Origin of the sequence: Actinomadura sp. 6N118, assembly GCF_044326415.1 — a bacterium.
In the GTDB taxonomy this organism is placed as follows: domain Bacteria; phylum Actinomycetota; class Actinomycetes; order Streptosporangiales; family Streptosporangiaceae; genus Spirillospora.
Genome location: NZ_JBIRAZ010000010.1, coordinates 168,330 through 399,015 on the forward strand (window position 1 = coordinate 168,330; position 230,686 = coordinate 399,015).

The 230,686-nt window shown below is 69.4% G+C and carries 196 protein-coding genes, 5 pseudogenes and 1 riboswitch (2 of these 202 only partly in view); of the genes and pseudogenes, 91 read left to right on the forward strand and 110 right to left on the reverse strand.

Annotated features, from left to right (window positions below; all coding sequences use genetic code 11):
• The 4 genes from ACH34W_RS26200 to ACH34W_RS26215 form a co-directional block, all read left to right on the forward strand.
• On the forward strand, positions 1-1,068 hold the 3' portion of the coding sequence (locus ACH34W_RS26200; protein ID WP_395963699.1) for a hypothetical protein. Its footprint begins 321 nt before the window's first position; only the last 1,068 of its 1,389 coding nucleotides appear in the window; its start codon lies off the left edge, out of view; its stop codon occupies positions 1,066-1,068.
• Positions 1,065-2,357 carry a VWA domain-containing protein gene (locus ACH34W_RS26205; protein ID WP_395963701.1) on the forward strand — a complete coding sequence of 431 codons (1,293 nt, stop codon included), beginning with the start codon at positions 1,065-1,067 and terminating at the stop codon, positions 2,355-2,357. The genes ACH34W_RS26200 and ACH34W_RS26205 overlap by 4 nt, the downstream gene beginning before the upstream one ends.
• 144 nt (positions 2,358-2,501) lie before the next feature.
• Positions 2,502-3,620, forward strand: coding sequence for an AAA family ATPase (locus ACH34W_RS26210; protein ID WP_395963703.1), 1,119 nt, complete (start codon positions 2,502-2,504; stop codon positions 3,618-3,620).
• Positions 3,617-6,472 carry a DUF5682 family protein gene (locus ACH34W_RS26215; RefSeq protein WP_395963704.1) on the forward strand — a complete coding sequence of 952 codons (2,856 nt, stop codon included), beginning with the start codon at positions 3,617-3,619 and terminating at the stop codon, positions 6,470-6,472. Before ACH34W_RS26210 ends, ACH34W_RS26215 begins: the two co-directional genes overlap by 4 nt.
• Here the strand turns inward: ACH34W_RS26215 and ACH34W_RS26220 are convergent.
• The 4 genes from ACH34W_RS26220 to ACH34W_RS26235 form a co-directional block, all read right to left on the reverse strand.
• Entirely contained in the window at positions 6,427-6,576 is a 150-nt protein-coding gene (locus tag ACH34W_RS26220; protein WP_395963706.1) for a hypothetical protein, read from the reverse strand. The genes ACH34W_RS26215 and ACH34W_RS26220 overlap by 46 nt on opposite strands.
• 27 nt (positions 6,577-6,603) lie before the next feature.
• Positions 6,604-7,554, reverse strand: coding sequence for a nitroreductase/quinone reductase family protein (locus ACH34W_RS26225; RefSeq protein WP_395963707.1), 951 nt, complete (start codon positions 7,552-7,554; stop codon positions 6,604-6,606).
• Between the two features lie 374 nt (positions 7,555-7,928).
• Positions 7,929-8,564, reverse strand: a complete 636-nt coding sequence (locus ACH34W_RS26230; RefSeq protein ID WP_395963709.1) for an SRPBCC family protein — start codon at positions 8,562-8,564, stop codon at positions 7,929-7,931.
• Positions 8,561-8,911: an ArsR/SmtB family transcription factor gene (locus ACH34W_RS26235; protein WP_395963710.1), complete on the reverse strand. Its 351-nt coding sequence runs from the start codon at positions 8,909-8,911 to the stop codon at positions 8,561-8,563. The genes ACH34W_RS26230 and ACH34W_RS26235 overlap by 4 nt, the downstream gene beginning before the upstream one ends.
• 92 nt (positions 8,912-9,003) lie before the next feature.
• On the opposite strand from ACH34W_RS26235, the gene ACH34W_RS26240 reads away from it, so the two are divergent.
• Both ACH34W_RS26240 and ACH34W_RS26245 read left to right on the forward strand, forming a co-directional pair.
• On the forward strand, positions 9,004-9,234 hold the full coding sequence (locus tag ACH34W_RS26240) for a ribbon-helix-helix protein, CopG family (RefSeq protein ID WP_395963712.1): 231 nt from the start codon (positions 9,004-9,006) through the stop codon (positions 9,232-9,234).
• Positions 9,231-10,214 carry a Clp protease N-terminal domain-containing protein gene (locus tag ACH34W_RS26245; RefSeq protein WP_395963714.1) on the forward strand — a complete coding sequence of 328 codons (984 nt, stop codon included), beginning with the start codon at positions 9,231-9,233 and terminating at the stop codon, positions 10,212-10,214. Before ACH34W_RS26240 ends, ACH34W_RS26245 begins: the two co-directional genes overlap by 4 nt.
• 12 nt (positions 10,215-10,226) lie before the next feature.
• On the opposite strand, the gene ACH34W_RS26250 is transcribed toward ACH34W_RS26245, so the two are convergent.
• A complete protein-coding gene (locus ACH34W_RS26250; RefSeq protein WP_395963716.1) occupies positions 10,227-11,162 on the reverse strand; it encodes a GlxA family transcriptional regulator in 936 nt (311 codons plus the stop codon).
• 88 nt (positions 11,163-11,250) lie between these two features.
• Here ACH34W_RS26250 and ACH34W_RS26255 point away from each other — a divergent pair, with 88 nt between their 5' ends.
• The gene (locus tag ACH34W_RS26255; RefSeq protein ID WP_395963717.1) at positions 11,251-11,880 is read left to right on the forward strand and encodes a DJ-1/PfpI family protein; all 630 of its coding nucleotides are present in this window, start codon (positions 11,251-11,253) and stop codon (positions 11,878-11,880) included.
• Between the two features lie 23 nt (positions 11,881-11,903).
• Here the strand turns inward: ACH34W_RS26255 and ACH34W_RS26260 are convergent, their stop codons facing one another.
• Both ACH34W_RS26260 and ACH34W_RS26265 read right to left on the reverse strand, forming a co-directional pair.
• The gene (locus ACH34W_RS26260; RefSeq protein WP_395963719.1) at positions 11,904-12,533 is read right to left on the reverse strand and encodes a TetR/AcrR family transcriptional regulator; all 630 of its coding nucleotides are present in this window, start codon (positions 12,531-12,533) and stop codon (positions 11,904-11,906) included.
• 7 nt (positions 12,534-12,540) lie between these two features.
• Positions 12,541-13,194, reverse strand: a complete 654-nt coding sequence (locus ACH34W_RS26265) for a TetR/AcrR family transcriptional regulator (RefSeq protein WP_395963720.1) — start codon at positions 13,192-13,194, stop codon at positions 12,541-12,543.
• A 102-nt stretch (positions 13,195-13,296) separates the two neighbouring features.
• Between ACH34W_RS26265 and ACH34W_RS26270 the strand changes: the two genes are divergently transcribed.
• The gene (locus tag ACH34W_RS26270) at positions 13,297-14,280 is read left to right on the forward strand and encodes a hypothetical protein (RefSeq protein ID WP_395963721.1); all 984 of its coding nucleotides are present in this window, start codon (positions 13,297-13,299) and stop codon (positions 14,278-14,280) included.
• A gap of 157 nt (positions 14,281-14,437) precedes the next feature.
• Here the strand turns inward: ACH34W_RS26270 and ACH34W_RS26275 are convergent, their stop codons facing one another.
• Complete coding sequence (locus ACH34W_RS26275) at positions 14,438-15,301, reverse strand: helix-turn-helix domain-containing protein (RefSeq protein ID WP_395963723.1); 864 nt, start codon at positions 15,299-15,301, stop codon at positions 14,438-14,440.
• 136 nt (positions 15,302-15,437) lie between these two features.
• Between ACH34W_RS26275 and ACH34W_RS26280 the strand changes: the two genes are divergently transcribed.
• Entirely contained in the window at positions 15,438-15,785 is a 348-nt protein-coding gene (locus ACH34W_RS26280; protein WP_395963724.1) for a DoxX family protein, read from the forward strand.
• A gap of 53 nt (positions 15,786-15,838) precedes the next feature.
• Here the strand turns inward: ACH34W_RS26280 and ACH34W_RS26285 are convergent, their stop codons facing one another.
• Positions 15,839-17,152 carry an aspartate aminotransferase family protein gene (locus tag ACH34W_RS26285; RefSeq protein WP_395963725.1) on the reverse strand — a complete coding sequence of 438 codons (1,314 nt, stop codon included), beginning with the start codon at positions 17,150-17,152 and terminating at the stop codon, positions 15,839-15,841.
• A 104-nt stretch (positions 17,153-17,256) separates the two neighbouring features.
• Here ACH34W_RS26285 and ACH34W_RS26290 point away from each other — a divergent pair, with 104 nt between their 5' ends.
• A complete protein-coding gene (locus ACH34W_RS26290) occupies positions 17,257-18,168 on the forward strand; it encodes a LysR family transcriptional regulator (RefSeq protein ID WP_395963727.1) in 912 nt (303 codons plus the stop codon).
• A 4-nt stretch (positions 18,169-18,172) separates the two neighbouring features.
• Here the strand turns inward: ACH34W_RS26290 and ACH34W_RS26295 are convergent, their stop codons facing one another.
• Genes ACH34W_RS26295 through ACH34W_RS26305 form a run of 3 tightly spaced genes read right to left on the reverse strand, consistent with a single transcriptional unit; the run spans position 18,173 to position 21,275 of the window.
• Positions 18,173-18,961: an ABC transporter ATP-binding protein gene (locus tag ACH34W_RS26295; protein WP_395963729.1), complete on the reverse strand. Its 789-nt coding sequence runs from the start codon at positions 18,959-18,961 to the stop codon at positions 18,173-18,175.
• Positions 18,958-20,016 carry an efflux RND transporter periplasmic adaptor subunit gene (locus tag ACH34W_RS26300; protein ID WP_395963730.1) on the reverse strand — a complete coding sequence of 353 codons (1,059 nt, stop codon included), beginning with the start codon at positions 20,014-20,016 and terminating at the stop codon, positions 18,958-18,960. Before ACH34W_RS26300 ends, ACH34W_RS26295 begins: the two co-directional genes overlap by 4 nt.
• 32 nt (positions 20,017-20,048) lie before the next feature.
• On the reverse strand, positions 20,049-21,275 hold the full coding sequence (locus ACH34W_RS26305; RefSeq protein WP_395963731.1) for an ABC transporter permease: 1,227 nt from the start codon (positions 21,273-21,275) through the stop codon (positions 20,049-20,051).
• 273 nt (positions 21,276-21,548) lie between these two features.
• Between ACH34W_RS26305 and ACH34W_RS26310 the strand changes: the two genes are divergently transcribed.
• Positions 21,549-22,538: a zinc-binding dehydrogenase gene (locus ACH34W_RS26310; RefSeq protein ID WP_395963733.1), complete on the forward strand. Its 990-nt coding sequence runs from the start codon at positions 21,549-21,551 to the stop codon at positions 22,536-22,538.
• Between the two features lie 7 nt (positions 22,539-22,545).
• Here ACH34W_RS26310 and ACH34W_RS26315 read toward each other — a convergent pair whose 3' ends face one another.
• Positions 22,546-25,854 (reverse strand): BTAD domain-containing putative transcriptional regulator, encoded by a 3,309-nt coding sequence (locus tag ACH34W_RS26315; RefSeq protein ID WP_395963735.1) that lies wholly within the window; start codon positions 25,852-25,854, stop codon positions 22,546-22,548.
• Positions 25,855-25,981: 127 nt separating this feature from the next.
• Between ACH34W_RS26315 and ACH34W_RS26320 the strand changes: the two genes are divergently transcribed.
• On the forward strand, positions 25,982-26,878 hold the full coding sequence (locus ACH34W_RS26320) for an NAD(P)-dependent oxidoreductase (protein ID WP_395963736.1): 897 nt from the start codon (positions 25,982-25,984) through the stop codon (positions 26,876-26,878).
• 21 nt (positions 26,879-26,899) lie between these two features.
• Here the strand turns inward: ACH34W_RS26320 and ACH34W_RS26325 are convergent, their stop codons facing one another.
• Positions 26,900-27,802 (reverse strand): LysR family transcriptional regulator, encoded by a 903-nt coding sequence (locus ACH34W_RS26325; protein WP_395963737.1) that lies wholly within the window; start codon positions 27,800-27,802, stop codon positions 26,900-26,902.
• A gap of 141 nt (positions 27,803-27,943) precedes the next feature.
• Between ACH34W_RS26325 and metE the strand changes: the two genes are divergently transcribed.
• The 3 genes from metE (at position 27,944) to ACH34W_RS26340 (ending at position 34,041) form a co-directional block, all read left to right on the forward strand.
• Positions 27,944-30,211, forward strand: a complete 2,268-nt coding sequence (metE, locus tag ACH34W_RS26330; RefSeq protein WP_395963739.1) for a 5-methyltetrahydropteroyltriglutamate--homocysteine S-methyltransferase — start codon at positions 27,944-27,946, stop codon at positions 30,209-30,211.
• Between the two features lie 93 nt (positions 30,212-30,304).
• The gene (locus ACH34W_RS26335; protein ID WP_395963740.1) at positions 30,305-33,046 is read left to right on the forward strand and encodes a helix-turn-helix transcriptional regulator; all 2,742 of its coding nucleotides are present in this window, start codon (positions 30,305-30,307) and stop codon (positions 33,044-33,046) included.
• 62 nt (positions 33,047-33,108) lie between these two features.
• Positions 33,109-34,041 carry an alpha/beta fold hydrolase gene (locus ACH34W_RS26340; RefSeq protein WP_395963741.1) on the forward strand — a complete coding sequence of 311 codons (933 nt, stop codon included), beginning with the start codon at positions 33,109-33,111 and terminating at the stop codon, positions 34,039-34,041.
• Between the two features lie 38 nt (positions 34,042-34,079).
• Here ACH34W_RS26340 and ACH34W_RS26345 read toward each other — a convergent pair whose 3' ends face one another.
• Both ACH34W_RS26345 and ACH34W_RS26350 read right to left on the reverse strand, forming a co-directional pair.
• Complete coding sequence (locus ACH34W_RS26345) at positions 34,080-36,791, reverse strand: AAA family ATPase (protein ID WP_395963742.1); 2,712 nt, start codon at positions 36,789-36,791, stop codon at positions 34,080-34,082.
• A 14-nt stretch (positions 36,792-36,805) separates the two neighbouring features.
• On the reverse strand, positions 36,806-37,414 hold the full coding sequence (locus ACH34W_RS26350) for a DsbA family protein (protein WP_395963744.1): 609 nt from the start codon (positions 37,412-37,414) through the stop codon (positions 36,806-36,808).
• A 204-nt stretch (positions 37,415-37,618) separates the two neighbouring features.
• Between ACH34W_RS26350 and ACH34W_RS26355 the strand changes: the two genes are divergently transcribed.
• The 3 genes from ACH34W_RS26355 to ACH34W_RS26365 are packed head-to-tail and all read left to right on the forward strand — an operon-like array spanning position 37,619 to position 39,304.
• Entirely contained in the window at positions 37,619-38,620 is a 1,002-nt protein-coding gene (locus tag ACH34W_RS26355; protein WP_395963746.1) for an AAA family ATPase, read from the forward strand.
• A 10-nt stretch (positions 38,621-38,630) separates the two neighbouring features.
• Positions 38,631-39,077, forward strand: coding sequence for a MarR family winged helix-turn-helix transcriptional regulator (locus ACH34W_RS26360; RefSeq protein WP_395963747.1), 447 nt, complete (start codon positions 38,631-38,633; stop codon positions 39,075-39,077).
• A 32-nt stretch (positions 39,078-39,109) separates the two neighbouring features.
• Entirely contained in the window at positions 39,110-39,304 is a 195-nt protein-coding gene (locus tag ACH34W_RS26365; protein ID WP_395963748.1) for a hypothetical protein, read from the forward strand.
• 90 nt (positions 39,305-39,394) lie between these two features.
• Here the strand turns inward: ACH34W_RS26365 and ACH34W_RS26370 are convergent, their stop codons facing one another.
• A complete protein-coding gene (locus ACH34W_RS26370) occupies positions 39,395-39,742 on the reverse strand; it encodes a DUF3140 domain-containing protein (protein ID WP_395963750.1) in 348 nt (115 codons plus the stop codon).
• A gap of 89 nt (positions 39,743-39,831) precedes the next feature.
• Between ACH34W_RS26370 and ACH34W_RS26375 the strand changes: the two genes are divergently transcribed.
• Positions 39,832-41,295 carry an aminotransferase class I/II-fold pyridoxal phosphate-dependent enzyme gene (locus ACH34W_RS26375; RefSeq protein WP_395963751.1) on the forward strand — a complete coding sequence of 488 codons (1,464 nt, stop codon included), beginning with the start codon at positions 39,832-39,834 and terminating at the stop codon, positions 41,293-41,295.
• A 62-nt stretch (positions 41,296-41,357) separates the two neighbouring features.
• Positions 41,358-42,470 (forward strand): YihY/virulence factor BrkB family protein, encoded by a 1,113-nt coding sequence (locus ACH34W_RS26380; RefSeq protein WP_395963752.1) that lies wholly within the window; start codon positions 41,358-41,360, stop codon positions 42,468-42,470.
• 19 nt (positions 42,471-42,489) lie between these two features.
• Here the strand turns inward: ACH34W_RS26380 and ACH34W_RS26385 are convergent, their stop codons facing one another.
• From ACH34W_RS26385 to ACH34W_RS26395, 3 genes are all read right to left on the reverse strand, one after another.
• Complete coding sequence (locus ACH34W_RS26385) at positions 42,490-43,188, reverse strand: polysaccharide deacetylase family protein (protein WP_395963753.1); 699 nt, start codon at positions 43,186-43,188, stop codon at positions 42,490-42,492.
• A 231-nt stretch (positions 43,189-43,419) separates the two neighbouring features.
• Positions 43,420-44,457: an NAD(P)H-dependent flavin oxidoreductase gene (locus tag ACH34W_RS26390; RefSeq protein ID WP_395963924.1), complete on the reverse strand. Its 1,038-nt coding sequence runs from the start codon at positions 44,455-44,457 to the stop codon at positions 43,420-43,422.
• A gap of 5 nt (positions 44,458-44,462) precedes the next feature.
• Positions 44,463-45,437 carry a helix-turn-helix transcriptional regulator gene (locus ACH34W_RS26395; RefSeq protein ID WP_395963755.1) on the reverse strand — a complete coding sequence of 325 codons (975 nt, stop codon included), beginning with the start codon at positions 45,435-45,437 and terminating at the stop codon, positions 44,463-44,465.
• Between the two features lie 53 nt (positions 45,438-45,490).
• On the opposite strand from ACH34W_RS26395, the gene ACH34W_RS26400 reads away from it, so the two are divergent.
• Positions 45,491-46,408, forward strand: a complete 918-nt coding sequence (locus tag ACH34W_RS26400) for a 2-hydroxyacid dehydrogenase (protein WP_395963756.1) — start codon at positions 45,491-45,493, stop codon at positions 46,406-46,408.
• Between the two features lie 34 nt (positions 46,409-46,442).
• Here the strand turns inward: ACH34W_RS26400 and ACH34W_RS26405 are convergent, their stop codons facing one another.
• The 4 genes from ACH34W_RS26405 to ACH34W_RS26420 form a co-directional block, all read right to left on the reverse strand.
• Positions 46,443-47,051, reverse strand: coding sequence for a TetR/AcrR family transcriptional regulator (locus tag ACH34W_RS26405; RefSeq protein WP_395963757.1), 609 nt, complete (start codon positions 47,049-47,051; stop codon positions 46,443-46,445).
• The gene (locus ACH34W_RS26410; RefSeq protein ID WP_395963758.1) at positions 47,044-48,144 is read right to left on the reverse strand and encodes an NAD(P)-dependent alcohol dehydrogenase; all 1,101 of its coding nucleotides are present in this window, start codon (positions 48,142-48,144) and stop codon (positions 47,044-47,046) included. Before ACH34W_RS26410 ends, ACH34W_RS26405 begins: the two co-directional genes overlap by 8 nt.
• 5 nt (positions 48,145-48,149) lie before the next feature.
• Complete coding sequence (locus ACH34W_RS26415; protein WP_395963760.1) at positions 48,150-49,403, reverse strand: cytochrome P450; 1,254 nt, start codon at positions 49,401-49,403, stop codon at positions 48,150-48,152.
• 79 nt (positions 49,404-49,482) lie between these two features.
• The gene (locus ACH34W_RS26420) at positions 49,483-50,682 is read right to left on the reverse strand and encodes an Ig-like domain-containing protein (protein ID WP_395963761.1); all 1,200 of its coding nucleotides are present in this window, start codon (positions 50,680-50,682) and stop codon (positions 49,483-49,485) included.
• A 163-nt stretch (positions 50,683-50,845) separates the two neighbouring features.
• Between ACH34W_RS26420 and ACH34W_RS26425 the strand changes: the two genes are divergently transcribed.
• Complete coding sequence (locus ACH34W_RS26425; protein ID WP_395963763.1) at positions 50,846-51,376, forward strand: Uma2 family endonuclease; 531 nt, start codon at positions 50,846-50,848, stop codon at positions 51,374-51,376.
• Between the two features lie 9 nt (positions 51,377-51,385).
• Here the strand turns inward: ACH34W_RS26425 and ACH34W_RS26430 are convergent, their stop codons facing one another.
• The 3 genes from ACH34W_RS26430 to ACH34W_RS26440 are packed head-to-tail and all read right to left on the reverse strand — an operon-like array spanning position 51,386 to position 54,444.
• Positions 51,386-52,153 carry a crotonase/enoyl-CoA hydratase family protein gene (locus ACH34W_RS26430; RefSeq protein WP_395963764.1) on the reverse strand — a complete coding sequence of 256 codons (768 nt, stop codon included), beginning with the start codon at positions 52,151-52,153 and terminating at the stop codon, positions 51,386-51,388.
• On the reverse strand, positions 52,153-52,632 hold the full coding sequence (locus ACH34W_RS26435; protein ID WP_395963766.1) for a PaaI family thioesterase: 480 nt from the start codon (positions 52,630-52,632) through the stop codon (positions 52,153-52,155). Before ACH34W_RS26435 ends, ACH34W_RS26430 begins: the two co-directional genes overlap by 1 nt.
• A gap of 45 nt (positions 52,633-52,677) precedes the next feature.
• A complete protein-coding gene (locus tag ACH34W_RS26440; RefSeq protein WP_395963767.1) occupies positions 52,678-54,444 on the reverse strand; it encodes an acyl-CoA dehydrogenase family protein in 1,767 nt (588 codons plus the stop codon).
• Positions 54,445-54,510: 66 nt separating this feature from the next.
• Here ACH34W_RS26440 and ACH34W_RS26445 point away from each other — a divergent pair, with 66 nt between their 5' ends.
• Entirely contained in the window at positions 54,511-55,239 is a 729-nt protein-coding gene (locus tag ACH34W_RS26445) for a PaaX family transcriptional regulator C-terminal domain-containing protein (RefSeq protein ID WP_395963769.1), read from the forward strand.
• A 26-nt stretch (positions 55,240-55,265) separates the two neighbouring features.
• Here ACH34W_RS26445 and ACH34W_RS26450 read toward each other — a convergent pair whose 3' ends face one another.
• Both ACH34W_RS26450 and ACH34W_RS26455 read right to left on the reverse strand, forming a co-directional pair.
• Entirely contained in the window at positions 55,266-56,390 is a 1,125-nt protein-coding gene (locus ACH34W_RS26450) for a zinc-dependent alcohol dehydrogenase family protein (protein ID WP_395963770.1), read from the reverse strand.
• 11 nt (positions 56,391-56,401) lie between these two features.
• The gene (locus ACH34W_RS26455; RefSeq protein WP_395963772.1) at positions 56,402-56,821 is read right to left on the reverse strand and encodes an acyl-CoA thioesterase; all 420 of its coding nucleotides are present in this window, start codon (positions 56,819-56,821) and stop codon (positions 56,402-56,404) included.
• 201 nt (positions 56,822-57,022) lie between these two features.
• Here ACH34W_RS26455 and ACH34W_RS26460 point away from each other — a divergent pair, with 201 nt between their 5' ends.
• Complete coding sequence (locus ACH34W_RS26460) at positions 57,023-57,652, forward strand: hypothetical protein (protein ID WP_395963773.1); 630 nt, start codon at positions 57,023-57,025, stop codon at positions 57,650-57,652.
• 87 nt (positions 57,653-57,739) lie between these two features.
• Here ACH34W_RS26460 and ACH34W_RS26465 read toward each other — a convergent pair whose 3' ends face one another.
• Genes ACH34W_RS26465 through ACH34W_RS26475 form a run of 3 tightly spaced genes read right to left on the reverse strand, consistent with a single transcriptional unit; the run spans position 57,740 to position 61,224 of the window.
• Positions 57,740-57,889, reverse strand: a complete 150-nt coding sequence (locus tag ACH34W_RS26465; protein WP_395963775.1) for a hypothetical protein — start codon at positions 57,887-57,889, stop codon at positions 57,740-57,742.
• Between the two features lie 36 nt (positions 57,890-57,925).
• On the reverse strand, positions 57,926-58,921 hold the full coding sequence (locus ACH34W_RS26470; protein WP_395963776.1) for a ribonucleotide-diphosphate reductase subunit beta: 996 nt from the start codon (positions 58,919-58,921) through the stop codon (positions 57,926-57,928).
• 23 nt (positions 58,922-58,944) lie between these two features.
• The gene (locus ACH34W_RS26475; RefSeq protein ID WP_395963777.1) at positions 58,945-61,224 is read right to left on the reverse strand and encodes a ribonucleoside-diphosphate reductase subunit alpha; all 2,280 of its coding nucleotides are present in this window, start codon (positions 61,222-61,224) and stop codon (positions 58,945-58,947) included.
• A gap of 99 nt (positions 61,225-61,323) precedes the next feature.
• A riboswitch (cobalamin riboswitch) is annotated at positions 61,324-61,539 on the reverse strand.
• 144 nt (positions 61,540-61,683) lie between these two features.
• Between ACH34W_RS26475 and ACH34W_RS26480 the strand changes: the two genes are divergently transcribed.
• The 7 genes from ACH34W_RS26480 to ACH34W_RS26510 all read left to right on the forward strand — a co-directional run bounded on the left by ACH34W_RS26480 (position 61,684) and on the right by ACH34W_RS26510 (position 67,278).
• Positions 61,684-62,322 carry an MFS transporter gene (locus tag ACH34W_RS26480; RefSeq protein ID WP_395963778.1) on the forward strand — a complete coding sequence of 213 codons (639 nt, stop codon included), beginning with the start codon at positions 61,684-61,686 and terminating at the stop codon, positions 62,320-62,322.
• A 74-nt stretch (positions 62,323-62,396) separates the two neighbouring features.
• Positions 62,397-63,119 carry a YcnI family protein gene (locus ACH34W_RS26485; protein ID WP_395963779.1) on the forward strand — a complete coding sequence of 241 codons (723 nt, stop codon included), beginning with the start codon at positions 62,397-62,399 and terminating at the stop codon, positions 63,117-63,119.
• Positions 63,116-63,733, forward strand: coding sequence for a copper resistance protein CopC (locus ACH34W_RS26490; protein ID WP_395963781.1), 618 nt, complete (start codon positions 63,116-63,118; stop codon positions 63,731-63,733). Before ACH34W_RS26485 ends, ACH34W_RS26490 begins: the two co-directional genes overlap by 4 nt.
• A gap of 79 nt (positions 63,734-63,812) precedes the next feature.
• Positions 63,813-64,718 carry a LysR substrate-binding domain-containing protein gene (locus ACH34W_RS26495; RefSeq protein WP_395963782.1) on the forward strand — a complete coding sequence of 302 codons (906 nt, stop codon included), beginning with the start codon at positions 63,813-63,815 and terminating at the stop codon, positions 64,716-64,718.
• 94 nt (positions 64,719-64,812) lie between these two features.
• Positions 64,813-65,370: a cysteine dioxygenase gene (locus tag ACH34W_RS26500; RefSeq protein WP_395963783.1), complete on the forward strand. Its 558-nt coding sequence runs from the start codon at positions 64,813-64,815 to the stop codon at positions 65,368-65,370.
• Complete coding sequence (locus ACH34W_RS26505) at positions 65,367-66,437, forward strand: YeiH family protein (protein WP_395963784.1); 1,071 nt, start codon at positions 65,367-65,369, stop codon at positions 66,435-66,437. The genes ACH34W_RS26500 and ACH34W_RS26505 overlap by 4 nt, the downstream gene beginning before the upstream one ends.
• A 73-nt stretch (positions 66,438-66,510) precedes the next feature.
• Positions 66,511-67,278 carry a group II truncated hemoglobin gene (locus ACH34W_RS26510; RefSeq protein WP_395963786.1) on the forward strand — a complete coding sequence of 256 codons (768 nt, stop codon included), beginning with the start codon at positions 66,511-66,513 and terminating at the stop codon, positions 67,276-67,278.
• 38 nt (positions 67,279-67,316) lie between these two features.
• Here the strand turns inward: ACH34W_RS26510 and ACH34W_RS26515 are convergent, their stop codons facing one another.
• From ACH34W_RS26515 to ACH34W_RS26535, 5 genes are all read right to left on the reverse strand, one after another.
• Positions 67,317-68,111 (reverse strand): MerR family transcriptional regulator, encoded by a 795-nt coding sequence (locus tag ACH34W_RS26515; protein WP_395963788.1) that lies wholly within the window; start codon positions 68,109-68,111, stop codon positions 67,317-67,319.
• Positions 68,104-68,628, reverse strand: coding sequence for a VOC family protein (locus ACH34W_RS26520; protein WP_395963789.1), 525 nt, complete (start codon positions 68,626-68,628; stop codon positions 68,104-68,106). Before ACH34W_RS26520 ends, ACH34W_RS26515 begins: the two co-directional genes overlap by 8 nt.
• A gap of 34 nt (positions 68,629-68,662) precedes the next feature.
• On the reverse strand, positions 68,663-69,676 hold the full coding sequence (locus ACH34W_RS26525) for an ABC transporter substrate-binding protein (RefSeq protein WP_395963791.1): 1,014 nt from the start codon (positions 69,674-69,676) through the stop codon (positions 68,663-68,665).
• A 121-nt stretch (positions 69,677-69,797) separates the two neighbouring features.
• Positions 69,798-70,526, reverse strand: coding sequence for a 5-formyltetrahydrofolate cyclo-ligase (locus ACH34W_RS26530; protein WP_395963792.1), 729 nt, complete (start codon positions 70,524-70,526; stop codon positions 69,798-69,800).
• A gap of 9 nt (positions 70,527-70,535) precedes the next feature.
• Positions 70,536-71,702 carry a helix-turn-helix domain-containing protein gene (locus ACH34W_RS26535; RefSeq protein WP_395963793.1) on the reverse strand — a complete coding sequence of 389 codons (1,167 nt, stop codon included), beginning with the start codon at positions 71,700-71,702 and terminating at the stop codon, positions 70,536-70,538.
• Between the two features lie 392 nt (positions 71,703-72,094).
• Between ACH34W_RS26535 and ACH34W_RS26540 the strand changes: the two genes are divergently transcribed.
• The 11 genes and pseudogenes from ACH34W_RS26540 to ACH34W_RS26590 form a co-directional block, all read left to right on the forward strand.
• Positions 72,095-72,589: a hypothetical protein gene (locus tag ACH34W_RS26540; RefSeq protein WP_395963794.1), complete on the forward strand. Its 495-nt coding sequence runs from the start codon at positions 72,095-72,097 to the stop codon at positions 72,587-72,589.
• A complete protein-coding gene (locus ACH34W_RS26545; protein ID WP_395963795.1) occupies positions 72,586-72,780 on the forward strand; it encodes a hypothetical protein in 195 nt (64 codons plus the stop codon). The genes ACH34W_RS26540 and ACH34W_RS26545 overlap by 4 nt, the downstream gene beginning before the upstream one ends.
• 160 nt (positions 72,781-72,940) lie before the next feature.
• Positions 72,941-73,501 (forward strand): hypothetical protein, encoded by a 561-nt coding sequence (locus tag ACH34W_RS26550; protein WP_395963797.1) that lies wholly within the window; start codon positions 72,941-72,943, stop codon positions 73,499-73,501.
• A gap of 76 nt (positions 73,502-73,577) precedes the next feature.
• Positions 73,578-74,114: a hypothetical protein gene (locus tag ACH34W_RS26555; RefSeq protein WP_395963798.1), complete on the forward strand. Its 537-nt coding sequence runs from the start codon at positions 73,578-73,580 to the stop codon at positions 74,112-74,114.
• Positions 74,115-74,135: 21 nt separating this feature from the next.
• Positions 74,136-74,945: a hypothetical protein gene (locus ACH34W_RS26560; RefSeq protein ID WP_395963799.1), complete on the forward strand. Its 810-nt coding sequence runs from the start codon at positions 74,136-74,138 to the stop codon at positions 74,943-74,945.
• A gap of 201 nt (positions 74,946-75,146) precedes the next feature.
• Entirely contained in the window at positions 75,147-77,462 is a 2,316-nt protein-coding gene (locus ACH34W_RS26565) for an SCO7613 C-terminal domain-containing membrane protein (protein ID WP_395963800.1), read from the forward strand.
• Positions 77,463-77,690: 228 nt separating this feature from the next.
• Positions 77,691-79,373, forward strand: coding sequence for an AMP-binding protein (locus ACH34W_RS26570; protein ID WP_395963801.1), 1,683 nt, complete (start codon positions 77,691-77,693; stop codon positions 79,371-79,373).
• Between the two features lie 55 nt (positions 79,374-79,428).
• Positions 79,429-81,075 (forward strand): AMP-binding protein, encoded by a 1,647-nt coding sequence (locus ACH34W_RS26575; RefSeq protein ID WP_395963802.1) that lies wholly within the window; start codon positions 79,429-79,431, stop codon positions 81,073-81,075.
• Between the two features lie 67 nt (positions 81,076-81,142).
• Positions 81,143-82,012, forward strand: coding sequence for a response regulator transcription factor (locus ACH34W_RS26580; protein ID WP_395963804.1), 870 nt, complete (start codon positions 81,143-81,145; stop codon positions 82,010-82,012).
• 346 nt (positions 82,013-82,358) lie between these two features.
• Complete coding sequence (locus tag ACH34W_RS26585; protein WP_395963805.1) at positions 82,359-82,994, forward strand: TetR/AcrR family transcriptional regulator; 636 nt, start codon at positions 82,359-82,361, stop codon at positions 82,992-82,994.
• A gap of 70 nt (positions 82,995-83,064) precedes the next feature.
• Positions 83,065-83,193: pseudogene (locus ACH34W_RS26590) on the forward strand (ClpX C4-type zinc finger protein); the annotation flags it as partial.
• 270 nt (positions 83,194-83,463) lie between these two features.
• On the opposite strand, the gene ACH34W_RS26595 reads toward ACH34W_RS26590, so the two are convergent.
• From ACH34W_RS26595 to ACH34W_RS26610, 4 genes are all read right to left on the reverse strand, one after another.
• The gene (locus ACH34W_RS26595; protein WP_395963806.1) at positions 83,464-84,648 is read right to left on the reverse strand and encodes a GH25 family lysozyme; all 1,185 of its coding nucleotides are present in this window, start codon (positions 84,646-84,648) and stop codon (positions 83,464-83,466) included.
• Between the two features lie 226 nt (positions 84,649-84,874).
• Positions 84,875-86,299: a GntP family permease gene (locus ACH34W_RS26600; protein ID WP_395963807.1), complete on the reverse strand. Its 1,425-nt coding sequence runs from the start codon at positions 86,297-86,299 to the stop codon at positions 84,875-84,877.
• A 43-nt stretch (positions 86,300-86,342) separates the two neighbouring features.
• A complete protein-coding gene (locus ACH34W_RS26605) occupies positions 86,343-87,932 on the reverse strand; it encodes an amidohydrolase family protein (RefSeq protein WP_395963808.1) in 1,590 nt (529 codons plus the stop codon).
• On the reverse strand, positions 87,932-89,191 hold the full coding sequence (locus tag ACH34W_RS26610; RefSeq protein ID WP_395963809.1) for an amino acid deaminase: 1,260 nt from the start codon (positions 89,189-89,191) through the stop codon (positions 87,932-87,934). The genes ACH34W_RS26605 and ACH34W_RS26610 overlap by 1 nt, the downstream gene beginning before the upstream one ends.
• A 111-nt stretch (positions 89,192-89,302) precedes the next feature.
• Between ACH34W_RS26610 and ACH34W_RS26615 the strand changes: the two genes are divergently transcribed.
• The 3 genes from ACH34W_RS26615 to ACH34W_RS26625 are packed head-to-tail and all read left to right on the forward strand — an operon-like array spanning position 89,303 to position 91,514.
• Positions 89,303-90,364: a sugar kinase gene (locus ACH34W_RS26615; protein ID WP_395963811.1), complete on the forward strand. Its 1,062-nt coding sequence runs from the start codon at positions 89,303-89,305 to the stop codon at positions 90,362-90,364.
• Positions 90,361-91,113, forward strand: a complete 753-nt coding sequence (locus tag ACH34W_RS26620; protein WP_395963813.1) for an IclR family transcriptional regulator — start codon at positions 90,361-90,363, stop codon at positions 91,111-91,113. Before ACH34W_RS26615 ends, ACH34W_RS26620 begins: the two co-directional genes overlap by 4 nt.
• Entirely contained in the window at positions 91,110-91,514 is a 405-nt protein-coding gene (locus ACH34W_RS26625; RefSeq protein ID WP_395963814.1) for a RidA family protein, read from the forward strand. Before ACH34W_RS26620 ends, ACH34W_RS26625 begins: the two co-directional genes overlap by 4 nt.
• Before the next feature lie 38 nt (positions 91,515-91,552).
• Here the strand turns inward: ACH34W_RS26625 and ACH34W_RS26630 are convergent, their stop codons facing one another.
• Positions 91,553-92,308: an ABC transporter permease gene (locus ACH34W_RS26630; RefSeq protein ID WP_395963815.1), complete on the reverse strand. Its 756-nt coding sequence runs from the start codon at positions 92,306-92,308 to the stop codon at positions 91,553-91,555.
• Positions 92,309-92,465: 157 nt separating this feature from the next.
• Here ACH34W_RS26630 and ACH34W_RS26635 point away from each other — a divergent pair, with 157 nt between their 5' ends.
• The 4 genes from ACH34W_RS26635 (at position 92,466) to ACH34W_RS26650 (ending at position 96,035) form a co-directional block, all read left to right on the forward strand.
• Positions 92,466-93,299, forward strand: a complete 834-nt coding sequence (locus tag ACH34W_RS26635) for a polysaccharide deacetylase family protein (protein ID WP_395963816.1) — start codon at positions 92,466-92,468, stop codon at positions 93,297-93,299.
• A gap of 168 nt (positions 93,300-93,467) precedes the next feature.
• Positions 93,468-93,896 (forward strand): hypothetical protein, encoded by a 429-nt coding sequence (locus ACH34W_RS26640; RefSeq protein WP_395963817.1) that lies wholly within the window; start codon positions 93,468-93,470, stop codon positions 93,894-93,896.
• Between the two features lie 208 nt (positions 93,897-94,104).
• Positions 94,105-95,424, forward strand: a complete 1,320-nt coding sequence (locus tag ACH34W_RS26645; RefSeq protein ID WP_395963818.1) for a sensor domain-containing protein — start codon at positions 94,105-94,107, stop codon at positions 95,422-95,424.
• Entirely contained in the window at positions 95,388-96,035 is a 648-nt protein-coding gene (locus tag ACH34W_RS26650) for a LuxR C-terminal-related transcriptional regulator (RefSeq protein WP_395963819.1), read from the forward strand. Before ACH34W_RS26645 ends, ACH34W_RS26650 begins: the two co-directional genes overlap by 37 nt.
• Here ACH34W_RS26650 and merB read toward each other — a convergent pair.
• Positions 96,032-96,748: an organomercurial lyase gene (gene merB, locus ACH34W_RS26655; RefSeq protein ID WP_395963820.1), complete on the reverse strand. Its 717-nt coding sequence runs from the start codon at positions 96,746-96,748 to the stop codon at positions 96,032-96,034. The two genes, ACH34W_RS26650 and merB, sit on opposite strands and share 4 nt — an antisense overlap.
• Before the next feature lie 204 nt (positions 96,749-96,952).
• Between merB and ACH34W_RS26660 the strand changes: the two genes are divergently transcribed.
• Entirely contained in the window at positions 96,953-97,267 is a 315-nt protein-coding gene (locus tag ACH34W_RS26660; RefSeq protein WP_151559363.1) for a transcriptional regulator, read from the forward strand.
• Positions 97,268-97,388: 121 nt separating this feature from the next.
• On the forward strand, positions 97,389-98,357 hold the full coding sequence (locus ACH34W_RS26665; protein WP_395963821.1) for a hypothetical protein: 969 nt from the start codon (positions 97,389-97,391) through the stop codon (positions 98,355-98,357).
• On the opposite strand, the gene ACH34W_RS26670 is transcribed toward ACH34W_RS26665, so the two are convergent.
• The gene (locus tag ACH34W_RS26670; RefSeq protein WP_395963822.1) at positions 98,332-99,111 is read right to left on the reverse strand and encodes an enoyl-CoA hydratase/isomerase family protein; all 780 of its coding nucleotides are present in this window, start codon (positions 99,109-99,111) and stop codon (positions 98,332-98,334) included. The two genes, ACH34W_RS26665 and ACH34W_RS26670, sit on opposite strands and share 26 nt — an antisense overlap.
• Positions 99,112-99,300: 189 nt before the next feature.
• Here ACH34W_RS26670 and ACH34W_RS26675 point away from each other — a divergent pair, with 189 nt between their 5' ends.
• The 3 genes and pseudogenes from ACH34W_RS26675 to rho all read left to right on the forward strand — a co-directional run.
• Complete coding sequence (locus ACH34W_RS26675) at positions 99,301-101,415, forward strand: PEP/pyruvate-binding domain-containing protein (protein ID WP_395963823.1); 2,115 nt, start codon at positions 99,301-99,303, stop codon at positions 101,413-101,415.
• Positions 101,412-102,410 (forward strand): hypothetical protein, encoded by a 999-nt coding sequence (locus ACH34W_RS26680; RefSeq protein WP_395963824.1) that lies wholly within the window; start codon positions 101,412-101,414, stop codon positions 102,408-102,410. Before ACH34W_RS26675 ends, ACH34W_RS26680 begins: the two co-directional genes overlap by 4 nt.
• 365 nt (positions 102,411-102,775) lie before the next feature.
• Positions 102,776-103,885, forward strand: a pseudogene (gene rho, locus ACH34W_RS26685) (transcription termination factor Rho); the annotation flags it as partial.
• Between the two features lie 22 nt (positions 103,886-103,907).
• Here the strand turns inward: rho and ACH34W_RS26690 are convergent.
• Genes ACH34W_RS26690 through ACH34W_RS26700 form a run of 3 tightly spaced genes read right to left on the reverse strand, consistent with a single transcriptional unit; the run spans position 103,908 to position 107,451 of the window.
• Entirely contained in the window at positions 103,908-105,554 is a 1,647-nt protein-coding gene (locus ACH34W_RS26690) for a serine/threonine-protein kinase (protein WP_395963825.1), read from the reverse strand.
• Positions 105,551-106,594 carry a lysylphosphatidylglycerol synthase domain-containing protein gene (locus ACH34W_RS26695; protein WP_395963826.1) on the reverse strand — a complete coding sequence of 348 codons (1,044 nt, stop codon included), beginning with the start codon at positions 106,592-106,594 and terminating at the stop codon, positions 105,551-105,553. The genes ACH34W_RS26690 and ACH34W_RS26695 overlap by 4 nt, the downstream gene beginning before the upstream one ends.
• The gene (locus ACH34W_RS26700) at positions 106,591-107,451 is read right to left on the reverse strand and encodes a PIG-L family deacetylase (RefSeq protein ID WP_395963827.1); all 861 of its coding nucleotides are present in this window, start codon (positions 107,449-107,451) and stop codon (positions 106,591-106,593) included. Before ACH34W_RS26700 ends, ACH34W_RS26695 begins: the two co-directional genes overlap by 4 nt.
• Before the next feature lie 128 nt (positions 107,452-107,579).
• Here ACH34W_RS26700 and ACH34W_RS26705 point away from each other — a divergent pair, with 128 nt between their 5' ends.
• The gene (locus ACH34W_RS26705) at positions 107,580-108,764 is read left to right on the forward strand and encodes a glycosyltransferase family 4 protein (protein ID WP_395963828.1); all 1,185 of its coding nucleotides are present in this window, start codon (positions 107,580-107,582) and stop codon (positions 108,762-108,764) included.
• Here the strand turns inward: ACH34W_RS26705 and ACH34W_RS26710 are convergent.
• A complete protein-coding gene (locus tag ACH34W_RS26710; protein WP_395963829.1) occupies positions 108,722-110,320 on the reverse strand; it encodes an acyl-CoA synthetase in 1,599 nt (532 codons plus the stop codon). The genes ACH34W_RS26705 and ACH34W_RS26710 overlap by 43 nt on opposite strands.
• A 312-nt stretch (positions 110,321-110,632) precedes the next feature.
• On the opposite strand from ACH34W_RS26710, the gene sigE reads away from it, so the two are divergent.
• Both sigE and ACH34W_RS26720 read left to right on the forward strand, forming a co-directional pair.
• Positions 110,633-111,169: an RNA polymerase sigma factor SigE gene (gene sigE, locus ACH34W_RS26715; protein WP_151559526.1), complete on the forward strand. Its 537-nt coding sequence runs from the start codon at positions 110,633-110,635 to the stop codon at positions 111,167-111,169.
• 87 nt (positions 111,170-111,256) lie between these two features.
• Positions 111,257-111,856: a GDSL-type esterase/lipase family protein gene (locus tag ACH34W_RS26720; RefSeq protein ID WP_395963830.1), complete on the forward strand. Its 600-nt coding sequence runs from the start codon at positions 111,257-111,259 to the stop codon at positions 111,854-111,856.
• Positions 111,857-112,099: 243 nt separating this feature from the next.
• On the opposite strand, the gene ACH34W_RS26725 is transcribed toward ACH34W_RS26720, so the two are convergent.
• Both ACH34W_RS26725 and ACH34W_RS26730 read right to left on the reverse strand, forming a co-directional pair.
• Positions 112,100-113,695: an acyl-CoA synthetase gene (locus tag ACH34W_RS26725; protein WP_395963831.1), complete on the reverse strand. Its 1,596-nt coding sequence runs from the start codon at positions 113,693-113,695 to the stop codon at positions 112,100-112,102.
• A 109-nt stretch (positions 113,696-113,804) separates the two neighbouring features.
• Positions 113,805-114,422 carry a TetR/AcrR family transcriptional regulator gene (locus ACH34W_RS26730; protein WP_395963832.1) on the reverse strand — a complete coding sequence of 206 codons (618 nt, stop codon included), beginning with the start codon at positions 114,420-114,422 and terminating at the stop codon, positions 113,805-113,807.
• 134 nt (positions 114,423-114,556) lie between these two features.
• On the opposite strand from ACH34W_RS26730, the gene ACH34W_RS26735 reads away from it, so the two are divergent.
• The gene (locus ACH34W_RS26735) at positions 114,557-115,105 is read left to right on the forward strand and encodes a YceI family protein (RefSeq protein ID WP_395963833.1); all 549 of its coding nucleotides are present in this window, start codon (positions 114,557-114,559) and stop codon (positions 115,103-115,105) included.
• A 122-nt stretch (positions 115,106-115,227) separates the two neighbouring features.
• Here the strand turns inward: ACH34W_RS26735 and ACH34W_RS26740 are convergent, their stop codons facing one another.
• Entirely contained in the window at positions 115,228-116,559 is a 1,332-nt protein-coding gene (locus ACH34W_RS26740; RefSeq protein ID WP_395963834.1) for a sensor histidine kinase, read from the reverse strand.
• Positions 116,560-116,788: 229 nt separating this feature from the next.
• Between ACH34W_RS26740 and ACH34W_RS26745 the strand changes: the two genes are divergently transcribed.
• Positions 116,789-118,270 (forward strand): glutamate--cysteine ligase, encoded by a 1,482-nt coding sequence (locus tag ACH34W_RS26745; protein WP_395963835.1) that lies wholly within the window; start codon positions 116,789-116,791, stop codon positions 118,268-118,270.
• Positions 118,271-118,329: 59 nt separating this feature from the next.
• On the opposite strand, the gene ACH34W_RS26750 is transcribed toward ACH34W_RS26745, so the two are convergent.
• Together ACH34W_RS26750 and ACH34W_RS26755 are read right to left on the reverse strand one after the other, a co-directional pair.
• Positions 118,330-119,808, reverse strand: a complete 1,479-nt coding sequence (locus ACH34W_RS26750; RefSeq protein ID WP_395963836.1) for an ABC transporter substrate-binding protein — start codon at positions 119,806-119,808, stop codon at positions 118,330-118,332.
• Between the two features lie 17 nt (positions 119,809-119,825).
• Positions 119,826-121,901 (reverse strand): hypothetical protein, encoded by a 2,076-nt coding sequence (locus ACH34W_RS26755; protein WP_395963837.1) that lies wholly within the window; start codon positions 121,899-121,901, stop codon positions 119,826-119,828.
• A gap of 311 nt (positions 121,902-122,212) precedes the next feature.
• Here ACH34W_RS26755 and ACH34W_RS26760 point away from each other — a divergent pair, with 311 nt between their 5' ends.
• Positions 122,213-122,941, forward strand: a complete 729-nt coding sequence (locus ACH34W_RS26760; RefSeq protein ID WP_395963838.1) for a response regulator transcription factor — start codon at positions 122,213-122,215, stop codon at positions 122,939-122,941.
• Between the two features lie 38 nt (positions 122,942-122,979).
• Entirely contained in the window at positions 122,980-124,020 is a 1,041-nt protein-coding gene (locus tag ACH34W_RS26765) for an ATP-binding protein (RefSeq protein WP_395963839.1), read from the forward strand.
• 22 nt (positions 124,021-124,042) lie between these two features.
• Here the strand turns inward: ACH34W_RS26765 and ACH34W_RS26770 are convergent, their stop codons facing one another.
• A complete protein-coding gene (locus tag ACH34W_RS26770; protein ID WP_395963840.1) occupies positions 124,043-125,308 on the reverse strand; it encodes a helix-turn-helix domain-containing protein in 1,266 nt (421 codons plus the stop codon).
• A 276-nt stretch (positions 125,309-125,584) separates the two neighbouring features.
• Here ACH34W_RS26770 and ACH34W_RS26775 point away from each other — a divergent pair, with 276 nt between their 5' ends.
• Positions 125,585-127,249 (forward strand): cytochrome bc complex cytochrome b subunit, encoded by a 1,665-nt coding sequence (locus ACH34W_RS26775; RefSeq protein WP_395963841.1) that lies wholly within the window; start codon positions 125,585-125,587, stop codon positions 127,247-127,249.
• Positions 127,250-127,498: 249 nt separating this feature from the next.
• Here ACH34W_RS26775 and ccrA read toward each other — a convergent pair whose 3' ends face one another.
• Together ccrA and ACH34W_RS26785 are read right to left on the reverse strand one after the other, a co-directional pair.
• Positions 127,499-128,824 carry a crotonyl-CoA carboxylase/reductase gene (ccrA, locus tag ACH34W_RS26780; protein WP_395963842.1) on the reverse strand — a complete coding sequence of 442 codons (1,326 nt, stop codon included), beginning with the start codon at positions 128,822-128,824 and terminating at the stop codon, positions 127,499-127,501.
• A gap of 42 nt (positions 128,825-128,866) precedes the next feature.
• Positions 128,867-135,667, reverse strand: a complete 6,801-nt coding sequence (locus ACH34W_RS26785) for an SDR family NAD(P)-dependent oxidoreductase (RefSeq protein WP_395963843.1) — start codon at positions 135,665-135,667, stop codon at positions 128,867-128,869.
• Between the two features lie 324 nt (positions 135,668-135,991).
• On the opposite strand from ACH34W_RS26785, the gene ACH34W_RS26790 reads away from it, so the two are divergent.
• Both ACH34W_RS26790 and ACH34W_RS26795 read left to right on the forward strand, forming a co-directional pair.
• Positions 135,992-139,135 carry a DHA2 family efflux MFS transporter permease subunit gene (locus ACH34W_RS26790; protein WP_395963844.1) on the forward strand — a complete coding sequence of 1,048 codons (3,144 nt, stop codon included), beginning with the start codon at positions 135,992-135,994 and terminating at the stop codon, positions 139,133-139,135.
• 19 nt (positions 139,136-139,154) lie between these two features.
• On the forward strand, positions 139,155-140,393 hold the full coding sequence (locus ACH34W_RS26795; protein ID WP_395963845.1) for a glycosyltransferase: 1,239 nt from the start codon (positions 139,155-139,157) through the stop codon (positions 140,391-140,393).
• Here the strand turns inward: ACH34W_RS26795 and ACH34W_RS26800 are convergent.
• From ACH34W_RS26800 to ACH34W_RS26815, 4 genes are all read right to left on the reverse strand, one after another.
• Complete coding sequence (locus tag ACH34W_RS26800) at positions 140,390-141,418, reverse strand: alpha/beta hydrolase (protein WP_395963846.1); 1,029 nt, start codon at positions 141,416-141,418, stop codon at positions 140,390-140,392. The two genes, ACH34W_RS26795 and ACH34W_RS26800, sit on opposite strands and share 4 nt — an antisense overlap.
• On the reverse strand, positions 141,408-144,206 hold the full coding sequence (locus tag ACH34W_RS26805) for an MMPL family transporter (protein ID WP_395963847.1): 2,799 nt from the start codon (positions 144,204-144,206) through the stop codon (positions 141,408-141,410). Before ACH34W_RS26805 ends, ACH34W_RS26800 begins: the two co-directional genes overlap by 11 nt.
• 83 nt (positions 144,207-144,289) lie before the next feature.
• Complete coding sequence (locus tag ACH34W_RS26810) at positions 144,290-146,170, reverse strand: fatty acyl-AMP ligase (protein WP_395963848.1); 1,881 nt, start codon at positions 146,168-146,170, stop codon at positions 144,290-144,292.
• Positions 146,171-146,531: 361 nt separating this feature from the next.
• The gene (locus ACH34W_RS26815) at positions 146,532-146,801 is read right to left on the reverse strand and encodes a hypothetical protein (RefSeq protein ID WP_395963849.1); all 270 of its coding nucleotides are present in this window, start codon (positions 146,799-146,801) and stop codon (positions 146,532-146,534) included.
• Positions 146,802-148,220: 1,419 nt separating this feature from the next.
• On the opposite strand from ACH34W_RS26815, the gene ACH34W_RS26820 reads away from it, so the two are divergent.
• A complete protein-coding gene (locus ACH34W_RS26820) occupies positions 148,221-148,970 on the forward strand; it encodes an IclR family transcriptional regulator (RefSeq protein WP_395963850.1) in 750 nt (249 codons plus the stop codon).
• A 140-nt stretch (positions 148,971-149,110) separates the two neighbouring features.
• Here the strand turns inward: ACH34W_RS26820 and ACH34W_RS26825 are convergent, their stop codons facing one another.
• Positions 149,111-149,473, reverse strand: a complete 363-nt coding sequence (locus ACH34W_RS26825; protein ID WP_395963851.1) for a YkvA family protein — start codon at positions 149,471-149,473, stop codon at positions 149,111-149,113.
• A gap of 208 nt (positions 149,474-149,681) precedes the next feature.
• Between ACH34W_RS26825 and ACH34W_RS26830 the strand changes: the two genes are divergently transcribed.
• Complete coding sequence (locus tag ACH34W_RS26830; protein ID WP_395963852.1) at positions 149,682-150,041, forward strand: nuclear transport factor 2 family protein; 360 nt, start codon at positions 149,682-149,684, stop codon at positions 150,039-150,041.
• Between the two features lie 176 nt (positions 150,042-150,217).
• On the forward strand, positions 150,218-151,228 hold the full coding sequence (locus ACH34W_RS26835) for an alpha/beta hydrolase family protein (RefSeq protein WP_395963853.1): 1,011 nt from the start codon (positions 150,218-150,220) through the stop codon (positions 151,226-151,228).
• 134 nt (positions 151,229-151,362) lie between these two features.
• On the opposite strand, the gene ACH34W_RS26840 is transcribed toward ACH34W_RS26835, so the two are convergent.
• The 3 genes from ACH34W_RS26840 to ACH34W_RS26850 form a co-directional block, all read right to left on the reverse strand.
• Entirely contained in the window at positions 151,363-151,959 is a 597-nt protein-coding gene (locus ACH34W_RS26840; RefSeq protein WP_395963854.1) for a septal ring lytic transglycosylase RlpA family protein, read from the reverse strand.
• Between the two features lie 528 nt (positions 151,960-152,487).
• Positions 152,488-153,741 (reverse strand): hypothetical protein, encoded by a 1,254-nt coding sequence (locus ACH34W_RS26845; RefSeq protein ID WP_395963855.1) that lies wholly within the window; start codon positions 153,739-153,741, stop codon positions 152,488-152,490.
• Positions 153,742-154,119: 378 nt separating this feature from the next.
• On the reverse strand, positions 154,120-155,229 hold the full coding sequence (locus ACH34W_RS26850) for a ferritin-like domain-containing protein (protein WP_395963856.1): 1,110 nt from the start codon (positions 155,227-155,229) through the stop codon (positions 154,120-154,122).
• A gap of 144 nt (positions 155,230-155,373) precedes the next feature.
• Between ACH34W_RS26850 and ACH34W_RS26855 the strand changes: the two genes are divergently transcribed.
• The gene (locus ACH34W_RS26855) at positions 155,374-156,378 is read left to right on the forward strand and encodes an alpha/beta hydrolase family esterase (protein WP_395963857.1); all 1,005 of its coding nucleotides are present in this window, start codon (positions 155,374-155,376) and stop codon (positions 156,376-156,378) included.
• Between the two features lie 16 nt (positions 156,379-156,394).
• On the opposite strand, the gene ACH34W_RS26860 is transcribed toward ACH34W_RS26855, so the two are convergent.
• Together ACH34W_RS26860 and ACH34W_RS26865 are read right to left on the reverse strand one after the other, a co-directional pair.
• Positions 156,395-156,994 (reverse strand): hypothetical protein, encoded by a 600-nt coding sequence (locus tag ACH34W_RS26860; protein WP_395963858.1) that lies wholly within the window; start codon positions 156,992-156,994, stop codon positions 156,395-156,397.
• 62 nt (positions 156,995-157,056) lie between these two features.
• Positions 157,057-157,680, reverse strand: coding sequence for a TetR family transcriptional regulator (locus ACH34W_RS26865; RefSeq protein WP_395963859.1), 624 nt, complete (start codon positions 157,678-157,680; stop codon positions 157,057-157,059).
• 206 nt (positions 157,681-157,886) lie between these two features.
• Here ACH34W_RS26865 and ACH34W_RS26870 point away from each other — a divergent pair, with 206 nt between their 5' ends.
• Positions 157,887-159,212 carry a GH1 family beta-glucosidase gene (locus tag ACH34W_RS26870; protein ID WP_395963860.1) on the forward strand — a complete coding sequence of 442 codons (1,326 nt, stop codon included), beginning with the start codon at positions 157,887-157,889 and terminating at the stop codon, positions 159,210-159,212.
• Between the two features lie 91 nt (positions 159,213-159,303).
• Here ACH34W_RS26870 and ACH34W_RS26875 read toward each other — a convergent pair whose 3' ends face one another.
• From ACH34W_RS26875 to ACH34W_RS26915, 9 genes are all read right to left on the reverse strand, one after another.
• On the reverse strand, positions 159,304-160,257 hold the full coding sequence (locus ACH34W_RS26875) for an LCP family protein (protein WP_395963861.1): 954 nt from the start codon (positions 160,255-160,257) through the stop codon (positions 159,304-159,306).
• 425 nt (positions 160,258-160,682) lie between these two features.
• Entirely contained in the window at positions 160,683-162,482 is a 1,800-nt protein-coding gene (locus tag ACH34W_RS26880) for an SDR family oxidoreductase (RefSeq protein WP_395963862.1), read from the reverse strand.
• A 133-nt stretch (positions 162,483-162,615) separates the two neighbouring features.
• Positions 162,616-163,197, reverse strand: coding sequence for a GyrI-like domain-containing protein (locus ACH34W_RS26885; RefSeq protein ID WP_395963863.1), 582 nt, complete (start codon positions 163,195-163,197; stop codon positions 162,616-162,618).
• Complete coding sequence (locus tag ACH34W_RS26890; protein WP_395963864.1) at positions 163,194-163,955, reverse strand: MerR family transcriptional regulator; 762 nt, start codon at positions 163,953-163,955, stop codon at positions 163,194-163,196. Before ACH34W_RS26890 ends, ACH34W_RS26885 begins: the two co-directional genes overlap by 4 nt.
• A 58-nt stretch (positions 163,956-164,013) precedes the next feature.
• Positions 164,014-165,114, reverse strand: coding sequence for a CapA family protein (locus ACH34W_RS26895; RefSeq protein ID WP_395963865.1), 1,101 nt, complete (start codon positions 165,112-165,114; stop codon positions 164,014-164,016).
• 199 nt (positions 165,115-165,313) lie between these two features.
• Positions 165,314-166,396 carry a CapA family protein gene (locus ACH34W_RS26900; RefSeq protein WP_395963866.1) on the reverse strand — a complete coding sequence of 361 codons (1,083 nt, stop codon included), beginning with the start codon at positions 166,394-166,396 and terminating at the stop codon, positions 165,314-165,316.
• A gap of 91 nt (positions 166,397-166,487) precedes the next feature.
• Positions 166,488-167,492, reverse strand: a complete 1,005-nt coding sequence (locus tag ACH34W_RS26905; RefSeq protein WP_395963867.1) for an alpha/beta hydrolase — start codon at positions 167,490-167,492, stop codon at positions 166,488-166,490.
• A gap of 312 nt (positions 167,493-167,804) precedes the next feature.
• Positions 167,805-168,857, reverse strand: a complete 1,053-nt coding sequence (locus tag ACH34W_RS26910) for an SPFH domain-containing protein (protein WP_395963868.1) — start codon at positions 168,855-168,857, stop codon at positions 167,805-167,807.
• A 10-nt stretch (positions 168,858-168,867) separates the two neighbouring features.
• Positions 168,868-169,311: an NfeD family protein gene (locus ACH34W_RS26915; protein WP_151559405.1), complete on the reverse strand. Its 444-nt coding sequence runs from the start codon at positions 169,309-169,311 to the stop codon at positions 168,868-168,870.
• Positions 169,312-169,620: 309 nt separating this feature from the next.
• On the opposite strand from ACH34W_RS26915, the gene ACH34W_RS26920 reads away from it, so the two are divergent.
• A complete protein-coding gene (locus tag ACH34W_RS26920; protein WP_395963869.1) occupies positions 169,621-171,885 on the forward strand; it encodes a molybdopterin oxidoreductase family protein in 2,265 nt (754 codons plus the stop codon).
• A gap of 73 nt (positions 171,886-171,958) precedes the next feature.
• Here the strand turns inward: ACH34W_RS26920 and ACH34W_RS26925 are convergent, their stop codons facing one another.
• Positions 171,959-172,291 carry a hypothetical protein gene (locus ACH34W_RS26925; protein WP_395963870.1) on the reverse strand — a complete coding sequence of 111 codons (333 nt, stop codon included), beginning with the start codon at positions 172,289-172,291 and terminating at the stop codon, positions 171,959-171,961.
• 306 nt (positions 172,292-172,597) lie between these two features.
• On the opposite strand from ACH34W_RS26925, the gene ACH34W_RS26930 reads away from it, so the two are divergent.
• Positions 172,598-173,518 (forward strand): Rieske 2Fe-2S domain-containing protein, encoded by a 921-nt coding sequence (locus ACH34W_RS26930; RefSeq protein ID WP_395963871.1) that lies wholly within the window; start codon positions 172,598-172,600, stop codon positions 173,516-173,518.
• Here ACH34W_RS26930 and ACH34W_RS26935 read toward each other — a convergent pair.
• From ACH34W_RS26935 to ACH34W_RS26950, 4 genes are all read right to left on the reverse strand, one after another.
• Entirely contained in the window at positions 173,515-173,751 is a 237-nt protein-coding gene (locus ACH34W_RS26935; RefSeq protein WP_395963872.1) for a hypothetical protein, read from the reverse strand. The two genes, ACH34W_RS26930 and ACH34W_RS26935, sit on opposite strands and share 4 nt — an antisense overlap.
• Positions 173,752-173,831: 80 nt before the next feature.
• On the reverse strand, positions 173,832-174,599 hold the full coding sequence (locus ACH34W_RS26940) for a sulfite exporter TauE/SafE family protein (protein ID WP_395963873.1): 768 nt from the start codon (positions 174,597-174,599) through the stop codon (positions 173,832-173,834).
• Between the two features lie 181 nt (positions 174,600-174,780).
• Positions 174,781-175,815, reverse strand: a complete 1,035-nt coding sequence (locus ACH34W_RS26945) for an SPFH domain-containing protein (protein ID WP_395963874.1) — start codon at positions 175,813-175,815, stop codon at positions 174,781-174,783.
• A 46-nt stretch (positions 175,816-175,861) separates the two neighbouring features.
• Entirely contained in the window at positions 175,862-176,650 is a 789-nt protein-coding gene (locus ACH34W_RS26950) for an ABC transporter ATP-binding protein (protein ID WP_395963925.1), read from the reverse strand.
• Between the two features lie 280 nt (positions 176,651-176,930).
• Between ACH34W_RS26950 and ACH34W_RS26955 the strand changes: the two genes are divergently transcribed.
• The gene (locus tag ACH34W_RS26955) at positions 176,931-177,731 is read left to right on the forward strand and encodes a hypothetical protein (RefSeq protein ID WP_395963875.1); all 801 of its coding nucleotides are present in this window, start codon (positions 176,931-176,933) and stop codon (positions 177,729-177,731) included.
• Between the two features lie 219 nt (positions 177,732-177,950).
• Here the strand turns inward: ACH34W_RS26955 and ACH34W_RS26960 are convergent, their stop codons facing one another.
• From ACH34W_RS26960 to ACH34W_RS26980, 5 genes are all read right to left on the reverse strand, one after another.
• A complete protein-coding gene (locus ACH34W_RS26960) occupies positions 177,951-178,685 on the reverse strand; it encodes an RDD family protein (RefSeq protein WP_395963876.1) in 735 nt (244 codons plus the stop codon).
• 89 nt (positions 178,686-178,774) lie between these two features.
• A complete protein-coding gene (locus ACH34W_RS26965) occupies positions 178,775-179,167 on the reverse strand; it encodes a DUF2752 domain-containing protein (RefSeq protein WP_395963926.1) in 393 nt (130 codons plus the stop codon).
• Positions 179,168-180,114: 947 nt separating this feature from the next.
• Complete coding sequence (locus ACH34W_RS26970; RefSeq protein WP_395963877.1) at positions 180,115-180,900, reverse strand: PP2C family protein-serine/threonine phosphatase; 786 nt, start codon at positions 180,898-180,900, stop codon at positions 180,115-180,117.
• A gap of 37 nt (positions 180,901-180,937) precedes the next feature.
• Positions 180,938-181,573 carry a response regulator gene (locus ACH34W_RS26975; protein WP_395963878.1) on the reverse strand — a complete coding sequence of 212 codons (636 nt, stop codon included), beginning with the start codon at positions 181,571-181,573 and terminating at the stop codon, positions 180,938-180,940.
• A 58-nt stretch (positions 181,574-181,631) separates the two neighbouring features.
• On the reverse strand, positions 181,632-182,825 hold the full coding sequence (locus ACH34W_RS26980) for a GAF domain-containing sensor histidine kinase (RefSeq protein ID WP_395963879.1): 1,194 nt from the start codon (positions 182,823-182,825) through the stop codon (positions 181,632-181,634).
• A gap of 189 nt (positions 182,826-183,014) precedes the next feature.
• On the opposite strand from ACH34W_RS26980, the gene ACH34W_RS26985 reads away from it, so the two are divergent.
• The 5 genes from ACH34W_RS26985 (at position 183,015) to ACH34W_RS27005 (ending at position 190,642) form a co-directional block, all read left to right on the forward strand.
• Positions 183,015-183,761, forward strand: coding sequence for an SDR family NAD(P)-dependent oxidoreductase (locus ACH34W_RS26985; RefSeq protein WP_395963880.1), 747 nt, complete (start codon positions 183,015-183,017; stop codon positions 183,759-183,761).
• Positions 183,758-185,290 carry an MFS transporter gene (locus ACH34W_RS26990; protein WP_395963881.1) on the forward strand — a complete coding sequence of 511 codons (1,533 nt, stop codon included), beginning with the start codon at positions 183,758-183,760 and terminating at the stop codon, positions 185,288-185,290. The genes ACH34W_RS26985 and ACH34W_RS26990 overlap by 4 nt, the downstream gene beginning before the upstream one ends.
• A gap of 39 nt (positions 185,291-185,329) precedes the next feature.
• Positions 185,330-186,529 carry an S-adenosylmethionine:tRNA ribosyltransferase-isomerase gene (locus ACH34W_RS26995; RefSeq protein WP_395963882.1) on the forward strand — a complete coding sequence of 400 codons (1,200 nt, stop codon included), beginning with the start codon at positions 185,330-185,332 and terminating at the stop codon, positions 186,527-186,529.
• Between the two features lie 174 nt (positions 186,530-186,703).
• Entirely contained in the window at positions 186,704-187,909 is a 1,206-nt protein-coding gene (serB, locus tag ACH34W_RS27000; RefSeq protein ID WP_395963883.1) for a phosphoserine phosphatase SerB, read from the forward strand.
• 309 nt (positions 187,910-188,218) lie between these two features.
• Positions 188,219-190,642, forward strand: coding sequence for an FUSC family protein (locus tag ACH34W_RS27005; protein ID WP_395963885.1), 2,424 nt, complete (start codon positions 188,219-188,221; stop codon positions 190,640-190,642).
• A gap of 3 nt (positions 190,643-190,645) precedes the next feature.
• Here the strand turns inward: ACH34W_RS27005 and ACH34W_RS27010 are convergent, their stop codons facing one another.
• The 3 genes from ACH34W_RS27010 to ACH34W_RS27020 all read right to left on the reverse strand — a co-directional run bounded on the left by ACH34W_RS27010 (position 190,646) and on the right by ACH34W_RS27020 (position 195,226).
• A complete protein-coding gene (locus ACH34W_RS27010; protein ID WP_395963887.1) occupies positions 190,646-191,113 on the reverse strand; it encodes a SixA phosphatase family protein in 468 nt (155 codons plus the stop codon).
• Positions 191,114-191,839: 726 nt separating this feature from the next.
• Positions 191,840-194,323, reverse strand: coding sequence for a sodium-translocating pyrophosphatase (locus tag ACH34W_RS27015; RefSeq protein ID WP_395963888.1), 2,484 nt, complete (start codon positions 194,321-194,323; stop codon positions 191,840-191,842).
• Positions 194,324-195,034: 711 nt separating this feature from the next.
• Positions 195,035-195,226, reverse strand: coding sequence for a hypothetical protein (locus tag ACH34W_RS27020; RefSeq protein WP_395963889.1), 192 nt, complete (start codon positions 195,224-195,226; stop codon positions 195,035-195,037).
• A gap of 409 nt (positions 195,227-195,635) precedes the next feature.
• Between ACH34W_RS27020 and ACH34W_RS27025 the strand changes: the two are divergent.
• Both ACH34W_RS27025 and ACH34W_RS27030 read left to right on the forward strand, forming a co-directional pair.
• Positions 195,636-195,833: pseudogene (locus ACH34W_RS27025) on the forward strand (helix-turn-helix domain-containing protein); the annotation flags it as partial.
• Positions 195,823-196,052: pseudogene (locus ACH34W_RS27030) on the forward strand (integrase core domain-containing protein); the annotation flags it as partial. The pseudogenes ACH34W_RS27025 and ACH34W_RS27030, both read left to right, overlap by 11 nt.
• A 390-nt stretch (positions 196,053-196,442) precedes the next feature.
• Here the strand turns inward: ACH34W_RS27030 and ACH34W_RS27035 are convergent.
• Entirely contained in the window at positions 196,443-196,883 is a 441-nt protein-coding gene (locus ACH34W_RS27035; protein ID WP_395963890.1) for an ATP-binding protein, read from the reverse strand.
• Between the two features lie 11 nt (positions 196,884-196,894).
• A complete protein-coding gene (locus tag ACH34W_RS27040) occupies positions 196,895-197,248 on the reverse strand; it encodes an STAS domain-containing protein (protein ID WP_151559424.1) in 354 nt (117 codons plus the stop codon).
• A gap of 242 nt (positions 197,249-197,490) precedes the next feature.
• On the opposite strand from ACH34W_RS27040, the pseudogene ACH34W_RS27045 reads away from it, so the two are divergent.
• Both ACH34W_RS27045 and ACH34W_RS27050 read left to right on the forward strand, forming a co-directional pair.
• A pseudogene (locus ACH34W_RS27045) lies at positions 197,491-197,772 on the forward strand (helicase); the annotation flags it as partial.
• 618 nt (positions 197,773-198,390) lie between these two features.
• On the forward strand, positions 198,391-200,394 hold the full coding sequence (locus ACH34W_RS27050) for a Zn-binding domain-containing protein (protein ID WP_395963927.1): 2,004 nt from the start codon (positions 198,391-198,393) through the stop codon (positions 200,392-200,394).
• A 60-nt stretch (positions 200,395-200,454) separates the two neighbouring features.
• Here the strand turns inward: ACH34W_RS27050 and ACH34W_RS27055 are convergent, their stop codons facing one another.
• The 7 genes from ACH34W_RS27055 to ACH34W_RS27085 form a co-directional block, all read right to left on the reverse strand.
• The gene (locus ACH34W_RS27055) at positions 200,455-200,832 is read right to left on the reverse strand and encodes a hypothetical protein (RefSeq protein WP_395963891.1); all 378 of its coding nucleotides are present in this window, start codon (positions 200,830-200,832) and stop codon (positions 200,455-200,457) included.
• Positions 200,833-201,055: 223 nt separating this feature from the next.
• Positions 201,056-202,357 carry a hypothetical protein gene (locus tag ACH34W_RS27060; protein ID WP_395963892.1) on the reverse strand — a complete coding sequence of 434 codons (1,302 nt, stop codon included), beginning with the start codon at positions 202,355-202,357 and terminating at the stop codon, positions 201,056-201,058.
• 238 nt (positions 202,358-202,595) lie between these two features.
• Entirely contained in the window at positions 202,596-203,042 is a 447-nt protein-coding gene (locus ACH34W_RS27065; RefSeq protein ID WP_395963893.1) for an Rv3654c family TadE-like protein, read from the reverse strand.
• A 79-nt stretch (positions 203,043-203,121) separates the two neighbouring features.
• Positions 203,122-203,487 (reverse strand): TadE family type IV pilus minor pilin, encoded by a 366-nt coding sequence (locus ACH34W_RS27070; RefSeq protein WP_395963894.1) that lies wholly within the window; start codon positions 203,485-203,487, stop codon positions 203,122-203,124.
• Complete coding sequence (iscB, locus tag ACH34W_RS27075) at positions 203,468-204,907, reverse strand: RNA-guided endonuclease IscB (RefSeq protein ID WP_395963895.1); 1,440 nt, start codon at positions 204,905-204,907, stop codon at positions 203,468-203,470. Before iscB ends, ACH34W_RS27070 begins: the two co-directional genes overlap by 20 nt.
• Positions 204,908-205,278: 371 nt before the next feature.
• Positions 205,279-205,470, reverse strand: coding sequence for a DUF4244 domain-containing protein (locus tag ACH34W_RS27080; RefSeq protein WP_395963896.1), 192 nt, complete (start codon positions 205,468-205,470; stop codon positions 205,279-205,281).
• 222 nt (positions 205,471-205,692) lie between these two features.
• Entirely contained in the window at positions 205,693-206,049 is a 357-nt protein-coding gene (locus tag ACH34W_RS27085) for a type II secretion system F family protein (RefSeq protein WP_395963928.1), read from the reverse strand.
• On the opposite strand from ACH34W_RS27085, the gene ACH34W_RS27090 reads away from it, so the two are divergent.
• Complete coding sequence (locus tag ACH34W_RS27090) at positions 206,008-206,292, forward strand: hypothetical protein (protein WP_395963932.1); 285 nt, start codon at positions 206,008-206,010, stop codon at positions 206,290-206,292. The two genes, ACH34W_RS27085 and ACH34W_RS27090, sit on opposite strands and share 42 nt — an antisense overlap.
• Before the next feature lie 214 nt (positions 206,293-206,506).
• Here the strand turns inward: ACH34W_RS27090 and ACH34W_RS27095 are convergent, their stop codons facing one another.
• The 5 genes from ACH34W_RS27095 to ACH34W_RS27115 form a co-directional block, all read right to left on the reverse strand.
• A complete protein-coding gene (locus tag ACH34W_RS27095; RefSeq protein WP_395963897.1) occupies positions 206,507-207,277 on the reverse strand; it encodes a type II secretion system F family protein in 771 nt (256 codons plus the stop codon).
• Positions 207,274-208,455, reverse strand: coding sequence for a TadA family conjugal transfer-associated ATPase (locus ACH34W_RS27100; protein WP_395963898.1), 1,182 nt, complete (start codon positions 208,453-208,455; stop codon positions 207,274-207,276). The genes ACH34W_RS27095 and ACH34W_RS27100 overlap by 4 nt, the downstream gene beginning before the upstream one ends.
• 422 nt (positions 208,456-208,877) lie before the next feature.
• Positions 208,878-209,960 (reverse strand): septum site-determining protein Ssd, encoded by a 1,083-nt coding sequence (gene ssd / locus ACH34W_RS27105; RefSeq protein WP_395963899.1) that lies wholly within the window; start codon positions 209,958-209,960, stop codon positions 208,878-208,880.
• 1,125 nt (positions 209,961-211,085) lie between these two features.
• Entirely contained in the window at positions 211,086-211,706 is a 621-nt protein-coding gene (locus ACH34W_RS27110; protein ID WP_395963900.1) for a pentapeptide repeat-containing protein, read from the reverse strand.
• A gap of 33 nt (positions 211,707-211,739) precedes the next feature.
• On the reverse strand, positions 211,740-212,531 hold the full coding sequence (locus ACH34W_RS27115) for an oxidoreductase (protein ID WP_395963901.1): 792 nt from the start codon (positions 212,529-212,531) through the stop codon (positions 211,740-211,742).
• 329 nt (positions 212,532-212,860) lie between these two features.
• Between ACH34W_RS27115 and acs the strand changes: the two genes are divergently transcribed.
• The 5 genes from acs to ACH34W_RS27140 all read left to right on the forward strand — a co-directional run bounded on the left by acs (position 212,861) and on the right by ACH34W_RS27140 (position 218,865).
• Positions 212,861-214,831: an acetate--CoA ligase gene (acs, locus tag ACH34W_RS27120; RefSeq protein WP_395963902.1), complete on the forward strand. Its 1,971-nt coding sequence runs from the start codon at positions 212,861-212,863 to the stop codon at positions 214,829-214,831.
• Positions 214,832-215,271: 440 nt separating this feature from the next.
• Positions 215,272-216,453 (forward strand): Na+/H+ antiporter NhaA, encoded by a 1,182-nt coding sequence (nhaA, locus tag ACH34W_RS27125; RefSeq protein ID WP_395963903.1) that lies wholly within the window; start codon positions 215,272-215,274, stop codon positions 216,451-216,453.
• 509 nt (positions 216,454-216,962) lie between these two features.
• The gene (locus ACH34W_RS27130; RefSeq protein ID WP_395963904.1) at positions 216,963-217,436 is read left to right on the forward strand and encodes a phage holin family protein; all 474 of its coding nucleotides are present in this window, start codon (positions 216,963-216,965) and stop codon (positions 217,434-217,436) included.
• Positions 217,437-217,442: 6 nt separating this feature from the next.
• Positions 217,443-218,366 carry an alpha/beta fold hydrolase gene (locus ACH34W_RS27135; RefSeq protein ID WP_395963905.1) on the forward strand — a complete coding sequence of 308 codons (924 nt, stop codon included), beginning with the start codon at positions 217,443-217,445 and terminating at the stop codon, positions 218,364-218,366.
• A gap of 130 nt (positions 218,367-218,496) precedes the next feature.
• Positions 218,497-218,865: a DUF309 domain-containing protein gene (locus ACH34W_RS27140; protein ID WP_395963906.1), complete on the forward strand. Its 369-nt coding sequence runs from the start codon at positions 218,497-218,499 to the stop codon at positions 218,863-218,865.
• A 20-nt stretch (positions 218,866-218,885) separates the two neighbouring features.
• On the opposite strand, the gene ACH34W_RS27145 is transcribed toward ACH34W_RS27140, so the two are convergent.
• From ACH34W_RS27145 to nth, 3 genes are all read right to left on the reverse strand, one after another.
• Entirely contained in the window at positions 218,886-220,112 is a 1,227-nt protein-coding gene (locus ACH34W_RS27145; protein WP_395963907.1) for a MarP family serine protease, read from the reverse strand.
• Between the two features lie 112 nt (positions 220,113-220,224).
• Positions 220,225-220,821: an NUDIX hydrolase gene (locus tag ACH34W_RS27150; protein WP_395963929.1), complete on the reverse strand. Its 597-nt coding sequence runs from the start codon at positions 220,819-220,821 to the stop codon at positions 220,225-220,227.
• A gap of 433 nt (positions 220,822-221,254) precedes the next feature.
• On the reverse strand, positions 221,255-222,001 hold the full coding sequence (gene nth, locus ACH34W_RS27155) for an endonuclease III (RefSeq protein WP_395963908.1): 747 nt from the start codon (positions 221,999-222,001) through the stop codon (positions 221,255-221,257).
• 502 nt (positions 222,002-222,503) lie between these two features.
• Here nth and ACH34W_RS27160 point away from each other — a divergent pair.
• Positions 222,504-223,190 carry a Crp/Fnr family transcriptional regulator gene (locus ACH34W_RS27160; RefSeq protein ID WP_151559439.1) on the forward strand — a complete coding sequence of 229 codons (687 nt, stop codon included), beginning with the start codon at positions 222,504-222,506 and terminating at the stop codon, positions 223,188-223,190.
• A 322-nt stretch (positions 223,191-223,512) separates the two neighbouring features.
• On the opposite strand, the gene ACH34W_RS27165 is transcribed toward ACH34W_RS27160, so the two are convergent.
• From ACH34W_RS27165 to ACH34W_RS27180, 4 genes are all read right to left on the reverse strand, one after another.
• Positions 223,513-224,454 carry an MBL fold metallo-hydrolase gene (locus tag ACH34W_RS27165; protein WP_395963909.1) on the reverse strand — a complete coding sequence of 314 codons (942 nt, stop codon included), beginning with the start codon at positions 224,452-224,454 and terminating at the stop codon, positions 223,513-223,515.
• A gap of 4 nt (positions 224,455-224,458) precedes the next feature.
• Positions 224,459-225,295 carry an NUDIX hydrolase gene (locus ACH34W_RS27170; protein WP_395963930.1) on the reverse strand — a complete coding sequence of 279 codons (837 nt, stop codon included), beginning with the start codon at positions 225,293-225,295 and terminating at the stop codon, positions 224,459-224,461.
• Positions 225,296-225,678: 383 nt separating this feature from the next.
• A complete protein-coding gene (locus ACH34W_RS27175; protein WP_395963910.1) occupies positions 225,679-226,140 on the reverse strand; it encodes a RidA family protein in 462 nt (153 codons plus the stop codon).
• A 2-nt stretch (positions 226,141-226,142) separates the two neighbouring features.
• The gene (locus tag ACH34W_RS27180; protein WP_151559442.1) at positions 226,143-226,301 is read right to left on the reverse strand and encodes a DUF4177 domain-containing protein; all 159 of its coding nucleotides are present in this window, start codon (positions 226,299-226,301) and stop codon (positions 226,143-226,145) included.
• Positions 226,302-226,706: 405 nt separating this feature from the next.
• Between ACH34W_RS27180 and ACH34W_RS27185 the strand changes: the two genes are divergently transcribed.
• A complete protein-coding gene (locus ACH34W_RS27185; protein WP_395963911.1) occupies positions 226,707-227,192 on the forward strand; it encodes a hypothetical protein in 486 nt (161 codons plus the stop codon).
• Between the two features lie 131 nt (positions 227,193-227,323).
• On the opposite strand, the gene ACH34W_RS27190 is transcribed toward ACH34W_RS27185, so the two are convergent.
• Positions 227,324-228,451 carry an SPFH domain-containing protein gene (locus ACH34W_RS27190; RefSeq protein WP_395963912.1) on the reverse strand — a complete coding sequence of 376 codons (1,128 nt, stop codon included), beginning with the start codon at positions 228,449-228,451 and terminating at the stop codon, positions 227,324-227,326.
• A 238-nt stretch (positions 228,452-228,689) separates the two neighbouring features.
• Between ACH34W_RS27190 and ACH34W_RS27195 the strand changes: the two genes are divergently transcribed.
• Both ACH34W_RS27195 and ACH34W_RS27200 read left to right on the forward strand, forming a co-directional pair.
• Positions 228,690-229,685, forward strand: a complete 996-nt coding sequence (locus ACH34W_RS27195; RefSeq protein ID WP_395963913.1) for an ArsA-related P-loop ATPase — start codon at positions 228,690-228,692, stop codon at positions 229,683-229,685.
• 110 nt (positions 229,686-229,795) lie between these two features.
• A protein-coding gene (locus tag ACH34W_RS27200; protein WP_395963914.1) for an ArsA family ATPase crosses the window boundary here: on the forward strand, positions 229,796-230,686 show its 5' portion. The gene runs 252 nt beyond the window's last position; only the first 891 of its 1,143 coding nucleotides appear in the window; its start codon is at positions 229,796-229,798; its stop codon lies off the right edge, out of view.

The window sequence follows — 230,686 nt, forward strand, 5'->3', positions numbered from 1 at the left end:
ACGCGGACGGCGTGGGAGGAGGCACCAACCCCGGCGGCATCCGCGGGCAACCTGCTCACCGGCTCCCGATCCTGGCTCCACGAGCTGGCCATCACCGGATGGCGGGGCGTCGACCACGATCTCGTCTCCTCGTCCGACCAGACGCTGGAGGCACTCCTCGCCGAGCCCGGCCTGCGGCGCCTCGCCGTGCTGCTCGACGGGCTGGCGGCGGAGCTCCGGGCGTCCTGCCCGATCGCGACGATGGCGCGGCTGCCCGTCCGGCGATGGGCCGACCTGTGGACGCGAGCCGTGCTGCTGTCGCAACCGGGCGCGCAACCCGCCGCCTCCGTCGAACAAGTGACCGGACGGCTGCTCATCCTCGGGACGGACGTGCACGAGCACGGCACCGCCGTGCAGATCCAGGTCCATGGCGTGCTGGAGCCGGCAGGCGGCGCGCCGAGCCGCCTCGTCCGCGCCAGTGTCGCGGCGGCAAAGGTCGACACGATCGTGGGACCGGCCGTGTGGCGGCTGCTGGACGGGCATCCCATGCTGCTCACCGCGCTCGCCGAGCGCCGGAGCCTCGATCTCGTGGACATGCCCCTGGCGAGCAGCGGCGACCTGGTCTGGCAGGACGACAAGGCGACTGCGGGCGCCCCGGCCGATCCGTTCGCCACTGCGCGGCTCCAACTCGCGAACGCGAGCGCGCCAGCCGTACCACCGCTCGAACGCCATCCGATCCGCATCTCCGAGCCGGTCCTGCTGGAGGGTTACGCGACCGACGGTGATCGCTGGACGCTGGACGGGCACTCCCTCACGGTCGACCTGGATCGCCTGCCGGCATCCGGTCCGTTGACGCCCGAGCTGGTCGCTGCTTCCTCAGCCTGCATCGGTCTCGTCCGCTGGGACGCCGGAGGCTGGCGGGTCCAGCCGCTCGCCGTGCAGGCCACGGTCAAGCGCAAACCTGTCGAGGCGCACACCGGCGACTGGGCACAGGGCCCGACCGATCCCAAGGTCGTGAAGGCCGAAGCCAAGGCCGGTGACGCGGTCGCCGTGCTGCGCGAGCGGGCAGGACGGTTGCTGCGCAAATGAGCGATACCAACGCAGACCCCAACGCCAACAGGCGGCAGGTTCTCTACTGGCGGCTCCTGGCCCGGCTCTTCGACGGCGACGAGCAGCCTTCACTTGAGGCGGCCAGCGTGGCGATCGTCGACGACCTCGGCCTTCCTCCGGCACTGCTCGACCCCGGTGTCTCGGTCGACAACATCGTCCAGCGCTTCCCCGCTCTGGGCACCGAGCTGCAGGACCTGATGGCGCCCAAGGACGAGGACGCCCAGCCCCAGGAGCAGGTCCGGAGGGCCGCGCTCGTCTCCAAGCTGCTGCTCAACGTCTTCTCGACCGGCTCGGGCAGCGTGACCGCCGGGCAGCTGGCCGGATGGCAGCAGGACGCCGGCTGGCTCAAGCAGGCGCTCGGTGAGGAGGGCGCGAGCGAGATGTCGGGCGTCCTGTCCGGCATGGAAGGCGACCTCGTCAAGCGCATGAAGCTGCGCGAGGTGCTGGCCGACCCCAAGCTCGCGGCGCGGCTGACACCGAGCATGTCGCTCATCGAGCAGTTGCTGCGCGACAAGGCCAACCTGTCCGGCGTCGCGCTCGCCAACGCCAAGTCGCTCATCCGCAGGTATGTCGACGAGGTCGCCGAGGTGCTCCGCACGCAGGTCCAGCAGACCAGCGCGGGCACCATCGACCGTTCGGTGCCGCCCAAGCGGGTGTTCCGCAATCTCGACCTCGAACGCACGATCTGGAAGAACCTCACCAACTGGAGCCCTGAGGACGAGCGGCTGTACGTCGACCGCCTGTTCTACCGGCACACCGCCAAGCGGACCACACCGGCCAAGCTGATCGTGGTCGTCGACCAGTCGGGTTCGATGGTCGACTCTATGGTCAACTGCACCATCCTGGCGTCGATCTTCGCCGGGCTGCCCAAGGTGGACGTGCACCTCATCGCGTTCGACACCCGTGCGCTCGACCTGACGCCCTGGGTGCACGACCCGTTCGAGGTGCTGCTCCGCACCAAGCTCGGCGGCGGCAACGACGGCCCGGTCGCGATGGCGATGGCCCGGCCAAAGATCACCGACCCGGCCAACACCGTGATGGTGTGGATCTCCGACTTCTACGAGTTCGACCGCTCGCAGCCGCTGTTCGACGGCATCGAGGCGGTGCACCGGTCGGGCGTGAAGTTCATCCCGGTCGGCTCGGTCAACAGCTCGGGACACCAGAGCGTCGACCCGTGGTTCCGGCAGAAGCTCAAGGACCTGGGCACACCCGTGATCTCAGGCCACATCCGCAAGCTCGTCTTCGAGCTCAAGAACTTCATCGGCTGATCCGTTCCAGAAGCGACAGGACAGCCGTCCCTTTCCCACAGCACGCATTCCCACAGCACACACGGGCCCACAGGCCAAAGCCTCAAAGGCCCCACGGACTGCACAGACTTGCAGGCCGTACAGGACGTATTGGAGATCCGGAGAATGACCGACGAGATGCTGCGCGCCCCGGCCGAGGTCAAGTACGCCGAGGAGCTCGACTGGCTGGAGTCCGTCGACGACTCGCCCAAGCCGTTCTCGTGGCGGCTGAGCCCGCGGATGGTCCGGCTGTTCATCCTCGGCTCGGAGCCCTCTGACGGGCTCGACCGCGAGATCCCGCAGAAGTGGTTCGGTGACCGGAGCTTCGTCGAGCGCAGCATCGTCACGCTGGCGTCCGACCGCGGACTGCTGCTGATCGGCGACCCCGGCACGGGCAAGAGCTGGCTGGCCGAGCTGCTCTCCGCCGCCATCAGCCGCAACTCGACGCTGGTCGTGCAGGGCACGGCGGGCACCACCGAGGACCACATCAAGTACTCGTGGAACGTCTCGATGGTGATCGCCAAGGGCCAGTCCCGCGAGTCGATGATCCCCTCACCGATCATGAACGCGATGGAGCAGGGCGTGATCGGCCGCTTCGAGGAGCTGACCCGGTCGACCAGCGACGTGCAGGACGCACTGATCTCGATCCTGTCGGAGAAGTACGTGTCGATCCCCGAGCTCGACGACGACAACATCGTCTTCGCCCAGCCCGGTTTCTCCATCATCGCCACCGCCAACAGCAGGGACCGCGGCGTCAACGATCTCTCGTCGGCGCTCAAGCGCCGGTTCAACTTCGTCCGCATCCCGGTGGTGACCAACAAGCGCAGCGAGGCGGAGATCGTCCGCTTCCGCACCACGGAGCTGCTGAAGCGGCACCAGCTGGAGCTGGAGCTGCCGCCCACCCTGCTGGACATCCTGCTGCAGAGCTTCGCCGACCTGCGGGCCGCCGCGGCGTCGGCCACCAGCGACGACGAACGGCTGGAGTCGGCGCTGTCCACCGCCGAGCAGATCGGCGTGCTCGAGGACGCCATCCTGCACAGCCAGTTCTTCGGGGACCGCACGCTGCGGGCGCGGACGCTCGCCGGTTCGCTGGTCGGCTCGCTCGCCCGGCGCACCCCCGAAGACCTGGCCATCCTCAACAAGTTCTGGCACGGCGTCATCGAACCGCGGAGCAAGAAGGACGAGGACGGGCCGTGGGCGGAGTTCCTGGACGGCGGCCGCGAGGCGATCGCCAAGTTGTCATGAGCGAACCCTTCGGCGCTCTGCGCGCACAACTGCTCGACGCCGCCGAGGCGTTCGCCGGTGGCCCCGGCGCCGTGCCCGACCTGCTGTCGGGCCTGGTCGACGACGTCGACCGGGCGCTGCGCGAGGAACTGGAGATCTTTCCGGTCTGCCATCACTCGCCCGCTTCGGCGCTGGCCATGGTGCGGCGCCTGCGCGAGAAGCAGCCCAAGGTCATCTACATGGAGCTATGCGAGGACCTGCGGCCGCTGCTCGACGAGCTGCGCAACTGCCGGCTCCCGGTCGCGCTGCAGGCGTTCGCCAGCGAGATCGACGGCTTCCCGCCCGACTGGGCGCCGCTGAGCGTGGTGGCGCCCATCACCGAGGCGTCGGCCGAATACCAGGCCATCGCGTACGCGCTCGACACTCCCGGCGTCGAGCTGGTGCTGGTCGACCGTTCGACCGACCACGTCTTCCAGTGGGAGCCGCGCGACCAGCCCGAGCCGGAGAACTCCGGGCCGGACGACGCCGAGGCTGAAAAAGCCGAACCCGAGGCCGTCGCGCTCGCAACCCCCTCGTCCGAAGAGGGCGAGGAGGCCGCGCTCCACGGTGACGCCGTCGGCATCGAGATCGGTGACCTGCGGCCGGGCTTCGCCGAGCTGGAGGCGTACCTGCTCCACCACGGCAAGGTCCGGCACTGGTCGGAGTGGTGGGACCAGTACGTCGAGCAGCCCCTGGCCGGTGCCGACTACGCCACGTACCGCCAGGTCATGGTCCTGATCGGCAGCCTCTTCCGCCGGCTCCGCCCCGACGCGGGCGACCGCACCCATGCCCGCGACGAGGACCGCGAGCGCTACATGTGGACCCGGATGCGCGAGCACCTGGCCACGTCCGGCGCCGATCCGGAGCAGTGCCTCTACGTCTGCGGCGCCTTCCACGCTGCCAGCCGCGTCGAGCAGTTCGGGCTGCGCGCGGAGGTGACGGAGTTCGAGATCAGCCCGCGGACGGCGACGCGCTGGCAGTACGGGCTCATCCCGTCCAGCCACTCCGCCATCGAGGCGCAGTTCGGCCTGGCTTCCGGGTCGGTGTCGATCGCCGCCGCCACCTGGGCCAAGGCCGTGACCCGCGGCGGGCTCACCCCGTTCCAGCTCGACGGGCAGAAGGGCACGCGCAAGCGGTCGAGCCGCAAACGCGAGCTCGGCACCCCCGCGCCCCGGGAGGCGGTCGCCGACCGGCTGTCGGGGTTCCTGGCGCGCCCGCCCGTGCTGGACGAGCTCGACGAGGCCGAGCTGCTCGGGTGGTGCGTCGACATCGTCCGGCTGGCCCGGCGCAACGGCTACCTGGCCAGCACCGCCGACGCGATCGCGGTGTTCGAGACGTCCATCCTGCTCGCGGGCATGCGGGGCCGTGCCCGTCCGACGCCGTACGACTTCCAGGACGCGGCGATCACCTGCATCGAGAAGGACGCCGTGCCGGGCCGCCGCGACGTGCGGCGGCTGTGCGAGATCCTGCTCGGCGGCGACCGGGTGGGCGAGGTCGGGTACGACGCGTTGCCGCCACTCGCCCGCGACGTGCTCGACCGGCTGAAGCCGCTCGGGCTCGACCTGGAGAAGCGCACGATCCAGCGCGCTCTGCTCGATCTCGACGCGCGTCCCGAGCTGGTGCCCTGCTCGGATCTGCTCTGGGTCCTGCGCCGCCTGCTGCCGAGCGACGCCGTGCGTCCCATCATGGGTTCGCGCAGGCTGGGCGAACGCTCGATCCAGGAGAGCTGGGATCTGGCGATCGGCCGTCACCAGCGTTCGATCGTCGAGCTCGGCTACGAGGGCGTCACCCTTGAGCAGGTGCTGGAGCGGCGCCTCCGCCGTGCCGTGTGGGCGCCCAAGGCCACCGCCGCGCAGGCGCTGGCGGCCGTGGAGGATTCCATCCTCTATCTGGGCAGCCGGAGGTTCACCGACGAGCTCGGCACACGGGCCGTCGAGCTGCTCGCGGCTGAACGCACCGTGGACGACGCACCCGAGGTCCTGCGCCGGATCAGGCGCCTGCTGACCCACTACCGCGCCTCTGAGCCGGAGCTGCCGGAGTGGTGCCAGTCATTCGTCACGGCCGGTTACGCGCACTACTGCACCCTGCTGCCGACCGCCTTCGTGGACGAGGAGACCGGCGTCCGCCAGGTGGCGGCGATGCTCGGATTCCTGTTCGGCATGGAGAGCCTCGCGCTTTCCCTCGGCTGCGACCACGCCCAGCTCGAACTCGCCGTTCAGCAGTCGCATCCCGAGGCGCCCTCCAAGGTCGCGCTGTTGTGGGCGGCCAAGTCGCAGCTCAGCCTGATGCCGATGTCCGAACTCCGTTCGAAGTGCGACGAGCTCCTCGCCAACCCGCTCGTCGTACCGTCGTTCCCGCAGTACATGAGCGGATTCGTGCAGGCGCTCGAGCCCGCCCCGGCCCTGGCGCCGTTCATGGTCGAGGTGTTGTCGAAGGCCTTCGCGCGCCTGCCGGACACCGTCCTGCTCCCGTGGCTGCCCAAGCTGATCACGACGCTGCGCGATCAGGCGCATGAGCTGGTACCCGTGCTCGTCCGGGAGGCGGGCCGCACCTTCCCGGCCGCCCTCTCCGCCGTCGACGCCTGGGTGCCGCCGTGGACGTCCACGCCCAAGCCGCCATCGTCGTCCGCACCTGTCCAGACCACCGGTCCGGCCACGGATCTCCTCGTGAGCCACCCGGCCGCCTGTGACGCCGTGGCCAGCCTCCTGGGGTACGAGGCGATGTGGCGACCAGCCGTCGAGCCCACCAGCGGCCCTGACCTGCGCGAGGTGAACGCCCTCCTGACCGATCATCCCGAGACCGCCCGGGCGCTCACGGCCGTCTTGCAGTTGTAACCGGGCCAGGCGCGGCGCGTGGCCTGCTGGAGCACGATCGGCAGTTGCAGGGCGCAGAGCAGCGCCACCAGGGCCACCAGGGCCACCCCGCAGGCGGCGGTCATGTCGCCTGCGGGGTGGCTGTCCAGCTGTCAGCCGGTGACGTCCGGCCACGGGGCGTCGCCCAGCGCGTTGAGCACGGGGACGAGCTGCGCTTCCTCATGGTCGAGGTGCGCCACCAGCCGTTCGCCGAGCCGATCGAGATCGGCCAGGATCCGCTCGGCGTCCACCTCGGCGGCCCCGTCGTCGTCCACCTCGACCACCTCGCCCTGCGTGCCGAGCCCGTCGAGCAGGGCGCGCAGTTCGGTGCGGATCTGCGCCACCACGTGGTGCTCGTCGCGCAGCTTTTCCAGCGCCGGGCCAAGCTCCGGGAAGAGCCCCTGGAGATGGGGGAACACCACGAGATCCTCGCCAGTGTGGTGCCGTTCCAGACCGTCGCAGAACTCGACGCACCGCGTACGCAGCGCCGATTCCAGCGTGGGTACGGGCATCGTCGCGGCGGCGGCACGCCCGTCGAGGTACTTGGCCACCTCGTCGCGGATTGCGGCGAGCTCCTCGCGGAACCAGCCGTGCAGCTTCACCAGTTCGTCCCCGACCGCGCGCAGCCGGGCCTCCTCGGCCGCGTCCGTCGGATGCAGGACGACCACGGGCAGCACGCGGGACGTACCGGCCTGGTAGTCGGCGAAACCCGGCGCGACCTCGACCACCTGCGCGAAGAGCCGGTCACGCGCCTCGCCCCGGGCGGGTACGGCGATCATCGTGGTCGTCTCGATGCGCGTGCCGTCGCCGATCTCCACGGTGACCCGGGGGTTGGCCACGACGTTGTGATACCAGGCCGGGTGGACCGGCGCCCCGGCGGCGGACGCGACGACCAGCAGCCGGTCGCCGTCGCGGACGAAGCCGAGCGGGCTCGTACGGGATCTGCCGGTACGGGCCCCTGTGGTGGTCAGCAACGCCAGGACCGCGCCCTCGAACGGGCCGCCGACGCGTCCGCCGTTGGCACGGAACTCCTCAATGATCTGCCGGTTGAAGTCGTTGGTCATGTGCTGGTGGTTCTCCTTTGTTCAGGGTCGTCTGCGGCCGGCCGCGTGGGCACGGCCGTCCGAGGGCAGGGCTGAACGCCCCGCGAAGGGTCATGGGTGAATCAGGAAGCCGCGCACGGAATCAGGTGTCGTCGTGCGAAGGCTGTGAAGGTGTGCCGCCCGCCTGGCGCCGCCTCCCGGTCAGCGTCATGTCTCTCGCAGCACGGAGGTCATTAGAACCCGCCCGGACCCCCGGGTCAAGGTGCGGATGATCACACATTCGGCCGGTCCCCCGTCGAGGTCGGCACGGGGAACTCCGCGGCGAGTGGGGCGGCTGGTGCACACTCCCTCTGGCGCACACTCCCCTGGCGCACCGGCCGCCCAGCCTCAACTGATCACTCTTCGGGGTTCGCGGTGTAGGCCGCGGTGCACCGGTCGCCGGCGGCCTTCGCCTCAGCCGCGTCGGTCCCGGCCTCGATGCTCGCGTCCCGCCAGCTCTCGCTGCTGAGGGTGATGAAGGTCTTGCCCTCCTCGGACATCGTCCAGGCGGCGCCCTCCGCTGCCGCGTCAGGTGCACCCGAGAGGTGAAGGGCAAGCCCCACGAGGCCCATGTCCCAGCCGATGCCGACCGCACCCGGGCCGAACTCGGCCCAGCGCTCGTCGTCGACGTGGGCGATGTGCTCCAGCTCGAATCGCGTACGGCCGTCGGACTCGGGCGTCAGCCGCACCTCGATCCAGCTGATCTCGCCGCCGTACTCCCAGGTCGCGGCGAAGCTCTTCGGCGGATCGCAGCGCTCGATCGTGCCCGCGGCGTTCCCCTCGAGCTGGAATCGGCCGCCCAGCTGCAGATCACCCGACACGGGCATGAACCAGCGCGGGATGCGCTCGGCGTTCGTGCAGGCGTCCCAGACGTCGTCGAGCTCGGCATCGTAGCTCTGGCTGATGGTGATGGTGCGGGCCTCGCCGGCCTCCAGCACGCGGCTGCCGACCCGGCGCCGCGCGGCGTTGATCTGATGGTTGACGTCGATCATTGATCGCTCCTCTGCTCTTTGAGCCGGCGCTCTCGCTTGCCCCGGGCAAGCTCGGTGCCGAGCGCGTCCAGGTGCGGTGTCCAGAAACGGCGGAAGCGGTCCAGCCACTCGTCCACATCCCGCAGCGGCGCGGGATCCACCGCGTACAACCGCCTCGTGCCCTCCGGGCGGACCGTCGCGAAGCCGCTGTCGCGCAACACCTTGAGGTGTTGCGACACGGCGGGCTGGGAGATCCCGAACTCCTCCCGGATGACGGCGCAGACCGCCCCGGAGGTCATCTCCCCGTTCGCGAGCAGTTCAAGGATCCGGCGGCGCACCGGATCACCGAGGACGTCGAAGGCGTGCACGTGGCGAGATTATTCGTCATCGCTTATATAAGTCAACATCGATAGATAGGGGCTTGTGCGCACCGGCCATCGAGAGCTATCGTGATATCACGATGTCTAGAGAACGAGATACCAAGAACATGGTGTTGCGGCTCGACCCCGAGCTCGCCGAGCGACTGCGGCTGGTCGCCGAGGTCGAGGGACGGACAGTGTCGGACGTGGCCCGCGAGGCGGTGGCCGCACTGGTCGATCAGCGGCGTACCGACAAACGTTTCCAGGCCCTGCTCGAAGACAACCTCGCCCGCCACGAGGCGTCGCTGCGCATGTTGCAGGACCCTGAATGACACCCGCCGACCTCGTCGCCATCGCGGCCCGCCTTCTGGGCCTCGACACCGCGCAGGCTCTCGCACTCGTCGACCTTGAGGCCGCCGAGACCGCCCTGAGCGAGGCCGCCCTGAGTGAGACCGCAGAGCCGGATCTCCCGGTCGACGAGCAGGCCGCCGCGCTGCTGGTGGCCCTCGTCCGCCACCATCCGTTCGCCCGGGCCAACCGGCAGGTCGCGCTGCTCGCCACCCTCCAGTTCCTCAGCGAACGCGGTCTGGATCTCGACCTGCGTCCTGCCCACGCCCGCGACCTCATCGACTCCATCGCGGCCGGGACGACCGGCCGAGCCGCTGTCACCGCGTGGATCGCCGCGCGGCTCCGTCCCTCCGGGAGGCCGGACATGCCGAAGAAGCCCGCCCACTTCACCGAACGTGCCCACAACGTGGTGCTGGCCGCCCGCTCGGCCGCCACGGCCATGGGCCACAACTACGTCGGCACCGAACACCTGCTCCTCGGCCTGCTGGACGCGGGCGGCGTCGGCGGCGAGGCGCTCGACCGGCTGAGCCTCACGCCGGAGGAGATCCGTACCGCGATCGAACAGATCATCGGCTACGGCGTCGCAGCCGACACCGACCCCCGCCTGACACCGCGTTCCAAGAAGGTCCTGGACCTCGCCCGGCGCGAGGCCAAGCGCCTGCGCTCCGACCATGTCGACTCCGAGCACATCCTGCTGGCGATCCTCCGCGAGGGAGAGGGGGTCGCGGCACAGATCCTGCACAAGCACACGGGCATCGACCGGGCCACGGTCGTGCGTACGGTGATGGACCTCATCCGCGCCGAGGATCAACCTTCCCGCGGTCGCCGCCGCAAATACATCCTGGCGGAGCTGGAGGAGGTCTTCGAGGAGAACGAACGCCTGCACGGCGAGGTGGATCGGCTGCGCGCCCTCCTGCGCCAGCACGGCATCGAGCCCGACAATGGCACGTCCCGCAGCGCCTGATCATCCGTCCGTTCAAACCTGCCTGGCGGTGGTGCGGAAGCGGCTCCGGTAGGCGCTGGGTGGGACGCCCAGCTCGCGGAGGAACGCGCGGCGCATCGTTTCGGGAGTGCCGAATCCGCTCAGGCGAGCCACCACCTCAACGCACTCGTCGCCGTTCTCCAGGAGCAGGCGGGCCGCTTCGACCCGGGCTCGTTCCACGTAGCGGCCAGGGCTGCACCCCACCTGCGCGGTGAACATCCGGCTGAAATGGCGCGGGCTCATGGACAGCCAGTCCGCCATAGCGGAGACGGAGAGATCCGCGCCGGGGTTGGCGGCGATGTGCTCCAGGAGCCGCCGGAGCGCGGAGTCCTGGACCGGCGGAGTGCGGTTGTGGACGCTGAACTGCGACTGCCCGCCGGGCCGCTGGAGGAAGACCACCAGCCATTTCGCGATCTCGCGGGCCATGCCGGCGCCCTCGTCCTCCTCGACCAGGGCGAGTGCGAGATCCACACCGGCGGTGACCCCGGCGGCCGTCACGACCGGGTCGTCCCGCACGAAGATCGCGTCAGGCACCACCGTGACCGATGGATGGGTTGTGGCCAGCTCGGAGGCGAACGCCCAGTGGGTGGTGGCACGGCGTCCGTCCAGGAGCCCCGCGGATGCCAGGAGGAACGCGCCCGTGCAGACAGAGGTGACGCGGCGAGCCCCGGCGGCCAGATGGCGGATGCCCTCGACCAGGACCGGATCGGCCGAGTGGTAGGTCCAGCCGCCTGCGACGAGGAGGGTGTCGGGCGGTTCGACGTCCAGGGCGCAGTGCACGCCAAGGCGCACACCCGAGGCCGTTGTCACGTCCTTCCCGTCCGGTGAGGCCAGGCGTACGTGGTAACCCGCGCCGTGGAGCACCTCCAGCGGCCCGGCAGCGTCGAGAATCTGGATGCCGTCGTAGACGACGATGAGCACGTCGCGCATGAGGCCATGCTCTCCCGAAACGTGGATGTCCTGATACGTGGGATTCGTGTCATTGATGCCGCATCGGCGGCGGGCCCATGCTGGGGCCATGGACGTTGCCTTTGTTCTGTACGAGCGGATGACGGCCCTCGACATCGTGGGACCGTACGAGATGCTGGCCTCGCACCCGGAGATCAACGCGCACTTCGTGGGCGCGCGGCGCGGGCTGGTGCGGACCGACGCCGGGCTGGAGCTCAACGCGGCCAGCACGTTCGATGAGCTGCCCCGGCCGGACGTCATCGTGGTGCCGGGCAGCGGTTACTGGCGTGCGGTGCTTGAGGAGAACGATGCGCTCGTGGACTGGCTCACGGCCGCGCATCCGAACGCCACCTGGACCACTTCGGTGTGCACGGGATCGACCCTGCTGGCCAAGGCGGGCATCCTGGTCGGACGGCCGGCCACCACGCATTGGCTCGCGCGGGAGCTGCTCGAGGAGTTGGGCGCCGTGGTCAGCACCGACCGGGTGGTGATCGATGGCGACGTGATGACGGCGGCGGGGGTGTCGGCCGGGCTCGACATGGGGCTCACGCTGACCTCGCGCCTGTTCGACGACGCGCGGGCGATGCTCATCCAGCTCTTCACCGAGTACGACCCGCAGCCGCCGTTCGCCGCGGGGTCGGTCGAGAAGGCACCGCCGGAGATCGTCGAATTCGCCCGGCAGGTCGCAGCCGACCGTTAGGGCGCGTCTCAAAGTCGACTGCCCTACTGCGCGACGCCACGGGCCTGTCTCAGCTGACTTTGGGACGCGCCTTGGGCGAGGTCGTCGAGGTGGCGTGACACGAGTGCCGCCATGCGCTCGGGGCCGTTGCGGTCCGGGCGCGTGGCGGCGTGAACGGCCAGGCCGTCGATGAGAGCGTGCAGGCGTTCGGCCTGGAGATCGATGTCCGCTGTGGACGCCCCGGCACCGAGCAGGTCCTGGACGAGCCTGCGGCAACCCGCGTGCAGGACGTCGTAGCCGCGGTCGCGGAGCGCGCGGAGCTCAGGGTCGGCTTGGGCGCGCGCGGTGAAGGCCAGCCACACCTCGTTCTCGGCCTGACGCTCGGCGTCCATCGGGAGCAGTTCCGCTAGCACCTGCTCGGCGCGCAGCCGCGGGTCGGTTTGCGGGACCAGAGCCGAGATCCGCTGCTCGATGCGTTCGATGACCATGTTGAGGGCGAACGCGAGCAGCTTGCTCTGGCTGTCGAAGTAGTGGCGGAGCGACCCCATCGACAGGCCCGCCTCGCGCGCCACGTTCCGTACCGACGCCTGCTCCAGGCCATCGCGGCGGATGACCCGCCACACGGCCTCCGCCAGCTCGCGCCGTCGTTCAACGGGATCCACGACTCTCGGCATGGCCTTTTCATAGCACAGTCGTGCTAGCGTCACACGTCCTCTCCCGTACGGACTGCTTCTGACGGTCCAGATCCCAGGAGAGCAGGGTCCGCATGCCCACGCGGAGCGTCTCGGCGTCCGCGTCGCCGAGCAGCAGTCGCTGCACGATGAACCCCGGTATAATGCTTGTCAGCAAGGCCGCGACGGCGTGCGGGTCGGCGTCCGGCGCGAGCCGGCCGTCGCCCTGGAGGCGTTCGGCGACGCGGAGCCACCAGATCCTCGTGTTGCCGAAAAGCCTGGCGATCGCCTCGTGGACGGCGGGGTTGTACGTGGCCAGCGCCCATCCCTGCGGCGCGATCTGGACCGAGCCGCCCGGACCCATCCGTTCGATCACGCCGGTGGCGAACCGCGCCACGATCTCATCGAGCGGGGGCAGTTCGCCGACGTCGAGGATCTCCTCGAGTAGGGCCGCCACGTGCGGCTCGCTGCGGGCGGCGATGGCCTGGATGAGCTCGTCCTTGCTGCGGAAATAACCGTAGACCGCACCGGCCGAGAGGCCCGACTCCCGAAAGATCTCCTGCAGCGAGGTCTCATGGAAACCCTTGCGCGCGAAACAGCTCTGCGCCGCGTCGAGGATCTGCTGACGGCGGCGTTCACGGTGCTCTTCAGTGACTCGAGGCATGGGTCCAATATAAAAACGAACGTCCGTTCTTGACAACAGAGCGCCGTCCATGTGAGGCTTTGGGCATAAGAGAACGGACATCCGATTTTAATTGGAGTGACCATGAAGTCTTCGACGACGGCCCGCGCCCTCCTCATCGGGGTCGCCGCCACACTGTTGCAACTGACCATGGTCATCGCGTTCGCCTGGCCGGCGACGCAGACCAAACCCCGGGACGTGCCCCTCGTCGTGGCCGGGCCACAGTCCGCCGCCGTCGCCCAGCAACTAGAGCAGCGGCAGCCCGGCGCCTTCGACATCGAGGAGCGGGCCGACGAGACCGCGGCCCGGCAGGCGCTCGCCGACCGCGAGGCCTACGGCGCGATCGTCACCACCCCGGCCGGACCCCGCGTCATCGTGGCCTCTGCGGCGAGCCCGCTTGTCTCGCAGCAGCTCACCCAGGTAGCCCAGCAAATGGCAGGTACCAAGACGGTGCCGGTGCAGGACGTGGTCGCCGCTGATGCCGACGACCCGCGCGGCGCCGGGTTCGGCGCGATGGCGCTGCCGCTGGTCATGTCGGGGATCGCCGGCGCGGTGCTGCTCACGTTCCTGATCCCGTCGGTGTTGGGACGGCTGGCCGGCGCGGTCACTTTCGCCGTTCTCGGCGGCCTCGCCACCGCCGGGCTCGCGCAGGGCTGGCTGTCGATCCTTCCCGGCCCCTACCTTGCGATCTCCGGTGTCATGGCGCTCACCATCTTCGCCGTCACCGGCACGGTCGCCGGGATCGCCGCCGCGATCGGGCGGGCCGGCATCGGCCTCGGCGCGCTGACCTTCCTCCTGCTGGGCAACCCGCTGTCGGCCGCCACCTCGGCGCCGGAACTGCTCCCCCAGCCGTGGGGCATGATCGGCCAGCTGCTGCCCCCGGGCGCCGCGGTCTCGCTGCTCCGCTCGGTGGCCTTCTTCGACGGCGCGAACGCCGGTGGCCCGCTCACCGTCCTGCTCGCCTGGGCCGCCGCCGCACTGGCGTTCTTCGGTGTCGGCGCCCTCCGGTCCCGCCGCCCGCAGGAGGCGGAGGCGGCCGACCGCCGCGAGCCCGCCCTCGCGTCCTGACCGCCGCCTCTGGAGGCCGGTGCCCACCTGGGTACCGGCCTCTTCGACGTTTTCTCGATCAGGCGATGCCCGCTGGCTCAGGCGGGATGCCCGCCCGCTCAGGCCGGGCCACTGGCTCAGGCGGGCTGCCCGCTGGCTAGGCGGAGTGCCCGCTCGCTCAGGCCGTGACGACGCGCAACGCGCCTGGCTGGCGGCCGGTGAGGCGGTCGAGCTCAGCGGACGTGGCGTCGTCGGCGGGCAGGTGGACGATCAGCCGCTGGGCATCGCTCTCGGCCAGTTCGAGGACCTCGCGGGACAGCCGCAGCTCCCCCGTCTCGGGATGAACCAGGCGTTCGACCCCCAGGGGCTTCGGCGGCTCGATGGGCACCGCCAGCCGGTCGCTGAACGAGGGGCCACCGAGGATCATCAACTCTTCAACGAATCCCATGACGTGCGGGTCGGTGCAGTCGGACCGGTACCGGAGGTCGGTGACGAGCTCGTCCGCGAGCCGTGCCCAATCCGGGTAGGCGGCGCGCGCCCGGCTGTCGGTGAACGCGTACAGCAGGATGTTGGGCCGTTCGGCGTCGAGCAGGCCGATGGGCCCGGCAAGCCGTTCGTAGCCGGTCGTGTAGGCGAGCACGTCACCCAGCCGGTTCAGCAACACGGCGGGCGCGGGCTCAAGCCGTTCGAGCAACATCCGCACGCTGGGCCGCACGGACCGGGTAGGCGGGGTGAGCGCCCCTGGGCAGAGCGCCCCGAGCCCGCTACCGCTCGCCTTGGCCAGGTGGCGGAGGTGGACCCGCTCCTCCGAGCCGAGCCGCAGCGCGTCGGCGAGCGCGGCGAGCACCTGCGCGGACGGATGGCGGTCGCGGCCCTGCTCCAGACGTGTGAGGTACTCGACGCTGATGCCGGCGAGCGTGCTCAGCTCCGACCTGCGCAGGCCGGGCGTGCGACGACGCGTGCCCTCGGGCAGCCCGACCTCGGCGGGCTTGACGGCCTCCCGGCGGAGTCGGAGGAAGTTCCCCAGCTCGTTCTCGGTCACAGGCGCAATGTACCTGCTCGCCCGGTTCCGGATCGTGGCCCTGCCAGGGCCAGTCTGAGCCCGGCCTCCCTAGGCCCCTGCGGTTGCCGCAGGTTGGAAGCGCGACAACAACGACCGAACGGGTCTAGGAGTCCTCATGTTCATCGCTTACTCGATCACTGGTGTCCTGCTCGCGATCGTTCTCTCGATCTCGGCCATGATGCTCTTCACCCGCCAGGAACAAGTGACCGGGGACCTCATCAGGATGGGCGTTCCGGAGGCGTGGTTCCTCCGGCTCGCCCTCCTGAAGCTCGCGGGTGCGGTCGGCCTGCTGGCCGGGCTGGCCGTGCCGCTGATCGGGATCGCCGCCGCGATCGGCGTGATCCTCTACTTCGCCGGTGCGGTCATCACCCACCTGCGGGCCCGCGACTACGCACTCGCCCCCGCCGTCGTCCTGGCCCTCGTCGGTGCCGTTGTGCTGGGACTGCGCATCGCCGCCGCGTGAAACCGACCGAGACGTTCTCAGGCCGGTGCGCGTTCTCCGGCCGCTGCGCGTTCTCAGGTCGGTGCGCGTTCTCCGGTCGCCGAGGCGGACTTGGTCAGGGCCTCGTCGAGGATCTCGGCGGCCGTGTCGATCTCGTCTTCGGTGACCGTGAGCGGCGGGGCGATGCGCAGGCAGGCGCTCATGCCCGCGCCGGCGGGGCTGCGGACGATGTTCATGCAGAGCCCGGCCTGCTCGCAGGCCCGCGTCACGGCCGCGCCGAGCTCGGTGGCCGGTTCCTTGGTCGCACGGTCGGTTACCAGCTCGACGCCCCACAGCAGGCCGTGGCCGCGGACCTCGCCGATCGTCTCGTGGCGTTCCGCCATCTCGCGCAGGTGCCCGCTGAAACGTTCGCCCCGCTCGCGGGCCCTGGCGGACAGGTCTTCCTCCTGAACGACCTGGAGCACGGCGAGCGCGGCCGCGGCGGGCAGCGGGTCGGACTGGTGGGAGGTGTAGTAGAGCAGATTCCGTTCCTGCGCGGTGCGGCTGATCTCGGCGGACGTGACGACCGCGCTGATCGGCAGGCCGCCGCCCAGGGTCTTGGAGAGGGTCACGAAGTCGGGGGTGATCCCGAACAGCTCCATGCCGTACATCGCACCGAGCCGCCCGAAGCCGGTCTGCGCCTCGTCGAGGATGAACAGCAGCCCGCGTTCGTGCGCCAACTCCATGAGCCGGGTGAAGTAACCGGGCGGCGGTACGAGGATGCCCCCAGCTGAGAGCACGGGCTCGGCGATGACGGCCGCCGGAGCCCCCACAGACTGCTCGTCGTACTGCTCGAAGCCGACCTCCAGGCAGGTGGTGTCACAGGTGTCGGAGCAGTGCTTGATGGGACAGCGGTAGGAGTAGGGCGCGGGCAGCGCGAAGATCCCCGGCTGGGTGGGGCCGTGACCGCGGCGCCCGGCGGAGAACGTCAGCGCCTGGCTCATCGCGGTCATCCCGTGCCAGCTGCGCCCGAGTGCCAGGACCTCGAAGCCGCCCGTCGCCAGCTTGGCCATGCGTATGGCCGCCTCGTTGGCCTCGCCGCCGGTGCTCAGGAACATGGCCCGGTCAAGGCCATCGGGAAGGGTGGCGAGCAGTCCCTCGGCCAGGTCGAGGACCGGCGGCGACAACATCGTCGAGTTGAGGTGCACGACGTCGTTCAGCGACTGTTCGATCGCCGCCACGATGCGCGGATGGTTGTGCCCGATCGTGGCGCAGATCTGTCCGGAGGTGAAGTCGAGGATCCGGCGCCCGTCGGTGGTCCGCAGCCACGAACCGGAGGCGCTCTCGATCAGGTCCGGCCAGAACTCGCCGCCGGTGTAGCGGATCAGCAGCTCGGCGCGTGGGTCCATCTGCCCACTCCTCCCGTAGGGATGTCCTGAGCCGATCGTCACCCGGAGCAACCCGTCGGGTCTATCGGATGTTTTCGAGCGATATCCGTGGAAGATTTCGAAGCATGATGGACCTGCAGCGGCTCCGGCTGCTCAACGAACTTCGAAGCCGGGGCACGATCGCCGCCGTCGCCGGCGCGCTCTCCTACAGCCCCTCGACGGTGTCCCATCAGCTCTCCGAACTCCAGCGCGAGGTCGGCGTCACGCTCTTCGAACGGGACGGGCGGCGGCTCCGGCTCACCGAGGCCGCACACGTCCTCGCCCGTCATGCCGACGTGCTGCTGGCCCGCGTCGAGCTGGCCGAGGCCGAGGTGGCGGCCACCGCGGGCGCGGTCAGCGGCGTCGTGCGGATCGTGGCGTTCCAGACGGCCGCCTTCCTGCTCGCTCCCGCGCTCGCCGACCTGGCGGCACGCCATCCCGGGCTGCGGATCGAGACCGTGATGTCCGAGCCCGACGAGGCCCTGGAGGCGCTCGAACGGCGCGGTTGCGACCTGGCGATCTGTGACGAGTACGAGGCGGTGCCACGCCACCGGCCCGCCGGTTTCGCGTTCGAGGAGCTCCACGTCGAGCACGTCAAGCTGGTCGTGCCGCGCGACCATCGGGTGGCGGGCGGTGCGCCCGTACGGATCCGCGAGCTGGAGTCCGAGGTGTGGGCGGGTGGGGCACCCACCGAGAGCCACGGGCGGTTGATCATCGAGGTCTGCCGGGAACACGGCGGGTTCACACCCGACCGCCGCCATCAGACGTGCGACGTGCTGGCCCTGCTCGCGCTGGTCTCCGCCCGGCAGGCCGTCACGCTCTTGCCCGAGCTGGCCAGGCCGGAACGGGATCCCGCGGTGGCCGTCCTCCCCATCGCCGGGCAGCCGGTGGTCCGCCGGATCTTCACGGCCGTACGGGAGGAGAGCCTGACCCGTCCGGCCCTGGTCGCCGTCCGTGCCGCGCTCCGTAACGGCCGTTCTTCATCGCGGAACGACTAAGGAATCATGACGGCGGGCCTTCGGTGAGCCGGCCCTTGTCGAGGACGTAGACGGCGTCGGCCCGCCGGGCGAGGGCGTGGTCGTGGGTGACGAGGACGAGGGCGCGGTCCTCCTCGCGGGCACGCGTGAACAGCAGGTCCATCACCTGCCCGGCGGTCACCGGGTCCAAGGCGCCGGTGGGCTCGTCGGCCAGGATCAGCCGGGGCTCGCGGATCAGCGCCCGGGCGATCGCCACTCGCTGCTGCTCGCCGCCCGACAGGCTCGACTGGTTGGCGTGCAGCCGTTCACCCAGGCCGACGCGGCGCAGCGCCTCGTCGGCCAGATCGTGCCGCCGCCGCAACCGCTCGCCGCCCGCGTAGAGCAACGGGGCCGCGACCTGCTGGCGGGCACTGCGCCGCTGCAACAGGTTGAGCTGCTGGAACACGAAGCCGATGGCCTCGCCGCGCAGCTGGGCCCGATCCCGTTCCCGCATGGTCGTGGTCTCCTTGCCGTACATGCGCACGGTCCCGGTGTCGGGCCGTTCCAGCAGGCCGAGAACGTTCAGCAGCGTCGACTTCCCCGCGCCCGACAGACCGACGATCGCGACCGTCGCGCCCGGGCGCACGGTCAGCGAGACGTCGTCCAGGACGGTGAGCGGCTCCTTGCGGCGGCGCAGCTTGAACCGCTTCGTGACACCGGTGACCTCAAGAACCGGCTCCGCCTCCACAGCCTGCGGTGGCGGGCCCGCGACCCGGACGTCGTCAGCGAGCGGCGGAGGTTGCCGCACGCCCAGCGGACCGTGTTCGGGGTTCATTCGCCACCCGGCATCTCGTCGCCCGGTGACGGTCCGCCGTCCGGTCCACCGTCCGCCGGCTGCGGCACGTCGAAGGCGTCGTCGGCGGGCGCGCGGTCCAGGATCTTCTCGCCCGCGCGCAGGCCGTCCACGACCTCGACCTGCTTGCCGTCGTTGATCCCGAGTTTGACCTTGCGCACCTCGCGCTTGCCGCCGGGCCCGACCACGGTGACGCGGCCCTTGTCGTTCTCGCCGAGCACCGCGGACAGCGGGATCACCACCGCGTCGCGCACCGAGTCGGTGGTGATGGCCATCTTGCCGCGGATGCCGGCGAAGACCCGCTGGCTGCTCGGGATGCGGCAGGTCACCTCGACGGCGTCGCCTCCGCCGCCACCGCCTTCGTTCGGGTCACCGCCGCCTTCCGGCGGGCCATCGTCTCCACCCTTGGGCGGCGTGCCCGCGGCCCCCGCGCCGTACGAGAGCAGGCGGCAGTTGAACGGCGCCGGACCGTGGTCGATCGCCATCCGGATCGACTCTGGCCGGTTGTAGAGCTTGTAGACGTCCTTGGAGTCGATGGCCGCCACCGCCTGGAAGCGTCCGCGGTCGAGCTGGGCGACCGGTTCGGCCGGAGTGACCTCCTGGCCTACGACCGCGCTCAGGCCGGTCACCTTCCCGGCGACCGGCGCGACGACCGCGAGGTATTTGGCCTTGGGCTTCTTCTTGGAGCCGGAATCGCCGTCCGGCTCGGCGCCGGGCAGCTTGATGGTCAGGAGGCTCTGGCCCTTGCCGGCGCGCTGGCCGTTCTTGCGGTGCACGGCGGTGACCGTGCCGGCCTTGGTAGACCGCACCGGGATCGCCGGATCTGCCTTGATCGTCGCGTTGACGGTGAGCCGGCTGACGATCGATCCCTCCTTGACGCCGATCTCCTTGGGAGACAGGTCGGCCGCCGGCAACGAGTCGGGCGGTGTCTCGGGACTGGCGCCGCCGTTGCCTGCGAGCCAGCCCGTCCCGCCGACGGCCGCCAGAACGACCGCGATGATGCCGCCCTTGGCCAGGCGGTTCGCCCATCGAGGCATAAGTCGTCGTCTCCCCTATCTGCGGATCGCCCTTAACTGCGGATCGCCTGGATGACCGAACGCCGCATCGCGCGCAGCGCCGGGATGAGCCCGGTGAAGAGGCCGACGCAGACCGCGACGCCCATGCCGAGCAGCGCCGCCCGCCACGGGAAGGTCGCGCTCAGGTCGGCCTCGGCGAACGGCCCGCGGTTGGACAGGAAGTCGAAGAGCGGCCCGCTGATCGCGTACACCGAGCCGATGCCGAGCAGTCCGCCCGCGCACGACACGATCAGTGCTTCGAGCTGCACGGTCAGGAACAGGTCCGAGCCGGTGGCGCCGAAACATCGCTGGACGCCGAGCTCGCTGCGGCGTTGCCGGACCGCCATCAGTCCCAGCACCAGGACCGGAAGAGAGCCGAGGAGCAGCAGGAACACGGCCGACCCGACCAGCACCTTGCCCATCGTGCCGCTGATGAAGCCGGTGTCGCCCTCGTCCCGCTGGATCATGATGTCTCCGAGGCCCCAGGACTTGGCCGCGTCGAGCTTGAGCCGGTCCTTGACCTCGTTCGCCTGCCCCTTGGGCACCCGGACGACGTACGTCGTGCTCTCCACACCGAGCTCCCAGCGCACCATCGCCCGGTACGGCATGAAGATCTCGGTGGGCGACCAGGGCGTCCCACCGGACAGCACCCCGACGACCCGCGCCCGGACCCACTTCCGGGGCGCCGCGATCTCGATGACCGCGCCGAACGGATCTGGTCCGAGCTGGTCGGCGAACTTCTTGGTGACCACCAGCTGCGGCTCGAACCGCTGGCTGTCGACCGGAGCGAGCCAGCGTCCGGAGGCGAGCTGGAACCGGCGGATCCGGTCGAGCTTGGGATCGGCGCCGATCGTGCTGAGCTGGCCGCCTTGGTCCTCGTTCCCCTTGATGGGACGCGTGCCGCCCGGCAGGACCTGGCGGTAGGAGATCTGCTGGCTGGTCCGGAGCGCGCTGCCGACGACCCGGTAGCGGCGCAGGTCGGACTCGATCCGGGCGATCGTCTCGTCGGACATCGTGGACATGCCCTGACTGGACGGCGGGCCCTCCATGGTGAGCGTCACCGGCCGCCCGACCTGCTGTTCGAAGACCTGGACCAGCGACTGCTGGGCGAGGCCGCCGAGCGCGATCGCGAGCGTGACCACGGCCACGAGCGCGGAGACGCACAGCACGGAGAGGGTGACCCGGACCTTGCTGGTACGGATCTCCGCCAACGCGGACAGCACCATCCCCCAGATGGGCATTGCTAGGGCCCCCGATACGGCGTCGCGAACGTTCTCAGAAATGTAGTGATCAAGGACCCTACAACAGAGCATTCGGCGTATGCCATACCGAGTATGCCCCTGACCGAAATTGGACCGTTCTTATCGCGAGAGGGCCTTTTCGAAAAGCGTTCGCGTGAGTGGGATGGGCCACGTTCGCGCGACTTGACTTCAACATAGCTTGATGTTTCAGACTTGCTGTCAAGGTCGGTGAGGCCGAGCCGGAACGTAGCGAACTGAATGACGCAAAGGAGCGTGGTCGGTGTGCTGGTGATCGAGGTCGAGGAGTTCGGCGGGCCGGAGGTTCTGGTGCCGCGCGAGGTACCGGACCTGGAGGCGGGCGCCGGCGAGGCCGTCGTGAAGGTGACGGCCGCGGACACGTTGTTCGTGGACACTCAGATCCGCTCGGGCCGGGCCCAGGAGTTCTTCGGGGTCAAACCCCCGTACGTGCCCGGCGGCGCCGTGTCCGGCGAGGTGGTCTCGGTGGGCGAGGGCGTCGACCCGGCCTGGATCGGCCGCGGCATCATCGCCTATACCGGCGACCTTGAAGGGCACGGCGGCTATGCCGAACAGGTGGTGGTCGCCGCCTGCGGGCTCGTCCCGGTGCCCGGCGACCTCGGGCTGCGGGAGGCCGCCGCGCTGGTGCACGACGGCGTCAGCGCGTACGGGCTGTTCGAACGAGCGGAGATCAAGCCGCGGGACCGGGTGCTCGTCGTCGGGGCCACCGGCGGCGCGGGAGTCCTGCTGATCCAGCTGGCGCGCGCCAGGGGTGCCACGGTCATCGCCGCCGCGCGCGAGCAGCGCAAGCTCTGTCTCGCGCGCGGGCTCGGCGCCGACATCGTCGTGGACTACTCCGAGCCCGACTGGGCCGAGCACGTGCGGGACGCGACCGGCGGCGCGGGTGCCCGGGTCGTCCTCGACGGGGTCGGCGGCGAGATCGGCAAGGCGGCCTTCGACGCCGTCGCGTCCGGCGGATGGATGTCGGCGCACGGCTCTCCCACCGGTGGGTTCAGCGTGATCGATCCGGAGGAGGCGGTGCGGCGGCAGGTGACCGTGCAGGGCATCGGCGACATGCAGATGGGGCTCGGCGAGCGTAAGCGGGCCGCCGCGCCGGTGCTGGAGGAGGCCGCGGCGGGCCGTCTCAGGCCGCTGATCGGCCAGACCTTCCCGCTCGAACGGGCCACCGAGGCGCATGCCGCGATCGAGGGCCGCGCGGTCATCGGCAAGACCCTGCTCATCCCCTGACGGCTGCTCATTCCTGGATGGTTGCTCGTTCCCTGATGGCTGCTCGCTGCTCATCCGGGGTGCGGGCCTGGCCCTCGGCGAACGCGGCTGCGAAGGCCTCGTCGCCGAGGGCCTGCCGAACGGATGCGGTGATGCGGTCTACGTCTCCGCGTTCGGCGTCGGGAAGTGGCGCCCCGACGGATTCGCGCGTGGCGGCGGCCGTGCCCAGCAAGCTCGCGGCGCTCTCCGGACGACCGGCGAGCGCCCGCGCCCCGGCCAGCCCTTCGAGGGCGAGGGCGACCGCACGCGGATCGTTGGTGGCGGCAGCGTCGTCGTAACCGTCCAGATGCAGCGAGAGGGCCCGCTCCGCGTCGCCGCGCTGCTCGGCGACGAAACCGAGCTCGGCGGCGATGAACGCGGTGCCCGCCTGGCCTCCCACGCGTTCGAGCCACGCGAGCGGGCTGCGCAGATGGGTCTCGGCGTCGTCCAGCCTGCCCTGGCGCCGGGCCACCAGCCCGAGCCCGATCTCGGCGAACTCCCGCGAGGACCTGCTCGAATGCTCGACGGCGAGCCGCAACGCCCGTTCGTGCAGTTCCCGGGCCCGGTCGAGATCCCCGGTCAGCAGCGCGATCCGGCCCAGCCCGGCGACCTTGAACGAGGCCTCAGGCCACAGGCCGAGTTCCTCGGCGATACGGACGCCCTCACGACGGAGCCGGCCCGCCTTTTCATAGTCCCCGGCGATCTCAGCGGCTCGCTCAAGCGGGTCCATGGCGAGGAGACGCCCCCAGGCGTCACCCAGTTCCTCGAAAATCGCGAGGCTTTCCGCGCCGTCCGATTCGACCCGCGCGAGATCGCCGGGAACCGACGCCAGAGTGGCCCGGGTGCCCAGGGCGGCTGCGACGCCCCAGCGATCGCCGAGCGAACGGAAGGCCGCCAGCGCGCGTTCGATCCGCGCCGCGGTCGCCGCCATGTCCCCGTAGGCCCAGTGCACGAAGCTCAGGAACCACTCCGCCATCGCGCGCCCACGCGGATCGTCCACGCCCTCGTACGCGCGCAGCGCCGTCTCGATCAGCCGGGTCGGGTCGGCGCCGTCGCCGGAGATCATCGTCATGGCGGCGTGCCAGGTCACCGCCGCGGCCCGCACCGCGGCCGGGGCATCGCCCTCGGCGGCGAGCGCGCGGTCGAGTGACCGCCGGGCCTCCCTGAACCGCCCGCGCAGGTACCAGTGCCATGCCTGCGCGTTGACGAGCCGCAGCGCGAGGTGCGCGTCGCCGTCCCGCACCGCGTGGTCGAGTGCGGCACGCAGGTTGGCGCTCTCGATGTCGAGCCGCTCCAGCCATCGCCGCTGCTCCGGGCCGCGCAGCCGCTCGGCGGCCCGTTCCGCCAGGTCCGCGTGGTAGCGAGCGTGCCGTTGGCGAACGAGCCGCTCCTCACCCGCGTCTCGGAGACGTTCGAGGGCGTACGCCGCGACCGATTCCAGGAGGCGGTAGCGGGGACCGTGCAACGGAAGGGTGGTGACGGTCACGACGAGCGACCGATCCACGAGGCGGGCCAGCACATCGAGGACCTCTTCAGCCCGTACGTCGTCGGCCCGTACGTCGTCGACCCGAGCATCGCCGGTCGCACAGATCGCTTCGGCGCTGTCGAGCGTCGCCCCTTCGGAGTGCACGGCCAGGCGGCGCAGCACGGTGCGTTCGGGCTCGGAGAGCAGCTCCCAGCTCCAGTCGATCATCGCGCGCAACGTCTGCTGGCGGGCGGGCGCGCCCCGGTGCCCGGCGGCGAGCACCCGGAACCGGTCGTCCAGGCGCGCGGCGAGCTCATGAACGCCGAGCAGACGGACCCGGGTGGCGGCCAGCTCCAGCGCCAGCGGGATGCCGTCCAGCCTGCGGCAGATCGCCGCGACCGCTGGGGCGCTCTCTGCGTCGAACACGAAGTCCGGTGCGGCCGCCTCCGCCCGCGCGACGAACAGCCGTACGGCGCTGGACTTCCGCAGCTCCTCCGGCGCTCCGGCGGCACTGTCTGGCAGGTCGAGCGGCGGTACGGCGACGACACGTTCAGCGGCAAGACCGAGAGGCTCCTGGCTCGTCGCGAGCACCTGCAGCTCGGAAGCGGCCTTCAGCAGGCGTTCCACCAGCTCGGCAACCGGCTCGATCACGTGCTCACAGTTGTCCAGCAGGAGGAGCGTCCGCCGGGCCGCGAGAGCGTCGGCCACCCGGTCGGACGGCTCGTGCCGTTCACCAAAGTCCGCTCCCGCCGCGTTCTCCTCGCGGACGGCCAGGGTCGCCGCGACCAGCTCGGCCACGTCGCGGCTGCCGGGTGCGAGGGCGGTCAGCTCGACCAGCCACACGCCGTCCGGGAACGCGTCGTCCGCCTCCCTGGCGGTCTCGATCGCCAGCCGTGTCTTCCCGACGCCGCCCGGACCGGTCAACGTCACCAGCCGGGGCCCTCCGTAGCGGCCTGTCTTCATGAGCACGCCGACCTGACTGACGGCCTCGGCCCGGCCGATCAGACCGCTGAGCGCGGCGGGCAGACGCGGCGGCCGGGCCGCCGCAGAAGTGACCTCAGAAGTGACCTCAAAGGTGGCCGGAGACAGCGCGGGGTCTTGCTCCAGGATCGCCTGGTGGAGCGCGGCAAGCTCGCGACCGGGGTCGAGCCCCAGCTCGTCGCGCAGCCGGTCACGCAGCTCGCCGTAGGTGGCGAGCGCATCGCTCGGGCGTCCGGCCCGGTAGAGGGCGCGCATGTACGCGGCGCGGAGCCGTTCGCGGAGCGGATGGCGCTCGACGAGCCCGGCGAGCTCCCCGGTCAGGAGGCTGTGCTCGCCGAGCTCCAGGCGCGCCTCGGCGTGCGCCTGGAGCGCCGCCAGCCGCTGCTCATCGAGACGTACGATCGCGGCCCGGGCGAACTCGTCGTCGGCGAAGTCCGCGTAGGCGGGCCCGCGCCAGAGCGCGAGCGCATCCGCCAGCAGGGCCGCCCGCGATCGTGGATCCCCGGCCCCGCGTGCCTGCGCGACCAGGGCCTCGAAGCGTTCGGCGTCGACGGCGTCCGGCGCGACCTCCAGCAGGTATCCGGGGACCCGGGAGACCACGAGGTCACGGCCGCCCGGCTCAGCGTCGGCCAGGGTCTTGCGGAGCTGGGAGACCCGTGCCTGGAGTGTCCCGAGGGGGTTGCGCGGCGGCCGGTCGCCCCACAGATCGTCGATCAGCCGGTCTGTGGAGACCACGCGCCCCGGCTGGGTCAGCAGGCTGGCGAGGAGCGCACGGACCTTGGCCTCGGGAACCGTGACCCGCGTCCCGTCATCTGTCCAGACGGCCAGCGGACCGAGCACCCCGAAGCGCATTCCCCCAGGTTAATGGAGCGCTCGGACACTCCCTCCCAGGCGGCCCGTAGCGAATTGGAAGCGACCCCGAAGGGCTCGGCGCCACTGTGAAATCACAACGTCAGAGACGACGACTACGGAGAAGACAATGGCGACGAATAAGACCCCTGTGACGGTCATCGGGCTGGGCCCGATGGGCGCGACGATGGCCGAGACGTTCCTGAAGGCAGGGCACCCGGTGACGGTCTGGAACCGCACGGCGAGCAAGGCCGAGCCGCTGATCGCCCAGGGCGCGACGCTCGCCGCCACCCCCGCCGACGCGCTCGCGGCGAACGAGCTGGTCGTCATCAGCCAGATCGACTACCAGGCGATGTACGACTCGATCGGCTCCGCGGCCGACGCGCTCAAGGGCAGGGTGCTGGTCAACCTCAGCTCCGACACCCCGGAGAAGCTGCGCGCGGCGGAGAGCTGGGCGGCCGGGTACGGCGCCGACCTGATCACCGGCGGCATCATGACCCCGCCGCCGGGCATCGGGCAGCCGGGCGCGTACACGTTCTACAGCGGTTCCGAGGCGGTTCTGGAGAAGCACCGCGAGACGCTGAAGGTGCTGACGGACGTCACGTACGTCGGCGCGGACCACGGCCTGGCGATGTTGTACTACACGGCGCAGCTGTTCATCTTCTGGTCGTCGCTGACCAGCTATATGCACGCGGTCGCGCTCGTCGGCTCGGCCGGTGTCTCCCCTGAGGCGTTCCGTCCGTATGGCGCGGCGACCATCGGGGACCTCGCCAGCGAGGGCCCGATGGGCTTCGTGAAGATCCTCACCGATGAGATCGAGAAGGGCGAGTACCCGGGCGAGCTCAACAGCCTGCTCATGCAGGCCGTGAGCGCAGACCACGTCGTCGAGGCCAGCAAGGCCGCCGGCCTGGACACCGGGTTCCCGATGGCGCTCCGGGACCTCTTCTGGCGCGCGGTCGACCAGGGCCACGGGGCGGACGGACTCGGCAGCGTCTACGAGGCCATCAAGAACCCGTCCAAGGCCTAGCGGTACGAAGGCCCAGCGGGACTAGGGAACGCCGCGGCGGCGGAGGGCCTCCTGAACGGTCTGGACGAGGGCCATCACTTGGGCTGAGGCGTTCTCCCGGTCCCAGACGAGGCCGTACGTCATCCGCAGATCGCCCAGGTCACCGTCGCCGAGCGGCGGGAAGCTGATGTCGGGGCGGCGCACGGTCTCCGCGAGGAGGCGCGGCGCCGGCATCAGCCCCCGCCCGGCCGCGACGAGATCGAGGGCCGCCGCCAGGTCGTCGATGTCGTGCGCGGCGGCCTGCGACTGGAGGGCCGCGCGCAGCCGTCCGGGAAGCTGCACCCACAGGGCGCGCGGCAGGAGGACCGGATGCCCGGTCAGCTGCTCCAGCCGTACGGACGAGGCGGTGGCCAGGGGCCCGCCCGCCGGGACGGCCAGGTGGGTCACGGGCACGTGGAACCGCGCGGTGGTCGCGAGCCCCGGCGGGAACGGCGCACTCATGATCGCGACCGCGGCCGTGCCCTGGGTCAGTTCCGCCGTCGCCTCCGTCCAGACCGCCGGGCGCAGCTCCACCTCGGCGTCCGGCAGGTGCCGGGCGAGGCGCCGGGCGACCTGCGCGGCGAGCGTCCCGACGAGCGGGTCATAAGCGAACCGAATCGACTTCCCCTGTGGACCGGCCAGACGGCTCGCCTCTGCCGAGAACGCAGCTGCCTGTTCCAGCAGGGCTTCGGCGTGCGGCAACAACGCCCGGCCTGCCGGGGTCAGCTGGACCTCACGGCTCGTTCTCTCGAAGAGCCGCAGGTCAAGGGTCCGTTCGAGGCGCGCGATCGCCTGGCTCACTGCGGGCTGAGACATGTCGAGCTGGACCGCCGCCCGGGAGAAACTCAGGTTGCGCGCGACGGCCGCGAAGCATCCGATGTCGCGCAGCGGCGGGCCGTGATCCATCGCTCAGCGCTGCCGGGTGGGGGCGATCTCTGAGGTCATGCGACCAGTGTCGGCGATAACCGGCGCTGATGGATCCGGCAGGCGTGGACCGGGCTGTGCACACTGCGTTCCCTCGCCATCGCAGGATTCGAAGGAGACCGCATGACCGCCCGGCCGAACGCCGTTCCCGCCGCTTTTCCCGCCGCCACGATCCTCGGCTATCCGAGGATCGGACCGCGCCGCGAGCTCAAGCGGGCACTGGAGTCGTACTGGAACGGCCGATCAAGCCGCGACGACCTGACCTCGGCGGGGCGCCGGCTCCGGGAGGCCACCTGGCGGCGGCTGACGGACCTGGGGTTGTCGGCGCCGCCGTCCAACACGTTCTCGTTGTACGACCATGTGCTCGACACCGCGTTCATGCTCGACGCGGTGCCCGCTCGCTATCACGCGGCCGACGATGTCTACTTCGCGATGGCGCGCGGCACCGACGATGTGGCGCCGCTTCGGATGACCAAGTGGTTCGACACCAACTATCACTACATCGTTCCGGAGATCGGTCCGGAGACGGCCTTCCGGCTGGCGGACGACAAGCCGCTCCGTGAGGTCGCCGAGGCGCGGGAGCTCGGCATCTCCACGCGGCCGGTGCTCCTGGGACCGGTCACCTTCTTGCTCCTCTCGCAAGCGTCCACCGGAAGTCCGGACGGATTCACGCCGATGCATCGGTTGAACGACGTGCTCGATGTGTACGCCCAGCTGCTGAGGGCGCTCGCCGCGGAAGGCGTGGACTGGGTGCAGCTGGACGAGCCCGCGCTGGTCGCCGATCGTTCGGACGAGGACTTGGTGGCCGTACGGGTGGCGTACGAACGGCTCGGCGGCCTCAACCTCACTGAGCGGCCACGGTTGTTCGTCTCCTCCTACTTCGGGGAGCTCGGCGCGGCCCTGCCAGTGCTGGCCGACTGCCCCGTTGAGGCGATCGGCCTGGACCTCGACCGGGGACGCGACGTGCTGGCCCGGCGTGACCTGGATTCCCTCGCGGGCAAGACCGTCGTGGCCGGTGTCGTGCCGGGCCGGAACGTCTGGCGAACTCACCTGAACGACGCGTTGGACATGCTGCGGTTTCTGCGCACCAAAGTTGGCGACGTGACCGTGAGCACCTCGTGCTCGTTGCTCCACGTTCCGCATGACCTGGAATTGGAGACCGACCTCGACCCCGCGCTGCGGAAACGCCTGGCCTTTGCCGACCAGAAGGTGGGCGAGGTCATCGAGCTCGCCCGGCTGCTCGCGGCGGCGCCCAACGACGCAGTGACCACCCCACCCGTACGACCCGAGGCCTCGTCGCCGGAGGGCACACCGCCTGCCGAGCGCAGCCCCTATCCCGTCCGCGCCGCCGCGCAGGCCGAACACCTGCGCCTCCCGCCGCTGCCGGTGACTACGATCGGGTCGTTCCCGCAGACCGGCGACGTCCGGGCGGCCCGTGCGGCACTGGCCGCCGGGAAGATCACCAACGAGCGCTACGAGGCGCTGGTCAAGGCAGAGATCGAACGCGCCGTACGGCTCCAGGAGCGCCTCGGCCTCGACGTTCTCGTGCACGGCGAGCCCGAGCGCAACGACATGGTGCAGTACTTCGCCGAGCATCTCGACGGCTTCGCCATCACGAAGCACGGCTGGGTGCAGTCGTACGGTTCCCGCTGCACGCGTCCGCCCATCCTGCACGGCGGCGTCGGGCGGCCCGCCCCGATCACGGTGGGCTGGGCACGGTACGCGCAGTCGCTGACCGGCAAGCCCGTCAAGGGCATGCTCACCGGGCCGGTGACCATCGTCGCCTGGTCGTTCGTCCGCGAGGACCGTCCACTGAGAGCCGTCTTCGACCAGGTGGCGGACGCGATCCGCGCCGAGGTGGCCGACCTCCAGAACGCGGGCGTCTCGATCATCCAGGTGGACGAGCCCGCGCTGCGTGAGCTGCTGCCGCTACGCCGGGCCGACCAGGCCGCCTACCTCTCGTGGGCCGTCGCCGCGTACCGGCGGGCCACGTCTGTCGCGGCCGACCGGACCCAGATCCACACCCATCTCTGCTACTCCGACGCCGCCGAGGTGCTCACCGCCATCGACGCCCTGGACGCCGACGTGACGACGATCGAGTCGGCCCGTTCCAACGCGCGTGTCCTGGACGATCCGGCGATGAAAGGCTTCGTCCGCGGCCTCGGCCCAGGCGTCTACGACATCCACTCGCCCCGCATCCCCACGGTGCCAGAGATCACCGACCTGGCCGAGAAGATCCTGCGCGTCCTCCCCGCGAACCAGGTCTGGATCAACCCCGACTGCGGCCTCAAGACCCGCACGTACGACCAGGTCGAAGCCGCCCTCACCAACGTCGTCACGGCCACAACCGACCTCCGCGAGCGGGTTGCCTCGCTGAGCCGCAGCGTCTGAACGACGGGCCCTCGACCTTGCTGTAGGTCGAGGGCTCTTTCGGATGCGTTCCCGGTGGCCCGATGAGCAGCGCACCTGCGGCACAATCGGCGCATGTTGCACGGACGGGGGACGGAACGGGCGGCGGTCGACGAACTGGTCGCCGCCGTCCGTGGAGGAGCGAGCCAGGCGCTCGTGCTCCGTGGGGAGGCGGGCGTCGGCAAGTCGGCGCTTCTCGACCACGCTGCCACGTGCGTAGTCGCTGGGGGGATGCGGGTCCTGCGGGCTACAGGGGCGGAGCCTGAGGCGGGCTTGGCTTTTGCCGCATTGCACCAGTTGCTGTGGCCCGTGACCGACCTGCTCGACGCGCTGCCCGAGCCTCAGCGCGACGCCGTGCGCGGTGCGCTCGGCCTTGCCGTCGCATCGCCCGCCGATGCCCGGTTTCTTCTGTCAGCGGGGGTGTTGTCGCTGCTCACTGAGGCGGCAGCGGACGGCGGCCTGCTCTGCATCATCGACGACTTCCAGTGGTTCGACCGGGCCTCGGCGGATGCGGTGCTGTTCGCGGCCCGGCGGCTGCGTGAGGAGGGCGTGGGCATGCTGCTCGCGGTCCGCGACCACACCGGTGTGCCTGTCCGGGACATTCCGGAGCTTCGTGTCGGTGGCCTGGACGAGGCGAGCGCGGCGGAGCTGCTTGTTGAACGGGCTGCTGTCGCACCAAGTGGTCCCGTGCTCGGCGAGCTGGTCGCGTTGTGCGGAGGGAATCCGCTGGCCCTTGGGGAGGCGGCTGCGACGTTGACGACCGAGCAGCTCACCGGTCGTGCGCCGCTCCCTGATCCGCTGCCGGTCGGCTCAGGGATCAGCGAGGTGTTCGGCCGCCAGGTCGACGGACTGCCCGAGCCGACGCGGCGCGTTCTCCTGATCGCGGCGGCGGAGGGGTCGGGTGAGCTTGGTCTGGTGCTGGACGCGGCGGAGCGGCTTGGTGGCGGCGATCCAGCGGCGGCTCTGGCCCCGGCGGAGGCCACTGGGCTGGTCAGTGTCGTGGGAGCGTCGATCCGGTTCCGGCATCCGCTCGTTCGGTCGGCGGTGTACGCCAGGGCGGATTCCGTCCAGCGTCGGGCTGTGCACAATGCGCTCGCCGATTCCTTGGGCGGCGATCTCGACCGGCGGGCCTGGCATCGGGCGGCTGCCTCGGTCGGCAGGGACGAGGAGGTTGCGGCCGAGCTGGCAGCCTCGGCAGAACGAGCACGGGAACGGGGTGGTTACGCGGATGCGGGCGCCGCTCTGGCGCGGGCGGCCGAGCTCACGCCTGACCGGGCGGTACGAGCCCGGCGGCTGACGGATGCGTCCACCGCCTCTTGGCTGGGCGGCCGTCCCGGACAGGCGGAGACATGTCTTGCCGAAGCGCGCGAGCTGGCCGACGATCCGCGGCTCCTCGCCGAGCTGACCCAGTTGCGCGGCCGGTTCGAGCTCCATTCGAGTGATGCGGCCGAGGCGCAGCGTGTGTTCATTGAGGGCGCCGAACTCGCCAAGCACGCCGATCCCGACCGTGCCCTGGAGATGCTGGCCGACGCCGCCGAGGCGGCCGGCAATGTCGGCGACAACGGGGCTCTTGCCGAGATCGGACGTCGGGCGGCGTCGTTCGATGGGGGCGATCCGTTCCTCCGGGCCATGCTGGTCGGCATCGGGGCGATGATCGAGGGCGATGTTGAACGCGGCGTGCCGGTTCTGCGTGCGGCGCTGCCCGACGCCGACGGGCTCGACCAGGCCGCCCACCTGCTGTGGGCCTCTGCCGCAGCCGGCCAGCTAGGGGACATCGACGCTTCGGCCGACTACATCATCCAGGCGGGCCGTGTCGCCCGTGTCTCGGGGATGACCGGTCAGTTCCCGGTCGTCCTGGAATTCGTGGCGCGGGCCGAGCGTCTCAGCGGCCGGTTCACGCTGAGCGCGGCGATCAATGAGGAGGGGCTGGCGCTGGCCCGCGAGGCCGGGTACACCAACTCCGCGGCCGCGCACCTGGCTAACCTCGCGGTGATCGCGGCCGTTCAGGGGCGTGCGGACGACTGCGAGCGGCAGGCGCGTGAGGCCCTCGCCCTCGCCATCCCGCATCGGGTCGGGCTGCAGGCGAGCGTCGCCATGTACGCCCTCGGGCTCCTCGACCTGACACTGGGGCGCTTCGCGGCGGCGCACGCCCGCTTCGAGTCGATGGTCAACGCAGGGTTGGGAGCCGCCCATCCGATCTCCACCTGGCGCTCCAGTCCGGACCGCATCGAGGCCGCGGTCGGCTGCGGTGAGCTCGGCGCGGCCCGCTCGACCCTGACGTCGTACGAACGCTGGGCCGCCAACGCGCTGGGCCCGCAACCGCTGGTCGCACGCTGCCGGGCTCTCCTGGCCGAGGACGCCGGCGAGGCGCTCGCGCAGTACGAGGAGGCGCTGCGTCTGCACGCCACGGACAGAGGTTCGCCGTTCGAGGAAGCCCGGTCAGGCCTCCTTTATGGAGAGCGGCTCCGCCGGAATCACCGGGGAGGGGACGCGCGGGGCCCGCTTCGTACCGCCATGGAGACGTTCCAGCGGCTCGGCCTGAGCCCGTGGGCCGAGCGGGCCCACAACGAGCTGCGCGCCGCCGGCGAGTCGGCCGCCCGCCCCGAGCCGGTCGCCCTGAACGACCTCACCCCGCAGGAACTGCGCATCGCCCGCCTCGTGGCAGAGGGCGTGTCCAACCGCGAAGTTGCGGCCCGTCTGTTCCTGAGCCCGCGCACCGTCGAGTACCACCTCTACAAGATCTATCCGAAGCTCGGCATCTCCTCCCGCACCGAGCTCGCACGCCTGATCGACCACGGGGCCAGTGGAACCCAGTAGTCCTACGGATGGCACTAGTGACGGCACCGGCCATTCTCTTCCTTGTCAGCAGGAACGGCCTGGTGAGAACCCGCGAGAAGGAGCTGGACATGGCTGCCGAGCGCATGATCGTTAATGGGGACGTCGAGCTGTGGACCGAGGAGTTCGGCGACCCGGCCCACCCGCCGGTGCTGCTGGTGATGGGGTCGATGTCGCAGGGTGTGCTCTGGCCCGACGCGTTCGTCGGGCGGCTGGTCGCCGCCGGGCGCCGGGTCATCCGGTACGACCACCGGGACACCGGCAAGTCGAGCGCGATCGACTTCGAGAACGCCCCGTACACCTGGGCCGACATCGCGAAGGACGCGCTGGCCGTGCTGGACGCGTACGGCATCGACAAGGCCCACTTCGTGGGGCACTCCGCAGGTGGGTTGATCAGCCAGTGGATCGCCGTCGAGCAGCCGGAGCGGGTCCTGTCACTGACGGTCATCGGCTCCTCCCCGCTCGGCCGCGAGGAAGGCGCGAACCTCGTACGGGCCCTGATGGGCGAGGACCCGCTGCCGGGCGCACTCCCCTACCCCACCCCCGCGTTCATCGAGCATTTCTCCAAGATGATGACCAACCCGCCCGGACCCGACCGCCGGTCCCAGATCGACGTCGCCATCGAGACCGCCCGGGTGCTCCACGGCCCGGCGATCCCGTTCGACGAGGACGAGCAGCGTCGGCTGGAGGAGAAGATCTTCGACCGGGACCGCGACCCCGCCACTGTCGGCAACCACCGGCTCGCCGCCATGGCCGACCCCGCGTTCGAGCCGGTCGGCGTCCTGGACCGGATCACCGCGCCCACGCTCGCCATCGAGGGCACGGAGGAACCCGCCAAGCCGGGTCACAGCGCCCTCATCGCCGCCGCGATCCCGGGCGCGGAGCTCCTGATGATCGAGGGCATGGGCCACACGCTGCCCCCGCAGATCCACGCCCAGCTCGCCGACGCCATCCTCGCCCACACCCGTACAACCTGATCCCCATGCAGTACGTGGCACGGCTTGGGCTGGGCGGGTCAGGCTAGGCGGGACAGCTCGTTTCGGGACGCCACGCCTAGTTTGGGATAGGCCTTGTAGAGGTGGTAGCCGACGGTCCGGGGACTCAGGAAGAGCTGGGCTCCGATCTCCCGGTTGCTCATACCGGCGGCGGCCAGGCGCACTACCTGCAGTTCCTGCGGGGTCAGCAGGGCGAGCACGTCTGAACGGTCGGGGGTGGCGTCGCCCAGGCTTTCCCCGGCCGCGCGCAACTCGGCGCGTGTCCGCTCCGACCACTGGTCCGCGCCGAGCCGTTCGAAAATCTCCAGGGCGGTACGCAGGTGGGTGCGCGCCTCGTTGCGGTGGCGGGACCGGCGCAACCACTCGCCGTAGAGCAGCTCGGTACGGGCATGTTCGAACGGTGGACCGCCCTGGAGGTGCAGTCCAATGGCTTCCTCATAGAGGGCTTCGGCTTTGTTGTCGGGGGCGAGCAACGCGGCGCACCGCGTCGTTATCGCGCGGCCCCACGGCTGCCCCATCTGCATGGCCCAGTCCTGGTGCCAGCGTGCGGGCTCATGGGCTCGTTCCGGCTGTCCGACCCTTACGGCCGCCTCGACCAGGTCGGGAAGGGCAGCGATGATGCCCGCGCGGCTCGTTCCCGCCACGACGCCGGCCAGGCGGTTCAGCGACGCCTCGTGACGGCCCAGTCCCAGGTCGAGCAGGCTCAGCGCGGTCGCGGCGTGCACGTTGCTGGGCGGCAGCCCGCGCGCGAGTGCCTCCGTCGTCAGCTCCTCGCAGCGCCGCTCGTCTCCCTGCATGGCCGCCAGCTGCGCGAGGGTCGTGGCCTGGTAGACCCGGATCCGGTGCTGCCCGGTGTCCGCCGCGATGCGCATGCCTTCCGTCGCGGTCGTCAGCGCGTCGCGGGTATGGCCGAGGAGGAGCTGCAACCGCGCCAGCGGCATCAGCACCAGCGAGAGCAGGCCAAGGGCGCCCTCGCTGCGATAGCGGCGTTCAAGCTCGGCCGCCGCTTCAAGACCGCCGTCCAGGTCACCGAGCATCAGATGCCACATCACGGTTCGTGGGGCGTCGCGGGGGCCGAGGCAGTCGCTCATGCTCTCCATCAACTCGCGCAGGGCCGTCACCCCGTCGGCGGCGCCGGGCCCACCCGGGTTGAGCCCCGTGAACGCCCTGGCCAGGGCACGGACAAGCTCGGCGTTCGGCACTCCGAGCTCCTCCGCCCGCGACGCAGTCCGGTCGAGGAGGGCGAAGTCGCCCGCGTTCGCGGCGGCCGAGCCGGCCTGGAAGAAGAGGTAACCCGCGGTCTGCGGGTTGAGGCCGGCGACCGACTCGGCGGTGTCGGCCAGCAGCCGGTGGGCTTCCTTTGTCCGGTCTTGCTCGTCCGCCAGCCCGGCCCGCAGCAGGACGAGGTCTGCGTGTTCGAGCGGGTCGGTCACGTCGGCCGTGGCGCGTTCGGCCAGCGAGATCGCCTGCTCGGGCATACCCGCGTCGGCCGCCGCCGCTGCCGCCACCGACAGCCGCCGCCCGCGCTGCCCGGGGTCCAGCGAGAGCATGGCGGCACGCTCGTACATGGCGGCCACGGAGGCATGGCCGCCACCTCCACGCTCGAACTCCGCGGTCTCCTCCAGTACGGCGGCGGTCTTTTCGTCCGGCCCGGTCGTGGCGCTCGCGAGATGCCACGCGAAGTGGCACCGGTCGCCTGCCGCGCGGTAGGCGTCGGCGAGGGCGTTGTGAACGCTCAAGCGACGGCTGAGCGTCGCCTCCTCGTACACGGCGGTACGGATCAGGGGGTGGCGGAACTCCAGCCTGCCGTCCGCGGTGCGCACCAGCCGTTCACGCTCGGCCGGTTCGAGGTCGGCGACCGAGGCGCCGAACCGCTCCGCCGCCGAGAGGATCATCGCCAGATCACCCTGGTCGTCGATCGCGGCCATCAGTACCAAGAGCTGGGTCTGCTCGGGGAGCGCTGCGACACGTTCAGCAAAGGTCCGCTGCAGTCGGGTGTACGTCGTGGACGGCCCGGCAGACGCATGCGCCATGGGCAGCTCCAGCAGTGCCAGCGGATTGCCCATCGCCGTGACGAGGACCTCGTTGCGAACGTGCGCAGGCAACTCCGCGGCGCGGGCATTGGGCAACTCCGCGGCGCGGGCATTGAGCAACTCGGCGGCGGCCTCCTTGTCCAGCGCTCGCAGCCACAGCTCGGGCAGCCCCTCCGTGATGAACTCCGGCGCGTCCGGATCACGCACTGCGAGCAACATCGCGATCGCCTCCGCCTCCAGCCGGCGGGCCACGAACAACAGCGCCTCGGCGGTGGCGGGGTCAAGCCAGTGGGCGTCATCGATCAGGCACAGCAGCGGCCGTTCCTCAGCGAGGTCCGAGAACAGCGTCAACACCGCCAGACCAACCAGGAAACGATCGCCGCGCGTCTCGTCGCCGGTCCCGAGATTCAGGGCGCCCCTCAGCGCCCGCGCCTGTCCCTCCGGAAGCGCGTCAATCCGATCGAGATACTTGCGCAAGAGAAGATGCAGCCCCGCGTAGGGCATCCCGCTCTCACGCTCGATGCCCGTCCCGCGCAGCACCCGCATGTCGGTGGCCGCGCCCTCAGCGATCCCCAGCAGAGCCGACTTTCCGATCCCGGCATCGCCCCGCAGGACCAGGACACCACTCCGGCCTGCACGGGCGTGCTGGAGCAGTCGCTCGATCGCTGCCTGCTCTACATCACGCCCGTAAAGCCGCATATCCGCAACCCTACTCACCTGGCGGGAACGTGACCTTTCGTCGCTGTCAGCACCGCAAAAAGCTCCTCCTCCGACTGTGCGCCGACCAGTTCCCTGCCCTCGACAAGGAAAACAGGAATTCCCCGCACGCCCAGCCCACGCACCCTCTCAAGCTCGGCTCGCAACTCCTCGGCGCCCTCATCGCTCCACGTCACCCCGACCTCCTCGGCCAGGGAACGCAGCACGCCGACATCTCCCACGTTCAGCTCATCCGTATGGTGCGCGCGGAACAACCGTTCCACCATCTCCTCGCCCTTGCCCTGCGCGCTCGCCACCGCGATCAGCCTGTGCGCCTCGAAGGTGTTGGAGAAGACGGCCCGCTCGTGCCGGAACACCAGCCCCTCCTCCGCGGCCTTGGCGGTGATCCCGGTGATGGCGTCCGCGGTGCCGTCCCCGAACGACCGGCGCAGCACGTCCACCTTGAGCTCGCCCTCCGGCGTCGCCTCCGGGGCGAGCTGGAAGGGCAGGAACCCCACCTCCAGCTCCCCACCGGCCTCCCGCACCCGGGCCGCGACCCGCTGGAACCGGTTGAACGCGAAGTACGACCAGACGCACGGCACATCCAGAACGATCTCGACCCTCATGACGCGTCCCTCCAGTGCTGACTACCGACCCAGTGCCGGCTACCGACACCAAGACGCTACGAACGCTCCCCTGGCCCCGGCATCTGTCATCCGACTGGTCCCCGACCGAACAGACGTGGGCGATTCGTGTTTAACGATCTCTTTGTGGCGGTACGGAGCGTGCACATATCACTACTCTTTGTAGCGAGTTCCCAGGAGGGCGTTGTGACGCTTCAAGATCATCCCCCGGCTGGGCCGGGGGATGCCACGGTTCCGCTTGCCTTGTGCCTGCCGGGTGTCGAAGTCGAGGCACTCACGCCGGACCGGCTGCTGCTGGGGCGGCGGGACGCGCCCGTGCACGGGTGGCGGCGGGCGGTCTACCGGCTCTCCTGGGGGCGGGTGCATCCGCCGGAGTCGGCCGGCGCGTCGCGGCGGCGTGAGCTGATCTCGCGGGTCCGTACGCCGGTCGCCGGCGGTCACCACCGGGTGGCAGTGCTCAGCCTCAAAGGGGGTGTGGGCAAGACGACCACGGCGGTCGGGCTGGGGTCGGCGCTCGCGGCGGTACGGGGCGACCGGGTCATCGCCATGGACGCCAATCCCGACCACGGCACGTTGTCGGAAAAGGTGCGGGTGGAGACGCCCGCGTCCGTGCGGGATCTGCTCCAGATGGCGGCCGGGCAGACGCCGCGTTACGCCGATGTCCGCGCGTTCACCTCCCAATCGGTCAGCAGCAGGCTGGAGATTCTGGCGTCGTCGCGGGATCCCGAGCTGTCCGAGGCGTTCTCCGATGAGGACTACCTGGCCGTTGCGGAGTTGCTGGAGAACTACTACTCGATCTGCATCACCGACTGCGGTACCGGGCTCCTTCACTCGGCGATGGGGGCGGTGCTCGAGCTGGCCGACCAGATCGTGCTGGTCACCATCCCGTCGGTCGCCGCGGCGCGATCGGCGAGCACGACGCTGGACTGGCTGGAGGCGCACGATCACGGCCATCTCGCCCGGTCGGCGACGGTCGCCTTGTCCAGCATCCGGCCGGGAGGCGGGGCCGGGGTCGACGTGGGCGCTCTCCGCGAGCACTTCGACAGGCGGTGCCGGGCCGTGGTGGACGTGCCGTTCGACCCCCATCTCGCGGAGGACGCCGAGGTCGAGCTCGACCTGCTCGCTCCCGCGACGCGTGAGGCGTTCCTCGTGCTCGCCGCCACCGTGGGGGACGGCTTCGGCGGGTAGGCTCGCGGGCGTGAACGATGGACTGGACGTCGAGTCCGGCATCCGCGCGCTCCTGCTCCTCATGCCCCGGGTGGTCGGGCGCGCGAAGAAGCTCGGCGTACCCAAGGAGCTCGCGTCGTTCTCCCTGGCGCCGCGGCATCTCTCGCTGCTCGCCTACCTGCTTTTCGACGGCGCCATGACGGTGAACGAGCTGGCCGCGAGGCTGGAGGTCACCCCGGCGACCGTCAGCCTGATGGTCGGCGAGCTGAGCCGCCAGGGCATCCTCGACCGCCGGACGGACGAGGACGACCGGCGCCGGGCGATCGTGAGCATCGCCCCGGCTCACGAGGCGGCCATCAAGGAGTGGCTCGGTCAGGGCGCCGAGGCCTGGCGCCGCGCGCTCGACCCGCTGACGCCCGAGCAGCGAAGGCTGTTCGTCGACACCCTCCTCGCGTACGAGCGGGCACTGGACGGTTGATTGTCCGGCGCGTCCGCGGGCAGGAGAGGTCCATGGAGAAGAAGGATCAAGCCAAGCCCCTGGCCGACCGCCGCGCCGAGGCGGATGCGCCTCAGGAGGACGCCGAGCCCGATTTCGGTGACGAGCACGCTCCGGGCCCGACGGATCCGCCCAATGCCACGGCGGACGCACCTGGCGGGGAGGACGACGGCTACAGCCCGCAGACCGAGATCCCGAAGGGGCCATAGACCCTGGGAGAACGCGGATTCCCACGTTCTCCCAGGGCCGCAGGGCTCTCACGGCCGCTCAGGGCCGCTCGGAAGGCTGCTCAGAGCCTCTCAGGGCGTCGGTCTGAGCGGGTCGTGGCCTACGGTCATCAGCTCCCGCCGCCAGTGATCGTCCTGTTCGGCGCCGGCAGGGCGGTCTTCCAGCCTGTCCTCGACGAAGTCCACGACCTGCCGCATGGTCTCGGTGTCGGCGCCCGTGAGATCGACCTTGCGTTTGCGGAGCACCTCGATCACCCGGGTGCCGAGTTCCGGCAACTTCAGGTCCGGATCGGCGGGGAGCGCGTCCTCGCCCGAGGCGTCCGTGAGGAGCCAGGTCCGCAGTTCATCCGACGTCATGTTCACGATCTGGTGGAACTCCTCCCAGAGGAGCTCCGTCTCGCCAGGGATCCGTTCCTTCATTCCTGCCCCCTACCCGAGGGCGGCCGGGCCATTCAGGCCGATGCCCGGGGGCAAAGTTAACAAGCAGTCTGTACGGGAACGTGCAGCTTATGGACCATTCGGAGACTCCGGTACTGGACGCGCTCGCGGCCTACCAGCGTCGAGGCGACACCCCGTTCACCCCGCCCGGGCACAAGCAGGGACGGGGGGCCGATCCGCGCGTCCGGGAGGTGCTCGGTGACGCGGTCTTCACCCATGACGTGCTGGCCGTCTCCGGGCTGGACGACCGGCGGTCCACGCACAGGGTGCTGGAACGGGCGCAGGAACTGATGGCCGACGCCGTCCACGCGGAGAAGACGTTCTTCTCGACCTGCGGCAGTTCCCTGTCGGTCAAGTCGGCCATGTTGTCGGTCGCGGGCCCCGGCGAGAAGCTGCTCATCGGCCGCGACGCCCACAAGTCGGTGATCTCGGGACTGATCATCAGCGGGGTGCGGCCGATCTGGGTGGAGCCCAGCTGGGACGCCGATCGCAACGTGGCGCATCCGCCGTCGCCGGAGGCGTTCGCCAAGCGGTTCGAACAGCACCCGGACGCCCGTGGCGCTTTGGTGACCAGTCCCACGCCGTACGGCACCTGCGCGAATCTGGCCGAGATCGCCGAGATCTGCCACCGGTACGGCAGGCCGCTGATCGTGGACGAGGCGTGGGGCGCGCACCTGCCGTTCCATCCCGATCTGCCGTCGTGGGCCATGGACGCGGGCGCGGACGTCTGCGTGACCAGCGTCCACAAGATGGGGAGCGGCCTTGAGCAGGGCTCGGTCTTCCACCAGCAGGGAGATCTGGTCGATCCGACCGTTCTGAAGGCCCGCGAGGACCTGCTCGGCACCACGAGCCCGTCCGTGCTGCTGTACGCGGGCCTGGACGGCTGGCGGCGCCAGATGGTCGAGCAGGGGCGCGAGCTGCTGCAGGCGGCGCTGGACCTGGCCGCCGACGTGCGCCAGGAGGTCGAAGGCCTGCCCGGCCTGCACGTCAGCCGGGACGAGTTCGTCGCCCCCGGGAAGGCGTTCGACCTGGATCCGCTGCAAGTGATCATCGATGTCTCCGAGCTCGGCGTGCTCGGCTACCGGGCGGCGGACTGGATCCGCGAGCACCACCACATCAACCTGCACCTGTCCGACCACCGGCGCATCAGTGCCCAGCTGACGTATGCCGACGACAAGGACACGGCCTCCACGCTGCTCACCGCGCTGCAGGACCTGGTCGATCACGCGGACGAGCTGCGCGGCGGGCCGGAGGTGAAGGTCGCCGATCCCGATGATCTGCAGCTCGAACTGGTCGTTCTGCCCCGTGACGCCTTCTTCGGGCCCGCGGAGCAGGTGTCCGCCGACGAGGCCGTCGGGCGGGTCAGCGCCGAGATGCTGACGCCCTATCCGCCGGGCATCCCGGCGGTTCTGCCCGGCGAACGCATCACCCAGCCCGTCCTGAGCTACCTGCGGAGCGGGGTGGCCGCCGGAATGGTCGTGCCGGACGCCGCCGATCCCGAGCTGGGCAGCATCCGCACGTACATCGAATCCTGACGCCCGGCATCCCCCCGGATTAAGCGGGTAAGAGGCCGCAACGCGGCAAGGAGGCGGATTCGGTGACCGAGAAGATGACACCCGGCGGGAAGGCGGGCGAGGGGAAGGCACCCCGCGACAAGGCGGCCGAGACGAGCACGAAGACGTCCGAGACAAGCCACAAGTCGTCCGAGACGAGAACGAAGACGTCCGAGCCGAGCGCGCGGCGCTCTGATAAGCCCATCGAGGGTCCGGCGCAGATCGGCCTACGCGGCTGGTGGGGCGTCGCCAAGCGGACCGTTAGGGAGTTCCAGAGGGACAATCTCGTCGACTGGGCCGCCGCACTGACCTACTACGGGATCCTGTCGGTCTTCCCTGCCCTCATCGTCGTCGTCTCACTGGTCGGGTTGTCGGGTGTCTCCGGCACCCGGACGCTCGTGGACAACGTGCGGCAACTCGCGCCGAGCAAGACCCGGGACACCGTGATCAGCATCATCGAGAGCCTGCAGGGCACCGCGCCGACGGCGAGCGTCTTCGCCGCGATCGGCCTGGCGGTGGCGCTGTGGTCGGCGTCGAAGTACGTCGCGGCCTTCATCCGGGCGGTCAACGCGATCTACGAGATGCCGGAAGGGCGGCCGATGTGGAAGCTGGCGCCGCTGCGGCTGGCGCTCACGCTCACCATGGTCGTGCTTCTCGGCGCCAGCGCGCTCGCGGTCACGTTCACGGGCCGGTTCGCCGAGTGGGCGGGCGACTTGTTCGGGTTGGGCTCGGCCTTCGTCACGGTCTGGGGCATCGTCAAGTGGCCGGTGATCCTGCTGGTGGTGATGGTGGCCATCGCGACGCTCTACTGGGCGGCGCCGAACGTGCGGCAGCCAGGCTGGCGCTGGATTACGCCGGGCAGCGCGTTCGCGATCCTGGCGTGGATCGCCGCCTCGGGGGTCTTCGCCCTGTACGTGGCGAACTTCGGCTCGTACAACAAGACCTACGGCGCACTCGCGACGGTCGTGATCTTCCTCGTGTGGATGTGGGTGTCGAACGTGGCGATCCTGCTGGGCGCCGAGCTCGACGCCGAACTGGTGCGGGCGAGGCGTATGGAGGAGGGCGTGCCGGAGGACGCGACCCCCTACGCCGAGCCGCGCGACACCCGCAAGATCGATGACACGAACGGCCGTGAAGGCGGCATCGGCAAGCTCTAGCGGACCTGGCTGACAGGCTCTAGCGGATCTGGATGTAGTCCTCCAGCCGGGCCACCGCGAAGCCCTGCTTGCGGATGCGTTTGAGCAGGTTGGCGAACATCTGGGTCATGGTCTTGCCCTTGAGCTCGGCAGGTCCGCGGAAGTGGGCCAGGATGATGTCTCCCGGCCGCAGGCGCTTGTCCGGCTCGTCGTACTGCATGTCGTTGATCTGCATGGACTCACGCCACATGACGATCGCGCGCACTCCGCATCGGGCGGCGGCGGTCTGCGTGCTGTCGCCGTACCGGCCGAACGGAGGCCGGAACAGCGTGGGCCGCACCCCGTACTCCTTGGCGAGAATCTCTTGCTGGCCGCAGATCTCCTGCCGCTGCTCCTTCTGGCCGAGCATGCTCATCACCGGATGGGTCATCGTGTGGTTCTGGATGTGGTTGCCCAGATCACGCAGGCGCCTGAAGTACGCGTAGTCGTCCTTGATCGCGTCGTTCGTCAGGAACATCGAGATCGGGACCCGCAGATCGGTCATCATCTGCACGAACCTCGGGTCCTTCTCCTTGCCGTCGTCGATCGTGATGAAGACGACCTTGTCGCGGGTCGGGACCCTGGTGATGATCGGCGCCTTGCCCTTGGCGAGCTTGACCGGCTTGTCGGCGGGCGCGGGCGGAGCAGGCCGCAGGGGCTTGAGCCCCCAGCGCGCCCACACGGCGGGATCATCTCTCACGGCGACGGCCGTCGCCGGTGAGGTCGGCGGTGCTGTCGGGCTGAGCCCAGCGGTGGCGCGGCATCCGCTCACTCCCATCAGCACAGCCGCGCCTGCCAGCGCCCAAACCCCGAATCGTCCCCCATGCCGCATCCCGCCGGCCTCCCCCGATGCCCGCCCTGACGATCTTTACGCCGAAGGTATCGGTGAAGCGCACCAGGTCAACACGTGGGTGCCACCCGTCCACGCCCATCACACGGTGGCGGCGGCCAGTTCGCTCAGCAGCCGGGCTGCGACTTCGGCTGCGGGTGCGTCGGTGGCGAGGCGGAACGACTCCCCGGCCCAGAGATTGACGACGTCGGCGTCTCCGCGCGCCGCTGCGGCCCTGCGCAAGGGTGAGGTCATGTAGTGGACGTCCGGGTATGCCACGGGCGCGAACGGCGAATGCTCGACCATGAACCGGTTGACCAGACCGCGCGCGGACCGGCCGCTGAAGGCCCTCGTCATCGCGGTCTCGGTGAACCTCGGATCGGCCAGCGCGGCCTTGTGCACAACGCTCGCACCACTCTCCGGGCAACGCAGGAAGGCGGTGCCGAGCTGCGCCGCGTCCGCCCCGAGCGCGAGGACCTCGGCGACGTGCGTGCCTGTCGCCAGCCCGCCTGCGGCGAGCAGTGGCAGATCGGTCGCCTGCCGCACGGCCGGCAGCAACTCCCGGAGCGGCGTGCCCTCGGCTCCAGTGAAGGTACCGCTGTGCCCGCCGGCCTCCTTGCCCTGAACGCAGAGAGCGCTCGCCCCCGCCATCGTCGCAGTGCGGGCCTCAGCCACCGAGGTCACCGTGACGATGGTGATCGTGCCCTTCTCCCGGAAGGCCCTGAGGACCTCAGGCTCCGGGCAGCCGAACGTGAAGCCGACGATCGCGGGTGGATCGGCCAGCAGATCGGCGACCTTGGCATCCCAGTCGTCGGAACGATCACCGGCCGCCCCGAGCTCGACTCCCAGGCGTTCGGCCTCGGGGACGAGCCGCTGCCGGTAGGCCGCGACCACTGCCTCGTCGACACGATCGTGCGAGGGCATGAAGAGGTTCATCCCGAACGGCCGGGAGGTGGCCTTCCGTGTCTCCTCGATCTCCTCGCGCATCCGCGCCGCGGACTTGTACCCGGCGGCCAGGAAGCCGGTGACGCCGGCCTCGGACACGGCCGCCACCAGCGTGGGGGTCGATCCACCGCCCGCCATCGGCGCCTGGACGAGAGGGCTTGCCAGCACTTCAGACAGCTCGGGCACGTCGGACATCTCGTTCACCCGTCCAGTGTCTCCGATGGGATGGCCGCCACCCGGAAGCGGTCGGCCAGAACGCTCAGGTGGTCGGCCAGCGCGGCGGGCTCGATCACGCTGAAGCCGAAGCCGAGACTCCCCAGGAACGAGGCGAGGTCGTGGATGTCGTCCGCCCCGGTGATGAAGAGGCAGGAGGTGTCATCGATGGCCTCCAGCATTCCCGCTTCGGGGGGAAGCCGTTCCGTGGCGGCCTCCAGCGAGACGTGCAGCCTGATCCTCGCCTGGTGACTCCTGGCTCTGGAGCTCACGCCCCGCATGACGTACGCGGCGGCATCGCCCTCGGGTGGCTCGCGCGGCGTGAAGCGCGGTCCGTTCGGTGTGCGCAGCCGCATCCTGTCCACCCGGAACGTCCGCCAGTCCTTACGGCCCGTGTCCCAGGCGGCCAGGTACCACCGGCGGCCGGTGTAGACGAGCCGGTGCGGCTCGGCCGCGCGTATGGTCGGCGCTCCGTCCTGAGTCAGGTAGTCGAACCGCAGAGTCTCGTGATCGCGTACGGCCGCGGCGATACCGGTGAGGGCCGCCGCGTCCACGCCGGGACCCCGCCTCGCCACCGACACCGTGGCCGCCTGCAGCGAGCTCAGCCGGCGCCGTAGCCGGGACGGCAACATGCTTTCGAGCTTGGCGAGCGCACGGACCGAGGTCTCCTCCATGCCCTCGACCGTCCCGGCCGCGCTCGTGCTCAGCGCGACGGCGACCGCGACCGCCTCCTCGTCGTCGAGCAGCAGCGGCGGGAGCTGCGCGCCCGCCCCCAGCCGGTAACCACCCGCCGTCCCGGTCGTGGAGTGCACCTGGTAACCGAGGATGCGCAGCCGCTCCATGTCGTTGCGCACCGTCCTGGTCGTCACCTCCAGCCGTTCGGCGAGCTCGGCACCCGACCACTCCCGCCGGGCCTGGAGCAACGCGAGCAGTTTGAGCAGCCGTACGGACGTCTCCAGCATCCAGCAATCCTCTCGCAGAGTGCGTGGCCTGGGCATTCGCCAAGATTGGCAAGATGGGACGTATGCGAATCCTGCTGCACTACGACATGGACTACAGCGAGCCTGGCCTGGACGTGGTGAGCTGCCCTGAGGAAGACGACGAGCGGCTGTACGAGCTGCTGCCGGACGCCGAGGTCATCTGGCACGTCCTGCGCCCGTTGACCGCCGCCGACATGGACCGAGCCCCGAAGCTGAAGCTGATCCAGAAGCTCGGCAGCGGCGTGAACACCATCGACTTGGACGCGGCGGCGGAGCGCGGGATCGCCGTGGCCAACATGCCCGGCCAGAACGCGCGGGCCGTCGCGGAGACCTCACTGCTGCTGATGTTGGCGACGCTGCGGCGGGTCGTCACGTTCGACCGCCTCACCCGGGAGGGCCGGGGATGGCCCGCCAATCCGGGCCTGGTCGGGGGCGAGATCGCGGGCCGCACGGTCGGCCTGCTCGGCGGCGGGGAGATCGCCGGGCTGCTGCGCGGCATGCTGGAGGCGATGGGCGCGGAGGTCATCTTCACCTCGCGGACGCCGCGGCCGGACGACCCGTCCTGGCGGGAGCTGGACGACCTGCTGCGGGCCAGCGACATCGTCTCGGTGCACATCCCGCTGACCGGCGAGACCCATCATCTGCTGGACGAACGCCGGCTCGCGCTGCTCCCGTCCGGGGCCGTCATCGTCAACACCGCGCGCGGCGCCGTGATCGACGAGGCCGCCCTGGTCGAGGCGCTGACCTCGGGCCATCTCGGCGGCGCCGGGCTCGACGTCTTCGAGGAGGAGCCGGTCAAGGCGGCCAATCCGCTGCTCGCCCTGGACAACGTGGTCGTCATGCCGCACGTCGCCTGGGTGACGACCGAGACGTGGCAGCGCTACTTCACCGTGGCGACCGAGAACGTCCGCCGCCTGGCCGCCGGCGAGGATCTCCTCCACCGAGTGCGCTGATCACCCGCCGAGTGATCTCTGCCGAGTGCGCTGATCATCCGGCGCTGAGGGACGACAGGACGAAGTCGACGGCGGCGGCCGCGTGGCGGGAGGGCTCGGCGGCGATGCGCGGGCGTTCCCGGCCGGGCGTCAGCACGATCGCGCTGAGCACCCGGCCCATGATCGCGTCGATGACCAGCTCGGGCGGGGTCCCGGCGGGCAGCTCGCCGCGTTCGACGGCGGCCCGGACGAGCTCGCGCGCGGCGTCGAAGCGGGCCCGCGCGATGTTCAGCACCGTCTCGTCGAAGAGCGGCGGGTAGAGCGAGGCCTCGATCAGGACGCGCGGCAACACCAGCGCCTTGGGGCCGACGAACATGTCCACGACCTGCTCGGCCATCAGGGTCAGGCAGGCGCGCAGGTCCGTGGGGTCGGCCCAGTCGGGCGGCGGCTCGGCCAGGAGCTCCAGCGCGGCGGCGAGGAGGCGTTCCTTGTCGGGCCAGCGGCGGTACAGCGCCGCCTTGCCGACCCGGGACCGGCGGGCGACGGCATCGAAGCTGAAACCCGCCCAGCCGAGCTCCCCGTACACCTGCAGGGCTGCCCGCAACGCCCGCTGGTCGATCTCGGGGTCCGGCGGGCGCCCCTTGCGGCTTGCCGTCTCAGCCACCGGGCAGCAACACGGGTTTGATGACCTTCCCGGACAGCCAGTCGGCCTCGGCCTGGTTGATCTGGTCGAGCGGGTAGGTCGTGATCAGCTTGTCGAACGGGAACCGGCCCTGGCGCCAGAGCTCCACGAGCTTGGGGATGAACAGCTGCGGGACGGCGTCGCCCTCGATGATGCCCTTGACCGTGCGGCCCATCAGGAGCAACGAGGGGTCGAGCCGGTACTCCTCACTGCCGACGCCGACCAGGCCGCAGACACCGGTCGTGCGCAGGCAGGCGACCGCGGCGGAGACGATCGCCGGCACGGCGGTCGTGTCGAGCGAGTACTGGACGCCCTCGCCACCCGCGATCGACCTGATCTGCCCGGCGAGGTCGTCGTCCGCTCCGTTCAGCGTGTGCGTGGCGCCGAGTTCGCGCGCCAGGTCGAGCCGGGACTCGTGCAGATCGACCGCGACGATGGTGGTGGCACCGGCGACGCGGGCGGCCATCACGCCGGCAAGGCCGACGGCGCCGACCCCGAAGACGGCGATGCTGTCACCGGCCCCCACGCCGAGGGAGATCAGCACGGACCCGGCGCCGGTCTGCATGCCGCAGCCGAGCGGACCCAGCCGCTCCAGCGGCACGTCCGGATCGACGGTGACCGTGTTGCGGACGGTGGTGAGCGCGTGGGAGGCGAACGACGACTGCCCGAACCAGCGGTTACGGACCGCCGCGCCCTCTGCGTCATTCGCGCGCGGCACACCGTCCAGCGGGAGGGACAGCATGTTGAGCTCGGCCATCATGACGCAGTTGCCCGGGCGGGCGGCGCGGCAGTTGGTGCAGGCTCCGCAGGAGTCGATGGACAGCACGACGTGCGCGCCCACCGCCACGTCGGTCACGCCAGGCCCGACTGCCTCGACGACCCCGGCGCCCTCATGGCCGAGAACGACCGGCTTGCCCACCAGGTCGCCGGGGACGCGGCCGAGCAGGTCGGTGTGGCACATCCCGGTGCCGGCGATCCGGACCAGCAGCTCGCCCGGGCCCGGCTCGGCGAGCTCGACCGGCTCGACGCTGTACGGGGCGTCGGCGGCACGCAGCACCGCGGCGTCGATGCGCATCCCGGTCAGCCCTTCAGGGAGTAGCGGACAGGCAGGCGCTTGAGCCCGCCGACGAACGTGGTGGCCACGCTCTCGGGCTCCCCGGCGAGCTCGATCGACTCAAGCCTCGGCAGCAGTTCCTCGAAGAAGGCGCGGACCTCTATCCGGGCCAGCGCGGCACCCAGGCAGTAGTGCACGCCGAAGCCGAACGCGAGGTGCCTGTTCGGATCGCGGCCGACGTCGAAGCGGAACGGGTCATCGAAGATCTCTTCGTCCCGGTTGGCCGACGGGTACGACAGCAGCACCGACTCGCCCTTGCGGATCGTCACGCCGCGCAGGTCGTAGTCCTCGGTCGCGGTGCGCATGAACTCCTTGACCGGCGTGACCCACCGGATCATCTCGTCCACCGCGTACGGCATCAGCGCGGGATCGGCGCGCAGCCTGTCGAGCTGATCCGGGTGCTCGATGAGGGCGCGGAGGCCGCCGGAGATCGTGGAGCTCGTGGTGTCGTGCCCGGCCGTGGCGATGATGACGTAGTACGAGGCGGTGTCGAAGTCGTTCAGCGGCTCGCCGTCGACGCGTGCGTTCGCGATCGCCGAGGCAAGGTCGTCGGTGGGTTCGGCGCGGCGGGCCGCGGTGAGCTCTTGGAAGTAGGCGAAGAAGTCCAGCAGGACAGCGAGCTGCTCCTCGGGCGTCGTGCCACGCCGCATGTCGGAGTCGTCTCCGCCGAACAGCTCCTGCGTGAGCTTGAGCATCCGGTCGAAGTCCGACTCGGGGAGCCCGAGCAGCGACAGGATCACGTACAGCGGGTAGTGCACGGCGATCTGCTGGACGAATTCGCACTCGCCGCCATGCTGGATCATGCGGTCGACGTACCGCCTGGCCAGCTCCTTGACCCTGTCCTCCAGGGCGCGCATCGCCTTGGGCCGGAACCAGTCCGCGCCGATCGCCCGGATCACGCGGTGGTCCGGGTCGTCCATGTGGACGAGCGTGCGCAGCGCGATGCCCTGCTCGGCGCGCTCGCGGTTCATCGCGTCGTACTCGGCGGTGCCCAGGATCGGGCGCGGCGCGTTCAGGAAGAGCGCGTGATTGCGCTCGATCTCCATGATGTCGGCGTGCTTGGTGATCGCCCAGAACGGGTTGTAGCCCGGCGGGTCCGCGACCCAGTGCACCGGCGCCTCCCGACGCAACAACGCCATCGCGGCGTGGAGGCTCCCCTCGTCGGCGTACGCGCGCGGGTCGGCGAGCGCGCGGCCCGCCTCGTCCACGGTCAGACTCATGGCGTCCCCTTTTCCGGACGGATTCCGTCTGAAAGTACGCTAGTAAGTCCTCTCTTACCGGTCAAGCACCCATGATCATCTAATTCAGGGCGCTGCCGGACCGCCACTGCTTCCAGCTCAGCTGCCAGTAGCTCCAGCCGTTCGTCCACGGCAACCGGCGTGCGGTGCCCGTGACGTCGACCACATCACCCCGCTGCGCGATCCCGAAGAACCAGCGCGACCCGTCCGGCGTCGTCCGCACGCACCCGTGGCTCTGGTTGGAGACCCCGAGGTACTGGAACTGCCCGTTGCTCTGGTGCACGTACTCACCGGACGCGCTGATCCGCACCGCCCAGTTGACCATCACGTCCCAACCGTTGTTCTTGTCCTTCGGGTCGATCCCGGACCCCTCCGAGGTCATGCGTTCCACCCGCTTCTTGTCCATGACGAGGTGCACGCCGCTGGCGGTGAGGAAGATGTCCTCCCCGTTCACCGACTTCCCACCGGCCCCCGTACTGACCGGAAGCGTCCGGATCACCCGCCCATCCCTTCGGACCGTCATCCGATGGGTGCGGGAGTCGACCGTGCTGATCTGTGCCGCCCCCACCGCGAATCGCCGCGTCACATCCGCCGCCCCGTACACGCCCTTCGCCGCGGCCACGCCGGTGAGCCGCGCGGTAAAGCGGACCTTCTGATGCGCCGGCCAGTACCTCTTCGTCCGGTAAATCACCTGCGTGGAGCTCACCCACCGCCACGCGCCCTCGACCGGCTTCTGCGCCTTGACCTCCAGCACCCGCTCGACGGCCGCCCGATCGGACACCGGGCGGTTGAACGTGACGATGATCGGAGCACCCACGCCGATCTTCTCCGAGCGATCGCTCATCGGGGTGATATCGGCGATGCCGAACGTCTTACCGGGCTTGAGCGTACGAAAACGGCTGGTCACCGTAGTGGTCTTGGCGCCCCGCGTCGCCTTGGCGGTCACCTCGTACGCGGCGTCCGGCTTCAGCCCGCGTTTCGCCCGCCATCCCGTGCGGTCCGACGTGAACCCGCCCGCGACGACCAGCCCGCCGCCGGTCCGGACGGTCACCTCGGCGAGCGTGCCGCCGCCCGCCGTCACGGTGACCCGGCTGTCCGGACGCACCCGCGACGTACCGTCACCCGGAGTGACGGTGACCAGCGGCGCCCCATCCTCCCCGGAAACGGTGGAACCGCGCCCGGACTTCGAATCTCCACCACTACAAGCCGCCGCGGTGGTCAACGTGAGCAGGACCGCGAGCGCGGCCGACCTGAGCTTCAAAGCGTCTCCAGGGGGTGATCAACAAAGGGGACACTATGTATTGCCCGATCGGCGATATTTGTTTCGCTCCGGAGAGTGACCACCACTCACCAGTTCGGCACCCTAGGATGGATGGCGACCGAGAGGGGGCTTACAGGTGCGCACATATGACCGCCTGCGGCCAGTGGCCCAGGAGATCATGGAACGCCTGGATCATGCCGTCGAGCTGGACGACCGGGGGATTCACGTGATGATGAGCCCGGTCAACCGGCATGAACTGGCCGTAGGCAGGCTCCAGGAGCAGTTGGTCAGGCAGGTCCGGGACGGTTTGCACGTGCATACCGGAGACCCTCAGATTGACGACCCGGTGACGGGGCGCATGCGCCGCCCCGATCTAGTGGTGGTGCCCTGGGCCGCACTCGATCGTCCTGGCTATCTGCGGCCGAGCGACATCGAGCTTGTCGCCGAGGTCGTTTCGGTGCCCAATCCGGAGAACGACTACGAGAGCAAGACAGCCGACTATCCGGCCATGGGCATTCCCGTCTATGTGATCATCGACCCGCGCACCTCAGTAGTGACGGTGCTCACCGAGCCGCATTCGACGCCGCAGGGGCAGCGGTACCGCAATCGCACCGAATACAACTTTGGTGAGACGGCGAAGGCGGGCGCGTACGAGATCGAGACGAGCGCGTTCTCGCCTTATCGGAAGGACTGACCGCGGCCTTCAGATGTCGGTGAAGGTGCCGTGGCGGCCTGCGCCGGCGGCGAAGCGGGCGGCGCCGGTGAGTGCTTCGTGCTGGGCGTTGGTCCCGTGGCTCAGCTCGTTCGCGAGTGCCTCCTCTTCGGAGAGGCCTGCCTGTTCGAGGGTTGAGAGGCGGTCTCCGCGCATGCAGGTCTGCGGGAAGCGGGCGATTTCGGCCGCCAGTGCCTCGGCGACCTCGCGTGCCTTGCCGGGTGGCACCAGGCGGTTGGCCAGGCCGATGTCGAACGCCTCCTGGGCGGAGACGGGGCGGCCGGTGAGGATCAGGTCCATGGCGCGGCTCTCGCCGATCAGGCGGGGCAGGCGTACGGTGCCGCCGTCGATCAGCGGTACGCCCCAGCGGCGGCAGAACACTCCGAACGTCGCGTCCTCCTCGACCACGCGCAGGTCACACCAGAGCGCGAGTTCGAGGCCGCCGGCGACGGCGTGGCCGGACACTGCGGCGATGACCGGCTTGGACAGCTTCATCCGGGTCGGGCCCATCGGGCCGTCGGCGGGGAGGGGGTCAACGCGGTTGCCGCGGCCGGCGCCGATGCCCTTGAGGTCGGCTCCGGCGCAGAACGTGCCGCCCTCGCCCCAGAGGACTGCCACGGAGGCGTCATCGTCGGCGTCGAACGCGCGGAAGGCGGCAGCCAGCTTGGCGGCTGTGGGCCCATCGACCGCGTTGCGCACCTCGGGTCGCGACAGGATGACGGTCGTGACGGGGCCTTGGCGTTCGGTGCGTACGGTCATCAGCGCTCCCCGAAGTGCTCTTCGGGGACTGCGATGAAGAGGGCGGCGGCACGGACGGCCAGCTTGCCGTCGACATGGCCTTCGCCCTCCAGGTAGGCCTTGCGGCCGTCGACTCCGGTGCACCAGGCGCGGAGGTGGACGGTCGAACCCACCGGCACGGGAGCCAGAAAGTCCGTTTCCAGGCGTCCGGTCACGTAGCGCTCGCCGAGCATCCAGGCGACCGAGCCGAGCGCCTCGTCGAGGGCAGCCGCCAGGATCCCGCCGTGGGCGAGGCCCGGCGCGCCTTGGTGCGCCTCCACCACGGTGAACTCGGTCTCCACGACCTTCCCGTCAAGGCCCGTGTGCTTGAGCCGGATGCCATCCGAGGCCTGGTCACCGCACCCGAAGCAGCTGGCGAACTCAGCGGGCGGGTGCTCCTTCAGAGCGGGCACGATCGCTCCGGGCGGCGGGGTGGTCTTGGCCGAGGCGGGTGTGGTCAACAGGGCTCCTTCACAAGCGAATCCGATTCGGTCTCGACGATACGCTCAGTTCCGGTCGTCGATGAGGGCGCCCGCTGCAAGCTCTTCGAAGCGATCGAGGTCCTCGGCGGGGGCGTCAATGTCACGCAGCGGGCCACGGTCGGCGAGATGGTTCCGCGCGTACAGGCGGGCGATCAGTGCCTTGCGGTCGCCGTCCTGCTCCACCAGCAGCGCCGCCGCGTACACGTCCGCCATGTATTGGGCGAGGGGGAAGAGCCGCGCCTCGGCGGTTTCGGCGTCGAGGCTCTGCCAGCGCTTCACTGCTTCGCGGAGATGTCCGATCCGTTCGTTCACCAAGGAGATGGTGGCGTCGTCACCGCCCGGTGCGTGATGGACGGCTTGTTCCAGTCTTTCGAAGAACGGTTCGTGGGCTTGCTCGCGGAGCATGGCTCGCCGGACGTCGAGGCAGAGGATGTTGTCTCCGCCCTCCCAGATCGGGTTCACCTGGGCGTCGCGCAGGATCCGCGCGACGGGCCACTGCTCGATGTAGCCGTTGCCGCCATGGATCTCGATGGCGTCGCTCGCAGCGGTCACGCCTAGGCGCGCTGCCCGCAGTTTGATGAGGGGAGCTCCGATCCGGAGGCGTGGCCTTCCCAGGTATCCATCGAAGACCATCGCCTGCACGGCCTCGGTCTCCACGATCAGCTCGGCCAGCTTGCGGCGCATCAGCGGCTGCTCGTACAGCGGCGCACCGAACGCCTCGCGGGCACGGGCGTAGCAGAGTGCCTCGACGAGCGACCGCCGCGCGCATCCCAGGCCCATCATCGAGATGCCCAGCCGCGCTCCGTTCGTGAGCTCCATCATCCGGGCGAGCCCCTTGCCGTCGCCTTGGCCTCCCGCCCCGGGCGCCAGGCCTTGGCCTCCCGACTCGGGTGCCAGCAGGAACGCCTCGGCGTCGGTGAACTCGATCTCGCCTGAGGCCACCGAACGTGTGCCGAGCTTGTCCTTGAGCCGCCTGATCCTGATGCCGTTCCGCGAGCCGTCGCGTCGTTCACGAAGGATCAGGAACGGCGCGACTCCTCGCACACCGTCTTCGGCGCCTTCCGGCTTGGCCAGCACCACGAACGCCGAGCCATTGGCGTTCGAAGCGAACCACTTGAAGCCGTTCAGCCGCCAGGCGTCACCGTCGCGTGTAGCCGTCGACTCCAGCGCACCCAGATCGGACCCGCCCGAACGTTCCGTCAGCATCTGCGCGGCCTCGCCGGAGAACATCCCCGCCGAGAACAACTCCCGCACCCGCGCTTTCACGTCCTCCGGCGCGAAGAGTTCGGACAGCCCCACGACCATGTCCCCGCCCGTCCCAAGCGCGCAGGCCATCCCGATGTCGGCCTGATCGAGCAGGTAGCTCCACGCCACCGCCATCGGCGCAGGGTCCACCCCGGCCGCCCGGGCCTCCGCGAAGAACTCCGGCCGCGTGAAGCTCGTCGCCACCAGTTCGCTTCGCGCGGCCTCAAACGAGGGAGGCATCACGACTTCGCTGATGTCCCGTCCCCACCGGTCGTACTTCTCCAGCCGCGGCGGGTTGCGGTCGGTCTCCTCCGCCCACGCCGCGACCCGCCCGCCCATGAGCTCGCCGAGGGCCTCCAGCCGGGGCTCGGCCCAGGCCAGCCCCTCGTCGCCCAGGTACCGCCGCATCAGGAACCGCAACGACGGATCGCACGTGTACCAGTTGAGGCCGGCCGCCCCCTGATAGCGCTCCGTCGCGTACCGCCGGGCCTTCTCGGGTCCGCCGAACGGAAGCCGGTCCACCGGTTCGATCAGATATGAGGCCATGCCCGGACATTACACTTTTACTGTATGCGACGGAAGACTGTAATCCGGGTACAGTCCCGGTCAGTCATGACGAACACTCTCGGCCTCCGCCCGCTGACCGCGCGTTCCGTGGTCCTGAGCACGCTGCTGGGCTCGCACCCGCCGCGCCTGCGTGCCCGCTATCTGGTCCGCGTGGGCGAGTTGTTCGGCATCGCTGAGGGCACGATCCGGGTGGCGCTCTCCCGCATGGTCGCGGCGGGCGACCTCGTTCAGAGCGACGGCGAGTACGCGCTGACCGAACGCCTCCTGGCCCGGCAGGACCGCCAGGACGAGAGCCGCTTCCCGCGCACCCTCCCGTGGGACGGCACCTGGGAGATCGCCGTCATCACCGCCGAGCGCCGCCCCGCCGCCGACCGTGCCGCCCTCCGCCAGGCCATGGCCGCCCTCCGCCTGGCCGAGCTACGTGAGGGCACCTGGCTGCGCCCCGCCAACCTGAGCCGCCCCCGGCCCGAGATCGTCGCCCAGCAGTGCACGTTCCTCGCCGGCCGGCCCGAGGACGACCTCACCGCCGTCCTCTGGGACCTCGACGACTGGACGGCCAAGGCGCACGCCCTGACCACCGCACTCGACGAAGCCGACAGCCTGGCCGACCGTTTCACGGTGGCCGCCGCCGTCCTCCGCCACCTGCTGAACGACCCGCTCCTCCCGGCCGAATTGCTCCCGGCCAGCTGGCCCGGCCCCGGCCTGCGCGCCCACTACGAACGCTTCGAAGTCGACTTCAACCGCCTTCTCACCGACCACGTCCTCGCCCCCTGACCAGTGTCAAAAGGTAATGACCAGCGTCAGAAGGTGATGACCTGGCGGACCGCCTCCGCGGTATGGAGGCGGTCGAAGCCCTCGTTGACCTCGTCCAGGGTCAGGCGGTGGGAGAGCAGGGCGTCTACCGGGAGCACCCCGGACCTGTACATGTCGATGAAACGCGGGATGTCGCGACGCGGGACCGAGGAGCCCAGGTAGCTGCCGCGCAGTGTCCTCTCCTCGGCCACCAGGCTGAGGGCCGGGAGGGTCAGGTTCTGGCCGGGGGCCGGGAGGCCGACGGTGACGGTGGTGCCGCCCGCGCGGGTCGCCGCGTACGACTGTTCCAGGACGGGGACGACGCCGGTGGTGTCGATGACCTTCTCGGCGCCGCCGCTGGTGATCTCGCGAACCTGCTCAACCGCGTTCGGGCCGCCCTCGACGGTGTGGGTCGCGCCGAGCCGCCGGGCGAGGTCGCGCTTGTGCGGAACGACGTCGATCGCGACGAGAGTGGCGGCGCCGGCGGCCTTGGCGGCGATCAACGCGGCCAGGCCGACACCGCCGAGACCGAAGACGGCGACGCTGTCGCCAGGAGTGATCCGTGCGCTGTAGAGCGCGGCGCCCGCGCCGGTGAGGACCGCGCAACCGAAGAGCGCGGCGGTCTCGAAGGGGAGGTCCCGATCGACCTTCACAGCGGAACGGGCGGACACGACGGTGTATTCGGAGAACGCCGAGACGCCGAGGTGGTGGTTGGGGCGGGTGCCGTCTGCGGCCTCGAACCGACGGGCGCCGCCGAGGAGCGTGCCCGCGCCGTTCGCCAGCGCACCCGGGCCGCAGAGTGCGGGACGCCCGCCCACGCAGCGTTCACAGTGCCCGCAGGCCGGGACGAACGCCAGCACGACGTGGTCGCCCGGCTCGAACTCGGTGCCCTCTCCAACCTCGACCACCTCGCCCGCCGCCTCATGGCCCAGCGCCATCGGCAGAGGGCGGAGCCGGGACCCGTTGATCACGGAGAGGTCGGAGTGGCAGAGCCCGGCTGCGCCCACTTTGATCAGAAGCTCGCCGGGGCCCGGCGGATCGAGGCGGAGGGCGGTGACCTGCAGCGGCCGGGACTCGGCGTACGGAACGGCGCGACCAGACTCGACCAGGACGGCGGCACGGGTGTCCGTCACCTGAACTCCAGTCATGCGATCACCAGCTTCTGCATCTCGGCGCGGACGGGGTCGACGATCTCCGCGGGACGGCGGTTCTCGCGTCCGACGAAGACATGCACGAAGTAGCCCTCCGCGATCAACGCCTCGTCGGAGCCGCGGTAGAGGCCCGCCTCCCAGCGGACGCTGGACCGGCCGAGCTTGCCGACCCGGAGCCCCAGCTCGATGGTGTCGGGGAAGGCGACCTCACCCTTGTAAACACAGTGCGACTCCACGCACAGGGCGATCCGGTCGCTGCGCAGCGGATCGAATCCCGCGGTCTTGATCATCCACTCGTTGATCGCGGTGTCCATCAGCGAATAGTGGACGGCGTTGTTGACGTGCCCGTAGACGTCGTTGTCCTTCCACCGTGTGGGGACGCTCTGCCAGTGCAAGTAGTCGCCGTTGTTCACGGCGGAGATTCTACGTACTCCCGGGTAACCCCAATAGGCGGCACCCCTGTGCTTCGATGTCGATCCATGAAGGGAATTCCACCGCAAGACCGCTCGCCGTATCCGCTGCCAGGCCAATTCGATGAGCCGCCCCAGGCACCGTTACGAGGCTCGGCGTTCACCCCGTCCGCCAGGGGCGTCAGGCGCCGGGGCCTTTCGAGGTTGCCGAAGGGGGCCAAGTGGGTCCTCGGCATCGTCTTCGCCGGTCCGTTCGTGACGATCGCCGTGGTCCTCGCCGTGATGTTGCTCGCCACCTTGGACAAGGCCGACCAGGCCAACAAAGCCTTGGACAAGCTGGAGCGGAAGCCGTCCCCGTTCACCTGGACCACGTTCTTCGAGGACGAGCGGCACTTCACGATGCGGATCAACGAGACCACCGAGACGTATGACCGGACCGGCGAAAAGGTGCTGGAGGGCAGCGCGGGCTGCCTGGCCGGGGCCCTCGACGCGGCGACGCGGGCGCTGCTGACCAAGCTCGGCTGCGACGGCCGCATCGAGGCCTCGTTCACCACGCCGAGCAAGGCCCAGGTGAGCGTGCACGTGCTGCGGCTCAAGGACAAGGCTGCGGCCGAGACAGCCGAGCAGCAACTCAAAGCCGCGGGCATGCGGTTCGTGACGGCGGCCTCGGTGCCCAAACGGATCGGCGCGCGGTACGGCAACGTCGGATCCGGCTCCCGGTACGCGGTCGTCACTACCGCGGTGTCCCCACGGCAGAAGGACGCGCAGCGCATCGCGAAGCGCGGCGGCGGGTTCATCCACGCCGAGACCACCGTCGTGGCGATCTGGGTCTAGCCGGAGTCCGTTCGGACAGCAGATTTGGTCAGTGGCGCTTGCCTCTTGGTCAGTGACGTTTGCTACTTCGTCAGTGGCGCTTGTTCGTTAGTGGCGCTTGCCTCGGAACTTGGCCAGCACGCTGCGCGCCTTCGCCTTGTTGCGGGGGTCCCGGGCCATCCGCTCGGCCCTCGCGCGGGCCTGCTGGCCCTGAGGACTTCGCATCCAAGCCTTGATCTTCGCCATGAGAGAAGCCACATCGTCCTCCTAGCAGTCCTGGAACCTGATCTACCCTCAGAAGGCCTCGTCGAACGCCACAATTCCCTCCACACCGATCTGGTACGCCGATACCCGGCGTTCGAAGAAGTTCGACAGCTCCTGCACGTCCTGCAGTTCCATGAACGCGAACGGGTTGGCCGTCCCATACCGCGCGGGCATGCCGAGCCGGGCCAGCCGCTGATCGGCGACGTACTCCAGATAAGCGCGCATGTCCGTCGCCCCCATGCCCGGCAGGCCGTCGCCGCACAGGTCGTACGCGAACGCCATCTCGGCCTCGACGGCCTCCTCCAGCATCCGCGTGACCTGCTCGTTCAGCTGGGTGTCGAAGAGGCCCGGCTCCTCCGCCCGCACAGTGTCGACGACCGAGAACGCGAACTCCATGTGCATCGATTCGTCCCGGAAGACCCAGTTGGTGCCGGAGGCCAGCCCGTTGAGCAGCCCGCGCGACCGGAGCCAGTAGACGTAGGCGAACGCGCCGTAGAAGAACAGCCCCTCGATGCACGCCGCGAAACAGATCAGGTTGAGCAGGAAGGCTCGCCGGTCGTCGGCCGTGCGCAGCTCGTCCAGCTTGCCGATCGAGTCGATCCAGCGGAAGCAGAACTCCGCTTTGGCCCGGATCGAGGGGATGTGCTCGATGGCGGCGAACGCCTTGACGCGTTCGTCGTGATCAGGCAGGTAGGTGTCGAGCAACGTCAGGTAGAACTGGACGTGCACGGCCTCCTCGAACAGCTGCCGCGACAGATAGAGCCGCGCCTCGGGCGCGTTCACGTGCTTGTAGAGGTTGAGCACGAGGTTGTTGGCCACGATCGAGTCACCGGTCGCGAAGAACGCGACCAGCCGGTTGACGAGATGCAGCTCAGCCGGTGTCAGCCGGGCCAGATCGGCGAGGTCAGTGGCGAGATCGACCTCCTCCACCGTCCAGGTGTTGCGGATCGCGGCCCGATAGCGCTCGTAGAAGTCGGGGTAACGCATGGGCCGCAGCGTCAGGTCCATACCGGGATCGAGCAGCATGCTGTGTTCTCCGGTTCGCCCACTCACTGGCAGGCCTCGCAAGCTTCGGGATTTTCGAGAGAGCACACGACCGCCTCGGTCGCGGAGATGGTGGTCTGCGTGATCCGGGTGGCCGGACGTGAACGCAGGTAGTAGGTGGTCTTGAGGCCCGCACGCCACGCGTAGGCGTACATCGAGGACAGCTTCCCGATGGTCGGCGTCTCCATGAAGAGGTTCAGCGACTGGCTCTGGTCGATGTAGGGGGTACGGGCCGCGGCCAGGTCGATCAGCGCCTTCTGGGGCAGCTCCCACGCGGTGCGGTAGAGCTCGCGGTAGGACGCGGGCAGGTCAACGAGGCCCTGGACGGAGCCGTTGGCCTGCTTGACGGCGTCGCGCACGGCGGGCGTCCACAGACCCAGCTTCTTGAGGTCCGCGACCAGGTAGTTGTTGATCTGCAGGAACTCGCCGGACAGCGTCTCGCGCTTGAAGAGGTTGGAGACCTGCGGTTCGACGCACTCGTAGCAGCCCGCGATGGACGCGATCGTGGCGGTCGGCGCGATCGCGATCAGCAGCGAGTTGCGCAGTCCCGTCTCGGCGATCCGTGCGCGCAGCGCCTCCCATTCGGCCCTGCGGCGCGGTGTCGCATCGGGGAAGTGGTCGACGTGCAGCTGACCACGTGCCGTGCGCGTCCGGTCGTACGCGGGGAGCGGCCCATGCTCGGCGGCCAGGTCGGCGGACGCGCCGTACGCGGCCAGGGCGATCTCCTCAGCGATCGACGTGGACAGCTCGCGCGCCTCGGCCGAGTCGAACGGCAGCCGCAGCTTGAAGAAGACGTCGGCGAGGCCCATCACGCCGAGCCCGACCGGACGCCACTTGCGGTTGGCGCCCGCCGCCTCGTCCGTCGGGTAGAAGCCGCGGTCGATCGTCCGGTCGAGGAAGCGCACGGCGGTACGGACGGTCGCGCGGAGCCGCTCCCAGTCCACGCCGTCAGGCCCGGCGTGTGCGGCCAGATTGATCGAGCCGAGATTGCACACGGCGGTCTCGCCGTCGCTGGTGACCTCGATGATCTCGGTGCAGAGATTGGACAGGTGGACCACATTGCCGGGCTCGGCGGTCTGGTTGCAGGCGCGGTTGGCGGCGTCCTTGAACGTCATCCAGCCGTTCCCGGTCTCGGCGAGCGTCCGGATCATCCGGCCGTAGAGGCGCCGTGCCGGGACCTTCCGTACGAACCGTCCCGCGGCCTCGGCGGCCCGGTAGGCGGTGTCGAACTCCGCGCCCCACAGGTCGGCGAGCTCGGGCACCTCCTTGGGGTCGAACAGCGACCAGTCCGCGTCCGCCTCGACCCGGCGCATGAACTCATCGGGGATCCAGTTGGCGAGGTTGAGGTTGTGGGTGCGGCGGGCCTCCTCGCCGGTGTTGTCGCGCAGCTCCAGGAACTCCTCGACGTCGGCGTGCCACGGCTCCAGATAGACACAGGCCGCGCCCTTGCGCCGGCCGCCCTGGTTGACCGCGGCGACCGACGAGTCGAGCGTGCGCAACCACGGCACGATGCCGTTCGAGTGACCGTTGGTGCCACGGATCAGCGAGCCGCGCGACCGCACCTTCGTCCACGAGATGCCGATGCCGCCCGCGTACTTGCTGAGCCGCGCCACCTGCGCGTACCGCTCGTAGATCGACTCCAGCTCGTCGCGCGGCGAGTCGAGCAGGAAGCAGGACGACAGCTGGGAGCGGCGCGCGCCCGAGTTGAAGAGCGTCGGCGAGCTCGGCAGATAGGACAACGTGCTGAGCAGGCCGTACAGCTCGGCGGCCTCCTCGACGGTGTCGGACAACCCGCAGGCCACGCGCAGAAGGAAGTGCTGCGGCCGCTCCAGCACGCGCCGCGAACGCGGGTGCCGCAGCAGATACCGGTCGTACAGCGTGCGCAACCCGAAGTATTCGAAACGATCGTCCGCGGACTCGTCGATCAGGGCGTTCAACGCCTCGGCGTGCACGGCGACGAACTCGGCGGTCGCGTCGTTCAGCAGGCCCTCGGAGTGGGAGGCCGCCACGGAGCCCGCGAACGACCGCACGCCCTCGTCTGCGGCCTCGTCGGCGATCAGTGTGCTCAACAGCCGCGCCGCCACCTTGGAGTACGCGGGTTCGACGGCCACCAGCGCGGCGGCCTCGCCGATCGCCAGCTCCCGCAACCCAGCGGCGCCGAGGTCGTCACCGGCCCGGATGGCGATCAGAACACGCTGCGGATCGGTGTCGGGCAAGCCCGCACACGCGCGGACCACCTCCGCGTCGATGCCGATACGCGGCGGAGCGATCAGTTCCTGTGTCACGTGCTCTCTTCCCTCGCGAGCTCGCCTCGTCAAGGGCGCACGCGAACAAGAGCACGGCTGACCGCCGCAACCTGTCCAGCGACCCTCCCACGAGGCCATGGACCAACAGTTCATGCAGGCAGGTCTTCGGACTCGCGGGCAACACACCTGATGAGGTGCGGCCTAGTGGCCGTCGCTTCCCGGCCCGTCTCGACGGGCCAGTGCTTGATGACGGCGGTCGTTCCCGCTCACCGCTGCGGGGCAGTCCCGGATTTTCACCGGGTTCCCTCTTACGACGCCCCCGCCGACAGGGTGGCCTGCCGCGAGATCACGGGGACTCGGCGTGATCTCGCCGCAGTCCACCCCCGACGGCGGGGGCGAACCAGCACGGGCAAGACCCTACATCTTGGTCGTGACCAAAGCCGACACCCAACATGTTGGGCGTGTCACAGGACGCCGCACCCTGAACCCGGAGGGGGCATGGAGATCACCGGGGAGAGATGGCACGATGGGCCCGCAATGTCGCCACGCCCGTTCTTCCGCCTCGGCAGGGCGGTGGTCTTCACCACCGTCTGCCTGACGCTGGCCACGATCGGGCACTCCCTGACGTCTCCGGCCGAGGTGCCGGCCTGGGCGATCATCGTGGGGTTCGCCGGGTTGCTGGTGGTGGCGGGCGCGCTCGCCGGGCACGAGCGTTCGCTGGCGACCATCACGGGGGGCCTGCTGGGCGGGCAGTTCGTGCTGCACAGCCTGTTCGCGAACGCGTCGGCGCCGGTCGAGCACCACGTCCAGACGGGCATGGCCGCGTCCGAACCGGCACACGGCTCCGGGCTGGGCATGACGCTGGCGCACGTGGTCGCCGCCGTGATCTCGGCCTGGTGGCTGCGGCGCGGTGAACGGACCGCGTGGGCGCTGACCCGGCGGATCGCGGCGCAGGTCGGACGGCCCGTCCGCGATCTGTTCGCCGTTCTCCTCGCCGCCGCTGAACCCGTGGCGCCACCCGTGCGTACCCCTGTGCGACGGGCGCCGGTCCCCATCGGCCCTACCGGTCGCGTGCTGCGGCACGAGGTCGTACGCCGCGGTCCACCGCACCGTTCGAGGGCGCTCGCGCACAGCTGAGCGCCGTACGTCACCGGACGCCGCCCCCGGCACTCCGGCTTCTCCTCGTACCCGCTCGAACGGAGCTCTTCCGCATGTCCATATCGCTGCACGCCCGCAAGGGCGCCGCCGTCACCGGCCTCGCCCTCGTCTCGGTCCTCGGTCTTGCCACCGCCGCGTCCGCCCACGTCACGGTCAACCCCCGCGAGGCCGAGCAGGGCGGATACGTCAAGGTCGCCTTCCGCGTACCGAACGAACGGGACAACGCGGGCACGACCAAGGTCCAGGTCGATCTCCCCATGGACCACCCGCTCTCGTCCGTGTCGGTCCGGCCGACCCCGGGCTGGAAGGTCAAGGTCGAGAAGTCCAAGCTCAAGACCCCGATCAAGGCCCACGGCGGCGAGCTCACCGAGGCCGTCTCCCGTATCACCTGGTCCGGCGGCAAGATCGAGCCCGGCCAGTTCCAGGAGTTCGACGTGTCGATGGGCCAGATGCCCACCGACACCGACCGGCTGATCTTCAAGGCCGAGCAGACCTACTCCGGCGGCGAGGTCGTGAAGTGGGACCAGGTGCCCCAGGCCGGCCAGGAGGAGCCGGAGCACCCGGCCCCGATCCTCAAGCTGACACCCAAGGGAGCCGCGGCCACAGGCGCCGGGGCCTCCGGCGCGCCGACGGTCAAGACGGTGGCGGCCGCCACCTCGTCCGCGAAGGCCGACGACGGCACGGCCCGACTGCTCGGCGGCCTGGGCCTGGCCACCGGGCTCATCGGCATCGCGATCGGCGGGTACGGCATCTCGCGTGCAAGGAGCCAGTCATGACGTTCCCGATCCGTACAGCCCCGACCCGTACCGCCCTGGCCCGTACGGCCTCGATCCGTACCGCCCTGGCCCGTACCGCCGCGGCGGCCGGTGCCGTCAGCGCCGTGCTGGCCCTGACCGCCGCACCCGCCTCCGCCCACACCGCGCTGCGGGACTCCGACCCGAAGGCGAAGTCCACGGTCGAGTCGCCTGCCCAGATCACGCTGACCTACAACCAGCCGGTCACGATCCCACGGGTGATCCTCAGCGACGACAAGGGCAAGCAGCACACTTCGGAAACGCCCAAGGCGGTCGACAACAAGGTCACGCAGCCGGTCGCCGGGACGCTGCCCAACGGCGACTACACCGTGGGCTGGCGGGTCGTCTCGGTCGACGGCCACCCGGTCAGCGGCAGCTTCACGTTCACCGTGAAGGGCTCGTCCGCGCCGACCGGGATCACCAAGACCCAGGCCGCCGGTCCGGCGCCGACGATCACGTTGAATCAGACCACCGCGCCGGCCGCGGCGGAGGACTCCGGCGGCTCCTCCGGCTGGTTGTGGATCGGCCTGATCGCCCTGGTCGTCGCGGCCGCCGCGGGAACCGGAGCCCTGCTCAAACGCCGCCGCACCGGCTGAGCGGAACGTATGGAGATCACCTCGATACGGCGAGTGATCTCCGTTGGAGGTATGCCAAAGCCCTCCTTATGATTCGAGAATGCTCGAATCGCGGCACATCCGTACGTTCCAGGAAGTGGTCCGGGAGGGGTCGTACTCGGGCGCCGCACGCGCGCTCGGGTACACCCAGCCCGCAATCACCCAGCAAATGAAGGCGCTGGAACGGGCGGTGGGGATGCCGCTGTTCGTCCGGGCCGGCCGCGGGCTCCAGCTGACCGAGGCGGGCACGGTCCTGGCAAGGCATGCCGATGTCATCGTCGGCGACCTCACGGCGGCGCAACAGCAGTTGCGCTCGCTGGCGCGGCTGGAGGCCGGCCTGGTCCGGATCTGCGCGTTTCCCAGCGCGAACGCGACGCTCGTTCCGGACGCGATGGCCCGCCTGCTTGCCAGCCATCCGGGTGTACGGGTCGAACTGCAGGAGGCGGAGCCACCCGAGTCGGTGCATCGGCTGGTCCGTGGCGAAAGCGACATCGCCCTGGCGTTCACCTATCCGGGGCCGCAGGCCGAGGTGCCCGAAGAGCTGCTCGAAGTCCCGTTGATGGAGGATCTGCTCACCGTCCTGCTGCCGACCGGGCATCCGCTGGTCCGCCACCACGCCGTACGCCTGGAGGACCTGTCGAACGAACGATGGATCGCGGGCTGTCCACGTTGCCGGGCCAACCTCCTGCACCTGTGCGCGGAGGAAGGCTTCGTCCCGGACATCGTCTTCAGCACCGACGACAACCTCGCTGTTCAGAGCCTCGTCGCGGCCGGAGTCGGCATCGCTCTCATGCCCGCGCTCGTCCTGTCCTTCCTCTGCCATTCCAAGGTGACGGGACGGGTTGTGGCGCGGCAGCCGACACGAAAGGTCTCGGCATACGTCCTGCGTGACCACTTGCGGATCCCCGCCGTCGAGTTGGTGGTGGAAGAGCTCAAGGCCGCGGCCGCCACCCGCGTGGGCTGCTGACCGGGCCGATCCCTGCGCGATCCATAAGCACTACTTTGAACGGCCTAACAGATCGTCGTTAGACGTTATGGGCCAGCGGCCCGACGCTGGGGTCATGGCCGCACTTACCGCCACCACTCCCATCACACCCGTCCTCGCCGACGTGGTCGACTCAGTCCGCGAGATCGTCCAGCGTGGTCTGGCGCCGGAGCCGACGGCGCATCTGGCAGGCCAGGCGCTGCGGCGATTCCTGGGGCGGCCCGGCCTGCTGACCCCCGGGCAGCGCACGGGCGACCCTGACCGGTACCGGCAGCACGTCCTGCACGCCGAGCCCGACGGCAGCTTCTCGGTCGTCGCGCTGGTCTGGCTACCCGGCCAGCGGACCCCGATCCATGACCACGTGTCCTGGTGCGTGACCGGCGTGCACGAGGGCGAGGAGACCGAGCGGCGGTACCTGCTGGAATCCGACGGCCAGACCTCCCGGCTGGTCGCCATCGAGGAGGTCCTCAACCCGGCCGGCGCCGTCGCCGCGTTCGCCCCGCCAGGCGATATCCACAGGGTGTGGAACGGGGGGACCACGAAGGCGATCTCGATCCACCTCTACGGCGCGGACATCGCCAGGCTCGGCACCAGCATCCGCCGGACCTACGCGGAACCGGCCGAGGAGTCGTGAGTCAGGCGCATCCCGCCCTCAGGGCACTGCAGCCGCGGCCGACGACCCGTTCCGCCGCATCCCAATTCCGCTGGCCTCCCGCTCTACGACACAGTGCTCCCGGGCTTTGCCTGGCCGCTGCCGGCGTGGCGGCGGCGCGGCTCGTGCACGACGTGCTGCCCATGATCCCGACGCTTACCGCGGCCATGGTGCTCGGCATGATCGCGGCCCATCTGCCCGCCCTGCGCACGCTCACACAGGGCGTCGCACGGCCGGGGCTCGGCGTCGCCGCCAAGCGCCTCATGCGTGTGGCGATCGTGCTCCTGGGCCTGCAGCTGAGCCTGGCCGACGTCGTCGGCCTCGGCTGGGTCACCGCTCTGATGGTGCTCGTCGTCGTAGCTGTGACGTTCACCGGCACGCTCTGGCTGGGGCGTCGCCTCGGCCTGCCGGGAGACCAGCCGCTGCTCGTGGCCACCGGCTACTCGATCTGCGGCGCCTCAGCGATCGGTGCGGTGAGCCAGACGACCAAGAGTGATCAGAAGGATGTCGCCAACGCCGTGGCCGTGGTGACGCTCTGCGGCACCCTGGCGATCGCGGTGTTGCCGTTGCTCCACTACCCGCTCGGCCTGGCCGACGCCTCGTTCGGCCGCTGGGTGGGCGCGAGCGTCCACGACGTGGGGCAGGTGGTGGCCGCCGCCCAGACGGCAGGTCCGGCTGCCCTGAAGGAAGCCGTCCTGGTCAAGCTGATGCGGGTGGCGCTCCTCGCGCCACTGGTCGCTTTGATCGCGATCAGCGCCCGGCGCCGAACGGCTGAGACCTCGTCTGTACGCCCGCCGCTCATCCCACTCTTTGTGGCGGGCTTTCTCACGATGATCCTGCTTCGTACGAGCGGCAACATCCCCGAGGAAGCGCTCACCCACGCAGCGACAGCCCAGCACTTGCTTCTCGCGGCGGCGCTCTTCGGTCTGGGCAGTTCCATCCACCTGCCGTCGATGACCAGGACCGGCGGCAGGATGGCCCTCCTCGGCCTCGCGTCCTGGGTCGTCATCGCCGGCCTGTCCTACCTGGGCGTGATCCTCACGTCCTAAACGATCAACGCTCTGGACCGGGGACGATTACATGATTACACTCGCCCCATCACGAGCCGCAGGGGGCCGTTTCATGATCGTTGAATACATCCGCTACCGGGTGCCCGAAGTCCGGTCCGCCGACTTCGAAGCCGCCTACGCGCGCGCCGCCGTCCCACTCGCCGCGGCGCCGCAATGCGTCGACTACGAGCTCTCCCGGTGCGTGGACGAGCCCGAGTCGTACATCCTGCGCATCACCTGGACCTCCGCGAAGGACCACCTGGAGGTCTTCCGCGGCGGTGAGCACTTCAAGGCCTTCTTCGCCGAGATCCGCCCGTACGTGGAGCAGATCGAGGAGATGCGCCACTACGAGCAGACCTCCGTACGTGGCACCGGTTCCTCGGTCCCCACGCTCTACGACTGGGCAGGCGGCGAAGAAGCCTTCCAGCGGCTCACCGAGGCCTTCTACGCCAAGGTCCGCGAGGACGAAGTCGTAGGGCCGCTCTTCGCCCACATGGACCCCGGCCACCCCAAGTACGTCGCGATGTGGCTCGCCGAGGTCTTCGGCGGCCCCAACCGCTACACCGACGAGCGCGGCGGCTACCACCACATGGTCAGCCAGCATCTCGGCAAGGCCATCAAGGAACCGCAGCGCCGCCGCTGGGTCAGCCTCCTCATGGACGCCGCGGACGAGGTCGGCCTGCCCGACGACCCCGAGTTCCGCGCCGCGTTCACCGGCTACGTCGAATGGGGCACCCGCATCGCCCTGGGCAACTCCCAGCCCGATGCCCATCCGCCCATGCAGGCCCCCGTCCCCCACTGGGGCTGGGGCGTCGCCCCGCCCTACATCCCCAACCCTTGATCGGCAGAACCGGCCGCTCATGGGTGCAGGCTTGGGCTCTACTGCCAGGTTGCGGTGTCGGGGTCGATGCCGTGGGCGCGTGCGCTGGCGTCGATGATTTGACGGAACCAGGTGGCCAGGCCGCTGCGGATGCCGTCGTAGTGGGCGGCAAATGCCGGATCGGCCTCGAACATGCGGCCGAGACAGACCTGCATCTGCCTGGTGAGGGGAAAGTACGAAGCAAAGACTTCGCGGTGCCGCTCGACAAGTTGATTCGCTTGTGGGCTACCAGGTGTGACTCCGGCATCCATCGCAGCGGCGAGGGCGCGGTCGAGGTCGGCAACGGCGTCAGCGATGGACTGCCATTCCTCCGGACCGCGAGAGGCTGAGCGTTCGGCGTACTGCAGCCATTGCGTCGTGTGTCCGTAGCGCTGACGGGCTTGGGCGGGCCAGTCCGGGTTCCACTGGGGGCCGAAGATCGCGGCCTGCTGCTCGACGGTCAGCAGCAGGCCGCGCTCGTGGGCGTCGATCATCCGATCCAGTCCGGCGCTGAGCTGCCGGAGGCGGTCGATCCGTTCAGCGACCTGGGTGCGCTGGACGCGCAAGGCGGCGGGCACGTCCGCGGTCGAGTCGTCCAAGATGGCCCGAATCTGGTCCAGGCCGAGACCGATCTCGCGGTAGACGACGATGCGGTGCAGGCGTTCCAGATCACCAGCGGTGTAGAGCCGGTATCCGGCAGCGGTGCGCAGCGACGGTCGCGCCAGACCGATCTCGTCCCAGTGGTGCAGCGCGCGGACTGTCACGCCCAGACACGTCGAGACCTGACCGACGGTCAGGCCATCGGCGTCAGGCACGCCCCTCATCGTCGCCCGGTGGGGTGATCCCGACGGCTTCAAGGTTCTGCGCCTCCTGACTGGCCGGATCAAAGGGCTTGGCCGCAGTGACAACGATCCGTGCGTTCTCGGGAGTGATCACCTCCACGTCGCGAGTGTTCCAGGGAGTATCCCGTGGACCATCGACTGAGTCCGGGCGCAGGGCACGACAGGCCTCGACAAGGGAATCGACCTGGCTGAGCACACACGCGAAACTGAAGCTCATCGCCGGTGCCTGCTCCGGAACGCTCTCCGCCGAGACCATGAGTACGTCCTGGAACGCCCACCGTCGCAGATGCACAAGCCTGCCGGGGATGCTGAACAGCTCGAAGAACCCGAGCCCACGAATCCAGAAGTCGACGGACGCCGCCAAATCGTTGGTGGGTATCGTCACGAACGCGGGCATTCCATAGATGCCACGGAACGGCTCCGGCGGAACCGCATCCGGGCCGGGAGCGGGCACGGGACTCATCTCGAACGCGCTGTAGTAGTCGCTCATGCGTCCCACCCTTCAGCCTCACGCAACGTGAGGGTCAAGCCGAGTCCGCGACTGGTCCTTGTGATCCCCAGCGGACGAGACATGGTTCGTGGCCGACTTGAACCCCGGTAGACGGGTCGATCTTGAACCGCCCGAAGAGCGTCGTTGTGTCTAGCCGCGAGGCGGCCTCCCATAGGGCATCGCGAGCTGTGCCCGCGGTTCGGGCGCAGTACGTTGCGATCGCCGCTGTAGCGGCAGCCTGTGCGGCGGGGTAGTCGGGAAGCGTGCCCGTTCGATCGCTGTAAGCGGCAAGAAAGTCTGATTCGTCGAGGCCCAGCTCGGCACGGCCCCCGGCGCCGGGAAACCATTGCCCTATCCCGAAGATCTCCTCTGGCTGCTCGACGGCTTCCCCGAACTCGCGCACGCCAGCCGCCACCGCGCAGACCGTCCTCGGTGGTCGTGGCAGAAGTCGCGCCCGCGTGACCGTCTCGACGTCCTCCTCAAAGGAGCCGGCGCACAGGAGGTCCCAGGGCGAGTCGGCGTCCTCTCCGGGAAGTTGCTCGCCGGGAGAAGCCTCGATCCCGAGTCTGCGAGCGAGGGATTCGGCGCCATCCGCGACCTGCCGGCCAAAGCTGCCCTTGCCGTGCACGATCCAGAGTCGACCGGGCTCCTGACCGCTGGCCAGGCGACGGAGGAACAACTCGGCGTACCGGCTGGTCGGTGTGAGTACGGAGACGACATGGCCCGGATGGGCGGCCTCAACGTCATCGCCAGATCCACCGTGGTTCCAGACAAGTCGGTCGAGTTCGGCAGCAGCGTTACCCGCGCGGCGCATGAGCTGTGTGGAGTAAGGCCCGAGGAGGATGTCGCACTTGGAGGCCACACGCCTGAAGATGGCGTCAAAGCCTTCGGGGTCGCTCTGGTCATCTTCAATGAGCAGGTCAACGCCTGGCTCGAAGTCGTTCCAGATCTCAAGAGCGGTGCATGCTTGCCTGCCGAACCGCCCGTGTCGGCCAGTCAGAGAGAGACAAGCTCCAAGGCGGAGCCGGCCAGCGCCCGGAGTGTTCATCTCATCTGCACCTCGTACCGGAACTCATGGCGATCAGCAGCCAGGACCGAATCCGGCGACAAGACCTCAAGGCGACCGATCTCGCGAACGTGATCGTGGGATCGGGATGGCCGGCGAGGACCTACCGCGACGTCGCTCGCGCTGCGAGGACAGGGATTGCGGCGATCTTCTCCGGGGTGAGGTGCTCCCACACGAGCCCCTGAGAGCGTTTGGGCGGGCCGCAAGGGATCACCTCGTCGGGCGTAACGATCAAGTCCACCCGGAAGTCGTGCTCGGTTTCGGGGAGGTCATCATCGATGACCTGCAGCGGATGCACGGTGGTCACGATGGTCGTTCCATCGCTGATGAGTCCGGCCTCTTGGAGGAGGGCGACCTCGATGTCGGAGTATCCAGCCCCTTTGCCGAGACGCACGCCCTGACGGTTCACAACGACGCTGCCACAGATGACAAGATCGACGGGTCTCATCTCCTCAACGCCGACCTTGCGCGCGATCCTGGCAGCGACGGCCCTGTCGGCGGCCTCGGCCAGAGGCACGCTGAGGTTCTGCGGGTCGAGGAGGTAGAACGGCAGTTTGTCAGCCAGCTTTGGCACGGCCATGTAGACGAGCCGTCCGGCCTCAAGCGCGAGTGCCCGCACGGGCTCTTGTGCCCGATCTGGAACGGCCTTGATCACGCGCGCGCTCTCCCACACGGGTAGAGCTGCCAGCCGCTCGGCCGCTGGCGCGGCTCCGTTGAAGTTCGGGATGCGACCGTGAACGCCCGACTCGGGTACCGCCTGCTCCCGCTCCAACAGGTCCCAAATGCGCTCGCGAACGGCGTTCTTGGCGTGGTCTGTCTCCGTGATGGCCAACGGTCCCCCTTAGGAGTTCGTCATCAGGGCGAGCATACGGTCGTGTACGTCCTGAACCGTGGGTTCGTGCCACCCGGAACGGAGTTCGCGGCCGGCTTCGAAGATGATGTTCATGCCGCCCCCGCCCCTGTTCTGCTCCACGATGTCGATCGCTTCGTGTAGCACGATCACCGCAGCGTCCAAGCGCCGCTGGCGCATGTGAGCAAGGCTGAGATTGCCGAGCACGATCGCACGGGATTTTTTCCAGGAGTGAAGACGACCCGCCGTCTCTTCGAGATATGACTGTGCACGCTCAGGGACGCCGAGGAACAGATAACAGGACCCGGCCAAGCGACCGTACTGTGTCGCAGAGAAACGCTCACTGGCAGGGTCGTCTGCGCTCACCTTGTTGAGCTCCGATTCCGCCGACCGTAGAGCGCGCTCGCACCCCGCGTGGTCTTTCAGCATGGCGTGAGCTTCGGCAGTGTGGAGCAGCGAGAGCCCCGTCAACGCGTGGCTTGCTCCCCGGCTCGTACGCGCTGCTCGCTTGGCCTGCGTCAAGCCCTTGCGCGGATCACGCATCCCGTACAGCGCGACGTAGCACTGGCGGAGTTGCGCATGTGCCTCGGAGATGACGTTCTGAACTTGCCGCGCGGCAGTGATCGCTTGGTCGAAGAACGTCAGGGTGGTCGAGTGATCGCTCCGCTGGGAAGCGTCCCAGACCAGTTGCCCCATAAGTGTGGCTGACTCGGCCTCGACCGACCAAAGGTCACGCCGGATACGGCTGCTCGGGGTATGTTCTCGCAGATAGGAGACTTGCCCATGACACTGGCCCGCGCTGGCAAGGAGCAACGCTGACGGGGTGCTGTCGTAATTGTCGGTCAGTTCCTGCACCCTCTGCCGAAGGTATGCAACGGCGACGAGATCGACATTGGCAGGGTTGCTAAGCGCGTAGTTCAGGCGCTCGCTGCGCTCAGGTTCCACCGCTTCAATGTCGGCGAGGATGTCATCCAACTCGTCCAGGCTGATCCTTAGCCCTTGCGCAAGTTTGGGTCGGATCCATGGAAGGGGATCCGTCTCAGCGCGTTCCCATCGCCCGACCGTCGTGCGCTCGATGTTCAGGCGATCGGCCAACTGCTCTTGGCTATACCCCACTGCCCGTCGTCGTTGAACGAGGCGATTTCGTCGAAGCGTCACGCCTGGACCTCCTCCGCAGGGTGCTCATTAGACAGTCCCTGGGCCCTCTTCGCAGGTCAAGCTGTCAGATGCATCAGGAATGCATCAACAATGCGTCGTTCGTGCTCTGGTCTCCATCGGGGTAAAAGCACTTCTCTGGAGAACCACGGACAGCAGGCGAGTTACCGGTGCCAGCAGCCGACTCGCCTCGGACAAAGGCGGCCCCGGCCGGTGCGCCAACACCGGGTGCTCCGGGGCCTTGATCGGAATGAGGTCCGATCCATGAGAGATGGTACGAATTCACCTTCCGTCGCGTCGACAACGGCGAGGATCCTCTCGTTCCCTGGCCTCGGGGACGAGTACGAGATCGAGGTGTGGCCGTCCGGGCGGCGCAGGCGTCTCGAGAGGGCATCATGACGCCAACCGTCAGCATCGTGCCCCACGTCGTCCCGCATTACCACGCCCCGCAGGCCGAGAGCATGGAATCGGTCCTCAAACAGCTCAAGGAAGAATTCCCTGGCGTCACCTTCTGGTGGGGCCGCGCCACCGAGGAATGGTGGGCGCTGGTCGGAAACCGGGGATTCGAGTCCAAGACCCTCGACGGGCTGCTCACCCTGGTCCGCAGGGCGCTCGCCGAGACCGACGCTCATGCCCGCGCGGCCGCCGCCTCGCCGCTCCCTCAGTACGCGACCCGCAACTACCCGACGCCCGCACCGCGCCCGCAGACCGGCGCGGCGGGACGACGCCCACCGCATCCCCACACCCCGGGTCCGGCCTATCGTCTCGTCGCGCCCACCAGCCGCCCGGCAAGGGTCGTCCGTGCATCCGCCATGCGACAGAGCCGGTTCCGCCGATGCCTCGACGCCATCCGCCGGTTCTTCTTCGGAGGGGACGGCGAGTACTGGTGAGGGTCGACGTCTACCGGACGCATGACGAGATCTATTTCGGCCTCGACGAGGACGGCCGAGAGATCGGGGCGTTCGTCAACGACGGCGACGGCTGGTGGTCGGGCTGCCTCACTGGAGGCACCGAGCGACGCCTGTGGGTGCCCAAGGGCGACCCGCTGGAGGCTGCCCGCCGCATGTTCGGGGGGCCCTGACCGTGAGGCGCAGACGACTCGGTCCGGCCCTTGGGCGCTCACCGGCACGCGCTGATGGTGAGTGGGTGGAGGCCGTGACCTGGCATCGCAACCGAAACCAACCACGCCGACCGTTCGAAGCGCCACTGCTTTGCCTCGCCCCACATCAGGAGGTCAACAAGTGACAACTGATGCCACGCCGCCGCCTATGCCGGAACGATGGCAGATCACTGTGCCCGAGCTGTCGGACGCCTTTCAAGTGGAGATGCGGCGCGACGACTCGTCGCGGGGTCTGTGGTGGGGGAACCAAGAGGTCGGCAGCGCCGAACGTTGCGTCGGGCAGCGTTGGGCGGGGATCGGCCGTGATGGGAAGTCGTTGCCGAACGAGCAGGCCGACGACGGTCTGTTCCCTGACCCTGACGCCGCACTCATCCGCGTCCGCGACGATTGGCGCGCACGTCCGGTGCGGGTCTCGGGGGTCTTCGGCGATGACTACTGGATTGAGGATCGCCCGCTTGCCGGGGTGGCGTCGTTGTGGCTCGGGCGGATCCACCTCGGTTACATCCGGCCGAAGATGAACGGCATGTACACCGCGTTCACCACCGACGACAGGCCGATTCACACCCAGGACACGGTCAACGACAACGTGTACGCCGACCAAGACCGGGGCCTGATGGCCGTTCAGCACGCATGGCGGACACACCTGCGGCGGATCCTGCGCCTGCCGCGCGCGCACGACTGATGAGTTTCTCCGGGCCCATGCCCGGAGCGGGAAACGCGCGGACCAGCCGTGCCCCGACGGCTCTAGGAGGAGCCACGTGACAACCACCCTCGAACCGACGGTATCGACCGTCACCCTGCCCAGTCCGCGCGTTCTGCTGGACTACGCGCCCGGGCTGTTCGACAACCTCGCCGCCTACGTCGCCAAACACCACGCGGTGACCCTCCCCTACGCCGAGCAGATCATCGAACAGACCTTGATCTGGTTCAAGGCGTGCGCCGACAATCCGTCCCAGCGTGTCGGGATGACCGACGCCGTCGATCACGGCTGGCACGCGTTCATCCTGCACTCGCAGGAATACACGACCTTCTGCGAACGGACGTTCGGGCACTACCTGCACCATGTGCCGCCCGCCCCCGGACAGCACATGACCGAGCAAGAAATCGCCGCCACGCTGCCCGCGCTGCACGACACCGGCTACGCGGCCGATGAAGCGTTCTGGGACGGTCCCGGCTACGGCTGCTGCCCGCCCGACCCGTGCACGCGCTACGTCGACCCCACACGCCGCCAGACCCAACCCACCCAGCCGACCCAGACCGGTACGCCGCGCGCGTCCGTGTCCACCTCGGCGTGATCAACTGGCAGGCTCTTCGACATGGACCGCACCGCGTGGGAGAGCCTGCCCCCGGATCTGCGTGAGGCGGTCGAGCAGCGCCTCGGATCGGTGGTGAAGGCCGAACCGGTCCGCGAGGGACGACGGTCGGCGTTCGCCGCCGCCCTCCACACCACGACCGGCCGCGTGTTCCTCAAGGGGTCGCCCGACACCGACGCCAAGGCGATGGCGCAACTCGACCGCGAGTCCGCACTCGCGCCATTCATTGCCGGTGTCGTCGCTCCGTCCGTGCTGCTGGACGAGCACACCGCCGGGTGGCGAGTCTTGGCGTTCGACCACATCACGGGATATCGGGCTAGCTACTCCCCGGGTTCTCCGGACGTCCCGCGAGCGGTCGAGACGCTTGCGTCGCTCGACGAGATTGACGTTCCCGCCGAGGTTCCGCTGATGCGCTTTGAGGTGAGATGGTCATCCTTCACGCCTGCGACCCGACGTCTCGGAGAGCTGGCAGGGGCCGCGCTGCTGCACACCGACCTCAACCCCGGCAACATCCTGGTTGGGGCAGGGACAGCGACATTGGTCGACTGGGGAATGGCCAGCCGCGGCGCGGCCTTCGTCAACCCCTGCGACCTGGTCATCAACCTCATCGCCGGAGGACATGACCCCCGCGAGGCCGAATCGGCCGTCGCCGACCTCGACGCATGGCAGACCGCCGCCCCCGACACCATCGACTACTACGCACGAACCGTCGCGATCGCCTGGCTCGAAGCCTTCTGGAACATCCGCCACCCATGGGCAAACGCCGTGGTCCGCGCCGCCCAACGCTGGGCACTGCACCGTCGTGACCACTAGCGGAACGGGATCTCTGGCACTGCTGCGGAAGGGTGCTGATGCAATCGCCGTCAGCGGTGGCAGATCAAGGACCAGAGTGAGAAGGCGCCGGGATCGCCGGTCTGATCACCAGTGAGTTGGCTGTGGCGTTGAGTAGGTCGCTCGGCGATCTGAGTATTTGAGCGGATGAGGGCGGGGTGATCGGGCTGGGAGTCTTCGGCCATGCGCATCACCTGCCCCGGCTGCCGAAATCCGATGACCCGGCCTGGCCTGGTCGCCTGCCCGGTCTGCGAACTGGTCCTCACCGGACCGGACGCGCAGGAACTGTGGTGGGTCGATGACCAGCTCGCACGGCTGACCCGGCGGCGGCGTGACCTGATCGCGAGGCTCTACGGCCCGGTGCCGGTGACCTGGCCGGTGATGGTGGGACCGCAGCCTGCTCTCGTGGACGTCTCGCGGGTCGGGGTGCGCAATGTGCTGCTCGTCCTCGGCGGGCTGCTGCTCGGCATCGCGGCGGTCGCGTTCACTGTGATCAGCTGGGGATCGCTCAGTCTGGGGGCACGGGCGCTGATCCTGGTGTCGCTCACGGGCGTGACGCTCGGTGTGGTCTGGCCGCTCGCCCGCCGGGGCTTGTCGGCGACCGCCGAGACGCTCGCGGTGATCGGGCTGCTGCTGGTCGGGCTGGAGTGCTACGCGGCGTACGCGGGTGGTCTTTTCGGGCTCCAGGACGTCGACGGTCGGTGGTACGCGGCGTGGGCGGCGGCGGCCGTGACCGTGGGATGGAGCGTTTATGCGTGGGTGGCGCCGCTGCGGGCTCCGCGTCCGTTGGCGATCGTGATCGGTCAGCTGCCGCTGCCACTCGGGGCGTTCGCGCTCGATGTCCCGGTGAGCGGGATGGTCTTTACGCTGCTCCTGCTCTCGCTGCTGGACCTCGGCGTCTGGAGCATGGTCGCCACGGCGCGTGAACGAGGTGTTGCTGCGGCACTGGGAGCCCTCAGCTGGTCGGCCGGGGGGTTCACGGCCTTGCTGATGGCCCACACGACCTCCTCGGAGCAGTCGGCCGCGCTGCTCGTATTCGCGGCGGGTGTGGCGTTGAGCTGGGCGGTGTTCGTGGAACGCAAGTTCGCGATCGCGACCGGGCTGACGCTCTCGGTGGGAGCGACGGCGGCACTGCCGCTCACTGAGCGGTGGGAGCCCGCTGCGGCTGCCGCGATCGCGCTTGTGGTGATGGCGGGGGCGCTGCTGCTGCCAGTGCGGCTGCGCAGGATGGCTGCAATCGGCGGCTTGTTGACGTTGGGCATCGCGACGCTGATCGTCCTGCCCAGCGCGGTCTTCACGCTGGTGAGCCCGCTCCGGCATCTCGACGATGTCTGGACGGGGACGATGATCGCTCTGCCGTCGGACCAGCACGATTCCGCGCCCATCGTGCTGGCCCTTCTGGCCGTGGCTCTGTGCGTGCTGGTCCGGGTCGCCGCTCCACCCGTGGCAGCGTTGGCGGTACTGGTGATCCCTGACCTGGCGTATCCGGTGCTTCCTGCCCTGATGGTCGCGCTCGCGGCGTTGCTCGCGGGTTGGGCGGCACTTGATCGTCAGGTGCATGTTTCTGCCGGTCTCACGGCTGTGTCCGCTGGGCTGTGGGCTGTAGCGGAGGCGCTGGCGACCGAGGCGGCGACCCTTGGTGTGCTGGGCGCGCTGACCGTGGGCGGGATCGTGTGCGCTGTGGTCCCTGTGCTGCGTTCGGGGGCGGCGGCCACCGCCTCTCTTGCCTTGGGCGGGTTCGCGGCGACGCTCGGGCTGACCGTCGATCTGCCCGTTCACCAAGCGGCGTTCGGGGTGCTCGCGGCGGCTGCGCTCGGCCTGGCGGCATCGGCCTGGCTGCGGGATGTGCCGACGGAGGTCGCCGCCTGCATGGTCGGCATGGCGGGTGTCGTCATGACCGCAACCCATCCGACCTACCTGAGCCTGGCGCTGTCGCTCGGCGGTGTGCTGGCGTTCGCCGTCGCGCTGCGGGCGGATCGCCGCCCAGCGGCGGGCTGGGTCTGCTCGGTGCTGATGGTGGCGGCATGGTGGGTCCGGCTCGGCGCGAGCGACATCGCGGCTCCCGAGGCCTACACCTTGCCCATCTCGGTGGCCCTTCTGGTCCTCGGATTCCTGCGCCGCCGTTCGGTGGAGTCTCCGCCCTCCTCTTGGGCCGCCTATGGCCCGGGGCTGGCAGCGACGCTTGTCCCGAGTCTCATGGCGGCGTGGGCGGGCGAGCCCGGCGAGCCGCGCGCGCTGATCCTCGCCGCCGCAGCGCTCGCGATCACTCTGGTGGGCGCGCGGACACGGCTGCAGGCTCTGTTGATCCTTGGCGGCACCGTGCTGGCGTTCGACGCCGGACGGCAGCTCGCTCCGTACGCCGTGGAGGCGCTCGTGCGGCTGCCGGGCTGGTTCCCCGTCGCGGTGATCGGCCTGCTCGTCCTGGTCGTCGGCGCGACGTACGAACATCGCCTGCGCGACCTGAGGCGCCTACGGGACGCGGTCACCAGGCTCGGCTGACGAGGCCGCGGGCTTCCGTCCCGGCTCGGGGGCCGGGACGGGATGGGCGGTGGTGCGCCAGAGGACGACCAACCCGAGGATCCCGGCGGCCGTCGCCAGCACGGCGATCCTCCTCCGGTCCACGTTCGTCGGGCGCTAGGCGCAGTACCCCCGTTCGGGGGTGGTGCGGGTCACAACCTGGGATGACGATCCTTCTGACCGGTGGTACGGCCGTTACGAGGAGGAACCATGCCCGCAGTCGAGTTCCAGGCGGCTCGCGACTTCTTGCTCGCCCACCGGGAGGACTACGCCACGGCGTACGAGAAGTTCCGCTGGCCCGTCCTCACCGGGTTCAACTGGGCACTGGACTGGTTCGACAAGATCGCGACGGACAACGACGCCCCGGCGCTCTGGATCGTCGAGGAGGACGGCTCGGAGGAACGCCACTCGTTCGCCGACCTGTCCCGCCGTTCCAACCAGGTGGCCAACCACCTGCGCGCCAGCGGTGTGCGGCGCGGCGACCGGATCATCCTGATGCTCGGCAACCAGGTCGAGCTCTGGGAGACGATCCTGGCCGCGATGAAGCTCGGTGCAGTGATCATCCCGGCCACGCCGCTGCTCGGGCCGACTGATCTGCGCGACAGGCTGAACAGAGGCAAGGCCAGACACGTGGTGACGGCCTCTGCGCAGACGGGCAAGTTCGACGAGGTTCCCGGGGAGTACACGCGGATCGCCGTCGGGACGCCCGTCGCGGGCTGGCTCAGCTACGAGGCCGCCTACGACAAGCCCGCGGCGTTCTCCCCATACGGCACCACCATGGCGAACGACACGCTGCTGCTCTACTTCACCTCCGGTACGACCGCCCAGCCCAAGCTGGTCGAGCACACGCACGCCTCCTACCCCGCCGGTCACCTTTCGACGATGTACTGGATCGGGCTGCGCCCCGGCGACGTGCACCTCAACATCTCCTCGCCAGGCTGGGCGAAGCACGCGTGGAGCAACGTCTTCGCCCCTTGGAACGCCGAGGCCTGCGTCTTCATCTTCAACTACACCCGGTTCGATGCCGACCGGCTCCTGCGCGAGTTGGATCGCTGCGGTGTCACGAGCTTCTGTGCGCCGCCGACCGTCTGGCGGATGCTGATCCAGGCCGATCTTTCGCGGCTGGCCACGCCGCCGCGGGAGGTGGTCGCGGCGGGCGAGCCGCTCAACCCGGAAGTGATCGAACGGGTCCGTGAGGCATGGGGCGTGACCATCCGCGACGGCTTCGGGCAGACCGAGACGACCGTGCAGATCGCCAACAGCCCGGGGCAGCCCGTCAAGCCCGGGTCGATGGGCAGGCCGGCCCCCGGCTACACGGTGACGCTGCTCGATCCGCTGTCCGGGCAGCCTGCCGACGAGGGCGAGATCTGCCTCGCCCTGGAAGATCGTCCCACCGGCCTGATGAAGGGCTACCACGGCGACGACTCCCGTACGGAGGAGGCGATGGCCGGCGGCTTCTACCGCACCGGCGACATCGGCTCGCGGGACGCCGACGGCTACATCACCTATGTCGGCCGTTCCGACGACGTCTTCAAGGCGTCCGACTACAAGATCTCCCCGTTCGAGCTGGAGAGCGTGCTGATCGAGCACGAGGCGGTGGCCGAGGCCGCCGTGGTGCCCTCCCCCGACCCCGTGCGGCTGGCCGTGCCCAAGGCGTACGTGACGCTCGCCGCCGGGTGGGAGCCGAACGCCGAGACCGCAGCGGCGATCTTCGCGCACAGCCGCGCGCAGCTGTCGGCGTACAAACGGCTCCGCCTGCTGGAGTTCACCGCCGAGCTCCCCAAGACCATCTCCGGCAAGATCCGCCGCGTCGAGCTGCGTGCCAGTGAGGTCGACAAACATCCCGACGCCGATGCCCGGCCCTCGGGCGAGTTCCGCGAGGAAGGACAGTGATGAGCGAAGCGAACCGGGGGGCGTGGGGGGTCGTCCCCCCACAAGGAGCACTGCGATGACCCAACTCTCCTACGCCTCCGGCCCGTCCGCCGCGCCGCTGCTCGGCGACACGATCGGGGCCAACCTCAGCCGGACGGTCACCGCGTACCCCGACCGCGACGCGCTCGTCGACCGGACCACCGCCCGCAGATGGACGTACGCGCAGCTGGCCGAGACCGTGGACGCGGTCGCGCTCGGGCTGCTGGACCTCGGCGTCGGCAAGGGCGATCGTGTCGGCATCTGGGCGCCGAACTGCGCGGAGTGGGTCTTCGTGCAGTACGCGACGGCCAAGCTCGGCGCGATCCTGGTCAACATCAATCCGGCGTACCGCGTGCATGAGCTGGAGTTCGTGCTCAACCAGGCCGGGATCCGCACGCTCGTCGCCGCGCCCTCGTTCAAGACCTCTGACTACGCGGCGATGATCGACGACGTGCGGCCGAAATGCGACGATCTGCGGGACGTCCTGCTCATCGGCCAGGAGTCCTGGACGGCGGTGCTCGACGCGGGCGCGGCCGGTGACCGGGCCCGGCTCGCGGAGATCGGGCGCACGCTGAGCACCGACGATCCGATCAACATCCAGTACACGAGCGGGACGACCGGCTTCCCCAAGGGCGCCACGCTCTCGCATCACAACATCCTCAACAACGGTTTCTTCGTCGGCGAGCTGTGCGGCTACGACGAGGAGGACCGGATCTGCGTGCCGGTGCCCTTCTACCACTGCTTCGGCATGGTCATGGGCAACCTGGCGGCCACCAGCCACGGCGCGTGCATCGTCATCCCGGCGCCCGCGTTCGACCCGGCGGCCACCCTCGAAGCGGTCGCCGTCGAGCAGTGCACCTCGCTCTACGGTGTGCCGACGATGTTCATCGCGGAGCTGAACGAGCCGTCGTTCGACTCGTACGACCTCTCCTCGCTCCGGACCGGCATCATGGCGGGCTCCCCGTGCCCGGTCGAGGTGATGAAGCAGGTCATCGAGCGGATGGGGATGAACGAGGTGACGATCTGTTACGGCATGACCGAGACCTCGCCGGTGTCCACCCAGACCCGCGCCGACGACTCGGTCGACCGCCGCGTCTCCACGGTCGGCACCGTGCACCCGCATCTGGAGATCAAGATCGTCGATCCGGAGACCGGGGTGACGGTGCCGCGCGGCACGCCCGGCGAGTTCTGCACCCGCGGCTACTCGGTCATGCTCGGATACTGGCGCGAGCCCGAGAAGACGGTCGAGGCGATCGACCAGGCACGCTGGATGCACACCGGCGATCTCGCGGTCATGGACGAGCACGGCTACGTCAACATCACCGGGCGGATCAAGGACATGGTGATCCGCGGCGGCGAGAACGTCTATCCGCGCGAGATCGAGGAGTTCCTCTACACCCATCCCGACATCCTCGACGCGCAGGTCATCGGAGTCCCCGACCACAAGTACGGCGAGGAGCTCATGGCCTGGGTGCGGCTGCGTCCGGGCGCCGAGCCGCTCACGGCCGAGGCCCTTCGTGCGTTCTGCTCCGGACGTCTCGCGCACTACAAGATCCCGCGCTACGTCCACGTGGTGGACGAGTTCCCGATGACCGTCACCGGCAAGATCCGGAAGGTGCAGATGCGGGCGGAGTCGATCGACATTCTTGGCCTGTCCGAGATCACCTCGACCCGGCACGCCTGACGGACGGGCGGCACGAACGGACGTCACGGACTGGTGAAGCGGAGCTCTGGGAGGCATGCTGACATGCATGGGAGACGACGCCGGCGCGGTTCGTTCCGCGGTGCTGTCACTCCACCGGACCACAGGGCTCCCGGTGGTCTTCGGCGGTGCGCTGGCGGGGCAGGAACGGCTCCGCATCACCGAGATGGTGGGCAACACGACCGATTCCCTCTCCGGGCTCGTGGTCAGGCAGGGCAGCGGTCTGGGCGGCAAGGCGATGGCCCTGGGCCGTCCGGTCTGGGTCAGCGACTACCCGCACGCCGCGACGATCAGCCACGACTACGACGCCCCGGTGTCGCGGGAGGGCCTGCTGTCGGTGGTCGCGGTGCCGGTCGTGGTGCGGCGCCGGGTCCGCGGCGTGCTGTACGGGGCGTTGCGCGAGCCGCTGTCGCTCGCCGACCGGGTGATCACGGCCGCGGTCGAGACCGTGCGCGACCTCGAACAGGATCTGGCCGTGCGTGACGAGGCGGACGAGGCCCTCGCCCGTCTCCAGCATCCGGGTGCTGCCGCCTCCGGTGCCGCGTCCGCCGCGCGCTGGGAGGAGGTCCGCGCCGTCCACGCCGAACTGCGCGGGCTCGCCGAGCAGGTCGCCGACCCTGAGGTGAAGGCACGGCTGCTCGAAGCGTCCATACGGCTGGCCGTCGCGAACCAGGACGACGACGCGGAGGGGCGGCCGGTCAGGTGCGACGAGCCGCCGCCCGGTCCGGCGTTGTCGCCGCGCGAGCTGGACGTCCTGTCGTACGTGGCGATCGGGTGCACGAACGCCGAGGCCGCGCAGCGGCTGGGACTGCTCCCCGAGACGGTGAAGAGCTATCTGCGGTCGGCCATGCGCAAGCTCGGCAGCCACACCCGGCTGGAGGCCGTCACCGCCGCACGCCGAGCGGGTCTCCTGCCCTGACCTGAGAGGCGAGAGCTGGGGGCGGGGAGCCGGCTCAGGGGTGCCGGAGCACGGAAGCCTGAGCTGGGGAGCCGGAGCAGGGGAGAGACCGATCAGCCCGGCGACGGGGTCAGCGACACGTGGTGTCCGGACGCTCAGCAGCGCGGCCCCCGTGGCGCCCTGCGAAGCGGAGTGGTCCACGAGCCCGCTGCGCCGGGCCATGATCGTTCGGGCCGTCCGGGCTACTCCGCGAATCATGGACGGCCGCCCCCGATGCGAAGACGTTAACACCTTCACGAACACATATGTTCGTGACGTACGAGATTGTTCTCTGTCGTGCCGCCCGACCGGTTGGTAACTTTGTCACGTGGATTCCCTGGGCTACGAGGCACTGCCGAGGGGACGCCATCACCTCACCCGTGAGCAGGTCGTCACCTCCCAGCGCGAACGCCTGCTCCATGGCGTCACGGAGATCGTCGCCGAGAAGGGATACCTCCGGACGTCGGTGGCGGACGTGATCAAGCGCGCCCGGGTCTCCCGGGAGACCTTCTACGAACACTTCGCGGACAAGCAGGCGTGTTTCCTGACGGCGTTCGAAGAGGGCGCCGAGCTGCTCCTGGGGGTGGTCGAGAAGGCCGCGGGCCCGGCGGGCGATCCGGCCCTGACACGCCTCGAACGCACCCTCGTCGCCTATCTGGACGGGCTCGCGAATGATCCCGCGGGAGCATGTACGTTCCTGCTGGAGGTCTATGCCGTCGGCCCCGCCGCGGCGGCCCGCCGGTTCGAGATCCAGCGGCGCTTCGTCGAGCTCATCAACGGCCTGCTGCGCGAGGACGACCGGTGGCTGCGGCTCCCGGATCCCGAGTTCGCCTCCCGCATCGTCGTGGGCGGCGTCGCCGCGCTGGTCACCGGCAAGGTGGCCGAGGGCGACCATGCCGGGCTGCCGGCCCTCTCCAAGCCGATCATGGCCCACGTCCGCAGCCTCATCGATCCCGCCGGCTGATCCGTCGGGCGTTGTCAGGGTGTCCCTGACGTCCTATTCTGTCAGGGACACCCTGACACGGGAGACCGAGATGGCCGACGATCCCCTTCAATGTTCGTTCTGCGGCAAGTGGAGTTTCGAGGTCGCCAAGATGGTCGCCGGCCCGGGCGTCTACATCTGCGACGAGTGCGTCGACCTCGCCGACGCGATCGTCGACGAATACCGCGGCACTTCGTTCGACCCGCGGCTCCCCCAGTGGGGAGAGCTCACGGACGAGCAGATGCTCGCCCAGATTCCCCGGATCTCCGCCGCGGCGGACCAGGTTGAGGCCAACCTGCGCTCCTGGGTCCAGGAGCTGCGCCGCCGCGGCGTGACCTGGGCGAAGATCGGAGAGGCCCTCGGCGTGACCCGGCAGTCGGCCTGGGAACGTTTCTCCGGCGAGAAGTAAGCGTCAGAACCGCTCCAGCGGGACAACGCCAATGGGACTGAGTCAGCGAACGTCCACGTAGTCGGAGCTGCTCGTAGTGGCGAAGTAGCGAGGAGCGCCCGCGAACGCCACACGCCATGAGCCGTCCTTCTTGGCGGTGAAGCGCTTGCGGAACTTGCCATAACGGTCGGTGTTCACCGCACCCGCGTACACCCACTTGGCGGAGCCCTTCGCCCGGAAGTAGACGTTGACCCGCTTGCCGGGCAGTCCCTTCCAGCCACCGTTGAACGCGTACAGCCGCCCGAGAACGGTCAGGGCCCGGCCGCGACGGACGGGTTCCGGACCGGCGTTGACTCCGCCGAATCCGGTCCGAGCCACGACCGCCAGCTTCTGCAGCGCGGCCCATGAGCCGTTGAAGACGCTCCAGTTGCCGGTCGGGTAGGGATTACCGGCGGTCCCGGGGGCGTACTGCCACATGGTGTGCGTCTTCCATCCAGGCGGAACCGCACCCGGCGTGGTGTTGTACCTGGCCAGCCAGAGCGGATGCGAGCCGAAGGTGGCGTTGGCGCCGGTGCACTTCACCCACCAAGCGGTGTTGGTGTAGATGATCGGCCGTCGGCCGGTGCGCTGGAAGTAGCGGTCGCTGAACGCGCGGATCCAGTTCACCATCTGCGCGGGCTTGAGGTTGTAGCAGGTGTCGAGGTTGTTGTTGTACGGGTTGTTCTCGACGTCGAGGACACCAGGCAGAGTCCAGCCGTCCTGTCGCCATCCGCCGCCGTGGTTGATGAACCAGTCGGCCTGCACGACGCCGTTCGACTTGTGCGGCAGCGCGAAGTGATAGGCGCCGCGGAACAGCTTGGCATTGCGCGCGCCGTTGTACTGCGCGGCGAAGTACGGGTTTACGTAACCCCCGTCAGGCTGGGCATTGGTGTTGGCGCCCTCGGTGGCCTTGGCGAAAGCGAACCGGATCCCGTCCTGGTAGAGCTTTGCCCAGTCGATGTTCGGCCCCTGATACGAGGCGACGTCCACGCCACGGATGCCCGCAGGCGCAGCCTTGGCGGAGTAGCCGCCGCGCGGCGTCGTCGCGGCCTGCCCTACACCGGCGTAGGCGCCGCCAGGACGGAGCCCTGCCGACGCGGAGGGGGACGGAGACGGGTCGGCGAACGCGGAACCGGAGACCACCACGCTGGAAACGGCGGTGGTGGCAGCGGCCAAGCCCACGCAGGCCGGCACAGTCAGACGCTTCATTTCTTTTGCTTCCTGCCCTTGCTAACGGTCCATCAGGATCGCGGGGAGCAGTAGCACAGCACCTCACCTGCATCGTTGTCCACATGCGTATCACTGCACTCGTGATAGGCATTCGGATATCGATGCAGGTGAGGGCCATCAGCGTGCGAACATAACGGGTCAAACTGTGATCAGGTGGTCCACCGGGCCCCGATCCCGGTGGGCGCCTCTAGATGACCAGGCCCAGTTAGATGACCAGGCTCAGCAGGCCAGCCATCGCGAAGCCGACCACCGACAGGATCGTCTCCAGCACGGTCCAGGTCTTCAGGGTGTCGCGGACCGACATATTGAAGTAACGGGAGATGATCCAGAAGCCGCCGTCGTTGACGTGCGAGGCGATGATCGAGCCGGCCGAGATGGCGATCGCGATCAGGGCGATGTGCGCCTGGGAGAAGTCCTCGCCCTTGAGCAGCGGCGCCACGATCCCGCTCGTGGTGGCGATGGCGACCGTCGCCGACCCCTGTGCCAGCCGCAGGCCGCAGCTGATCAGGTACGCCAGCACGATCAATGGCAGACCGGCGTCCGACATCGCGGAGGCCAGCGCCTTGCCGACGCCGGTGGCCGAGATGACCGCGCCGAAGAACGCGCCCGCGCCGACCACCAGCAGGATCATGCCGATCGGCCGGAGCGACTTGGTCGCCAGATCCTGCAGCTCGGCGCCGGGGATGCCGCGGCGCAGGCCGAGCAGCCACATGGCGAGCAGGACCGCGATGGTCAGCGCGACCGCCGGGTTGCCGAGGAAGGTCAGGGTGGGCAGTGCCGCGCTGTCCTTCCACCACACCGTGCCGAACGTGGCGAGCAGGATCAGCACCAGCGGGACCGCGATGATCCCGAGCACCAGGCTCAACGCGGGCTCCGGCCGTTCGGCACCCTTCTCCCCGGACTCCGCCGCGGCCGCGGCGTCCGCCTCGGCCTGCTTCTCCGCGATGATGAAGTCCTCGGGGACCTCGACCATGACGCGCTTGCCGATCCACATTCCCCAGGCCACGCCCGCGACCAGGAACGCCGGGATGCCGCAGACCACGCCCATGATGATGAGCCAGCCGAGGGAGACGCCGAGGAACCCGGAGGCGGCCACCGGACCGGGGTGCGGCGGGAGGAAGGCGTGGGTCATCGACAGTCCCGCCAGCAGCGGCATCGCGTACAGCACCAGGGAGCGGCCGCCGCGCTTGGCGGTGATGTAGACCAGCGGCGCCAGCACGAAAATCCCGATGTCGAAGAAGACCGGGATGCCGAAGATGAGCCCCGCCAAGCCCATGGCGAACGGCGCCCCGCGTTCGCCGAAGATGGCCAGCAGCTTGCGGGTCAGCACGTCGGCGCCGCGCGACGCCTCCAGGATCGCGCCGAGGATCGTGCCGAGCCCGATGATCGGTGCGATATGCCCGAGAATGCCGCCGAAGCCGGTCTCCAGCAGGGACGTCTTGGAGCTCAGCGCGGTGCCGACGATCTGCTCGACGCTGAGTCCCGCCACGAGCGCGAGCAGCAACCCGGAGACGAGCAGCGAGATGAACGGTTCGAGCTTGACCTTGATGATGAGGACCAGCAGTACCGCGATGGCGAGGCCGCACAACAGCAGCAGGCCGCCGGTCTCATGTTGCAGCCAATTGACCATGGAGTGCCCTTCGGGGAGGAGGGAGATGGGAAGGGAGATGGGACTAGCGGGTGACTCCGTCCGGTGTGCGGCGCAGCGACCGGCCCGGCAAGGCGCCGGTGTGCCGGCCGTCCCCGATGACTGCGACGCCACCGACGAAGACGTAGGGGATGCCCTCCGCCTGCTGCCGGGGCTCGGCGAACGTCGCCGTGTCCCGGACGGAGGCGGGGTCGAACAACACGAGGTCGGCGTGGTACCCGGGGCGGATCAGGCCGCGGTCGGCAAGCTTGAGCCGCCGCGCCGCCCGCCCGGTCAGGTGCGAGACGCACTCTTCGAGTGACAGCACGCCGAGTTCGCGGACGTAGTGCCCCAGATAGCGCGGGAACGTTCCCCATGCACGGGGGTGAGGCTTGGCCGCGGCCAACAACCCGTCACTCCCACCCGTATGCACGGGGTGCCGCATGATTGCCTGAACGTTCTCCTCATGCCCGACGTGTTGCAGGATCGTCGTGGCGAGGTCGTCGGCGATGAGCCGTTCGCAGTAGACGTCGAACGCCGTACGGCCGCTCTCGGCGGCCAGCTCGGCGATGGTGCGCCCGACGACGGACGGCTCCGGAGAGCCCGAGATCTCGATCGTCTCCCACTCGGACGGAACGCCGTGGCATCCGTCGGAGCCCTCGACCTCCATCGTGTAGCGGATCCGCTCCCGTGCCTCCGGATCCGCGAGCCGGGCCAGCAAGGCGGCAGGCCCGCCTTCGGACGCCCAGCTCGGCAGCAGGGCGGCGAGTGTCGTGGCACCCGGCAGGTAGGGATAGGTGTCGAGGCTGATGTCGCAGCCGTCCGCGATGGCCTCGTCCAGAAGCCGCAGGAGCTCGGGCGCGCGGCCGCGGTTGACGCCGAAGTTCATGGTCGCGTGGGCGAGGTGCAGCGGGCACCCCGACTCCCGCGACACCCGGACCATGTCGGCGTAAGCCTCCAGTGCACCCGCCCCGTACGAACGGTGGTGCGGCGCATAGAAGCCACCGAGCGACGCGACGACCCGGCACAGCTCGATCAGTTCGTCGTCGTGCGCGTACATCCCGGGCACGTAGGTCAGCCCGCTGGACATCCCGACCGCGCCCTCGCGCATGCCGGTCGCGACAAGCTCGCGCTGCCGGTCGAGCTCTGCCGCAGTGGGCGGGCGGTCCTCCCAGCCCATCGCGAGCATCCGTACCGCTCCCTGCGGCACGAGGTAGCAGGCGTTGACCGCGATGCCGCGATCGAGCCGGTCGAGGTACTCGCCGACACTCCGCCAGTTCCAGTCGAAGCCCGCCGGGTCGCCGTTCCAGCCCGCGATCGTCTGCCGCAACTCCGGGAGAGTGGCGTCGTCCACCGGTGCGTACGACAGGCCGTCCTGGCCGATGACCTCGCAGGTGACGCCCTGGCTGACCTTGGCGAGGTGATCCGGCTCCACGAGCAGCGCCAGGTCGGAGTGGGCGTGCATGTCGATGAAGCCGGGAGCCAGCACGAGCCCTGCCGCGTCGATGACCCGGCCGCCGGCGAGCCCCGGGCCGATCGCTTCGATGCGTCCATCCGAGACGGCGACGTCGGCGACCCGGCCGGGCGCACCCGTGCCGTCCACCACCGTGGCGCCGCGGATCACCAGGGCGGACATCAGAACCAGGTCCGGATCAGGTCGACCACGACGGGCCGTTCGGCGCCCGCGTCGTCCACGACCGGAAGCAACGTCCATTTGTCGATCGCGGTGCACGGATGGGACAGGCCGAGCCTGACCACGTCGCCCACTTCGACGTCACCGCCTTCGAGGAACGTGTGCTGGTCGTTCATGGCGGTTACTCGGGCACCCGCGAGCCGTTCTGTCCCAGCACCCCGCACAAGCTGGGGCTCGGGCATGCCTTCGTCGAACGGCAGGTCGCGCTTGCCGGTGTCGAGCAGGGCGAGCGCGGGCTCCGGCCGGGAGACGACCCTGCCCCAGCCATGCATGGCGGAGCGCAGCCGTTCGTCCGCCGCACCGCGCGCGAAGGGTGAGATCCGCCGGTAGAAGCCGTCGTCGTGAATGACGTAGGCGCCCGACCGCAGCACCACCTGGCAGCCGTCCAGGCCGGCGAGCACCTCGGTTACCTGGTCGAAGAAGGAGCTGCCGCCCGCGGTCACGATCGGCTCGTCCGTCTCGTACTCCAGCCGGCCATGCAGATCGGCCAGCCTGCGGAGGTACGCGTCCACCGCCGCGCGTCCCGCCTCCGACGCGTCATGCGCGAGCGCGCCCTCGTATCCGCCGAGCCCTGCCAGCCGCAGGGTCGGAGCCTTGCAGACCGCTTCGGCGACCGCCAGTGCGGTCTCCTCGTCACGCGCGCCCGTACGCCCGTGCGGGCCGCCGAGCTCGACGCAGACATGGACGGGACGTTGGACGCGCGCAGCCCGCAGCGCATCGTCCATCAGCTCGACCGTACGAGGTGAGTCGACCCACGACACAAACGTGAAGTCCAAGTCTTTGTCCAGCTCACCACCGATCCATGCCAGCCCCGCAGGGTCGACGAGCGCGTTGGCCAGGAGCAGCCGCTGCACACCGAACGCGCGTGCGACGCGGAGCTGCGGCAGGTTGGCGAGGGTGATGCCCCAGGCCCCGGCGTCGAGCTGCCGCCGCCACAACTCTGGCGCCATCGTCGTCTTGCCGTGCGGAGCGAGGCACACGCCCGCCCGCTCGGCCCAGCCGGCCATCAACCGCAGATTGTGATCGAGGGCCCCGGCATCGAGCGTGAGCAACGGGGTACCGAAGTCGTCGAGGGTGGGCCGACCACGCAGGTATTCCTCGACCGTCTTGCCGTGGGCGGCGGCCGGAATCGCCTTGAAGCGCCAGTCGAGATGCTCGGTGTGCTGCGCGTCGACGGCGGCGCCGTCGATACCCGTACCCATACTGACCTCCTAGGTTGCACATAATGCAACGTGCATTGCACTATGTGCTGCTGCGGTTGTAGCATCGCCGTGGCGTCGCGGTCAATGACCGCCGGACACGGGAAGGGCAGAATGGAACGCTTGCCCGAGGCGGTCTGCATAGGCGAAACGATGGCGGCGCTTCTTCCCGACCGGCCGGGCCCCTTGGAGGACGTCGACACGTTCCGGCACTCGATCGGCGGCGCCGAGGCCAATGTCGCGCGCGGACTGGTCGCGCTCGGCGTCCCCACCGCGTGGGTCGGCCAGGTCGGCGACGACGGTTTCGGCCGCCGCATCGTCCGCGATCTCACCGGCGCCGGTGTCGACACCAGCGGGGTCCTGACCGACCCCGAACGTCCCACCGGGTTGTACGTCAAAGAGGCGGGACGGAGCGGCAGCGCCCTGCACTACTACCGTGCGGGCTCGGCAGGGTCGGCGCTCGGCCCCTCGCTCCTCGACGAACCGTCCGTCACCCGCGTGATGTCCCACGCGGACCTCGTGCACTTGTCCGGGATCACGGCTGCGCTCTCGGCGAGCGCTCTCGATCTCGTACGAACGCTCCTGTACGACCGGACCCGCACCCAACTGGTGAGCTTCGACCTCAACTGGCGCCCGGCTCTGTGGCGTGACGAGGATCCCGAGATCCTTATGCCGCTGCTGAAGGCGGCCGACATCGTTCTGCTCGGCGCGGACGAGGCCAGGGCCGTGCTCGGGACGAGCGATCCGGCGGAGCTGCGTGCGCTCCTTCCCGGCCCCACGACGCTCGTGGTGAAGGACGACGCCCATCACGCCACCGCGATCCCCCAATCCGGAGGGGACTCGGACTCCGACTCCGACTCCGACTCCGACTCCGACTCCGACTCGGCGATGGTGACCGAGCCGGCCTTGCGTGTCGATACCGTCGAGCCGGTGGGTGCGGGCGACGCGTTCGCCGCCGGATACCTCGCCGGAACATTGCGCGGCGACGGCCTGCGGCAGTGCCTGCGGCTGGGTCACCTCACCGCTGCGGCGACGCTGGTCGTCCACGGCGACCACGGACCGCCGCCACCCGCGCCACTCGTCCAGGCCCTGCTCGACGCGGCGCCGGACGAATGGGCCGCGACCACCGTGAGCGCGGCGGGGTTCGGGATCGGATCAGGGGGAGAGAGACGATGAGCCAGAGCCTTGGGCGGGCCCTGCAGATCATGATCGAGCTGGGCGAGGGGCCGCGCACGCTGGACGAGCTCGCCGCCACGGTCGGCGTGCACAAGACCACGGTGCTGCGATTGCTGCGTCCGTTGGAGGAGGAACGGTTCGTCCACCGCGACGCAGACCGCCGCTTCCATCTCGGGTCACGCCTGTTCGCGTTGTCGGGAGCGGCGCTGGAGCAGCGCGGGATCCGGGGCATCGCCGGTCCGCATCTCGCCCGGCTGAACGAGGTGACCGGGCACACCGTCCACCTCGGCGTGTACGAGGGCGGCGAGGTCGTATACCTCGACAAGTACGACTCGCGGCACGCCATCCGGATGTACTCCCGGGTCGGCCTGCGGATGCCGCTGCACGCCACCGCGATCGCCAAGGTCCTGCTCGCGGATCTGCCGGAGCGGCGGCGGCGCGAGATCGCGGCGGGCATCGAGTACACCCGTTTCACCGACAACACCATCGGCGGTCCCGATGAGCTGCTGGCCGAGCTGGTCAAGGTGACGCGGCAGGGCCACGCGGTCGACGACGCCGAACACGAGACGTTCATCCGCTGCATCGCCGCGCCGATCCGGAGCGCCGAGGGCCGGGTGCTCGCGGCCGCGTCGATCTCGGTGCCGGACGTCGTGTTGAATCGTGATCAGGTGCTGGAGTTGTTGCCGGAGTTGCTCACCACGACCCGGGCCATCTCCGCCGACTGCGGATACGAGAAGGAGAGAGTGTGAGCGACAAGACCGCCATCACGACCGATGCCGCCCCCGCGCCATTGCCGGTGTTCTCGCAGGGCGTTCGCAAGGGACCGTTGCTCCAGGTGTCCGGCCAGGGCTCGATGGAGCCGGGCACCGGCGCGTTCGTGCACGAGGGCGACGTGAAGGCGCAGACGAGGCGCACTCTGGAGAACGTCCGGGCGATCCTGGAGGCGGGCGGCGCGAGCGTCGAGGACGTGCTGATGTTCCGCTGCTACCTCACCAAGCGCGAGGACTTCGGGCCGATGAACGAGGCGTACGAGGAGTTCGTCCAGGAGCACTGCCCCAGCGGCGCGCTGCCCGCCCGCACCACGGTCTTCGTCGACCTGCCGCTCCCGCAGATGCTCGTGGAGATCGACGCCCTCGCCGCCGTGGACTAGGACGACCAGGACGACCAGGACCACGACTAAGGCGTTGACTAGCGGGGCCGGTCGTCCTCCAGCCGGCCGGTGGCCACCAGTTCCAGGGTGATGAGCACGGCGACGGCCTCGATCGCGAGCAGGCCGATGAGCACGAGCACCTGGGTGGCGCCGGCCTCCAGGGGATCGGCGCCGCCCAGCAGCACGCCGACGAACGCGCCGGGCAGCGTGACGAGCCCGACCGTGCGCGTCTGGTCCAGCGCGGGGATCAGTGCGAGCGCGGCGGCCGACCTGCAGACCTCCATCGCGGCGTCGCGGGGAAGCAGGCCCACCGCGAGCCCGCCTTCGTACTCCCCGCGCCGCGTCCGCAACTCGTCCAGGGCGCGGCGCCCGGTCAGCCCGCAGGCGGTCATCGCGCCGCCGATGAAGATGCCGGCGATCGGCAGCACCGCCACCGGGCGCAGCGGCACCAGCGTCGAGGCGATCAGCAGGCCCAGCACGGGCGCGACACCGGCGACGATCGGCAGCGCCGCCCACCATGCCCGGCCGCGCGTCGATCCGGTGATCCGGCGGCCCGCCGTGGCGGCCGCGATGACCACCATGCCTGCGACGAACACCGTCGTCCATCCCGCGCTGCGCAGCACCGCCGCGATGAGCAACGAGACCGCCGCGAGCTGCGCGGTCGCGCGCACCGCCGCGACCACCACCTCGCGGCCGAGTCCCAGCCCGCCGAGGCGCACCAGCCACGCCGCCACGACCGTGAGGACGACGAGGACCAAGCCCAGCAATGGCCCAACGTCGGGCGCCGCACTCATGACTTCCCCCCGAACCAAACGACGCGCATCGTCCGCCATCTCATTTGAAGCGATTGTGATCTGACTGGCACCGCGTAACCCTCGCAAACCCCGCTAACGTTGCCTTGTGGGGGATCTCGAGTCGAGTGGGCCATCTCGCCGGAAGGCGCTCGGGCTGATGGGCGTTGCCGGTTTCTTCGCTTTGGGCGCCGACAGCGTGCTCGGTTCCGCGGAGCCGGGCAAGTCTTCGCCGCACGCGGCCGTACCCCGGCCCCGGGCGGTGATCCATCCCTCGCCACCATCGTCCACGGCCGCGCCGAACCAGCCGGCACCGCCCCCGCCGACGCCGACCGTTCCGCCGTCTCCCCGTGCCGCGTCCTGGTCTCCCGGCAGGCTGACCACGCCCAAGCCGCGCAAGCCGCTCCGCGACCTGCAGGATCTGGTGCCGCCGCCACCGCCGAAGACAATCGCGCTGACCATCGACGACGGCCCGCACCCGCTCTACACACCGCAGGTGCTCGACGTGCTGGCGGAGCATGACGTACGCGCGACGTTCTTCATCATCGGCGAGCAGGTCATCGAATACCCGAAGCTCACCCGGCGCATCGCCGACGCGGGCCATCAGGTGTGCAACCACACCATGACCCACCCGCTCTCGCTCGGCCGCCTGTCCACCAAGAAGGTACGGCGAGAGATCGTCGAAGCGCACGACCGGATCGGACAGGCGACCGGCATCGTGCCCACGTTCTTCCGGGCGCCGGGAGGCAACTGGTCGCCCGCGACCCTGGACATCATCGGCGAGCACGGGATGTTGCCGGTCGACTGGGCCGTCGATCCGCAGGACTGGCGACGGCCGGGCGTGGGCAGCATCCGGCGCGGACTCGTCAAGTGCAGCCCCGGCGACATCCTGCTGTGCCACGACGGCGGTGGCGACCGCTCGCAGACGGTGAAGGCGCTGCGCGGCGCCATTCCCAAGCTGAAAAAGCGCGGTCTGACCTTCGTCTCACTCTGATCCGGATCGACCGCCGTACTTTTGTGGCATTTCGGACATTGCGCAATTCAGAGTGGGATCTACACACTGTTTGCCTGGTATGAAGTCTATCGTCAGCGAAAGAAGGACAGTTTCCCCTCCGAGGAGATTGCGGCCAATACGCCCAATCTGCATCACGAGGGAGAACAAATGCGTACGAGCATTCGCACTGGGGTGGCGCTTTCCATCTCGGCACTGACCATGAGCGGTACCGCCGTGCTCACCCCCGCCAGCGCCGAGGCCGCCGCCACGCAGACGCCCACCGCCGCGACGACCACCGCATCCACCACCGCCCCAGGGGACGAGCGGTCGTGCCGCTACTACGTCTGGCCCCGGCGCGGCACTTTCGTCCACCGGCGACCGCACGGCAGGGTGATCGGCCACCTCCGCCACGGAAAGGTCGTGTGGGCGCAATGCCGTCGGTCATACGGCTGGGTCAGGCTTCGCGATAACGTCAGGCCGAGGTTCATTGGAAGGTGGGTATACCGCCCACACCTGACTCGTTTCGGGTACGACGATGCCAACAACAGCTACCCGAACGACTACCCCAACGACGACTTCTCCTACGCCTTCTCATAGATGAGCGCAGAACAACGGCTCCGCGCGGCGCGCGGAGCCGTTGTTCTGCGTGGATCAGGAGATCTGGTCGGCGGCACGGGGGGCGGCACGATTGGCCGGAGGGGTGTACTTAACTACACCCCCGGTCCGGGTTGCGGGCACACTGTGGGCGGCGGGCCCTCGTCGGAGACTGGACTCAGGACGACGGGCGAGCTACGGAGGCAGCACGATGAGCGGTGAGTTGACGAAGGAGAACTGGGCGGCGGAGCGGCTCAGGGCGCCGTGGCACGGATTCCGGCTGGGGCTGCTGGCCTTTCCCGCGCTGGCCGTCTCGACGCTGCTGATCACCTCGTACTCGTTGGTGACGAGCGTGGTCGGCATCCTGATGGTGCCGCCGGTGGTCATGCTGGCGCGCTCGCTCATGAACGTGTACCGCGATCTGATCGGCAAGTGGACCGGCGTCCAGATCGAGCGGCCGTACCTGCCCGAGCCGCCGGAAGAGGAGGACCCGGGCTTCGTCGGTCAGTGGAACCGCTTCTTGCGGCTGTCCTCGGACCCTGCGACCTGGCGTGACATGGCCTGGCTGATCGCGGACCCGATCGTGGTGTTCTTCACCGCGGCGCTGCCGTTCTACCTGGTCGCCTACGGCCTGTGGGGCCTGATCCTGGCGGGCGGCGTGGGCGACGTGATCGCCGATGCCAACGGCCAGGAATGGTACGGCTTCATCCACATCGAGGAGGGCTACGCCGACAACGGCGTGAAGATGACCGCCACGGTGCTCCTCGGCACCGTCTTCATGGTCGCCGGCTTCCTGTCCGGGCCGCGCCTGCTCAAGGTGTACGGCCGGTGGGGGCAGCTGCTCCTCGGGCCGACCGAGAAGTCGAAGCTCGCACTGCGCGTCCAGCACCTGACCGAGACCCGTTCCGACGCCGTGGACGCGTCGGCCGCCGAGCTCCGCCGCATCGAGCGGGACCTGCACGACGGCGCCCAGGCACGGCTGGTCGCGATGGGCATGACGCTCGGCGCGATCGAGCACCTCCTCGACAAGGACCCGGCCAAGGCGCGGCTGCTGCTCGCCGAGACGCGCCAGTCGTCGGCCAAGGCGCTGCACGAGCTGCGCGACCTGGTACGCGGCATCCACCCGCCGGTGCTCGCCGACCGCGGCATCGGCGACGCCGTCAAGGCGCTGGCCCTGGACCACCCGCTCCAGGTCGAGGTCACGTCCACGCTGCCCGGCCGCCCCCAGCCGCCAGTCGAGTCCGCCACGTACTTCGCGGTGTCGGAGATCCTCACCAACGCCGCCAAGCACTCCGGCGCGAGCCGCGTCTGGATCGACCTGCGCTACGACAACGGCTTCCTGAGGATCACCGTCACCGACGACGGCCAGGGCGGCGCGACCCTTGAAGGCGGCACGGGCCTGCGCGGCATCGAGCGCAGGATCGGTACATTCGACGGCGTACTCGCCCTGAACTCCCCGCTGGGCGGTCCGACCATCGTGACCCTGGAGCTGCCGTGCGAGTTGTCCTCGCCGAAGACCTTGCCCTCCTGAGGGAAGGCCTGGTCAGCCTGCTCGAATCGCACGGCTTCGAGATCGCCGCCGCGGTCGACAACGGCCCCTCGCTTCTCAAGGCACTCCTCGACCACCGCCCTGACGTGGCGGTGGTCGATGTGCGTCTGCCGCCGTCGTTCACCGACGAAGGGCTGCAGGCGGCGCTGGAGGCCCGGCGCCAGGTGCCGGGCCTGCCGGTCCTGGTCCTGTCCCAGTACGTCGAGCAGCTGTACGCGCGGGAGTTGCTGGCCGACGGCAGCGGCGGGATCGGTTACCTGCTCAAGGACCGGGTGTTCGACGCCGAGCAGTTCGTCGACGGCGTCCGCCGGGTGGCGGCGGGCGGCACCGCGATGGACCCGGAGGTCATCTCGCGGCTCGTGGCGCGCGGCACCCGGGACGAGCCGCTGGGCCGGCTGACCCCGCGCGAGCTGGAGGTCCTGGAGTTGATGGCGCAGGGCCGTTCGAACGCGGCGATCGCCCAGCAGCTCGTCGTCACCGAACGCGCCGTCACCAAGCACACCGCCAACATCTTCAGCAAGCTCGACCTGGCGGTCTCGGACGACGACAACCGGCGTGTGCTCGCCGTCCTCGCGTACCTCAACCGCTCCTAGCTCGCGCTTGCCGGATCCGGCGGGTCCGGCGGGTCCGGCGGGTCTGGAGGCAACCCCCAGAACGGACCGCGAAGCCCTGCGTCGCGGAGGTAGGCGGCGGCCGTGGCGGGGTCGCGGCGCGTGTATCCGCGGTCGAGGCGGCCCGCATACCAGCCGCGTGCGAGCCGCCACAATGTGGCGAGGTCCATGACGTAACCGCGCTCGTTGCCGGAGTGCTCAAGCCAGTTGTCCACGCACCGCTCCCCACAGAAGAGCCGCTGGTGTCCGCAGGTGTGGACGACGTCGTCCCACATCCGTGTCACCGGGACGAGGAAGTGCGCGACCTGCTCACCGGCGGGCGGCGCGTCCCGGCCGACCACCCAGGCGTGCGGCCGGTCGCAGCCGGGGCAGCGCGTGGAGACCAGCACGTCCGGCTCGTCCGGGAGCAGATGGGCGAGCGCGAACGAGTCCCACGCGCAGCCGCCCCACCACAACGTGGATGTCCCCATGACGGCGAAGCCGAGCGGGATCGACGCGAACGGGTGCGCCATGAGCACCCGGTCCTCGTCATCGAGCACGACATGACGCAGCGCCGCCAAGGCCCGGAGGCCGTCACGGACGGTCTCGGCGCTCGCCCCGAACCGTTCGGCCAGCTCAGGCAGATCCGGTGCCCACCCGGTCTTAGCGAAGCCGCGATAAACGGCCAGACGCAGATCCTCGGTGTCGATCGTCATCCTGCCACCCTAGAGCCGGGATGATCGGAAAGTACTTGCCAAATTGGAAAGTACTTGCCACACTCGGGATCACCGACAAGGGGGCGGAATGAACGAGCGAGACGGATTGACCTCGGCCAGTGCGGCCGCCACCGCGCTGGCACTGCCGGGATTCGTCGCCGCGTACCTCACATCGCGGCGTGTGACCGGCCGGGCAGCGCGACCGTGAACCACCCCCGGCACGAGCTCGACGAAGTCATCCACGCACCGGTGCGCTTCTCCATCGTGGCCACACTCGCGGCGGCGGAGAAGGCCGAGTTCGCGTACGTCCGGGACGCCGTCGAGGTGAGCGACTCGGTGCTCTCCAAGCAGGCGACCACGCTGGAAAAGGCGGGCTACGTCAAAATCACCAAGGGATATGTCGGAAAACGCCCGCGCACCTGGTTGTCTCTGACCGCACGTGGACGGACAGCGTTCGCGGCGCACGTCGCGGCACTGCGCGCGATCACTGAGGCCGCAGGCGACGTGACACCCTCCTAGGAGGGGCGAAACCGGCGGATGTTCACGCATTGGTCTTGCCTTCCCGCGATTTCGGGCTATCAGGGTCGGGACATGGTGTTCTATCTTGCCAGGCAGAAGAAGGCCCTTTTGGAGGGGCGCCATGACCGCGATTCTCATCCTCCTCTGCCTGGCGATCGCCGGCCGCGAGCTCTATCTGTCGTTCGACAGGAAAAGGTCCGGAACGGCGCCCGAGATAGCCGACATCCGCACCCAGCTCACCGCGCTCAAGGGCACCCGCGAGGAACTCGAGGAGTTCCGTGGCGTCCAGCGCGAGCAGCTCGAACGGCTGGCGGCCGGGCAGGTCACGCATGCGGAGTCGCTGCAGGAGACCGATGCCCGCATCCGCTCGCTCATCTCCCAGATCAACGACCGGATGCTGCCTGAGATCAACGACCAGCTCACCCAGCAGCGCGGCTCCGTCGACCGGCTGACCGGAGAGGTGGCCCGGCTGCGCGGCCATCTGATCGGCCGCCTCGACCAGGCCGTCGCGGCCTCGCTGGGCGCCGACCCGGTCGACACGGTCGCGGGCGGGCTCGGCACCGAGGGAACGGAGGCGCCGTCCGGCCTGATCCGCGCGTACGAACGGTTCGCCGAACGGTACGGCCTGCGCATCGAGCTCTCCGATCCCACCGGGGAGGACACGAACTGGAAGGCCCACTACTACCTGTCCGGGCGCAGCCCGCGCGGCCTCGAACGCGACTTCATCGACCTCGTCCGGCGGCTGCGCGCATCCGGGAGCGCGTCCGGCGCTACGTCCGGGAGCGCCTCCGGCGGCGCGTCCGGCGGCACGTCCGGGGGCGCGTCGAACGGGACGGAGACCGAGGCCGCGAACGCGCTGCTGCACTCCCTCCACGACATCGAGATGGGCGGTGCTCAGGTCGGCCCGTTCGTCCTCGTCCGCACGCCGGAGGCCATGCTCTGCGGCGTTCTGTCGCTAGCAGAGCTGCGCAAGGCCGGGCCGGCGCGGCTCCTGGCCGATCCGGTCGGCGCGGCGGTACGGCTGCACGGCCTGCCGGAGAGCAGGTTTTGCGACCTGTCGGCCTTCAACGGGTCGGAGCGCTCCAGGTGAAGTTGGGCTTCCGGCGTTCGAGGAACGCCGCGACGCCCTCCGCCGCGTCACCGCCCGCGACCACCTCGTCCAGCCACGCCCGGACCCGCTGCTCCACCGGAGCGCCGGCGGCGATGGCGTCGACGATCTCCTTGGTCGCCTGCTGCGTGAGCAGGGAACGGGAGGCCAGCGTGGCGGTGAACTCCGCGATCCGTGTGCGCAGCGACGCGGCGGGCACCACCTCGTCGAGAAGCCCGATGCGGAGGGCGTGCTCGGTACCGATGAGGTCGGCGGAGTAGAGCAGGTATTTGGCGGCAGCCGGGCCGACGAGCCGCACGATCCGCGTCGTCGCGGACGCCGGATAGACGATGCCGAGCTTGGCCGGGGTGATTCCGAACCGTGCGCCCTCCGCTGCGAAGCGCAGGTCGCACGCGGCCGCGAGCTGGCAGCCGCCGCCCACGCAGAAACCCTCGATGGCCGCGATGGTGGGCTTGGGGAAGGCGGCGAGGGCCTCCTCGGCCTTCGTCGACAGGTGACCCTCGTCGTGCCGGTTGATGTCGGCGAGCTCGCCGATGTCCGCGCCTGCGCAGAAGTCGCCGCCGGCGCCGGTGAGGACGACGACGCGCACGGACGGATCGGCCGCCAGCCGGTCCAGCAGCACCGGCAGCTCACGCCACATCTCCGCCGTCATGGCGTTGCGCTTGGCGGGCCGGTCGATCGTGATCGTGCCGACGCCTTCCGCCACGTCCGCGCGCAGCCCGCGCTCATCTGACATCCGGTCATCGTACGTACCCGGACATCCCGACCCCGAGACCGGGCCAGGGATTCTCCGCCCTGGGGACGATGACACGCCACCCGACGTACACCCAGGGGTGAGATGTAAGACACCCCTTACGAGGGAGGAATTCATCGGGGGTTCGGCGGATTCTAAATGGACGGGCGGCCCCGAGGATCGGAGTTCGTGGTGCCACAAAGCACACGCGTCTTCTGGACCATTCAACTCGACGACGCCATGGCGTCCGCCGCCGACTGGGCCGGGGCCAAGGCCGCCAATCTCGCCCGTGCGGCGCGGCACGATCTGCCCGTACTGCCTGGGTTCGTCATCCCGGTGGGGAGCGACACCAAGAGCGCTGAAGCCGCAGGCGACCGCTGTCTGAACACCGGCGAGCTGCGCCAGGCCTGGGCGAAGCTGAGCCGTTGCGGTGAGATCCCGCTGGTCGTGCGTTCGTCCTCCACGATGGAGGACGGCGTGGTCTCCTCGATGGCCGGACGGTTCGTCTCGGTGCTCGACGTGACCGGCTGGGAACCGTTCCTGGACGCCGTCGGCGCGGTCCAGGAGTCGTCCACCGCCCCCGGCACGATGGCCGTGCTGGTCCAGCCGCAGCTGACGGCGGCGGCCGGTGGCGTGATGTTCGGCGCCGACCCGGTGGACGGCCGGACCGACCGCGTCATCGTCTCGGCGGTGCCCGGCGGGCCGCAGGCCCTGGTCGGCGGCGAGGTCAACGGCACCCGGTACGCGCTCACCCGGCGCGGCCGGGTCATCAGCGTCGAACGCGACGACGCCGGCCCCTCCTCCGGTGACACCGCCGAGGCGGATCAGGGGCCGCTGACCCGGATGCAATTGCGGGCACTGGCCCGGCTGGCGGCCAAGGCGGCGGGCGTCTTCGGCGGGCCGCAGGACGTGGAGTTCGCCTTCGACCACGACGGACGGCTCTGGTTGTTGCAGAGCCGTCCGGTGACCGCGCTCGCGCCCGTCCCGCCGCGACGGTCCACGCTGCTCGGTCCGGGGCCGGTCGCGGAGACGCTGCCCGATCCGCTCGCCCCGCTGGAGGAGGATCTCTGGCTCGCGCCTCTGAACCATGGCATCGGCGAGGCGCTGGCCATCGCCGGTGCGGTGTCCCGGCGTGCGCTGCGCAAGAGCCCGACCGTGCTCGCGGTCAGCGGACGGGCGGCGGCGGACCTGCAACGGCTGGGGGCCGTTCCGGGGCGCCGGTCCCGGCTGCGCCTGCTCAACCCGGTGTCCGCCGTACGGCGGCTATCGGTGGCCTGGCAGGTCGGACGGCTCCGCGCCGACCTACCGGACCTGGCGGTGCAGACGGCGGCGGCGGTGGACGCCGACCTGGCGGCCGTGCCGCCGCCCGCTGAGATCACCGATGCGCAGCTCATCGCGGCACTGCGCTGGACCCGGGCGACGCTCGCCGCCCTGCACGGACAGGAGGCGCTGGCGGGCTCCTTGCTCTCCGAGGGCACCGGCGGTGGCACTGACTCGGGCAGTGACTCAGGCAGTGCGGCCGCACAGGGGCTGGCCGCGCTGCATCGGGGACGCTCCGGGGGCCAGGACGACGCGCAACTCCTGGCCGCCGAACCCACCGTCCTCGCCCTGACCCCGCCCGCCATCACATCCGCGCCGCGCCTTCCGGCCGTGACCGCCGACCCGCTCACCCCGTCCGCCGTCGTCGTCGGAACGCTGCCACCGCGCGAGGTGCTGCGGCTGCGGATCCGCTGGGTGCAGGAACTGGGCGCGCGGCTCGCGTGGGCGGCGGGGCAGCGGCTCACGGCGTCGGGAGTGCTCTCGTCACCCGAGCTCGTCCGGACGCTGCGTTTCGACGAGCTCGAGAAGGCGCTCACCAGCGGCGCAACCATCGACCGCCGTCCCGCGCCGCCGCCGCGTTCCGCGCCGCTGCCTGCCGTCTTCCGGCTGGCGGGCGACCGGATCGTGGCGGAGGCCGCGCCGACAGGGGACGGGGCGCGTCCCGCGGGCGGCGGCCGGGGCTCCGGGCCGGTGCACTCCGGCCCGGACGCTCCCCCGGCAGGATCGGTCCTCGTCGTCGACACTCTCCGGCCGTCCCTCGCCGCCTCCCTGCCGAAGTTGGCCGGGCTGGTCGCCGAGACCGGCAGCCCGCTCTCCCACCTGGCGATCCTCGCGCGCGAGCTGAACGTCCCGACGGTCGTCGGCCTCCGCGGCGCGCTAGATCGTTTCCCGCCGGGCACCGATCTCCTGGTGGACGGCGACACCGGCCGGGTCGAGATCCTCGCGCTGGTCGCCGACCAGCGGCCGGACGAGGAGTCGGTGGCATGATCGGCACGACGGTGAAAGGCAGCACGCGCCTGATCTACGCCGGATTGGGCGCGATGGTCGTCTTCACCGGCGGCTATGTCGTGGTCTATCTGGCGCGCTGGGAGTGGCAGCGCGCCCTGATGGCAGGCGAGCTCCTGCTGATCAGCCTGGTCGTGTTGCTCGCGGTCGCGGGCGCGCACCGGCTGGCGCGGCTGGAGCAACGCCTGAGCCGGCTGATCGAGAACGCGCAGGGCCGGCCCGCGCCCCCCGGCGTCCAGGGGCCCCACCTGTCCGCCGTGCCGTCGCCCCGGGATGCCGAACGGCCCTACGCGGCGGGTGAGGAGGCGGCTGGGACGCCGAGCTTCCGGTGGCTGGAGCCGGAGTCCGGGTCGTACAAGGTCTTCATCCCGGTGCTGCTCGGCGCGGGGATCGTGGTCTCCGGCCTCGCGGCGCTCGTGGAACGCGTGGCGACGGCGCTCGGCGGCTCCTCCCGCCGGGCCGCCGCCGAGCCCGGGGCGGCGTTCGGGCAGGTACGGGCACCGGCGTCCCTCACCCTTCCGCCGGGCGGCGTCCTCGCGGGCGCACCGGACCTGTCGCCCCCGCCCGGCCCTGACCGCCGCCGCCAGCTCAAGGTGGCGGCGGGTTCGCTGGCGGTCCTCGCGGTCGCCGCGCTGGTGATCGTCGAGATGGCTGAACATACGCAGGACCGGCCGGACTCACCCGTCAACGCCGCCGCCAGCACGCTGGTCATTGAGGCCAGCACGCACGGCCCCACCGGAGCCGCCACCGTCGACCCGCTGGCCACACGGCTGTGGGAGTACTGCCGGGGCTCGACCAGGCCGTACCTGGACAAGGGCGGCCTCGCGCCGCTCGGCGACCGGCAGTACGCCATCGTCGTGAGGCCCGCGCTGGGCGAGCACGCGCTGCGGCGGCTGCGCGGGTGCCTGGAGGACGCGGTGATCGACCACGGCTCGTTCCGCGTCGTCTCCGTCCAGCCCGAGCCCACCGACGACTGATCGACCGGCTGCGTCGGATCGACCGGCTGCGTCGGGCCGACATGAACCACATCACGACACCGGGGAATGCGCGACGACCACATTGTGCTGTACTGTCGACGTAACACCTTCGTGATCCGTTACACGTTGAACGAAGAAGCGAAGGCGTTCCTTCCCCGCCCGGGCCATCTGAGTGCCCGGAGATGCGAGAGTTCCCCATTCATCATCGCCCAGGGATCCATTCCAGGCCTTGGGCCTCCGCAGGGACACACATGCCCAACAGCACCACGATCACGGCCGAGCGCTCCAAGCAGGCAACCAAGACTCAAGCCACCCAGGCTCGGCCCACCAGGGCTCAGCCCACCACGACCCAACCCACCACGACCGACGATCTGGTCATCCCCTTCCACGGCATCCTCGCCGTCGAGGACAAGCACGCGTTCGTGCGGACCAGCGGCTACCTGTCCGGTCCGGACGACGTCCACGTGTCGATCGCCCAGATCAAGGCGAGCGGCCTGCGCCCCGGTGACGCCGTCGCCGGCACCGCACGGCCCCCGCGGTCGGGCCGGGAGAAGTACAACGCCCTGGTCCACGTCGAGACGATCAACGGCATCACGCCCAAGGAGGCGGCCGGCCGGCCCGAGTTCGGCAAGCTGACCCCGCTGTTCCCGAATGAGCGGCTGCGGCTGGACACCGGCCCCATGGCGACCCGCGTCATCGATCTTGTCTCGCCGATCGGCAAGGGCCAGCGCGGCCTCATCGTGTCGCCGCCGAAGGTCGGCAAGACGATGGTCCTGCAGGCGCTCGCCAACTCCATCGCCGAGAACAACCCCGAGTGCCACCTCATGGTCGTCCTCATCGACGAGCGGCCGGAGGAGGTCACCGACATGCAGCGGACCGTCCGCGGCGAGGTCATCCACTCGACCTTCGACAAGCCCGCGCACATGCACACGGCACTGGCCGAGCTGGCCGTCGAACGGGCCAAGCGCCTGGTCGAGCACGGCCACGACGTGGTCATGCTGCTCGACTCCATCACCCGACTCGGCCGGGCCTACAACCTCGCGGCGCCCACCAGCAGCCGCATCCTGGCGGGCGGTGTGGCGGCAACCGCCATCTACCCGCCCAAGAAGTTCTTCGGCGCCGCCCGCAACATCGAGAACGGCGGCTCTTTGACCATCCTGGCCACCGCCCTCGTCGAGACCGGTTCGCGCATGGACGACGTGTTCTTCGAGGAGTACAAGGGCACCGGCAACATGGAGCTCAAGCTCGACCGTGGCCTGGCAGACAAGCGGGTCTTCCCCGCGGTCGACCTCGACGCCTCCGGCACCCGCCGCGACGAGCTGCTGATGTCCCCCGAGGAACTGGCCCTCAACTGGCGGCTCCGCCGCGTTCTCCAAGGTCTCGAACGGCAGCAGGCCATCGAGGTGCTCCTGGACAAGATGAAGGGCACCTCGTCCAACGCCGAGTTCCTGCTCAAGGTGCAGCAGACCACCTGAGCCGCCGCGCGATCACACTCGTTCACCCTCGTTCACCACGACGGCTTCTGCTGCGGACTCGGCGTCGCGATCGCTCGGGCCGGAAGCTCTGGAGGATCTCGTCGTACTGCCGCTGCCCAGGTGTCCAGCGGGCATCGGATGCGAAGAAGTAGAACTCATAGCCGGCCATGCGGCTGCGCAGGCCGTGCCGGTCCTTCTCCCAGGTGAATTCCCACTCCGCGCCGCCCTTCGAGAGCCCGGGCACGGGCTCCAGGCGCAGCCTCCGGTAGCCGGGATACGACCGTTCGTTGGCCTCTCTGCGTTCGGCCGCCCGGAGCCCGTCTAGCGCGTCGCCGCTCACCGGGGAAATGCGCAGGCCTTGCCGCGTTCCGGGGTCCGTCCACTGAACGCCCGCCGGCAACCGTTCGCGCTTCCAGCCTGACGGCACCTCCACCGAGTAGCCGTCCGACTCGTGGTACTTGACGCTCGTGCCCGCCGGGACACCGGGGCCGGGCCGTAGCAACGCCATGGCGGCGCTCTGGCCCACCGAGTTCCATCGCGCGGTCCAGGCACCCATCGCGCCGACGAGCAAGGCCATCATGGCCACACTGACGACCATGCTCATCCTGGAGCGGTCGGCCGCCGTCATCATCGTGAGTGCTTCGCGCCAGAACGAAGCCTCCTCGCTGGATCTCTCCGCTGCCCCGCCGATCTTCGCGGCCGCCGCAGCCCCAGCGACCCCAGCTGCCTCCGCAGCCGCCGCTGCGGCAGCCGCGGCTCTCTCGGGCGCCGTCTCCTGTGCGCATCCGGAGAGCAGGATGCCGGTCAGCCGGCATGAGGTCTCGGCCAACGAGAGCCGGTCATCGGGATCCTGACGCAGCAGCCCGTCTATCACCGGTGCGAGCGGTCCGGCCCGCACGGGCGGTGCGTACTCCCCGATGAGCACCGCGACCATCGAGGCCAGCGCATGGCGGCGCAGGAAGGGAGAACGGCCCTCGACGGCGGCGTAGAGCGTCGCGCCCAGCGACCACAGGTCGGACGCCTCGACGCTCGGCTCGCCCCGCACCCGCTCGGGTGACAGGTACGCGGGCGACCCCTCGATCCCGGCGACGATCGTGTCCGCGATCTCGCGGCCTTCCTGCATCTGCACGGCCAACCCGAAGTCGGTGAGCAGGACGCGGCCGTCCTTGCAGACGAGCACGTTGCTGGGCTTCACGTCACGGTGCAGGATGCCGGCCCCATGCGCGACACGCAGCACACCGAGGACCGCCACGCCGATCTCGGCGGCGCGGTGCGGGGCGACCGGGCCGTCCTCGGCAATGATCTGGTGCAACGACCGGGCCTGGAGGAACTCCATGACGATCCAGGGACGGCCGTCCTCGATGACGAGGTCGTGGACGGCCACCACGCCCGGGTGCCGCAGCGCCGCCGTGGCGCGGGCCTCCTCGATGAGGCGGCGGCACAACACGCGGCGTTCGCCGATGGTCAGGCGTTCGGGCAGGTGTACTTCCTTGACGGCCACGTCGCGGTCGAGCATCTCGTCATGGGCGCGCCAGACAGTCCCCATTCCTCCGCTGCCCATCACTGAGAGCATCCGATACCGCTGCGTGAGGGGTATCATCCGTTCTCTCCCCATGGGGTGGTTATGCGCAGGATGCACCCCAAGCCACACTCGCCACGGCGGAATCATTTCTTGACTAATGTCCAACTTGGCGAAGAAGGGCCGCTTTTCTTCAGCCGGCTCCGCAATGACCAGCCTGCCCAGGCAAGGCCACCTGCAGGTATTTCGATCGCATACGTGTAGAAGCAGTAAAGAATGGTCGCCGTGGCGGCGGGCGCCGCCGGCACGCCGAAATGCACGAGCAGCGCGGCCGTGCCGGTCTCGCTGATGCCTGCCCCGCTCGGCGTGATGACGGCGGTGGTGAGCATCCGGTTGATGGCGAAGACGGCGACGACCTCGGCAAGCCCTATCTCTGCCGCCACCGCGCAGAGGCAGCCTTTCAAGAGCAGCGCCTGCAACAGCAAGTAGGCCGCCATGCCGGCGGTGAGTCCCTGCCAGCCCCCGCGCAGCACGCCGACGGTCTTGTTGCGCATGTCGAGCATCGCGCCGTCCACGCGTGACGTCAGCCCCCGCAGCCGCAGGGGCAGTCGTAGCACGACGCCACGCAGCCAGCGGTCCACCGCACGCGCCGCCACCTCGGAGCGGAGGGCGAGCACGAGCAGGCCGACGATGCCGACCAACGCGCCGGCGGCGAACGCCGCCATCGCGGCCAGCCGCCGGTCAGGCAGTTCGCCCGCGATCAGCAGCGCTGCTATGCCCACCGCGGGGAGCAGCAGCCGCGACAGGACGTTCCAGACGCCGGTGACGAGCGTGGACACCGCGATCGCCGCGTTACGGTGCCCCCAGCCGCGGGCCATGGCGAACGTGACGGCGACCCCGGCCGCGCCGCCGAAGGGGAGCAGGTTGCTCACCGCGCTGCCGACGGCGTTCAGCATGAACGCATGCCGGTGCGTCAGGCCCGGCAGCGAGGACGTGAGCACGAACGTGTAGGCCGAGAGCCCGGCCAGCCACAGCAGGGTCAGCAGGGCGATCTCCATGGTGCTGAGACGGCCGAACTCAGTGACGATCTCCTCCCAGTTCACCCCGACCACGTAGGGAAGGGCGATCAGGAGTGCCGCGGCGCCGAGGAGCGAGACGGCGGAGAGAACGAGTCTCGCCTGTTTGCTCACCCGTCGGCCATCTCGCCGCACACGGGGACGTTGGGCTCGGAGACCGGACAGGAACCCGGCTGCGTTGCGGGCCAGGCTTGGAGCGGATGGCCGAGCACGATGCCGTGTGACAGATCCCTGCGTACGTACCACTCGGTGCCGAGTGCGCGCCGGAACAGCGCCCGCGGCAGCTTGAGCAACGCCGCCAGCGTCCGGATTGAGTCGCCGCCTGTGGCCTGGGTGGCGTGCGCTTCCATCGCGGCGCGCTTGGCCTCCGCATATGCCGCGACCTTGACGCGATGCGTGATCTGGTAACCCGGCACGTAGGTGCTCTCGAAGCTCCGTACGTCCAGCGTGCGAGGCGCCAGTCGCAGCCGTGCGAGTGGCCGGAGGACGCGCAGCAACAGGTCACGATCGACGGTCGCCTCCAGGACCACCGGCGTCTCGGCCAGCCGCGCCGCCTCGACGCCGACACGGTGCACCTGGACGTGGTCGGGATGCCCATAGCCCCCAGCCGGGTCGTAGATGGTGAGAAGGTCTGCATGTTCCTGGCAGAGCAGTTCGGCGAGCCTGGCGGCGGCCTCAGCCACGTTCGCGCTCGCGAAGCCGCCTGGCGCGTTCCCGTCCAGCCCAGAGTCCTTGTAACCGAGGAACACCACTCTGGCGCAGCCAAGCGCGCGCGCCGCCGCGTGCAGTTCGCCTGTACGGACCTCACCGAGCGAACGCTCGTCGCCATCCGCCGCGAGACCCCGTTCTCCCGCCGTGGCGACCACGAGCACGGTGCGATGCCCCTCGGCCGCGAGCCGGGCCATCGTGCCCGCCGTGAGAAGCGCCTCGTCGTCGGGATGGGCATGGAAGAAGACACAGGTCCGTCGCACGGAATCAGGATTCCCTGAACGACTTGAAGATCAGGCCTGTGTTCGGTCAAACCTGAACCACTTGGACGGTGCGGGCCGTGTCCGGAGCCCGCCGCGACCAACACTTCGGTGGGGTGAGGATTCTCCACGTGAGCGACTGCTTCCTGCCCCGGCTGGGCGGCATCGAGGTGCAGGTCGACGAGCTGGCCCGGGCGCAGCTCACCGCCGACCACGACGTCTCGATCGCCACCGCGACCCCGTGCCGCACGCCCTTGCCAGGGGACGAAGCCTTCGCGGTCGGGGGTCCGTTCTCGGCAGGCCGGTCGTGCGTGGATCGGCCGCCTATCGGTCGGGCGCCTGTGGATCAGCCGCCTGTGGATCGGCTCGTCACGCCGATGCCCTGGGAGCTTCCGGTCGGCCGATCGCTCCGTCCCGTGCTGGAGGATCGCAAGCCGGACGTCGTGCACGTCCACGCCGGTGCGGTCTCGCCGTTCGCCTGGCGGGCGGTCCTGCAGGCCAGGCGCGAGGCAGTGCCCGTCGTGCTCACCGTCCACAGCCTGTGGGGTCCGGCCAGCCGCGGCGTCTACCGCGGGCTGTTCGCGAGCTGGGCGCGGAACACCGGCGGCCTGGTCGTGACCGCGGTGAGCGAGGCCGCCGCCGCGCCGATCCGCCAGGTCGTGGGCGGCAGGCTGCCCGTCCGGGTCGTGGCGAACGGGATCGACGCCTCGCATTGGCACGACTTCGCCCACGTGCCGATGCGGCTCCGGCCGGCCGGCCATCCGCTGCACGTGGTCGCGGTCGGCCGGCTGGCGCCGCGCAAGGAGCCGATGAACCTGCTGCGGCTGCTGCGCGAGGTCGGCGCCGTCGCGCCGATCCGCGCGACGATCGTCGGTGACGGCCCTGCGCGCGGCAGGGTGGAGCGCTACCTGCGCCGCCACGGGATGTCCGGGTGGGTGCGGCTCACAGGCCGGCTGGACCGTTCCGCGATACGGGTCGTCCTGGCCCGGGCCGACGTCTTCGTGGCGCCGGCGGCACGCGAGTCGTTCGGGCTGGCCGCGCTGGAGGCGCGGCTCGCGGGCCTGCCGGTGGTCGCGCAGGCGGGCAGCGGCGTCGCCGACTTCGTGGAGTCCGGCCGGGAGGGACTCCTCGGCCGGACGTTCCCGGAGATGGCGGCGGCGCTGCTGCGGCTGGCCGATGACCACCGGCTACGGCACCGGATCACCGCGCACAACCGGGCCACCGAGCCCGTACGGTGCACGTGGCCCGCCGTACTGGAGGCCTTTGACGGGTGTTACGAGCTAGCGTCGGCGAAGACGCCCTTGGCCCACTTGTAGTCGGACTTGCCGACGGCGGTGCGCTGCACCTCGTCGACCAGGCGGATCTGGCGCGGCAGCTTGTAGCCCGCCAGTCGCCCGCGAAGGAAGCCGGTGAGATCTTCGAGTGTCGGGCTCGTTCCCGGACGCGGCGCGATCACCGCTGAGACCCGCTGGCCGAAACGTTCGTCCGGCAGGCCGACGACGACCACGTCATAGACATCGGGGTGATCCTTCAGGGCCACCTCGACCTCTTCGGGGTAGACCTTCTCGCCACCGGTGTTGATCACCAGCGAGCCGCGGCCGAGCAGGGTGATCGTCCCGTCCTCCTCCAGCGTGGCGAAGTCGCCCGGCACCGACCAGCGGGTTCCCTCGGCGTCGGTGAAGAACGTGGTGGCCGTCTTCTCGGGGTCGTTGTAGTAACCGATCGGGATGTGCCCGCGGCGAGCCAGCTTGCCGATCTCACCGGGAGCGGCAGGCTTGAGGTCCTCGTCGAGAACGCTGACCTCCGGCTTCATCATGAACCGGGCCGTGCCTTCCTTGCCCCCGACCGAGGGGCCGGTGGTACCGGTCTCCGAGGCCCCGTAGTTGTCGAGGAACATGACGTTCGGCATGTGGACCTTCAGGGCGTCCTTGGCGCTCTCGGTGAGCGGCGCGCCGCCGGAGGCGATCGCGAAGAGCGAGGACGTGTCGTACGAGCCGTCGGCGAGCTCCTTGGCGACCGGACGCGCCATCACGTCGCCGACCAGCATCATGACGTTCGCCTGCTCCTCCTCCAGGAGGCTCAGCGCCTTGGCCGGGTCGAAGGCGTGGTCGGTGTAGAGCACGATCTTGGCCCCGCTGAAGAGACCCATGAACGCGGCCCATTGGCCGGCGCCGTGCATGACGGGCGCACAGTCGAGCACGGCCATCGGCGGCTGTTCGGCGTTCTTGGCGATTGTGTCGGGACTATCGATCGGGTCACCCAGGGCGTTCCCTCCGCCGAGGGCTCCGAAGAAGATGTCCTCGCAGCGCCACTCGACGCCTTTGGGATGGCCCGTGGTGCCGCCCGTGTACATGATGTAGCGGTCGTCGTTCGAACGCTCCGGAAAGTCGTCCTGCGGGGACGCCTCCGACAACGCCTTCTCGTACTCGACCGCGCCCGGGATCTCGGCCGGGATCTTGGCCGTGGAGTCGTCCTCGATCACGATCACGTGCCGCAACCTCGGCAGGTCACCCCGGATCTCCTCGACCTTGGCCAGCAGCGAGCGCTCCCCGATGAGCGCGACCGAGTCGGAGTCGGACAGGAGGTGGTGGAGCTCGGCGGCCACGTACCGGAAGTTCACCGGGATCGGCACCGCCCGGATCTTGAAGACGCCGAGCATGCTCTCGATCCACTCGGCCCGGTTGTAGGCGAGGATCGCGACATGCTCGTCCGGCTGGACTCCGGCCGCCGCCAGATGGTGGCCGACGCGGCTGGCCCGCTCGTTCAGTTCCTTGTAGGTGCGGCGTTCGCCCCCCGCCACCAGGGCGGGACGGTCAGGGCCGGCCTCGGCCAGGATCTCGATCAGGTCGGCCAGATTGTAGCTACGCGCCATGCCACTGCCTCGCGTTTCGGGGGTGGGGGTGCAGTCCCCCGATAATCGTCACCCGGCTGGGCGCCCGCCACGTCCGATCCGCGAAAGCAATGTGGCATCTGTCACGCCGAAAACCCGGGGGACCCAGGTGGCCACCAGGTGATCCGCCGGTGAATCCCCAGGTGAACCGGCCGCAGGCGGGATCCGTATCACGGTAGGTAAGCGCCGGTTCTGGCCAGCAAGGATCGTTCTTACACGGCTCTTATCCGGGTACCGGCATGCTGTGCCGTAACGATTTCGTATCAGACGGGGGTAGTGGTGAGCGCAGGCGCTATGGCGTGGACGCCTCCGACATGGGAGGAGATCGTCAGCGAGCACTCGACTCGGGTGTTCCGGCTGGCGTACCGCCTCACGGGCAACCGGCACGACGCCGAAGACCTGACCCAGGACGTCTTCGTCCGGGTCTTCCGATCCTTGTCCTCCTACAGTCCCGGCACGTTCGAGGGCTGGCTGCACCGGATCACCACGAACCTGTTCCTCGACCGGGCCCGCCGCAAGGCACGGATCCGCTTCGACGCGCTGGGCGACGACGCCGCCGAGCGCCTTCAGGGACGCGAGCCCAGCCCGGCGCAGGCCTACGACGAAAACCATCTGGACGCCGACATCCAGGCCGCGCTGGACGCCCTCGCGCCCGAATACCGCGCCGCCGTCGTCCTGTGCGACATCGAAGGCCTCACGTACGAGGAGATCGCCGCGTCCCTCGGGGTCAAGCTCGGCACCGTCCGCAGCCGCATCCACCGTGGCCGCGCCCAGCTCCGCGCCGCGCTGGAGCACCGCCGCCCGGCCCACGAGACGATCCCCGTCACCTGATTACCAGTCCAGGCGGCTGACCTTGCCAGAGGGCGTCCAGAGGACGAGTGTCATGAGAAGGCACCCTTCTGGGACGGGAGGCCGACCATGGCCTGGCCGATCTACGTGGCGCTGGGTGACGGGCTCGGCGCCGGACGAAACGATCTCGACTGGCCCGCACGCCTGGCCCGGACGCTCGCCGAACGAACCGGCCGCGCCTGCGCGCTGACCGACCTCAGCGCCGACGGGGCGACGGTGACGGACATCATCGACGCCCAGTTCCCCGCCGTTCCGGCGCGCCGGCCCGATCTGATCAGCATCACCGTCGGCATGACCGACGTCCAGGATCCGGAGTTCGAGGAGTGCCGTTTCAGCAGCGACGTGAAGTGGCTGTTCGACGGGCTCGCCGCGATGTCGGCCACACTGATCACCTGCACCCTGCCCGACATCGCCGAACGGCTCCACATTCCGGCGGTGCTCGTCCCCATGGTCCAGGACCGGATGCGCCTGGCCGGTGAGGCCATACGGGCCGAGGCGGCGGCGCACGACGCGCTGTGCGTCGACGTATGGGCCCTGCCAGGCATGGCCGACCCCGCCAACTACGGCGAGGGCCGGCCACACCTCAGCTCGCGCGGCCATCAATTCCTGGCCGACACCTTCGCCGACCTGATGACGGATAAGGGCGTGTCTCAAAGTCGGCGCCCGTAGCGAGCGGTGGTCAGGTGCGTGCATCGCGGGGGCGGAGGAGGGAGTCGGCCCGGGTTTGGCCGTCGACCGACGACAACCCCGCGAGGTGCGTGCCTGGGCGTCGCGCAGTAGGGCAGCTGACTTTGAGACGCGCCCTAACCCGCTGCGGGACCGGCGAGCCCCACCGTCGTCAGTTCGCGATCCGCGCCAGGCCGTCCTTGATCGCTCCATGCCCCGAGGTCCTCGGGGTTCATCTTCGGCTGGTCACTCATCGCCACAGACGCGCTTCGCCCAGCGGTAGTCGGCCTTGCCCGCGGGAGACCGCTTCACCTCGTCCACGATCTGGATGTCGCGCGGGACCTTGTACCCGGCGAGCGTTTTGCGGCTGTGCGCGATCAACTCGTCGACCGGGACCGTCTCGCTCAAGGAGACGACGGCGGCCACCCGTGAACCCAGCCGTTCATCCTTCACGCCGACCACGAGCGCGTCGTACACGGCCGGATGCGCCTTGAGCGTCGCCTCGACCTCCTCCACGAAGACCTTCTCGCCGCCGGTGTTGATAACGAGCGAACCCCGGCCGAGCAGCAGGATCGCCCCGTCCTCGTCCATCCGCGCCATGTCACCCTGCAACGCCCAGCGGGTGCCCTCGTCGTCGATGACGAAGGTCTTGGCGGTCTTGTCCGCGTCGTTCCAGTAACCCAGCGGGATACGGCCCGTACGGGCCACGACTCCGATCTCGTCCGAGCCGGGCGGGATCCGCCGTAGCGAGGCGTCCAGCACCGCCACGTTCCCGTCGCGCGGCATGAAGCGCGGCGACCCGTCCGCCGCCGGCTCGACCGCCTGGCTGAACGCACCGGTCTCCGAGCCGCCGAACGCGTCGAGGATCATCATCAGGGACGGGACGGCCTCGTGCAGCCTGGCCTTGACGTCGGGTGACGTGACCGACCCGCCGGTGGCGATGATCAGGAGAGAGGAAAGGTCATAGACGCCGGGGGCATCCGCCAGGAGGTCGGCGATCGGCCGGGCCATCGCGTCCCCGACGAGCAGCAGCACCTGCGCCTTCTCGGCCGCGGCGACCGACAACACCCGTTCCGGCACGAACCTGCGTTCCGACCACAACACGACCGTTGATCCCGCCGTGAGCGAGGCCCATGCCACCCACATGCCCGCGCCATGCATCATGGGCGCGCACACCATCGTGGTGAGGCCGCCGTCCTTGGCCTTGCCGGCGAGCTCCTCCGGGGAGGAGACCGGATCCCCGAGCATGTTCCCGCCGCCCATCGCGGCGATGAAGATGTCCTCGCAGCGCCACATGACGCCCTTGGGCATGCCGGTCGTACCGCCGGTGTAGAGCAGGTAGAGGTCGTCACTCGATCGTTTGGCGAAGTCACGCGCGTCCGAGGCGCCCGCCAGCGCCTCCTCGTACACGACCGCGTCCGGCACCTCGTCGTCCGACCCGTCCTCGATCACCATGACATGCCGCAGATCCGCCAGTTTGCCCCTGGCCTCGCCCAGCCGCGCGATGAGCGAGCGCTCGCCCACCAGCGCGACCGAGTTCGAGTCGGCGATCACATAGGCCAGCTCGTCCGCCGTGTAGCGGTAGTTGACGTTGACCGGCACCGCACGGATCTTCCAGGCCGCGATCTGCGTCTCCAGCCACTCGGCCCGGTTGTAGGCGAGGATCGAGACGTGATCGCCAGGCCCCACGCCCGCCGCCGCCAGATGATGCGCAACCCGATTGGCGCGCTCATCGAGCTCCCGGTACGTCAGCCGCGACTCACCCGCCACGAGCGCGAGCTTGCCGGGCACCGAATCGGCCACGATCTCGAACAGGTCGGCCAGGTTGAAGCTGCGAGACATCCGTCCTCCGGGGCGCCGCTCATGAGACTCGACAGACAGAAACATACAATCTTGACTGTTTATTAGACAGTCCTAGCGTCGCGCCCATCGACCAGGAAAGGCAACCGCGTTAGGCGATGTGGCGTTCGGCTATCAGGCGGAGGCGGGACTTCGTTCTCAGCCAGCGCTCGCGGGTGCGTTCGGGCGAGGTCGGGTGGACGAACTGGAGGAGGCGCAGGCCGCGGATGGTCTCCAGCATGAGATAGATGTCGCCGCGGAACTCGGCGTCGTCCACGCGGTCGCCCAGGAGGCGGCGGCCCAGGTCGAAGATGCCCGCGGTGACCGTGCGTTCCAGCGCGGCGACGTGGGGGCGCATCTCGGGATCGGTGCGTGCCGCGATCCACAGCTCCATGGAGGCCTCGAAGAGGGGACCCTGGTGGACCTCCCAGACCAGATCGAGGGCCTCGCCGACGCCGTCCTCCGCGGCCTGGAGGCGGCCGAGGTCCTGCTCGATGAACTGGTCGGCGCGCTTGCGGGCCAGATGCTCGACGGCCGCGAGGACCAGGTCGTTCTTGGTCGGGAAGTGGTGCACCTGCGCGCCGCGGGACACCCCGGCACGTTCGACCACACGGGTGGTGGTGGTGCCGTGGTAGCCGTGCTCAACCAGGCAGTCGATCGTGGCGTCGAGCAGGGCCTTGCGGGTGGCCGCAGTGCGTTCCTCCTGCGTACGCCGCGTCTGCGTGGACATGCCGGAAGTGTAGCCAGCAAAACAAACAGTACGCGCTGTATGTAGGTGTCCGGCTTCGGCGCTTGACATTCGTTTGAAGTCTCAACTAACCTCGGGCTTGTTGTTGAAACTTCAAGAACTAGCGGGAGATAGCCATGAGCCTCACCACCGTTGCCAAGGAACTGACCGTCGGCACCTGGAACATCGACCCCGCCCACTCCGAGGTGACCTTCACGATCCGCCACCTCATGTCCAAGGTACGCGGCAGCTTCACCGAGTTCTCCGGCGCCGTCGAGGTGGCCGAGAACCCCGCCGACTCCACGGCCACCGCGGAGATCAAGCTCGCGTCCATCGACACCCGCAACGCCGACCGCGACGCCCACGTGCGCACCGCTGACGTTCTCGACGTCGAGAACCACCCCACGATGACGTTCGTCACCAAGGGCGTGCGCGCCGAGGGCGGGGACTACCTCGTCGACGGCGAGCTGACGATCAAGGACGTCACCAAGCCCGTCACCCTTGAGCTCGAGTTCAACGGCGTGGGCGAGGACCCGTGGGGCGGCACCCGCGCCGGCTTCTCCGCCAACACCACGATCAACCGCAAGGACTGGGGCATCGAGTTCAACATCCCGCTGGCGGGCGACAAGGCCCTGCTCGGCGACAAGGTCGACATCCAGCTCGAGGTCCAGGCCGTTCGCGCCTGACCTGTGCACATCTGATGCGCATCCGATCAATGCGCGCCTGACCAGCACGCTTCGAAAGGGCCGTCCACACCCTGTGGACGGCCCTTCGCGTGTCGGCCCTTCGCGTGTCGGCCGATCGTGGGTCAGCCCAGGGGGAGGCGGAGCACGAAGCGGGCACCCCTCGGGGAGGCTTCGAGGTCCAGGACGCCGCCGTGCGCCTGCGCGATCTCGCGGGCGATGGCCAGGCCCAGGCCGGTGCCACCGGCGCCGCGGCTGCGTGCGCTGTCGAGGCGGGTGAAGCGTTCGAAGATCCGCTCGCGGTCGCCGGGGTCGATGCCGGCGCCGTCGTCGGTGACCATGAGGACGGCTTCGGACGCCTCGCTGCGCACCTCGATCTCGACGCGTTTGTCCGCGTAGCGCTCGGCGTTGTCGAGAAGGTTGCCCAGGAGCCGGACCAGCTGCATGCGTACGCCGCGTACCTGCGCGTCCGGGTCCAGGCGGGTGCAGACCAGCAGGCTTGAGCCGCGCTGGCGGACCTCGGTGCCGACCAGGGCGGCCAGGTCGATCTCCTCATGGGCGGTGGTGCCGCCGGTGCCGATGCGGGCGAGGAGCAGGAGGTCGGTGACGATCGACTCCAGCCGATCGGTGTCGCGCAGGGCGGAACGGACCGCGTCGTCCAGGTCGGTGTCGTCGGGGTGCATCGCGGCGTCCTCAAGGTTGGCGCGCAGCCCGGCGATGGGCGTCCGGAGCTCGTGGGACGCGTCCGAGGCGAACTGACGCTGCCGCTCCACCGCGCGTTCGAGCCGGTCCAGCGTCTGGTTGGCGGTCCGGGCCAGCTCGGCGATCTCCCCGTCGCCGGCGGGTTCCGGCACGCGGCGGGACAGGTCGCTGCCGCTGATCTCGGCGAGCTGGGCGCGGATCGCCTCGACCGGCCGGAGGGTACGGCCCACGATCCGCCAGGTGACCCAGGCCGAGAGGGCGGACAAGAGCAGCACGCCGAGGCCGAGCAGCACCTCGAGGAGCCCCGAGGCGATGAACCCGGGCATCGGCGTCCCGGCGTAGACCACGACCGAGTCGGGCGCGGTCGTGACCCGGATGGCCTCGATCATCATGCAGCGGTCGTCGTCGCATTCGACCCAGTCGTGAACACGCTCCTGGACCGTCGGCCACCGGGTGCTCAACGGCGGCAGGCCCGCGGCGGCGGGGGTCGAGTCCAGCACGCGGCCGCCCGGGCCGACGACCTGGATCAGGATGCGGCCGCCCGAGTCGTCCGGGATCGGGCTGGTCAGCGTCCCGTCACGCACGCTGGCACTGACACGGCGGGCGGCGAGCTGCGTCTCCTGGAGGATGCGCGCCTCCGTGCCGCTCCGGATGCCCAGATCGATCGCGACGGCGACGCCGCCGAAGACCAGCAGGGCGAGTACGGCGGCGACAAGGGTGTCCCGCGCCCTGATCGACCGTGGCCGCAGCCGCATCCGTCCCCCGCTCCGCGCACGTGTCCTCGCGTTGGCGCCCTGGCGACGACGCCCTGCCGGCCGCAGCCAATCACAGAGTGTCATGAACGCTGGTCCCGCGACGGACCCATGACACAAGGTACTCGCCGGTACGCACTTCGGGTCGACCGGAAACCGCCCTTGGGTTTCACCTTGCTCCCAGCGGGACATCCGTTTTGTAGTAGTTCACCCGGATCGTAGGGGACGGACCATGGGCAGGGATGTATCGGCCGTCGCCATCAGTGGTGAGGATCGGCGGCGCTATCGCGACAAGGTGCGGCGCTGCCTGGATGTCCTGGCCCGCATGCTGAGCGAGTCGCAGTTCGAGTTCGAGCGACCGCACATCGGACTGGAGATCGAGCTCAACCTGGTGGACGGGTTGGGCGATCCGCTGATGCGCAACGACGATGTGCTGAAGGCGATCGCGGATCCGGCCTGGGCCACCGAGCTCGGCCAGTTCAATCTGGAGATCAACATCCCGCCCCGGGAACTGGGCGGGGAGGGCACCGGTGAGCTGGAGACCGAGGTGCGCGAGCACCTTGATCACGCGGACGGGGCGGCCCGCGAGGTCGGTGCCTCGCTGGCGATGATCGGCATCCTGCCGACGCTGCGCCGTTCGGACATCGGCGAGGAGACGCTCTCGTCGAACGCGCGGTACAAGCTCCTCAACGAGCAGATCTTCGCGGCGCGCGGCGAGGAGCTGCACATCGACATCAACGGCCCCGAGCCGTTGAGCATGCACGCCGACAACATCACGCCCGAGGCCGCGTGCACCAGCGTGCAGTTCCACCTCCAGGTCAGCCCCGACCACTTCGGCGCTCACTGGAACGCCGCCCAGGCCATCGCCGGGCCCCAGGTGGCCATGGCCGCCAACTCTCCGTTCCTCTTCGGTCACCGGTTGTGGCACGAGACCCGCATCACGCTGTTCGAGCAGGCCACCGACACCCGTCCGGACGAGCTCAAGGCGCAGGGTGTGCGCCCCCGGGTGTGGTTCGGCGAACGCTGGATCACCTCGGTCTTCGATCTCTTCGAGGAGAACACCCGCTACTTCCCCGCGCTGCTGCCGCTGTGCGACGAGGAAGACCCCCTGGAGATCCTGCAGGAGGGCGGCATCCCGGAGCTGGGCGAACTCTCGCTGCACAACGGCACGGTCTACCGCTGGAACCGTCCCATCTACGCCGTGGTGAACGGCCGTCCGCACCTGCGCATCGAGAACCGCGTGCTCCCGGCAGGCCCGACGGTGGCCGACATAGTGGCCAACGGCGCGTTCTACTACGGCGTCCTGCGCATGCTCGCCGAGGAGGAACGCCCCGTGTGGAGCCGGATGTCGTTCGCGACAGCGGCCGACAACCTGCATCGCGCAGCCCGGGACGGGATGGAGGCGACCCTCTATTGGCCCGGCCTGGGCGACGTGCCCGCCTCCGAGCTGGTGCTCCGGCGCCTGCTGCCGCTGGCGTACGAGGGGCTGGACCGCTGGGGCGTCGAGCCGGCCCGCCGCGACCGTCTCCTCGGCATCATCGAGGGACGGTGCATCACCGGCCGCACCGGCGCGGCCTGGCAGATCGAAACCGTGCAGTCGATCGAGGACTCGTTCGGCACCGAACGGCACGAGGCCCTACGCCTGATGACCCGCAGCTACATCGAGCGCATGAACAGCAACGAGCCCGTCCACACCTGGAGTCCCGGCCCCTAAGGTTCAGCTGGGCGGGGTCAGCTGGGTGCGTTCAGCTCGGTGGATTCAGCTGGGTGCGTTCAGCTTGGTTTGCCGCTCGGCCAGGCCACGGTGGCGGCTCGCACGCCTTGAGGGGTGAGCTGCAGAATCGGCACGGCCTTGTTGACGGCCTTGCCGGTGGCATTGTCCAGGTCAATGCGTCCTGATGCTCCTTGGACGTGGTTCTTGTGATGGAGCTGGAGGAGCATCCCCTGGACTCCTTCGGTGGAGGTGTTGCCGGCGCCATTGCGGATCGCCGTCGCCAGAGTCAGCACCGAGTCATAGGCCATCATCGAGGTGCCGTCGATGAGATCGGCCTGCTTGAAGCCATGCTGGGAGTGAGCGCTGGCGAACGTGGTGAAGGCCGCGCCGAACCCGGGCTGATTGGTCCATTGCTCGGGATGGGCCAGGCCGGCGTACTTCAGCGTGATGTCTTTCGAAAGCGCCCTTTTCACCTTCGGCGCGCTCCAGTCGATGTTGAGGGCGTCGTCGCCTGACACGATCGTCATCTTCTGGCCGACGCACGGATTGTCGGCGAAGGTCTCCAGCATGGCCTGCAGTTGTTTGCCGCGTCCGGCGAAGAAGATCCAGACGTCGCCGTCGCCGCAGAGCTGGGAGCGGATCCACAGGAACGCGTTGCCGCCGGCAGGCCGTCCGTTCTCATCGGTGACGTAGGCCTCGGTCTGCGTGCCGGGCACCCGTGCCGCCAGGAACCGCTGGGCCATGTCCTGGGCGTAGATGTCGTTGCGGTCGTTGTCCTGGACGAGGAAGATCCGTCCCTTGGGCGGCACGGCCTTCAGCAGAGCGTCGACCTCGTCGGTGTTGGTGGGCGAGACCCGGAAGAGCCCGTCCCTGGCGTCCAGCCGCCGCCCGTCGCCCCCGCGGATCTCCGGGGCGCTGAAGATCGACCCGACCATCGGGATCCTGTGCTCGGCGAGCCTGGACATGGCCGCCCGAGTCGTCTCGGTACTCGGCCCCAGCCCCGCCACTCCGACGACCTTGTCGGACGTCCCCGTCCGCCCCTGGATCTGCTTCACGGCGTGCTCCCACTGCCCGGACTGAGCACCGGCGTTGGCGAGGAGCAGCTTGATCTGCGGTTGGGCCCGGACGCCGGGGGTGTTACCGCTGCGCTCGTTGAGCAGCACCTGCGCAAGGTAGGCGCCCTCGAGTTGGTGGCGCGCCCCCGCCAACGTCGTAGGATCCTTGGCCGTCACTGACATCGGTGCCAGATAGACGATGCTGACCTTGGCCATGTCCGGCTGGGAGTCGACCCGCTTGTTCTCAGCGTGGATCTTCTCCTGGATGTTCTTGAGCGCCGGATGGAACGGCTTGGCCGATCCGTCGGTCACTCCGACGCATTCCCCGTCATGACGTTTGACTCCGCCGCGGGCGTCCCCGCAGTCGTCACGGTCGCCGTTCCAGTCGAGGACCCCCCAGCCACCGGCTGTCAGACCCGCGAGCGACGCCGTCACCAGCACGACCTTGGCGGTGAGCGGCAGATTGCCAAACCAAGCCAGCATGGTCCTCTCCAGGGAGCTCAGATCTGGTCGGGGCGGATCTCACGGGCAGCGAACGCACGGGCGAGCATGTTGAGGTGCTCGAAACCGGCCCCAGCTCGAAAGGCCAGCTCGGTGAGGGCGTCGGCGATGACGTCCCGCAGTTCGGAGGCCGGATCGCCGAGCGGATCGGCGAAGATCAGCAGAGCTGCCGTGAGCCGCGCGATCAGCCGCCGTTCCTCGGTCCCGGATGCGTCCGAGCCGACGCTGTCGCGGATCAGGCCGACCACCTGCGCGCCCGGTGACGGCCGGCCCGGCAGCGGACGGGCCCTGGCCTGATCCAGCGACCTCGCGACGTAGCGCAGGTCATCGAACCAGTCTTGCCAGACATCGCTGCGGTCCGACCGGGCACCATCCTGAAACGCCGTCTCGAAATGATCGACAACGGCCGTGAGATCACCGAGCGCAAGGGCGTGATGAAGCGCCGCGAGGGTGTCGCCCTGCGCGGCGTGGTGGTCGCGCAGTCGCTCGTGCACGGCTTGCCAGCAGTCGTCGGATCCTGCTGGCCTGCTTGCCAGTTTGTGCATGAGCACTCGCCACAGCAGCCGGTGAGAGACCAAACGGCGGTCACGGTCGACGACGTTGGCCGGAGTCCCGCGCCGGGCACGGCCCACACGGGTGCCGTCCGGACTGGTGCCGCCCGGAGGCTCGGCGAGTACGCCTTGGCGGGCGTTGATCTCCTCCTGCGACAACGGAAGGGACCACAACTCGGCGGACAGGATCTCGTGCAGATCCTTCACGAGCTCGCGGGTGAGGCCGGCCACCCCTTCCAGGGCGCGGGTGGCGGCCGGTTCCAGTGCAGGCGCGCAGGTGATGAAGGCGTGCCGTATTTCCGGCGGCTGACCGGCAAGCAGCACGTCAAGGATCTGGTCCGCCACCGACGGTGCCGGCGTGCCCGATGCTGCCGCTCCCGCCCGGGTCACGGCCGGAAGGTCGAGAAGGAGCCGAGGGTCCGCGAAACCGTTAGGGGAATGCCGTGTCGCCGCCTCCATGGCATCCGCGATGAGCGCGGTCCCCCCTGAATGGCCTCGCGTGAGCATCGACACCAGCAAGGCCACGTCGCTGCCACGCAGGGCCGCGGTGCTCCGGCCCATGAGACGGCGGATCTCGGGCAACTGGAGGTCGTCCAACCTGATCACGAGCGACCGATGGCCCGGTGACGCCCGGGTGCCGGCCACCACCTTGTCCAGGACCCGCGCCGAGGCCACCACCGGTTGCGTCGCGGGCGGTGGAGTCCGCTTCGTCATGGCGACCACCAACGGGCCACGAGTCTTCTTGCCCGCCCTGGCGGCACTGGCGGCCGCATCTTCCTGCGCGCGCCCGAGCGCCTCCTGGAACGGCTCACCCAGCTCCCAGTCGACGTTGTCGAGGAGGATCAGGCAATTGGCGCTCCGGTCCCAATGGAACGTCTCGGTGTTGTAGCCGGCGTGGATGTCAGCGAGGAAGGCCCGGCAGAGCAGGTCATCGACTGCCGCGCCGTACCCGTCCTTGTGCATCCTGTTGAGCTCGACCAGGGCGTCGTAGCCGTTGACCGCAGCGGGGCGCGCGTTGGCCGCATGCCATTTGAGCGCGCTCCTCCAGCGCAGGCCGTCCGCGGTCTTCGGGGCCAGATGCCGGAGGACGAGCCGGACCAGCTCGGTCGTCCCGGGCGGCGTCGCCGCGCCCATCGCCTGCGCCACGATGTTGGTGGTTGAGAGGACCGCTTGGTCGAAGTCCTGCGCGGCACCTTCCTGATCATCATCGTCGCCACCGCTGAGAATTCGCCGGAGGTCCACCAGCGCATCGGAGTGGTGGTCCTCGTTGAGGTTGGCGCCCAGGGAGAGCAAGCCGAGGCGAAAACGGGAGAACCTCAGCCTCCTGGGCCATCGATAGGTCTTCTTTTCGAGCTTGAAGACCAGTTCGGTGAGGAGTTTCAGATTGTTCTCAGGCCGCGCCGGACGATCGGGCCCGACATCGATGTAGGCACACGGACCCTGCGTCGAGCACAGCTGTTCGAGATGTCGCAGGTACTGGGTCTTTCCGGACCCGCGCACCCCGTGCACAACGAAATGTGCCACCTCAGGAGCTTTGGGCGGCAGGCATTTCACAATGGCTTCGGTCAGCGAGGTACGGCCGGCGGGGGGCATGTGACGACGCTTCCTGGAATGGGCAAATGGCCCTGTCGTGTCCCGGACGATCACCTAAGAGTACCCAGCCGTTTACACAGGATGATGGACGATGACACGTTGTGGCCACGCATCCCGCAATGTGTCATCCGTTACAGACATGCGTCACAGAACCTGGTCACGTTCGCGCTTACAGGGGCGCCTTCACAAATTCGCCACAATTCACCCCCAAAGCACCCACGGCGTCCGCCTAAAGTCGGGCCGTGGCAGAGAACGCGCAGGCCGGGAGCAACACGCAGGCCGGGTCCAGACAGCGCATTTTGGTCGTGGAGGACGAACCCATCATCGCGCGGGCGGTGACGGACCGGCTCACCGCGGAGGGGTTCGCGGTGGAGATCACCGGCGATGGCCCGTCGGCCGTCGAGCGGGCCCGGTCGTACGAACCGGATCTGATCGTGCTCGACGTGATGCTGCCGGGCTTCGACGGCCTGGAGGTCTGCCGCCGCGTTCAGTCCGAACGCAGCGTCCCCGTCCTGATGCTCACCGCCCGCGACGACGAGACCGATCTCCTCGTGGGCCTCGGTGTCGGCGCCGACGACTACATCACCAAGCCGTTCAGCATGCGAGAGCTGGTCGCCCGCGTCCGGACGGTGTTGCGGCGGTTCGAGCGGGCCGAACGGGCCGAGGCGTCCGCGATCTCGGACGTCCTGCGCCTGGGTCCGCTGGAGATCGACCAGAAGGCACGCCGCGTCCGGCGGGACGGCCATGAGGTGCACCTGACGCCGACCGAGTACGACCTGCTCGGTTGCCTGGTCCGCCATCCCGGCACCGTGCTCACCCGCGCGCTGCTCCTCGAACAGGTGTGGGACTGGGCCGACGCGTCCGGCACCCGCGCCGTGGACAGCCACGTCAAGGCACTGCGCCGCAAGCTGGGCGCCGACCTGATCCGCACGGTCCATGGGGTGGGCTACTCGTTCGAGGTATCTGCGTGATTACTGAAGACAACGCTGTGATGACTGAGGGCCGCGCTGTGAGCTTTCTCCACAGGCTGTGGGTACGGCTGCCCCGCCCGCTCGACCCGCTGCGTTCGATCAAGGTCAAGTTCGGGGTCGTCACGGTGGTGACCGCCTGCACCGCGATCCTGATCGTGCTCTGGGGGTACGCGCTGGGCTTCCGGGCCCGCCAGACCATGCCTGTCGGTGTCCTCATCTCTCTCGGGGTGGTGCAGCTGATCGCACACGGCATGACCGCGCCGCTACGCGAGATGACCGCCGCCGCCCGGGCCATGGCCCGGGGCGACTACAGCCGCCGTGTACGCGCCAGCTCCCGCGACGAGGTGGGCGAGCTCGCCCAGGCGTTCAACCGCATGGCCGCCGACCTGGGCGCCGTGGACCGCCAGCGCCGCGAGTTCGTGGCGAACGTGTCGCACGAGCTCCGCACCCCGATCAGCGCGCTCCGCGCCGTGCTGGAGAACGTCGCGGACGGCGTCACCCCGGCCACCCCGGAGGTCCTCGAGTCCGCGGTCGAGCAGACGGAACGGCTCGGCCGCCTCGTCACCCAGCTCCTCGACCTCTCCCGCGTGGACGCCGGGGCCGACACCCTGGAACGCACCACGCTCGACGTGGCCGCGTTCGTCACCGAGGCGACCGCCGCATATCCGGACGCCCACCTGGACATCGATGTCACACCAGGCCTGGAGGCCGTGGCAGACCAGGACCGTCTGCATCAGGTCCTGGCCAATCTGCTCGACAACGCCGTCCGCCACAGCCCGCCCGGCGGCACCGTCACGGTCACCGCCCGCCCGGCGCCGGACGGCGGGCTCAGTCTTGAGGTCTCCGACGAAGGCCCCGGAATCCCGCCAGCCGAACGCTCCCGGGTCTTCGAACGCTTCAATCGCGGCGCCGCGTCCGGCACCGGTGTGGGTACCTCCGGCGGCGGTACGGGCCTGGGCCTGGCCATCGCCCACTGGGCCGTCGACCTGCACGGCGGGGACATCTTCGTCGTCGACAGCCCCCGCGGCTGCCGGATCCGCGTCCTGATCCCGCACGCCGCGATCAGCGACGGGACCTGACGGCGACGACCAACAGCGGAACCTAGCGACGGAAGCTGACGACCTCCGCCGTGTCGCCCACCGCTTCCCGGGCCGAGGGGATGATCTGCTCGCCGGGACGGTCACCGAGCAGGGCGCGCGCCCGGAGGACGATCTCCAGGTCGAAGCGGAGGTCGGGGTCGAGAAGCTGGTCGCCGAAGAGCTCCTCCAGCTGGCGGAGCCGGTAGCGGACCGTCTGCGGGTGGACGTGGAGGCGCATGGCGACCTCGTTGGCGTTCCGGCCGGACTGGAGCCAGGCGAGAAGGGTCTCGGCGAGCCGGTCCTGCTGGCTGGAGCGCAGGTGCGACAGGGGGGCCAGGCGCAGCCGCGCCAGCGACGTGATCAGTTCCTCGTCCTGGAAGAGGATCAGCGTGGACATGTGCTCGACGCTGCGGATCACGCCGGTGGTCGCCCCGATGACGCCGCGTTCGGCCAGGCCGAGGGTCTTGCAGGCCCATTCGATCGAACGCGCCGCCTCGTTCAGCGGCACCGTCGGGCCGACCACGGCCAGTGACCCGCTCAGGGCACGGTCCACCAGCTTGGCGCGGCCCGGCCCGTCGGGGTCGGGAATGATCAGGCTCGGCGTGCGGCGGCTGAGGTCGGAGAGGATGTCGGGTGGGAACGCCGTCGGCTGGCGGGTCTCCTGGCCGAGGGCGACCGCGGCGACCGTACGGGGGATGGGCCAGTGCGCGGCGGCGGCGAGGTCGGCGATGGCCTCGGGCGCGGCGGGCGGGTCGGCGAACAGCAAGTCGAGCAGGCGCCTGCGGCGCCGCTGCATCTCACCGGCCACGGCGGCCTTGGCCTGCGCGTACCCCTCGCCGGCCGCGGCGGCCAGCTCGTCCTGGAACAACATCAACGCCTCGCCGACGGCGCCCAGCGTGCGGGCGGGGACCTCCAGAACGGCGGCGCCCTCGGCCATGCGGCGCCAGGCCACCATGCCGCCGACCCGCATCGCGGTCTGCACGGCGTCCAGGCTGCGGCCCTCCCCGGCCTCGCCGCGGCCGATCGTACGGAAGAAGTCGATCACCGAGGAGTCCGGCTCCTTCGGATCGGCGACCCGCTCGACGAAGTAGTGCAGGACGCGCTCGACGGCGAGCCGGAGCGTGCTCGAATAGGGCCCCTCCCCGGGCCGGTCGTACTCGCGCACGCGCGTCTGGATCTCCTGGATCATGTCGTCCGCGACCTCGTCGAGGTGCGGCCGCATGTGGTCCGCCAGCTCACGAGGCAGGTCCACCCAGGGTCTGCCCCTCGCCTCGGCACCGTTGTGCACGTGCGCCTCCCCACCGTTCGCACCCCCGCGTACAGCGCCGGACACAAGGGGTAATTGATTACTTATGTGCTCCGTGTGATGGAAATCATGTCCCTTTCGTCACCTGGGCGCAAAGTCTAGGTCGAGCCGCGACCAGATTCGGCCGGACCCAAAGACAACACGCCTCAGGGCTGGGCTCTGGCCCCTCTTTACGGGTAGTGCGACATTGGTAGAGGCAAGACGAACGACCAATGCGAAAGGTGGTCGGTTCCGGGCCACCGGTGGTGGAGGTCCCGAATGCCCGCGTCCCCGCAGCCTCCCAAAGCGCTGGCGGCGAGCGGCCGCGCGATCGATGAGCGGTTCGGCGGCGGCTCGTTCGCCCGTAAGGCCCTGCGCAAGGCCTTCCCGGACCACTGGAGCTTCCTGCTCGGCGAGATCGCGCTGTACTCGTTCGCGATCATCCTGCTCACCGGGGTCTTCCTGACCCTGTTCTTCAAGCCGAGCATGACCGAGGTCGTCTACGAGGGGTCGTACCAGCCACTGCGCGGGGTGCGGATGAGCGAGGCGTACGCGTCGACGCTGCACATCACGTTCGACGTGCGGGGCGGGCTGCTGGTCAGGCAGATCCACCACTGGTCGACGATCCTGTTCATGGCGGCGATCGTCGTCCATCTGCTGCGCAACTTCTTCACCGGCGCGTTCCGCAAGCCCCGCGAGCTGAACTGGCTGATCGGGATCACCTTGTTCATGCTCGTCATGGTGAACGGGCTGTTCGGCTATTCGCTGCCCGACGACCTGCTCTCCGGCACCGGCATCCGGATCCTGGAGGGCGTGATCCTCGCGATCCCAGTGGTCGGCTCGTACGTGCTGATGTTCCTGTTCGGCGGGGAGTTCCCGGGCGACCTGATCATCCCGCGGCTGTACGTCATCCACATCCTGTTGATACCGGGGATCCTGCTCGCCCTCATCCCGTTGCACGCCGTGGTGCTGACCTGGCGGCAGACGCACACGCAGTTCCCTGGGAAGGGCAGCACCAACAGGACGGTCCAGGGCGGCCCGTTCTTCCCGATTTTCATCGCGAAGACCACGGCGTTCTTCCTGTGGGTCTTCGGCGTGACGGTGCTGCTGGCGACGTTCTTCCAGATCAACCCGGTCTGGTTGTTCGGCCCGTACGACCCGGGCGCGATCAGCTCGGGCTCCCAGCCGGACTGGTACATGGGCTGGCTGGAGGGCTCCCTGCGGATCATGCCCTCGTGGGAGATCACCGCATGGGGCTACACGCTGCCGATGAGCGTGATCGTGCCCGCCCTGGTCGTGCCGGGCGTCCTGTTCACCGGGCTGGCGGTCTACCCCTTCCTGGAACGCTGGGTGACCGGCGACCATGAGATCCACCACCTGCTCGACCGGCCGCGCGACGTGCCCGCCCGCACCGGGATCGGCATCGCCGGCGTGATCTTCTACGGCGGGTTGTGGGCGGCCGGCGGCAACGACGTGATCGCGGAGCGGTTCGAGATCCCACTGTTCTGGACGACGTGGTTCTTCCGCGGGCTGGTGATCCTGGGACCGGTGCTGGGCTACGTCATCGCGTACCGCATCTGCTTGGGCCTGCAGCGCCGCGACCGGGCCCTGGTGGAGCACGGCCTGGAGACCGGCGTCATCCGGCAGCGGCCGAGCGGCGAGTACATCGAGGTCGAACGCACTCTGCCCGCCGAGGTCGTCGGTGCGATCACCGATCCCCGGCCGCGGCCCGCCCTGCCGCTGGGACGGCCAGAACGCGAGGGCGTCGAGGCACCCGAGCTCCGGGGCCGCCTCGGCAAGGTCCGTGCGGCCCTCAACCGGCACTTCATGGCCGATCTCGCCGAGCCTCCCACCGCGCCGAACGGCCACGACGGCGAGCACCCGGACGGCGAACACCCGGACGGCGAACGCGCTCCTGCCGAGCACAAAGCACTGGAGCCCTGACACAACGCTTAATACGCACCAAAGCCCCAATAAGGCTCAATCAGCGCTCAACCCCGCACCGCGAGCGCGCGACCGGGTCGTGAAGCAAGCCGAAGGCGAGGCTTCACGAGAGATCGCGAAGCGATGTCGCGCTCCCTCCCGCTACACCCCCCGCCCAGCCACCCTTTCAACGGACAAGCTCCGCTTGGCGGCGGCTTTGCGGTTCGGTGGCCGCGCCCCCAGGGCGCGGCCACCGAGGCCGCGAAGCCATCAAACAGAGCGTCGGTAGAGGTGGAACTTCTCCTCGCCGATGCGCTCGCGCATCGCCGGGTCGTCCACGCCCTGGCCCTCGTCCGTCGCGCCGCAGAGAACGGCGACCTTGCCGATGTGCTGGTTGGTCTGCACCGCACGGGTGGCCTCACCGGCACCGTCGAGCGGGAAGACCGTCGACAGCGTCGGGTGGACCATGCCGAGGCTGATCAGCCGGTTGACCTCGACGGCCTCGTGGTAGTTGAAGCCGTGCGAGCCGATGATGCTCTTGAGGCGCATCCACAGGAAGCGGTTGTCGTACTCGTGCTTGTACCCCGTGGACGAGCCGCACGTGACGATCTTGCCGCCGCGCTTGGCGACGTAGACCGAGGCGCCGAAGGTCTCGCGGCCCAGGTACTCGAAGACGATGCCCGGGTCCTCGCCGACCAGGCCGCGGATGGCCTCACCGAGGACACGGCCGGCCTTGGGGTGCCGCAGGCCCTGCTCCCCGAGGTTCAGCTCGTTGCGGTTGATGACGTGGTCACAGCCCTGCGACCGGACGATCTTGGCCTTCTCCTCGGAGGAGACGACCGCGACCGGGATGCCGCCGCCGTTCTTCACCAGCTGGGTGGCGAACGAGCCGAGGCCGCCGGTGGCACCCCAGATCAGCACGACGTCGCCCTGCTTCATCCGGGCGCCGTGCGTGCCGACCAGCATGCGGTACGCGGTGGCCGCGCACAGCGTGGTGGAGGCCGACTCCTCCCAGGTCAGATGGCGCGGCTTGCGGATGAGCTGGTTGGCCTTGGCGATGCAGTACTCGCCGAGCGAGCCGAAGTTGGTCTCGAACCCCCAGGCCAGCTGGGTCTCGCTCATCATGCCGTCGTCGTAGGAGCCATGGTCCTCCTCGTCCACGTACGACGGCGAGAGGACGACGCGGTCGCCGGCCTTCCAGCTCTTCACACCGCTGCCGGTGCGGACGATCACGCCCGAGCCGTCCGAGCCGAGGATGTGGTACGGGAGGTCGTGCCGCGCCCCGTGCCAGCCCTGGCGGCCGAACTTCTCCAGGAACGCGAACGTCGGCACCGGTTCGAAGATCGCCGACCAGACCGTGTTGAAGTTGATCGCGGCCGACATGACCGCCACCACGACCTCGTCCGGGGCGAGCTCGGGCATGTCGACCTCGCCGACGTGCAGGGAGCGGCGCACGTCCTTGTCGATCTGCCCCTCAAAGATGCCCACCTCGTTTTTGAGGGTGAAGGCGGCGCGGAAACGGGTGGGCAGTTCGCAGTCCAGCAGCTCCTTCTCGGACGCGCCGGACCGTACGGCTTCGAGCAGGGGGTCGGACATCGATCTCCTCCGTTGAGGCGGGGGTCGGGGAAGGGGCCCGGGTCAGGGCGCCTGAATGTCGGACACGGAGAGACCGGCCTCGTACGCGCCCCCGGCCTCCGATACGTCCCGTGACGCGCGTGCGTCGCGCACGCCGTTCACACCGTTCACGCCGTTGAGCTCGGACCGGGTGCCCTTCACCCCGTTGCGGGCGTCGACCGCCTCATCGCGGGCGTTGTTCGTCCCGTTGAGGGGGTCGTTCGTCCCGCTGCGGGCGTCGTTCGCCCGGATGCGGGCGGCGGCGGGCCGGTCTTCGTTCGCGGCGAGCAGTTCCTCCAGGTGGGCGGCCAGGGCCTCCACACCGGGCGGGTCGAGCAGGTTCAGGTGGTGAGCTCCGGGAATCGTGACCTTTTCCAGGGCAGCGCAGAGCTCACCGAAACCGTTCATCCCATCGAGCACGTACCGCGCGTCCTGGACGGCCCACGGGGTCTCCTCCGGGGCGTAGTAAAGGATCACGCGGCCGTCGTACGGCTGCGGCTCGTAGGCCTCCAGCGATCGGGTGTCCTGGTGCGAGGTCAGCTGGTGGTGCAGCGCCGCCGGCGGGATCAGGTCGGCCAGGGCCGCCGCCCGCTCCATGACCAGCGCGAACTGCGCTTCCTCGGCAAGCCCGGACAGTTCCTCGTAGGTGAGGTTCACCTCCAGGTCGTAGGTCTCGTTGATGTAGTCGGTGAACGCGGCGAACCGGCGGGCCAGGGTGTCCGACTCGTCCTCGACCGGCAGCGGCAGGCCGGCGTCGAACAGCGCGACGAACTCGACCTCGCGACCGGCGGCGACGAGCTGCCGGGCGGTCTCGTACGCCAGCACGCCGCCGAACGACCAGCCGCCGAGCCGGAAGGCGCCCTCGGGCTGGGCCACCAGCAGGTGCTCGACGTAGCGCGCGGCCCGTTCCTCCACCGGGGGCGCGTCGTCGAACCGCTCCAGCCCGTACACCGGCTGGTCCGGTCCGAGCAGGTCGATCAGCTGCCGATAGCAAGCCGTGGTGCCGCCCGCCGGGTGCGCGATGAAGACCGGACGGCGGGTGCCCGCAGTCTTGAGCGGCCGGACGGTCTGCCGCGCGGCCTCCTCGTCGGCGGCGCGCAGGTATTCGGCGATGTGCTCGGCGGTCGGCGTCGCGAACAGCTCACCTCGCGTGACCTCACTGCTTTCCCCGACCAACCGACCCCGTCCGACCTCCTCGGCCAGCTCCGCCGCCACCTGCGCGACGACCTCGTCGGCCTGCCGTTCGGTGCCGCCCAGGTCGGCGAAGAAGTCGGCGGTGACGCCGACCCGGTCGAGCCCGAGGACGTCCTCGATGATCCGTACGGCCAGGCGCTCGGCGGCGTCGCGGGCCATGACGTAGCCGGCCTCGGCGTTGGAGACGGCGCTCACGCCCGAGGTGGGCGCGGGCGCGCCTGCGAGCCCGAGCTCCTCGGCGGCCCACTCCTCGAACACGTTGACGCTGGCGCCCTTGAGCAGGACCGCCGCCGGGACGGTGAGGCCGAGGTCGTGTTCGACACCGCTCTTGATCCGGACCGCCACGAGCGAGTCCAGCCCGAGGTCGGTGAGCGGGATCGACGGGTCGAGCCGTTCGGCGTCGAAGCCGAGGACGGTCGCGATGCGCCAGCGCACCTGTGCGGCGATGCGCTCCCGCGCGGCGGCTGGGTCCAGTTCCTTGACCGCGTCGATGCCCGGCCAGTCGCCCCCCTCCGCCGTGCCCTCGCCGTCGGCGGCCGCGGCGGTGAGCGCGGCGAAGTACGGCATGTTCTTGATCTCGGGGAACAGGCCCACGGCGGCGGCCGGGTCGAACCGCAGTACACCCGTCGCGGCACGGCCGCCGGCCAGCAGCGCCTCCAGCGCCTCGGCGCCCTCGTCCGGGCTGATCGGCTCGATCACCGCGACCTTGAGATCGGTGGCCCCGCCGACCTGCGACCAGGTGCCCCAGTTGATCGTGGTGCCGGGGCGGCCGCAGGCGCGGCGGTAGGCGACGAGCGCGTCGATCGCGGCGTTGGCGGCGGCGTAGGCGGCCTGGCCGGGTGAGCCGAGCAGAGCCGCGGCCGATGAGTGCATCACGAACCAGTCGAGTTCGTCGAGATCCCAGGTCGCCTGGCTCAGCAGCCGGGCACCTTCGACCTTCGCCGTCCAGACCCGGTGCAGGTCCTCGCGGCCGAGGTCGACGATCAGGCGGTCGTCGATGGCACCCGCGCCGTGCACGATGCCGTGCAGCTTCTTGCCGCCCTCCTGGGCGACCTGGACGAGCCGTTCGGCGATACCGGGCGCGGCGATGTCACCGAGGACGACACCGACGTCGACGCCGCCCTCGCGAAGTTTGGCGATGACCTTCTCGGCGTCGGCGTTCGGCCCAGACCGGCCGGAGAGCACGATCCGCCCGGCGCCGCGTTCGGCCAGCAGGCGCGCGGTCACAAGACCGATGCCGCCATAGCCGCCGGTGACGATGTACGAGCTGCCGCGCCGCACGATCCGCCGCGCTTTGCGGCCCGTCCCTGCAGCGGTGGTGAGAGTGGCCTGGTCGAGGCGCGCGACATACCGGACACCGCCGCGGTAGGCGACCTCACGGGCCGCGTCATCGGCGAGGAGTTCTCCGACCAGGTCACCCGGGCGGTCGACGTCGACGAGGGTCGTGCGGAGCACGGTCCGTTCGAAGCCCAGCACCCGGACGATCGCCCTGATGAAGCCCTGGGCGGGCTCGCCCGCCTCGCCCTCGCGCACGGGCAGGGCGTTGCGGGTGGCGATCCAAAGGCGCGTCCCGTCGGGGAGCGCGTTGGCGACGTCGGTGACCGCGAGGACGAGTTCCTCGTCCACGAGATCGGCGGAGGGGACCATGACCACGCCGGTCGGCGGTTCTCCGGCCGCCGTGACCGCTGCCGCCGCCACGCTCTCGGCGGCGGCCGAGACCTCGGCGATCGGGTCGGTGGCGAGAACGCGGCGGATGACGCGGTGGCCGCGCGCGTCAAGGTCGGCCGCGACAGCGACGGCGAGTGCGTCGTCCGCCTCGGCCAGCAGAAGCCAGGTGCCGGTGCCCTCGGGATGGACAGGCTCGGGAACGCCGGTCTCGTCCCAGACGACCTCGACGAGCTTGTCCGCCAGCGGAACGGGCAGGTCGGGACGTTCCACACGGCGCAGGACGACGCCGGTGACGTCCGCGAGCACCTCGCCGTCGGGGCCGACGAGCTGGAACGCGCCGACCGTCTCTTCGTCGTCCCGGACGATCTCGGCGCGGACGTGCCCGCCCCGGTGCGTCGGCCCGTACACCCGCAGGCTGCCCACCGTCTCGGCCAGCCAGACCCCGTCGCCCGCTTCTGCGGAGAGCACGGACAGGGCCCGGTCGAGGACCTCTGGATGGAAGCGGTAATGCCTGCTGCCGCGTTCGGCCGCCGCGACCTCGGTGGCGGCGCCCGCCAGCGGCACGGCCGGGCCGAGGTGGTCGTCGCCGACGTCGGCGCTGGCCAGCCGGACCCAGGTGCCGGCGGGTGTCAGTGCGTGGATCTCGACCCGCTGTTCCGTCTCGGTGAAGGTCGTGGTGACGGTGGTCTGCTCGGCGAGCGCGAGCGGCCGCTCTATCCACAGGCTGTTGACACGCACGGCGTCGGTGCCGAACGCCTGGGCTCCGGCGGCAAGGGCCATTTCGGCGAACGCGGCGACCGGCAGTGTGACCAGGCCATGGATCCGCGTTCCAGCGACCCACGGCTGGGCGGCCGTGCCGACGTCGGCGCGCCAGGCGTGCCGGTCCTCGCCGGGCAACTCGACGTGCGCGCCGAGCAGCGGGTGCTCGTCACGGCCGCCCCTGCCGCGCTTGGACGTGTCGATCCAGTGGCGTTCGTGCCGCCATGGCGACGACGGCACATCGATCACCGAGCCGCCGGTCGGCGCGCCGACCGGAAGGCCGTTGGCGGCGAGGAGCGCGAGCTGGGAGTGGAACGTCAGGACGTCGTCGGTCTCCTGGCCCTTCCGCGCCCGCTTGAGCGTGTGGGTGACCAGGGCCCCGGTGCCGTCCAGGGTCTCGCCGACCGCGTGGGACAGGATCGGATGCGCGTTGAGCTCGATGAACGTGCGGAACCCGTCCTCGGACGCCGCCGCGACCGCGTCCGTGAGCCGGACGGGGTTGCGCAGGTTGCGGGCCCAGTAGCCGGCGTCGAGCCGGGCGTCCTGCCGGGCGTCCTCGGCATCGATCTCGGCGTCGATGAAGGTTCGTGGGTCGTCGAGGGCGGTCGTGTAGAGCCGGATGCCCTCGGCGAACGGGATACCGCGTTCCGTACCGACGTCCGTGAGGAGTTCGCGCAGGTCGTCGAGCAGCGGGTCGACCTGGGGCGAATGGCCCGCGCCCTCGGCCTGGACCATGCGGGCGAGACGGCCCTCGGCTTCGGCCCGTTCCACGATGGTGGCGATCTGGTCGGCGTTCCCGGTCACCACGGTCTGCCTGGGCGACGAGTGCACCGCCGCGTACACCTCGGGGAGGTCGTGGCCGAGACGGGCGACCTCTTCGGCGGACGCGCCCAGCACGGCCATCGCGCCGCCGCCGACGATCCGGGTGAGCAGGCGGGACCGGCGGCAGATCACCTTGACGGCGTCCTCAAGGGTGATCGCGCCGGCGACCACCGCCGCCGCGATCTCGCCCATCGAGTGACCGATCACCGCCCCCGGCGTGACGCCGTACGACGTCCACATCCGGGCCAGCCCGATCTGGATCGCGAACAGCACGGGCATCGTCGTGGTGACGTCGGTGGGCTTCTCCCCGGATTCGAGCAGCGACCAGAGCTCGGGGCCGCCCTCCTCCGCGAAGAGCGTGTCGAGGTCGTCGATGGCCTCGGCGAACGCGGGCTCCTCTTCCAGGAGGCGCTGCGCCATACCGGCCCGCTGCGCCCCGTACCCGGAGAAGACCCACACCGGCCTGCCCGGCATCCCGAGGGCGGTACCGGAGACGACGCCGGGATGCGGGCGGCCCTCGGCCAGCGCCGTGAGCCCGTCCAGAAGCCCGGCGCGATCGCGGGCCGACACCGCCGCGCGGACACGGCCACGGCCGTTCCGGCGGTACAGGGTCTGGGCGACGTCCGCCAGAGCGACGTCCTCGTGCGCCTCCAGCCATCCGGCCAGGACGGCGGCGTGGTCACGGATCCGGTCGTCGGCGGTGTCCGACAAGGTGAACGTGTGCAGGGAACCGGGCACGACCGTTGACTCCCGGGCCGGACCGGCCAAGGCAGGGGCGGCTTCGAGGATCACGTGCGCGTTCGTGCCGCCGAAGCCGAACCCCGAGACCCCGGCGCGCGGCGGGCGGCCCCGGTCTGGCCACGGCGTCTCCTCCGCCACCACCGCGAGCCGCAGCTCGTCGAACGGGATGTGCGGATTCGGCTCCTTGTAGTGGTTGGAGGCCGGGATCGTGCCGTGGTGCAGGGCCAGCACGGTCTTGATGAGCCCGGCGATGCCCGCCGCGGACTCCATGTGGCCGAGGTTGGACTTGACCGAGCCGAGGAGCAGCGGCGCGCCGGCGTCGCGGCCCACGCCCAGCACCTCGCCGACCGCCTTGGCCTCGATGGGGTCGCCGAGGAACGTGCCGGTCCCGTGCGCCTCGACGTAGTCGACCTCGCGGGTGTCGATGCCGGCCGCCGCGTACACGTCCCGGAGCAGCGCCCGCTGTGCGTCGGAGTTGGGCGCGACGAGCCCGTTGGAACGACCGTCGGAGTTGACGCCCGAACCTCTGACCACCGCCAGCACACGGTCACCGTCGCGGACGGCGTCGGACAGGCGCTTGAGGACGACGGCGCCGCAGCCCTCGGCGCGGACCATGCCGTCGGCCGAGGCGTCGAAGGCCTTGCAGTGGCCGTCCGCCGCCGTGCCGCCCGCCAGGTCGAACGTCATAGTGACGGTCGGCGACAGCAGGATGTTGACGCCGCCGGCGAGCGCGACATCGGCCTCGCCGTTGCGCAGCGCCTGGACGGCGAGATGCGTGGAGACCAGCGACGACGAGCACGCGGTGTCGACGATCATGCTGGGGCCGCGCAGGTCGAGCAGGTAGGACAGCCGGTTGGCGATGATGCTGAGCGCGGCGCCGGTGGCCGTGAACGGTTCGAGCGAGGCGAGGTCGGACGCGGTGAACGCGGCGTACTCCGGCGCCGAGACGCCGACGAACACGCCCGTACGGCTGCCGCGGAGCGCCGCGGGCCCGATGCCCGCGTGCTCGAACGCCTCCCACGCGACCTCCAGGACGAGGCGCTGCTGGGGGTCCATGACGGCGGCCTCGCGCGGGGTGATGCCGAAGAACTGCGCGTCGAACCCGGCGATGTCGTCCAGGAAGCCGCCAAGGCGGGTGGTCTTGTCCAGCAGGTCGCCGACCTCGGGCGAACCGTCGTCGAACGCGTCCCAGCGCCCCTCGGGCACCTCACGGATCGCGTCGCCGCGACCGGTGAGGAAGCGCCAGTAGTCGCCGGGCCCGTTGAGATCACTTTCGCCGCCGGGGAACCGGCAGCCGACGCCGATGACGGCGATGGGCTCGTCGTCGCGCCGGACGGTGGCCGCGGCGACGGGCGCCGGTTCGGCGCCACCGGCGAGCGCGACCGACAACTTGTTGATCGTGGGGTGTTCCCAGACGAGCGTGGCCGGGAGCGCACGGCCGAGAATCTGCTCGAGCTCACCGGCGATGGCCACGGCGTCCCGGGACGCGAGACCGAACTCTTCGAGTGGGCGGTCGGGGTCGATTTCTTCGGCGGGGATCCGGGAGCGACGCGCGATCTGGTCGATCAGATACCGACGAATCGAATCCTCACTGATCCGCGTCTCGTCCTGCGCGGCTCCGGAACGATCGGTCGTTTGCATACGTGCGGTTCCCCCAACTGAACCTGGGATCGTTCGAAGCGAGGGGGCCCACTTTGTCCTACGGTGACCGTCTCACGATGCGCACCCAGACCACTTTTCTCACTGGTGACTTGTCACGGCGATGACAAGACTCACTGGTAACCAATGTGGCCTGATGGGATAGTTGGGACCTTCTCGACCAACAGGCGGGTCAGGGTGACCACGTGCCAACGAATTGTAACTATATTCACTCACGCATATGGGGGGAAGCGGCGATTCTCCCGGTGAGGACAACAGCCGCGTGACGCATTGACCCGGGGCCGGTACAGATGGGCGCTGGCGGTCGTGGCCGTCAGCGCATTCATGATCACCATGGACAACACGGTGGTCGCGAACGCGCTGCCCACGATGATGCGCGACCTGGGCATGTCCAACTCCGCCAAGGACTGGGTCGCCACCGGCTACATCCTCATGTTCTCCTGCCTGATGATCGCGGGCGGGCGCCTCACCGACGTCTACGGCTGCCGCCTCACGTTCACCTCGGGCATGGTCATCTTCACCGCGTCGTCCGCCGTCTGCGGCCTGGCCGGCGACGAGGCGATCCTGATCCTGGGGCGCATCGTCCAGGGCGCCGGCGCCGCACTCGCCCTGCCCGCGACCCTGGTCATGGTCACGGTCGGCCGCACGGACAAACAACGCTCGATCGGCACGATCGTCTGGGTGGGCGCGGCCTCCGGAGCCACCGCCCTGGGCCCCGCCATCGGCGGCTTCATCGTCCAGCAGTGGCACTGGGGCTGGATCTTCCTGATCAACATCGTGCCCGGCATCCTCGTCATCCTCCTGGGCCTCGTCGTCCTGACCTCCAAGGGTGAGAACAAGAACGCCCGCGTCGACCTGCCGGGCGTCCTCATCTCCGCCACCATGCTCTTCGCGCTCGCGTACGGCCTGGAGACCGGACGCAAGCACGGCTGGACCGACCCCTCCGTCCTGAGCGTCTTCGCCCTGGCGGCCATCGCCCTGGCCTGCTTCGTGGTCGTCGAGACGTGGGCACCCGACCCGATGATGAACCTGCGCTTCTTCCGCAACCGGGTCTTCGTCGGCGGGCTGCTCTCCCAGATGCTCTGGGGCATCGGCTTCAACGGCATGATCTTCTACTCGGCCACGTTCCTGCAGCGCTACCTGGACTTCTCGCCGCCCCAAGCAGGCCTGGTCATGATGCCCCCGGCCATCGCCATCATGGTCCTGACCCCGCTCGGCTTCTGGCTCGCCGCCAAGCTCGGCCCCCGCCCCATCATCGGCGGCGGCATGGCCGCCATGGCCGCCGGCATGGTCATGTTCTCCGCCCTCCACCGCGGCGACGGCTTCGCCGACCTCATGCCCGGCGTGATGATCGTCGGCATCGGCTCCGCCCTCTGCATGCCCCTGGCCATGTACGTCCTCAAGTCCGTCCCCGAAGACCAGGCCGGCGTCGCCAGCGGCATCCTCAACGTCATCCGCGAGGTCTCCGGCGCCTTCGGCATCGCCATCGTCGGCCTCCTCATCCACGAGGTCCCCCCGGAGAACGCCAGCACGCAAAGCCTCGAAGCGTTCCGCAACGGCACCTCCAACGGCCTCATCCTCGGCGCCACCCTCGTACTGATCGGCGGCCTGATCAGCGGCCTGACACTCCCCAGCAAGCGCGGCTGGCTGGGCCCGAAGCACGGCAAGCAGTCCCACCGCATCCCCTACCCCGAGCCAGCAGACCCCCGCGCCACCACCCCAGACCCGATCCCCGTCCTCCAAGCGAACGCCTCCAACGGCCACGAAGACCGGCTCCCGGTGGCCCCCCTCGCCCCACCCATAGAGCTCCCACAACCCAAGCCCGAGGCGACGCCACAAGCCGAACCAGAGCCGCACACCGAGCCAGCACGAGCCGAGCCTCTGCTCCAGACGGCCCAGCCGACATCGCATGAAGAGCCAACGTGGCAGGCCGACGCCGCGCCACTAACTAAGCCCGTACCGTGGACCGAGCTAGAACCCCAAGCCGAGCCAGCGTGGCGCGCCGAGGCCACGCCACCAGCCCAATCACAACCGCAGGCCGAGTCAGAACCCCAAAACGAACCAACACCACACGCCGAGCCAGAGCTGCAGGCCGAAACAGTCCTGCAGGCGGAACCACCGTGGCAGGCCAGACCAGAGCCGTCGGCCGAGCCGGAGCCGCACGATGAGCTAGCGCGAGCCGAGCCTCTGCAGGAAGCCGCGCCAATCCAGACGGCCCAGCCGACATCGCATGAAGAGCCAACGTGGCAAGCCGACGCTGCGCCGCTAGCTCAGCCAGAGCCGTGGACCGAGCTAGAACCCCAAGCCGAGCCAGCCCAGGCAGTCGAGCCAACGCTCCAAGCCGAGCCAACGTGGCGAGACGAGGCCACGCCGCCGGCCGAACCAGAGCCCCAAAGCGAGCCAGCACCACACGCCGAGTCGGAGCCATGGGTAGAGCCAGCGTGGTGGAACGAGGCGCCGCCAGCCACGCCAGAGCTAGAGCTAGAGCCACAGGGCGAGCCAGCACCCCAAAACGAGCCAGCAATGCACGCTGAGCCGCAGGCCGAACCAGTTCAGAGGGTCGAGCCAGTCCGGCAAGACGAGCCGGTGCTCCAAGCCGAGCCAGCGTGGCGAGGCAAGGCCACGGCGCCAGCCGAGCCAGAGCCAGCACTACATGCCGAGCCGGAACCGCAGACTGAATCAGTCTTGCAAGACGAGCCAGCACTGCAGACCGAGCCAACGTGGCGGTCCGAGCCAGAGCCGGCGGCCGAGCCCGAGCTGTGGGCCGAGCCAGTGCTTCAGGGTGAGCCAGCAACGTACGCTGAGCCGCAGGCCGAACCAGCCCAGAGGGTCGAGCCAGTCCGGCAAGACGAGCCGGTGCTCCAAGTCCAGCCAACATGGCATGACGAGGACGCGGCGCCCGCCGAACCAGAACGCCAAGGCAAACCAGCACAGCAAGCTGAGCCGGTGCTCCAGGCCGAGCTAACGAGGCTGGCTGAGCCAGCACCGGGCGTCGAGCCGCGACTAGGGGCCGAGCCAGAGCCGTGGGCCGTCACCGCAGCTGAGCAGCCCGTGGCCGAGCCGACGCTGCAGGCCGGACCAACGGAGCTGGCTGAGCCGACGTGGCGAAATGAGCCGGTGCTGCAAGCCGAGGCAACGTGGCGAGGCGAGGCCACGGCGCCAGCCGAGCCAGAGCCAGCACTCCATGCCGAGGCGGAACCGCAGACCGAACCAGTCCTGCGAGACGAGCCAGCGCTGCAGACTGAGCCAGAGCAGCCGCGTTATCCGGCTACGCCTCGGTATCCGGCCAAGCCGCGGTATTCGGCGCGTCAGGTGGTTGTCGGCGATCATCTGGCGGGTTCTGGTGACGTGTGGCCGCCGCCACCGCCGGAGGGCTGGTACCAGCCTTACGTGCCCGGCGACGCGGTTGAGCCCGAGGACGGCGAACGGCCTCGGGGGGATGCCTGGTGACAGCGTTGGGAGGGGCGTCATGGGCCGCCGTATTGTGATCTTCGCCGCCGGGTCGCGGGGGGACATTCAGCCGTGCGTGGCGCTCGGGCAGGCCTTGGCCGCTGGCGGCGACCAGGTACGGCTGGTCGCGAGCAACCGGTATGCGAGGCTCGCGTTCTCTGCTGGGCTGGAGCTCGCGCCGCTGACCGCTGATCCGGCGGAGATCCTCGAATCGGATGCCGGTCAGGAGCTGCTCGCGGGGGGACGTAACCCGGTGAAGTTCCTCGGGGGGTTCCGGCGGATTCTGGGGCCCATGGCCGAACGGCTGCTCTCGGAATGCCTGGATGCATGTAAGGACGCAGATATCGTTCTGGGGCCGACTTTGGGGTTTCTGCCCCAGCACATCGGCGAGCATCTCGGCGTTCCGTGGGCGTTCATCCACTTCCAGCCGAGCCAGCCGACCCGGGCTTTTCCGCATCCGTTCGTGCCGCAGGCGAGATTGCTCGGCGCATGGGCGAACAAGGCCAGTTTCCTGGCCGTCGACCAGATCGCGTGGCAGTTGTCGCGGCCATTCATCAACCCGTGGCGCCGAAATGAGTTGCGCCTGTCGCCGCTTTCGCTACGCGGCCCCATGCACAAAGTGCGCGATGAACGCAGGCCCGTGCTGGCCTGTTTCAGTCCTGCCGTTGTTCCGAGGCCGGCTGATTGGCCTTCGTACGTTCATGTGACCGGTTATTGGTTCCTTGAGGAGCCCGAATGGCAGCCGCCGGGTGAGCTGGCGGACTTCCTCGCGTCCGGTCCGGCACCCGTCTATGTGGGCTTCGGCAGCATGGTGCCGAAGGACTCCGAGATGACCGGCAGGATCGTCCGGACGGCGCTGCGCCTGGCGGGAGTCCGCGGCATCGTCCAAGGCGACCCGGCCACGTCGGACGACGACATCCTCGCGGTCGACGACGTGCCGCACTCGTGGCTGTTCCCGCGGATGGCGGCCGTTGTGCACCACGGTGGTGCGGGCACGACGGCGGCGGGCCTGCGGGCCGGTGTGCCGACGGTCGTCACCCCGTTCTTCGGTGACCAGCCGTTCTGGGGAGAACGCGTCGCGGCGCTGGGCGCGGGCCCGGAGCCGGTGCCCTTCTCCTCGCTCACCGTCCCCCGGCTGGCCGCCGCGATCCGGGCCGCTCGTTCCCAGGACATCGCCTCCCGGGCCGCCGACCTGGGCCTCCGGATCAAGGCCGAGAACGGTGTCGCCGAGGCGTGTGCCCTGCTGGACTCCCTCTAGCGGCGCTTGGCCCCGAGGGCCTTCATCATCAGCGGCCAGGCGGTGTGCATCTCGCGCTTCCAGTACGGCCAGCTGTGCCGGCCGTTGCCGTAGATGTGCGCGGTGACGGGCACGCGGAGTTGCCTGGCGCGCTGGACGAACTCCTTGGCCGTCGGGCCGATCGCCCGCTCGCTGATCAGGCCGATGTCCCAGGGAGCCGTGTTGGGGTTGTCGAACGGACCGGGCTTCCCGGTCGTCCCGGCCGACACGTAGAAGCGGGTCGAGCGCATGCGCGGCAGCAGCTTGATCGGGTCGTGCGCGTCCCAGTTGGCCTGGTCGAGGATCGGACGGCCCCAGATGGCGTACGGGTCGACGCCGTTGCCGCTGTTGGTGTACATCAGCAGCGCGGGGATGCCCGGCGAGCTCATGGAGAGGACCCCGCTGAAGCACGCCGCGTAGCGGAACATGCCGGGAGCCCTGCCGGGGTAGGTGCACGCGCCCTGAGCTCCGGAGGAGATGCCCATCGCAGCCCGCGAACCACCCGCGTGGTAGTTGCGTTCGACCAGCTGGCGCACCTCGCGGAGGTGGAAGTCCTCCCACTTCGGGCGGCCGCCCTTGCCGTAGTTGTACCAGTTGGTGTACGAGCCGTTCGCACCCTCAGGCATGACGACCATGACGCCCCACTTGCGGGACAGCTTCTGGATGTCGGTGCTCCGGGTCCACGACTTCCAGTTGTCACGACCGCCGTGGTAGGCGTAGACGGTCGGCCAGCTCTGCCGGGACTTGAGCTTCCAGCCCTTGGGCAGCAGCACGCGTACGTTCTGCTTGCGCCCGAGTGACGGCGACTGCACAGTGAAGTCGAACGCGGTCTTGCCCTTGTTCAGCCACTTGTACCCAGTGATGCGAGCACCGCTGTCCGCCTTCCTGAAAGCGGCGGCCTCTGCGGGAGCGGCCACGCCCATGGGCAGAACGGTCGCACCGACGACGGCGGCCGCGGACACGGCCATCGCCTTCCGGGCGCCACGGCGACGTGACTCAGTAGGCATCGTTGTCCTCCACTGTCCTCCAGCGCCACCCCGAACCACCTGGATTGGGAACTATCTCACGTCTGGTGCGGGTGGTGCGCATGGGTCTTGGTTGTGGCTGCCCGTTCGCCCACGGAGTCCAAGGGGTCTGCGGATCGGTGGCGGAGGGCGGCATGGATGGGTCCGCCGAGGTCGGCGGGTAGGTCGGGATCCCCGGCGCGCTGCCGGGGCCCTCAGAGCTTGAGGAGAATTGTTGCGAGACCGTGTTCGGCGGGGCCGCGCGCTGGAACGTGATGTTCGGTAGAGCGGCCTCTTGGTAGTCAGCGAACGCAGGTGAGGCCGATGCTCCGTTCGAGCGGGGCGGCGGCGGACCCGGAGCCGGAGCAGGCGCAGGAGCCGGGGTGTGCGCAGGAGTTGGGGCATGCGCAGGAGCCGGGGCGGGCTGTTCCCAGCGCATCGCGTACGGGTACGGCTGCTCGTCGGGGAGACGCGGCGGCGCGACGTTGACTGCGGCGCCCGGCAGTTCGTCGCGTTCGCGAAGGTCCATCTTGGCGTGCAGGCCGGCCAGCGCGGGGGGGAGCCACCAGTTGGCCCCGCCCATGAACCGCATTGTGGCCGGAACGAGCAGCGACCGCACCAGTGCGGCGTCCACGACCACCGCCACGAACATGCCGACGCCGATGAGCTTCACGACCGTGAGGCCCGCCATGCTGAACGCGCCGATCACGATGAGGAAGAGCAGCGCGGCGCTGGTGATGATCCCGCCCGTCTGCTGCATGCCGACCGCGACCGCGGCTCGGTTGTCGTGCGTCTTGTCCCACTCCTCGCGGATCCGGCTGAGCAGGAAGACCTCGTAGTCCATCGACAACCCGAACACGACCGCCAGAATGAGGATCATGCTGGTGGCCTCGACGCTGCCGGTGGGGGTGAAGTCCAGCAGCCCGGCGAGATGCCCGTACTGGAAACCCCACACGATCACGCCGAACGAGGCGCCGATGGACAGCACGTTCATGACGATCGCCTTCAGCGGCAGCACGACCGAGCCGAAGAACATGAACAGCAGCAGGAACGTGGTGAGGCAGACGAGCGCGGCCATCTTCGGCAGGCTGCGCATCAGGGCGTCCATGAGATCCATCTGCGCGGCGGTGCTCCCGCCGATGTCGATGTGCATGGGGAAGCCGTTCTTGGACAGGGTCATCGCCCGCATCTCGGTGACGAGATCCAGCGCCCGCTGGTCCAGCGGTTCGTACTTGTGCGTGACGGAGATCCGCACGCCGCCGTACGAGCCGGAGTAACCGGTGAACTTGGCCTGCGTCACGCCCTGCATCTCACTGAGCCGCGTGCGGAACTCCTCCAGGTAGGGCGGGATGTTGTCGCCGCTGCGCACCGGCTTCCAGTCGCGCGGGATGAGGTCGCCGGACACGACGACGTCGATCGGCTCGGCGGACCCGTTCGGGAACTCCCCCTTGACGAGCTCCACGACGGCGCGGGTCGGGCTGTCCTTGGGCAGCACACGCGCGTCCACACTGCCGAACTGGACGTTCAGGAACGGCCCGAAGAGCACGGCAAGGATGACCAGCGTCACCGCGAAGTAGGGCAGCGGGCGCTTCATGACGCTGTGCCCAAGGCGGTACCAGAACCCGCTGTCGGGATCACGCCGGGCGCGCTTGGACGTGTGGCGGCGCCAAGGCATCCGCCCGGCCTCCACACGCGTGCCCAGCAGCGCCAGCAAGGTAGGAAGCAGCACGACCGCGCCGAAGACCGCGACGAGGACGGTCGCGATCCCCGCCAGGCCGATCGTCCGCAGGAACATCTGCGGGAAGACCAGCAGGCCGCCCAGCGCGGCCGACACGGTGATGCCGGAGACCGCGATGGTGCGCCCGGCGGTGGCCATGGTGCGGGCCAGCGCCGCCTGCTGCACGGGTCGCAGCGCCCGGCGGTACGCCTTCTTCTCCGCCTTGCGCTGCCGCCGGTCGGGGGCACGTTTCCAGGGCTTCCCGGGTTCGATGCCACTCGCCCGCATGCCGCGTTCCAGTTCCTCCCGGAAGCGGCTCACGATGAACAACGAATAGTCGATCGCAAGACCGACGCCCATCATCGTGACGACCTCGAGCGCCATGGACGTCACGTCCGTGACGTACGTGACGACGTGCAGCACGGCGAGGCCGCCCACGATCGAGAACAGCGCCACGATCAGCGGCAGCACCGAGGCGGTGAGCGCGCCGAACACCACGACGAGCAGGATCAGCAGGATGGGCATCGAGATGATCTCGGCCTTGACGATGTCGCTGACGACCTGCTCACCGAACTCGATGTTGAGCGGGACCGCGCCGCCGAGCTGCGTCGTCAGGCCGGGCGCCTGGAGCCGCTCCTTGATGTCCTCGTAGTGGAGGCCCTTCTCCGCGTCGGTCCCGGCCAGCTTCAACGCGACGAAGGTGCGCCGTTTGTCGTGCGAGGCGAACGGCGCCGCGTCCTTGGCGTCGAACGACCAGTACGAGATGATCTCGGCGACCTTGTCCTTCGGCAGCCGCGACACGGTGGTGACGACGCTGGCCATGTAGCGCGGGTCGTCCACCGTCGTGGTGTCGCTGCTGTAGACCACCAGGACGTCGGGGTTGGTGCTGCCGAAGTACGTGGCGCCGAGCTTGGCGACGAGGGTCGAGGAGGCCTTCGGGTCCTCGAAGCCGCCCTGCTTGAACTTGGCGAAGACACCGAGGCCCCAGCCACCGGCCAGGACCGTCATGATCAGGATCAGGACGAGACTGGTCCAGCGTCGTCGATGAATGAGACGCCCCAGCCCGGCGAGCATGATCCTCCTGTGGTTCTTCGGCCTTGGTCAGTCCGGCGCCGACCGCGCCCGGCTTTGCTTACCTCTGCTTGCGTGGCTTACCTCTATTTGCGTCCTGCCAGCCGGGCCTCCGTGGTCGGCAGTTCCCCGGCCTCGAACCGCTGGCGGGTCGCCGACCGGGCGATCTTCCCGCTGGAGGTACGGGCGACCGCGCCCGGTTCGACCATCACGAACTCGTGCACGCTCATCTCGTGCTCGACGTTGATGGCACCGCGCACCGCGCTCTCGACCTCGGCCAGGTCGAGGCGGGCCAGCGGCACCCGCCGGTTGCGCTCGGCGACCACGACGAGGAGCTCGGTCTCCTCGCCCTGGACGGCGAACGCGGCGACATGGTCGTGGCGGACGGCCGGGTGCGCCTCCTGTGTGGTGACCTCGATGTCCTGCGGGTAGTGATTGCGCCCGTCGACGATGATCAGGTCCTTGATGCGGCCGGTGACGTACAGCTCGCCCTCGTGGATCACGCCGTAGTCACCGGTCTTCATCCACGGGCCGGCGGGCAGCTCGCCCGGCTCGGCCAGCTCGCCGCCGAACGTGTCCTGGCTGCGCTCGGAGTTGCGCCAGTAACCGGGGGCGGTGTTGGGGCCGTGCACCCAGATCTCGCCGACCCTGCCGTCGGGCCGCTCGATCCGCGTCTCGGGGTCGACGATCGCCACCAGCTGCCCGACCGCGCGGCCGCACGAGACCAGCGTGCTGATCCCCTCAGCACCGCCATCCGCCTCAGCGCTGCCGTCCGCACCGCCGCCTGCACCCGCGCCGCCGTCTGCCTCAGCGCCGCCGTCCGCACCGGGGTCACCGTCGCGCAGGCGCAGCTCGCCCTGGGTCAGCGCCGCCCGGTCCACCTTGATCATCTTCGGTGGCGTGTCGTCTCCGGCGGCGGTGACGAAGACGGTGGCCTCCGCCAGCCCGTAGCCCGGCACCTGTGCGCCCGGACGCAGCCCGGCGGGCGCGAAGGTCTCGGCGAACGTCCTCAACGTCGAGGTCCGGATCGGCTCGGCACCGTTCAGGCAGGCCGTCAGCCCGGTGAGGTCCAGCTTGGCGATCCTCTCCGGCGTCGCCATGGACGCGACGTACTCGTAGGCGAAGTTCGGCCCGGCCGTGTAGACGTTCTTGTTGGGGCGCTCGGCGATCAGCTCCAGCCAGCGCACCGGGTTCATGATGAACGACACCGGGTCGGTGTAGATCGCGTGGTCGCCGTTCACCAGCGGCATGGCCATCGTCGCGATGAGGCCCATGTCATGGAAGAGCGGCAGCCAGCTGACCAGCTCGGGGTTCGGCTTCTCCGGCGCCCACCCGGCCCACAGCTGCGCCGCGTTCGCCGTCACGTTGCCGTGCGTGATCTCAACGCCGGCGGGACGGCGGGTGGAGCCCGAGGTGTACTGGAGGTACGCGAGGTCGTCGAAGCCGATCGGCTCGTTCTGCCACCGGTCGGCGAGCGCCTCGTCGACCTCCTCCGCGAAGATGATCTCCCTGGGCTTCGGCACGTCCTGGTCGGCCAGGAACTTCTCGACGTGCGGCAGAGCGTTCCGCGAGGTGACGATGACCGCCGGCTCGGAGTCCCGGTAGGCCCCGATCAGCCGGTCCGCGTGCCCGGGCAGGTCCGGCGAGAAGAGCGGCACCGCGACGACGTGCGAGTAGAGCGCGCCGAGCATCGTCATCATGTATTCGAGGGTCTGCGGCAGCAGCAGCGCGGCCCGTTCACCCGGCTCGGCGGACTGCCGCAACCGAACCGCCATCGCCCGCGCGCGCCGGTGGGCCTCCGCCCAGCTCAGCGTGACCTTGGCCCCAGCCGGGTTGACGGAGTAGTCCACGAACGTGAAGGCCGGCGCCTCCGGCTTCTCCGCTGCCCACTGGGCGACGCGCTCGATCAGCGGCGTACGGCCGGCGCCTCCGGGCTGGAGTTCGGGAAGCAGAGAACCCAATGCCATAGATCCATCTCCCGGTGGAAGGGGCCTCGCGGCGCCGGCGTGGGGGTGGGGCGCGGTCGGCGGACGTGAGCGCGATGGCCGGACGACGGTCGGCGCCCCCCGGCACACGGAATGATCGTGCAGCGTGAAGCTACCGGATGGTAAGCATGAGGTGCTTTAGCTCGCGAACACATAAGAGTGGGCTGATTTTGTCACGGCGGTGACAAGCGTCGAAAGCCGCTTGACGTGACGCGGCCAGCCTAGTGATGTGACCACCGATTTGGCGCGGTAAGACCGGCATTCGCGCCTTTTGCTCAAAGCAACGATTTGCTACAGGCAGTGGCCAATCACAGGCAGCAGCCGGTTACAGGCAGCAGCCCCGCTACGGGCGGCGGCGGGCGGAACCGGGGCGCCGAGCCTCGAGGCGACGACGCAGGACGCCTAGGCACGCGACCCCCCACAGCAGCGCGACCTCGCCAACGAGCACGAGCCCGAGGATGACTGCCCAGGAAGCGCCCTCGTCCTCCTCCGACGCGCTCGGCGAGATCAAGGTCATCTGATTGGCGTCCGGCCTGGCGAGGGTGCTCGGCGTGGGCGGCGGAGCCATCGTGGGCAGAGCAGCCGACGGGGACGGCACCGCCTGCGTGGGCACCGGGGAGTTGATAGGCGGCAGGACCGAAGGGGTCGGCAGGACCGAAGGCGTAGGCACGCCCGGCTGAGGTGTCGTCTTCACGCCGGGAGTCCGCTGCGCCGGAGGCCGGGGCACCGGTGGCGCCGGGTACATCGACGCGGCAGGCGGCCTCAACGTGGTGGACGGCTTCGACGTGGTGGACGGCCTCGGCTTGGACGTCGGCGGAGTGGTCTGCGGAGTGGGCGGCATCGCCCTGGGCACCCGCGGAGTGATAGGCGGTTCAGGCTTGCTCGTGGCGGGGCGTCGAGACGGCTTAGGGCTAGGCGCGGCAGTTTTCCGTGGCGTACTGGGATTCGCGCCGGGCGTCCGCGTAGGGGCTGGCCTCGCCGTCGCGCCGGGGGTCCGCGTAGGGGCTGGCCTCTCCGTCGCGCCAGGCGTCCGCGTGGGGACTGGCCTTGCCGTCTCGCCGGGCTCCCTGGACGGGCTGTGCCTGTCGGTGCTGGTCGGCTTCTGGCTCGGCCCGCTGGACGGATCCGGAGTGTCCGAGGGATGCCCCGGAGGGGCCGAGGGATCCCTCGGACTCTCCGAGGGACGCTCCGGGGAAGGCTCCGGACCCTCCGGAGAACGCTGCGGACCCTCCGGAGAACGCTGCGGACCCTCCGGAGAACGCTGCGGACCCTCCGGAGAACGCTGCGGACCCTCCGGAGAACGCTGCGGACCCTCCGGAGAACGCTGCGGACCCTCCGGGGAACGCTGCGGACCCTCCGGGGGATGTTCCGGACCCTCTGGTGCCGTCGGCAGTTGAACGGCGAGCGTTGACTCTCGCGTGACATTGGCAGCGGACGCGACCGCCACGATGCGAGGCGCCCGCATGGTCCGCATCGCCACCGAAGTCCGCACGCCAACTTGAAGCTTCCGGAATCCGTCGACGTCGCCGAGCGAGCACCACAGCCGGTGCCCCGCTTGGCGGGCCACGCACTCCGCCGGGTGCGCCTCCCAGACCAGCGGTCGCTGCGCGATGAGCTTCAACGTGGCCCTGTGGGCGACTCCCCCACTCGTCCGCACCTCCACGTCGTACATGCGGAGCAGATCGGTGCCGGTTGCCGGGCCGGCGGGCGTCAGTACGGTCGTCATCCGCACGTCAGAGGCCCGGGAGGACGAAGAAAGAAGGATGACTGGCGGTAGGGTGAGCGCGCCGCAGATGGCGACCGCACCCCATCGCCGGAGCCTCCACACGGCTCGGTCCCTCGCAGGCACCCGTTCCCCCTTTGTCACGCTCTTCGTCGGGGGGACGACGCCGTTCGGCACCGGACCTAGAGAGTATTGCCACGTCAGCACCAGCGTTAACGTCAATCATCCAGGCTTTGTGACCACCCTGCTTTCGCTAAGCGAAATCATTTCTCCGTACAATCAAGGGCTCGCGGAGAGAGGAGACCCCCAGTGGCGGAGGCCGTACGGTCGCTGGAACGTGCCTTTGAGCTGCTGGAGCACCTGGCAGACGCCGGAGGCGAGATGGCCCTTTCCGAATTGACGGAGGCCTCGGGCCTGCCGATGCCGACGATCTACCGTCTGATGCGCACGCTGGTAAACCACGGATACATACGGCAGGAGCCGTCCAAGCGCTACGCCCTCGGGCCGCGACTGATCCGCCTCGGCGAGGGAGCGAGCCGCCTCCTGGGTGTATGGGCCCGCCCGACGCTGGCCCAGCTCGTGGACGCCATTGGTGAGACCGCCAATATGGCCGTGCTTGAAGGCGATGAGGCGGTGTACGTCGCGCAGGTGCCGTCCCGCCACTCCATGCGGATGTTCACCGAAGTGGGGCGGCGGGTCCAGCCGCACTGCACCGGTGTCGGCAAGGCCCTCCTGGCCCAGCTCCCCGAGCCGAAGGTCCGCGACATCCTCGCCCGTACGGGCATGGCCGCGCAGACCTCCCACACCTTCACCGACCCGGACGCCCTGGTCGACGAGCTGGCCCGCATCCGAGCCCAGGGTTACGCGCTCGACGACGAGGAGCAGGAGATCGGCGTCCGCTGCGTCGCCGTCGCCCTGCCCGGCGCCCCTACCCTGACCGCCATCTCGGTCTCCGGCCCGTCCGCCCGCATGACCGCCGAAACCGTCACCGAGATCGTCCCCGTCATGCAGGACGCAGCCGCCCGCTTCACCGCCGACCTGAAACCCGCCGCCTCCTGACAACAACGGCTATGCCGGCCTGGCCCTGACAACAACGGCTACGCCGGCCTGGCCCTGACAGTCCGGCCGCACGTGAACGGGGCGGCGCCGGATCCTCCGGTCACCGCCCCGCATGCGCAATCGCTCTCGTGGCCTGGCGGTTAGTCGATGACTTCGCCTACGACGACGTTGGGGCGGCCACCGCGCTCCCAGGTGACGAAGTCGCCCGCGGACTTGATCAGGAGCGCGGCCAGCCACAGGGCCACGCCGGTGTCGTCGGCGATACCGACGACCGGCAGGACCTCGGGGATCGCGTCGATCGGCGAGATGATGTAGATCAGGCCCAGTGCCAGCAGGCCGAGCGTCCCGTACGACATGCCCTTGTAGTCGCCGCCCAGCACCGACTTGATCATTCGCGGCACCGCACGGATGCGCTGGAACAGGCCCGGGGCTTCGGGCTGGAGCGTCTCGCTGTAAATCTGCCAGGCCTGTCCGGCCGCTGCCGCACCGCGCTTCTTGTTCACAGGCACTCCTACATCACACGAACAAGGGCGCGCCCCCGCGGCGCCCACGACTAACTACGACGCGCGATACGCCCGGGTTGTTCCCTTGGTCAAGCATGATCCGGATCACCCTTCGCCCTGACCGGAGGCGGTCAGGCAGCGGCGGCACGACGATGATCGCGAGTAGCGTGCGCATCCCTTTTGCCCGGGTAATCCCCTTGGAGCTGAGATGCAGCCACGCAGCCTTGAGGCCATCGTCCGGAGCTACTACGAGCATGTGGACTGCGGGCAACTGGAGGCACTCCTGGCGCTCTTCCACGACGACATCCAGTACGAGCGGCAGGGCACCCCCACCATCGTCGGCCTTCCCGCCTTGCGGACCTTCTACGAGTCCGGCCGCGTCATCGAGGCCGGCGTCCACCAGCTCGACCAGGTGCTGCCCGGCGACACCTGCGTGGCCGTCCGCGGCAGGTTCGAGGGGCGCCTCCGTGACGGGCAGGAAGTGCGGCTGCGCTTCACCGACTGGCACCACTTCCAGGACGGCAAGATCATCCGCCGCGAGACGCTCTTCCCCGGGCGTACGGTCTGACGCTTGGTTACCAGTGGTAAGGATTCCCTCACGTACCCATACCAAAGGCGGTGATTTGGGCGCGTTTCCCGGCGCCTGCTGGAAACATGGCTTTCGAGACCCGAGAACGTGCAGGAGAGCGCCGCTCCTGACTGGCGTGGTCTCCCCAGCGTCGAGCACGGGGAGCTGACACAGGCATGACCGGCGAGCATCCAAACCATCCCGACACCAGCCGAATCATCTCCGGTACCACGGCCGGCACCGCGTATCTCGCATTGCCTCCGACGGCCGTCGACGCCCGGCCGGCGGGCCCCACCCGGCTCCTCATCGCCTGGCCCGGCTTCGATCCACCCCGCACCTCCGCGGCGTTCGCCGCAGCCGTGCCGCTGACCGGCGTGCCGACCTGGCGCATCTACCTGGACCTGCCGACCGCGAACGGCGATCCGCCTCACGCGCTCTCCTCGGGCGACCTGTTGGAAGACGCGGGCATCGAGCGGTACGCCGCGATCGTCGAGCAGGCGGCCACACGACTCCCGGCCGTGCTGGCGGGGCTCCGGCGCGACCTCGGGGTCGCCGACGGCCCGATCGGACTGGCGGGATTCTCAGTCGGTGGTGCCGCGGCGCTACTGACACTGGCTAGGGGCCTCGTGCCCGTCAGCACCGCGGCGGTCGTCATGCCCATGATCGCCCCGGCCCGCGCCGTACGGTTCCTCGAAAAGCGGGCCGGTCGCGAACGAGCCTGGTCCAGCCGCGTCCGCGACGTTGCCGACAGGCTCGACCTCGGCACCCTCGCCGGGGACATCGCCGGCCACGGTGCCCCGCTGCTGCTCATCGGCGGCGCCAAGGACCGCCTGGTCCCGCCCGGTGAGATCACCGCGCTGCGCGACCTGCTGAGGCAGCACGGCGCCGAGGCGGCCGAGTCGGCGACGTTCCGGATGGGCCATCAACTGACGGCCGAGCCCGGCACCGATCCGCTGCCGCCCACCACCGAGGCGGTACGGGTGGACGGCGCGCTCTCCGACTGGTTCCGCGAACGGCTCGCCACGGTGGGCCGGCAGCCGCCCGCCCAGACGGTCGCTCACCCGCCCCACGAAGCTGCTCGCCCGTCCCACGAACCAGCCGGGCACCGGCCCGCACAGGGACCGGTGCCCCTCCACCTCGAAGGCTCCAAGCTGGAGGCCGCCAGCGGTATCGGCCGCCGCGCCTGATACGGCACCCAGACTCGGCCGGCGACGACAGGCGTCACCGGCCACGGCAGATCTCACCGAGCGCGGCAGTCTCACCGGGCGCGGCAAACTGACGCGGCAAACTGACGCGACAGCTGGTCAGCGGAGAGCAATCCTCAGCGGCGGGCGAGGACCTGGTAGCGGACCGGGATGACGCCCGATCCGGTGCCGCCGACCTCGGCCATCGCGGCCTTGGAGAGGTCGAGGCAACGGCCGCCCACGTACGGCCCGCGGTCGTTGATGCGGACGACCACCGCCTTGCCGTTGTTCTTGTTGGTCACGCGGACCTTCGAATCCATCGGCAGGGTCTTGTGCGCAGCGGTGAGCTCGCTGGGGTCAAACCGCTCACCGCTGGCCGTCGGCTGGCTCTCCCAGTAGTACGAGGCCTCACAGGAGCCCGACCCGATCACCTTGAACGGCGACTTCCTGGCCTTGGGCTTCGCCGACGGCTTGACGGCCTTGGGCTTCGGCGTGGGGGCCGCCTCCCGGGCGCCGCCTCGGCTGGTGCGGCCGGGGGTCTCCCGCGGCGGGTCCGCCTGTGGGGCGAACGAGGGGGGTGTCGCCGGGGCGGCCTGGGTGGATCTTGGTGTTCCGCCGCTGGTACTGGCCAGAGCGGCCCAGCTTCCTGTTGCGAGGACCGCCACGGCGACGCCGAAGGCGATCAGGAGGGTACGAAAACGGGTCTTGGGGCGATGTTTTCCACGGCTACCCACAGAGGAGTCCTTTGGTCGGGGACAGGACCCCGGACGCCCGGCGTGTCAACTCACCGCCGTTGCTCGCGGCCGTTCAGGCGCCTTGGCCGACGGATGCTGTCGGCCGGCCCGAATTCATCGCCGCCCGCGGCACGGCCCGCCGGGGGAAACGACCCCGTGAGCTCCCGCCGCTGTGCGCTCTAGAGGCGCTCCGCGTCATCGCGGTACTGGCGTCCGGCAGGTGCGGCCCCCGCTGGTCTCATAGCTCTCGTCTCAGGGCCCGCACACAAGTCCCAGACCGTATGTCGAGGATTTCGATCCTTTGACAAATCTTGGCCCTTTTGTGGGGTTTATCACCCCTAATTTGGCCCTATGAAGTGGATCAAACACTCTGGGTAGAGAAAATTCAAGATCGCCTTTACCTGGCGATGAAACGCCGATCTCGGCGCGATAACGGCAATCCGGCGAACATTCCCTGCCAACGCGAACGGGGCGTCCCGAAGTGCCGGCGAGCACCTCGGACGCCCCGTTCGCGCGCCGGACGGGCGGTCAGTCGGTCTCCGGCTCGACCGGTCCGTCCCCTGTGTTGACCGGCCCCTGGGGCTCGTTCTTGGAGAACTTCGTCGGCTGCGCGGGACCGTCCGGCAGCTCGCTGGTCGGCAGGATGCGGTCCAGACCCGGCAGGCCCCCGAACAGGCCAGCCAGAGGGCCCTGGTTGGGCGCGGGCACAGGTGCGGGCGCCGGCGGCTCATCGGTGGCCCCGGCCACCCGGTCCTGGCTGCCGGCCGCGCGACCGGGAGCCTGACCGGGCGCGCCGCTCTTCGAGCCGCCGGTCAGCAAGCCGCCGGTCTGCGAGGCGCCGGTCTGCGAGCCGCTGGTCTTGCCCGTCTTGGTGCTCGTCTCGACCGGCTGGCGCAGCAGGTTGCCGAGACCCGCGATGACCGGGGCTCGCTGCGGCAAGGCACTCGTGGTGTTCGTGACGGCGCCGAGCAGCCTCGTGACCGTGTCGATCTTCCCATCGTGCGCTCGCTGCCGCTGAGCGATCGGCAGGCCGCTCGTCACGCTACCGATGGGCAGGTCATTGGAGATGCTGCCGAGCGGCCGGTCGCCGGTGACCGTGTCGAGCGGCACACCATGGGTGATGCCATCGACGTCCAGGTCCTTGGCGACCTTGGTGACCTTGGCGACCTCGGTGACCTGGGTGGCGATGTCCTTCGCCTGCAGGCAGTCGCCGCCGCTGGAGCCAGGGCGGAGGCCGCCGGCCCCGGGGGCTCTGTCCACGTTCACCCCGAAGCTCGTCATGCCGCCCAGCGGGTCCCGGACCTGCTTGTTCAGCGCGACGACCGTGCCGGGATCGGTGGACGCGACACGGAAGGCCGCCGGCGGCGCGGCGGGGACCTTGGACACCAGAGAGCCGGCTGCCGTCCGGAGCGAGCCCGCAGGGCCCTGCTTCACGACGCCGGTGGCGCCGTGGACCGGGCCATTGGCGGCCTGGGTGCACTCGGCGGCGGCGCCTCCCAGGGCCATGTCGCCGCTTGCGGTCTTGAGGGTCTCGTTGCCGAGCCCGGCGACCACGCTCTGCGAGCCGCCCTGGGCGCGCCGGGCGTTCACGGAGCCCCGTTCCTTGACCCGGTTGGCCCCGGGCGCGCTGTCCAGGCGGACGGAGCCGAGCCCGGTCACCGGGTCGAGGATGGGTGCCGCCTCCGGCGGCGTCACCTTCGTGACGGCACCCTTGAGCAGACCCGCGACCGGGCTCTCGTTCGCGTGCGCCGGAACGGACCCGACACCCACCACCACAGCCACTGGAGCGAGGACGGAGGCCCTCACCAGACTTCTGGCAGTTCGATTCATTTTCCCCCCCGGGGGTTCGACGTTTGACCCTGCACGTGCGTGCGCGACGGAACCCGGTGATCCTCATTGGTCCCGGCATTCCGCCGCACCGTCGAGCGGGGACGTTAGTACACGCACAGTGGCCGCACAGCGAATTCCCGAATGAATTGAAGTAGGCGTTAAAAGATCTACGGAAATGGATCGGAGCCATTCAAATGCACAGACATAGTCCGACATTCACCCCCACCCATGACGACCACTTTGATCGGCACTGGCACCGCAATTGCGTAGAGACAAAGCGAGGGCGCCCCGAATGGACTCCGGGACGCCCTCGCTTTTTACCTGATGCTGCTATGCCGGAGTGCCGCCCATGACGATCGCCTCGTCGACCTCCTGCTTGCGAGCGGCGAGCTCCTGCGCGTGCCGCTCCTCGTCGACCTGCTCGGCGATCTCCTCGTCCTGGCGCATCAGCGCCTCCAGGTCGGCCTTGGCGTTATCGAGCACGCCCATGTCCGCGTAGGCCGCCTGCACCTTGTCACCCCAGAGCCCGACATCCTTCACGCACGGAACGATCCGGCTGAAGAGCAGAGACTGGTAGAGCGTCTGCATTTCGGAGTTGTCGACGTATTCCATGCACTTGTCGACGGGCATGTCGAGCTGCTCGAAGATCTCGCGGCCCTTGAAGCGGTCGCGCATCAGATAGCAGCCCTCGACGACGAACTCCTCGCGTTCCGCACGCTCCTTCTCGGTGAGCTCGGCGTAGTAGTCCTTGAGCGCCAGCCGGCCGAACGCGACGTGCCGCGCCTCGTCCTGCATGACGTACGCGAGCAGCTGCTTGACCAGGGGGTTGGTCGACAGGTCCCGGTAGAGCCCGAACGCCGCGAGGGCCAGGCCCTCGATGAGGACCTGCATGCCGAGGTAGGGCAGATCCCAGCGAGAGTCCTCCAGCGACTCCGCGAGGAGCTTCGCGAGGTCCTGGTTGATCGGGTAGTACATGCCGATCTTCTCGTGCACGAACTTCGAGTACAGCTCGACGTGCCGCGCCTCGTCCATGGTCTGGGTGGCGGCGTAGAACTTGGAGTCCAGATCCGGCACCGACTGGACGATCCGTGCGGAGACGTTCAGGGCACCCTGCTCACCGTGCAGGAACTGGCTGAACAGCCACGCGCCCTGATGACGCCCGAATTCGTCGCGTTCCTTCTGCGTCATCCGGTCCCAGATCTCCGACCCGAAGAGCGGGTTGAAGTGCTCTGGCAGCCCGGCGACGTTGTCGGGATCCACCTCGATGTCCCAGTCGATGCGCTTCTGCGCGTCCCACTGCTTGTCCTTGCCCTTCTGGTACAGGCTCAGCAGCCGGTCGCGGCCGTCGTCGTACTCCCAGGTGAAGCGGGCGTCCCCCGCCATCGGCACATTCCAGGTCTCCTGCGGCACCGGGGTGACGTAGCGGTCGTAGGAACTCACGTGTGAACCTCCTGCGGGGCGCGCCGTGGGCCTCCTCTTTGATCGAACCCACCGCTTTACATACCTTCGTAACATGTAAAGCGACCGCCCACCAGACCCGAAAGTCCCAGGGGTTCGCTCCGACCGGCCGCATAGCATCGAGCGATGCGACGGTCGATTCTCGCCCTGCTCGTGCTCGGGGGCGCTCTCCTGACCGGATGCTCGGATTCCACCGAGCCCTCGTCCCCCGCCCAATCCTCGTCCCCCGCCCAATCCTCGTCCTCCGCCCAGCCGCGCACCCACGTTCCGGCTGCGCGTTCGAGTGCTGTGCCGAGCGCGGGATGCGGCCGCCAGGCCACCACGGGACGGCACACGCACGGCGGCCGGTCCTACCTGCTGACGCTGCCCAAGTCGGACGTGCGGACGCCGGTGCCGCTGGTCGTCGATCTGCACGGGTTGCGCTCGACGGGCTTCGAGCAGGCCGTCTACAGCCGGATGGCGATGGTCGGGTCGGCGCGCGGGTTCGCGGTCGTCCAGCCGGAGGGGGCCGACGGCAGGACGGGCTGGAAGCTGCCCGGGATGGCGAACGGCTCGGCGGACATCGCCTACGTCGGATCGTTGCTCGACCATCTCGAACGAACGTTGTGCGTCGACAAGCGGCGGGAGTTCGCGACCGGCTTCTCCAACGGCGCCGGGCTTTCGGCCGCGCTGGTCTGCGGCCTGAACGGAAGGCTGGCGGGCGTGGCCCCCGTGGCCGGGCTCAACCTCGCCCGCCCGTGCCCGCAGGCCCGCCCCACCACGATCGTGGCCTTCCACGGGACGGCCGACCTGGTCATCCCGTACCGCGGCGGCAGCCCGTTCGGCGGTGACCGCACGCAGATCCCCGCCTGGATGAACCCCATCGACGGCGTCTTCGCCCTGCCGCCCGTGACGGCCCTCGCCGGCCAATGGGCCCGGACGTTCGGCTGCACCGGCACCACCCGCGACACACCGGCGAACGAGATCAAGCGGGTGAGCCACACCGGCTGCCAGAACGGCACCCGCCTGGACCTCTACACGATCACCGGCGGAGGGCACACCTGGCCGGGCGCCCTCCCGATCGGGATCGGCAAGACCACAGACCAGATCGACGCCACCAAACTGATCCTCGACACCTTCTCGGCCCTCTGAGGCGAGGGGGTTGGGCCTACCGGGACTGGAGGGCGTCCAGGGCCACGGCCTGGGCCAGGACCAGGCGGCGGTCGAGGTTGGGGTCCTTGATGTCCACCACATAGCGGTCGCGCAGGCCGAACTTCTTCTCCACGGAGAAGACCAGCTGCTCACCCGCGTAGAAGTCGAAGTGGTACGGCCAGGCGAAGGGAATGTTGTTCGCGAACGGGATGAACTCCCAGACCCGCCGGAGGATCGCCACGTTCTTGTTGCGCTCGCTCCCCGTGGCCACGCCAAGGCCGGGCTGCTCCAGATGCCAGGTCGACTTCAGGAGTGACTTCGCGAAGTCCTTGCGGAAGTTGCCGATCGGCTGCCCGCCGGGGTCGGTGACGTCGTAGGTCGCGCCCACGTCGATGACGCTGCGGGCCTTGAAGCCGAGGATCGGCCGCGACTTGGAGTCGTCGGAGTACAGGGTCACCTGCTCCTTGAAGGCCAGCCGCTTCTGCTGGGCGAACGCGACCATCTCGCCCTCGGAGCCGTCCGGCGCTTCGGCGCGGACCTCATACTGGTTGACCATCATCCGCACACGCTGGCGTACCAGGAAGCGGCTCTGCATCTGGAGCTTCTCGAGATCCATGGGAGGCGTCCTGTTCTATTGTGCGTCGGGAGGAGTGTGGCGAGTGTGCCACATCTATCCGATCAGGTCTCCTCTATGTAACCCGCCAGATATCCGTGGATCAGGCGCTCCGCCTCGGCGAGGATCTCGGGGTCGCCGTCGGGGTTGCGGCGGAAGGCCATCTTGAAGACGGCGTCGGCGGTCTCGACGGAGATGGCCAGGGCGAGGGCCAGCTGGGGGGTGTCGGTGACCGCGAAGTTCTCCACGATCATCTTGCGGAGCCGGTCGGCCACCACGGCGTTGTTGTCGGCGGCGGAGTCGAGCAGGTTGATGTCGGCCACATCGCCGAAGCGCAGCACCCGGAAACCGGGCACCTTGCGATGCATGTCCACGTAGATGTCGATGATCACGCCGACGGTGTCGGACCAGTTCGAGAAGGCCCCCTCCGCCAGTTGCCTGGAGACCCGCTGCCCGAAGAGCTCCAGATTGCGCAGCGCCAGCGCCTGGGCGACCGCCCGCTTGTCCGGGAAGAACTGGTAGACCGACCCGATCGCGACCTCCGCGCGCTGCGCGATCCGCGTCGTGGTGAGCCCGTCGTAGCCGTCCTCATCGAGGATCTCCGCGCAGGCGTCGAGCATGCGCTGGACTCGTTCGGCGCTGCGACGCTGGGCGGGGCGGCGGCGCAGTGGGGTCCGGATATCCGTCACCGTCCCATTGTCGCGCGTGGCGGCGGGCTACGGGACCGGCACCTTGCGTAGGTACACCGCGATGCCATCCCACAGCCCCCACCCAGCCACCCTTTCAACGGACAAGCTGCGCTTGACGGCTACCTAACTTCCCTGGACAACCCCTAAAATGCGAGAGTTATTCGCGTTCAAGGGGTCATTCGCGTTCGGGTGGGGAGAGAGATCAGATGGGCTTTCCAGCGGGCTTCCAGTGGGGCGTCGCGACCGCCGCGTACCAAATCGAAGGGGCCGTCGATGAGGACGGCCGCGGACCCTCGACCTGGGACACCTTCGCACACACCCCCGGCCGGGTGAAGGACGGCCACAACGGCGACGTCGCCTGCGACCACTACCACCGCTGGCCCGAGGACCTGGAGCTGATGGCCGGTCTCGGCATCGACTCCTACCGCTTCTCCGTCGCCTGGCCGCGCGTCCAGCCGGCTGGCAGCGGCGCCGTGAACACCAAGGGCCTGGACTTCTACGAGCGCCTGGTCGACGGCCTGCTGGAACGGGGCATCTCCCCTGCCGCCACGCTCTACCACTGGGACCTGCCGCAGCCGCTGGAGGACGCCGGTGGCTGGATGAGCCGTGACACGGCCTACCGGTTCGCCGAGTACGCCTACATCGTGGCCGAACGGCTCGGCGACCGCGTCGACAAGTGGATCACGCTGAACGAGCCGGTCGTGGTCATGGCCTACGGCTATGCCTTCGGCGTGTACGCGCCGGGCCAGGCGTTGATGCTGGACGCGCTCCCCACCGCGCACCACCAGCTGCTGGGCCACGGGCTCGCGGTCAACGCGCTGCGCGGCCGCGGCGTGCGCCAAGTCGGGATCACCAACCACTACTCGCCCGCCTGGCCCGCCGATCCGGCGAACGCCGCCGACCAGGCCGCCGCCGCCGCGTTCGATGCCCTCATGAACGGGCTCTTCACCGATCCCGTCCTGCGCGGGACGTATCCCGATCTCGTCGCCCCGGACCTGGCGGGCGTCGTCAAGGACGAGGACCTGCGGGTCATCTCGGTGCCGATCGACTTCCTCGGCGTGAACTACTACCAGCCGACCCGCCTGGCCGCCCCGCCGCAGGACGGCCCGCTGCCGTTCGAGATGACCGAGATCGAGGGCTATCCGGCCACCGGCATGGGCTGGCCGATCGTGCCCGCCACGCTCGGCGACCTGCTCCGAGGCCTCCGGGAGGGGTACGGGGACGTGTTGCCGCCGATCTACATCACCGAGAACGGCTGCTCGTTCCCCGATGAGATCGCGCCCGACGGCACCGTGGACGACACCGCCCGGATCGAGTTCCTGGACGCCCACATCAAGGCGGTGGGCGACGCCGTCGACGACGGCGTGGACGTTCGCGGCTATTACACCTGGTCGCTCATGGACAACTTCGAGTGGGCCGAGGGCTACGGCCCGCGCTTCGGCCTCGTTCATGTCGACTACGAGACCCTCAAGCGCACACCGAAGCGCTCGTACGCCTGGTACCGGGATCTGATCCGTTCACTCCGGACTTGAGGCACGACGTGCCGGGCCATCGGGCGGGGGCCGGTGGCCCGGTTCGCCGCGCCTCAAGTCATGGTCACTCCACGCTCGCGAAGAATCCCGCTCACTGCAGGCTTGCGAAGAGCCGCTGCGCGGCGGGCTGAGACCACTGGACGCGGTTCGGGTCACCGGGGTACGGCTCGACCGGCACGGTGACGAACTTCATCGTGGCGGGGTCGCCGGTGCTGCGTGCCAGGTCGTACATCGAGCGCAGGCCCAGATCCGGGTCGGTGGTGATCGACTTGGTCGCGGCCCGCAGGAACGAGTAGAGCCTGGCCGGGTTGGCCAGCTCCGCCTTCGCCTTCGTGGCCATGGCGCCCATGAGCTGCTGCTGACGCTTGATCCGGGAGAGGTCGGACCCGTCGCCCACGGTGTAGCGGGCGCGGGCGTAGGCGAGGGCCTGCTCGCCGTCCAGGTGCTGCCTGCCCGCGGCCAGCCTGAGCTTGGCCTTGGGGTCGTTGATGGCCCTCGGGACAGTGAGGTCCACCCCGCCGAGGGCGTCGACCATGCTCTTGAACCCGCTGAAGTCGATCTCCATGACGTGATCGACGCGTACCCCGGTGGTGGCCTCGACGGTCTTCCACGCACAGGTCAGCCCGGCATTGTTGAACGCCGTGTTGATCATCCCGGTCTGCGCCCTGAGGGTCGTGCCGTTCGCGGTCTGGCATGACGGGATCCGCACCACCGAGTCCCGCGGCAGGCTGATCGCCCGCACATTCTGGCCGCTCGCCGGCACATGGAAAAGGATCATGGTGTCGGTGCGGGCGCCGTCCTCCCTCCCGTACTGCGAGTTGGCCCCCGCGCGGCTGTCCGAGCCGACGACGAGGATGTTCTCGGCCTTGGTGCGCTTGGGCGGCCGGTCGCCCAGATCGTCGGCGCTCACATGCCGGATGTTGCCGTCCAGCCCGGTGTACGCGGCGTACGCGCCGACCGTCATCAGGCCCAGCAACACGGCCGCGATGCCCATCGACCAGCGCATACGGTTGGACGGGCCCCGCGGAGCCCGGTGCCTGCTCATTGTGTCCTACCTCCGGAAACCAATTGGTCCAGGTTGTCCCACTCCGAGGTACGCGCCAGACCCTCGTAGAGGCTCACCCGGGCCCGTGGGCAGGCGTCCGCCACGTGCTGGACATCGGTCGGCTCGTCTGCACGCAGACGGCGTCATGGCTCAGGGGACTCGGATCAAGGCCGCGAGGGAAGATCACCTCGCGGCCATCGACACCGTCATGGACGCGGGCCTGGATGTCCGCGCCGGGACCGCCGGCCGGTCGACGAGGATGCTCCCGATAGAACCTCGGCGCCGGTGACGAGCACCTTGCGTGCCTTCAAGCCGTTCAACGGTCCTGTCCCGCGATCAGTTCCAAGGTCCGCAACAGGCATCCAAGGTCCACACGAACATCCAAGGTCCACACGAATACGCGCCGGGCCCGGCGGGGGGCTCGGTCATACGCCTTTGATCTCCTGGCCGGTCCCGTCTTCCGGCTGCTGTCGTTCGAGGCGCTGCTGGGTCCGTTCGCCCACGCGGCGTCCGAGGCGCGCCATGGCGCGTCCGGCGCCTGGTGAGAAGCGGTAGAGCACCCGGCTGGCCTGCGCTTCGGCCGCCACAGGGACCACGGCACGGTTGTGCTGAACGGCCCGCATGATGGCCTCGGCGACCCGTTCCGGCGGGTAGCCGCGGCGTTCGAACATCTGTACCGCCTGCTCGCGCAGCTGCTCGGCGACCGCGGGGTCCATGCCGACGAACTGCACATGGCGGGTGATCGGGGTGTTGATGAGGCCGGGGCAGACCGCGGTCACGCCGATCCCGTCCGGCTCAAGCTCCACCCGGAGGCACTCGCTCAGCTGGAGCACGGCCGCCTTGGTGGTCGCGTAGGCGGGCAGGGCGGAGCTGGGCGCAAACGCCGCCATCGACGCCATGTTGACCAGGTGACCGCCTTCGCCGCGCTCGGCCATCTGCCGTCCGAACAACCGGCAGCCCCGGTACACGCCGTCCAGGTTGACCGAGCGGATGCGGTTCCACGCCTCCTCGTCGGTGTCCAGCAGCGCTCCGCTGATCCCGATGCCCGCGTTGTTGACGACCACGTCCGGCACGCCGAACGTGGCGCGCACGTAGTCGGCGAACCGCTCCATCCCGTCGGCGTCGGCCACGTCCACCCGGTAGACGTGGGCCTCACCGCCCTTCGCAGCGATCTCATCCGCCGTGTGCTTGGCCGCGCCCTCATCGATGTCGGCCGCCACGACCCTGGCCCCCGCACCCGCGAAGGCCACCGCCGTGGCACGGCCGATCCCGCTGCCCGCGCCGGTGACCACGACGAGCTGGCCGCCGAAGTCCTTGCCCGGCTCGCCCGCCGCCCGAGCTCGCAGGAGATCCTGGGTCTCCGGCCCGCCCTCGACGTGGTCGACGAACTCGGTGATCCACCGGGCCACCACGTCCGGATGGCTGCGCGCCACCCAGTGCCCGGCCGGCACGCGCCGCACGTACAACCGGCTGGCCCTGCCGCGCGCCGACAACAGCAGGCTCTGGACGGCGTACCGGTCCTTCGTCGGCACGATCAGCTGGACCGGAAGATCCGTGCGCGCCTCGCCTTCGGGTGGGTTCTGCCGTCCCATGTTGGCCCGGTATAGGCCCAGCCCGTTGAGAGCGTCGCGATGCAGCGTGGGTGCCGGGTGGCCAGGTCGTGGTTCGGCGCCCTCCATCGCGCGCATCCCGCGTTCGAACACGAGCGGGATGGCCCGCGCGAGCAGTTCACCTGCCCGCGGGGCCATCAGCAGCGGCATGTACACGCTGCGCCGTGCCTGTCCCAGGACCTCCAGGACGCCGCGCGGGCCCGTCCGCGCCGTGTCCCGCGCCCACCGCCCGACATGCTGCCGCGCCGGGCCCGAGATCGAGGTGAACGAGGCGATCCGGCCGGCGAGGCGATCACCGGTCACCGCCTCCCAGCCCTGGATCGAGCCCCAGTCGTGGCCGACCAGATGCACCGGCCCTTCCACACCGACCCCTTCGAGCACGGCCGCAAGATCGCCCATGAGCGTGTCCAGGCTGTAGTCGAGCGGGTTCTCGGGAGTGGTGGAGGCACCGGCCCCGCGGACGTCGTAGGCGATCACGCGGAACCGGGTCGCGAGCCGTTCGGCCACCTCGTCCCACATCGCGCTGGTGTCGGGATAACCGTGGATCAGGACCACGGCAGGTCCTTGCTCCTCGCCCCGTTCGCGTACGGCCAGCTCGACTTCGCCCGATCTCACGCGGTGATCCCGCATCCTGCACCTCCGCGGCTGAGGGTGCCCTTTGTTGCGTGAGGGTGCCCTTTGTTGCGAACGTACGCCCCTCAGGCCAGGTGTCCAAGGGCATGAATGCGGCGCACGGGCAGGTGGGCTGTCAGGCTGCGCGGACCGGATGGCGGAGAATCGTCCGCATCTTCTCCGGGTCGGTCTCCCTCACATCGGACAGGTAGATCTCGTGATGCAGGCCGTTCGCCACCAAGCCTTTGTCTTGCATGAACGCGTCCATCTCGGCAAGGCTCCGCGGCTCGTCGGCGTATGCGCCGTGGTGCGTCATCTGGACGCACTGTCCTTCGGTGAACGTGACGAGCTGTACACGTGCGGCGGCGGGCGTCTGGGGTCTCGCAACCTCCCGTGCTTGGTCGATCCAGGCCGGTTCCACGTCGGCGGGCAGGCGCAGAGCGAGATGCCACCACCACTCCGTCCGCGGCACCTCCAACGGAGGGCCCTCCTCTTCGACCCACCAGCGACCCTCCAGCAACGGCATCGGAAAGCCCCTGCCCGCATCACCCGCGATGCCCAGCAGCGGACCGGCAACCGCGTAGAGCGCCTGCACGCTGACGCCGTAGACGGCGCCGGCGGGCTCGCCTTGACCAGAGACGGACAGGACGTGCACCGGGCCGAAATCCACCAGCTCCGGCTCGTCGGCCGCCTCGTACCACTGCTCGTCGTCGTTCATGGTGTGTCCTCCAGGCGGATCATCAGCTGTGTCACCAGCCGTTCGGGGGGTGTCAGGGTGGGGGCGGTGAGATAGACCTCCCGCAGCGGCCCGGCGGGGAGGTGCCCGTGATCCCCGCACCAGGCGAGCAGGCCGTGCGCGGTCAGGGCGATCTGGTCGTACGGCCCGACATGCGTGGCCAACGCGTACGAGCCGCCTGGCAGGACCTCATCGGCGCGGCTGTCGTCACTTTCGGCCGCCACGCCGACCACGAACTCGTCCGCCAGATCCAGCGGGAAGAGCCCGATCAACGGGCCTTGCAGTGTCACCGCGGCCAGCACTCGGGCCACGCACCGCGACGTCGCCGCGCCGATGGTGGTGGGCGTCGCCGCGTCCCGTTCAACGAGGACGGTGCGAGCCGGCTCACGCACGACCGTCACTTCTGCTCGGGGGAGTCCCTCGGCCAGTACGCGTTCAAGCAGATTGAGCGCGTGACGGCGGCGGGCGAGGTCGGCTTGCATCCGGTCCCGTACCGACTCCAGGGCGCCGGTCCCAGATGACAACACCGTGCCGATGTCCGGCAACGGCACATCCAGCGACCGCAGGAGACCAATGGACAAGGCCTCCCCAGCCTGGTCCGGCCGGTAGTAGCGGTAGCCGGAGGCAGGATCAACCCATGCGGGAGCCAGCAAGCCCAGGTCGTCGTAGTGCCGCAACTGCTTGACGCTCAGACGGCACAGGCGGGCGAACCGCCCGATCGGCAGGAGATCTTCACTCACACGTCAAGCTTGGGCCCTCCCACAAGGGGAGAGTCCACCTGTCTATGGGGTGGTCTGTCTACGGGGTGGCGGTTAGGCCGGTGCAGGAGCGTAGGGAGTTCCAGCGCTTGACCTCGGTCGTCGCGGCGGCGCCACGCAAGGGGATGGGGAGGCCAGCGGAGATGCGGGCGGGCTTCCATCTTGCGGCCGAGACCTTGCCGTCCTGCAGCTTGAGCTGAAGGACACCGGAGCTGGCGGTTTGGCCTGCGGCCGAGGAGAACACGAAGTTGCCCAGGCCATAGTGCACGTACTTGCCCTTGAGGTAACCACCGCCGAGCGGGATGTGCGCGTGGCCGCCGACGACGACATCGGCACCGGCCGCGATGAGCTGCTTGGCGAGGTCCTGCTGGCGTGGCAGCGGGCACGCCTTGAGCTCCTGCCCCCAGTGCAGGTGAACGATCACGTAGTCGGAGCCTTGGCGTGCCTCTCGTACCGCCTTCACCATGCGGGGAACGTCCTTGGCCGAGGCAAGGCCGCCCTTGGCGTCGGTGGCGGTCCAGGCCGGGATCAGGTGATCGTCAAGCACCTGTGTCGCACCGACGATCGCGAGCCGGTTGCCCTTGACGGTCACCCGGTGGGCTCGGTAGGCCTCGGCGGCGTTCTTGCCGATGCCGACCGTCGGGAAGCCGGTCCTGCGGATCGCCTTGAGGGAGTCGCGCAGCCCGGAGTCCATGAAGTCCATGCCGTGGTTGTTGGCCATCGAGGTCACGTCCACCCCGGCCGCGCGCAACGCCGTGAACGCTGAGGTAGGCGCGCGGAACGTGAACTCCTTGCCGGGCGCGGACGTGCCGCCGGTCGTGATGGCGGTCTCCAGGTTGACCATGGCGAGGTCGGCGGCGCGGAGCGTCTTGGCGATGGGGCCGAGGGCCGTGGCGGGCTTGGCCAGCCGGGCGCGGAGGTTGCCCTCGAAGTGCGTGTCGCCACCGAACGCGATGATGATCGGCTGCTTGTCGGCGGCGACCGTGTTGGGGGCCGGTGACCGGCTGGCGGTGGGTGCTCCGGACTTCGTCGGGCCCGTGCCGCCCTCGGCCTCCGAGCTCCCGGAGCCACTGCTGCATGCGCCCGCTGCCAGGGCCAACACCCCGGTCACGGCGGTCACCGCCATCGCGTTCCTGCGCATCGGACCCTCGTCTCCCCTGATCGACTCGGCCAAGCATGCCATGCGGCACCGACCGCCCCAACGACCCGAGTCCGGCGCCTGCCCACCGGCGCCCCGCATTCCGGCCGCGCCCGCCTTTCCGGCACGCCTGCACCCGGCACGCCGACGCCCGGGACAAGATCCACGTGAAACATCGCCGGGCTGTCCGGCTTGACGATGGTCAGGCAGGCTGAGCCTTGACATCGGCGCAGTTGCGCAACCCCTCCCACTGCGTCCGAGCCTGCTGGGCAAGCGTTCCGGTGAGCGGTTGCGGGATGCCTCCGGAGATCACGGCCGGCGCCCAGTCGGCCTTGGTGACCCGGGTGGCCTTCGCCTTGGGGTCGAGCGTGAGGGTGAGAACGCCGCTCTGAGCTGTCGGGCCGTTGGAGTTGTAGAAGACGAAGTTACCGAGTCCGTAGTGGACGTACTTGCCTTTCAGATAACCGCCGGCCTGCAGCACATGTGCGTGGCTGCCCACGATGGCGTCCGCGCCTGCGTCGGCCAGTTGGGCGGCGAGCTGGCGCTGCACTGGGGTGGCGCAGGAGTTACGTTCCTGTCCCCAGTGCAGATTGACGACGACGACATCCGAGTCCTTACGTGCCTGCTGTACGGCTTGGACGAGGCGCGGCGCGTTCTTGGCCGAGGCGAGCCCGGCCTTGGCGTCGGTGGCGGTCCAGGTCTCGATCAGGTGGTCGTCGAGCACCTGGGTGGCTCCGATGATCGCGACGCGGGTGCCCTTGACGGTGATCTTGTACGGCCGGTACGCCTCGGCCGCGTTCCGACCGATGCCGATGACCGGAAACCCTGCCTGCTTGCTCGCCGCCAGGGAGTCCTGGAGCCCGGTGTCGCCGTAGTCCATGCCGTGGTTGTTGGCCATCGTCACCACGTCCAAGCCCGCCGACTTGAGCGCCCGGAAGACGGTCGGCGGGGCGCGGAAGGTGTAGTCCTTGGGCGCGGGCGTCCCGCCGGTGGTAATCGCCGTCTCCAGGTTGACCATGGCCAGGTCGGCTTGGCGGAACTGCGCCGCGATGGGCCCGAACGCGGTGTCGGGAGAGGAGGTGAGCCTCGTCGCGAGCTCCCCTTCGAAGTGCACGTCCCCGCCGAAGGCGATGGTGAGCGGGTGCTTGGCGCCGCCTCCAGGCCCCTCGCCGGAGGCGCCCACCAGCGCGCAGCCGCTCAGCGCCACCCCCAGCGTCAGCAACGCCCCAACTGCGGCGAACCGCCCTGCCCGCCCTGCGCGCCCTGCCCCACGTCCGATCGGCATCGCGGCCTCCCCGTCTGCACCGTCGTCCCCTGCTTGGATGCCGTGGGGCGGGTCCGAGTTCTGGCCGAATCGGGCGAAGTCCGGGCAAAGGTCAGGATGTTCGCTTGGCTCCGATGGACTTCATCATCAGCGGCCAGGAACGGTTCATCTCGACGATCCAGTAACCCCACTGGTGCCACCCGTCCTTGTAGATGTGGGTGGTCACCGGGATCTTGAGCTGCCGGAGACGGGCGGCCAGCGAGACGTTGGTCGCTCCGGAGACCGCCTCGCTGAGGCCTCCGACCAGCCGTGCCTTGACGAATTCCCAGCCCACGTAGGGCGGGTCGAGCTTCCCGGGGTTGCCGGTCGTTCCGGAGGACAGGTAGATCCCTGTGCCGCGCAGGTTCTTGGCCAGAACGTAAGGGTCGTGCTGCTGCCAATTGCGCGCGTGCTTGTCCGGGTTACCCCAGATCCTGAAGGCATCTTGTCCGGGGTTGAAGACGAACCCCTCGGCCATGACGATCGCCGGAATTCCCGGCTTGGTGAGGTGCACGATGCCGCTGTAAGAAGCGGCATACCTGAACAGCCCCCGATGACGCGCGGCGTATGTGATGGCACCCTGGCCACCGGACGACAGACCCATGGCGGCCCGCGCCGTACCAGCGCGGTAATTCCGCTCCATGAGCTGGATGACCTCCTTGGTGTGGAAGGTCTCCCACTTGGGCGATCCGCCCTTGCCGTAGTTGTACCAGTCCGTGTACGAGCCGTTCGTGCCGCCTTCTGGCATCACGACCATCACGTTGTAGCGGGCCGCGAGCTTTTCGATGTCCGTGCTGCGGGTCCAGGAGATGTAGCTGTCATTGCCGCCGTGGTACGCGTAGAGGACGGGCCAGCGCTTCTTCGACGTTCGAGACCATCCCTTGGGCGTGATGACGCGGACCTTTACCGACGTGCGCAGTGCGGGAGAACGCACGGTGGCGTCGAAGGTGCGTGCGTCGATCCGCTTCTGGGCCGTGATGGCGGCTCCGGAGTCCGCCTTCCTAAGCGCAGCGGCGCCCGCTTCAGCCGGTACTAGAAGTGCGCCTGCCATGACCGTTCCGATGACGGTCGTCGCCATGGCAGCCATGCGCAAACGGCGGCTTTCACTCGCCATACGTCTTCTCCGATGTCAGTGCCGCCCCGACTGTGCCGCTCCCACTGCGCCGCCCCGACTGTGCGGCCGCAGATCCCCGGCAAGTGAGCGCCTGCCCCGCGCAGGTCACCGAGACGCTAGCGAAGAAGATCATCTCGGCGACAGTGCCCTGCGCAACACAATTGACAATCGAAAGTTATGCGCTTTGTGACAAAAGTGAGCAGCCGCAGACGGCCCGTCACCATTTGCCGTTGTCAGCCGATATCAAGAAGTGACTATTGGCATCCGTTCCAATAATCAGGTGGACGCGTCGTCATTCCGGCCGACGGCGGCAGGGTGCCCGTCCGGCACTTCTTCCCCTGGTGCCAGCTCGTACGGAGGAGTCGCCGCGGTGGCGGACTGGAGCTGACCACGTTCAGCCTGTGGCCTGGGCCCGATGTCTCTCTGAGAGGATCCTGCTTGTGGCTCGGCCGAGCCCCCGAAAGCCTGGGAGACCGCCTGCAACGCGGAGGTCATCTCGCTGGGGATCACCCAGAACGTGCTGCCCTTGGCCTGGGCGAGCTTCGGCAGGGTCTGGAGGTATTGGTAAGCCAGGAGCTTGGGATCGGCGTCATGGTCGTGGATCGACGTGAAGACCCGTTCGATCGCCAAGGCCTGGCCTTCCGCCTCCAGGATCGCGGCTTGTTTGGCGCCCTCCGCCTGGAGGATGGCCGACTGCTTCTCCCCCTCCGCCGTGAGGATCTTCGACTGCCGGACGCCCTCGGCGGTGAGGATCGCCGCGCGCTTCTCCCGTTCGGCGCGCATCTGCTTCTCCATGGCGTCCTTGATGGACGGCGGCGGCTCGATCGCCTTGATCTCGACCCGGGTGACCCGGATCCCCCACTTGCCGGAGGCGTCGTCCAGGACCCCGCGCAGCGCCGTGTTGATGCGGTCTCGCGAGGTGAGCGTGGCCTCCAGGTCGAGCGTGCCGATGACGTTCCGCAGCGTCGTCGCGGTGAGCTGCTCGATCGCCTTGATGTAGTCGACGATCTCGTAGTCGGCGGCACGGGGGTCGGTCACCTGGAAGAACAGCACGGTGTCGATGTGGACGACCACGTTGTCCTCGGTGATGACGGGCTGTGCCTTGAACGCGACCACCTGCTCACGGAGGTCGATCAGCGGCTTGACCCGGTCCACGAACGGGACGATGAAGCTGATCCCGGGCTGGAGGGTGCGGCTGTAGCGTCCGAGCCGTTCGACGTTGCGGGCACGGGCCTGCGGGATGATCCAGACCGACCGCATCACCGTGATGGACAGTACGGCCAACCCGCAGATGAGCGCGATGAGGATGGCGAGGGCGAGCTCGGTCATGCGGACCTCCTCAGTCCGGCGTCGGCTCAGCCGGGTAGAGCAGGGCGGTGGCGCCTTCGATGGCCAGCACGTCGGCGACGCGTCCCGCCGGGATGACCAGATCCGGGTCGTACGGCCGGGCGGTCCACTCCTCGCCGCCGATCCGGGCGCGCCCGCCCGCGCGGCTGACCTCGGTGAGGGTGACCGCCTCGCGGCCGACCAGCGCGGCGGTCCCCGAACGCAAGGGCGGCGGCTGCTTGATGTGCCGCTGCGCGATCGGCCGTACGAGCGCCAGCCCGGCGACCGACGACGCCGCGAACACCACGATCTGCAAGCCGACCGGCAATCCGGCGGCGCCCGCCAGCCCGGCCAGCAGCGCGGCGACGGCGAGCAGGCCGAGTGCGAGCGTCAGGGTCAGCAGTTCGGCGATCCCGAGCAAGGCGGCCACGATCAGCCAGGCGACCCACGCCTCCATGGCAACTCCTTAGAGGCGGCCGATTGTCCTTATGGTCAAGGTAACTCCGGAAAAGTCCCCTCGACCATGCCCTGACCCGACCTTCCTGGGATTTCCCCCAAACCAGGCCGCCGGCAGGGTCGCGTCACCCGCACAGCAGCCTTGATGCGTGCCGTGCGGGGGCGGGATTCTGGTCGGGACTCGCTGGGTTACGGTCCGGGATCGGGGTCCTGACCAGGCATGCCGCAACAGGTTTACCTCTCAGGTATTGGCGCGGTCGAGGTATCGCGCGTCATGATTGGTACGTTCCCGGCAACAAGGAGCATCTTGATGAGCAGCACGGCCTACCGCACCTGTCCGCTCTGCGAGGCCCTGTGCGGCCTGGAGTTGACCCTTGACGACGGGGGCAATGTCACCGGAGTCAGGGGCGACAAGCAGGACCCTCTCAGTAAGGGGTTCATCTGCCCCAAGGGCGCGACACTGGGGCGCCTCGACGGTGACCCGGACCGGTTGGCCGAGCCGATGCTCCGCGACCATGCCCACCACATGCAGGACCACCACGTGGCCGGCAGTTGGGACGACGCGTTCGAGACCGTACGCCGGGAGATCGCCAAGGTCGTCGGGCGCCACGGCAAGGACGCGGTCGCCATCTACATCGGCAATCCGACGGCGCACTCGATCGCGGGTCCCCTGTACGGCTCGGCGATCATCAAGGCGCTCGGCACCCGCAACGTCTACACCGCCAGCACGGCCGACCAGATGCCCAAGCACGTCAGCAGCGGCCACATCTTCGGTGACCCGCTGGCCATCCCGGTGCCCGACCTTGACCGCACCGACCACCTGCTCATGCTGGGCGCCAACCCCCTGGAGTCGAACGGCAGCCTCTGCTCGGCTCCGGACTTCCCCGGACGGCTGAAGGCCATCTCCAAGCGCGGCGGCAAGGTGACCGTCGTCGATCCGCGGCAGACCCGTACGGCCTCGCTCGCGGACGAGCATGTGTTCATCCGGCCGGGCACCGACGCGTACCTGCTCATCGCGCTCGTCCACACGCTGTTCGCCGAGGACCTCACGAGGTTCGACGGCCTCGCGGAACGGATCAACGGGCTGGACGACCTGCGCGCGCTCGCCGTCGGTTTCGCGCCCGAACGGGTCGCCGGGATCACGGGCATTCCCGCGGCCGACATCCGCCGGATGGCCCGCGAACTCGCCGCCGCCGACCGCGCCGCCGTCTACGGGCGCATCGGCACCTGCACTCAGGCGTACGGAACGCTCAACAGCTGGCTCGTCGACGCCCTCAACGTGCTCACCGGCAACCTGGACCGCGAGGGCGGCGCGATGTTCCCGCGTTCCGCCCACTCCCCGGTCTACCGGCGCAAGCGCCCGTTCAACACCGGCCGGTGGCGCAGCCGCGTCCGCAACCTGCCCGAGGTCAACGGCGAGCTGCCGGTCGCCACGCTGGCCGACGAGATCGAGACCCCGGGCGAGGGGCAGATCCGCGCGCTGATCACCATCGGCGGCAACCCGGTCCTGTCAGCTCCGGGCGGCGCCCGGCTCGACGGCGCGTTCGCCGGGCTCGAGTTCATGGTGAGCGTCGACCCGTATCTGAACGAGACCACCAGGCACGCCGACGTGATCCTCCCGCCGCCCAGGCCGACGCAGACGCCGCACTACGACCTGGCGCTGCTCGGATTCACGGTCCGCGACTACGTCCGTTATTCGCCGCCCGCGCTCCCCCTTCCCGACGGCCGCCCCAGCGAGGCCGAGATCCTCGGCCGCCTCGCCGTCATCGCGTCCGGCCTGGACGCCACCCCGGCGGCGCTGGACGAGATGATCATCATGAGCACCCTGCAGAAGGCGTCCGCGCTGGAGGGGTCGCCGGTCGAGGGCCGCGAACCCGACGAGCTGCGCAAGATGCTCGACACCAACACCCCGACCACCGAGCAACGGCTCGACATGATGTTGCGCCTCGGCCCGTACGGCGACGGCTTCGGCGCCGACCCCGACGGCCTCACTCTCCCGCGCCTGCGCGACGAGCACCCGCACGGCCTGGACCTCGGTGCCCTCAAGCCGCGTCTCGACGAGGTCCTGTGCACCTCGTCCGGCCGGATCGAACTCTGCCCGCCCTCGTTCGCCGCCGACGCCGACCGCCTCCACACCGCCCTCGACGCGCACGCGTCCAAGGGCTCCGGCGGACCCAACGGCTCCGGCGAGCTCCTCCTGATCGGCCGCCGCCACCTGCGTTCCAACAACAGCTGGCTGCACAACGTCCCCGAGCTGGTGCGCGGCTCCAACACCTGCACGCTCCAGCTCAACCCCGCCGACGCTGAGCGCCTGGGTGTGCAGGATGGCGACCTCGTCCGCGTGACCTCCCGTTCCGGCACCATCGAGGCGGTCGCTGAGCCGACCGCCACCGTCATGGCGGGCGTGGTGAGCCTGCCCCATGGCTGGGGCCACGACAGGCCCGGTACGCGCACGGGCGTCGCGAGCCAGAACGCGGGGGTCAACGTCAACGCGGTCACCGACGACCAGGAGATCGACCCGCTCTCGGGCACGGCGGTGTTCAACGGCGTCCCCGTCACCCTCGAAGCCGTCTGAGGCACCTGGCCGGCGTGAGGCACTTGGCAGCGGCCTGAGGCACCTGGCCGACCAGAGGCCCTGGCCAGCGCAGTCAGCGGGGATGCTCGGGCGACCGTGCCGTGGGCGATCCGCCGCCGGGCGCCGAACCGTCCGTGTCCGGCTCGATCTCGGCACGGATGGCGGCGCGGAGCTCGTCAACGGTGTCCGCCTGGACGATCAGGCGGCGGCCCGCACGGAGTTCCTCGATGGTGAGGGGGTTGGCGGCGGTGCGGAACGCCCACCAGCGATCGGTGTCGCTGCGCCAAGCGCCCCAGCCGGGAAACTGGAGTTCGATGCCTTCGATGAGAGCCCGGAAGGGGTCTTCGGTCTGCGCGTACTCCGGAGTCACCGCTTCTGCGGTTTCCGGCGGCGGGGGGACGTCCATGAGGCTCGGCCTCGCCCAGGTCGCGGTGCATTCGCTTTTCACTGTAAGCGATTACTTCGTCCCGTTGAAGGCGCTGGGAGACCGGGCTCCGCACCGCTCGGGCAGTTGGACGGAACCCCTGGTTTAGGGCTTCTTACCCATTGGTAGGTACCCGACTACGTGGGTGTTCTTCCGCCCCCTCGCGGTTCCCTTCAGGACCGTCGGCCATTCCCGGGTGGCCCGGGGTACAGGCGGAGACTAATGTCGCATTACGCGTCCCATTACGGCCGTCTCAATCGACACCGGAATGCGACCCGAGGAGGGACATTGAACCGACGGGCGAGCAAGCTCTTCCGGCGCGGCGCCCGGCAGCCGACCAGGCCGCACCCTGTTGACCTGGCCGAGAGCCTCGAACACGCGCACGGTCTGGACCGTGCCATCCGGGTGATCTCGGGGACCGTCCACCGCGTGCTGCGCCCGGGGCCCGCCAAGGACGCGTTGCACGGGGTCCCCGGCGGCCACCCGGCCCACCCTCCGCTGACCGACCTTCCCATGGGTTGCTGGATCTCCGCGGCGGTCCTGGACCTGCTGCCCGGCACGCAGCGCGCGTCCAAGACCCTGATCGCCGTCGGCCTCGCGGGCGCGGTGCCGACGGCGCTCACCGGCTTGGCCGACTGGTCGGCCCTCCACAAGGAGCAGCAGCGAGTCGGGCTCGTTCACGCGATGGGGACGGCCGGCGCGAGCCTGCTCTACACGGCCTCCCTCCTCGCACGTCACCAGGGCCGCGACTCGGCCGGCCGCGCGTTCGGCTACGCGGGTCTGACGGCTCTGGTCGCGGGTGGTTTCCTCGGCGGGCATCTGGCGTTCAGGCTCGGCGCCGGCGCCAATCACGCGGACCAGGTGGCCCACCTGGTCCCTCTCGGCTGGCACGATCTGTGCTCAGCCTCCGATTTGCCCGACGGCTGGCCTGTCCACCGCCGGCTCGGCTACATCAGCCTCTTCGTGATGCGCAGCGGCGACGAGATCCACGTCCTCGCCGACAGATGCAGCCACTTGGCGGGCCCACTCCACCAGGGGCGCATCATCACCGACGACAACGCCGACCCGTGCGTGGTGTGCCCCTGGCACGGCAGCACGTTCCGCGTCCGTGACGGCTCGGTCGTCCACGGTCCCGCCACCGGCCGGCAGCCCTCATTCGAGACCCGAGTGCTGGATGACGGGACCGTCCAGGTACGTCCCGTTCCCTAGGAGTCCGTCGGCTCGCCGTCGGAGATCGGCTGCTCCACGAGAGCCAGGACCCGGCTGGCCATGAACCTCGCCGTCCGCACCGCGGTCCCGGTACGGGTCACCTCGCTGACCTCCACCACCCCGCGCCGGTTGGTCACCTCGACGCGGCGTCCCGCCCGGGTGGCGACGACCTCGTACGTCCGCGTGCCCTCGCCGCCGGCGTCGATCACGATCTCGACCCTGTCACCCTTCATTCCTGGTGGCCCCTCATCTTATCGAACATATATTCGACTTATACCCCGACAAAGGTGACCCGAACCCTCGAAACCGCTGGTCAGGCAAGCAAATTGACGATCGCCACGACCCCCACCACCACGATGACACCGCGCAGCACGAGGGGCGGGATCCGGCGTCCGACCTTGGCTCCCAGCACTCCGCCGACCGTCGCGCCAAGAGCGATGAGCAGCACCGCCGGCCAGTCGATCCTGGCCTCTCCAACGATCGACAACCCGATGAACAGCAGCGCCGCGGACCCGTTGACCACCCCGGACAACACGTTCTTCGCGGCGTTCATCCGCTGAAGATCGTCATCAAGCGCGATCCCCAGTATCGCGACCAGCACGATCCCCTGCGCCGCCCCGAAGTACCCGCCATAGACCCCCGTGGCGAGGACCCCCACCCACAACCACGGCCCGCCATGTGGACGGTGGTTCTCCCTCCTTGCCAGCAGCCAGGCCTGTAGCCGCGGCTGCACCACCACCAACACCAACGCGATCCCGATCAGCGCCGAAACAATGATCTCGAACGCGTCGGCGGGCAATCCCAGCAACAGCGCTCCGCCGATCAGCGCCCCGACGAACGAGGCGCTGCCCAGCCGCAGCAGCCGTTCTCGCTGCCCTTTGAGCTCCTTCCGGTACCCGTAGGCCCCCGCGATCGCCCCGGGCACCAACCCGATGTTGTTGGAGATGTTGGCCACCACCGGCGGATAGCCGAGCGCCACAAGAGTCGGGAACGTGATCAGGGACCCGGACCCGACGACCGTATTGATCCCCCCCGCCGCCACACCCGCCGCGAAGATAGCCGCCGCGTCCACAACGTTCAATCCGGCCCACCCATCAACGCGACTTCACTACGGCTTCCCGATCGTAGGGAGGCCCCAGCTCACCCACATCACCGGGTGCGCGATGCTACCGCGCCAACACGCCCACTCACCCCGCGTAACTAGTGGAAGCGCGGGCACGCGGAAGCGCGGGCGCTTGGGTACGTGCGGTGGGGCGCGGGGGCTAGGGGGAGTAGGGGCGGTAGTCGTCTTCGTCGCGGGGGCGGGGTGGGCCGTCCAGGTCAGTGGTTTCGGCGGAGATGTGGGCCGGAGGGGCCGGGACCGGGGCGGGGCCGTCGTTGTTGGCGGTGGCGCTCTTGACTGCGCCGAAGAAGCCGCCGAGGCCTTCCAGGGCCTTGCCCATCTCGCTTGGGACGATCCACAGCTTGTTGGAGTCGCCTTCGGCGATGAGAGGGAGGGTCTGCAGGTACTGGTAGGCGAGCAGCCGTTCGTCCGGTTTGCCCTCGTGGATGGCCTTGAAGACGGTGGCGATGGCTTGGGCCTGACCTCGGGCGCGGGCGGCCTGGGCCTTGGCGTCGGCCTCGGCGGACAGCACGGCGGCCTCGGCCTGGCCCCGGGCGCGGAGGACGGCGGAGGTGCGTTCGCCTTCGGCGGTCAGGATGGCGGACTGCTTCTGGCCTTCGGCGGTGAGGATGGAGGCGCGCTTGTCGCGGTCCGCGCGCATCTGCTTTTCCATCGCCTCTTTGATGGAGTCCGGCGGGTCCACGGCCTTGAGCTCGACCCGGTTGACCCGGATCCCCCATCTGCCGGTGGCCTCGTCGAGAACGCCGCGCAGTTCGGTGTTGATCTCCTCGCGGGAGGTCAGGGTGCGCTCGAGATCCATGCCGCCGATGATGTTGCGCAGGGTCGTGACGGTCAGCTGCTCGATCGCGGTGAGGAAGTTGGCGACCTCGTACGTGGCGGCCTTGGTGTCGGTGACCTGGTAGTAGATGACCGTGTCGATGCTGACCACGAGGTTCTCCGCCGTGATCACCGGCTGGGGGGCGAACGGGACGACCTGTTCGCGCAGGTCGACGCGGTTACGGACCTGGTCGACGAACGGCACCACGAGGCTGAGCCCGGCGTTGAGCGTCCGGTGGTAACGACCGAAGCGCTCGATGATGTCGGCCGTCGCCTGCGGCACGATCCGCACCGAGCGGTAGAGGACCAGCGCACCGACCGCAATGGCGACAACGGTCAGGATCAGCGTGGGGGTCACTCCTGGATCGTAAGTCGGCTTCCCCTTTTGGGACAGATGTGAATTTTCAGCCGAGGGGGCGCGCGTACCAGCGGCCGTTGTGGCGCTCCACGCCGAGTGGAACGCCGAAGCACTCGGACAGGAGCTCGTTCGTGAACACCTCGTCCACCTTGCCCTGCGCGACCACGCCGCCCCCGCGCAGTAGCAGCGCGTGGGTGAAGCCCTCCGGGACCTCTTCCACGTGGTGGGTGACCATGACCATGGTGGGCGCGACCGGGTCGTCCGCCAGCCGGGCGATGCGCCGCACGAGGTCCTCGCGGCCGCCCAGGTCGAGACCGGCCGCCGGCTCGTCCAGGAGCAGCAGCTCGGGGTCGGGCATGAGGGCCCGGGCGATCTGCACCCTCTTGCGTTCGCCCTCGGAAAGAGTGGCGAACCGGCGCCGGATGAGGTCGGCGCAACCGAGGGCGTCGAGCAGCTCGACGGCCCGGGTGACGTCGGTCGAGTCGTACTCCTCCTGCCACCGCCCCAAGATCGCGTACGAGGCGGTGAGGACCAGGTCGATGACCTTCTCGTCGGTCGGCACGCGCTCGGCGACCGCGGCGCTCGCGATGCCGATGCGCGGCCGGAGCTCGAACACGTCGGTCCGGCCGAGCCTCTCGCCGAGGATCTCCACCGTCCCCGCGGTCGGGTGCAGCAGGGCGGCGGCGATCTGCAGCAGCGTGGTCTTCCCCGCCCCGTTGGGACCGACGATCACCCAGCGCTCGTCCTCGTTCACCGTCCACGAAACGTCGTGCAGCAGGGTCGCGCCTTCGCGCTTCACTCCGACTCCGCGGAGCTCAAGTACATCGCCGGCCATCACGTGCATGTCCCCAACCCGCCGTGCCGAATGATCCATCGACAGCCTACTTCCAGTGGGAAGCGCCGGTTCCGTGGCCTGGAAGGGAATCGGTTCGGGATGTGTGTCTCGCCGGTGACCCCCAGGGAATGTCGTGACCTGGCCGTACGGTTCCCATCATGGAGCCGGCTGCACGCCCGGAGACGCCGTCGTCGCCCGCGAGGCCGCGAGCTCCAAGGCCGCCTGTGCAATTCTCAGCGCTTATGGTGGTCTGCATGCACGCCGCTGTTCGGAGGGTGGGATGAGCTACAACGGCGCGGACACCGCGACCGCACTGGTCGCTTGGGGCAACGCCTGGCTGTCGGGTCACGTCGGGCTCGACGAGGCCGTGGACGCCGTCGAGAACGCCTCGGGACCGCAGATCCTCGGCACGGCGCCGACCGCTGCCGACCCCACGCCGAGCGTGGCACTCCTGGACGAGGTAACGCTACGGCGCGGCCTTGGTGACCTGCGGGTGGCGGGCATGACCGCGTTCCGGCTGGCGCTGCCCGCCCCTGGCGATCCACTCGGGCTGACCGGCCCGCCCGCCTTCAACCGTGCCGCTCTCGACGCCGGGGCCGCCGTGATCGTCTCGCTGCCGGACCGCGCGCTCGGCCTGGTCCCGGTGGAGGACCGGCGCGGCTCGTCGTACGTCGGCGTCCGTTGGAACGCGCAAGACGCCGCCCCCGGCCTGCCCGACGTCCCCTCACTGGCCGAGGCCGACCGGCAGCTGACCCTCGCCATGCGCGACGCCACCGAGGCGCTGCTGACCGTGGACGACGTCTCCGGCATCCCGCCCGAGATCGCCGACGCCCTGGCCGACCTCCGCGATCCAGGCCGCAACGGCCACCCGCTGGCTCCCGGTTATCCGCAGCGTGCCCACCGCGTCGCCGCCCTCGCCGGCCGCCTCGCCGTCGTCGTCGAACTGGCCCGCCGCCTCGATGCCCATGGCCTCACCGCCGACCAGATGCACCGCCGCGGCGACGCCCTCCGCCTCCTGGACGGCGCCGTCCGCCGCGCCCTCGTGGCCGCCTGCAACAGCGCCTTCGACCCCGTACCTTGATCCGTCCCGGCGCTCACCACCCGCCGGACTCACCAGCGCTCACCGCCCGCCGGACTCACCGCGATCGATTCTCTCCCCGCCCGAACGCGGGCTTGGGAACGCCCTTGACCTGAGTCGCCTGCAAATGGCGAACGGGGCGTTCCCCGTGGAAGGGAACGCCCCGTTCAGAGGCGGAGGCGCAGGCCCGTCGTTCAGGGCAACGGGCTGCGCGTCCTGCTGCTAGCCGCGAACGACGAGCGTGTTGCAGATCTTGTCGGCGAACGTCTGCTTGCGCTCGTCCCACAGCGGCCACAGGTAGCCGATGTAGCAGGCGAAGCTGTCGGCGGCGTGCGCGAGACGGCGGAGGAACGCCATGCCGAACCCGATCGGCTGCCCGCTCTGGGCGCCCACCAGGCGGATGCCCATCTGGCGCTTGCCGATCGTCTGACCGGTCGTGCCCTCCTGATAGGTGAGCCACAGACCACCGGCGACGATGCCGATGAAGCCGATGAACGCCAGCAGGGCGCCGACGCCCGAGCCGTTCAGCAGCATGATGTAGCCGATGAAGTAGATGATGCCCGGCAGCGCACCGACTGCGAGCCAGTCGATGATGAGCGCACCCGCACGCGAGCCCCACTCGGCCAGCTGGCCGGTCGAGCCGTAGTGGTGGTGGTGCACTTCCTGGTAAGGCTGTTGACCGTACCCAGGCTGCGCGGCGGGCTGCTGGCCGTAGCCAGGCTGCTGCGCCGGGGGCTGACCGTAACCGGGCTGCTGCGCGGGCGGCTGACCGTAACCGGGCTGCGCGGGCGGCTGACCGTAACCGGGCTGGGCAGGCGGCTGCTGGCCGTAGCCAGGCTGCTGCGCCGGGGGCTGACCGTAGCCGGGCTGGGCAGGCGGCTGCTGACCGTAGCCAGGCTGCTGCTGACCGCCGTAGCCCGGCTGCTGCTGCCCGTACGGGTCGTAGGGGTTACCCACACTTGCTCCTTATTGATTGACCCTGTGGTTTTGTGACGCCCGCCGGACCCGGAGGGCTCCGCAAGTCTGGCCGACGAGGGAAGACGGCCTCAAACCCGCAGGAGACCGAGCCGGACAAGCTGCCACAGCTCCGACCCCACGAGGGCGGTACCAAGCACCCATGCACGAGCGCCCGGTCGGAGTGCCCACCACCGGCTTCCCAGTCCCAACGGTGCGAAGGCGAGCACGATCGCACCGGCGAAGGCCACCGGGTTCGCGAGCACGGCACGGACCGGATGGCCCGAACCCAGCTCGATGAACACGGTCGTACCGCCGCACAAAGGACAGGGGACGCTGGTGACTGCCCGAAGGGGACAGAGCACACCGGGGTCGTTGACACGGTGGATCCATGCCGCGCCCATGGCCGCAGTGGCCATGGCCGCGACGCGCAGCATCACACCCACAGGGCCATGCCGCGCAGCGGTGAGGGTCCGGCTGACCATGGTCCCCGGCGCACCCTGCGGTGCCCCGGCGACGGTCGCCCCGGGCGCTCCCCCCAACGAATCCTCCGCCTCGATGACTTAAATCCGAGTGACCCGTATATCGGGTTCACCCCCAGGTAGGTCAAGGCCCGGCGACCATCCGCGATCGGACCGTTACCTGAACGGCCATGACACCACCTTGATGGCAAGACTAGGACAAACCACCAAGTGAATGGGCCCCCTTTTCGTCGATGGGCGACATGTAACAGCGCACTTCAGCGCCCCGTCCGCCTCATATGGGAGCAATTTAGACCCAACCGGACTCCAACTCTCGCCACACCGACCCGAGCATCCTCAAGAAGAGCTGAACGCTCCCTGCAACCGAACTGAACGCCACCCCAACCCAAAGTGAAAGCGAGCCCCATCCCGCAAGCCTCGCCGAGCAACCACACCCAAGCCGCGATGGCACCCTGCTACGGCACGTCCGCCGGACCCGCAAAAGGCCTGCGCGCCAGAGCCAGGCCTACCGCGAAGGCAAGTCCTGCGCACGGCGGCCTGCGTACCCACCGGTTCAGATAGTGCGAGTTGGACGCGGCTGTATGCCGGGAACTCGGGTTGCTACATGGGCGGGCGGCCGCTGAGGCCGCTGCCGGGGCAGGCTGGCCCACTGGCAGCTCAGGCCGCTGCGGGGGCAGGCTGGCCCATTGACAGCTGAGGCCGCTGCGGGGGGCGGGCATATGCACTGGCAGCTGAGGCCGGTGCGGGGGCGGCCAGCGTGCCGAAAGCACGAGGTTGCTGCGTCGGCGGAAGTGCTGCGTCGGCGGACCCGCAGCGGGAGCCGAGGTTGTTGTTGGCTAGGCGGGCCAGGCGTAGGGGCGGCTCCGTTGGCTGCATGTACGGAGCGTTTGGGGCCTAGTGGAGCGTGGGGCCTCTTGGGGCGTTGGAACGGGGTGAAGGTGGGGTTGGGTTCAGGCTTGGGCGGCGGCGCCTACGGTTTGGGGCGGGGTGGTGTCGGTGACCTGCTCGGATTCCACGACGTCGGCGATCACGGCGGTGATGTTGTCGGGGCCGCCGGCGTCGCGGGCCAGCTGGATGAGGCGCTGGATGGCCCAGGAGGGCTCGGCCTCGGCGGTGAGCACCTCGTAGATGGTCTGGGCGTCGACCGGGCCACTGAGGCCGTCGGAGCACAGGAGGTAGCGGTCGCCCAGGCGCGCCTCGCGGAGGCGCAGGTCGGGCTCGCGGTCGTCACGGCCGTCCAGGACGCGGTAGAGAACGTGGGACAGGCGTGAGGTCTCGGCGGGGTCGGGGACCTGGCCGGCCTCGGTCGCCTCGGCGTTCAGCAACTTGTCCATCGTGTGGTCCTGCGTGATCTGGAAGAGCTCGCCGTCGCGCAGGAGGTAGCCGCGGGAGTCGCCGATGTGGGCGAGGGCGACGCGGGCTCCGGACCAGAGCATCGCGGTGAGCGTGGTGCCCATGCGGCTGAGGTCGGGACGTTCCTCGCGTACGATCCGCAACTTCTCGTTGGCCTCGGCCACGGCCCGGCCCAGGCTCTCGACAAGGTCGTCATTATGGGCGTCGGTGTCCAGCGAGCGCAGTGAGCCGATGACGGTGGAACTGGCGACCTCGCCGCCCGCGTAGCCGCCCATGCCGTCGGCGACCGCGATCAACCGTGCACCGGCGTAGCCCGAGTCCTCGTTGTTCTCTCGGCTGCACCCGATGTCACTGCCTGCTGCGTACCTGATTGTTACGTTCATACCGATTTCGATGACGATCCTGTCGTGGGAGTTTGTATCAGTCGCCGGCCAGGCCGTGCCGGACGGCGTACAACGCCGCCTGCGTCCGATCCTGGACTCCCAGCTTCATGAGCAGATTACTGACGTGTGTCTTCACCGTCTTCTCAGAGACCATGAGCGCACGCCCGATCTCCCGGTTGGATCTGCCCAGTGCGATCTGCACGAGCACCTCCCGTTCACGTTCGGTCAGCGCGGCGAGGCCGCGGTCGTCTACGCCCGCCGAATCCACACGCACCACTGCCTCGGCGGCGTCGGGCGCGAACAGGACATGCCCGTCGTGCACCGCTCGGATCGCCTGGACCAGCGCCTGCGGATCGACATCCTTGTATAGGTACCCAGCCGCCCCTGCCTGTACAGCCGGCAGCACGTGTCCACGTTCCGTCACGCTCGTCAAGACCAGAACGCGCGCCGCCACCCCTCGAGCCCGTAGTTCCGTCAGCGCGGCCAAGCCGTCGGCGCCGGGCATCTTGAGGTCCATCAGCACGATATCGGGCTTCAGCGATTCGGCCAGCTTCACGGCGGACACGCCGTCCTCGGCCTCGCCGACCACCTCGATGTCCTCCTGGATCCCGAGGAAGGTCCGCAGGCCCTGCCGCACGACCGGATGGTCGTCGGCGATCAGCACCTTGATCACGGCGTCCTCCCCGGAGCCAGGGTGCCAGCCGCCATGATCGCGGCGCCAGAGTCAAAGGTCATGCGGGCACCTCCAGCCGTATGACCGTGCCCGCTCCCGGGGCGGCCTCGATCGACAGGACACCGCCGATCGAACGTGCCCGATCATGCATGGACGCCAGTCCGAGCCCGCCGGGAGGCGGCTCGCTGGGCCATGGGTCCTTGCGGCCGCCACGGCCGCCGCCGTTCAGCGCCGTGGGGTCGAAGCCCGCGCCGTCATCGGCCACCTCCAGCACGACCCGCTCGCCGTCGCCCTGGAGGCGTACTTCGACGACGTCCGCCCCGGAGTGACGCAGGGCGTTGTAGAGGGCCTCCTGGGCGATCCGGAACAGCGCGGCCTCCTGGTCCTCGGGCAGCGCGACCGCGCCGTCTCCAGCGAACCGTACGGCGGTTTCGTACGCGCGGTCGAGCACCTCGACGTGCTTGCGCAGGGAGGCGGCCAGGCCGTCGGCGAGATCGGCGGGCCTGAGCTCGAAGATCACGGCACGGAGCTCGGCGAGCGCCTCGGCGGCGAGACGTTCCACCTGGCCGAGCTCCGAGACGGTACGGACCGGATCGCGTTCGGCGAGCGCTGCGGCGGCCTTGGCCGTGAGCCGGAGGGAGAACAACTTCTGCGCCACCGCGTCGTGCAGCTCCCGGGCGAGCCGGTTGCGTTCGGCCACGACGGTGAGCTCGCGGTTGTGCTCGTACAGCCGGGCATTGGCCATGGCGATCGCGGCATGCGCGGCGAAGAGCGTGAGGAGCTCCTCGTCCGACTGGGTGAAGCCCTCGCCCTTGGGGACGTTCTGCTTGTTGGCGAGGAAGATGATGCCGAGCACGTCCTCGCCGTCCTGGATCGGCACGCCCAGGAAATCCTTGAGGACGGGGTGCGGCGACGGCCAGCCCTCGAACTCCGGCTCCCGCCGGATGTCACTCAGCCGCTTGGGCTCGTTGTCGCGCAACATCGCGGCGAGCATGCCGTGCTGGCGGGGCAGGGGCCCGATGGCCTCCCACTCGGCATCTGAGACACCCTCCACCACGAACTCGGCGAACGATCCCTCGTCGTCCGGCACCCCCAGGGCGGCATATCGGGCGTCCAGGAGTTGCGCGGCGGCCCGGACGATCACCTGGAGCACCTCATGCACCGACAGATGCCGGGTCACGGCGAGCACGGCGGAACTGACGGCGTGCAGGGTCGCCCCGGGATCGCCGCAGCCGCGCTGGTCGACGCTCATCCCACCCCGCTTCCGATCGCGCCGCCTGAGCCCGTCGTGGCTCACATGTGAAGACCGTACTCTCTGGCCGCCTCATCCCAAATCAGCCCCGGGTCCCATGTGGCGTCGAAGGTCCTAGGCCCATAAGACGAGAAGGTGCGGGACCGGTCGGCCGATGACCTTCGGAGCTGGGATTTCTAGCGTCAAAGCATGACGCGAAAAACGGCACTCATCACCGGCGCCTCCCGGGGGCTGGGGCGGGCACTCGCCCAGGAGCTCGGCCGGGACGGCTGGAACCTCATCCTGAACGCACGCGGCGCCGAAGCCCTCGAAGCCGCCTCGGCCGAGATCCTCGAAGCCGCCTCGAAGGAAGCAGCCTCGAAGCAACTCACTTCCGGGAACGCCCCCGTACCCGTCAGGGTCACCACGATCGCGGGCGACGTTGCCGACCTGGACCACCGCGCGCGGCTCGTCCAGGCGGTGAACGAGGCAGGCGGTCTCGACCTCCTGGTCAACAACGCCGGGACCCTCGGCACGACTCCGCTGCCCCGCCTCGCCGACCAGCCGCTCGACGACCTGGCCGAGGCGTTCCGGATCAACACGCTGGCGCCCCTCGCGCTCGTCCAGGCTCTGCTGCCCACCTTGCGTGAACGCGGCGGAGCGATCTTGAACATCACGTCGGACGCCTCCCGCGAGCCCTATGAGACCTGGGGCGGCTACGGCTCCACCAAGGCGGCCTTGGAGCAGATCTCCAACGTCCTCGCCGCCGAAGAGCCCGATGTGGCCGTCTGGTGGGTCGACCCCGGCGAGATGCGCACCGAGATGCTCCGCGCCGCAGGCGAGGACGTGGACGGGGCGCCCCCTCCGGAAGAGGCCGCCGCGGCTCTCCGGCACCTCATCACCGAACGTTCCCCCAGCGGCCGCTATCAGGCCGCCGATCTCGCAGGTGCACGATGACCACAGCGATGGGCCCCGACTCCCCCACCGTCACCGACGAAACCACACCCCAGCTCGACGACCTCGGCGCCAAGCAGTTCGACGACCTCGGCGGCAAGCAGCCCGTCGACCTAGGCGACAAGCAGCCCGACCACACTCAAACGGCACCCGGTCGGCGAAAGCCGCAGCGAAAGCGGAGAGGGACGCGGCCTGAGAGTCTGCTGAGCGGTCCGTACCGCACGCCCACGCTCGGCATCGTGCTGACCGTGACCTTGCTGGCCTTCGAGGCCATGGCGGTCGCCACGGTGATGCCGGTGACGGCGCGGGACCTGAACGGCCTGTCGCTGTACGCGTGGGGCTTCAGCGGCACCCTGATCGCCAGCGTCCTCGCCACGGTGCTCGCGGGCGGCTGGATCGACCGTTCCGGGCCCGCCAAGCCCCTCCTGATCGGGCTCGCCGTCTTCGTCGCCGGGCTGGCGATCGCCGGGGCGGCCCCCACGATGGCGATCTTCGTCGTGGGCCGCGTGGTTCAGGGCCTGGGCATGGGCGTCGCGATGGTCGCCAGTTACGTGCTGATCGCCCGCGTGTATCCCGAGTCGCTGCGGCCGAGGGTGTTCGCCGCGCTGGCCGCCGCCTGGGTCCTGCCCTCGCTGATCGGCCCGGCGGTCGGCGGCGTGGTGGCCGAGCACATCGGCTGGCGCTGGGTGTTCCTGGGCCTGATCCCGCTGGTGATCCCGGCCGCGGCGATGCTGGTCCCCGCGTTCCGCAACCTGAAGCCCGTCGAGCACGCCGAGCACGGCCCGGCAGGCCGCGCGGGCGCCACCCGCTACATCGCCGCCGTCGCGGTGGCGGCCGGTGCCGGCCTTCTGCTGTACGGGCTGGACAACCCCGGCCTGGCGCTGATCCCGGCCGCAGCCGCCGGACTGGCCGGACTCGCCTACGGCCTGCCGAAGCTCTTCCCCGCCGGAACGCTCCGGATGCGGCGCGGCCTGCCCAGCGTCGTCGTGGCCCGTGGCCTGCTCGCCGGTGCGTTCTTCGGCACGGACGTCTTCATCCCGCTCGCCCTCACCTCGCTGCACGGCTTCAGCGCCACCCAGGCGGGGATCGTGCTCACCGTCGCCGCCCTCGGCTGGTCGGCCGCCTCGCAGATCCAGGGCCGGTCCAGGCGCCCCCAGACGCTGTTCGTCCTGCTGGGCGCCGTGTTCACAACCGTCGGCGTGGTCGCGGTGACGGTCACCCTGCAGCTGTCGGGCTGGTGGGCGGCACCCGCATGGGCCATCGGCGGCTTCGGGATGGGCTTCGCGATCAGCGCCCTCAGCGTCCTCATGCTCGACCAGTCGGCCGAGGAGGAGCAGGGCGTCAACTCCTCCGCGCTCCAGATCAGCGACACGCTCGGCTCCTCCGTCGTGGTCGGCCTGGCGGGCGCCCTGGTCACGGGATTCGGCACCGACCACCTCGAACAGGGCCTGGTCGTCGCCGGCCTCCTCTTCACCGCGATCGCCGCACTGGCGGTCGTCTCCGCCTTCCGGCTGGAAGCCGAGAAGGCCTGATCCCACACGCCCGAACATCGCAATCCCAGGAGACGAGCCGTGATCGAGACACTCGAGTTCACCCTTCCGCCCGCCCTCGAAGCCCACGAACCCCCGGAGGCCCGCGGTAGATCCCGCGACGGCGTCCGCCTCCTGGTCGGGCGCCGAGCCGGCGGAGAGGTCAGCCACCACGAGTTCCCCAACCTGCCGGACCTGCTCCGTCCCGGCGACCTGCTGGTGGTCAACACCTCCGCGACCCTCCCCGCAGCCGTACGCCTGGACAAGATCGCCGTCCATTTCTCCACCCCCCTCCCGAACAGCGCGGCGCCCGCGCCCCAAGGCAGTCCGCCCGGCACCGCCGCAGGCACGCCCGCTGGCGCGGCATCCGCCGCCACGGCGTCCGCTGGCGCCGCATCCGCTAGCGCGGCGTCCGCTAGCGCGGCGTCCGCTTCCGAGAGCGCAGCAGCCACGCAGGGTGCTCCGGCGGAGGTCGATGATCGGCTCTGGCTGGTGGAGTTGCGCCGCCGGACGGGCAAGGCGAGCGTTCCCTACCCCGGCGGCTCGCCTGGCGAGTGGATCCCGATGCCCGGCGGCGCGACGCTGACCCTGATCGGGCGGCGGACGGAACGGCTGTGGATGGCCCGCCTCAGCACCGACGTGGTCCCGTACCTGCGGCTTTACGGCGTGCCGATCCGGTACGGGTACGTACGCCGCGACTGGCCCACCGCCGCGTACCAGACCACGTTCGCGTACGACCGGAGCACCGGCAGCGCGGAGATGCCCAGCGCGGCGAGGCCGTTCACGCCGGAGCTCGTGACCCGCCTGGTGTCGCGCGGCGTCCTGCTCGCTCCGATCACCCTGCACACCGGCGTGGCCTCACCCGAGGCGCACGAACCCCCGTACGCCGAACGGTACGAGGTTCCTCAGCCGACCGCCGATCTCGTCAACCACGTCCGGGCCGCCGGTGGCAACGTGATCGCGGTCGGCACCACCGCCGTCCGTGCCCTGGAGACAGCCGCCGGTCCGACCGGTCGCGTCCACGCCTCCAGCGGCTGGACCGAGCACGTCATCACTCCCGAGGGCGGAGTACGCGTGGTGGACGGCCTGCTCACCGGCCTCCACGAGCCGAAGTCCTCGCACCTGATGATGCTCACCGCCATCGCCGGCCACGACCTCCTCAAGAGCACCTACCAGGCCGCCCTAGACGAGTCCTACCTTTGGCACGAATTCGGGGACCTCAACCTTCTTTTGCCCAGCTGACGTCGACCGCGCCAACGCCCACGCCCCGCCCCCTTCCGCCGTACCTGCGCCCGCACCCGACACCCGCACGCGTCCCTGTTCCCGTTCCCGTTCCCCCGAGTTCACCGTCTGGTTGTCCGGATGCTGGACCGCGCGCGCGTCCGTTCACCCACGGCCGGTACCGTGGTGACCAGCATGGACGGGACAGAACAGCGCACATTGCTCATCACGCTCACCGGCCGCGACCGCCCCGGGGTGACATCGCGGCTGTTCAGTACGCTCTCCGGCTTCCCGGTGACGGTCGCCGACGTGGAGCAGGTCGTGATCCGCGGCCGGCTCGTCCTGGGCGTCCTGATCGCCTACGAGGACGGCGCGGACATCGGCCGGGTGTGGGCCGCGGCCGAACGGGTCGCGACCGACCTCGACATGGAGATCGAACTCTCCACCGGCAAGATCAAGACCATGCAGCGCCGCCGCGGCCGTCTGCACGTGACCGTGCTCGGCGCCCCGCTGAAGCCCGCCGCCATGGCCGGGATCGCGGGCCGGATCGCCGCCAACGGCGCCAACATCGACCGCATCGAACGGCTCGCGCACTACCCCGTCACCTGCATCGAGATGGACGTCTCCGGCGCCGACCCCGAGGCACTCCGCGCCGGGCTGGCCATCGAGGCCGCCGAGCAGCAAGTGGACGTTGCCGTCCAGCACGGCGGGCTGCACCGCCGCGCCAAAAGGCTCATCGTCATGGACGTCGACTCGACCCTCATCCAGGGTGAGGTCATCGAGCTCCTCGCCGAGCACGCGGGCTGCCTGGAAGAGGTCGCCAAGGTCACCGAGGCCGCAATGCGCGGCGAGCTGGACTTCGAGGGTTCCCTCCGGGAGCGGGTCGCCCTCCTCGCCGGTCTCGACGCGGGCGCGATCGACGCCGTCCGCGACAAGGTCGAACTGGCCGCCGGAGCCCGCACGCTGGTGCGGACGCTCAAGCGCCTCGACTACAAGTTCGCCATCGTGAGCGGCGGATTCACGCAGGTCACCGACGCCCTCGTGGCGGACCTCGGCATCGACTACTCCGCCGCCAACACCCTTGAGATCGAGAACGGCAAGCTCACCGGCCGTGTCGTCGGCCCCGTGATCGACCGTGCCGGCAAGGCCACGGCCCTCGAACAGTTCGCCCGCGAGGCCGGAATCCCGATCAACCAGACGGTCGCGATCGGCGACGGCGCCAACGACCTCGACATGCTCCAGGCCGCCGGGCTGGGCATCGCCTACAACGCCAAGCCCGTCGTACGCGAGGCCGCCGACACCGCCGTCAGCTTCCCGTACCTGGACACGATCCTCTTCCTCCTGGGCATCTCCCGCGACGAGGTGGAAGCAGCCGACGCCGCCGACGCCCACCCCGCCTGATCAAACCCGCCTGACCAACCCAACCAGCCAACCTCACCCAGCCAATACCAGTCACCCACCTGCGCTGCCTTCCGCCCCGCCCAAGATCGCCCTGGCGCCCGACTCACCGCTCCGCGTAGCAGCCGCTGGTCCAGCACCAGCTCACGTCGCGCCGGCCGCACGTTGGGCGCATGACGCCGACCGTCCGGCGATCGTCAATCCCAGCCCTGCCCGTTTTATGCCGGTTGGAGAAAAGGTGATGCAGGCGGGGCATTTGTGGTCGGAGGTAGAGAACCGCGGGTACATCGTGATCGGGATGGGAGACCTCACGTGGGGGTGGTAGTGGTGCTGCGGGGTGCCCGCGAGGCGTACGCCAAGATCGAGGGTCGGGCGGCGCCCTTCTACGGGCTCGCCTCATCGCTCGCCATCGCCGTACCGCTCCTCGTGGGCGCGCTGACGGATCACGCCGCCCAGGGGTCGATGATCGCGCTCGGGGCCTTCCTCGTGTCGCTGAGGGCGCCGGAGGGGCCGTACGGGGCGCGCGCCCGCAACCTCGGGGCCGCCACGATCGTGGTCGCGATCGGAGCGACCATCGGCGGCTACCTGAGCGGGCACATCTGGCTGGCCGTCGCCGTCATCCCGCCGATCGTGGCTCTCGGGAGCGCGGTCGGCTGGATCGGACCCACGGCCGGGTTGGCGGTGCTCCTGACGGCCATCCGACCGCGCGCGGAGGACGTGGCGTTCAACGGGTTCCTGGAGTTGCTCGGCGGGGTCCTGGTGAGCGTCCTGCTTCTCGTTCCGTGGCCCGCCTTCCGGTTGCGGCCGCTGCGTACGGCCCTCTCGGAGGCGACCGAGGCCGTGGCCGAGGCGCTCGACGCGGTCGCTCAGGACATCGGCGCGCCGGATGCCAGCGTCCTGAACGCCGTCGACCTGACCAACCCCGGTCTCGCGGCGGTGGTGCACAAGCCGGACTGGGAGCAACGCCGCCGGGCCGCGTCCCGCGCCCTGACGGCGGCGCGAACGACGTACGGCCTCTACCGGGCGGGCCGCGGCGGACGCGAGGAGCCGACCCGGCCCGAACGGCAAATCGAGGTGCTCGCCAGGATCCTGCACGAGACCGTGGCGTTGCGTGCGCTCGTGGAGGCGGCGCGACGGCGCCCGCCGCAACGCGACTGGGAGATGGAGGTGCACGTCGCGATCGCGGCGCTGGTGGCTCGGCTTCGCCTGCTCGCCGGAGCGACCGAGACGACCGGCCAGACCCCGCTCGGCAGCGTCGAATCCGCGGCGATCCGCCGCCTCGGCAGGCAGAGCGAAGTGATCCGGCGAGCCGGGCTCGCGGGTGACGAGGACCTCGTCGCCGCCGCCCTGATCGGCCAGGTCCGGCGTTCCATCGACCGCATCGCGGCGAACATGGAATCCGCTCGCCGGATCGTCGCGGGCGGTCTCCGGATGGGCCTCGGCCCGCCCCGGCCGCTCGGCACCACGGGCCCGGCCTCGATCTGGGACCGCGCCGGAACGGCCGTACGGACGCGCTCCCCCTCGTTCAGGCAGGTCATGCGGATCAGTCTCGCGGTCGCGGTCGCGATGGCGATCGCCGCGGCGCTCAAGCTGCCGCACGGCCACTGGCTGACGATCACCGTCCTGCTGACCATGCGCGACACGTACGGCGACACGGTCGAACTGGTCGTGCAGCGAGTGGGCGGCACCGCGATCGGCAGCGCGATCGCCGCCGTGCTCCTGGCCTTGGCGCCCGGGCAGATCGTGGCCGCGATCGTGCTCTTCGTGTTCGGGCTGCTCGCGTTCACTCTGCGCTCGGTGAACTTCACCTACTGGGCGCTCTTCGGGACGCCGTTGGCGATGATGCTGATGGACTTCTCCGTTCCGTCGGACTGGACCGCAGCCGGCGAACGGATCGCCCTGACGATCGCGGGCGCGCTCCTGACCGTGCTGGCGTCCCGCCTGTTGTGGCCCACGGGATATGCCGAGCGGCTGCCCGTTCAACTCGGGCACGTCCTCAGCGCTCACGCAGACCTCGCACGGGCGGCGGCCGCCGTGGTGCAGGACGAACACGAACGCCTGCCGCACGACAAGGTCATGGCGGCCGAGCTTGCCACCGAGGCCGTCACCGAAGCCCGCAACCGCCTCGGCAAGGAACGCGTTCCCGACACCGAACGCATCGCCCGCCTCCGAGCCACGGCAGAAGCCGCCCACCGTGTGCGCGACCACCTCATCGCCGTGGCCCGCATGTCCCGCGAGCAAGAGATCGAAAGCGGCCCGGTCCCCGAGATCCTGGACCGCATCGCCGACCTGCTCGAAGAGACCGCCGCCACCGTGGACGACCTCGAACCCGCCTCGATGGACCCCCTCGAACCCGACCCCCGCCTCGACGAGGAGTTCGCCGCCCTCGACACGTACCTCACCAAGATCACGCGTCGGCGCCGCGCGGAGGTCGAAGGGGGCGTGGAGACCGATGCCTTCACCCCGCTACGCCACGCCCTGCTCCAGGCCTCCGGCGTCCGCTACACGCTGCGTGCCCTTCGCGGCGACGTCACCGATCTGATCGACTCGGGCCTGACCGCCGGCCGCCCCGGCCCACCCATGGAGGACACCGCCAGCCGTCCCGGCCCACCCACGCAGGACACCACCGACCGTCCCGGCCCGCCCGCGGAGGACACCACCGGCCGTCCCGGCCCGCCCGCGGAAGACGCCCCCGGCCGTCCCGGCCCATCCGTGGAGGACAAACCCGCAAGGTAACGGTCAGCCCTTGGGCGTGCGGGTCAAAGAGAGTGTGCCGGCCCCAGGCCGTGTCTCGGCCCAGGGCGCGGTGAGCTCGATCACGGCGAGCGCGCAGGTCGGAAACGCGTCCGGGGCGTCGCCGGTGAGGTCGTGGACGAGTTGGTGCACCGAGGGGTTGTGCCCGATGAGCAGCAACGTCCGTACACCATCGTCAGTCTCGCGAACGAGCGACAGCAGCGTCTCTGGCTCGTTGTCGTAGATCTGGGACTCGAAGCTCACTTCGCTCTGGAGCGCGAGCCCTTCGAGGGTCTCCCGGGTACGCACCGCCGTGGAGCACAGCACCCGATCGGGGACCAGATCGTTCTCCCGGAGCCACTCACCGGTCGCCGCGGCGTCACGCCGGCCGCGGTCGTTGAGCGGACGGTCGATGTCGGCGAGCCCAAGGCCCGCGACAGCCTTGGCGTGGCGAAGCACGATGAGCGTCGGCATAGCCGCCACCCTAGCCCCGCGCCCACCCGGGCACGGTACCCCCGGCCGCGGTACGTGCCCGGCCTCAGCTCGTGCCCGGCCTCAGCTCGTGCCCGGCCGCGGTACGTGCCCGGCCGCGGTATGTGCCCGGCCTCAGTCCGTGCCCGGCGCGGTACGTGCCCGGCCGCGGTACGCGCCCGGCGCGGTACGTGCCCGACCTCCGTACCTCCCCGGCCGCGGTTCGTCAGGGGGCGACCATCGCGCCGATCGCCCAAAGGACCAGCATGATCCCGAGCATCCCGCCGAGCACGATGGCGAACCCCTTGGGCCCTGACATCGTCGACTTCCCGTCGCTCACCGCCACGCCTCCCGTTCTGGAACATCAACCGAGGCCCACCACCGGGAGGTCTGCCTCACCGGCCCCGTGGGCTCGCGTACAGCGTACGGCCACCCCTCCATGCTCCCGACACCACCCACCACCCCGCTCAGTGGAGCAGCGAAAAGGGGCCGGTGGCTGGTGCCACCGGCCCCTTTGTGTGCGTTGCGCCCCTGGGTTGCGTTGCCCCCTTTGGGTGCGTTGCCTCCGTGGGGTGCGTTGCCCCCATGGGGTGCGTTGCCCCCTGGGGTTGCTTGCCCCCGGGGTGCGTTGCGCCCTCTGGAGTGCGTTGCCCCCTCTGGAGTGCGTTGCGTCCTGGAGTGCGTTGCGCGCCCCGGGGTGCATTGCACCCCTTTGGGGTGTGTTGCGGGTCAGGCCTTGTTGGCGGATGACTCGCGGTCGGCGTCGGAACGCGGCTTGGGTGGCGTCTTCGCGCCCTCGGCGTCCTCAGCCGTTTCAGTGGTCGGCGCTTCGGGGGTGCCCGCCTCGACCTCGCCACCGGTCCCGGCTCCGGGGAGGGTGCCGGTCGTGGTGCCGCCGACGACCGCCGGCTGGCCCTCGCCGGAGCCGATGGGGTCGGCACGGCGCTTGGAGAGCACGATGGCCCCGATGACGACGATCACCGCGGCTCCGGCGACGCCGACGCGCAGCGGGATGTTGCCCGCGTACGTCACGACGGCGTCGGCGATGAGCAGCGCGACCAGGTTCATGACCTTGATCAGCGGGTTGATCGCCGGGCCGGCGGTGTCCTTGAACGGGTCGCCGACCGTGTCACCGATCACCGTGGCCTCGTGGGCCTCGCTGCCCTTGCCGCCGAGGTGGCCCTCTTCGACGAGCTTCTTGGCGTTGTCCCAGGCGCCGCCCGCGTTCGCGAGGAAGACGGCCATGAGCACGCCGCACGCGATGGCGCCGCCGAGGAACGCGCCCAGCGGCGCGTACCCGAGACCGAAGCCGACCGCGATCGGCGTCATGATGGCCAGCAGCCCCGGCGTGGCCAGCTCGCGCTGGGCGTCCCGGGTACAGATGTCCACTACACGGTCGTAGTCGGGCTTCTCGGTGTAGTCCATGATCCCGGGCTTGGTGCGGAACTGCTCGCGCACCTCGACCACGACCCGGCCCGCCGCCCGGCTGACCGCCATGATCGCCAGTCCGGAGAACAGGAACACCACGGCCGCACCGATGATCAGCCCGATCAGCACGTTCGGGTTGTCGATGGAGATGTTGAACACGGCGAAGTCGCCGAGTGCGTCCTTGGCGTCCGCCGAGGCGTCCGACAGCGCGGAGACGACGGTCGTCCGGAACGACCCGAACAGCGCGGTCGCCGCCAGCACGGCCGTCGCGATCGCGATGCCCTTGGTGATCGCCTTGGTGGTGTTGCCGACCGCGTCCAGGCGTTCGAGCACCGCCGCGCCCTCGCCCACCACGTCGCCGGACATCTCCGCGATGCCCTGCGCGTTGTCGGCGACCGGGCCGAAGGTGTCCATGGAGACGATGACGCCGACCGTGGTGAGCAGGCCGGTGCCCGCCATCGCGACCGCGAACAGCGCGACCGTGGTGTTGCCGAAGCCCAGCAGGAACGCCCCGTACACCGCGCTGGCGATCACGAGCGCGGTGTAGACCGCCGACTCCAGACCGAGCGAGATACCGGAGAGGATCACCGTCGCGGGTCCGGTCCGGGCGCTTTCGGTGACCTCCCTCACGGGCTTGCGGCTGGTCTCGGTGAAGTAGCCGGTCAGCAGCTGGATGGCGCTGGCCAGGACGATGCCGATGATCACAGCGCCGATCGCGACGATCTGCGGGTTGGCGTCCAGACCGAGGATCTCCGGGTCGGTGACGCCGGCGAGCTCGTCGAACGAGGAAGGCAGGTAGGCGAATGCGGCCACGGCCACGAGCACGGCCGAGATGATCGCCGAGATGAAGAAGCCACGGTTGATCGCCGACATGCCCGAGCGGTCCTTGTCCCGGGGCGCCACCGCGAAGATTCCGATCACGGCGGTGATCACGCCGATCATCGGCACGATCAGCGGGAACACGAGCCCCTCGGTGCCGAACGCCGCCGTGCCCAGGATGAGCGCGGCGACGAGCATGACCGCGTACGACTCGAACAGGTCGGCCGCCATGCCGGCGCAGTCACCGACGTTGTCGCCCACGTTGTCGGCGATCGTCGCCGCGTTCCGCGGGTCGTCCTCCGGGATGCCCTTCTCGAGCTTGCCCACCAGGTCGGCGCCCACGTCGGCGGCCTTGGTGAAGATGCCGCCGCCGACTCGCATGAACATCGCGAGCAGCGCGGCGCCGAAGCCGAAGCCCTCCAGGACCTTCGGAGCGTCGCCCTTGTACGCGAGCACGACCACGGCGGCACCGAAGAGCCCGAGGCCCACCGTGAACATCCCGGCGACGCCGCCGGTACGGAAGGCGATGCGCATCGCCTTCTTCTCGCCGCCTTCTTCGCGGGCCGCGGCGGCGACCCGGACGTTGCCGCGCACGGCGAGCCACATGCCGGCGAACCCGGTGATGGCCGAGAACGCGGCGCCGATGACGAAGAAGACCGAACGTCCGATCCGTTCACCGGTCGAATCGGCAGGAAGCAGGAGCAGTACGAGCGGGATCAGCACCACGAATATGGCGACGGTGCGGAACTGGCGTTTCAGATAGGCGCTCGCGCCTTCTTGCACGGCCTGAGCGATGCTTTGCATCTTCTCAGTGCCCTGGCCGGCGGCCAGCACCTCTCGTACCAGACCTCCGGCGACGGCCAGTGCCAGGAGCGCGACCACTCCGACGACGACGACCAAGGTGAGGTCGCCGCCGCCGAGATCCACTTCTGCGCTGGCCGGGCTTGACAGGGAAAGCCCAGACATCCGTCCTCCTCGACAGGGGCGTGCGATCTTCGATCGCCGAAAAGACGATCTCTACCGCGTACCCCGCGGAGGGCGATTTAGGCCTCACTACGGCAACGCGGGTGCCGGGAGTCTACGCACGCCACGTCTGGATTAGAAGCCTGTCGGTTCCTTAACGAGCCTGAAATGAAAAAGCAATCGACTTTACGCCGCGATTTGACCTGAAAGTGCCGAGAAACAGAGTCTCCGCAGGTCATCCGCAGGCAGCCAACTCTATCCCCGACGATCTTGACATGATCCGGATGACCCGTCTGCAACCAGGCACAGACCCCGCATATCGCCCGATCCGGTTTCCAGTCAGGCATTAACAGTAATTACCTACTGACCTAAATCCGGTTCGAAGATCGACTCGGAAGACGATCCCATAACCGATTCCCCCACTGACCACTGGGGTCTCTTAAGCCTCAATCGTCACATCACCCCCAGTTCCCCCTTCCGTAACCACCCCAAGCCACAGCCCTCCACACCTTGACCCCACGCCCTAACCCACCCTGACTCCCAAGTCGCCCCTGAGCCCCAATCCGCCACCCAGCCCGACCGCCTCAAGACGCCACCCAGCCCGAGCGCCTAAAACCGCCAAACCCCACCCGAACGCCCTCAAGGCCAGAGCGGGTGACCTGGCACCGCCCGTGCGTGCGCCGAGTGAACACGCATGGCGACCCACCGAGCCGCTCAAACCCAAGCCTGAAGATCGACAGAGCCACTCCAGCGGCAGCCAGAACAGCCTGGCCAAGCCGCGCCCCCACGCAGCAGCAGCAGCAGCGGCAGCGGCAGCGGCAGCGGCAGCGGCAGCGGCAGCGGCAGCGGCAGCGGCAGCGGCAGCGGCAGCGGCAGCGGCAGCGGCGGCGCTTCAGACGCCGGCAAGCCCTACTTGATTCCCGTCAGGCCACCCAACGGCCGGCGCAAGAGTGCGGTCAACAGGATCACTCCCGCGCCGGTCGCCAGGATGTACTCGATCAACGCGACCGCAGGGTATTCGGGATCACGTAGTCGCCAGGGCTCAGCAGAGCAACCGGCAGTTTCCGGAGTTCAGGCACGATCCAGACACGGTGAAGGCCAAGATCATGGGAAGCCACCATGGCGCCCGGCGGCGAAGAAGCAAGTGATCACTCCCGACGGCGACCAACGCCCACTGCACACAACCGCTGAGCTAGCTGTACTGACCACGGACGTTGGTAACGCGGAGACGGCTGGGTGATCTTGAAATGAGGGAGGGCCTCCTGGCGACGTGTGAGTCACCACAACTTGCACCTTGAACACCAGGAGGCCCTGCATGGTCCACGCTGCTGCCAAGCTCACACCCCGGGGCCGGTTGGAGCTGGCGCGTTGTGTGGTGGAGGACGGCTGGTCGCTGCGGCGGGCGGCCGAGCGGTTCCAGGCGGCGGTGACCACGGCCAAGCGGTGGGCTGACCGGTACCGCCGGTTTGGAGCAGCCGGCATGGCTGACCGGTCCAGCCGGCATCACGCACAAACGCACCCGCCCCTACCGGCCCCAGACCAACGGCAAGGTCGAGCGATACCACCGCACCCTCACCAAGGAATGGCCTACGCCCGTCCCTCCCAATCCGAGACCGAACGCCGCGCCGCACTTGCACCATGGCTGCACATGTACAACCATCACCGCGGCCACACCGCACTCGCAGACTCACCAGCCACCCGCGTTCCTAACCTGTCTGGTCAGTACACCTAGCCCCACGGGTGCGCCTCCGTGCACACGTCGCCGTGCACGTTGAGCTGGCTGCAAACCAACCGCCGCATGCTCAACTCATCCATGGGCCGCCAGAGCAAGCACGAACCCGACCGCCCGCGCATCTACGCGTGCCCCAATTCATTGCAGGCACCACCGCGCACGCCCAGCTCACCGCAGGCACCGCCACCCACTCCGGACTTACATCACGCGTCATCCGCAACCCGGACTCAGCGTCTCCGGGCCCCGGGCAAAGCAGGCCAGCTTCATCGGGGGGCGGCATTTGACCTGCTGGCCGATGCGTACGGCGCGGCTGCCGTGTCGGTCAGAAAGGGCTGGACATGGCAGAGGCCCCGCCGGTGGCGGGGCCTCTGGTTTCGGGTCTGTTCCGGCTCAGTTCGGAGCGGCTGCCTCGGCGGGCCAGCTCATGCGGATCTGAACGCCCTTGGGGGTCGACTCGATCTCCACGTCGTCGGCCAGGCCGGCGATGACGGCCAAGCCGAGCTCCGCGGCACCGTCGTCGAGAAGGAAGTCGGGTTCGTCGGGCGCCGCGACCGGGGGAAGGCCGCCCGCGGCGTCGTCACCCGGAACGGTGTCGCTCACCACGACCTCGAACCGGCTCCCCGCACCGTTCAACTCCAACCGCACCGGCTCGTCCGGGCAGTGCCTGCGATGCGCCTCCACGGCACGGGAGCAGGCCTCGCCTACCGCGAGCCGTACCTCGTCCAGGAGGGCCTCGGCCACACCGCTGCGGCGAGCCACAGCAGTGACGATCAGCCGAGCCGTCCGGACGTGTACCGGCAGCGCGCTGAAAGAGAGCTCAACGGTCGCCATCTGCGCGACCGCTACTTGGCGCCCTTGCGCTTCTCCTGCGCTTCGGCGATCGAGTCGTGAATGCCAAAGACCTTGGTCAACCCCGTGATCCGGAAGATCTTGAGGATGCGCTCCTGCGTGCACACCAACTCCAGTGAGCCGTCGTGCGCGCGCACCCGCTTGAGACCGCCCACGAGCACACCGAGGCCGGTGGAGTCGAGGAACTCAACCTTCTCCATGTCCACAAGGAGGTGGAACTTGCCCTTGTTGACCAGGTCGATGAGCTTCTCGCGAAGCTTCGGCGCCGTGTAGACGTCGATCTCGCCCTCCACGTTGATGACCGTGAGGCCATCGTCAGTGGTGTAGTCGTTCACCTTCAGGTCCACAGATCCTCCAGCGCCGCACTGCAAAACTCTGATCCCATACCCCCCGGCGGTTCGGGGGCAACGAGACTCCGCCGTGATTCAATCACGCTCCGGCGCCGCGTACGCGCGTTATCGCCCACTCGGGCGAAAGTTCGCGCGATCCCATCTGACCTGCTGGTCTGCCTATCAGGGCAGGGGGGCAGGGGAGCTCCAACGCCGGGGCGTTCCCGGGTTTCTGCCCAGACTGGCAGACTGAAAACCTGATGGCCCCTCAAAGATCTCGCACCGCACTCGAACGGCTTCTCGCCGACCCCACGCGTCGCGATCGCATCACCCATGTCGAGCGTGTTCGCGCACGTCAGGGACGGCGCGCGGCATGGCCGAGCTGGGCTCCGCAGCTGCTGGTCGACAGGTTGACGGCAGCGGGGATCGAGGCTCCCTGGGAGCACCAGGCCACCGCGGCAGAGCACGCCCATGCGGGCCGTTCTGTGATCATCGCCACAGGCACCGCATCCGGAAAATCGCTGGCCTACCTGCTCCCGGCGATCGCCGCGATCTACGGCGAGGAAGCCCCTGTCGGCAATAATCCGGGCGCTCGTTCAGCCACAGGCGAACAGCTTTCAGCGCAAGCCGCCCCCGAAGCCCGCGACAAATCTGCGTACAGCGAACGAGTCGTCCAGCCAGCAACGTCCGGCGAAGACCCGGCCGCAGGCGACAGCGAGTCCGATTCCGAAGCCTCCGAGGCCGCAACGCCGGGCACACCCGCTCAAGCCGGAGCATCAGCGGACACCAAGCCCCCAGCAGCAGACACCGACGTTCACGCCGAAGCCATAGCAACGGCCCCAAGCGCCGAACCTCGAGCCGCAGCCCGATCCGAAGCCACAGTCGGGTCCGGGGCCGCAGCTCGATCCGGAGGCGCAGCCCGAGGCGAAGCCACAGACGGGTCCGGGACCGCGGCGCCATCCGAAGCCACAGCCGGGTCCGGGACCGCAGCGCCATCCGAAGCCACAGCCGGGTCCGGGGCCGCAACCCGATCCGAAGGCGCAGCTCGATCCGGAGGCGCAGCTCGATCCGGAGGCGCAGCCGGAGCCGAAGGCGCAGCCCGAGCCGGAGCCGAAGCCACAGCCAGATCAGGGACCGCAGCCAGAGCCGGGGACCAAGCCATACGGCGACCGCCCGAGGGCACCGTGCTCTATCTCTCCCCGACGAAGGCGCTAGCCGCCGACCAGTTGCGAGCGTTGCGGTCGTTGCGCCTGACTCGCGTACGGGCGGCCACGTACGACGGGGACACCCCGCCGGACGAGCGCACCTGGGTACGGCAGCACGCCAACTACGTGCTCACCAACCCTGACATGCTGCACCGTTCGATGCTGCCGTCCCACTCCCGCTGGACCGCCTTCTTCCGGCGCCTGCAGTACGTGATCATCGACGAGGCGCACGGCTACCGGGGTGTCTTCGGGTCGCACGTGGCGCAGGTGCTGCGGCGGTTGCGGCGGATCTGCGCACGGTACGGGTCGTCGCCCGTCTTCATCCTCGCCTCGGCGACCACATCCGAGCCCGCGACCACCGCCTCCCGCCTGACCGGGCTGGACGTGGTCGCCGTCGCCGATGACGCCTCGCCGCGCGGCCCCGCCACGTTCGCCCTCTGGGAGCCACCGCTCACCGACCTGCGCGGCGAACACGGCGCTCCCGTACGGCGCACGGCCACCGCCGAGACCGCCGACCTGCTCGCCGATCTTGTGGTCGAGGACGTCCAGACCCTTGCCTTTGTACGTTCCAGACGTGGCGCAGAGTCGGTCGCTCTCAGCGCCAAGCGCGCGCTCGGCGACGTGGCCCCGCAGTTGTCGGAGCAGGTCGCGGCCTACCGCGCCGGATACCTTCCCGAGGAACGTCGCGCGCTCGAAGCCGCCCTCCGCGCACGATCGGTCGTAGGACTCGCCAGCACCAACGCCCTCGAACTCGGAGTGGACGTCTCCGGTCTGGACGCGGTCCTCGTCTGCGGCTGGCCCGGCACACGCGCCTCGCTCTGGCAGCAGGCCGGCCGAGCCGGGCGGTCCGGCCAGTCCGCGCTCGCCATCCTGGTGGCCCGGGACGATCCGCTCGACACCTTCCTCGTCCACCACCCGGAGGCGATCTTCGGTACGCCGGTCGAAGCGACCGTGCTCGACCCCGACAACCCGTACGTCCTCGAACCACACCTCTGCGCGGCCGCGTCCGAACTCCCCCTTACTGAAGCGGACACCGAGCTCTTCGGACCGTCCACCGCCGATCTCCTCCCCGACCTCGTGCGCCGGGGATTCCTGCGGCGCCGACCAGCCGGCTGGTATTGGACGCGCAGGGACAGGGCAGCCGACCTGGCCGATATCCGCGGCGCGGGCGGCGCGCCCATCCAGGTCGTCGAGGCCGCCACCGGACGGCTCCTCGGCACCGTGGACGAGGCGTCAGCGCACACCACCGTCCACGAGGGCGCCGTCTATCTCCATCAGGGCGAGTCGTTCATCGTCCAGACCCTGGACCTCGACGACTCGGTCGCCCTCGTCGAACCCGCAGAGCCGGATTACTCGACCACCGCGCGCGACATCACCGACATCACCATCGTCGAACGCCTCCGTTCCACCGCATGGGGCGAAGCCACGCTTTGCTTCGGCACGGTCGATGTCACTCGCCAGGTCGTCGCGTACCAGATGCGCCGGACCCAAACCGGCGAGATGCTCGGCGAAAAGCCCCTCGATCTCCCACCGCGCACCCTCCGCACACGTGCCGTGTGGTGGACGCTCTCGGAGGAGCAGATCGACTCGTTCGGCGACCTGGACCTGGCGGGCGCGGCTCACGCGGCCGAGCACGCCTCTATCGGCCTGCTCCCGCTGTTCGCGACCTGTGACCGTTGGGACATCGGCGGTGTCTCCACCGCCGTCCATCCCGACACGGGCCTGCTGACGGTCTTCGTGTACGACGGCCACGAGGGCGGAGCGGGCTTCGCCGAACGCGGCTACTCCGACGCCGCCGAATGGCTCCACGCGACCCGCAACGCGATCGAATCCTGCGAGTGCGAGTCCGGCTGCCCGTCATGCATCCAGTCGCCCAAGTGCGGCAACGGCAACGATCCCTTGGACAAGACCGGCGCCTTGATCCTCCTAGCCGAACTCCTCCGCCAAGCCCCCTCCTAACCCAAGCCCAGCTGCATCCGGGGCAGGCCTAGCTGCAAGTCTTGAGAAAGCCCCAGTGGCCTATCGAGGTGTAGGAACGGAACGACCAGGGTCAGCCCTGTTCGGAGCGGCGGCCTGCCGGACCCGGGCCAGCTCGCGCTGGAGTTGACGCTTCTCCAGTTCGAGGGTGTGGATCGACTCTTCGTGCTCCTCGCGCAGGTCCCGCAGCTCGCGGCGCATCCGTACGGAACGGTTGAATCCGAACGCCGCTATGGTCATGCCCGCCATGAACAGAATGGCGACCACCACACCCGCCAAGAAGACCTGCCATTCGGACGTGATGCCTGGCACGGTGTCACCGAACGCACTGATCTCGGCGTCTCCGGTGTTGTCCAGGACAACGGCCGCGGCGACCACGATGGCGGCCACCGCCAAGGCAAGACCCAGGAACATCATCATGCGGAGGATCTCCTCTCGGCAATCCGGGCGATCAGGCAGATCTCAGCTGGTTAGGGAGCCTAGACCTTCAACAAAAAGGCCGCCACAACTTCACCGGTCATGGATCCGAATGAGCCGCCCCCAGCAGCCCGAGATGGCCCCAGGAAAACAGGCCTCACCGCCCCGTGGACGGGTCCACAGAAAGCAACAGACGTAGATCAGCGGAAGGCGCCGATGACGTTTCCTACTTGTCCTTACGCCGACGGCCAGTGCGACGCCCCTTGGGACCAGCCTCGGGGGACGAACCCGGCTTGGCGATCTGGACATCGACGCCGTCAGGCCTGCCGAGCCCGGCCGGACGACGCTTGACCGAGGTTCTGTTGCTCGCCGCAGTAGGCGCCGGCGCCTTAAGCACAGCCGTGTCTCCGCCCTTTCCGTTCATGGCGCTGGCCCTGCCAACGGGAGGAAGCGTGCCGGTCTTCGCCACAGCCTCGGCGCGGGCAATCCGCTCACGCGACTTCCTGACCCGCTTGCGTCCCGTACCACCGCGAGCCATCCGCGCCGCCATGCCCTTGCTGCTCACACCCGCCTGCGCAACCCGAAGGCGACGCGTCCAGGTGCCGAGATGAGCGGCGATGACCAGCAGGATCAGCGCGATCCCCACGCTCTTGCCCCACTGCAGGCTGCTGGTGGCCGAGACAGACTGTGCCTTGGTGTTCCCCTGGTCGAGCACCTGCGGCGTCGGGTAGGTGAATCCGGGCGTCGCCCCATAAGGCTGCACGGAGGGCAGCGTGAGCGGTGACTCGTTGTTGAACGGGGTCAGCGGCGCGCCGGACGGGTTCGGGCCAGTCGTTCCCGGAGGAAGCGTGGGGGCGCTCGAACCAGGAGGCGGCGTCGTTGACCCACCGCCGGCGTTGGCACTGGTCGAGGCGGTGCCCGAGTAGACCGAGCCGCCCGAGCCGCTGGGCCGCTTCGCCGTGACGCTCACCGGAACACTCCCGGTGGTCCCGCTGGGCAAGGTCAAGCTTGTGGAGCAACTGGTCCCGGAACAGAACTTGCCAGCCGACCCCGACGTGGAGCCGACACCGCCTGCCTTGACCGAATAACCAGAGAGGTCGTTCTCGAGACCGAGGTTCCAGCTGACGTTCAGCTTGCTGCCCGAGACCGAGGCCGACACCCCGCTGGGCCTCGCGGGCGGGATGGCCACGGTGAACGTGTTGGAGTCGTACACCTTGTTGGTCGGCCGCCCCACGAGGTAGACGGTGTAACGACCGTTGCGCTCCAGGTAGATGGGGGCCGACAAGTCACCTGTGAGGCCCCTCTTGGTGAGGAACGTGTCGCCCCCACCGGGCGTCTTGACGCGGAGCTCCATCGAGACAGCGAAGTCGAAATGAGCCCGGGCGGTCACCGACGAACCGCTCCGGATCACTGAGCCGCTGCTCGGGGTGAGCACGCTGGTCGTCGCGGCGTCCACGGACAAGGGCAGGCCCAGGACGGCAGATCCAGTCGCAAGAACGACCGCACCGACCCTGCGAATCCTGGTCACGGAGCAGATCCCTCCATCGGACGGCGTCAACCGCTTTCGCCGTGCCCGAGGAGCCTGGCCGGCCTCGGGGGGCGAGTGCAGCCGCCGTGTCTCGTGATACCTCTGAGCTTACGGCAGCGTAACGTACCAGCCGGTAGCGAACGTAACAGAAAGGTGACAAAGAAGGAGCAGGTCGCGATCGACCGGGACCCCACACCTTCCTTAGATCCTATTGGCAACCCGTGCAATAAAGCCGCGGTCAGAATACGCCTTCCGTTCCCACAGGACCAGCCCTGGCCCGAGAGGACACCCGCAGAGCATCAGTCGCGATCGGCACCTTGAGCACCACCGTCACCGATATCTCGACGACTCTGCCTCGGACTCCACAGGCCGACAACCGCCCTCCTGATTTTGCCGCGATGGCCTCTGCCGCCCGACACGCGGCAGCCCTGCCCTCGGCCACCCGGGCCGCACCGGCTAACGCCGCGAGGTCAGCAGCGGCATCCGCCCGATGCCGAGCCGCCCGCACGCTCCCCACCGTCATGGCGGTAACAGCAACCACCCAGACCACCGCCATGAACCCCACAACCCACACCACCCCCGACCCGCGATCCGACCCCCAACCCACCGGCCTCGCCAGGAGCAATCCCACCAGCCTCCACCTCCCTCCAGCCGCCGCCCTCTTCCCCTGAAGCCCCGCAACCACCTAGACCACTCCTCTCAACCCGAGCACCCTTACTCCGTTTGCTCGCGCGACTGCGGCCATTGGGGTGAGCCCGGCTTCTTCACGGGGTGGTGACGCCGGGCTCGGTTGCGGCGGCGGCCCGCGCCTGGACTGTCAGGGGGCCAAGGCCTATGGGGGCTGGTGCTCGGACCTGGACGGTCACGTCGACCTGAGTTTCGTCTCCCTTTCGGGAGACCTCGATTGCCGCTCCTGTCGGCAGTGCACGGGCGACGACCTCACGTACGGCCGGAAGCGGTTCCCCACGAGCGGCTGCCCGTGCTCCGCTTCGCGCGGCATCGGTGCAAGCGAGCTGAACGGAAGCAACTGAGACACCCCAGAGAGCAGCCACCGTGATGAGAACCAGCCCTGGCAGCGCGACCGCGATCTCCGCCGTGACCGATCCGCGATCACGGACTGACTCGGTCATCGGGCTGTTCTTCCGTGGAGACCCCGTCCTTAGGGCGGGGAAGAAACGGAGCCCCTGCGGAGCAGGTCAGGGGCCGAGGATTTGCCCCCTGGGCGGATTGTCGTGTCGGGTGGTGGTCGGTCACGGTGCGGGTGTCCTTTCTGGTGTCGTGGTGTAGGCGTAGCCGTCGGCTTGTTTGGAGGAGTCGGAGGTGGCGGTGGTGGATGCCTTGGGCGGTGCCGTGGTGGGTGGTGATGTTGAATCTTCCGGTGGCGCGGACGGCGACGGGGCCGGTGTGGGTGCCCTTGTTCTTGCCCGTGGGGACGGCTGCGCGGACCAGGTCGCCGGTCTGGTAGCCGAAGAAGGTTTTGGTGCGGGGCATTCTCAGGCGGGGGAAGCCGTGTTTGTCGGTGCGGGTTCGTGCGTGTGTGCCGCGCCCGGCGCATCCGGTGACCAGAACCCGGTCGACGAGGTGCCCGATGGTGTCGAGTTTGCCCACGCACAGAGCGTCAAGGGTGTGGGACTTGGGCAGGCCCGCCAGGGTGCGGTTCCACTTGGTTCTGCCGCCCGAGGTGGTGTGGGTGGGCAGCCGCTGATCCAGTGCGCGCCACAGCGCCCACCGGGTGGCGTTGACCGCCGCTGCGTCCCGCAGCGGCGTCTTGGCTTGTGCTAGTACCCGGGCCAGGACCTTGGGCTTGGCCGCCAGGAACTCGGCCACCGGCCGGTTGGACTTGGTCTGGTTGCAGGGGACGCAGGCCAGTGTCAGGTTCGACACCCGATCCGACCCGCCCCTGCTGCGCGGGTGGATGTGGTCGATGTTGAGCGGCACGTTCTCCACGTTGCAATAGACGCAGGACCGCCCCCACTTGGCCAGGAGATATTCGCGGGCCTCGAACCCGGCCAGGGTGCCGTGTTGGTATTCGGCGCCTTCCAGGGGCTTCCCGGCGCTGAGCAGGTGGGTGTCGAACGCGACCCGCTCCACGTGCACCACCCGGACGGGGGCCCAGCGGGCGAGCCGGTCCACCCACGACACGGTGGTGTCCACCCGGTGCTTGAGGGACGGCGCCAGCCACCCCTGCGGCCGGGCCCGGTTGTCGAACCGGGGCGCGCGGTACCGCAGGTTCCGGGACCTCCGGCCACGCCGGTACGCGGCGCGCTGTTGCATCTTCTTGCCGATGAGCGCGCCCCGGTGGTTCAACTGGATGCTGTACCGGCCGCGCCGCTGGCCGCCCTGGGCGGTGAACACCGCGATGCCGGTGTGCTTGCTCCCCGGGTCGATACCGACCTCCACCCCGTCCACCTGCGAGGCGCCAGCGGCGCGGTCTTTCAACCGGATGACGAACGGGGTGTGCCGGACCACGACCGCCCGGCCCTTGTTGAGCAGTTCCCGCGATCTTGCCGGGTGGCACGGTTGCAACGGGGTGCCGTGCTTGTCCAGCACAAACACCGACGGATGACCGACAGATGGTGATGGGTGCCGCTCACGCGGCATCTCCCCAACCCGCGAGGGGTCGGGGGTGACGCCACCGCCGCCAGGTGAAACGACGGTGGTCTCCTCTCGCACATGTCCCGCACCGGATACCGACCGAGAGCGGTGTTCGGTCCCCGTTTCGTCCCTGTTCCCGGGGTTGTCTGCTGAACCGAATTCCAGAGCCATCTGCTGAGGAGGCATAGAGGGGTGGGTCTTCCGTCCTGCACGGAACGTAGCCAACTAAGTCACCTCCCAAATGCGTGTTGGCTTGTGCTGGTAACGGCAGGCCCCCAGCCACTAGGGCTGAAAGCCCCCTCCTTCAGTTCAGGAGGGAGAACCCGTTACCCGAGTTGCAGGGCGCGCTTGATGATCCCTAACAGAAGGGTCCGGACGTCCGGACTCGTTACTACCTTGAACAGCAGTCCGGCGAACGCGGCCGCCGCCACCGTGCCGACCGCGTACTCCGCCGTCGACATCCCCAGATCCCGCGCACCGCGTCGCCATCGCCGTACCGCCGTCTTCATCGCGCCCATCTGAGATCCGTCCCTTCGTTGGTCGGGGCACTCGATTGCGCCCATCTCCAGGCTGCGTCAACGCGCTCCGGACCAACAGGTGAACGCGATTCTGTGGATAACTTTGGCGGCTGCCACCGATGCGAATGCCTCGCGGACGAGGGCTCGGTTGGTTGCCTTCTGCTCCTGCAGCCGCGTAGGGACGTGCGGCTGATCTGCTCAGGACGCCTCGGGAGGCGTCCGTTACCAAGGCAGAAGGATTGTGGAGGCGATCCCGGCTATGGCGGGCACCACGCCCAGCAACATGAAGGCAGGCAGGAAGCACAGGCCCAGAGGGGCGACGGCGCGTACGCCCGCCGCTCGGGCTCGGGCCGCCGCAGCCGTACGGGCCACGCGTCTCTGATCGCTTGCCAATCTCGCCAGAGAGGGCGCCAGTGCGGTTCCGCTGCCGGCGGCGCGAACGGCGGTACGGGCCAAGGGAGCCAGTGCGGGTTCCTTGGCAAGGGCAAGCCATGCGACGGCTGGGTCCACTCCCAATCTGATCTGTACTACGACGCTTTGGAGTTCTTCGCCGAGGGGGCCGCCGACGGTCGTCCCCACAGCCTCTACGGCTTCTCCCCAGGGAGTGCCGCCGCGCAGGCACGCGGCCAGGAGATCGACCGCGACCGGGAGGTCCGCGATCATCCTGCCCGTTCTGCGGCGGCGCTCGGTTCGCTCGGAGCAGCCGAACGACCGGTCCACAGCAATCGCAACCAGGACCCCGACGACCAGACCGACCGGTCCGCCGAAGGCGATCGCGGAGATGATTCCGGCCACGGCGGCTGCGACGCGGCGGGTTCGTAGGTCGTTGCCGGTTGTTGTGTGTTTGGGGTCGGGCGCTGGACCTTTGTTCGCCGCGAGAGGTGGTCGGTGGCCGGATGTTAGCGCCGTGATCAGCCTGCTGAGCCTGCGGGTGGCTGGTCGGGGTGAACGTGGAAGCAGGAAGCCGCAGGCAGCCATGCACAGCGCTGCGGCGAACATCAGCATGCGTGTCCTCGCAACGCTCGGATCGACTGCTTCATCGGGCGGTCTCCGCGGCCTTGGCCAGGCGCTGGGTCCACCAAAGGCCTGTTATGTCGAGGCCGACGCCGACGGTGAGACAGCAAGCGCCCGGAATCGTCCCAAAGAGGAAAGCCAGCGGATTGGCACCCAGCGCGGCTGCCATACCGAGACCGAGCAGGGGGAGACCGGCGAGCAAACGTGCGGTCGCTCGTGGACCGGCCAATTGCGCGGCTACGTCTTGACGCTGTGCTTCCTCATCGCGCAAGGCCGAAGCCAGCCCATCGAGAACCGCCGCGAGCGTGCCTCCGCGCTCGGCGCCGATCCTCCAGCAGGCGGCAAGCAGTCGTAAGCCACCTGCCCCTGGTCTTGCGGCCAGGTGTTCGAGTCGATCCGTAGTGGTTGGCTCCTCGGCTGAGCTGCCGAGGAGTCCCTTGGAAGTTGTGATGACGCTGGAGTCGGGCGAAAGCAGCTCGGCCGCAACTCGACGATCCAGGACGGCGGCGGACGCTGTGAACGCTTCCTCAGGTGTACGACCGGCTGCGAGTTCGGCGGCCATTCCGTCGCACAACTCGATGACACCCGTTCGCCAGAGTTGCTCTTGTCTTCGGCGTGCCCTGAGGTCGGCTGCCCAGGTCTTGGCGGCACCGGCAAGGCTGTTTCTCGGTGGGGAATCGCTTTGTGCTCTTCGGGCCAGCACGAGCCTGTGGACCGCCGGGGGCGGCCCGGTCAGGATCCAGATGGCAGCGGCAGCGCAGAGCGCGGCTGCCTCAGCCACACCGATCATCATGATCCCTCCGTTGGGACGGGATCGGGTGTCCAGCGATGATCAAGGCGGGCGGCGAGGGCGGCGGCGCCCGCTGCGGTCACGAGGGTGCCTTGCGCGGTGAACGACACCGCAGGGAGAACACCGACCAGGCCGTCGGCACCTCGGCACAGGAGGCAGATCTCGGCTACTCGACGGTGCCCGCCGCCCGGCTCGCGTACGAGATGCACGACGACGTCCAGCGCCGCTGCGAGCTGACTGTGCAGTGCTTCGCGGCTCAGGTCGGCCGCACAGCCGAGAGCTTCCAGGCGAGCCGGGACGTCCGCAGCCGCATTGGCATGAAGGGTCCCGCAACCCCCCTCGTGTCCGGTGTTCAACGCACCCAGAAGATCCACTACTTCGGCACCACGCACCTCTCCGACCACGAGCCTGTCGGGGCGCATGCGAAGGGCCTGGCGAACGAGCTCGTGGAGCGTGACGCCTCCGGCCCCTTCAACGTTCGGTGGCCGTGCTTCCAGCCGTACGACATGAGGATGATCGGGTCTCAGCTCGGCCGAGTCCTCTACCAAGAGCAGCCGTTCACCAGGATCTGCTCCGGAGAGCAGACAGCTGAGGAGTGTCGTCTTGCCGGTACCCGTCCCGCCCGTGACGAGGAACGCGGCGCGGGCGGCGATCAGGGCGGCCAGCAATTGGGCGCCTTCAGGTGGGAAAGCCCCCGCCGCGACCAGCTCGTCCAAGGTGAAAGCACGCCGACGTGGTAGACGCAGCGACAGGCAAGTGCCATTGGCGGAAACGGGTGGCAGCACGGCGTGCAGGCGCACGCCACCCGGCAAACGAGCGTCCGCGTACGGGGAGGCGTCGTCGAGTCGTCGTCCTGCGGCAGCCGTGAGCCGCTGGGCAAGCCGACGAAGCGTGGCCTCGTCCGGAAAGCGCATCGACGTGCGGACCAACCCGTCCCCGGCGTCCACCCAAACCTCGTCCGGCCCGTTCACGAGAACGTCAGTCACCTCAGGGGCACGCAGGAGGGGTTCGAGAGGGCCCGCTCCGACGAACTCCGCCCGTAACTCATCCGATAACGCCAGAACCTCACGATCACCTAGCAGCCGTTCCTCCGCGCGCAAGGCCGCCGCGACCTGCCCTGCAGTGGGTTCACCACCCGCGTCCGCAAGCCGATCTCGTACGGCATCAGAGAGCTTTCGCACGCCGCTACCCGCTTTCGTGAGTGGTCATGGACGCTGGACGACTGCACCCCAGCAGATGGTCAAGGTGCTGGGGGAGCCCGTCCGACAGGTCCCTGCGAATGCCGCGAGGGGCAGTTGGCAAGGACAGAGTGAGTGCATGAGCTGGATGTGGTCATGGGGGCCTGTGAGCGTGGCCAGCACGGGATCCGCAGGGACCAAGCGGGTGGCCGACAGGGGCCGAGAGGCCAAATAAGTGCACGTTTAGAGGCGGTGGTGAGCCGATGGTTTGCATGATCGGCGAGTTGTTTGTGGGAGCTGGCTGGGGGCGTGTGGGCCAGGTGAGGCTTGACCGGTCGGTGAATCAGAAGGTGGGTGTCCGTGATTCAGGAGGTGGCTTTGGGGCTGAGACTTGGTTGCGGTCATCTGCTGGAAGGCGAGGTGTGTCATGCGGCCTCTTCGGTTGTGCGCTCGCTTGGTTGCAGACCCAGGTCGTATACGAGGCCGGTGCAGAATTCGGACAGGGGGCCGCGGCGGGTGGCCCGTACGAAATCGCCCTGGTCCAGGGCGGCAGGTAGGCGGCGGTCGCGTTCGAGCAGTCCCGCCAGCGGCAGGTCGAGCGCCTCTGCGATCACGCCTGTCGTGAGCCCGCCCGGGGCGGGGCTGCGGACGATCAGGCGCAGATCAGTGGTGTCCTTGCGCAGCATGGACGCGAGGAGCTCGGCGGCCATCGTGGCCCGTACTTCGGCGGGTACGAGGAGAAAGGTGGCGTGGGCGGCGCGAAGGGCCGTCCGGCCAAGCTCGCCCACGTACCGCGGAACGTCGACGACGACCAGGTCGTAGCCGCGTACCGCCGCGTCGATCAGGGAGCGGACCGCGTCCACGGAGACTGGCACCGGCTCCTTGCGCTGCCAGGAGAGAACAGACAGGTCACCGAGACTGGGCAGCGCCTCGCGGAGGGTGGCCGCGCTGAGCCTGCCACTGCGGTCGGCGAAGTCGGGCCAGCGGGCGCCGTCGTGGTTTTCCAGGCCCAGCACCAGATCGAGGCCGCCCCCGAGTGGATCGCCGTCGATCAGTAGCGTGCGCAAGCCCTGGCGTGCGGCGCTCAGGCCGAGCCCGGCGGACAGGACGCTGACTCCTGCGCCGCCGACCGAACCCGTCACGCAGATCGTCGTGCCGCAGCCGTTCACCGGCTCCGCCGCAGTGGCCAGCGCGTCGATCAACCAAGCTTCGTCACGCGGCAGCTCCGCGAGGTCTTGCGCACCGATCTGTACGGCCAGCTTGTAGACCTCCTCGGTATCCGTGCAGGGCGCCACCAGGACGACGCCGGAACGCCGCTGGAACGCGGTCTCCGCAAGGTCCTTCGCTAAGTCGCTGCCGACCAGGACCAGCGGCGTGGTGTGCCAGGCCGGCCGGGCATGGTCGACCTCACGGGCGACCTCTACCGGGGCCGCCGCAGCGGCTGCGAGTCGTAGCAGGTCATCGACGATCGCGGGGTCGGCTGACACGATCATTGCTGGACTGGTCATGGGGGGCTCCTCGCCTCACGGAGACCATCACCATGCGGTCCCGAGCCCAATGATCGGAAGACCCTTCCTCAACCTGTGGATAACCGACCGACCGGAGGTCGGCTGTCGGCCCGGGTTGCGACGTGCAGCCCGCAGGCGGACACGCAAGGCCGGACGTGCGGGTCGCTGACGCAAGTGCAGGTCGCTGACGGCGGATACGGGGGTTCGTTTGGGCGTTCCCCACCCCGCCGGGGCCGCGTTCGTGCCGAGTGAACCGGCCCCTGTGCTCCTCCACCGGGAGCCGGGCCGTCTTGGGCGGCCCTACGTATAGGGCGACCCCCGCCGGGGGGGAGAGCGGGGGTCGCCCAACGGTCCGGCTCCGGGGGGGTAGAGCCGGCCCGTTTTCCCAAGAAAGCCTCGGGTGAGATCGCACTAAGCCGGACGCCAGTTTGATCTATAGAAGAAGCAAAGACGCTGTCTCCAGTCTAGGCAGATACAACATATGCTGCCCGATCGTCGAGACTTACGTCGAGCGGCAAAGTTGCCTGCGGGTGTCGTTTTTTCTTCCTGGTTGAGATGATCCCTACCCGGAGGAGCCGAGCGGCTCCACAGGGGCACGGATGCGCGCTCTCATCGAGGTTCCCACCCGTCAGCACCCAGCCTGGAAGTCGGAGCGTACAGCAGATCTAATGATCGTTCTGCCGGGTCCGAGATCAGTGCCTAAAAAGAACCGATCACACTCCGTGATCGATTCCGGGGATGGGCGCGAGCGGCGATCGATACGTCCGACAATGGCACGGGCACCCGGAACGGGCCTTGCTGTTCCGTGGGCGCTTCCTCGCTTCGGGGCGCCGCTTTACGAATAGGGGCTTGTCAACTGGGCGAATGAGGCGTAGACAGGTGCTACGGACCAAGTGTCCGAGCACGGCAGCCGGGCACCCACGCGCGACCAGCCGCGGGAGGCGCGTCGAGACGGGCTTGTCCCGTCCGACGAATACAAGTTGCACGCTTTGGTAACCCGGTGTGACGTGACTGGCGGCGGCGCCCTTAGTGGGGCGCCGTTCGCTATGTAGGGGTAGGTGGAAGCCGCCGTAGGCAGAGCGGGAGCGCCGTAGGCCTGGCGCGGGATTTGCCAACAGGTCCCGGCTAGTCGGCGCGAACGTTCAGACCCATGGCCGTGGCGAGCACGATGGCCTGCTGCGGGTCGATGGTCGCATTCTTCAGTTCCACGGTGTACGGGTCGATCGCGGAAAGGTCACTTCCACGCAGGTCTGCCCCCGAAAGATCGGCTTTGTGCAGCCACGCCCCAGACAGATCGAGGTCGCGCAGAGTAGCTCCCTTGCAGCGCGCGCCGGTAAGATCCGCCTCGCGCAGGCGCACTTCGACGAACGACGTACGGCCTAGGTCCGCTCCAGGCAGACCGGTGAACGACCAGTCGCCGCCGCTCACCTTCATCAGGTCGTACGTACATCCGTCGAACATGCTGCCCACGAGCTTGCAGCCGGTGAACGTTGCGTCGAAGAACCTACAGCGCACGAAAGTGCAGTTGATGAACGCGGCGTCATCGTGCGTGGACGCGTTGAACCGCACGCCCCGGAAAGTACAGTCCGTGAAGACCGTCCCCTGATTGCGCACCTCGGTCATGTCCACGTCCACGAACAACACCCGTTCGTGCTGCTCACCCGACAGGTCCCGGGCATCCCAGTCCTCGGACCGGATCGTCGTGTCGGTGGGCGGCGCAGGCCGACCTCCCTTGCGGTCGGCCATGAACGATCAGCCCCTCATATCCGCCATGAGCGATCAGCCTCTCATGAAGGCTTCGCAGATCGCCTGCGAGTCGCGCGCCGCAGCCGCCGTGGCCTCGGCGCAGTGGCGGATCCACGTGGCGACGCCTTCCGGCGTCCCGGTCGCATAGGCCCGGAGGGCATCGGCGTACTGGTCGGCAAGCTCGGCGTGGCCGACTTCCGGCGCCGTCAGCGATTTCGGGTCCACGCCGCGTGCGACCAAGGTCAGGCGCTGAGCTGCGCGCGCCACGATTCCGTCACCCCACCCGAACGGGCGCAACGTGAGCAACTCGCCGTGAACGACCGCCGCCACGACGATGGCCGGCGCCTTCGTCGGGCCGGTCAGCAGGCCGCTGAGCATGTCGAGACGGCTCGCCACCTCGGCAGGAGACGGCGGCTCGCCCAGGTCGAGAACGTCCTTGACGCCCTGGCCCTCACCCCGTGGACGTCCGAGATCTGCGTCATCCACGGCATCAGCCGCAGCCAGTACGTGGAGACGTGCCAATACCTGGCGAGGGGCCTGGCGCCACGTCTCCGCCAGAGAACCCAACTCGGCGGAAACCCGCAGAGCCCCCTGAACCACCGGATCTGTAGGGCTGTTCCCGCCACGCAAGTCGTCCAAGGTAACCGGGACGCCTTCCAGAGCGGCCGAAGCCCTGGCGCCTCGAAGCGCGGATTCAGTGGAGACTTCCGCACTGCGACGACGCAGAATGCGATGGCCCAGCAGCCGGTCCACCGCCTTGCGGGCATCGATGACTGCCGCGTCCACGCCAGGGAGGACGGCTACTTGGGCAAGGGCATCGGTCACGCGCCTGACTTTATGCGGTCCCAAGCATCGCCCTCACCGCCACCCCGCCCTCGCCGAACGCCGCCGAACGCCGCCGAACGCCGCTGGGCAAGCCCTACGAGACTGGCAGTAAGTTCCCCAAACCCGGGTACGCCCCCCCGCACGCACCCGCACGCCCCGAGAGGAATGCGCAGGTCCGGCTGTGTCGGGCATCACATACCATCCTTGCGGAGCCACCCGCGCTGGATGTGTCACGTCCATCTGCCAGGACAGGACTTGTGACCCAGGTCCTATCCCTGGTGAAGTGGGCTCACCGGGCGCCTTCCTCTTTCGCTAGCAAGGAGTACGCGTTGAGCCAGAGTCAAGAGACACTTTCCAATCTGCTGCAGGAGACGCGGCGCTTCGACCCCCCCGCCGAGCTCGCCGAGGCCGCCAACGTGAAGGCCGGTGCGTACGACGAGGCAACTGCGGACCGGCTCGGCTTCTGGGAACGGCAGGCCGACCGGCTGACATGGGCCAAGCGCTGGGACACAGTGCTCGACTGGAACAACCCCCCGTTCGCCAAGTGGTTCGTCGGTGGCGAGCTCAACGTCGCGTACAACTGCGTCGACCGCCATGTGGAGGCGGGCAAGGGCGCCAAGGTCGCGTTCCACTGGGAAGGCGAGCCCGAGGGCGACACCCGCACGCTGACCTACGCCGATCTGCAGCGCGAGGTCAACAAGGCCGCGAACGCGCTGCTGGAGCTCGGTGTGCAGAAGGGCGACCGCGTCGCCATCTACATGCCGATGATCCCGGAGCTGCCGATCTCGATGCTCGCGTGCGCGCGTATCGGCGCCACGCACTCGGTGGTGTTCGGCGGGTTCTCGGCGGACGCGCTCAAGACCCGTATCGAGGACGCCCAGGCGAAGCTCGTGATCACTGCTGACGGCGGCTACCGGCGTGGCAAGCCGTCCTCGCTCAAGCCGACCGTGGACGAGGCGGCCGCCGCGGCCGACTGCGTCGAGCATGTGCTCGTCGTACGGCGAACGGGCGAAGAGGTCGCGGAGTACGAGCGGGACGTCTGGTGGCACGACATCGTCGACCGCCAGGCCGACCAGCACACCGCCGAGCCGCATGAGGCCGAGCACCCGCTCTACATCCTCTACACGTCCGGTACGACGGGTAAGCCGAAGGGCATCCTGCACACCACCGGCGGCTACCTGACCCAGGTCGCCTACACCCACCACGCGGTCTTCGACCTCAAGCCAGAGACCGACGTCTACTGGTGCTCGGCCGACATCGGCTGGGTGACCGGCCACTCCTACATCGTCTACGGCCCGCTCGCCAACGGCGCGACCAGCGTTATGTACGAGGGCACCCCGGACACACCGCACCGCGGCCGCTGGTGGGAGATCATCCAGAAGTACAAGGTCTCGATCTTCTACACCGCGCCGACCGCCATCCGTACGTTCATGAAGTGGGGCGACGACATCCCGGCGCAGTTCGACCTGTCGTCGCTGCGCGTCCTGGGCAGCGTCGGCGAGCCGATCAACCCCGAGGCGTACGTCTGGTACCGCGAGCACATCGGCGCGAGCAAGACCCCGGTCGTCGACACCTGGTGGCAGACCGAGACCGGCGCCATCATGATCAGCCCGCTGCCGGGCGTGACGGCCGGCAAGCCCGGCGCGGCCATGAAGCCGCTGCCGGGCATCGTGGCGGACGTGGTGGACGACCAGGCGCAGGGCGTGCCCAACGGCGGCGGCGGGTTCCTGGTGGTCAAGGAGCCGTGGCCGTCGATGTTGCGGACGATCTGGGGCGACGACGAGCGGTATGTGAAGACGTACTGGTCGCGCTTTGACGGGCTCTACTTCGCCGGTGACGGCGCCAAGAAGGACGAGGACGGCGATCTCTGGCTGCTCGGCCGGGTCGACGACGTGATGCTCGTCTCCGGGCACAACATCTCCACCACGGAGGTCGAGTCGGCGCTGGTCTCGCACCCGAAGGTGGCCGAGTCAGCGGTCGTGGGGGCCACCGACCCGGTCACGGGGCAGGCCATCGTCGCGTTCGTCATCCCGCGTGGGAACGCCGGCGAGGAGGTCGAGGGCCAGGACTTCATCAAGGAGCTGCGCGACCATGTCTCCAAGACGCTCGGCCCGATCGCCAAGCCCCGCCAGATCATGATCGTTCCGGAGCTGCCCAAGACCCGTTCCGGCAAGATCATGCGCCGTCTCCTCCGCGACGTCGCCGAGAACCGCAGCGTCGGCGACGTCACCACACTGGCCGACAGCACGGTGATGGACCTCATCTCCGAAAAACTCCCCAGCGCCAAGTCCGAAGACTGATCTCCACATCACAAACGCCCCGGGCGCCCTCCTCCAAGGGCCCGGGGCGTAGTGCTGCCTAGGGCCGAGGCGCGTCGTGCCGGCTCCGGCTGCCGAGGCATCGCGCCGCCCCGGGCCGGGCGCATCGTGCCGCCTCGGGCCGGGCGCGTCGTGCCGCCTGGGGCCAGCGGCGTCGTGCTGCTCTCCCGTTCACCCGCGCTACTGGAGAGAGCGTCTACCCCGCAAACCGGCTCATCGGAGTGGCGTTAGCAACGATCACTGCGGGTAGGCTCCCCCGCAGGTGCGCCGGGAAGTCTGGTCGGCAGGGGTCGTTCCGTCCCGTTTAGCAGCGGGGGCCAGGCGGCTTCGTACGAACGTCCGCTACCGCTCCCGGGGGACCTATGCCGCGCCGTGTCGCCGCCCGATGGCCGTTCCGGCCGACCGCCAGGTACAGCCGCAACTTGGCCGAGGCGCTCCGCGCCGAGACCGTCGGCGGCATCATCATGCTGGCGGCAACGATCATCGCTCTCGTCTTGGCCAACACGTCATGGTCGCGCTTCTACGACGACCTGCGGACGTACGAGATCAGCCCGTCCTGGCTCGGCCTCGACCACATGGACCTCCAGCACTGGGCGTCGAGCGGCCTTCTGGCGGTCTTCTTCTTCATCGCGGGCCTCGAACTGCGCGAGGAGCTCACCCACGGTGAGCTGCGCGATCCGCGGGACGCCGCGCTGCCGGTGATCGCGGCGGCCGCCGGGGTGGCGGTGCCGGCATTGATCTTCCTGGCGGTCAGCGCGGGCGAGCCGGGCGCGGCGCGCGGATGGGCCGTGCCGACGGCCACCGACATCGCGTTCGCGCTGGCCGTGCTGGCGGTGACGTTCACGCAGTGCCCGGCGCCGTTGCGCGCGTTCCTGTTGACGCTCGCGGTCGTGGACGACCTCATCGCGATCGCGATCATCGCGGTCTTCTACACAGACAAACTCGCGTTCGCGCCTCTGCTGGCCGGCGTGCTGCTGATCGCAGCGTACGGAGCGTTGCAGGCGAAAGGGCTCCGCTCACCCTGGGTGTACGTGCCGATCGCCCTTCTGGCCTGGTACGCCATGCAGCGGAGCGGTGTCCACTCGACCGTCGCCGGAGTGGCCCTCGGCATGCTCACCAGCAGCCGCGAGACCCCGGACGACCGGCCCACCAACGCCGAGCAGGCCGATCATGTGCTGCGGCCGGTTTCGGCCGGTTTCTGCGTGCCGGTGTTCGCGTTCCTGTCGGCCGGCGTCGCGCTGAACGGCTCCGCGCTGGGAGCCGTCCTCGGCGATCGGCTGGCCCTCGGCGTGATCGCCGGGCTGGTGATCGGTAAGTTCGTGGGGGTCTTCGGCGGTGCGTGGGCGGCCGTCCGGCTCGGGCTCGCCACACTCGGGGACGAACTGCACTGGCGGGAGATCGCCGGCGTGGCGTTGCTGGCCGGTGTCGGCTTCACCGTTTCGGTGCTGATCGGCGGTTTGGCCTACCCCGACCCGGCACAATTCGAGAGAGTGACAACAGCGGTCCTGATCGCGAGCCTGCTCGCGTCAGCGGCCGCCAGCTTGGTTTTCCGGCACCGGGTCCGGCAGCGCGGGCGTACGGAGGTCTCCGACGAGGGCGGATGACCCCCAGGCCAGGGCGGGCCAACTCGGGCCAAGGCGGACCGACCGCCAGGCCAGGGACGGCCGACCCGGGCCAAGGCGGACCGACCGCTGAGGCAGGGGGCCGACCCGGGCCGGGCGGAACGGCCGCCGAGGCAGGGCGGGCAGACCTGGGCCAGGCGGACCGACCGCCAGGCCAGGGTGGGCCTACCCGGGCAAGGCGGACTGACCGCCGAGCCAGGGTGGACCGACCCGGGCCAAGGTGGGCCGGGCGCCAGGCCAGGGCGGACCCACCCGGGCCAAGGTGGACCGGCCGCCAGGCCAGGGCGGACCCACCCCGGGCCGGGGTGGATCTACCCCGGGGCAGGGTGGCCGACCCCGGTCGCCATGTCGGAACGCCCGGCTGTCAGGCTGTGGCCGCCGCACGACCAGTGGCCCCGGCAGGACCGGTGGCCCCATGAGACCGGTGGGCCCCCGCAACCGGAGGCCCGCAACCGGAGGCCCGCATCTGGGGCCTGGAAGGAGAGAGCGACATGACCGAGGCACTGCCGGGCGAGCGCATCGAGGACAAGTCCCTCGGTGAGCTGGTCGCACTGGCGTCGAGCAATGTCTCCAATCTGGTCAGGGCGGAGATGGACCTGGCCAAGATGGAGCTCAAGGGCGATGCCAAGAAGGCGGCGCTGGGCAGTGTGATGTTCGCGATCGCCGGGCTCTGCGGCGGCATGATCGTGATCCTGCTGTCGATCGCGCTGGCGTACGGCCTGGTCGCGCTCGGCATCTGGCACTGGGCCGCGTTCCTCATCGTGGCGGCGCTGTACGCGGTGCTGGCGGCGGTCCTGATCGGCATCGGCTACCTGCGGATGAAGAAGATCGATGGCGCCAAGCGAACCCGACGCACCCTCAAGGACGATCTGACGATGCTGCGCAAGCGCGGTGATGATCGTGAGCTCGACAAGGACCGTGAGCTCGACAAAAAGGGCGCGGAGACTCCCGCCCTGACGGACTGACCGCGCATGGCCGCGCGCGACGAATCGGTCATCGAGATCGATGGACCCTGGACCCACCGGGCAGTCAGCGCCGGCGGCACCCGCTTCCATGTGGCGGAGATGGGTGAGGGGCCGCTGGTGCTCCTCCTCCACGGCTTCCCCGAGTTCTGGTGGTCGTGGCACAACCAGCTGGTGTCGCTGTCGGCCGCGGGCTACCGCGTGGCTGCCGTAGACCTGCGCGGGTACGGCGGAAGCGACAAACCACCGCGCGGCTACGACCTGGTCACCCTCGCCGGGGACGCCGCCGGTCTCGTGCGCGCGCTTGGGGAGGCCAACGCGATCGTCGTCGGCCATGACCTGGGTGGTCTGCTGGCGTGGACGATGGCGGTCTACTACCCCAAGGTCGTACAGCGCCTGGCAGTTGTCAGCGCTCCGCATCCTCTGCGGCTGCGGCAAGCCATACGGGCGGATGTCCGGGGCCAGGCCTGGGCGACCCGGCACACGCTCGGATTCCAGGTCCCCATGTGGCCGGAACGTCGCCTCGTACGCGACAACGCCGCTCTCGTAGGTCGCCTGCTGCACGACTGGTCCCGTCCAGGGTGGCCCGACGAACGTACAGAACGGCTCGTACGGCGTGCAGTGCAAATCCCCGGGGTGGCCCACTGCGCCTTGGAATACCACCGATGGCTCGTCCGCTCCCTGCCCCGCCCCGACGGGATTCGCTACACACGCCGGATGCGCACGCCCATCCAGGTGCCGACCCTGCAACTGCACGGTGCACTGGACCCTTGCACGCTCCCTAGCAGCGCCCAAGGCTCTGGCAGGTACGTGGCCGCCCCCTACCGCTGGAAGCTCATCGAAGGCACGGGTCACTTCCCGCACCAGGAACGTCCCCGTTCGTTCGACACCCAACTCCTCGGCTGGCTGAACGACCCCGAACCCGACCGCTGAAACACCCAGGTTGAACGGGGCGTACCGTGGCCCCATGCGGGACCGGGATGAGACGGGACGGGCACGGAACGCACGGCCACGGGACGCGTACGGCCGCCCATTGCCCCACGGAGCGGCCGGGGAGCCGACCATGCCCGACGATCTAGAGCTCCCTCCACCGGAGGCTCTGGACGAAGCTCAGCGGCTTTTGGACGCCGATCGTCCCTTCCACGCCCACGAAGTCCTCGAAGCCGTCTGGAAGGCCGCACCAGCCCCCGAACGCGAACTTTGGCGCGGTCTCGCCCAGGTCGCGGTCGGCATCACCCATCTCCGCCGCGGTAATCCCCCCGGCGCCAAGGCCCTCCTGTCCCGAGCCGCCGACCGCCTGGAGCCGTACGCCGCCCAACCGCCCTACGAAATCGACGTCCCAGGCATCATCCGTACGGCGCGCGCCCTAGCGGAGCACCCCGAAGCGACCACGGACCCAGTCCACCTGAACCTCACCCGAGCCCCCGCTTAGGCCCGAACCTCTGGCGGGGGTTAGTCGGAGCAGTTGCCGGTGGAGGCGGGGAGGGTGGCGGTGGCTCCGGCGCGGGCGTCGGAGGCGACCTCTTCCGCGGTGAGGGCGTAGCCGGTGGGGGTCTCGGTGTCGAGGGCAGCTGCGAAGATCACGCCGTAGACGCTGCCGTCCTTGGCGAGGAGGGGGCCGCCGGAGTTGCCAGGCTCGACCTTGCCGCGGATGGCGTAGATCTCACGGCTGACCTGGCCCGAGTGGTAAATGTCCTGGCCGCGTGCGGTCTGCCGGGCGCGGATTCGGGCGGCGCTGGCGGTGAACGGGTGGTTCTTGGGGAAGCCAGCGATGATCGCGTCGTCCTGGTTACGGGCGGGGCCGGAGAACCTCAGCGGGCGCACGTCCAGGCCCGGCACGTGCAGCACGGCGATGTCGCGGCGCGGGTCGTACAGCACGACGCGGGCGGCCGACGCGTTCGGGCCTCCCAGCGGCCGTACCTGCGACTCGCCGCGGGCGCCGGCGACCACGTGCGCGTTGGTCATGACGCGTTCGGGCGCGAAGACGAAACCGGTGCCCTCGATGCGACGCTGGCACTGCGGCGCGACACTGACGATCTTGACGATGCTGCGCTTGGCGTTCTGCAGCCCCGGGGTGCTGAGGAGCCTGTCGTCGGGCGGGGGCACATCGGTGATCGATTCGCCGCCGAGGCCGTTGAAGACCTGCGGGAAGCCGCTGTCCTCCTTGACGAACTTCTTGAACGAGGTGAACCACGTCTGCGCCTGCTGCGGCATCATCGTGTCCACGCCCTTGATGATCGACGAGCTGCCGACCTGCGTTCGGATGGGCGTGAACGCCGACTGGGACACCAGGCTGCCGAAGAACCAGGCCACGAGCACCAGGGACAGGGCGCTCACCACGGCACCGCCCGCCGCGTCCACCGTACGGGCGTTGATGCCGGTCACCCGGTTGCGCAGCACGGCGCCGGCAGACGAGGCGATGAGCTGCCCGAGGGTTGCCGCCAGGAAGGCGATGACGATCGCCAGCAGCGCCTGCTGAGCCGTCCCCTCCACCACCGCCTCTGCGATCGGTGGCGCCACCAGGACTCCGACCACGCCGCCGCCGACAAAGCCGACGAAGCTCAGCAGGCTCACGATGAAGCCCTGCCTGTAGCCAGAAACTGCGAACAGCACAATGAGCACTAGCAGGATCAGGTCGAGAACGTGGTCGCCCAGCACGGCTTCACCGTATAGCTCCATGGCCGGTGTTCACGTCCCCTCTGCGGACCAGATTCACTGACCCGGCGTACGCGCGGGGGACGACAGCACTCAACCGCCATACCCGCGAGGGGTGACGCTGAGGTGTCGCAGATCAACCCCGAGCAGCGAGGTTAAGGACTTCGGGTGGCAGATCCTCAATGTGATCAGGGTCCCACGGCCGATCCCAGCCGCCGGCTTCCAGAACCCGGGTGAGCAGGCCCGCCGTGAACCCCCAGACCAGCATCCCGCGGGCCTTGAACGCCGGCCCCAGGGTCATGCCGGACGGATGCCGCACGGTCAGGCGGTTGGCCGGATCGACCAGCTCGGCGATCGGCACGCGGGCCACGGTGGCGACCTCGCCGGGGTGTCCGGGCGAGACCTCCGATGGTTCCCGCCACCAGGCGGCCACCGGCGTGACCCGGTAGTCGCTGCGCGACAGGTAGAGCTCCGGCAGAACGGCGAGGACGTCGCATCCGGAAGCCTGGACGCCGGCCTCCTCCCAAGCCTCACGCAGGGCCGCGCCCACCGGCCCGTCGTCCTCCGGATCGATCCGGCCACCGGGGAAGGCGGGCTGGCCGGCGTGCTTGTTGAGCGTGGCGGCCCGTTCGGTCAGCAGGATGTCCGGCCCATCGGGCCCGTCGCCAAAGAGGATCAGGACGGCTGCGGGCCGCGCGTTCCGCGTGGGGCGCAAGAACGGCGGAACCGTCATCTGCGGCGCCGCAGCGATGAAGTCGTTGAGCCACTCGGGATACGAGGCCGCCTTTTCCGTCACGCCACTCCCAACCCGATCATGCTCTCGATCCTTCCCATTCCCGTCTTTCCCGGCATCCAGCCTTCACGCCCCCGCATCGATGCTGACCCCTTACCCGCAGCCCGATCAGCGGCTCCCTTGCCCGCAGTCCGATCTTCGCCCGGGCCTGCAGTCCGATCTGCAGGCCAGGTCTGCGGCCAGGTCTGCGGCTGGGTCTGCGGCCGGGTCTGCGGCCGGGTCTGCGGCCGGGTCTGCGGCCCAATCTTTGGCCTGGTCTGCGATCCGATCTTCGGCCCGATCTGCGGCCGGGTCTGCGATTCGATCTTCGCTCTCCCTTCGCCCAGGGCGGCCCATGGTCGGGGCGAGTCCCTGCAGCGGCGAAGGGCAATGGTCAGTTGGGCGGGCCGTTCTTGACCAGCTTGCGGGCGGTCTCCTCGTCCACGGGGCCCTCGCCGAACGACGGGCAGAGCCGGGCCAGCGGGCAGACACCGCAGGCGGGACGGCGCGAATGGCACATGCGCCGGCCATGCCAGATGAGCCGGTGAGACAAGATCGTCCAGTCCTTGCGCGGGATGAGCTCGCCCACCTCGTGCTCGACCTTGATCGGGTCGGTCTCCGCGCTCCAGCCGAACCGGCGCACCAGGCGGCCGAAATGGGTGTCGACGGTGATCCCGGGAACGTCGAAGGCATTGCCCAGCACGACGTTGGCGGTCTTGCGGCCGACCCCCGGCAGCGTGACCAGCTCGTCCATGGTCCGGGGGACCTCGCCGCCGAAGTTGTCACGCAGCGCGCTCGACAGCCCCAGCAGTGATTTGGCCTTGTTGCGGTAGAACCCCGTCGGCTTGATCAACGTCTCGAGATCTTCGGGATTGGCGGCCGCCATCTCCGCGGCGTCCGGGTACTTGGCGAAGAGGGCTGGAGTCGTCAGGTTGACCCGTACATCCGTGGTCTGAGCCGACAGGACGGTCGCCACCACCAGTTGGAACGCGTTCTGGAAATCCAGCTCACAGTGGGCGTCCGGGTACGTTTCGGCCAGGATCCGGTTCATCCGCCGAGCCCGGCGGACCAGCGCGAGCCTGGACTCGGGGGCCTTGGAGCGTGGCCTGGGGCTCATCGAACCCGCCTCAGTCGTCGCCATACCCGCAAGAGTAGAGCGCCGAGCGACAAGGGACGGGTCGCGCGCGGCAAGGTGCAGGTCCCGCGCGGCAACGCAGGGGGTCCCGTGCCGGCAATTTGCGAGTCCCTCGCAGCCAGAGGCGGGGTCGCCAACAGGACAGGCCGATGACCAGATTCCTGTCCGTCCGATATTGGGCGGAGAGGTCCGGTGTGACGGCCTTCACCCGATGGTCCGTACACTGGTCAGGCAGAACTTCGGCGACCAGCAGATCCTACGACCCGCAGGAGCGGCTCGCAGCGGACGCCGGGACGGATCGGCAGCGACCCGCCCGGACCGTGAACGAGTCCGAACGCGGTCTCGTACGGGGCTGGTGGCTCGCCGGAGCCGAGACGGGATCACCGTTTCGAGGCATGAGGACGAGGCAGGCGCACGTCCTCGGTTTCGGCGCGCCGTGACCCCCGCCTTCGCGTACGCGGTGGGACGTACGTCACACTAGTCATGTAGGTGTTCGAGGAGGAGAAGCGTGACCGACCGCGACGTGGACGTTCTGAGCAGAGCTCCGCTTTTCGAGGCCCTCGACGAGCAGGGGGCCAAGGCGCTGCGCGCCAATGTGACCGAGGTGCGACTGGCCCGCGGTCAGACGCTCTTCAACGAGGGCGAGACGGGCGACCGCCTGTACGTCGTTCTCGAGGGCAAGATCAAGCTGACCAGGACCGCGCCGGACGGCCGTGAGAACCTGCTGAGCGTGCTGGGCCCGAGCGAGATGTTCGGTGAGCTCTCGCTGTTCGACCCGCGCCCCCGCACGGCCAGCGCGATCGCCGTGACCGAGTGCCGCCTGGCCGGACTTGGTCACGATGACCTGCGGCCATGGCTGACCGGGCACCCGGAGGTCGGCGTTCAGCTGCTGCGCGCCCTCGCCCAGCGGCTGCGCAAGACCAACGACATCATGGCCGACCTTGTCTTCACCGACGTGCCGGGCCGTGTGGCCAAGGCCCTGCTCGACCTGGCGGAGCGTTTCGGCCAGCCGTCCGAGAACGGGCTGCACGTCCACCACGACCTCACGCAGGAGGAGCTGGCCCAGTTGGTGGGCGCCTCACGCGAAACCGTCAACAAGGCCCTGGCCGACTTCGCCCAGCGCAACTGGCTGCGCATCGAGGCCCGCGCCGTCGTCATCCTCGACATCGACCGTCTCCGCAAGCGCTCCAAGTAGGCCCACAAGCACAGGCCTCCGCAACGTAGACCCGCAGGCAGAGGCCCTCCGCAACGTAGGCCCGCAGGCGCAGGCCTCCGCACTAGGCCTGCGGGCAGAGGTCTACGCAGCGCGCGGCGCCGCCATCCCCGGACGCCGCGCGCCATCGCCTTCGACCACGCCTGAACACCTCGGACCGCGTATCTCGCTTTGCGAGGACCCCGTGCGGGCCGGTCCGTCCTGCACGGCGGTAGGTCTTGCGCGGCGGTGGGATCCTGCGCGCCATGTGGAACCTGCGAGAACGATGGGGCCTGTGTGATTGGGGCCTGCGCGGGCGGTGGGGTCAGAGGGCGCGGCGGTCGTTCAGGTAGTCGAGTTGGGATTGCACCGACCACTCGGCGGCGGGCCAGAGGGACTTGTCCACGTCCGCGTACACCACCTCGACCACCTCGCGGGCCGTACGGGCGCCGGCCTTCACTGCGGCTTCCACCTGGGCGAGGCGTTCGCGGCGGTGGTTGATGTAGTGGTCAAGGGCGGCGATGGGGTCGTCCAGCTTGGGGCCGTGGCCCGGCAGGATGGTGGCTGCTCCAGCCTCCTCAGAGAACTTCCGCAGCCGGTCGAGGGAGCTCAGGTAGTCACCCAGCTTCCCCTCCACCACGGTCGTCCCGTACCCGAGGACGGTGTCGCCGGTGAGCACCGCGCCATCGGCCGGGATCCAGAACGTGAGCGAGTCGTTCGAGTGTCCCGGGGTCTCCATGACCCGCAGTTCCAGGCCACCGGTGGTGACGACGTCCCCTTCGACCAGGCCCTCGTCCCCAAGGCGATGCCGGGGATCCATCGCCCGTACGGGCACCGCCGGGCCCGCGAGTTCGGCGAACTTCTTGGCCCCCGCCGAGTGATCCGGATGCCCGTGGGTCAGGAGAACGAGGCCGACCCGCCTGCCCTGACCGGCGACGATGTCCGCGACCCGGCTCAGGTGCTTGGTGTCCTTCGGACCGGGGTCGATGACGACGGCCTCTTCCGCGCCGGGCTCACCGATGATCCAGGTGTTGGTGCCGTCCAGGGTCATCGCGGACGGGTTGGGCGCCAGTACGCAGGTCGCCCGTTCCGTCCCCATCCCGTCGATCTCCCTCATTTCACCCATCTTGCCTGAGCGCCGGTCGGGGTGATCGACCGGATTCCACCCGAGGCGATCGAGGTGCCGCAGCGCCGACGTGCCGCTGAGCCGGTACATGGCGGCCTGCCAGAGCGGCGCCTTGTACCTCGCCAGCCGCCGCGGAAGCATCTCGCTAACCTCCGGGGTAGTACTGGGCCGCGTCGGGCGGGAGAACGAGATACGCCTCGCCGTCGATGATCTCCGCCGTGGGCTCATGCATGACGATCTCCCGCGTGGCGGCGAGCACGTCCGCGACCGTGTCGTATGCGGCGAGCTCGGACAGCGTGGCGAGCGTCGGCGGCAGCATGACCCACTCGCCCTTGCGAGCCCGCTCGGCCGCCTCGCCCGGGCGCACCCAGGCGACCCGGTCGGCCTCGGTGCTGACGTCCCGGGCACGCTGACCGGCCGGCATGGCCGCCACGAAGAACCGCGTGTCGTACCGCTTCGGCTCGATCGCCGGAGTGATCCAGTGCGCCCAGGGCCGGAGCAGGTCCGACCGGAGAACGAGTCCCCGCCGGTCCAGGAACTCCCGGAAGGAGAGGGAACGGTCCAGAAGAGCCTGGCGGTCGGCCTCCCAGTCGTCCCCACGCGTGTCGCCCACGACAGAGTCCTCAGTGGGGCCCGCGAGCAGGACGAGCGTCTCCTCGAACGTCTCACGCACGGCCGCGCAGACCAGCTCGCGCGCCAGCGTTTCATCCGCCTTGAACGCCGCTCCCCACTCGGCAGGCGACGGCCCCGACCACCCGATCGTGTCGTCTCCATCGCGCGGGTCGACGGAACCACCAGGGAAGACGTACGCGCCAGGGGCGAACGCCATCGACGACACACGCCTCAGCATGAACGCCTGAAGCCCGTGCTCGGGATGATCCCGCAGCACGACGACAGTGGCGGCATGACGAGCGGGCACGGGCTGGATGCTGCCGTCCAGGATGCCTTGGATCTGCTCCCGGAACTCCTCCGGCAGTTTCAGCCCGTTCACCGTCGTCCGACCAAACGCTCGTTCCTCATGGCGGCCAATTCGGACATACCGAATTCCATTCCGTCAAGGCCCCGCACCGACATGATCAGCCCCTGACCGCCCGAGATCCGACGCCGCCCACCGTCGAGGCCGACGACCCAAACCATCCAGCCCGACGGTCCTGACCGTCCAGCTGGCGGCCCTGACCATCCGGCCCGACGCCCCACTCCTGACCGTCCAGCTGGCGGTCCTGACCGCCCGGGCCAACGCCCCACACCATCCAGCGCCGGGACCCTGACCGTCGAGTCCGACGGCCCACACCGTCCGGCTGGCGGCCCTGACCGTCGAGTCCTGCGGCCTGGTCCTTCGTTCGCCGACTGGACGTCGTCCGCGGCTCAGGCGATCTCGGCGATGAGCTCGACCTCGACCGCGGCGTTGCGCGGCAGGACACCTACGCCCACGGCACTGCGAGCGTGGCGGCCCGCGTCGCCGAAGACCTCGCCCAGGAGGTCGCTGGCGCCGTTCACCACCTGCGGCTGGCCGTAGAAGTCCGGCGCGCTGGCCACGAAGCCGACGACCTTCACGATCCGCTTGACCTTGGAGAGGTCGCCGACCTCGGACTTGATCGCCGCGATCGCGTTCAGCGCGCAGATCCGGGCCTGCTCGAACGCCTGCTCGGGGGTCACCTCGGCCCCGACCTTGCCGGTGACGGGCAGCTCGCCCTTGACGATCGGGAGCTGCCCGGCCGTGTAGAGAAGCGATCCGGTGCGCGCCGTCGGCATGTAGGACGCGAGCGGCGCGACGACCTCGGGCAGCTCCAGGCCGAGCTCGCGGATGCGCTCCTCCGGCGTGCTCACCGTCACTGCTCCACTTCGCGCTTGAAGTAGGCCACCAGGTTTTCCGGGTTCGGACCCGGGAGAACGGTGACGAGCTCCCACCCGTCCTGGCCCCAGTTGTCAAGGATCTGCTTCGTCGCGTGAACCAGCAGCGGCACGGTCGCATATTCAAAGCGCTTCATGCCCCCGAGCCTAGCGACCAGGCACGTCCCAGCGGCCTGCGCACCACCGTGAGCGGACGTTCCGCGGGTGCTCCACCGCCGTTCCGGCGGGTACTCCACCGCGTCGATGCGCAGCCGGGCCACCGCCTCCGCCGCGACCGCCTCCCAGCCGGAAGGAACAAAAGGTACGCCTCCTCATCCGCGTTCAGCCGCATGGCACCGGCGATGTGGCTGCATTGCCACCCGCGCTGGCCTGGCACACCCCTCGTAGTGCCCTGGCACCAATTTCGCCTAGTCAGAATCGGCGTTCGCGAGTATCAGGAGCACAAATTAGTACCCGGGCATCTGTCTTGCCGGCCAGGGTGGCCAAAGAATGACTATGTCCTTCCGATCCCTTCGAGCCCTGAATACCAAGGAGATATCCTCGTGCGCCGAGTGCTGACGACTTTCACGGTGGGCGCGGCTGCCGCCGCTTCCATCGCCTACGCCTCCCCCGCCCAGGCCGTGCCGACCACGCCAACCACCAATGCCACGACCGCCGCCGTGTCCGCCGATGACACCGCCTCGGCCGCAGGCTGGTCGAGGTGGAAGGCCTGGACGCTGCAGCCGGGCGTCGGCGGCGTCGAGGTCAAGGGCAAGACCCGTTCGCGGAAGGTCAACGGAAGGGTCCAGGTCGACATCCGGGCGCAGGTCAGGGACACCGACCTGAACAACAGCAAGAACGCCTGTGCCAAGGGCATCGCATACCTCATCCCTGTCGGATCGCGTACGGGCAACGTGTGCGGGGGCAGGAACTGGAAGCACTTCCAGGCCGGAGGATGGGGCGTCAAGCAGGTCAGAATGCGGGAGTGCGTGGACAACACCTGGTCCCTCGAGAAGTGCAGTAGCTACAAGACCATTTACCCCATCTAATCCAGCAGACGCGAGCGCCCGTTCTCCGAACGAAAATCGGAAGAACGGGCGCTTGCGCATTCCATTAAAGTGCCCCTCGCCTGCCGTTTCGGGCACTCCGCAGAACCGCTCCCAGCTCAGCTCAGGCCAGCTCAGGGAGCGGGGTCTCGGCGGGTCGGGGTGGCCTCTTCGGCGAGTGGGTCCGGAGCGGCGTCGGTCTGCCGTGCGGCGTCGGTCTGGCGTGCGGCATCGGCCTGCTGCGCGGCATCAGCTTGGCGGGCGGCTTCGATGCCGGGAGTCTCGGCGTCAGAGGCCGCGGCGACCTGCGGGCTTTCCTTCTTCTTGGGCTCGTCCAGGCCGAGTACGGGCGGGACGTCCCCAGTGCTTTCGAGTGGCGAGGACTGCTCCGCGGCCTTGGCCAGCTCCTGCTCGGCCTTGGCGAGACGTTCGCCGAGACCAGGCTTGTCCTGGGCCTGGGAAGTCTGGTCGGTGCCGACGCCGCCGCCCATGCGGTCGAAGAAGCGCAGGATCTCGACCGGCAGCGGCATCACGAGCGTGCTGTTCTTCTCGGCCGAGACCTCGACGACGGTCTGGAGGAGACGCAGCTGCAGGGCGGCCGGGTCCTGCGACATGATCTCGGCGGCGGCGGCCAGGCGCTTGGATGCCTGGAACTCACCGTCGGCGGTGATGATGCGCGCACGGCGTTCGCGTTCGGCCTCGGCCTGGCGGGCCATGGACCGCTTCATGCCCTCCGGCAACGAGACGTCCTTGATCTCGACACGTTCGATCCGGATGCCCCACGGCGCGTCGGTGATCTCGTCCATGATCGCGCGCAGTCGTGTGTTGATCTTTTCGCGCTCGCCGAGGAGCTCCTGCATGTCGGTCTGACCGATGACTGAACGCAGCGACGTCTGGCCGATCTGGGAGACCGCGTAACCGTAGTTCTGGACGTTCACGATCGCCTTCACCGGATCGATCACGCGGAAATAGACCACGGCGTCGACGCGCACGCTCACGTTGTCCTGGGTGATGCCCTCCTGCGCCGGCACGTTCATGGTGATCGTCTGCCGGTTGACCTTCTGCATGCGTTCGACGATCGGCACGATGAAGGTCAGGCCGGGAGCTCGCACCGCGCCGGGCCTCAACTGCTCACCTCGCCGCACCTGGCCGAAGCGGAACACGATTCCGTGTTCGTACTGCTGGACGACCTTGACCGACGCCGCCGCCGCAATGAGACCGAAAATCCCGAGGATGAGAATCAGTGTGAGAAATACCGCCATGACGAGCACCTCCGCTCAGTGAGAACTCGAAGCTCATGGTTCGGACGTACCGGCCGGGAGACCGGTTGCACGTTTCCGGGAGACCGGATGCACGTTTCCCAGCTAACCCCGTGGGCACGGCCGAATACAACGGCCTGGCGAGCGGATCCACGACCCGGACGGCACCGTGTCAGGGATCACTTGCATGAGTGCGGGCGCCCTCTGAAGTCCTTGCCGAGCGAACGATATGGTCAATTGGGTGAGCGCGAAAGACACCGATTGGGACGGCGTACGTCTCCACGTCGTCACCGGTAAGGGCGGCACGGGCAAGACCACCGTCGCGGCGGCCATGGCCCTGGCGCTGGCCGCCGGGGGCCGCAAGGTGCTGCTGGTGGAGGTCGAGGGCCGGCAAGGCATCGCCCAGCTGTTCGACTGCCCGCCGCTGCCGTACGAGGAGCGCAGGGTCGCCGTCGCTCCCGAGGGCGGCGAGGTGTACGCGCTCGCGATCGACACCGAAGAGGCGCTCATCGAGTACCTCGAGATGTTCTACAACCTCAAGCGTGCCGGCAAGGCGATGTCCAAGCTGGGCCTGGTCGACTTCGTGACCACGATCGCCCCCGGGTTGCGCGACGTGATCCTCACCGGCAAGACGAGCGAGTCCGTCCGGCGCAGGGAGAAGAACGGCTCGTTCGTGTACGACGCGGTCGTGATGGACGCGCCGCCGACCGGGCGGATCACCAAGTTCCTGAACGTGAACGACGAGGTCTCCGGCCTCGCCAAGGTCGGGCCCGTCCGCAACCACGCCGACACCGTCATGAAGGTCGTGCGCAGCCCCGAGACCGCCGTGCACTTCGTCACCCTGCTGGAGGAGATGCCGGTCCAGGAGACCATGGACGGCATCCACGCTCTCACCGAGGTCGGCCTCCCGGTCGGCGGCGTGATCGTCAACATGGAGCACCCGCCGGTGCTCGGCGCCGATGACCTGGCGTCCGCGGCGGCGGGCACACTCGACCAGGACGAGATCGTCCGGGGGCTCAAGGCGGCCGGGTTGGAACGCGATGCGGAGCCCGTCGCGGCCGAGCTCATCCGCGAGGCCACCGAGCACGCCCAGCGCACCGCCCTGCAGAAGCGCGAGAAGGAACGCCTCGAAGGCATCGACCGGCCGCGCTACGTGCTGCCGCTGCTGCCCGACGGCATGGACCGGGCCGGGCTGTACGACCTGGCGGAGGCACTTCGCAAGCAGGGAGCCGCCTGAGATGAGCCTGGCCAACGGAGCCGCCTGGACTGGCCCGACTGATGAAGCCGCCTGGATCGCCCTGACCGACGGAGCCGCCTGGATCGGCCCGACCGACGGAGCCGCGTGAAATGAGCCCGACCGACAAGACCCCGCCGTCGCTGGACGTCGACGCCCTGCTCGACGACCCCCGCACGAAGATCATCGTGTGCTGCGGCTCCGGCGGCGTGGGCAAGACCACGACCGCCGCCGCGCTGGGCGTACGGGCCGCCGAACGCGGACGTGACGTCGTCGTGCTGACCGTCGACCCGGCCCGCCGGCTGGCGCAGTCGATGGGCCTGTCCGAGCTCGACAACAGCCCGCGCAAGATCGAGATCGAGGGCGACGGCGAGCTGCACGCCATGATGCTCGACATGAAGCGCACCTTCGACGAGATCGTGGAGGCGCACTCCGATCCCGACCGGGCCAAGACCATCCTGGCCAACCCGTTCTACCAGTCGCTCTCCTCGTCCCTGTCGGGCACGCAGGAGTACATGGCGATGGAGAAGCTCGGCCAGCTGCACCGTTCGGGCGCCTGGGACCTGATCATCGTCGACACCCCGCCGTCCCGGAACGCGCTGGACTTCCTGGACGCGCCCGAACGCATGGGCCGCTTCCTCGACGGCCGCTTCATGAAGATCCTCGCCGCCCCGGCCAAGACGGGCGGCCGCTTCGGCGTCAAGGTGATCAGTGCCGGCTTCGGCATGTTCACCGGCGTGATCAACAAGGTGCTCGGCGTCCAGCTTCTGCGTGACGTCCAGACGTTCGTCGCCGCGTTCGACACGATGTTCGGCGGCTTCCGGGAGCGCGCCGAGAAGACGTTCAAGCTCCTCCAGACGCCCGGCACGGCCTTCCTGGTCGTCGCGGCCCCCGAGCCCGACGCCCTCCGCGAAGCGTCCTACTTCGTCGAACGCCTGGCCGAGGAACGTATGCCGCTCGCTGGTCTGGTCGTCAACCGCGTCCACGAGTCGCCCGCCGACAGT

What these genes read in the sequence shown, in the direction of transcription:
- ACH34W_RS26205 (WP_395963701.1), top strand. Translation starts at nt 1,065, where the DNA reads ATGAGCGATACCAACGCAGACCCCAACGCCAACAGGCGGCAGGTTCTC.
- ACH34W_RS26210 (WP_395963703.1), top strand. Translation starts at nt 2,502, where the DNA reads ATGACCGACGAGATGCTGCGCGCCCCGGCCGAGGTCAAGTACGCCGAG.
- ACH34W_RS26215 (WP_395963704.1), top strand. Translation starts at nt 3,617, where the DNA reads ATGAGCGAACCCTTCGGCGCTCTGCGCGCACAACTGCTCGACGCCGCC.
- ACH34W_RS26220 (WP_395963706.1), bottom strand. Translation starts at nt 6,576, where the DNA reads ATGACCGCCGCCTGCGGGGTGGCCCTGGTGGCCCTGGTGGCGCTGCTC.
- ACH34W_RS26225 (WP_395963707.1), bottom strand. Translation starts at nt 7,554, where the DNA reads ATGACCAACGACTTCAACCGGCAGATCATTGAGGAGTTCCGTGCCAAC.
- ACH34W_RS26230 (WP_395963709.1), bottom strand. Translation starts at nt 8,564, where the DNA reads ATGATCGACGTCAACCATCAGATCAACGCCGCGCGGCGCCGGGTCGGC.
- ACH34W_RS26240 (WP_395963712.1), top strand. Translation starts at nt 9,004, where the DNA reads ATGTCTAGAGAACGAGATACCAAGAACATGGTGTTGCGGCTCGACCCC.
- ACH34W_RS26245 (WP_395963714.1), top strand. Translation starts at nt 9,231, where the DNA reads ATGACACCCGCCGACCTCGTCGCCATCGCGGCCCGCCTTCTGGGCCTC.
- ACH34W_RS26250 (WP_395963716.1), bottom strand. Translation starts at nt 11,162, where the DNA reads ATGCGCGACGTGCTCATCGTCGTCTACGACGGCATCCAGATTCTCGAC.
- ACH34W_RS26255 (WP_395963717.1), top strand. Translation starts at nt 11,251, where the DNA reads ATGGACGTTGCCTTTGTTCTGTACGAGCGGATGACGGCCCTCGACATC.
- ACH34W_RS26260 (WP_395963719.1), bottom strand. Translation starts at nt 12,533, where the DNA reads ATGCCGAGAGTCGTGGATCCCGTTGAACGACGGCGCGAGCTGGCGGAG.
- ACH34W_RS26265 (WP_395963720.1), bottom strand. Translation starts at nt 13,194, where the DNA reads ATGCCTCGAGTCACTGAAGAGCACCGTGAACGCCGCCGTCAGCAGATC.
- ACH34W_RS26270 (WP_395963721.1), top strand. Translation starts at nt 13,297, where the DNA reads ATGAAGTCTTCGACGACGGCCCGCGCCCTCCTCATCGGGGTCGCCGCC.
- ACH34W_RS26280 (WP_395963724.1), top strand. Translation starts at nt 15,438, where the DNA reads ATGTTCATCGCTTACTCGATCACTGGTGTCCTGCTCGCGATCGTTCTC.
- ACH34W_RS26285 (WP_395963725.1), bottom strand. Translation starts at nt 17,152, where the DNA reads ATGGACCCACGCGCCGAGCTGCTGATCCGCTACACCGGCGGCGAGTTC.
- ACH34W_RS26290 (WP_395963727.1), top strand. Translation starts at nt 17,257, where the DNA reads ATGATGGACCTGCAGCGGCTCCGGCTGCTCAACGAACTTCGAAGCCGG.
- ACH34W_RS26295 (WP_395963729.1), bottom strand. Translation starts at nt 18,961, where the DNA reads ATGAACCCCGAACACGGTCCGCTGGGCGTGCGGCAACCTCCGCCGCTC.
- ACH34W_RS26300 (WP_395963730.1), bottom strand. Translation starts at nt 20,016, where the DNA reads ATGCCTCGATGGGCGAACCGCCTGGCCAAGGGCGGCATCATCGCGGTC.
- ACH34W_RS26305 (WP_395963731.1), bottom strand. Translation starts at nt 21,275, where the DNA reads ATGCCCATCTGGGGGATGGTGCTGTCCGCGTTGGCGGAGATCCGTACC.
- ACH34W_RS26315 (WP_395963735.1), bottom strand. Translation starts at nt 25,854, where the DNA reads ATGCGCTTCGGGGTGCTCGGTCCGCTGGCCGTCTGGACAGATGACGGG.
- ACH34W_RS26320 (WP_395963736.1), top strand. Translation starts at nt 25,982, where the DNA reads ATGGCGACGAATAAGACCCCTGTGACGGTCATCGGGCTGGGCCCGATG.
- ACH34W_RS26325 (WP_395963737.1), bottom strand. Translation starts at nt 27,802, where the DNA reads ATGGATCACGGCCCGCCGCTGCGCGACATCGGATGCTTCGCGGCCGTC.
- metE (WP_395963739.1), top strand. Translation starts at nt 27,944, where the DNA reads ATGACCGCCCGGCCGAACGCCGTTCCCGCCGCTTTTCCCGCCGCCACG.
- ACH34W_RS26335 (WP_395963740.1), top strand. Translation starts at nt 30,305, where the DNA reads ATGTTGCACGGACGGGGGACGGAACGGGCGGCGGTCGACGAACTGGTC.
- ACH34W_RS26345 (WP_395963742.1), bottom strand. Translation starts at nt 36,791, where the DNA reads ATGCGGCTTTACGGGCGTGATGTAGAGCAGGCAGCGATCGAGCGACTG.
- ACH34W_RS26350 (WP_395963744.1), bottom strand. Translation starts at nt 37,414, where the DNA reads ATGAGGGTCGAGATCGTTCTGGATGTGCCGTGCGTCTGGTCGTACTTC.
- ACH34W_RS26365 (WP_395963748.1), top strand. Translation starts at nt 39,110, where the DNA reads ATGGAGAAGAAGGATCAAGCCAAGCCCCTGGCCGACCGCCGCGCCGAG.
- ACH34W_RS26370 (WP_395963750.1), bottom strand. Translation starts at nt 39,742, where the DNA reads ATGAAGGAACGGATCCCTGGCGAGACGGAGCTCCTCTGGGAGGAGTTC.
- ACH34W_RS26375 (WP_395963751.1), top strand. Translation starts at nt 39,832, where the DNA reads ATGGACCATTCGGAGACTCCGGTACTGGACGCGCTCGCGGCCTACCAG.
- ACH34W_RS26390 (WP_395963924.1), bottom strand. Translation starts at nt 44,457, where the DNA reads ATGTCCGACGTGCCCGAGCTGTCTGAAGTGCTGGCAAGCCCTCTCGTC.
- ACH34W_RS26395 (WP_395963755.1), bottom strand. Translation starts at nt 45,437, where the DNA reads ATGCTGGAGACGTCCGTACGGCTGCTCAAACTGCTCGCGTTGCTCCAG.
- ACH34W_RS26400 (WP_395963756.1), top strand. Translation starts at nt 45,491, where the DNA reads ATGGGACGTATGCGAATCCTGCTGCACTACGACATGGACTACAGCGAG.
- ACH34W_RS26410 (WP_395963758.1), bottom strand. Translation starts at nt 48,144, where the DNA reads ATGCGCATCGACGCCGCGGTGCTGCGTGCCGCCGACGCCCCGTACAGC.
- ACH34W_RS26415 (WP_395963760.1), bottom strand. Translation starts at nt 49,403, where the DNA reads ATGAGTCTGACCGTGGACGAGGCGGGCCGCGCGCTCGCCGACCCGCGC.
- ACH34W_RS26430 (WP_395963764.1), bottom strand. Translation starts at nt 52,153, where the DNA reads ATGACCGTACGCACCGAACGCCAAGGCCCCGTCACGACCGTCATCCTG.
- ACH34W_RS26440 (WP_395963767.1), bottom strand. Translation starts at nt 54,444, where the DNA reads ATGGCCTCATATCTGATCGAACCGGTGGACCGGCTTCCGTTCGGCGGA.
- ACH34W_RS26445 (WP_395963769.1), top strand. Translation starts at nt 54,511, where the DNA reads ATGACGAACACTCTCGGCCTCCGCCCGCTGACCGCGCGTTCCGTGGTC.
- ACH34W_RS26470 (WP_395963776.1), bottom strand. Translation starts at nt 58,921, where the DNA reads ATGCTGCTCGATCCCGGTATGGACCTGACGCTGCGGCCCATGCGTTAC.
- ACH34W_RS26480 (WP_395963778.1), top strand. Translation starts at nt 61,684, where the DNA reads ATGGAGATCACCGGGGAGAGATGGCACGATGGGCCCGCAATGTCGCCA.
- ACH34W_RS26485 (WP_395963779.1), top strand. Translation starts at nt 62,397, where the DNA reads ATGTCCATATCGCTGCACGCCCGCAAGGGCGCCGCCGTCACCGGCCTC.
- ACH34W_RS26490 (WP_395963781.1), top strand. Translation starts at nt 63,116, where the DNA reads ATGACGTTCCCGATCCGTACAGCCCCGACCCGTACCGCCCTGGCCCGT.
- ACH34W_RS26495 (WP_395963782.1), top strand. Translation starts at nt 63,813, where the DNA reads ATGCTCGAATCGCGGCACATCCGTACGTTCCAGGAAGTGGTCCGGGAG.
- ACH34W_RS26500 (WP_395963783.1), top strand. Translation starts at nt 64,813, where the DNA reads ATGGCCGCACTTACCGCCACCACTCCCATCACACCCGTCCTCGCCGAC.
- ACH34W_RS26510 (WP_395963786.1), top strand. Translation starts at nt 66,511, where the DNA reads ATGATCGTTGAATACATCCGCTACCGGGTGCCCGAAGTCCGGTCCGCC.
- ACH34W_RS26520 (WP_395963789.1), bottom strand. Translation starts at nt 68,628, where the DNA reads ATGAGCGACTACTACAGCGCGTTCGAGATGAGTCCCGTGCCCGCTCCC.
- ACH34W_RS26525 (WP_395963791.1), bottom strand. Translation starts at nt 69,676, where the DNA reads ATGAACACTCCGGGCGCTGGCCGGCTCCGCCTTGGAGCTTGTCTCTCT.
- ACH34W_RS26540 (WP_395963794.1), top strand. Translation starts at nt 72,095, where the DNA reads ATGACGCCAACCGTCAGCATCGTGCCCCACGTCGTCCCGCATTACCAC.
- ACH34W_RS26560 (WP_395963799.1), top strand. Translation starts at nt 74,136, where the DNA reads ATGGACCGCACCGCGTGGGAGAGCCTGCCCCCGGATCTGCGTGAGGCG.
- ACH34W_RS26565 (WP_395963800.1), top strand. Translation starts at nt 75,147, where the DNA reads ATGCGCATCACCTGCCCCGGCTGCCGAAATCCGATGACCCGGCCTGGC.
- ACH34W_RS26570 (WP_395963801.1), top strand. Translation starts at nt 77,691, where the DNA reads ATGCCCGCAGTCGAGTTCCAGGCGGCTCGCGACTTCTTGCTCGCCCAC.
- ACH34W_RS26575 (WP_395963802.1), top strand. Translation starts at nt 79,429, where the DNA reads ATGACCCAACTCTCCTACGCCTCCGGCCCGTCCGCCGCGCCGCTGCTC.
- ACH34W_RS26580 (WP_395963804.1), top strand. Translation starts at nt 81,143, where the DNA reads ATGGGAGACGACGCCGGCGCGGTTCGTTCCGCGGTGCTGTCACTCCAC.
- ACH34W_RS26595 (WP_395963806.1), bottom strand. Translation starts at nt 84,648, where the DNA reads ATGAAGCGTCTGACTGTGCCGGCCTGCGTGGGCTTGGCCGCTGCCACC.
- ACH34W_RS26600 (WP_395963807.1), bottom strand. Translation starts at nt 86,299, where the DNA reads ATGGTCAATTGGCTGCAACATGAGACCGGCGGCCTGCTGCTGTTGTGC.
- ACH34W_RS26605 (WP_395963808.1), bottom strand. Translation starts at nt 87,932, where the DNA reads ATGTCCGCCCTGGTGATCCGCGGCGCCACGGTGGTGGACGGCACGGGT.
- ACH34W_RS26610 (WP_395963809.1), bottom strand. Translation starts at nt 89,191, where the DNA reads ATGGGTACGGGTATCGACGGCGCCGCCGTCGACGCGCAGCACACCGAG.
- ACH34W_RS26615 (WP_395963811.1), top strand. Translation starts at nt 89,303, where the DNA reads ATGGAACGCTTGCCCGAGGCGGTCTGCATAGGCGAAACGATGGCGGCG.
- ACH34W_RS26620 (WP_395963813.1), top strand. Translation starts at nt 90,361, where the DNA reads ATGAGCCAGAGCCTTGGGCGGGCCCTGCAGATCATGATCGAGCTGGGC.
- ACH34W_RS26630 (WP_395963815.1), bottom strand. Translation starts at nt 92,308, where the DNA reads ATGAGTGCGGCGCCCGACGTTGGGCCATTGCTGGGCTTGGTCCTCGTC.
- ACH34W_RS26635 (WP_395963816.1), top strand. Translation starts at nt 92,466, where the DNA reads ATGGGCGTTGCCGGTTTCTTCGCTTTGGGCGCCGACAGCGTGCTCGGT.
- ACH34W_RS26640 (WP_395963817.1), top strand. Translation starts at nt 93,468, where the DNA reads ATGCGTACGAGCATTCGCACTGGGGTGGCGCTTTCCATCTCGGCACTG.
- ACH34W_RS26645 (WP_395963818.1), top strand. Translation starts at nt 94,105, where the DNA reads ATGAGCGGTGAGTTGACGAAGGAGAACTGGGCGGCGGAGCGGCTCAGG.
- merB (WP_395963820.1), bottom strand. Translation starts at nt 96,748, where the DNA reads ATGACGATCGACACCGAGGATCTGCGTCTGGCCGTTTATCGCGGCTTC.
- ACH34W_RS26665 (WP_395963821.1), top strand. Translation starts at nt 97,389, where the DNA reads ATGACCGCGATTCTCATCCTCCTCTGCCTGGCGATCGCCGGCCGCGAG.
- ACH34W_RS26670 (WP_395963822.1), bottom strand. Translation starts at nt 99,111, where the DNA reads ATGTCAGATGAGCGCGGGCTGCGCGCGGACGTGGCGGAAGGCGTCGGC.
- ACH34W_RS26680 (WP_395963824.1), top strand. Translation starts at nt 101,412, where the DNA reads ATGATCGGCACGACGGTGAAAGGCAGCACGCGCCTGATCTACGCCGGA.
- ACH34W_RS26690 (WP_395963825.1), bottom strand. Translation starts at nt 105,554, where the DNA reads ATGATTCCGCCGTGGCGAGTGTGGCTTGGGGTGCATCCTGCGCATAAC.
- ACH34W_RS26710 (WP_395963829.1), bottom strand. Translation starts at nt 110,320, where the DNA reads ATGGCGCGTAGCTACAATCTGGCCGACCTGATCGAGATCCTGGCCGAG.
- sigE (WP_151559526.1), top strand. Translation starts at nt 110,633, where the DNA reads ATGGCGTGGACGCCTCCGACATGGGAGGAGATCGTCAGCGAGCACTCG.
- ACH34W_RS26720 (WP_395963830.1), top strand. Translation starts at nt 111,257, where the DNA reads ATGGCCTGGCCGATCTACGTGGCGCTGGGTGACGGGCTCGGCGCCGGA.
- ACH34W_RS26725 (WP_395963831.1), bottom strand. Translation starts at nt 113,695, where the DNA reads ATGTCTCGCAGCTTCAACCTGGCCGACCTGTTCGAGATCGTGGCCGAT.
- ACH34W_RS26730 (WP_395963832.1), bottom strand. Translation starts at nt 114,422, where the DNA reads ATGTCCACGCAGACGCGGCGTACGCAGGAGGAACGCACTGCGGCCACC.
- ACH34W_RS26735 (WP_395963833.1), top strand. Translation starts at nt 114,557, where the DNA reads ATGAGCCTCACCACCGTTGCCAAGGAACTGACCGTCGGCACCTGGAAC.
- ACH34W_RS26740 (WP_395963834.1), bottom strand. Translation starts at nt 116,559, where the DNA reads ATGCGGCTGCGGCCACGGTCGATCAGGGCGCGGGACACCCTTGTCGCC.
- ACH34W_RS26745 (WP_395963835.1), top strand. Translation starts at nt 116,789, where the DNA reads ATGGGCAGGGATGTATCGGCCGTCGCCATCAGTGGTGAGGATCGGCGG.
- ACH34W_RS26750 (WP_395963836.1), bottom strand. Translation starts at nt 119,808, where the DNA reads ATGCTGGCTTGGTTTGGCAATCTGCCGCTCACCGCCAAGGTCGTGCTG.
- ACH34W_RS26775 (WP_395963841.1), top strand. Translation starts at nt 125,585, where the DNA reads ATGCCCGCGTCCCCGCAGCCTCCCAAAGCGCTGGCGGCGAGCGGCCGC.
- ccrA (WP_395963842.1), bottom strand. Translation starts at nt 128,824, where the DNA reads ATGTCCGACCCCCTGCTCGAAGCCGTACGGTCCGGCGCGTCCGAGAAG.
- ACH34W_RS26785 (WP_395963843.1), bottom strand. Translation starts at nt 135,667, where the DNA reads ATGCAAACGACCGATCGTTCCGGAGCCGCGCAGGACGAGACGCGGATC.
- ACH34W_RS26795 (WP_395963845.1), top strand. Translation starts at nt 139,155, where the DNA reads ATGGGCCGCCGTATTGTGATCTTCGCCGCCGGGTCGCGGGGGGACATT.
- ACH34W_RS26800 (WP_395963846.1), bottom strand. Translation starts at nt 141,418, where the DNA reads ATGCCTACTGAGTCACGTCGCCGTGGCGCCCGGAAGGCGATGGCCGTG.
- ACH34W_RS26805 (WP_395963847.1), bottom strand. Translation starts at nt 144,206, where the DNA reads ATGCTCGCCGGGCTGGGGCGTCTCATTCATCGACGACGCTGGACCAGT.
- ACH34W_RS26810 (WP_395963848.1), bottom strand. Translation starts at nt 146,170, where the DNA reads ATGGCATTGGGTTCTCTGCTTCCCGAACTCCAGCCCGGAGGCGCCGGC.
- ACH34W_RS26830 (WP_395963852.1), top strand. Translation starts at nt 149,682, where the DNA reads ATGCAGCCACGCAGCCTTGAGGCCATCGTCCGGAGCTACTACGAGCAT.
- ACH34W_RS26835 (WP_395963853.1), top strand. Translation starts at nt 150,218, where the DNA reads ATGACCGGCGAGCATCCAAACCATCCCGACACCAGCCGAATCATCTCC.
- ACH34W_RS26855 (WP_395963857.1), top strand. Translation starts at nt 155,374, where the DNA reads ATGCGACGGTCGATTCTCGCCCTGCTCGTGCTCGGGGGCGCTCTCCTG.
- ACH34W_RS26860 (WP_395963858.1), bottom strand. Translation starts at nt 156,994, where the DNA reads ATGGATCTCGAGAAGCTCCAGATGCAGAGCCGCTTCCTGGTACGCCAG.
- ACH34W_RS26870 (WP_395963860.1), top strand. Translation starts at nt 157,887, where the DNA reads ATGGGCTTTCCAGCGGGCTTCCAGTGGGGCGTCGCGACCGCCGCGTAC.
- ACH34W_RS26875 (WP_395963861.1), bottom strand. Translation starts at nt 160,257, where the DNA reads ATGAGCAGGCACCGGGCTCCGCGGGGCCCGTCCAACCGTATGCGCTGG.
- ACH34W_RS26885 (WP_395963863.1), bottom strand. Translation starts at nt 163,197, where the DNA reads ATGAACGACGACGAGCAGTGGTACGAGGCGGCCGACGAGCCGGAGCTG.
- ACH34W_RS26895 (WP_395963865.1), bottom strand. Translation starts at nt 165,114, where the DNA reads ATGCGCAGGAACGCGATGGCGGTGACCGCCGTGACCGGGGTGTTGGCC.
- ACH34W_RS26900 (WP_395963866.1), bottom strand. Translation starts at nt 166,396, where the DNA reads ATGCCGATCGGACGTGGGGCAGGGCGCGCAGGGCGGGCAGGGCGGTTC.
- ACH34W_RS26905 (WP_395963867.1), bottom strand. Translation starts at nt 167,492, where the DNA reads ATGGCGACGACCGTCATCGGAACGGTCATGGCAGGCGCACTTCTAGTA.
- ACH34W_RS26910 (WP_395963868.1), bottom strand. Translation starts at nt 168,857, where the DNA reads ATGACCGAGCTCGCCCTCGCCATCCTCATCGCGCTCATCTGCGGGTTG.
- ACH34W_RS26915 (WP_151559405.1), bottom strand. Translation starts at nt 169,311, where the DNA reads ATGGAGGCGTGGGTCGCCTGGCTGATCGTGGCCGCCTTGCTCGGGATC.
- ACH34W_RS26920 (WP_395963869.1), top strand. Translation starts at nt 169,621, where the DNA reads ATGAGCAGCACGGCCTACCGCACCTGTCCGCTCTGCGAGGCCCTGTGC.
- ACH34W_RS26925 (WP_395963870.1), bottom strand. Translation starts at nt 172,291, where the DNA reads ATGGACGTCCCCCCGCCGCCGGAAACCGCAGAAGCGGTGACTCCGGAG.
- ACH34W_RS26935 (WP_395963872.1), bottom strand. Translation starts at nt 173,751, where the DNA reads ATGAAGGGTGACAGGGTCGAGATCGTGATCGACGCCGGCGGCGAGGGC.
- ACH34W_RS26950 (WP_395963925.1), bottom strand. Translation starts at nt 176,650, where the DNA reads ATGGCCGGCGATGTACTTGAGCTCCGCGGAGTCGGAGTGAAGCGCGAA.
- ACH34W_RS26955 (WP_395963875.1), top strand. Translation starts at nt 176,931, where the DNA reads ATGAGCTACAACGGCGCGGACACCGCGACCGCACTGGTCGCTTGGGGC.
- ACH34W_RS26965 (WP_395963926.1), bottom strand. Translation starts at nt 179,167, where the DNA reads ATGGTCAGCCGGACCCTCACCGCTGCGCGGCATGGCCCTGTGGGTGTG.
- ACH34W_RS26970 (WP_395963877.1), bottom strand. Translation starts at nt 180,900, where the DNA reads ATGAACGTAACAATCAGGTACGCAGCAGGCAGTGACATCGGGTGCAGC.
- ACH34W_RS26980 (WP_395963879.1), bottom strand. Translation starts at nt 182,825, where the DNA reads ATGAGCGTCGACCAGCGCGGCTGCGGCGATCCCGGGGCGACCCTGCAC.
- ACH34W_RS26985 (WP_395963880.1), top strand. Translation starts at nt 183,015, where the DNA reads ATGACGCGAAAAACGGCACTCATCACCGGCGCCTCCCGGGGGCTGGGG.
- ACH34W_RS26990 (WP_395963881.1), top strand. Translation starts at nt 183,758, where the DNA reads ATGACCACAGCGATGGGCCCCGACTCCCCCACCGTCACCGACGAAACC.
- serB (WP_395963883.1), top strand. Translation starts at nt 186,704, where the DNA reads ATGGACGGGACAGAACAGCGCACATTGCTCATCACGCTCACCGGCCGC.
- ACH34W_RS27010 (WP_395963887.1), bottom strand. Translation starts at nt 191,113, where the DNA reads ATGCCGACGCTCATCGTGCTTCGCCACGCCAAGGCTGTCGCGGGCCTT.
- ACH34W_RS27015 (WP_395963888.1), bottom strand. Translation starts at nt 194,323, where the DNA reads ATGTCTGGGCTTTCCCTGTCAAGCCCGGCCAGCGCAGAAGTGGATCTC.
- ACH34W_RS27035 (WP_395963890.1), bottom strand. Translation starts at nt 196,883, where the DNA reads ATGGCGACCGTTGAGCTCTCTTTCAGCGCGCTGCCGGTACACGTCCGG.
- ACH34W_RS27055 (WP_395963891.1), bottom strand. Translation starts at nt 200,832, where the DNA reads ATGATGATGTTCCTGGGTCTTGCCTTGGCGGTGGCCGCCATCGTGGTC.
- ACH34W_RS27070 (WP_395963894.1), bottom strand. Translation starts at nt 203,487, where the DNA reads ATGACCGAGTCAGTCCGTGATCGCGGATCGGTCACGGCGGAGATCGCG.
- ACH34W_RS27080 (WP_395963896.1), bottom strand. Translation starts at nt 205,470, where the DNA reads ATGGGCGCGATGAAGACGGCGGTACGGCGATGGCGACGCGGTGCGCGG.
- ACH34W_RS27095 (WP_395963897.1), bottom strand. Translation starts at nt 207,277, where the DNA reads ATGATGATCGGTGTGGCTGAGGCAGCCGCGCTCTGCGCTGCCGCTGCC.
- ssd (WP_395963899.1), bottom strand. Translation starts at nt 209,960, where the DNA reads ATGACCAGTCCAGCAATGATCGTGTCAGCCGACCCCGCGATCGTCGAT.
- ACH34W_RS27110 (WP_395963900.1), bottom strand. Translation starts at nt 211,706, where the DNA reads ATGGCCGACCGCAAGGGAGGTCGGCCTGCGCCGCCCACCGACACGACG.
- ACH34W_RS27130 (WP_395963904.1), top strand. Translation starts at nt 216,963, where the DNA reads ATGACCGAGGCACTGCCGGGCGAGCGCATCGAGGACAAGTCCCTCGGT.
- ACH34W_RS27135 (WP_395963905.1), top strand. Translation starts at nt 217,443, where the DNA reads ATGGCCGCGCGCGACGAATCGGTCATCGAGATCGATGGACCCTGGACC.
- ACH34W_RS27140 (WP_395963906.1), top strand. Translation starts at nt 218,497, where the DNA reads ATGCCCGACGATCTAGAGCTCCCTCCACCGGAGGCTCTGGACGAAGCT.
- ACH34W_RS27145 (WP_395963907.1), bottom strand. Translation starts at nt 220,112, where the DNA reads ATGGAGCTATACGGTGAAGCCGTGCTGGGCGACCACGTTCTCGACCTG.
- ACH34W_RS27150 (WP_395963929.1), bottom strand. Translation starts at nt 220,821, where the DNA reads ATGACGGTTCCGCCGTTCTTGCGCCCCACGCGGAACGCGCGGCCCGCA.
- nth (WP_395963908.1), bottom strand. Translation starts at nt 222,001, where the DNA reads ATGGCGACGACTGAGGCGGGTTCGATGAGCCCCAGGCCACGCTCCAAG.
- ACH34W_RS27165 (WP_395963909.1), bottom strand. Translation starts at nt 224,454, where the DNA reads ATGCTTCCGCGGCGGCTGGCGAGGTACAAGGCGCCGCTCTGGCAGGCC.
- ACH34W_RS27180 (WP_151559442.1), bottom strand. Translation starts at nt 226,301, where the DNA reads ATGAAGCGCTTTGAATATGCGACCGTGCCGCTGCTGGTTCACGCGACG.
- ACH34W_RS27190 (WP_395963912.1), bottom strand. Translation starts at nt 228,451, where the DNA reads ATGGCGGTATTTCTCACACTGATTCTCATCCTCGGGATTTTCGGTCTC.